The sequence below is a fragment of the Massilia sp. TSP1-1-2 genome (assembly GCF_049896185.1).
Classification (GTDB): Bacteria; Pseudomonadota; Gammaproteobacteria; order Burkholderiales; family Burkholderiaceae_D; genus Telluria_A.
Genome location: NZ_JAFCTU010000011.1, coordinates 1 through 198,314 on the forward strand (window position 1 = coordinate 1; position 198,314 = coordinate 198,314).

The 198,314-nt window shown below is 62.5% G+C and carries 182 protein-coding genes, 1 other RNA gene and 4 pseudogenes; 75 read left to right on the forward strand and 112 right to left on the reverse strand.

Annotated elements, in window-relative coordinates; genetic code table 11:
- Positions 1-71: 71 nt before the first annotated feature.
- The 4 genes from ACP7BV_RS11380 to ACP7BV_RS11395 form a co-directional block, all read right to left on the reverse strand.
- A complete protein-coding gene (locus ACP7BV_RS11380; protein WP_426103934.1) occupies positions 72-989 on the reverse strand; it encodes a hypothetical protein in 918 nt (305 codons plus the stop codon).
- Between the two features lie 130 nt (positions 990-1,119).
- Positions 1,120-1,800 carry a hypothetical protein gene (locus ACP7BV_RS11385; RefSeq protein WP_426103935.1) on the reverse strand — a complete coding sequence of 227 codons (681 nt, stop codon included), beginning with the start codon at positions 1,798-1,800 and terminating at the stop codon, positions 1,120-1,122.
- A 302-nt stretch (positions 1,801-2,102) separates the two neighbouring features.
- The gene (locus ACP7BV_RS11390; RefSeq protein ID WP_426103936.1) at positions 2,103-2,846 is read right to left on the reverse strand and encodes a LytR/AlgR family response regulator transcription factor; all 744 of its coding nucleotides are present in this window, start codon (positions 2,844-2,846) and stop codon (positions 2,103-2,105) included.
- A gap of 2 nt (positions 2,847-2,848) precedes the next feature.
- Complete coding sequence (locus ACP7BV_RS11395) at positions 2,849-4,339, reverse strand: sensor histidine kinase (RefSeq protein WP_426103937.1); 1,491 nt, start codon at positions 4,337-4,339, stop codon at positions 2,849-2,851.
- A gap of 711 nt (positions 4,340-5,050) precedes the next feature.
- On the opposite strand from ACP7BV_RS11395, the gene ACP7BV_RS11400 reads away from it, so the two are divergent.
- The gene (locus ACP7BV_RS11400; protein ID WP_426103938.1) at positions 5,051-6,472 is read left to right on the forward strand and encodes a methyl-accepting chemotaxis protein; all 1,422 of its coding nucleotides are present in this window, start codon (positions 5,051-5,053) and stop codon (positions 6,470-6,472) included.
- Positions 6,473-6,521: 49 nt separating this feature from the next.
- Here the strand turns inward: ACP7BV_RS11400 and ACP7BV_RS11405 are convergent, their stop codons facing one another.
- Together ACP7BV_RS11405 and ACP7BV_RS11410 are read right to left on the reverse strand one after the other, a co-directional pair.
- Positions 6,522-9,149 carry a molybdopterin-containing oxidoreductase family protein gene (locus tag ACP7BV_RS11405; protein WP_426103939.1) on the reverse strand — a complete coding sequence of 876 codons (2,628 nt, stop codon included), beginning with the start codon at positions 9,147-9,149 and terminating at the stop codon, positions 6,522-6,524.
- A 4-nt stretch (positions 9,150-9,153) separates the two neighbouring features.
- A complete protein-coding gene (locus ACP7BV_RS11410) occupies positions 9,154-9,870 on the reverse strand; it encodes a 4Fe-4S dicluster domain-containing protein (RefSeq protein ID WP_426103940.1) in 717 nt (238 codons plus the stop codon).
- A gap of 451 nt (positions 9,871-10,321) precedes the next feature.
- Between ACP7BV_RS11410 and ACP7BV_RS11415 the strand changes: the two genes are divergently transcribed.
- Genes ACP7BV_RS11415 through ACP7BV_RS11425 form a run of 3 tightly spaced genes read left to right on the forward strand, consistent with a single transcriptional unit; the run spans position 10,322 to position 12,909 of the window.
- The gene (locus tag ACP7BV_RS11415) at positions 10,322-10,960 is read left to right on the forward strand and encodes a choice-of-anchor J domain-containing protein (RefSeq protein ID WP_426103941.1); all 639 of its coding nucleotides are present in this window, start codon (positions 10,322-10,324) and stop codon (positions 10,958-10,960) included.
- Positions 10,961-11,020: 60 nt separating this feature from the next.
- Positions 11,021-11,446 carry a post-PEP-CTERM-1 domain-containing protein gene (locus ACP7BV_RS11420; RefSeq protein WP_426103942.1) on the forward strand — a complete coding sequence of 142 codons (426 nt, stop codon included), beginning with the start codon at positions 11,021-11,023 and terminating at the stop codon, positions 11,444-11,446.
- Positions 11,447-11,451: 5 nt separating this feature from the next.
- Complete coding sequence (locus tag ACP7BV_RS11425) at positions 11,452-12,909, forward strand: PA domain-containing protein (protein ID WP_426103943.1); 1,458 nt, start codon at positions 11,452-11,454, stop codon at positions 12,907-12,909.
- Positions 12,910-13,092: 183 nt separating this feature from the next.
- Here ACP7BV_RS11425 and ACP7BV_RS11430 read toward each other — a convergent pair whose 3' ends face one another.
- A complete protein-coding gene (locus ACP7BV_RS11430; RefSeq protein ID WP_426103944.1) occupies positions 13,093-14,829 on the reverse strand; it encodes a M4 family metallopeptidase in 1,737 nt (578 codons plus the stop codon).
- A gap of 513 nt (positions 14,830-15,342) precedes the next feature.
- Here ACP7BV_RS11430 and ACP7BV_RS11435 point away from each other — a divergent pair.
- Positions 15,343-15,606, forward strand: a complete 264-nt coding sequence (locus ACP7BV_RS11435) for a hypothetical protein (RefSeq protein ID WP_426103945.1) — start codon at positions 15,343-15,345, stop codon at positions 15,604-15,606.
- Between the two features lie 190 nt (positions 15,607-15,796).
- On the opposite strand, the gene ACP7BV_RS11440 is transcribed toward ACP7BV_RS11435, so the two are convergent.
- Positions 15,797-17,053, reverse strand: a complete 1,257-nt coding sequence (locus ACP7BV_RS11440) for a M20/M25/M40 family metallo-hydrolase (protein WP_426103946.1) — start codon at positions 17,051-17,053, stop codon at positions 15,797-15,799.
- Positions 17,054-17,084: 31 nt separating this feature from the next.
- A complete protein-coding gene (locus ACP7BV_RS11445) occupies positions 17,085-18,302 on the reverse strand; it encodes a urate hydroxylase PuuD (RefSeq protein ID WP_426103947.1) in 1,218 nt (405 codons plus the stop codon).
- A gap of 136 nt (positions 18,303-18,438) precedes the next feature.
- Here ACP7BV_RS11445 and ACP7BV_RS11450 point away from each other — a divergent pair, with 136 nt between their 5' ends.
- The 3 genes from ACP7BV_RS11450 (at position 18,439) to ACP7BV_RS11460 (ending at position 22,617) form a co-directional block, all read left to right on the forward strand.
- The gene (locus ACP7BV_RS11450) at positions 18,439-19,377 is read left to right on the forward strand and encodes a LysR substrate-binding domain-containing protein (protein WP_426103948.1); all 939 of its coding nucleotides are present in this window, start codon (positions 18,439-18,441) and stop codon (positions 19,375-19,377) included.
- Between the two features lie 77 nt (positions 19,378-19,454).
- Positions 19,455-21,212, forward strand: coding sequence for an allantoate amidohydrolase (locus ACP7BV_RS11455; protein ID WP_426103949.1), 1,758 nt, complete (start codon positions 19,455-19,457; stop codon positions 21,210-21,212).
- 61 nt (positions 21,213-21,273) lie between these two features.
- Positions 21,274-22,617 (forward strand): sensor domain-containing diguanylate cyclase, encoded by a 1,344-nt coding sequence (locus ACP7BV_RS11460; RefSeq protein WP_426103950.1) that lies wholly within the window; start codon positions 21,274-21,276, stop codon positions 22,615-22,617.
- On the opposite strand, the gene ACP7BV_RS11465 is transcribed toward ACP7BV_RS11460, so the two are convergent.
- The 8 genes from ACP7BV_RS11465 to ACP7BV_RS11500 all read right to left on the reverse strand — a co-directional run bounded on the left by ACP7BV_RS11465 (position 22,601) and on the right by ACP7BV_RS11500 (position 33,785).
- Positions 22,601-23,761 (reverse strand): zinc-dependent alcohol dehydrogenase, encoded by a 1,161-nt coding sequence (locus ACP7BV_RS11465; RefSeq protein ID WP_426103951.1) that lies wholly within the window; start codon positions 23,759-23,761, stop codon positions 22,601-22,603. The genes ACP7BV_RS11460 and ACP7BV_RS11465 overlap by 17 nt on opposite strands.
- A gap of 120 nt (positions 23,762-23,881) precedes the next feature.
- Complete coding sequence (locus ACP7BV_RS11470; RefSeq protein WP_426103952.1) at positions 23,882-25,132, reverse strand: Zn-dependent hydrolase; 1,251 nt, start codon at positions 25,130-25,132, stop codon at positions 23,882-23,884.
- A 16-nt stretch (positions 25,133-25,148) separates the two neighbouring features.
- Positions 25,149-26,540 (reverse strand): dihydropyrimidinase, encoded by a 1,392-nt coding sequence (hydA, locus tag ACP7BV_RS11475; protein WP_426103953.1) that lies wholly within the window; start codon positions 26,538-26,540, stop codon positions 25,149-25,151.
- Positions 26,537-28,009 (reverse strand): NCS1 family nucleobase:cation symporter-1, encoded by a 1,473-nt coding sequence (locus tag ACP7BV_RS11480; RefSeq protein WP_426104108.1) that lies wholly within the window; start codon positions 28,007-28,009, stop codon positions 26,537-26,539. Before ACP7BV_RS11480 ends, hydA begins: the two co-directional genes overlap by 4 nt.
- A 148-nt stretch (positions 28,010-28,157) precedes the next feature.
- A complete protein-coding gene (preA, locus tag ACP7BV_RS11485; protein WP_426103954.1) occupies positions 28,158-29,438 on the reverse strand; it encodes an NAD-dependent dihydropyrimidine dehydrogenase subunit PreA in 1,281 nt (426 codons plus the stop codon).
- The gene (locus ACP7BV_RS11490; protein ID WP_426103955.1) at positions 29,438-30,805 is read right to left on the reverse strand and encodes an NAD(P)-dependent oxidoreductase; all 1,368 of its coding nucleotides are present in this window, start codon (positions 30,803-30,805) and stop codon (positions 29,438-29,440) included. The genes preA and ACP7BV_RS11490 overlap by 1 nt, the downstream gene beginning before the upstream one ends.
- 155 nt (positions 30,806-30,960) lie before the next feature.
- The gene (locus ACP7BV_RS11495) at positions 30,961-32,463 is read right to left on the reverse strand and encodes a CoA-acylating methylmalonate-semialdehyde dehydrogenase (RefSeq protein WP_426103956.1); all 1,503 of its coding nucleotides are present in this window, start codon (positions 32,461-32,463) and stop codon (positions 30,961-30,963) included.
- A 5-nt stretch (positions 32,464-32,468) separates the two neighbouring features.
- Entirely contained in the window at positions 32,469-33,785 is a 1,317-nt protein-coding gene (locus ACP7BV_RS11500; RefSeq protein ID WP_426103957.1) for an aspartate aminotransferase family protein, read from the reverse strand.
- Between the two features lie 173 nt (positions 33,786-33,958).
- Here ACP7BV_RS11500 and ACP7BV_RS11505 point away from each other — a divergent pair, with 173 nt between their 5' ends.
- The 12 genes and pseudogenes from ACP7BV_RS11505 to ACP7BV_RS11560 all read left to right on the forward strand — a co-directional run bounded on the left by ACP7BV_RS11505 (position 33,959) and on the right by ACP7BV_RS11560 (position 41,907).
- Complete coding sequence (locus ACP7BV_RS11505) at positions 33,959-35,386, forward strand: PLP-dependent aminotransferase family protein (RefSeq protein ID WP_426103958.1); 1,428 nt, start codon at positions 33,959-33,961, stop codon at positions 35,384-35,386.
- A 5-nt stretch (positions 35,387-35,391) separates the two neighbouring features.
- Positions 35,392-36,039, forward strand: a pseudogene (locus ACP7BV_RS11510) (TetR/AcrR family transcriptional regulator); the annotation flags it as partial.
- A gap of 117 nt (positions 36,040-36,156) precedes the next feature.
- Positions 36,157-36,663 (forward strand): annotated as a pseudogene (locus ACP7BV_RS11515) (GNAT family N-acetyltransferase); the annotation flags it as partial.
- On the forward strand, positions 36,663-37,418 hold the full coding sequence (locus tag ACP7BV_RS11520) for a carbon-nitrogen hydrolase family protein (protein WP_426103959.1): 756 nt from the start codon (positions 36,663-36,665) through the stop codon (positions 37,416-37,418). The pseudogene ACP7BV_RS11515 and the gene ACP7BV_RS11520, both read left to right, overlap by 1 nt.
- 113 nt (positions 37,419-37,531) lie before the next feature.
- Complete coding sequence (locus tag ACP7BV_RS11525) at positions 37,532-37,813, forward strand: hypothetical protein (protein WP_426103960.1); 282 nt, start codon at positions 37,532-37,534, stop codon at positions 37,811-37,813.
- Between the two features lie 4 nt (positions 37,814-37,817).
- The gene (locus ACP7BV_RS11530) at positions 37,818-38,708 is read left to right on the forward strand and encodes a sensor histidine kinase (protein ID WP_426103961.1); all 891 of its coding nucleotides are present in this window, start codon (positions 37,818-37,820) and stop codon (positions 38,706-38,708) included.
- 1 nt (position 38,709) lies between these two features.
- Positions 38,710-39,486, forward strand: a complete 777-nt coding sequence (locus ACP7BV_RS11535; protein WP_426103962.1) for a LytR/AlgR family response regulator transcription factor — start codon at positions 38,710-38,712, stop codon at positions 39,484-39,486.
- A gap of 36 nt (positions 39,487-39,522) precedes the next feature.
- Entirely contained in the window at positions 39,523-40,071 is a 549-nt protein-coding gene (locus ACP7BV_RS11540; protein WP_426103963.1) for a hypothetical protein, read from the forward strand.
- A gap of 13 nt (positions 40,072-40,084) precedes the next feature.
- Positions 40,085-40,621 carry a hypothetical protein gene (locus tag ACP7BV_RS11545; RefSeq protein WP_426103964.1) on the forward strand — a complete coding sequence of 179 codons (537 nt, stop codon included), beginning with the start codon at positions 40,085-40,087 and terminating at the stop codon, positions 40,619-40,621.
- 75 nt (positions 40,622-40,696) lie between these two features.
- Positions 40,697-41,119, forward strand: a complete 423-nt coding sequence (locus ACP7BV_RS11550; protein WP_426103965.1) for a VOC family protein — start codon at positions 40,697-40,699, stop codon at positions 41,117-41,119.
- A gap of 12 nt (positions 41,120-41,131) precedes the next feature.
- On the forward strand, positions 41,132-41,518 hold the full coding sequence (locus ACP7BV_RS11555; protein ID WP_426103966.1) for a VOC family protein: 387 nt from the start codon (positions 41,132-41,134) through the stop codon (positions 41,516-41,518).
- Positions 41,515-41,907 carry a YybH family protein gene (locus ACP7BV_RS11560; protein ID WP_426103967.1) on the forward strand — a complete coding sequence of 131 codons (393 nt, stop codon included), beginning with the start codon at positions 41,515-41,517 and terminating at the stop codon, positions 41,905-41,907. The genes ACP7BV_RS11555 and ACP7BV_RS11560 overlap by 4 nt, the downstream gene beginning before the upstream one ends.
- 623 nt (positions 41,908-42,530) lie before the next feature.
- Here the strand turns inward: ACP7BV_RS11560 and ACP7BV_RS11565 are convergent.
- The 9 genes from ACP7BV_RS11565 to xapA all read right to left on the reverse strand — a co-directional run bounded on the left by ACP7BV_RS11565 (position 42,531) and on the right by xapA (position 53,008).
- Positions 42,531-42,875, reverse strand: a complete 345-nt coding sequence (locus ACP7BV_RS11565) for a YnfA family protein (protein WP_426103968.1) — start codon at positions 42,873-42,875, stop codon at positions 42,531-42,533.
- Positions 42,872-43,381, reverse strand: coding sequence for a MerR family transcriptional regulator (locus ACP7BV_RS11570; RefSeq protein ID WP_426103969.1), 510 nt, complete (start codon positions 43,379-43,381; stop codon positions 42,872-42,874). The genes ACP7BV_RS11565 and ACP7BV_RS11570 overlap by 4 nt, the downstream gene beginning before the upstream one ends.
- 1,093 nt (positions 43,382-44,474) lie before the next feature.
- Positions 44,475-45,692: a nucleoside deaminase gene (locus ACP7BV_RS11575; protein ID WP_426103970.1), complete on the reverse strand. Its 1,218-nt coding sequence runs from the start codon at positions 45,690-45,692 to the stop codon at positions 44,475-44,477.
- Positions 45,693-46,097: a cytidine deaminase gene (locus ACP7BV_RS11580; RefSeq protein ID WP_426103971.1), complete on the reverse strand. Its 405-nt coding sequence runs from the start codon at positions 46,095-46,097 to the stop codon at positions 45,693-45,695.
- A 12-nt stretch (positions 46,098-46,109) separates the two neighbouring features.
- Positions 46,110-47,432: a thymidine phosphorylase gene (gene deoA, locus ACP7BV_RS11585; RefSeq protein ID WP_426103972.1), complete on the reverse strand. Its 1,323-nt coding sequence runs from the start codon at positions 47,430-47,432 to the stop codon at positions 46,110-46,112.
- A 133-nt stretch (positions 47,433-47,565) separates the two neighbouring features.
- A complete protein-coding gene (locus ACP7BV_RS11590) occupies positions 47,566-49,944 on the reverse strand; it encodes an aldehyde dehydrogenase family protein (protein ID WP_426103973.1) in 2,379 nt (792 codons plus the stop codon).
- Positions 49,945-49,984: 40 nt separating this feature from the next.
- Entirely contained in the window at positions 49,985-50,941 is a 957-nt protein-coding gene (gene deoC, locus ACP7BV_RS11595) for a deoxyribose-phosphate aldolase (protein WP_426103974.1), read from the reverse strand.
- The gene (locus ACP7BV_RS11600; RefSeq protein ID WP_426103975.1) at positions 50,938-52,131 is read right to left on the reverse strand and encodes a phosphopentomutase; all 1,194 of its coding nucleotides are present in this window, start codon (positions 52,129-52,131) and stop codon (positions 50,938-50,940) included. Before ACP7BV_RS11600 ends, deoC begins: the two co-directional genes overlap by 4 nt.
- A 34-nt stretch (positions 52,132-52,165) precedes the next feature.
- The gene (xapA, locus tag ACP7BV_RS11605; RefSeq protein WP_426103976.1) at positions 52,166-53,008 is read right to left on the reverse strand and encodes a xanthosine phosphorylase; all 843 of its coding nucleotides are present in this window, start codon (positions 53,006-53,008) and stop codon (positions 52,166-52,168) included.
- A gap of 280 nt (positions 53,009-53,288) precedes the next feature.
- Here xapA and ACP7BV_RS11610 point away from each other — a divergent pair, with 280 nt between their 5' ends.
- Genes ACP7BV_RS11610 through ACP7BV_RS11620 form a run of 3 tightly spaced genes read left to right on the forward strand, consistent with a single transcriptional unit; the run spans position 53,289 to position 56,293 of the window.
- A complete protein-coding gene (locus ACP7BV_RS11610) occupies positions 53,289-54,434 on the forward strand; it encodes a carbohydrate kinase (RefSeq protein WP_426103977.1) in 1,146 nt (381 codons plus the stop codon).
- A 2-nt stretch (positions 54,435-54,436) separates the two neighbouring features.
- Complete coding sequence (locus ACP7BV_RS11615) at positions 54,437-55,372, forward strand: pseudouridine-5'-phosphate glycosidase (RefSeq protein WP_426103978.1); 936 nt, start codon at positions 54,437-54,439, stop codon at positions 55,370-55,372.
- An 18-nt stretch (positions 55,373-55,390) separates the two neighbouring features.
- Complete coding sequence (locus ACP7BV_RS11620; protein WP_426103979.1) at positions 55,391-56,293, forward strand: LysR family transcriptional regulator; 903 nt, start codon at positions 55,391-55,393, stop codon at positions 56,291-56,293.
- Between the two features lie 129 nt (positions 56,294-56,422).
- On the opposite strand, the gene ACP7BV_RS11625 is transcribed toward ACP7BV_RS11620, so the two are convergent.
- The 3 genes from ACP7BV_RS11625 to ACP7BV_RS11635 are packed head-to-tail and all read right to left on the reverse strand — an operon-like array spanning position 56,423 to position 58,435.
- Entirely contained in the window at positions 56,423-57,163 is a 741-nt protein-coding gene (locus ACP7BV_RS11625; protein ID WP_426103980.1) for an AIM24 family protein, read from the reverse strand.
- Between the two features lie 3 nt (positions 57,164-57,166).
- Positions 57,167-57,808, reverse strand: a complete 642-nt coding sequence (locus ACP7BV_RS11630; RefSeq protein WP_426103981.1) for an AIM24 family protein — start codon at positions 57,806-57,808, stop codon at positions 57,167-57,169.
- Between the two features lie 9 nt (positions 57,809-57,817).
- Entirely contained in the window at positions 57,818-58,435 is a 618-nt protein-coding gene (locus tag ACP7BV_RS11635) for an AIM24 family protein (protein ID WP_426103982.1), read from the reverse strand.
- Positions 58,436-59,739: 1,304 nt separating this feature from the next.
- Here ACP7BV_RS11635 and ACP7BV_RS11640 point away from each other — a divergent pair.
- Positions 59,740-60,330 carry a sensor histidine kinase gene (locus ACP7BV_RS11640; RefSeq protein ID WP_426103983.1) on the forward strand — a complete coding sequence of 197 codons (591 nt, stop codon included), beginning with the start codon at positions 59,740-59,742 and terminating at the stop codon, positions 60,328-60,330.
- Between the two features lie 11 nt (positions 60,331-60,341).
- A complete protein-coding gene (locus ACP7BV_RS11645; RefSeq protein ID WP_426103984.1) occupies positions 60,342-61,100 on the forward strand; it encodes a LytR/AlgR family response regulator transcription factor in 759 nt (252 codons plus the stop codon).
- Positions 61,101-61,169: 69 nt separating this feature from the next.
- Here the strand turns inward: ACP7BV_RS11645 and ACP7BV_RS11650 are convergent, their stop codons facing one another.
- The gene (locus tag ACP7BV_RS11650) at positions 61,170-63,440 is read right to left on the reverse strand and encodes a TonB-dependent receptor (protein WP_426103985.1); all 2,271 of its coding nucleotides are present in this window, start codon (positions 63,438-63,440) and stop codon (positions 61,170-61,172) included.
- Between the two features lie 406 nt (positions 63,441-63,846).
- Between ACP7BV_RS11650 and tal the strand changes: the two genes are divergently transcribed.
- From tal to ACP7BV_RS11680, 6 genes are all read left to right on the forward strand, one after another.
- Entirely contained in the window at positions 63,847-64,926 is a 1,080-nt protein-coding gene (gene tal, locus ACP7BV_RS11655) for a transaldolase (protein ID WP_426103986.1), read from the forward strand.
- Between the two features lie 90 nt (positions 64,927-65,016).
- Entirely contained in the window at positions 65,017-66,021 is a 1,005-nt protein-coding gene (locus ACP7BV_RS11660; protein WP_426103987.1) for a BMP family lipoprotein, read from the forward strand.
- A gap of 89 nt (positions 66,022-66,110) precedes the next feature.
- Positions 66,111-67,646: an ABC transporter ATP-binding protein gene (locus tag ACP7BV_RS11665; RefSeq protein ID WP_426103988.1), complete on the forward strand. Its 1,536-nt coding sequence runs from the start codon at positions 66,111-66,113 to the stop codon at positions 67,644-67,646.
- Positions 67,643-68,752 (forward strand): ABC transporter permease, encoded by a 1,110-nt coding sequence (locus ACP7BV_RS11670; protein WP_426103989.1) that lies wholly within the window; start codon positions 67,643-67,645, stop codon positions 68,750-68,752. Before ACP7BV_RS11665 ends, ACP7BV_RS11670 begins: the two co-directional genes overlap by 4 nt.
- A 3-nt stretch (positions 68,753-68,755) precedes the next feature.
- Complete coding sequence (locus ACP7BV_RS11675) at positions 68,756-69,718, forward strand: ABC transporter permease (RefSeq protein ID WP_426103990.1); 963 nt, start codon at positions 68,756-68,758, stop codon at positions 69,716-69,718.
- Positions 69,715-70,614: an alpha/beta hydrolase gene (locus ACP7BV_RS11680; RefSeq protein ID WP_426103991.1), complete on the forward strand. Its 900-nt coding sequence runs from the start codon at positions 69,715-69,717 to the stop codon at positions 70,612-70,614. The genes ACP7BV_RS11675 and ACP7BV_RS11680 overlap by 4 nt, the downstream gene beginning before the upstream one ends.
- A gap of 105 nt (positions 70,615-70,719) precedes the next feature.
- Here ACP7BV_RS11680 and ACP7BV_RS11685 read toward each other — a convergent pair whose 3' ends face one another.
- From ACP7BV_RS11685 to puuE, 10 genes are all read right to left on the reverse strand, one after another.
- Positions 70,720-71,547, reverse strand: coding sequence for a MipA/OmpV family protein (locus ACP7BV_RS11685; RefSeq protein ID WP_426103992.1), 828 nt, complete (start codon positions 71,545-71,547; stop codon positions 70,720-70,722).
- 142 nt (positions 71,548-71,689) lie between these two features.
- Entirely contained in the window at positions 71,690-72,742 is a 1,053-nt protein-coding gene (locus tag ACP7BV_RS11690; RefSeq protein ID WP_426103993.1) for a S1/P1 nuclease, read from the reverse strand.
- Positions 72,743-72,765: 23 nt separating this feature from the next.
- Positions 72,766-74,415 (reverse strand): bifunctional metallophosphatase/5'-nucleotidase, encoded by a 1,650-nt coding sequence (locus ACP7BV_RS11695; protein ID WP_426103994.1) that lies wholly within the window; start codon positions 74,413-74,415, stop codon positions 72,766-72,768.
- Positions 74,416-74,657: 242 nt separating this feature from the next.
- Positions 74,658-78,092 (reverse strand): TonB-dependent receptor domain-containing protein, encoded by a 3,435-nt coding sequence (locus ACP7BV_RS11700; protein ID WP_426103995.1) that lies wholly within the window; start codon positions 78,090-78,092, stop codon positions 74,658-74,660.
- Between the two features lie 567 nt (positions 78,093-78,659).
- Entirely contained in the window at positions 78,660-80,156 is a 1,497-nt protein-coding gene (locus ACP7BV_RS11705; RefSeq protein WP_426103996.1) for an adenosine deaminase, read from the reverse strand.
- Between the two features lie 133 nt (positions 80,157-80,289).
- Positions 80,290-81,603, reverse strand: coding sequence for a guanine deaminase (gene guaD / locus ACP7BV_RS11710; RefSeq protein ID WP_426103997.1), 1,314 nt, complete (start codon positions 81,601-81,603; stop codon positions 80,290-80,292).
- A gap of 14 nt (positions 81,604-81,617) precedes the next feature.
- Entirely contained in the window at positions 81,618-82,622 is a 1,005-nt protein-coding gene (gene xdhC / locus ACP7BV_RS11715) for a xanthine dehydrogenase accessory protein XdhC (RefSeq protein ID WP_426103998.1), read from the reverse strand.
- Position 82,623: 1 nt separating this feature from the next.
- Positions 82,624-84,957, reverse strand: a complete 2,334-nt coding sequence (gene xdhB, locus ACP7BV_RS11720) for a xanthine dehydrogenase molybdopterin binding subunit (RefSeq protein WP_426104109.1) — start codon at positions 84,955-84,957, stop codon at positions 82,624-82,626.
- 10 nt (positions 84,958-84,967) lie between these two features.
- The gene (xdhA, locus tag ACP7BV_RS11725; protein WP_426103999.1) at positions 84,968-86,434 is read right to left on the reverse strand and encodes a xanthine dehydrogenase small subunit; all 1,467 of its coding nucleotides are present in this window, start codon (positions 86,432-86,434) and stop codon (positions 84,968-84,970) included.
- 327 nt (positions 86,435-86,761) lie between these two features.
- Complete coding sequence (gene puuE / locus ACP7BV_RS11730; RefSeq protein ID WP_426104000.1) at positions 86,762-87,712, reverse strand: allantoinase PuuE; 951 nt, start codon at positions 87,710-87,712, stop codon at positions 86,762-86,764.
- A gap of 104 nt (positions 87,713-87,816) precedes the next feature.
- Between puuE and uraH the strand changes: the two genes are divergently transcribed.
- From uraH to ACP7BV_RS11790, 12 genes are all read left to right on the forward strand, one after another.
- Positions 87,817-88,170, forward strand: a complete 354-nt coding sequence (gene uraH, locus ACP7BV_RS11735; protein WP_426104001.1) for a hydroxyisourate hydrolase — start codon at positions 87,817-87,819, stop codon at positions 88,168-88,170.
- A 64-nt stretch (positions 88,171-88,234) separates the two neighbouring features.
- Positions 88,235-88,810, forward strand: coding sequence for an ATP-dependent Clp protease proteolytic subunit (locus tag ACP7BV_RS11740; RefSeq protein WP_426104110.1), 576 nt, complete (start codon positions 88,235-88,237; stop codon positions 88,808-88,810).
- 176 nt (positions 88,811-88,986) lie between these two features.
- Positions 88,987-90,276 carry an HlyC/CorC family transporter gene (locus ACP7BV_RS11745; RefSeq protein ID WP_426104002.1) on the forward strand — a complete coding sequence of 430 codons (1,290 nt, stop codon included), beginning with the start codon at positions 88,987-88,989 and terminating at the stop codon, positions 90,274-90,276.
- Between the two features lie 187 nt (positions 90,277-90,463).
- Positions 90,464-92,194 (forward strand): type IV-A pilus assembly ATPase PilB, encoded by a 1,731-nt coding sequence (gene pilB, locus ACP7BV_RS11750; protein ID WP_426104003.1) that lies wholly within the window; start codon positions 90,464-90,466, stop codon positions 92,192-92,194.
- A gap of 7 nt (positions 92,195-92,201) precedes the next feature.
- Entirely contained in the window at positions 92,202-93,425 is a 1,224-nt protein-coding gene (locus tag ACP7BV_RS11755; protein ID WP_426104004.1) for a type II secretion system F family protein, read from the forward strand.
- A gap of 118 nt (positions 93,426-93,543) precedes the next feature.
- Positions 93,544-94,410 carry a prepilin peptidase gene (locus tag ACP7BV_RS11760; protein WP_426104005.1) on the forward strand — a complete coding sequence of 289 codons (867 nt, stop codon included), beginning with the start codon at positions 93,544-93,546 and terminating at the stop codon, positions 94,408-94,410.
- A 14-nt stretch (positions 94,411-94,424) separates the two neighbouring features.
- The gene (gene coaE / locus ACP7BV_RS11765) at positions 94,425-95,069 is read left to right on the forward strand and encodes a dephospho-CoA kinase (protein WP_426104006.1); all 645 of its coding nucleotides are present in this window, start codon (positions 94,425-94,427) and stop codon (positions 95,067-95,069) included.
- A 64-nt stretch (positions 95,070-95,133) separates the two neighbouring features.
- Positions 95,134-95,889: a cell division protein ZapD gene (gene zapD / locus ACP7BV_RS11770; protein WP_426104007.1), complete on the forward strand. Its 756-nt coding sequence runs from the start codon at positions 95,134-95,136 to the stop codon at positions 95,887-95,889.
- 18 nt (positions 95,890-95,907) lie between these two features.
- Positions 95,908-96,090, forward strand: coding sequence for a DNA gyrase inhibitor YacG (gene yacG, locus ACP7BV_RS11775; protein ID WP_426104008.1), 183 nt, complete (start codon positions 95,908-95,910; stop codon positions 96,088-96,090).
- A gap of 139 nt (positions 96,091-96,229) precedes the next feature.
- Positions 96,230-96,655, forward strand: a complete 426-nt coding sequence (locus tag ACP7BV_RS11780; RefSeq protein ID WP_426104009.1) for a hypothetical protein — start codon at positions 96,230-96,232, stop codon at positions 96,653-96,655.
- A complete protein-coding gene (locus ACP7BV_RS11785) occupies positions 96,649-96,987 on the forward strand; it encodes a TonB family protein (RefSeq protein WP_426104010.1) in 339 nt (112 codons plus the stop codon). Before ACP7BV_RS11780 ends, ACP7BV_RS11785 begins: the two co-directional genes overlap by 7 nt.
- A 163-nt stretch (positions 96,988-97,150) precedes the next feature.
- Positions 97,151-98,251 carry a sensor histidine kinase gene (locus ACP7BV_RS11790; RefSeq protein ID WP_426104011.1) on the forward strand — a complete coding sequence of 367 codons (1,101 nt, stop codon included), beginning with the start codon at positions 97,151-97,153 and terminating at the stop codon, positions 98,249-98,251.
- Here ACP7BV_RS11790 and ACP7BV_RS11795 read toward each other — a convergent pair.
- The 7 genes from ACP7BV_RS11795 to secA form a co-directional block, all read right to left on the reverse strand.
- A complete protein-coding gene (locus tag ACP7BV_RS11795; RefSeq protein ID WP_426104012.1) occupies positions 98,248-99,498 on the reverse strand; it encodes a D-amino acid dehydrogenase in 1,251 nt (416 codons plus the stop codon). The two genes, ACP7BV_RS11790 and ACP7BV_RS11795, sit on opposite strands and share 4 nt — an antisense overlap.
- Positions 99,499-99,710: 212 nt before the next feature.
- Entirely contained in the window at positions 99,711-100,121 is a 411-nt protein-coding gene (locus tag ACP7BV_RS11800) for an NUDIX domain-containing protein (protein ID WP_426104013.1), read from the reverse strand.
- Entirely contained in the window at positions 100,118-101,005 is an 888-nt protein-coding gene (locus tag ACP7BV_RS11805) for an ATP-binding protein (RefSeq protein WP_426104014.1), read from the reverse strand. Before ACP7BV_RS11805 ends, ACP7BV_RS11800 begins: the two co-directional genes overlap by 4 nt.
- A gap of 9 nt (positions 101,006-101,014) precedes the next feature.
- Positions 101,015-102,253, reverse strand: coding sequence for a bifunctional glutamate N-acetyltransferase/amino-acid acetyltransferase ArgJ (argJ, locus tag ACP7BV_RS11810; protein ID WP_426104015.1), 1,239 nt, complete (start codon positions 102,251-102,253; stop codon positions 101,015-101,017).
- 74 nt (positions 102,254-102,327) lie between these two features.
- Positions 102,328-102,588, reverse strand: a complete 261-nt coding sequence (locus ACP7BV_RS11815; RefSeq protein WP_426104016.1) for a hypothetical protein — start codon at positions 102,586-102,588, stop codon at positions 102,328-102,330.
- Positions 102,589-102,679: 91 nt separating this feature from the next.
- The gene (locus ACP7BV_RS11820) at positions 102,680-102,946 is read right to left on the reverse strand and encodes a hypothetical protein (RefSeq protein WP_426104017.1); all 267 of its coding nucleotides are present in this window, start codon (positions 102,944-102,946) and stop codon (positions 102,680-102,682) included.
- Between the two features lie 535 nt (positions 102,947-103,481).
- A complete protein-coding gene (secA, locus tag ACP7BV_RS11825; protein WP_426104018.1) occupies positions 103,482-106,241 on the reverse strand; it encodes a preprotein translocase subunit SecA in 2,760 nt (919 codons plus the stop codon).
- A 273-nt stretch (positions 106,242-106,514) separates the two neighbouring features.
- On the opposite strand from secA, the gene ACP7BV_RS11830 reads away from it, so the two are divergent.
- Positions 106,515-106,979, forward strand: coding sequence for a DciA family protein (locus ACP7BV_RS11830; RefSeq protein ID WP_426104019.1), 465 nt, complete (start codon positions 106,515-106,517; stop codon positions 106,977-106,979).
- A gap of 48 nt (positions 106,980-107,027) precedes the next feature.
- On the opposite strand, the gene lpxC is transcribed toward ACP7BV_RS11830, so the two are convergent.
- The 24 genes and pseudogenes from lpxC to ACP7BV_RS11950 all read right to left on the reverse strand — a co-directional run bounded on the left by lpxC (position 107,028) and on the right by ACP7BV_RS11950 (position 132,536).
- On the reverse strand, positions 107,028-107,963 hold the full coding sequence (lpxC, locus tag ACP7BV_RS11835; protein ID WP_426104020.1) for a UDP-3-O-acyl-N-acetylglucosamine deacetylase: 936 nt from the start codon (positions 107,961-107,963) through the stop codon (positions 107,028-107,030).
- Between the two features lie 44 nt (positions 107,964-108,007).
- Positions 108,008-108,850, reverse strand: a complete 843-nt coding sequence (locus tag ACP7BV_RS11840) for a DMT family transporter (protein WP_426104111.1) — start codon at positions 108,848-108,850, stop codon at positions 108,008-108,010.
- 35 nt (positions 108,851-108,885) lie between these two features.
- Entirely contained in the window at positions 108,886-109,053 is a 168-nt protein-coding gene (locus tag ACP7BV_RS11845) for a hypothetical protein (protein ID WP_426104021.1), read from the reverse strand.
- 84 nt (positions 109,054-109,137) lie between these two features.
- Positions 109,138-109,644: a peroxiredoxin gene (locus ACP7BV_RS11850; RefSeq protein WP_426104022.1), complete on the reverse strand. Its 507-nt coding sequence runs from the start codon at positions 109,642-109,644 to the stop codon at positions 109,138-109,140.
- 151 nt (positions 109,645-109,795) lie between these two features.
- Positions 109,796-111,004, reverse strand: coding sequence for a cell division protein FtsZ (ftsZ, locus tag ACP7BV_RS11855; protein ID WP_426104023.1), 1,209 nt, complete (start codon positions 111,002-111,004; stop codon positions 109,796-109,798).
- A 123-nt stretch (positions 111,005-111,127) separates the two neighbouring features.
- A complete protein-coding gene (gene ftsA / locus ACP7BV_RS11860) occupies positions 111,128-112,360 on the reverse strand; it encodes a cell division protein FtsA (RefSeq protein WP_426104024.1) in 1,233 nt (410 codons plus the stop codon).
- Positions 112,361-112,371: 11 nt separating this feature from the next.
- Complete coding sequence (locus tag ACP7BV_RS11865) at positions 112,372-113,208, reverse strand: cell division protein FtsQ/DivIB (RefSeq protein WP_426104025.1); 837 nt, start codon at positions 113,206-113,208, stop codon at positions 112,372-112,374.
- Positions 113,209-113,215: 7 nt separating this feature from the next.
- Positions 113,216-114,202: a D-alanine--D-alanine ligase gene (locus tag ACP7BV_RS11870; protein ID WP_426104026.1), complete on the reverse strand. Its 987-nt coding sequence runs from the start codon at positions 114,200-114,202 to the stop codon at positions 113,216-113,218.
- Complete coding sequence (gene murC / locus ACP7BV_RS11875; protein WP_426104027.1) at positions 114,199-115,590, reverse strand: UDP-N-acetylmuramate--L-alanine ligase; 1,392 nt, start codon at positions 115,588-115,590, stop codon at positions 114,199-114,201. The genes ACP7BV_RS11870 and murC overlap by 4 nt, the downstream gene beginning before the upstream one ends.
- Positions 115,587-116,696: an undecaprenyldiphospho-muramoylpentapeptide beta-N-acetylglucosaminyltransferase gene (gene murG, locus ACP7BV_RS11880; RefSeq protein WP_426104028.1), complete on the reverse strand. Its 1,110-nt coding sequence runs from the start codon at positions 116,694-116,696 to the stop codon at positions 115,587-115,589. Before murG ends, murC begins: the two co-directional genes overlap by 4 nt.
- The gene (ftsW, locus tag ACP7BV_RS11885; protein WP_426104029.1) at positions 116,693-117,904 is read right to left on the reverse strand and encodes a putative lipid II flippase FtsW; all 1,212 of its coding nucleotides are present in this window, start codon (positions 117,902-117,904) and stop codon (positions 116,693-116,695) included. The genes murG and ftsW overlap by 4 nt, the downstream gene beginning before the upstream one ends.
- Complete coding sequence (gene murD, locus ACP7BV_RS11890; protein ID WP_426104030.1) at positions 117,904-119,436, reverse strand: UDP-N-acetylmuramoyl-L-alanine--D-glutamate ligase; 1,533 nt, start codon at positions 119,434-119,436, stop codon at positions 117,904-117,906. Before murD ends, ftsW begins: the two co-directional genes overlap by 1 nt.
- Positions 119,437-119,439: 3 nt before the next feature.
- Positions 119,440-120,609: a phospho-N-acetylmuramoyl-pentapeptide-transferase gene (gene mraY / locus ACP7BV_RS11895; protein WP_426104031.1), complete on the reverse strand. Its 1,170-nt coding sequence runs from the start codon at positions 120,607-120,609 to the stop codon at positions 119,440-119,442.
- 1 nt (position 120,610) lies between these two features.
- The gene (locus ACP7BV_RS11900; RefSeq protein ID WP_426104032.1) at positions 120,611-122,023 is read right to left on the reverse strand and encodes a UDP-N-acetylmuramoyl-tripeptide--D-alanyl-D-alanine ligase; all 1,413 of its coding nucleotides are present in this window, start codon (positions 122,021-122,023) and stop codon (positions 120,611-120,613) included.
- Complete coding sequence (locus tag ACP7BV_RS11905; protein WP_426104112.1) at positions 122,023-123,567, reverse strand: UDP-N-acetylmuramoyl-L-alanyl-D-glutamate--2,6-diaminopimelate ligase; 1,545 nt, start codon at positions 123,565-123,567, stop codon at positions 122,023-122,025. Before ACP7BV_RS11905 ends, ACP7BV_RS11900 begins: the two co-directional genes overlap by 1 nt.
- Positions 123,567-125,351 (reverse strand): peptidoglycan D,D-transpeptidase FtsI family protein, encoded by a 1,785-nt coding sequence (locus ACP7BV_RS11910; RefSeq protein ID WP_426104033.1) that lies wholly within the window; start codon positions 125,349-125,351, stop codon positions 123,567-123,569. The genes ACP7BV_RS11905 and ACP7BV_RS11910 overlap by 1 nt, the downstream gene beginning before the upstream one ends.
- Positions 125,348-125,620, reverse strand: coding sequence for a cell division protein FtsL (gene ftsL, locus ACP7BV_RS11915; protein WP_426104034.1), 273 nt, complete (start codon positions 125,618-125,620; stop codon positions 125,348-125,350). Before ftsL ends, ACP7BV_RS11910 begins: the two co-directional genes overlap by 4 nt.
- Positions 125,617-126,576: a 16S rRNA (cytosine(1402)-N(4))-methyltransferase RsmH gene (gene rsmH / locus ACP7BV_RS11920; protein WP_426104035.1), complete on the reverse strand. Its 960-nt coding sequence runs from the start codon at positions 126,574-126,576 to the stop codon at positions 125,617-125,619. Before rsmH ends, ftsL begins: the two co-directional genes overlap by 4 nt.
- A gap of 9 nt (positions 126,577-126,585) precedes the next feature.
- Entirely contained in the window at positions 126,586-127,014 is a 429-nt protein-coding gene (gene mraZ, locus ACP7BV_RS11925; RefSeq protein ID WP_426104036.1) for a division/cell wall cluster transcriptional repressor MraZ, read from the reverse strand.
- Between the two features lie 516 nt (positions 127,015-127,530).
- Positions 127,531-129,015 carry a glycerol kinase GlpK gene (gene glpK / locus ACP7BV_RS11930; RefSeq protein WP_426104037.1) on the reverse strand — a complete coding sequence of 495 codons (1,485 nt, stop codon included), beginning with the start codon at positions 129,013-129,015 and terminating at the stop codon, positions 127,531-127,533.
- A 154-nt stretch (positions 129,016-129,169) separates the two neighbouring features.
- Positions 129,170-129,530: RNase P RNA component class A (rnpB, locus tag ACP7BV_RS11935), an RNA gene on the reverse strand.
- A gap of 168 nt (positions 129,531-129,698) precedes the next feature.
- Positions 129,699-131,477 (reverse strand): annotated as a pseudogene (locus ACP7BV_RS11940) (putative bifunctional diguanylate cyclase/phosphodiesterase); the annotation flags it as partial.
- The gene (locus tag ACP7BV_RS11945) at positions 131,468-131,662 is read right to left on the reverse strand and encodes a hypothetical protein (protein WP_426104038.1); all 195 of its coding nucleotides are present in this window, start codon (positions 131,660-131,662) and stop codon (positions 131,468-131,470) included. The pseudogene ACP7BV_RS11940 and the gene ACP7BV_RS11945, both read right to left, overlap by 10 nt.
- 118 nt (positions 131,663-131,780) lie before the next feature.
- The gene (locus tag ACP7BV_RS11950) at positions 131,781-132,536 is read right to left on the reverse strand and encodes a CNNM domain-containing protein (RefSeq protein WP_426104039.1); all 756 of its coding nucleotides are present in this window, start codon (positions 132,534-132,536) and stop codon (positions 131,781-131,783) included.
- 212 nt (positions 132,537-132,748) lie between these two features.
- On the opposite strand from ACP7BV_RS11950, the gene ACP7BV_RS11955 reads away from it, so the two are divergent.
- Both ACP7BV_RS11955 and ACP7BV_RS11960 read left to right on the forward strand, forming a co-directional pair.
- Positions 132,749-134,446: a thiamine pyrophosphate-binding protein gene (locus ACP7BV_RS11955; RefSeq protein WP_426104040.1), complete on the forward strand. Its 1,698-nt coding sequence runs from the start codon at positions 132,749-132,751 to the stop codon at positions 134,444-134,446.
- A 92-nt stretch (positions 134,447-134,538) separates the two neighbouring features.
- Positions 134,539-135,084 carry a DUF7010 family protein gene (locus ACP7BV_RS11960; protein WP_426104041.1) on the forward strand — a complete coding sequence of 182 codons (546 nt, stop codon included), beginning with the start codon at positions 134,539-134,541 and terminating at the stop codon, positions 135,082-135,084.
- Between the two features lie 190 nt (positions 135,085-135,274).
- On the opposite strand, the gene ACP7BV_RS11965 is transcribed toward ACP7BV_RS11960, so the two are convergent.
- Genes ACP7BV_RS11965 through ACP7BV_RS12000 form a run of 8 tightly spaced genes read right to left on the reverse strand, consistent with a single transcriptional unit; the run spans position 135,275 to position 142,153 of the window.
- The gene (locus tag ACP7BV_RS11965) at positions 135,275-135,709 is read right to left on the reverse strand and encodes a nuclear transport factor 2 family protein (protein WP_426104042.1); all 435 of its coding nucleotides are present in this window, start codon (positions 135,707-135,709) and stop codon (positions 135,275-135,277) included.
- Positions 135,706-136,473 carry an SDR family NAD(P)-dependent oxidoreductase gene (locus ACP7BV_RS11970; protein WP_426104043.1) on the reverse strand — a complete coding sequence of 256 codons (768 nt, stop codon included), beginning with the start codon at positions 136,471-136,473 and terminating at the stop codon, positions 135,706-135,708. The genes ACP7BV_RS11965 and ACP7BV_RS11970 overlap by 4 nt, the downstream gene beginning before the upstream one ends.
- On the reverse strand, positions 136,470-137,006 hold the full coding sequence (locus tag ACP7BV_RS11975; protein ID WP_426104044.1) for a DUF3833 domain-containing protein: 537 nt from the start codon (positions 137,004-137,006) through the stop codon (positions 136,470-136,472). The genes ACP7BV_RS11970 and ACP7BV_RS11975 overlap by 4 nt, the downstream gene beginning before the upstream one ends.
- Positions 137,007-137,017: 11 nt before the next feature.
- The gene (locus ACP7BV_RS11980) at positions 137,018-138,277 is read right to left on the reverse strand and encodes an MFS transporter (protein WP_426104045.1); all 1,260 of its coding nucleotides are present in this window, start codon (positions 138,275-138,277) and stop codon (positions 137,018-137,020) included.
- The gene (locus tag ACP7BV_RS11985; protein ID WP_426104046.1) at positions 138,274-138,846 is read right to left on the reverse strand and encodes a chalcone isomerase family protein; all 573 of its coding nucleotides are present in this window, start codon (positions 138,844-138,846) and stop codon (positions 138,274-138,276) included. Before ACP7BV_RS11985 ends, ACP7BV_RS11980 begins: the two co-directional genes overlap by 4 nt.
- A 1-nt stretch (position 138,847) precedes the next feature.
- On the reverse strand, positions 138,848-140,080 hold the full coding sequence (locus ACP7BV_RS11990; RefSeq protein ID WP_426104047.1) for a class I SAM-dependent methyltransferase: 1,233 nt from the start codon (positions 140,078-140,080) through the stop codon (positions 138,848-138,850).
- Positions 140,077-140,868: a DUF1365 domain-containing protein gene (locus ACP7BV_RS11995; protein ID WP_426104048.1), complete on the reverse strand. Its 792-nt coding sequence runs from the start codon at positions 140,866-140,868 to the stop codon at positions 140,077-140,079. Before ACP7BV_RS11995 ends, ACP7BV_RS11990 begins: the two co-directional genes overlap by 4 nt.
- The gene (locus ACP7BV_RS12000) at positions 140,855-142,153 is read right to left on the reverse strand and encodes an NAD(P)/FAD-dependent oxidoreductase (protein WP_426104113.1); all 1,299 of its coding nucleotides are present in this window, start codon (positions 142,151-142,153) and stop codon (positions 140,855-140,857) included. The genes ACP7BV_RS11995 and ACP7BV_RS12000 overlap by 14 nt, the downstream gene beginning before the upstream one ends.
- A 296-nt stretch (positions 142,154-142,449) precedes the next feature.
- Between ACP7BV_RS12000 and ACP7BV_RS12005 the strand changes: the two genes are divergently transcribed.
- Complete coding sequence (locus ACP7BV_RS12005; protein WP_426104049.1) at positions 142,450-143,391, forward strand: MerR family transcriptional regulator; 942 nt, start codon at positions 142,450-142,452, stop codon at positions 143,389-143,391.
- 40 nt (positions 143,392-143,431) lie between these two features.
- Here ACP7BV_RS12005 and ACP7BV_RS12010 read toward each other — a convergent pair whose 3' ends face one another.
- A complete protein-coding gene (locus ACP7BV_RS12010; RefSeq protein WP_426104050.1) occupies positions 143,432-143,845 on the reverse strand; it encodes a hypothetical protein in 414 nt (137 codons plus the stop codon).
- Between the two features lie 1,071 nt (positions 143,846-144,916).
- Here ACP7BV_RS12010 and ftsY point away from each other — a divergent pair.
- The 7 genes from ftsY (at position 144,917) to ggt (ending at position 152,342) form a co-directional block, all read left to right on the forward strand.
- A complete protein-coding gene (gene ftsY, locus ACP7BV_RS12015; protein ID WP_426104114.1) occupies positions 144,917-146,188 on the forward strand; it encodes a signal recognition particle-docking protein FtsY in 1,272 nt (423 codons plus the stop codon).
- Between the two features lie 6 nt (positions 146,189-146,194).
- A complete protein-coding gene (locus ACP7BV_RS12020) occupies positions 146,195-146,854 on the forward strand; it encodes a cell division ATP-binding protein FtsE (protein ID WP_426104051.1) in 660 nt (219 codons plus the stop codon).
- Entirely contained in the window at positions 146,851-147,771 is a 921-nt protein-coding gene (ftsX, locus tag ACP7BV_RS12025) for a permease-like cell division protein FtsX (protein ID WP_426104052.1), read from the forward strand. The genes ACP7BV_RS12020 and ftsX overlap by 4 nt, the downstream gene beginning before the upstream one ends.
- A 645-nt stretch (positions 147,772-148,416) precedes the next feature.
- The gene (gene rpoH, locus ACP7BV_RS12030; protein WP_426104053.1) at positions 148,417-149,316 is read left to right on the forward strand and encodes an RNA polymerase sigma factor RpoH; all 900 of its coding nucleotides are present in this window, start codon (positions 148,417-148,419) and stop codon (positions 149,314-149,316) included.
- 113 nt (positions 149,317-149,429) lie between these two features.
- A complete protein-coding gene (locus ACP7BV_RS12035) occupies positions 149,430-150,020 on the forward strand; it encodes an ACP phosphodiesterase (protein WP_426104054.1) in 591 nt (196 codons plus the stop codon).
- Positions 150,021-150,113: 93 nt separating this feature from the next.
- Positions 150,114-150,566, forward strand: a complete 453-nt coding sequence (locus tag ACP7BV_RS12040) for a hypothetical protein (RefSeq protein ID WP_426104055.1) — start codon at positions 150,114-150,116, stop codon at positions 150,564-150,566.
- A 27-nt stretch (positions 150,567-150,593) separates the two neighbouring features.
- On the forward strand, positions 150,594-152,342 hold the full coding sequence (ggt, locus tag ACP7BV_RS12045; protein ID WP_426104056.1) for a gamma-glutamyltransferase: 1,749 nt from the start codon (positions 150,594-150,596) through the stop codon (positions 152,340-152,342).
- Positions 152,343-152,365: 23 nt separating this feature from the next.
- Here the strand turns inward: ggt and ACP7BV_RS12050 are convergent, their stop codons facing one another.
- From ACP7BV_RS12050 to ACP7BV_RS12080, 7 genes are all read right to left on the reverse strand, one after another.
- The gene (locus ACP7BV_RS12050; protein ID WP_426104057.1) at positions 152,366-153,781 is read right to left on the reverse strand and encodes a hypothetical protein; all 1,416 of its coding nucleotides are present in this window, start codon (positions 153,779-153,781) and stop codon (positions 152,366-152,368) included.
- Positions 153,778-154,653 (reverse strand): ABC transporter ATP-binding protein, encoded by an 876-nt coding sequence (locus ACP7BV_RS12055; RefSeq protein WP_426104058.1) that lies wholly within the window; start codon positions 154,651-154,653, stop codon positions 153,778-153,780. The genes ACP7BV_RS12050 and ACP7BV_RS12055 overlap by 4 nt, the downstream gene beginning before the upstream one ends.
- Positions 154,650-155,048 carry a GntR family transcriptional regulator gene (locus ACP7BV_RS12060; protein ID WP_426104059.1) on the reverse strand — a complete coding sequence of 133 codons (399 nt, stop codon included), beginning with the start codon at positions 155,046-155,048 and terminating at the stop codon, positions 154,650-154,652. Before ACP7BV_RS12060 ends, ACP7BV_RS12055 begins: the two co-directional genes overlap by 4 nt.
- A 318-nt stretch (positions 155,049-155,366) precedes the next feature.
- Positions 155,367-155,948: a TerD family protein gene (locus tag ACP7BV_RS12065; RefSeq protein ID WP_426104060.1), complete on the reverse strand. Its 582-nt coding sequence runs from the start codon at positions 155,946-155,948 to the stop codon at positions 155,367-155,369.
- 16 nt (positions 155,949-155,964) lie between these two features.
- A complete protein-coding gene (locus tag ACP7BV_RS12070) occupies positions 155,965-156,666 on the reverse strand; it encodes a TIGR00266 family protein (RefSeq protein WP_426104061.1) in 702 nt (233 codons plus the stop codon).
- Positions 156,667-156,742: 76 nt separating this feature from the next.
- Positions 156,743-157,318 (reverse strand): TerD family protein, encoded by a 576-nt coding sequence (locus ACP7BV_RS12075; RefSeq protein ID WP_426104062.1) that lies wholly within the window; start codon positions 157,316-157,318, stop codon positions 156,743-156,745.
- A 119-nt stretch (positions 157,319-157,437) separates the two neighbouring features.
- The gene (locus ACP7BV_RS12080) at positions 157,438-158,481 is read right to left on the reverse strand and encodes a DUF475 domain-containing protein (RefSeq protein WP_426104063.1); all 1,044 of its coding nucleotides are present in this window, start codon (positions 158,479-158,481) and stop codon (positions 157,438-157,440) included.
- A 101-nt stretch (positions 158,482-158,582) separates the two neighbouring features.
- On the opposite strand from ACP7BV_RS12080, the gene nhaR reads away from it, so the two are divergent.
- From nhaR to ACP7BV_RS12095, 3 genes are all read left to right on the forward strand, one after another.
- Entirely contained in the window at positions 158,583-159,491 is a 909-nt protein-coding gene (gene nhaR, locus ACP7BV_RS12085; RefSeq protein WP_426104064.1) for a transcriptional activator NhaR, read from the forward strand.
- A 55-nt stretch (positions 159,492-159,546) separates the two neighbouring features.
- On the forward strand, positions 159,547-160,887 hold the full coding sequence (locus ACP7BV_RS12090; protein ID WP_426104065.1) for a hemolysin family protein: 1,341 nt from the start codon (positions 159,547-159,549) through the stop codon (positions 160,885-160,887).
- 211 nt (positions 160,888-161,098) lie between these two features.
- Positions 161,099-162,328 (forward strand): HD-GYP domain-containing protein, encoded by a 1,230-nt coding sequence (locus ACP7BV_RS12095; protein ID WP_426104066.1) that lies wholly within the window; start codon positions 161,099-161,101, stop codon positions 162,326-162,328.
- A 31-nt stretch (positions 162,329-162,359) separates the two neighbouring features.
- Here ACP7BV_RS12095 and ACP7BV_RS12100 read toward each other — a convergent pair whose 3' ends face one another.
- From ACP7BV_RS12100 to ACP7BV_RS12125, 6 genes are read right to left on the reverse strand one after another with little or no spacing between them, the layout of a single operon-like run.
- Positions 162,360-163,418 carry an AI-2E family transporter gene (locus tag ACP7BV_RS12100; protein ID WP_426104067.1) on the reverse strand — a complete coding sequence of 353 codons (1,059 nt, stop codon included), beginning with the start codon at positions 163,416-163,418 and terminating at the stop codon, positions 162,360-162,362.
- Between the two features lie 48 nt (positions 163,419-163,466).
- Positions 163,467-164,054, reverse strand: coding sequence for an SCO family protein (locus ACP7BV_RS12105; RefSeq protein WP_426104068.1), 588 nt, complete (start codon positions 164,052-164,054; stop codon positions 163,467-163,469).
- A gap of 1 nt (position 164,055) precedes the next feature.
- Positions 164,056-164,949 (reverse strand): heme o synthase, encoded by an 894-nt coding sequence (gene cyoE, locus ACP7BV_RS12110; protein WP_426104069.1) that lies wholly within the window; start codon positions 164,947-164,949, stop codon positions 164,056-164,058.
- Positions 164,946-166,091, reverse strand: coding sequence for a COX15/CtaA family protein (locus ACP7BV_RS12115; RefSeq protein ID WP_426104070.1), 1,146 nt, complete (start codon positions 166,089-166,091; stop codon positions 164,946-164,948). The genes cyoE and ACP7BV_RS12115 overlap by 4 nt, the downstream gene beginning before the upstream one ends.
- A 2-nt stretch (positions 166,092-166,093) precedes the next feature.
- Positions 166,094-166,687 (reverse strand): SCO family protein, encoded by a 594-nt coding sequence (locus ACP7BV_RS12120; RefSeq protein WP_426104071.1) that lies wholly within the window; start codon positions 166,685-166,687, stop codon positions 166,094-166,096.
- Positions 166,674-167,393 carry an SURF1 family protein gene (locus ACP7BV_RS12125; protein WP_426104072.1) on the reverse strand — a complete coding sequence of 240 codons (720 nt, stop codon included), beginning with the start codon at positions 167,391-167,393 and terminating at the stop codon, positions 166,674-166,676. The genes ACP7BV_RS12120 and ACP7BV_RS12125 overlap by 14 nt, the downstream gene beginning before the upstream one ends.
- Before the next feature lie 50 nt (positions 167,394-167,443).
- Here ACP7BV_RS12125 and ACP7BV_RS12130 point away from each other — a divergent pair, with 50 nt between their 5' ends.
- Positions 167,444-167,644, forward strand: a complete 201-nt coding sequence (locus tag ACP7BV_RS12130; protein ID WP_426104073.1) for a twin transmembrane helix small protein — start codon at positions 167,444-167,446, stop codon at positions 167,642-167,644.
- A gap of 144 nt (positions 167,645-167,788) precedes the next feature.
- Here ACP7BV_RS12130 and ACP7BV_RS12135 read toward each other — a convergent pair whose 3' ends face one another.
- The 6 genes from ACP7BV_RS12135 to ACP7BV_RS12160 form a co-directional block, all read right to left on the reverse strand.
- A complete protein-coding gene (locus ACP7BV_RS12135) occupies positions 167,789-168,646 on the reverse strand; it encodes a cytochrome c oxidase subunit 3 (protein WP_426104074.1) in 858 nt (285 codons plus the stop codon).
- A gap of 63 nt (positions 168,647-168,709) precedes the next feature.
- The gene (locus tag ACP7BV_RS12140; protein ID WP_426104075.1) at positions 168,710-168,937 is read right to left on the reverse strand and encodes a DUF2970 domain-containing protein; all 228 of its coding nucleotides are present in this window, start codon (positions 168,935-168,937) and stop codon (positions 168,710-168,712) included.
- Entirely contained in the window at positions 168,937-169,521 is a 585-nt protein-coding gene (locus ACP7BV_RS12145; protein ID WP_426104076.1) for a cytochrome c oxidase assembly protein, read from the reverse strand. Before ACP7BV_RS12145 ends, ACP7BV_RS12140 begins: the two co-directional genes overlap by 1 nt.
- 161 nt (positions 169,522-169,682) lie before the next feature.
- Positions 169,683-171,266, reverse strand: a complete 1,584-nt coding sequence (ctaD, locus tag ACP7BV_RS12150; RefSeq protein ID WP_426104077.1) for a cytochrome c oxidase subunit I — start codon at positions 171,264-171,266, stop codon at positions 169,683-169,685.
- A 15-nt stretch (positions 171,267-171,281) separates the two neighbouring features.
- Positions 171,282-172,484, reverse strand: a complete 1,203-nt coding sequence (coxB, locus tag ACP7BV_RS12155; protein ID WP_426104078.1) for a cytochrome c oxidase subunit II — start codon at positions 172,482-172,484, stop codon at positions 171,282-171,284.
- A gap of 518 nt (positions 172,485-173,002) precedes the next feature.
- The gene (locus ACP7BV_RS12160; RefSeq protein ID WP_426104079.1) at positions 173,003-173,938 is read right to left on the reverse strand and encodes a methyltransferase domain-containing protein; all 936 of its coding nucleotides are present in this window, start codon (positions 173,936-173,938) and stop codon (positions 173,003-173,005) included.
- A gap of 72 nt (positions 173,939-174,010) precedes the next feature.
- Here ACP7BV_RS12160 and ACP7BV_RS12165 point away from each other — a divergent pair, with 72 nt between their 5' ends.
- Entirely contained in the window at positions 174,011-174,766 is a 756-nt protein-coding gene (locus tag ACP7BV_RS12165) for a ComF family protein (RefSeq protein ID WP_426104080.1), read from the forward strand.
- 13 nt (positions 174,767-174,779) lie between these two features.
- Positions 174,780-175,250: a tRNA (uridine(34)/cytosine(34)/5-carboxymethylaminomethyluridine(34)-2'-O)-methyltransferase TrmL gene (gene trmL, locus ACP7BV_RS12170; RefSeq protein ID WP_426104081.1), complete on the forward strand. Its 471-nt coding sequence runs from the start codon at positions 174,780-174,782 to the stop codon at positions 175,248-175,250.
- An 82-nt stretch (positions 175,251-175,332) separates the two neighbouring features.
- On the opposite strand, the gene ACP7BV_RS12175 is transcribed toward trmL, so the two are convergent.
- Genes ACP7BV_RS12175 through ACP7BV_RS12185 form a run of 3 tightly spaced genes read right to left on the reverse strand, consistent with a single transcriptional unit; the run spans position 175,333 to position 177,206 of the window.
- The gene (locus ACP7BV_RS12175) at positions 175,333-176,133 is read right to left on the reverse strand and encodes a M20/M25/M40 family metallo-hydrolase (protein ID WP_426104082.1); all 801 of its coding nucleotides are present in this window, start codon (positions 176,131-176,133) and stop codon (positions 175,333-175,335) included.
- Positions 176,134-176,142: 9 nt separating this feature from the next.
- Positions 176,143-176,670 (reverse strand): hypothetical protein, encoded by a 528-nt coding sequence (locus ACP7BV_RS12180; RefSeq protein WP_426104083.1) that lies wholly within the window; start codon positions 176,668-176,670, stop codon positions 176,143-176,145.
- The gene (locus ACP7BV_RS12185) at positions 176,670-177,206 is read right to left on the reverse strand and encodes a hypothetical protein (protein WP_426104084.1); all 537 of its coding nucleotides are present in this window, start codon (positions 177,204-177,206) and stop codon (positions 176,670-176,672) included. Before ACP7BV_RS12185 ends, ACP7BV_RS12180 begins: the two co-directional genes overlap by 1 nt.
- A gap of 251 nt (positions 177,207-177,457) precedes the next feature.
- Between ACP7BV_RS12185 and ACP7BV_RS12190 the strand changes: the two genes are divergently transcribed.
- Both ACP7BV_RS12190 and ACP7BV_RS12195 read left to right on the forward strand, forming a co-directional pair.
- Positions 177,458-177,751 carry a hypothetical protein gene (locus ACP7BV_RS12190; protein WP_426104085.1) on the forward strand — a complete coding sequence of 98 codons (294 nt, stop codon included), beginning with the start codon at positions 177,458-177,460 and terminating at the stop codon, positions 177,749-177,751.
- Positions 177,738-179,222: a S8 family serine peptidase gene (locus ACP7BV_RS12195; RefSeq protein WP_426104086.1), complete on the forward strand. Its 1,485-nt coding sequence runs from the start codon at positions 177,738-177,740 to the stop codon at positions 179,220-179,222. Before ACP7BV_RS12190 ends, ACP7BV_RS12195 begins: the two co-directional genes overlap by 14 nt.
- A gap of 219 nt (positions 179,223-179,441) precedes the next feature.
- Here the strand turns inward: ACP7BV_RS12195 and ACP7BV_RS12200 are convergent, their stop codons facing one another.
- Both ACP7BV_RS12200 and ACP7BV_RS12205 read right to left on the reverse strand, forming a co-directional pair.
- A complete protein-coding gene (locus ACP7BV_RS12200) occupies positions 179,442-181,163 on the reverse strand; it encodes a diguanylate cyclase domain-containing protein (protein ID WP_426104087.1) in 1,722 nt (573 codons plus the stop codon).
- Between the two features lie 2 nt (positions 181,164-181,165).
- Positions 181,166-182,218 carry an ABC transporter substrate-binding protein gene (locus ACP7BV_RS12205; protein ID WP_426104088.1) on the reverse strand — a complete coding sequence of 351 codons (1,053 nt, stop codon included), beginning with the start codon at positions 182,216-182,218 and terminating at the stop codon, positions 181,166-181,168.
- Positions 182,219-182,549: 331 nt separating this feature from the next.
- On the opposite strand from ACP7BV_RS12205, the gene ACP7BV_RS12210 reads away from it, so the two are divergent.
- The 3 genes from ACP7BV_RS12210 (at position 182,550) to ACP7BV_RS12220 (ending at position 185,314) form a co-directional block, all read left to right on the forward strand.
- A complete protein-coding gene (locus ACP7BV_RS12210; protein ID WP_426104089.1) occupies positions 182,550-183,989 on the forward strand; it encodes a S41 family peptidase in 1,440 nt (479 codons plus the stop codon).
- A gap of 213 nt (positions 183,990-184,202) precedes the next feature.
- Positions 184,203-184,970 (forward strand): hypothetical protein, encoded by a 768-nt coding sequence (locus tag ACP7BV_RS12215; protein WP_426104090.1) that lies wholly within the window; start codon positions 184,203-184,205, stop codon positions 184,968-184,970.
- Between the two features lie 107 nt (positions 184,971-185,077).
- Positions 185,078-185,314 carry a hypothetical protein gene (locus ACP7BV_RS12220; RefSeq protein ID WP_426104091.1) on the forward strand — a complete coding sequence of 79 codons (237 nt, stop codon included), beginning with the start codon at positions 185,078-185,080 and terminating at the stop codon, positions 185,312-185,314.
- Positions 185,315-185,380: 66 nt separating this feature from the next.
- Here the strand turns inward: ACP7BV_RS12220 and ACP7BV_RS12225 are convergent, their stop codons facing one another.
- Together ACP7BV_RS12225 and ACP7BV_RS12230 are read right to left on the reverse strand one after the other, a co-directional pair.
- A complete protein-coding gene (locus ACP7BV_RS12225; RefSeq protein ID WP_426104092.1) occupies positions 185,381-185,854 on the reverse strand; it encodes an adenylyltransferase/cytidyltransferase family protein in 474 nt (157 codons plus the stop codon).
- 73 nt (positions 185,855-185,927) lie between these two features.
- Entirely contained in the window at positions 185,928-187,118 is a 1,191-nt protein-coding gene (locus tag ACP7BV_RS12230) for a PilT/PilU family type 4a pilus ATPase (RefSeq protein ID WP_426104093.1), read from the reverse strand.
- A gap of 165 nt (positions 187,119-187,283) precedes the next feature.
- On the opposite strand from ACP7BV_RS12230, the gene ACP7BV_RS12235 reads away from it, so the two are divergent.
- The 5 genes from ACP7BV_RS12235 (at position 187,284) to ACP7BV_RS12255 (ending at position 190,171) form a co-directional block, all read left to right on the forward strand.
- Complete coding sequence (locus ACP7BV_RS12235) at positions 187,284-188,225, forward strand: hydrogen peroxide-inducible genes activator (RefSeq protein WP_426104094.1); 942 nt, start codon at positions 187,284-187,286, stop codon at positions 188,223-188,225.
- Between the two features lie 17 nt (positions 188,226-188,242).
- The gene (ubiA, locus tag ACP7BV_RS12240) at positions 188,243-189,097 is read left to right on the forward strand and encodes a 4-hydroxybenzoate octaprenyltransferase (protein ID WP_426104115.1); all 855 of its coding nucleotides are present in this window, start codon (positions 188,243-188,245) and stop codon (positions 189,095-189,097) included.
- Positions 189,098-189,165: 68 nt separating this feature from the next.
- Positions 189,166-189,486, forward strand: coding sequence for a DUF883 family protein (locus ACP7BV_RS12245; protein ID WP_426104095.1), 321 nt, complete (start codon positions 189,166-189,168; stop codon positions 189,484-189,486).
- Between the two features lie 6 nt (positions 189,487-189,492).
- The gene (locus tag ACP7BV_RS12250) at positions 189,493-189,873 is read left to right on the forward strand and encodes a phage holin family protein (protein ID WP_426104096.1); all 381 of its coding nucleotides are present in this window, start codon (positions 189,493-189,495) and stop codon (positions 189,871-189,873) included.
- The gene (locus tag ACP7BV_RS12255) at positions 189,863-190,171 is read left to right on the forward strand and encodes a hypothetical protein (RefSeq protein WP_426104097.1); all 309 of its coding nucleotides are present in this window, start codon (positions 189,863-189,865) and stop codon (positions 190,169-190,171) included. The genes ACP7BV_RS12250 and ACP7BV_RS12255 overlap by 11 nt, the downstream gene beginning before the upstream one ends.
- Before the next feature lie 177 nt (positions 190,172-190,348).
- Here the strand turns inward: ACP7BV_RS12255 and proC are convergent, their stop codons facing one another.
- Both proC and ACP7BV_RS12265 read right to left on the reverse strand, forming a co-directional pair.
- Entirely contained in the window at positions 190,349-191,167 is an 819-nt protein-coding gene (proC, locus tag ACP7BV_RS12260; RefSeq protein ID WP_426104098.1) for a pyrroline-5-carboxylate reductase, read from the reverse strand.
- A 19-nt stretch (positions 191,168-191,186) separates the two neighbouring features.
- Positions 191,187-191,888: a YggS family pyridoxal phosphate-dependent enzyme gene (locus ACP7BV_RS12265; RefSeq protein ID WP_426104099.1), complete on the reverse strand. Its 702-nt coding sequence runs from the start codon at positions 191,886-191,888 to the stop codon at positions 191,187-191,189.
- An 88-nt stretch (positions 191,889-191,976) separates the two neighbouring features.
- On the opposite strand from ACP7BV_RS12265, the gene ACP7BV_RS12270 reads away from it, so the two are divergent.
- The 5 genes from ACP7BV_RS12270 (at position 191,977) to ACP7BV_RS12290 (ending at position 195,539) form a co-directional block, all read left to right on the forward strand.
- Positions 191,977-193,020 (forward strand): type IV pilus twitching motility protein PilT, encoded by a 1,044-nt coding sequence (locus tag ACP7BV_RS12270; RefSeq protein WP_426104100.1) that lies wholly within the window; start codon positions 191,977-191,979, stop codon positions 193,018-193,020.
- 23 nt (positions 193,021-193,043) lie between these two features.
- Complete coding sequence (locus ACP7BV_RS12275) at positions 193,044-194,180, forward strand: PilT/PilU family type 4a pilus ATPase (protein ID WP_426104101.1); 1,137 nt, start codon at positions 193,044-193,046, stop codon at positions 194,178-194,180.
- Positions 194,180-194,662: a glutathione peroxidase gene (locus ACP7BV_RS12280; protein WP_426104102.1), complete on the forward strand. Its 483-nt coding sequence runs from the start codon at positions 194,180-194,182 to the stop codon at positions 194,660-194,662. The genes ACP7BV_RS12275 and ACP7BV_RS12280 overlap by 1 nt, the downstream gene beginning before the upstream one ends.
- 340 nt (positions 194,663-195,002) lie before the next feature.
- Entirely contained in the window at positions 195,003-195,269 is a 267-nt protein-coding gene (locus ACP7BV_RS12285; RefSeq protein ID WP_426104103.1) for a hypothetical protein, read from the forward strand.
- A gap of 141 nt (positions 195,270-195,410) precedes the next feature.
- Positions 195,411-195,539, forward strand: a complete 129-nt coding sequence (locus ACP7BV_RS12290) for a hypothetical protein (RefSeq protein ID WP_426104104.1) — start codon at positions 195,411-195,413, stop codon at positions 195,537-195,539.
- A gap of 122 nt (positions 195,540-195,661) precedes the next feature.
- On the opposite strand, the gene ACP7BV_RS12295 is transcribed toward ACP7BV_RS12290, so the two are convergent.
- The 4 genes and pseudogenes from ACP7BV_RS12295 to ACP7BV_RS12310 form a co-directional block, all read right to left on the reverse strand.
- Complete coding sequence (locus ACP7BV_RS12295) at positions 195,662-196,045, reverse strand: hypothetical protein (protein ID WP_426104105.1); 384 nt, start codon at positions 196,043-196,045, stop codon at positions 195,662-195,664.
- Positions 196,046-196,102: 57 nt separating this feature from the next.
- Positions 196,103-196,861, reverse strand: a pseudogene (locus tag ACP7BV_RS12300) (RHS repeat-associated core domain-containing protein); the annotation flags it as partial.
- 681 nt (positions 196,862-197,542) lie between these two features.
- The gene (locus tag ACP7BV_RS12305) at positions 197,543-197,797 is read right to left on the reverse strand and encodes a hypothetical protein (RefSeq protein ID WP_426104106.1); all 255 of its coding nucleotides are present in this window, start codon (positions 197,795-197,797) and stop codon (positions 197,543-197,545) included.
- A 43-nt stretch (positions 197,798-197,840) separates the two neighbouring features.
- Positions 197,841-198,314: tyrosine-type recombinase/integrase (locus ACP7BV_RS12310; protein WP_426104107.1), on the reverse strand; the 474-nt coding region annotated here is incomplete at its 5' end.

The window sequence follows — 198,314 nt, forward strand, 5'->3', positions numbered from 1 at the left end:
AAAAAGGAGAAAAATCCAGAACTCAAAAAAGCAGCGTAGAAACCGCTTTTAGGCGACAACTAGCTTGCAAATTACCGCGTCTTGGCGCTCATCAAGGTCTTCAGACTGATCGGAACGGTCGTATCGAAGCTGCCATTAACCCAGGCTCCGACGTTGACGGCCGCACCAGCGCCATCAATGGCTGCCAGCGGGTAGCTGTTTTCGCCAGCCGCTGCAAGGACACGCCACACTTGATTCTGTGGCAAGTCATACATGATGCCGAAGCGCTCGATTCCCATCAATAGCTCGCCCATGGTCAGTGACTGAAACTGGCTATAGCCCTTGTCGGTGGCGATGCTTCCTTTCAGTACATTCAGGTACACCGAGGTGTCATCCTCCAATGCGAGGTTGGCGACGTCGAGCTGCAGTGTGCGAGCCATCCCGAACTTGAAGGCGTCCACCAGCGTCGACCCGGTCTTGGCCTTGTAGGCCATGATATGGCTTGCGATATCGCTGACTGGACTGATCTGCAGGTGATTGTAAGCCGTGGTGACGAACGGCGCTGTCAGCGCCATCGACTCGACCGGATGGTGACTGTTGTCTTCTCGACGAACGATTTTTCCGCCACGCGAAACCAGGCGCACCCATGAAGTTGGCGCAGACGACAGCGTCAAAGTGAAGACACCACCCAGATCGGAGCTGGTTGGTGCGCTCAACACGGTGCCGGAACTACCGTCAGGATTGACCAGGTAGGCGGTCACGACGCCGTATGGATTGGTCATGCCGGACAAGGTCGTGGTTGCAGTGCCAGGGGCAACGCCGCCGGTGAGTGGATTGGTGAGTGGATTGGTGAGTGGATTGGTGAGTGGCTTGGCGATGGGTGCAGATGCAGGCGGTGGTGCAACCACCACCGAAGGGGGCGTGCTCGGGCCAGTGCTGCCGCCTCCGCCACATGCGCTCAAGAGAGCCGCCGCCGACAGCGTAAAGCTATAAAATGATTTTTTCATCATAGTCACCTTGGTATCCTGGTTATGCCTTCAATTCGTCCTTAGCACTTGACACTCTCAAGTCTGGGAGCGCAGTTCATTGGCGGTCGCAAACGCGCTGGCAACCGCCGGACTTGACGGGGGCGGTACTCGCTCAGTTCTTGCCGAAGAGGATGCCGGTTGGAAGTTCAGTGAGTTCCGGCTGGCCTTCGAGGCGCACACTCTTGGCGCCAGTCGCCTTTTCAATGGCGCGGACGGTATCGAGAATCGTCTTGTTGACCCACTGTTCCGGTGTGCCGACCAGCGAATTGGCGATGGTGCGTGAAATCTGGTACACGCCGCCTTCAGTCTTTTTGAACACCGCATAGGTGTTGAGGCGGTAGCCGGCCTGATACTTATACAGGCAGCTGTACAGCGTCAAATTGCTGGAGCCGGCGATACTGCGCTGCGCGCGCGACGTCCAGACCGCGTCATCGCATCGCGCAGCCTTGATGCTCACGCCGCCGTTCTGCATCGCAGCCATTTGCATCATGGCGCCGATTCCCGTGTTAGAGCCCGCCAGCTTCGCACCTATGTCGTCGATAACAAAACGACCCGGTTCGACAGGAACCGTCTTGCCCATCTGCAGCGGCAACGTTTGATTCAGGTCGCTTGTATTTTGTGCCAGCCCGTCAGCTGCGGCCTTGGTCACCACGTTCGTGCCAGCCATCGTTTTAATATCGAAAATATGGTACATCTCGACAGTCGTATTGCGGTTTGCTAAGTAGCTATTGCCCGTGGCGCAACCGGTGAGTGCGGCGACGACCGGAAGAATGCAGAGCGCAATTTTTTTCATGAGTACCCTTTTGGTCAGTTGAGATTGCCAAGCAGCAATTTGCCTGCACAAGAAGCATCCTATTGCCAACAGAAGCGTCGCGCCATTGTCGTGCGACGAGCCGATGGATTTCCGGAACGGATGAAGGAAAAATTGGCATTGGGCATCATTTTTTTCTACCTGATGCAGCTTTGGGTGGGATGGGGACGCGATCTCATCGGCCCATATCATTGGCCTTGACGTGACGGATGCGTACGCGGCAATAATGGCGGCATTGGCGTCGGCAGATGACTCAGGCGATCAATTGGAGACTGCCAGCCCGATTACAGCTGACGAAATGCTGCCTGATAGCCGACACTGACATTCAAGCGTTCATCGCGGTCCCGGAGCCGAACCTCCATGTGGCCATCGGCGCGGTAGATCGACTCGACGCGACGCAGGTTGACGATTGCGCCGCGGTTCACCTGGATGAAGTCGTCCGGATTGAGTTCGCCCATCAGGTCCTTGATAGGCTTGCGAATCAGTGCCTCGGCATGGGCCGTGACGACCCTCGTATACTTTGCATCGGCCTGAAAAAAATAAATTTCATCCGTGGTAATCAGGCGCAGAAGGCTGCCGACCGAGGCTTGAATCCAGCGCAGATATTTCGGTTCGGCTTTTGGCGGTGCAAGCGCCTCCCACACGGCAGTCGGGACGGGCGCTTGGTCACGGCCAAGCGTGCCCTTCAAGCGCTCTATCGTCTGCATAAGCCGGCCGCGATGCAAGGGCTTGACCAGATAGTCTACGGCGCCGAGGTCGAACGCCTCAAGCGCATGCTGGTTGTACGCCGTCAGGAACACGACGGCGGTCTTGCCTTGGATGACCTTGGCGACTTCCAGTCCGGTCAACTGCGGCATATTGATGTCGAGAAAAACCAGGTCGGGTGCGCGCTCCTGAATTGCGCGCAGCGTACTGATGCCATCGCTGGTTTCAGCAAGAATGTCCAGTTCTGGCCAAAGCACCGATAAGGCCTCATGAAGTTCCGCACGAAGAATCGGCTCATCTTCTGCGAGAATTGCTGTTGGCATCTTTACGCGCTTTCTGGAGTTGGAATGATGATGCTTGCCATGAAACCGCCGGTGGCCATGGCGCCTACCTCAAGCCAGGCGCGCGTGCCGTACATTGCCTCAAGACGCTGCCGTATATTGCTCAGGCCAACACCGCTTCCCTGTACGCTTGAAAATCCTGCTCCGTTATCAAGAACGGTTACCCTCAGGTGCTGCCCTTCCCGAGCGGCGCTGATTGTCAGCTTACCATCCGGCCTGTTGTTCAGACCATGCATGATTGCATTCTCGACCAGTGAAATGAGCATGGCAGGCGGAAACGCCATGGCTGCGACCTGCTCCGAACTGATAAACGCATACGCCAAACGCTCGCCCATCCGGATCTTCATGATGGCGAGGTAATGCAGTACCAAGTCCATTTCCTTGCCAACCGTGGACACATCCGAGCGGAGTTCTTCCAGGGTGCTGCGCAGGTACACGATAAGGTGGTCCATCATCGACTCCCCTTCCTCGACGTTAGAGCGGTACAAATGGCGCACGTTTGCAAGTGTATTGAACAGGAAATGCGGCTCAATCTGCGCCTGCAAAATGCGTAGTTGCGATTCAACTGCTTGGCGCCGCATTTCTTCTTGCTTGCGCACTGCGCCCGACAGCGCCATCTCGCTGGTCAGCGGTTCAATGAGGTTCGTTTGCAGGTATTGCAGAACGGGGAGCACGACCGCCGGATTGGGGAACAACTCAAGCCGATGGATTCCACCTCTCAGTTCGCAGCGGACGCGCAGTTCTGCGGCGCCCGCGCCAACAGCGGCAAGCGTGACGATCACGCGAACCGGCAACAGCACCCAGCTTAAAGAATATGCATGCTGGCCATCGCTGCGGGTGCGAATGATGGAGATATTCGCTTGATAGAACATCCTGGAAAAACGCGGGGGCATCTTGCTCATCAACCTCACGACGTGTTTGTCGAGCACCACGGCTACCGTCTCGCATGGGGCAAGGATGGCAATCCGTTTGTCGCTAAAAGTACCATCAAGCAGGGCGCTGAAATCGGCGCCGTTTCGCTTCAGCGACAAACACCGCCACCACGAAATCGATATTGAGTACACGATAGCCAATTGCGCAAAAAACGAGAACACCGGCAGATAAACGTGCGCCGGCACGCGCGCGGCGCCTTGCACTGGCGCAAATGTCAGCTCGTCGATTCCGATCACAACAATCAGGATAACGGCGCCACGCGTGAGCACTTGCAGAGCGACCTGTAACTGGATTCTTAACGCAAAGGCTCTAACAGTCCTGGGCAGTACGGACTTTGGCGCGCAGGCGGTCATCCATGCGAGAAACGCCCCCTCAAACCCGGCGTACGCTACAAAGAATGCGAGCGTAACGGAAATATCGATCATCCCGGACGAACTATCCATGAACAAACCAATGGCGCGGCCCGTCAGCACTGGAATAATCACAATCAAGAGAAGCAAGGGAAGGTCTGCAAGGCGCCAACCACGGGTCGATATTTTCATGCAAGGTCCTTTGGCTCTGCTTTGTCATCCATGATGGCCAGATACTGCATCTCAAGCGCCCGGGGCCAACATGCCTGCGGCACTCGGCCTGACCAGCGCACGCAAATAGCGCAAATCGATCACACGGGCAAAAACTAGTTGGCTGCTCATATTCATCGTTCACTCCAGGGTTGTTCAGATGCAGTGAGGATGCCCCTTTGCCGGCGCCTTGGCACCTTCATTGCGACGAACTCAGGAAAATGCGGAAGCAGACCCGGCTTTTGTTGGAATATCCAGATGGCAAATTTCAATGGCAATTGGCAAAGCCTCCCCGCCTTCCTTCGACCGGTCGCCCAAAGGTGCTCGATTTTCAGCGATTTCATGCACCCTGTCTAATTTATTTCCCATATGCACTATTTTTGACAAGCTTTACGGGCGGACGTGCGTGCCCGCCCGATGCGTTGCACACCAGCACGGCACGATACGATTGAGAAATTTTCAAAAGAAAATGCGGTATCATCGTCGTCATGCAAGCGGCTTCTGTCGTCGGCCCGGGCCCCAAACGTGCGGCCCGCACCCGACCACCGATACAATGTGGTTCCGCATGCGCCGCCTCTACGCGGCGAACCGACCTGCGGCCAAGCCTCCCGCCGCACCACTGACCACCGCGCACCGGCCCGCCTTTCGCTCCGTGGCGCGGCATAGCGCGTGCCTTCCGGCCGGGAGTATCTTATGCAGAACCACCACGACCCCTTGCGGACAATTGCCATCGAGGCCGATAAATTGATGCTGTGCGTGCTGTGGGCATTGCAACTGTTTTCACTCGCGCTGGCCGGCATCCACAATACCTGGACTTTGGCGCTCCTGGTCGGACTGCCCACGGCCGGGCTGCCAACCATCCTCTACCTGCAGGCACGCGGGACGCTCCTTACGCGCTGCGTGGTAGCCGTTGCCGTGATGGTCTTTGCGGCGCTCAATATTCACCAGGGCGCTGGCTTGACGGAACTGCACTTCGGCATTTTTGTCTACCTGGCATTCTTGCTCGCTTACCGCGACTGGCGCCCGATCGTCGTCGCTGCCGCCACCATTGCCATCCATCACCTGAGTTTCCATTATCTGCAGGAAATGAACTACGGCGTGCTTTGCTTCACGCGGCCGCAGTTGTCCACGGTATTCATCCACGCAGCCTACGTCGTGGTCGAATCGGGCGTGCTCATTTTTCTTGCGACCGTGCTGCGCCAGTCGGCCTGCCAGGCGGCGGAATTCGAGAAAATCGTGTCGGCCTTGGCAGCAGTGGAAGGCCGGATCGACCTGTCGGCAATTGGCGAGGCGCCGCAAGGCCGCCTGGCCCGCTCGCTGTTCGAGATGCTGGTCACCATGCGCGATACGATTGGTGGCATGCGCGAAGGCGCCCACACCATCGCCGGCAATTCAGGCGAGATCGCGCACGGCAATGCCGAGCTCTCGCTGCGCACCGAGCGCCAGGCCGGCGGCATTGAGCAGACCGTCGCATCGATGGCACGGCTGGCCGCCACCGTCCACCAGCACAATGACAGCGCGCGCCAGGCCAATGCGCTTGCGCACAGTGCATCTGCGATCGCGCTCGAGGGCGGCAATGCGGTACGGCAGGTAGTCAATACGATGGGCGAAATCAATGCCTCGTCGCGCAAGATCGTCGACATCATCAGCGTGATTGACGCGATTGCGTTCCAGACCAATATTCTCGCGCTGAACGCGGCGGTGGAAGCGGCGCGCGCCGGCGAACAGGGCCGCGGCTTTGCCGTAGTGGCGGCCGAGGTGCGCAGTCTGGCGCATCGTTCGGCGGCGGCGGCCAAGGAAATCAAGGAGCTGATCAGCAATACGGTCCAGACGGTGGAAAGCGGCAGCCGGCTGGTCGACCAGGCCGGCGCGACCATGTTGCAGGTGGTCGACAGCGTTCAGCGCGTGACGGCAATCATGGGCGAAATGAGCAACGCCAGCGAAGAACAGAACCAGGGAATCAAGTACGTCAACGAGGCGGTCGTCGAGTTCGACGCCAGCACGCAGCAAAACGCCACGCTGGTCAAGCAAGTTGCGGCGGCGGCCGATGCGCTGGCCGACGAGGGCCAGCGCCTGAGCGCCCTGGTGACGGCATTCAAACTCGAGGCCGGCTAAGGGTCATGCTGAAAAAAGCTGGTTCCCGCAAGTGGAACCAGCCTTGTTATCACACTGCTTTGCGGATCGTGCAGACCGTATCGAACCACGACTGCATTCCCACCAGCGGCTGGGGATTGATCGGCAAAATGGCATTGATATTCACCCCGCTGCCGCGCCCGCCGTTCTTTTCGTCCCACCACAGGCCGAACTCAAGGTCGTCGACCGCCGGGGCCGGCCCGAACGCCAGCGCCGCATCCGGCGCCAGCCCTTTGGCCGCCACCTCCACCCGCCGCCCGCGCTCGCCCTCGGCCGCGCGGCCGCCGGTGATCCAGCCTAACGAATTGGACACCGCCACCACGCGCGGATGAATGCCCTTCGTCACGAACGCCTTGACCTGCGCGGAGCCAAGCACTTCCCCGTTGCCGCGATAGGCCTTGTCGCCCAGCACGCCGCTGACGGGCCGGTACGTGGTCAGCTCCACCGTGTCGCCCGTCTTGATGCCAAGTTTGCCGGCGGTCGTGGCATGGATCCACATCGGATTGTCATGCACAATCTCGGCCAGGTACTTTTGCGACGCGGTCCTGCCCTGCGTGTGAACGTTCCATTTGAACGTGGTCAAGATCAGGCGATCGGCGCCAAGGTCCACGTGCGACGGCACCTGGTGGAACGTGGGCAGCCCGTCGTCGCGCATGCCCATCGTGGCGGCCACTTTCTCCACTTCCGGCGCATAGATTTCGAACTTGCGCGACGGCGTGGCAAAGCCGCGCACCGGTGTCGCATCCACCATCAGCCCGATCGCTTTTTCCTTGCCCTTCTCGTCGGCCTGGTAGATCACGCGCGTTTTCTCGTCCACCCGGCTACCCTTGAGCGCGGCCGGGGTCAGCGCCTTGCGGTACACCTCGTACGGCTTGGGCGCGGCGCTGTCGACGTACACCCCGTAGTGCTTCATGAACTCGAAGCCATCCTTGAATACTTTGCCGTCGGCGCCCTTGGTCGGCAGTTTTGAGCATTGGTGCCGCACGAAGTCTTCGTGCTTGCCGAACTGAAAATACTTCGACTGCTCCGGCCCCAGCCGCTTGCCAATTTCGAACAGCACATCGGCAAAGCTGGTTGCGCCTCCGGGCGGGGTCACCATGGGCTGGCGCAACGTGACGAAATGCTGCAATTCCATGTTGTTGCGGATGTCCATGCCCCAGCGTTCGAGGTAGGTCGCGTCGGGCAGGATCATGTCGGCATAGTGCGCCATTTCCGAATACACCACGTCCGAACAAGCGTGAAAGGGAATCAGTTTTTCATCCTTGAGCACGTCGACCGTGGTGCTGCGCCCTTCCGGCCAGGTCATTGGCGCGGCAATCGTGTAACTGAGGTAGACGTCCAGCTTGGCGCGGCCCTGGCGCAGGTAGTCGAAGACGACTTGCCCGACCTTCATCTTTTGCCAGCGGTTGGCCAGCGGCCACTCCGGCGGGTCTTCCAGGTCGGTGCGGACGGCCGGTTTCGGCGGCCTCGGTTCGGGAGCGGGATAGCGCGCCTGCGACAGCTTTTCATCCAGCCCGTAGCAGTAGCCGCCCACCTTGGCCACCGATCCCACCAGCGCATTGAGCATGACGACGGCGCGCTCGGCGTTAAAACCATTGTAGTGGGCGCCGGTGCCGCGGTTGGTAAAGGCGGCCACCGCCGGGCGCTTGCGCGCGAACTCCAGCGCCAGCCGGGTGATATCGGCGGCAGCGACGCCCGAGAGCTTTTCGGCCCACTTCGGCGTGCAAGGCGCCAGCCAGGCGCGGATGGTGTCCAGCCCGGGCTGCACGAATTTGTCGATGAAGTCATGGTCCACTTCATTGTCACGCACGATCACGTGCGCCATCGCCAGGGCAAGCGCGCCTTCCGTGCCGGGAAACGGCTGGTGCCATTCGTCGCTGCGCCCGGCCGTATTGGACAGCCGGACGTCAAAGGTGACCAGCTTGGCGCCATGGTCGTAGCGCGCCTTGACCACGCGCGAGACCAGGTGCAGACCGCCCTGGTGCGCCTCGTAGAAATTGGCGCCGAAGTTGAGGAAATAGGTGCAGCGCTCGGCGTCGATCGACTCCCAGTCGGTCTCCCCGAGCGAGACGTAATTGGCCGCGCGCTTGTTCGACGAACAGATCGCGCGGTGATTGAGCAGCACCGGCGTGCCGATGGCGTCCAGAAAGCGCCCGATCTCGGCCTCGATGCGCGAGCGGCCCTGGTGGATGCACACGCGTTCCGGGTGGCCGGCGTCGATGCTGGCGCGGATGCGGCGCGCGACTTCTTCGTAAGCTTGCTCCCCGGTGATGCGCTTCCACAGGCCCGAGCCGCGCTCGCCGGCGCGCGCCAGCGGGTACAGCAAGCGCTCCGGATAATCGTTCACGTTGGGGCCAGACTGGCCCTTGGCGCACGTCATGTGGCTGCCCATGTTCGGGTCGAGCGGATTGCCGCGTATCTTGATGACCTTGTTATCCTGCACAAAGCCTTCAATGCCGCACACGGTGGAGCAATTGAGGCACACGCTGGTGACCCGCTTTGCCGTCCTGTAGTTGTTTTTGATCTTGCGCTGGTGGCCGTCGGCCAGCGGCCGGTACGACATCGCCTGCGCGGTGGACGGCGTGAGCATCATGAGTTCGCCCACGCCAAGCGTGGCCATCGAGCCGATGCCGTTCCTGATGAATGTTCTGCGGTCCATGTCGTCAGCCTTTCTTGACCGGGGACCGGGCGAACTGCGACTGCAGCTGGCCCCAGGTATCGATCTCGTAGGAAAACGGGTCGTGGTTGTGGCCCTTGGGGATTTTCTTTTCCATGGCACGCGGCGCGACCGTGCCGATGCCGCGGTATTTGACTGCCGGCCTGGTTTTTTCTTCGGGCTTGAGCACCGACAATTCCTTGCCGTGCTTCTTGTTGAAGGCATTGATCTTGCTGGCCGGATCATTCAGGTCGCCAAAGGCGAAGACATCGGCCGGGCACACTTCCACGCAGGCGGGCAGCAAGTGTGCTTCCAGACGATGCGAGCAAAAGTCGCACTTGTCGGCCAGCTTGGTCACCGGGTCCTGGTGGATGGCGCCGTACGGGCACGCCTTGATGCATGCGCGGTCGCTGTCGCACTTGTTTTCGTTGATGCGCACAATGCCGTCGGCGTCGCGGGTGATTGCCTCCTGCTCGCAGGCGCTCAGGCACGGTGCGTCTTCGCACTGCATGCACAGCGTGGGCAGGAAGGCGCGCTTCATCGTTTCCTTCTTGTTGAAGGGGTTGATGGCGGCGAAGTCATAGTAGTAAACCTTGGTGCGGAAATTGCCCAGTGGGACGGAATTTTCGACTTTACAGGCAACCGAACAGGCGTGGCACCCGATGCAGCGTTCCAGGTCAAGCGCCATGCCCCATTTCGGGGTGGTCGCGGGCAGTGAGGGCATCTGGGCTCCAATGGGAAAAGCTACCTAGTTAACCACAGTTTGGGACGAGCTCTTCAGCCTCCCGTTTCTGCCCATATTGCCGAGATTTGCTGCACTGCACAGCGTCATTTGGGGACAGCGGCGCGCCCGTAAGGTGCACGGCGCGCTTGGCTGGCGCACTGCTGTCACGCAAAAACGCTTCATTTCTGTCGGAAAACTTTACACTTGATCAAATAAACACGTGATAAAAATCCAAAGGCGAACAGAATCAAGGTGTTGGGGATCTGGTATGAAAGTTGCTCTTATCATGGCCTGTCCGTAGACATTTCGTCGCCAAAACGCGCTATCAAAATGTTAACGTTCAGAAAAACTAGTTCTTTACTGCACTGCAATAAAACAGGGAATCATGCATTCGGTCACAAACTTTATGCATAGAAGATCCCGCTATTACTTACTTCGGAGAAATAAGAGAATGATCAAGCAAGCTTTAGGCGCCATCGCCCTGATCGGGACCATGGCTACAGCAAATGCAAGTGTTCTGGTAAGCCAGGATTTCAATAATGTTGCCGCCCTGACTAGTGCAGGTTGGGTGCTCAACAATGCCAGCCCGAACGTCGGCGTGGCCGCAGACTGGTTCCAAGGTGTGCCAAGCCTGATGCATGCCCAGGCAGGCGCCACCCATCAATACATCGCAGCGGGCTATAACAATGCAAGCCAGGGCGCGATCAACAACTGGCTGATCTCGCCGACCTTCTCGGTGGTCAGTTCGGGCAGCATCTCGTTCTGGGCCAAGGCTGATGCGGCTGACGGTTTCAGCGACCAGCTGGCCTTCGGCATGAGCAACGGCAGCAGCGCCCTGAATGCGTTCACGCTCAATCCCGTGTTTACCGTGCCGACCGGCGAGTGGACCCGCTATGTGCTCAATTTCGCCGGCATGGGCTCGGGCGTGGCGCGCTTCGGCATTCAGTATTCTGGTTCCTACGAAGCGTCCAACTTCGTCGGCGTCGATTCGCTTCTGATCACGACCGTACCGGAACCTGCGACCATGTTCATGTTTGGCGCCGGCCTGCTCGGCCTGATGGCAGCACGCCGCCGCCAGATTCGCCGTTAATGAACCACTGGCGTCCTATCGCAAACGCCACTGATCGCACCACCAAACAAGGAGATTGACATGTCTGACCAAATCAAATCGCAGCGCGCCCTGCGCGCTGCCGCACTGTGCCTGGCACTGGCCGGCGCGTTCGCGCTGCCCCACGCAAATGCGCAAGCCGCAAATGAACTCACGCAGGACGACGCTGTCGTCGTACGCGACAAGGATAGCGGCAAGCTGCGCGCTGCCACGCCGGAAGAACACAATGCACTGCGCGCGGCACGCAAAGCAAAAATCGCGGCCATGCGCATCGCACCGGAGCCGATGCGCAGCAAACACCATCGCAGCGGCGCTGCCGGCCTGCGCCTGAACGACGACATGATCAGCAGCGCCACCGTGGTGCGCGCCGCCGACGGTACGCTGGTCCATGAGTGCCAGGATGCCGCTGGTCACGCCAATCACACCCCGCATGCCGTCACCCCGGCACCAACCACGGTCACGGAGTAAGCCCAATGCGTATGTTTTCTATCCCAACAGCAACCCGCACCTTCATCGCTCTGGCCTGCGCCGTCACCTGCCTGGCCTCGTCGGCGGCCACCATCACCATTTCCAAGCGCGACGCGCCGGGCGTGGGCTTCAATGACCCGACCCCGGTCGCGCCAGTTGGCGGCAACATGGGCACCACGCTGGGCGAGCAGCGCTACATCGTGTACCGCCACGTGGCCGACATCTGGGAACGCAACCTCCAGAGCAACGTCAACATCACCGTCAGCGCCGGCTGGGAAGCACTGACCTGCACCGCCAACTCGGCGGTACTGGGCAGCGCCGGCGCGTGGAACATCTGGCATGATTTCCCAGGCGCTCTGCCTAACACCTGGTACCACCAGGCACTGGCCAACAAAATTGCCGGCACCAACCTGAGCGAAGGCGAACCGGACGACGGTACGGGCTACGGCAACGTCGACATCAAGACCCAGTTCAACGCCAACCTGGGCAATCCTGATTGCCTGGCCGGCAGCTCCTTCTACCTGGGCCTGGACGGCAAAGCTGGCTCCAACGTCAACTTCGTTGAAACGCTGCTGCATGAACTGGGTCACGGACTGGGCTTTTCGGCACTGACCATCACGACCTCGACCGGCGCGCGCGTGCAGAACCGTCCAAGCGTGTGGGAACAGTTTATGTACGACAACACGGCCCAGAAGACCTGGCTAAACATGACGGATGCCGAGCGCAAGGCATCGGCTGTCAACCCGCTCAAGCTGGCGTGGATCGGCACCAACGCAGTCAAAGCGGCGGCACTGCTCAAGGCCACGCCGGTACTGCAAATAACCTCACCGCAGCCTGGCGCCTCGCGCGTGATCGACTACAACCCGTCGCCGTTCGGCGCCGTCCCGGTCACGCCAAGCACCTTCGGCGCGCTGGCCAACATCAAGGCCCAGGCTGGCGAAGCTGGACCTGGCTGCGCCCCGTACGAGGCTGCTAACACAATGGCCGTCAAGGGCAAGGTCGCCATCATTTCGCGCGGCGGTTGCACCTTTGTCATCAAGGTGAAAAATGCCCAGAACGCCGGCGCAATTGGCGCCATCCTGGTCAACAACGTGGCGGGCGCCTTGCTGCCGGCCGGCGCCGATGGCTCGATCACGATTCCTTCGGGCGCCGTAGCGATGGCTGACGGCGACCTGCTCAAGGCCGCCGTACCGGGCGCGGTGCCTTACGGCTCGCGCAATGGTCCAGGAACCGCGACGGCGCTGTGGTCGTCCGATCCAACCCGCATCGCTGGTGCTGACTCGCGTGGCCGTCCGCTGCTGTACACCCCCTCCGTGCTCGCCTCTGGTTCGTCGGTATCGCACTGGGATGTCTCGGCCTCGCCTAACCTGCTGATGGAGCCGAACATCAACGCCGATCTGGGCATCGTGCTGGACGCGCCGAAGGACTTGACGCTGCCGCTGATGCGCGACATCGGCTGGTAATCTCGCCGCTCAGCGTACGATGAAAAATGCCGCTAGCAATAGCGGCATTTTTTCGTCCCATCAAAACTGGGGGTCAGACCACTTTTGCCGAACCCCAAAGCTTGCCGTAAACGCGACGCCCCCGCAGGTGGCGGGGGCGTTTGCTGCTTGGAAAGATCGTCCTGGTGAACGGCCCGGTCTTGCTTACTCGGCGATGTCGGCGCCCACGTTGATGGCCGCGTAGGCGCGCTGGACAGCCTTCGCTTCCCTGCTGCCCACGCCATACAGTTCCTGCGCGGCGGCCAGCACCTTGGTGCGGGCGTCGGCATAGTTGGTCGTCGAGGTGAACTTGGTGCTCAGCGCCTTGAACCAGATGCGCATCGCCTTGTCGCTGCCAATGCCGGTCATGGCCTTCGGCGCCTGGACCAGGTACTTGCTGTAGTACTCGCTGGTGCTGGTAGCGTTCGAACCTTGCGACAGGAAATAGAACATGCGGTTGTTCGGGCCGCTGCTGTAGTGCACGTCCAGGCGCTTGAGCGAGGTGCTCCATGCGTCAGGGCTGGCGCCATCCTTGCTTGGCTTGTACATGTAGCGCAGCGGCAAGCCATCCTTGGCGATTTCCTTGCCGGTCACCCAGTCGTTGCCCGTGTTCGGGATGACGGTGCCAGTGCCGCCGGCGCGCGCGTAGGCTTCGGTCATGTCGCCGCCGATATCCGAGTTCGACTCGTTCAGGCCGCCGGACTCGCCGCGGTAAGCCAGGTTCGACGTGGCAGCGGTGATACCGTGCGACATTTCGTGACCGATCACGTCGATCGAACCCAGGTTGTTAAAGCCGCTGCCGCCGTCGCCGATGTACATGCATTTGCACGTGTCGGTGTAATAGGCGTTGTCGTAAGCGGTGTTGACGTGCACGGCAATGTAGGTCGCGGTGTTCTGGCCGTTCAGCGACTGCCAGCCCAACACGTTCTTGTACATGTCGTAGGTGTTCATCAAGCCCCACATGGCATTGACCGCCGCGGTCTCGCCGTTGGCATTGGTGGTGCTGCCGCCGGCGATGTACTGCTGGCCGTCGCCCCAGGTATTGGTTGTGTTGCTGTAGAGCGCGCCGGCCGTGGTGCCATGGTTGGCGTTGGTGATCGCCATGCCGCCGTAAGTGCCGGCCACGCCGCGCGAGGTGTCGATCATCTGGTAGGCGGAACCGACCAACTTGGTGTTGAGCGGCACGCTGCCGTTGTACTGGCTGTTACCGGTGCCGGCCACGGTCTGCAGCGCATCCCATTGCTCGAGGATGGCGCCGGTCTTGGCGCTGACGATGGTGTCGTGGAATACGCGGCGCTCGCCGGCCAGGGTCCGGGTCTTGACCAGGTAGGCCAGTTCGTAGCCGGAAACGACTTCTTCCAGGTCCATCGCGTTCAGTTCGCTCTCAGCCTTGTTGGCGGCGGACGCAACGCGTACTTCCTTCATGATCGGGTAGAGCATCAGTTCGGCGCTTGGCGGATCGATCGCCGCACCCTTTTGTACCGAGCCTGCGGCTTTGGCAATGGCGGCTGCTGCCGTTACCGAGGCGTTCACGTTCAAGGCGCCTTGCCGGCCCAGCGACGAACGGCGGTCGGCGATGGACTCGCTGACGATTTCGCCACGCGAACCGGTCACCACGACCGACTCCGAACCGTACACGCGCACGCCCTTGTAAGTGTGGTGCAGGCGCGAAATCGTGGTGCCGGACACGCCCGGGTGCTGGGCCGCGACTGCGAAGCCGTGCTCTGCGCCAAGGCCGTTCTTGCCGCGCTGGGACATCAGCGCGCCGACCACGCCTGCTTGCGCAGAAGCCGAGATAGCGACCGGGCCGCCCATCAATTGATTCGATGCGAACGCCGATTCCGCAGCCAGCAATGGCAAGGCAGCAATGGCAGCGGCCAGCAAGGTCTTTTGAAAATTCATGTTTACTCCAAGAAGGTAAATATATTGTATGGGTCCGACTGGATCGCAGCCAGATGCGTCGCTATGCGCATCGATTGAGGCTAAGGCGCGCGCACGAGCTTGGTCAATTGATTTATCGAAATGAGTCCAATTGTGTCTTGATGTTTATTTTGAGACAGAATTCTTGTCGTAAAAGATTCCTATTAGAATCTTTTAACCCGCATTCAATATCAATTTACAAATTTCTACAACTTCAACGACAAATGGTGACTTGCAGGCGGCGCAAAGTATGCTGCAATTCCTGTGCAATTTCCGGACTATCGCCTTGAAGAGGTGCGCTTGAACTTCGCTAAACGCAATAAAAGTTTCCATACATCAAGTGAATATCTCGTATTGGCGGCGGTGATCGCGCGGCGTGCAGGTGTCCTCAGATATTCGTATTTTTTATGGCGACCATCACAAATCTAAATTTTCTTTATTTCTTGTGGACTCATATAATTGACAGCAACAACTTAATGCACTCGAGGATACGCCATGAGCACCGCCACTTTCCACTCCACCGCCACCTTGCGCAGTCATCTGCGCGATGCCGTCAAGGCAGCGCGGACCTTCGCCAAGGCCCTGTTTGCCGCACAGGAGCGCCAGTTCGTCGCGCAGGAAATTAAGGCCGGGACGCCAGGCGTGTCGGGGCGTCAGCGCGCGAAAAACCACATGAAATTGATCTCGATGGCGAACGAATACCAGGACATGCAGCCAAGCCTGGCGGCCGAGCTGCGCCAGCTGGCCTCGCGGGGCTGATCGTGGAACTGGTTGAGTACATGCCAGGCGCGCTGGCCGCCGGCTGGATGGCCTTCAGGATCGTTATCCTGTTACGGAACGGGCAGCCGAAAGTTGCGCACAACAAGCAAGACGACTGAACCGGCGAAGAATCGTTTTTGAAAGCGTCCCTTCCCCCTGCCGGGTGCAGGGGGTGGGCCGAGCAGCCGGGCTAAGCAGCCGGGTCAGCGTTCTGAGCACCCAGAAAATCAAGCAGCGTCAAGCCCACCACCTTGGTCGCCTTGCGCAAATCATCGAGCGCGAGCCGCTCGTCCGCTTTTTTCGCATTCGACTCGGGCACCGTGCGCGGCCCCGCCCCATACAGCACTGCCGGTATCCCATGCTCGCCATACAGGCGCGCGTCGGCATACAGCGGCGTGCCCAGCGCCGTAATCTCCTGGCCCATCACTTGCCCGCCGTTTTTCTGCAAACTGGCCACCAGTTTGTCCGACCCCGGCAACGCTCGCAGCGCATGCGACAGCAGCAGGCGCCGAATCTCCAGCCGGATCCCCGGCAGACCGGCCACCGCGCCTTCGATCAGCGCGCGCACCTGCGCCTCCACCGCCACCGGGTCCTCGTCCGGAATCATGCGCCGGTCCATCTTCATGACCACTTTTCCCGGCACCACGTTGGTGTTGGTGCCGCCGTCAATCCGGCCCACCAGCATGGTCGGCGAATCGATGCCCGGCACGGTCGACTTGATTTTCCCCAGCGCCGGCAGCGCGTCGTAGATCGCGGTGAGGATCTTGTTCGCGGCCTGCAGCGCATCGTGCCCCGTCTCCGGCATGGCGCCGTGCCCCGATTTGCCGTGCACGGTCACTTCAAGCTGCAGGCAGGCGTTGTGCGCGGTGACGATGTTATAGCTAAATCCCGCCGCGATGACGAAGTCGGGCCGGGTCAGCTTTTGCTCCAGCAGCCAGAGCGGTCCCAGCAGGCCGCCGAATTCTTCGTCATACGTAAAGTGCAGCTCCAGCGCGCCGATGAGCGGCACGCCGATCGCTTCGAGCGCGCGCACGGCGAATATATAAGTCGAAAAATCGCTTTTTGACACCGCCGCCGCGCGTCCGTAGATATAGCCGTCGGCCACTTCGCCGCCGTACGGATCATGGGTCCAGCCTTCGCCCGGCGGCACCACGTCGCCATGCGCATTGAGCGCGATGGTCGGGCCGCCGTCGGCATACGGCCGGCGGATGATCAAGTTGGTGATGCTTTGCATGCCGTAGTCGTGCACGGCCTGCGCCGGCACCGCATGCTGCTCGGCGTGCCAGCCGAAGGCCTCGACCAGGCCCGCCACCAGTTCGGCGTGCGGTGCGTTGTCGCCGGGCGGCGTATCGGTGCTCTTTTGAATCAGCCGCTGCAGGAACGCGACCTGTTCGTCGAAGTGGGCGTCGATCCAGCCGGTGAGTTTTTCCTGGGTTTGCATGGTCATCGCTTTCCTTGTTTTTAGCCGTGCTTCGTTTTTATTTGGCGCCCGCTTCGAACCACGCAGCGAGCTGCGCCCGTTCGGCGTCCGTCATGTTGGTCAGGTTCGCCAGCGGCATGGCCTTGAGCTGCACGGCCTGCTGGTAGATCTTGGCCGCATTCTTGCGGATCTCCGCTTCGCTGTGCAGCATGATGCCCCCCGGCGCGCTGGCAAAGCCCGGCTGCGTGGGACTGGCCGCGTGGCAGCTCACGCAGCGCTGCGTGACGATGGCCTGGACGCGCGCGAACTGCGCCGCAGGGTCGGCAGCGGCAGCCGCGGTTACAGGTGCCTTGGGCGCAATCGCCACCGCAAGGCCAAACAGCAGCGCCACGCCCGCCGCCGGATAGCGCCACGCCACCCGGCCCTTGTGGCGCAGGTTGAAGAAGTGGCGGATCAGGACTCCTGCGGCCATCATCACCGCCAGCACCGCCCATGCATGCTGGTGGCGGTAGGTCATCGCGTAGTGGTTGCTGATCATGATGAACAGGACCGGCAGCGTGAAGTAGTTGTTATGCACGCTGCGCTGCTTAGCCTTCTGGCCGTGCACCGGGTCGGGCGTCTGCCCCGCCGTCATCGCCGCGACCATCTTGCGCTGGCCGGGAATAATCAGCATCAGCACATTGGCCACCATCATGGTGCCGATCATCGCACCCACGTGGATATAGGCCGCGCGACCGCTCAACAATTTGTTGAGCACAAAGGCGCTGGCGACCAGGAACAAAAAGATCACCACGCCGAAGGCCAGGTCATGCTTGCCCAGCCTTGACCGGCACAGCAGGTCGTAGACGGTCCAGCCGACGACCAGGCTGCCAAGGCCGATGCCCACCGCCTGCCAGGACGACAGGTCGGCCACGGCCTGGTCAACCATCATCGCTTGCGCGTTGAAGTAGTACACGATGGTGAGCAGCGCAAAGCCCGACAGCCACGTCGAATACGCTTCCCACTTGAACCAGTGCAGCTCCTTGGGCAGTTCAGGCGGCGCGTTCAGGTACTTTTGCGGATTGTAAAAGCCGCCGCCGTGCACCGCCCACAGTTCGCCCGAGACACCCTTCGCCGCCAGGCTTGACCCCGGCGCGGGAGGGCGGATCGTGTTATCAAGCCAGACAAAGTAAAACGAAGCGCCGATCCACGCAATACCGGTGATCACGTGCAGCCAGCGCACGATCAGGTTGAGCCACTCAAGGCCATACGGGACCAGATATGCAAAAACTTCCATGGGGTTCCTTGGTTTTCCTTGTTGCGAGAGCGAGGGATGCAGGAGTGCTATCTTATCAACGATAGCCTCATTCTCAGCCTTCAACATGAAATATCGCGTATATTCGATATCCCCGAATTCATATATAGAACGCGTCATGGCCAGCCTCCCCCAGCACCTCGACCTGCACCTGATCCGCATCCTGTACCTGCTGCTGGTCGAAAAAAACGTTTCGCGCGTGGCGCTCAAGCTCAACCAGCCGCAGCCTTCCATTTCAGCCTCGCTGCGCAAGCTGCGCGAACTGACTGGCGACCCGCTGCTGGTGCGCGGCGCGCGCGGCATGGTGCCCACCCAGCACGGCGAAAGCTTGCTCAAGCCGGCCAAGCGCATCCTCGACGAAACCGAGAGCCTGTTCACCCGCAAGGCGCCCTTCGTGCCGCAGGAAGAAGCGCGCACCTTCCACATCGCCGCGCCCGACTACCTCGACAGCCAGTTCCTGCCCAATGTGGTGGCCGACCTGCGCCGCGGTTCGCCCAACAGCCGCGTAGTGATCCACAGCCTGGGCCCGGGCGTCGACTACATCCGCATGCTCTCGGACGGCGACATGGACCTGGTCATCGCCAACTGGGACGAGCCGCCCGCGCACCTGCATATTTCCAAGCTGTTCGAAGACCCGATCATCTGCGCCATGCGCGCCGACAGCCCGTACGCCAGGCGCACCGAGGCCGACGCCATGACCATCGACGACTATCTGGGCCTGCCGCACGTGGCGCCGTCGCAGATGCTGCCCGGCTACCATGGCGTGATCGACGCCTTCCTCGAGCGCCAGGGCATGCAGCGCAAGGTGGCGGTGGAGTCGGCCTACTTTGGCTTGATCCCCTACATGCTGACCCAGACCGACCTGGTGCTCACCACCGGGCGCCAGTTCATCCGCTTCTATGAAAAAACGCTGCCGCTGAAAATTTTCACGGTGCCCGTCAAGTTCCCGCCGATGCGTTTTTATCAGCTCTGGCACGAGCGCGTGCACCAGGCGCCCGAACACAAATGGCTGCGCGACCAGGTCAGCGCCGCGGCCAGGGCGCTGGTACAGCGATAAGACTTATCAGCCATGCCATATGAACGGGAGCGTCGTCGGCGCTATCATCTGAAGACATTCCACATGATACCCACACCATGACCACACTTGCCCACTTGAACAGCTGCGCGCCGAGCGACTTTGTCGCCACCCTGCGCGGGATCTACGAGCATTCGCCCTGGATCGCCCAGCGCGCCGCCGGCCAGCGCCCGTTTGTCAGCGTGGCTGCGCTCAAGTTCGCCCTGCAAGGCGTGGTCAGCGCCGCCAGCGTCGACGAGCAGCTTGCCCTGTTGCGCGCCCACCCGGAACTGGCCGGCAAGGCGGCAATCGCGGGCCAGCTGACGGCCGAGTCGACGATCGAACAAGCCAGGTCAGGCCTGAACCTGTGCAGCGCGACTGAATTTACCGCGCTGCACGCGCTCAACGCCGCCTACAACGCCAAGTTCGGCTTTCCGTTCATCCTGGCCGTCAAGGGTCCCACCGGTCAAGGCCTCACGCGCGAAGCGATTATCGCGACCTTTGCGCGCCGGCTAAGGCTATCTAACGCGCGCGTCGGCGAAATGGCCGAATGCCTGCGCCAGGTCCACCGCATCGCCGAACTGCGCATCAACGACCTGCTGGGCGTGCAGCACGCGTTTGGACCATTGCTGATGGAGTGGCTCGACACCATCGGTGCCTGGAGTGAAATGGAAGACGGCCTGACCTGCTCCTACATGACCGGCGTGCACCGGCGCACCGCCGAACAGCTGGCCACATGGATGCGCGAAGCCGGCATGCAAGTGCAGATCGACGCCGTCGGTAACGTGGCCGGGCGCTACCTGTCCGACGTAGCGGGCGCCAAGACCTTGATGACCGGTTCGCACTACGACACCGTGCGCGACGGCGGCAAGTACGACGGGCGCCTGGGCATCGTGCTGCCCATCGCGCTGGTGCGACACCTGCACGCGCGCGGCGAGCGACTGCCCTTTCACCTGGAGGTAGTGGCCTTTGCCGAAGAAGAAGGCGTGCGCTTCAAGAGCACTTTTTTGGGCAGCAACGCGGTCACCGGTGCGTTCGACGTGGCGCTGCTCGACAAAATTGACGCCGACGGCGTGACGATGCGCGAGGCGCTGGCGGCAGCCGGCCACGACCCGGCTGCCATCCCATCCATCGCGCGCGACCCGCAGGCGCTGCTCGGCTTTTTTGAAGTGCACATCGAACAAGGCCCGGTGCTGCTTGAGCACGGCCTGGCGGTCGGCGTAGTGAGCGCGATTGCCGGCAGCTCGCGCTATCTGGTCGCGCTGACCGGGCTGGCCGGCCACGCCGGCACCACGCCCATGCACATGCGCCGCGACGCCGCTGCGGCAGCCGCCGAAATCGTCCTGCTGGTCGAACAGCGCTGCGCCCAAGGGCCGGCGCTGGTGGGCACGGTCGGGCAGCTTGAAGTGCCCAATGGCTCGGTCAACGTGATCCCCGGGCATTGCACACTCTCGCTCGACATTCGCGCCGCCGACGACGCGGTGCGCCTGGCGGCCGTGCAAGACATCCTCGACGGCATCGCTGCCATTTGCGCGCGGCGCCAGGTGGAAGCGGGCGTCGAGCAGATTGTCTCGGCGGCGGCCGCGCCGTGCGCGCCGTGGCTGATGGCGCAGCTTGGGAGCGCCATCGAACGGGCCGGCCTGCCGCGCCACGACCTTGCTTCCGGCGCCGGGCACGATGCCATGGCCATGGCCAGGGTGACCGACGTCGCCATGCTGTTCGCGCGCTGCGGCAATGGCGGCATCAGCCACAACCGGCTCGAGACGATGACGGCCGACGACGCCGAACTGGCCGCGCAAGTCGTCCTCGACTTCCTGCGCAGTTTTCGCCCCGCATAAATTCACGCCGGGCCGGGTGTGTTATCGTTGCATCATGGAATTACTTTAGAAGTGCACCGACATGGTCAACGATGAGGCAAGCATTGCGTCCGACAGCAGCGACGCGGCGTTGATACTGGCCGTTTCCCACAGCGGCATCGGCGTGTGGGATCGCGACATCCCGAGCGGCCGCATTGTCTATTCGCGCGCCTGGAAGGCGATGCTGGGCTATGACGAGCACGAAGTAAGCGACCGCATCGAGGAGAGCTACACGCGCGTCCATCCTGCCGACCTGCTTGGCGTGCAGGCCACTATCCGTGCCCACTTCGACCAGGTCAGCGACAACTATGCGGTCGAACACCGGCTGCGGTGCAAGGATGGCAGCTATATTTGGGTACTAAGCCGGGGGCGGGTCGTCAGCCGCGATGCGCACGGCAAGCCGCTGCGCATGAGCGGCGTGACCACCGACATCACCGACACCGTGGCCCTGTCCGACAAGCTGCGCCGCAGCGCCGAACTGCTCACGCACCTCACCGATGAAGTCCCGGGCCTGGTCTACCAGTATCGCGAGGATGCCGACGGCGTGGCCAGCTTCCCGTATGCCAGCGCCGGCATCGAGGCCATCTTCGGCACCACCGCCACACTGGCAGCGCTGAACGCCTCGGTCGTCGAGTGCGTGATCCATCCCGATGACCTGCACGCCTACCGCGATTCGCTGGCCGCATCCGGCGCCGCGCTGGAGCGTTGGCACATGCAGTTCAGGGTGCTGCTGCCCGACGTGGGTGAGCGCTGGCGCGAAGGTGAAGCGCGCCCGCGCCGCCTGGACGACGGCAGCACGGTGTGGCACGGCTTCATCTCCGATATTACCGTCCACAAGCAGCTTGAACTCAAACTGCACGATGCCGCCGCCACGGATTTTCTGACGGGCCTGCCGAACCGGCGCCAGATCATGGCGCGCATGGAGAAGGAACTGGCGCGCGTGCAGCGCGACGGCTCGGCGCTGGCGGCCGTGCTGATGTTCGACCTGGACCTGTTCAAGGAAATCAACGACCGCCATGGCCACGCGCGCGGCGACGACGTCTTGCGGCACTTTTCGCAAGTGCTGCTGCACGAGTTGCGCAAGGTCGATTCGGTGGGGCGCATCGGCGGCGAAGAGTTCGCCATCATCCTGTCGGGAGCCGACATGGCCGACGCTTTCGGTTTTGCCGAACGGGTACGCGCACGCCTGGCCGACTTCCCGCTGCGCGACGGCGCCTTGTGCATCGACGTTACCGTCAGCATCGGCATTTCGGTCATGGCGCGCGAGGATGCTGCCATTACCGCCTCGCTCTCGCGCGCCGACGAGGCGCTCTATCAGGCCAAGCAGGCCGGGCGCAACTGCGCCAGGATCGCCGCGCACGGCATGCACATCAAGGCGTCAGGATAACCTTGCGGCACTCGTCCTCCTTTTTGTCGAACATCTTGTAGCCTTCGGCGGCTTGCGCAAGCGGCAAGCGGTGCGAAATGATTTCGTGCGGGCGCAGGTCGCCGCGCTCAATCGCTTCAAGCAGCTCGGGCATGTACTTTTGCACGTTGGTCTGGCCGGTCTTGAACGAGATGCCCTTCTCGAACACGTCGCCAAACAAAAAGCCGTGGATGAAGCCCGCATACAGCCCCGGCACGCTGATGGTGCCGCCGCGCCGGCACGCCGCGATGCACTGGCGCAGTGCCTTGCCGCTGCTGCCTTCGAGCTTGAGGTTGGCCAGCACCGTTTCGACCGTGCTGCCCTTCGCTTCAAAGCCGACTGCGTCGACCACGCCGTCGACACCGCGAAAATCCGTATTATCGATGATGAATTCGGCCGCATCGCATTCATCAAAATTGACTGGGATGACGTTATAGGTCTTGCGCGCGAACTCCAGCCGGAACGGGTGATGGTCGACCATGAAGATTTTTTCGATGCCCAGCATGCGTGCCGATGCCGCCGCCATCTGGCCTACCGGGCCTGCGCCAAAAATGGCCAGGCTGCCGCCCTTGCCGACGCCCGTGTTCAAGACCGCCTGGTAGCCGGTGGGGAGGATATCGCTCAGGAACAGCACCTGCTCGTCGGTCAGCGTCATGGGGATCTTGATCGGACCCACGTTCGCCTTGGGCACGCGCACGTACTCGGCCTGCCCGCCCGGAATACCGCCGTACAGGTGACTAAAGCCAAACAGCGCGGCACCCGAACGCAGGCTTTTCTTGTTCATGATGGAGCCGCGCCCGGAATTGGCTTTTTCGCAGGCCGAAAAGGCCTCGAGGTCGCAGAAAAAACAGCTGCCGCAGGCGATCACGAAAGGCACCACCACGCGGTCGCCCTTTTGCAGTTTTTTGACGTCGGGACCGGCGTTGACCACTTCGCCCATGAATTCGTGGCCCAGGATGTCGCCGCTTTCCATGGCCGGGATCTTGCCGCGGTACATGTGCAGGTCGGAGCCGCAGATGGCGGTGGCCGTCACCTTCAACAAAATGTCGTCCGGCTCCTGCAAGATGGGGTCGGGGACGTTGTCGACCTTGACGTCGTGGCTGCCGTGGTACGTGAGTGCGCGCATGTCGTTATCTCCATAGAAATAGACAGCCTAACAAGCTAACGCACGTACCAGAATCGGATGCTCCCGCCTGCACCGGTAGGACTTCGCCGACGAGATTTCCGCAGTGAATTTTGAATAAGTCTAGCTCGCAACTACTGCCCGCTCAAGCATTGCGTGCAGCAGTACATTGCAGCCCGCTTCCAGGTGTTCCGGCTTGGCGTCTTCGATCTCGTTGTGGCTGATCCCGTCCTTGCACGGCACGAAGATCATGCCGGACGGCGCCAGGCGCGCGGCGTAGATCGCATCGTGGCCGGCGCCGGACACCACATCCATGGTCGAGTAACCGAGCATTTCAGTTGCCGCGCGCACCGCGCCTACGCAGGCAGGATGGAACGGGCATGGCGGGTAGTACGACACGCGCTCGATGCTGATGCCAAGGCCCGACTCGGCGCGCGTGCGGTCGATAAAGGCCAGCATTTCCTCGTGCATGGTGTTCAGCAGTTGGTCGCTCACATTGCGCAGGTCGATGCTGAAGGTGACCTGGCCGGGAATCACGTTGCGGCTGTTGGGGAACACCTGCACCATGCCGACCGTGCCGCGCCCGTAGGGCGGATAGCGGTTTGCAATGGCCACCACTTCCTGCATGATGCGCGTGGCGACCTGCAGCGCATCCTTGCGCAGCCCCATGGGCGTGGGCCCGGCGTGGGCCTCCATGCCGGTGACGACGCAGTCGTACCACGACAGTCCCATCACGGCCGGCACCACGCCGATCACCTTGTCGGCGTCTTCCAGCACCGGGCCTTGCTCGATGTGGGTTTCGAAATAGGCGCCGATCGGATGCTGGCCGGGGACTTGCTCGCCCAGGTAGCCGATGCGTTCGAGTTCATCCCTCACGCTCTTGCCTTCGGTGTCGCGGGCGGCGTAGGCGGTTTCCAGGCTGAAGGCGCCGCAGAACACTCCCGAACCCATCATCACGGGCACGAAGCGCGAGCCTTCCTCGTTGGTCCAGAACGCCACTTCCAGCGGTGCTTCGGTCTGGATGTTCATGTCATTCAAGGTGCGGATCACTTCAAGGCCGGCCAGCACGCCGTAGTTGCCGTCGAATTTTCCGCCGGTGGGCTGGGTGTCGATATGGCTGCCGGTCATGACAGGCGGCAGAGATGCATTGCGCCCTTCGCGGCGCATGAAGACGTTGCCGATCTGGTCGACGGTGATGGCCAGGCCGGCTTCTTTTGCCCAGCCGACGACCAGGTCGCGGCCTTGCTTGTCGAGGTCGGTGAGGGCCAGGCGCTTGACGCCGCCTTTGGGGGTGGCGCCGATGCGGGCCAGTTCCATCAGCGACGCCCACAGGCGCTCGCCGTTGATGCGCAGTTCGTTCCGCAGTTGGTTCATATCGGTTCCAGATTCTTTATGCGTGGGTTTTGGTAAATGCTGGCCGCTCGACGTGCTTGCCCGCGCCTTGCACGGCGCGCAGCGCGCCCCGCTCAAAAACGACCTTGCCGGCAGCGAGCGTGTATGACGGAATCCCCTTCACGGTGCGGCCTTCAAATACATTGAAGCCACCCTTGGCAAACTGGGTCTTGGCCGAAATGGTCCTGGTCCCATCCGGATCCCAGACCACGATATCGGCGTCCGATCCGACCGCCACCACGCCCTTGCGCGGATACATATTGAAAATTTGCGCAGCATTGGTGGACGTCACCTTGACGAACTCGGACGGCGTCAGCTTGCCGGTATTGACCCCGGCATCCCACACCACCGCCATCCTGTCTTCCACTCCGCCGCAGCCATTGGGAATCTTGGTAAAGTCGTCCGCCCCGGCCGCCTTTTGCTCGGCGCAGAAGGTGCAGTGGTCCGTCGCCGTGGTGTGCAAATTCCCGCCCTGCAGTCCCTGCCACAGCGCGCCCTGGTGATGCTTGCTGCGAAACGGGGGGCTCATCACGTGCGCGCGCGCGAAGTCGAGGTCCGCACTGCGGTAGACGCTGTCGTCGATCACCAGGTGCCCGGCCAGCGCCTCGCCATACACGCGCTGGCCCTTGGCGCGCGCGCGCGCAATGGCGTCGAGCGACTCGGCGCACGATACGTGCACGATGTACACCGGGGTGCCCAGCACATTGGCAATCGCAATGGCCCGGTTGGCCGCTTCCGCTTCCACCTCGGGCGGGCGCGACAGCGGATGCGCGCTGGGGCCGGTAATGCCCTTCTTGAGCAAATCTTGCTGCAGCTGGAATACCAGCTCGCCGTTTTCGGCGTGCACGGTGGGAATCGCCCCCAGCTCCAGCGCCCGCGTAAAGCTCTTCACCAGCGTTTCGTCGTCCGCCATGATGGCATTCTTGTAGGCCATGAAGTGCTTGAAGCTGTTCACGCCGTGCTCGTGCACCAGCGTGCCCATATCCCGGTGCACCGACGCGTCCCACCACGTGACCGCCACGTGAAACGTATAGTCGCCGGCCGACTTGGCGGCCCAGCCGCGCCAGGTGTGATACGCCTCCAGCAGCGACTGCTGCGGATTGGGAATCACAAAGTCCATGATGGTGGTTGTGCCGCCGGCCAGGCCCGCCGCGGTCCCGGTGAAAAAATCATCGGCCGTGACGGTTCCCATGAAGGGCAGCTGCATGTGGGTGTGCGGGTCGATCCCGCCGGGCATCACGTACTGGCCGCCGGCGTCGATCACGGTGGCGCCGACGGGCGCCTCGAGGTTCTCGCCGATGGCGACGACCTTGCCGTCGCTTACCAGCACGTCGGCGCGAAATGCCCGGTCTGCGTTGACGACGGTGCCGCCGCGGATAATCGTTGTCATGACACTTGTCTCCTGATGTGTAGTTTGGGCACGCGGCCTTGCATGAAGGCGCCGTAGATCACCGCCGAGATCGCGACGCCCACGAACCACGCGTAGGTATAAATCGTTTTGAACAGGTCTCCCACGTCGGGGAACGATGCGGGGAAGGCCTTGTTCAGGAAGCCCGGAATGTTCGGCAGCACGCCCACCACAAAGGCGACGACGGCCACCATGTTCCAGCCGCTTCCATAGGAATAAATACCATCATTACGATACAGTTGTGGCACATCTAGCTCTGTTTTCCGTATCATATAATAGTCGACGATCAGGATCCCGGCGATCGGCCCCAGCAGCGCAGAATAGCCGACCAGCCAGGTGAAGATGTAACCCTCCGTGGACGCGAGTATCTTCCACGGCATCATCACCAGCGCGATACCGGCCGTGATGTAGCCGCCCGTGCGATACGAAATGTGTTTGGGCGAAAGCGACGAAAAATCGTACGCCGGCCCCACCAGGTTGGCCGCAAGGTTGACGCTGACGGTGTCGATCAGCAGCACGATCAGCGCAATCAGTACCGCCGCGCCCGTCATGCGGCTGGCCAGCTTGACCGGATCCCACAGCGCCTCGCCATACATGACGACGGTAGCTGAGGTGACGATCACGGCCAGCATGGCCAACAAGCCCATCGGCACCGGCAGACCGACCGACTGCCCGATCAGCTGGTCGCGCTGGGTTTTGGCAAAGCGGGTGAAGTCGGGGATGTTCAGCGCCAGCGTGGCCCAGAAACCCACCATCCCGGTCAGCGACGGCCAGAACGCGGCCCAGAACTGGCCCGCCTTCTTGCCCCCTTCGACAAACTGCGACGGCTGCTCGAGCAGCGCACCAAAGCCGCCCGCCTTGTTGTAGACCCAGCCGAGCAGCACGAAGCAGATCACGATCTTGAGCGGCGCGGTCCACGTTTCAAGCTTGCGGATCGCTTCCATGCCGTGCACGATGTACCAGAACTGGATGGCCCAAAAGCCGACGAAGCACAGCAGCTCGGCCCCGTTGATGCCCAGGCCGGCGATGGCGTCGCCGCCGATCGGCGCGCCGCGCAGCACGCCGAGCAGCGTGTAGATCATGCTGCCGCCAAACCAGGTCTGGATGCCGTACCAGCCGCAGGCGACGATGGCGCGCATCAGCGCCGGGATGCGCGCGCCCGTGGTGCCGAACGAGCAGCGCGCCAGGACCGCGTACGGAATGCCGTATTTGGTGCCGGCGTGGCCGATCAGGAGCATCGGCAGCAGGACGATGGCGTTGGCGATGAAGACCGTCATCACGGCCTGGTAGGCCGACATGCCGCCTTCGATCAGCCCGGCCGACAGGGTATAGGCCGGGATGCACATCACCATGCCGACCCACAGCGCGGCAAAATGGTACCAGCGCCAGGTGCGCTGGGCCGCCGTGGTGGGGGCCAGGTCTTCGTTCCAGAGCGCGGTGTTGGCCGACATGTCTTTATTCACAGGCGATCTCCATCAAAGAGAAGCAAACGGGAAACGTGGAACGTAGGGCGAAAAAGCGCAGCGCATTCCGCCGAAGGCCGAGGTCACGTTGACGCAGGCATGGCGGATTGCGCGTTCCGCTTATCCGCCCTACGTTCTACACTACCACTTCAGCACGTGGATTACGCGGATCCTGGGTCCAGTTCATGTACTTTTTCCCATTCGCCTGCGGCACCATCGTAATGCACGCTTCCACCGGACAGGTAATCTCGCACAGGTTGCAGCCCACGCACTCGGAGGTGATCACTTCATAGGTGCGCACGCCACTGGCCGCGTCGATCAACTGCGCGATCGACTGGTGCGAGGTATCCTCGCACGCCACATAGCACTTGCCGCACTTGATGCACTTGTCCTGATCGATCTGGGCAATCACCTCGTAGTTCATGTCGAGGTATTTCCAGTCGGTGGTATTGGCCACCGCCTTGCCCGAAAACTCGGCGATGCTCTTGTAGCCCTTTTCATCCATCCAGCGCGACAGCCCGTCCTTCATCTCTTCGACAATCCGGAAACCGTGCAGCATCGCCGCCGTGCACACCTGCACCGACCCCGCGCCGAGCGCGATGAATTCGGCCGCGTCGCGCCAGTTGCCAATGCCGCCGATGCCGGAAATGGGCAAGCCCTGCGTCTGCGGGTCGCGCGCGATCTCGGCCACCATGTTCAGCGCAATCGGCTTGACGGCCGAACCGCAATAGCCGCCGTGCGTGCTGGCATTGCCCACGATCGGGAACGCCACCATGCGGTCCAGGTCCAGGTGGGTGATCGAGTTGATGGTATTGATCAGCGACACCGCATCGGCGCCACCGGCCTTGGCCGCGCGCGCCGGCGCGCGCACGTCGGTGATATTGGGCGTGAGCTTGACGATCACCGGCAGGGACGAATACTTTTTGCACCAGCGCGTGACCATTTCGACGTACTCGGGCACCTGGCCCACGGCCGCGCCCATGCCGCGTTCGGGCATGCCGTGCGGGCAGCCGAAATTGAGCTCGATGCCGTCGGCGCCGGTCGCCTCCACCTTGGGCAAAATGGCCGCCCACAGCGCTTCTTCGCACGGCAGCATCAAGGACACCACCATCGCGCGGTCCGGCCAGTCGCGCTTGACCTGGGTGATTTCCATCAGGTTGATTTCCAGGCTGCGGTCGGTAATGAGCTCGATGTTGTTAAAGCCGAGTACCTCGCGGTTCTTGCCGTAGTGGGCCGAATAGCGCGACGACACGTTCACTGCCGCCGGGTCTTCGCCCAGCGTTTTCCAGACCACGCCGCCCCACCCTGCTTCAAAGGCGCGCACCACGTTGTAGGCTTTGTCGGTCGGCGGCGCGGACGCCAGCCAGAATGGATTGGGCGACTTGATGCCGCAAAAATCGATGCTCAGGTCAGCCATTATGCAGCCCCCACTGTTGATTGGATGTCGTCGTGAATGGCCATTGCAGCCAGTTTGCCATGCTGGACCGCCTGGACCGTCAGGTCCTGTCCCGGTGCCACGCAGTCGCCGCCCGCGTAGATGCCCGTCAGCGCCGTACGAAAGCTGGCGTCAACGTGGATCTTGTCGCCTTCGCGCGTGATGTGCTGCGCCATCTCGCCCACAAGGCCGGCCGGCGCCAAGCTCTGGCCAATGGCCTTGAACACGGCGTCCGCCGCGATCTCGATAAAACCGCCCGTGCCGACCAGCTTGGCGCCATCCATCCGCGTTTCTTCAAAGCGCATGCCGCGCACGCGGCCGGCGTCGTCCAGCAGCACTTCCAGCGGCGCCGCCCAGGTCTTGATGCGCACCTGGTTTTGCTTGGCGATGTCCTGTTCGTGGTGGGTCGCCGTCATGGATTCAACACCGCGCCGATACACCAGCGTGACGTCTTCGGCGCCAAGCCGCTTGATCTGGACCGCCATGTCGATGGCGGTGTTGCCGGCGCCGATGACAATGGCGCGCTTGGGGACCGGGAGCGACGCCAGGTCGCTCGCCTGGCGCAGGTCGGCGATGTAGTCGACCGCCGCCATCAGGCCGGGAGCGTCTTCACCGGTCAGGCCGAGCCGGCGGCTGGCGTTCAAGCCCAGGCCCAGGAAGACGGCGTCGAACTGGGCATGCAGGTCTTGCAGGTGCAGGTTGGCGCCGAGCGTGCGGCCGTGCAGCACTTCAATGCCGCCGATTTCGAGCAGGAATGCAACTTCCTGTTGCGCAAAGTCGCCCGTCAGCTTGTATTTGGCGATGCCGTATTCGTTCAAGCCACCGGATTTTTCACGCGATTCAAAAATGACGACGTCGTTGCCGAGCATGGCTAGGCGGTGCGCGCAAGCCAAGCCGGCAGGGCCGGCGCCGACCACGGCGATCTTCTTGCCGGTCGAGGCGGCGCGCTGGAACGGGTGCGCCTTGAAGCTGGCGTGATCGAGCGCGTGGCGCTGCAGCAGGCCGATTTTAACAGGCTGGCCTTCTGCATCGTGGTTGCGCACACAGGCGTCCTCGCACAGGATTTCGGTCGGGCAGACGCGGGCGCAGCTGCCGCCCAGGATGTTCTGCCTCAGGATGCCGGCTGCGGCGCCGTTGATGTTCTGGTCGTGGATGTTGCGAATGAAGCTTGCGACATCGATGTCGGACGGGCAGATGCGGGTGCATGGCGCGTCGTAGCAGTACAGGCAGCGCGCGCTCTCGATGGCGGCCTGGCGCGCAGTTAGCGGCGGCGCCAGATCAGTAAAATGCTGCGCCAGTTCGCTGTTCGAGCCACCTGCGTGCGGCAGGTGCTTGAGAGATTCAATCATTGTTTGTCCCTATTCTCGTTCTAGTTATAAGTTCACCACCACATCGTCCTCGCGCACGCGGGGACCCATAGAACGGTGATCTATAGGAAGCGCTATGGGTCCCCACGTGCGCGAGGACGATGTGGTAGTAGTGTTCCTCTACCTTGGCCTCTCTATTACTTCATCTGCGGAAAAGCAAACTCCACCCCCGCACTGGCCGTATTCGGCCAGCGCTGCATCACCGCCTTGTGCCGCGTATAAAACCGCACGCCTTCCGGGCCATAGGCATGATGGTCGCCAAACAAACTCTTCTTCCACCCGCCAAAGCTGTTGAACGCCATCGGCACCGGCAACGGCACATTCACCCCCACCATGCCGACCTGGATCTGCCTCACGAACTCGCGCGCGGTGCCGCCGTCGCGGGTATAAATGGCCACGCCATTGCCGTACTCATTCGCATTGATCAGCGTGACGGCGGTGGCCACGTCCGGCGCGCGCATCACGCACAGCACGGGCCCAAAAATCTCTTCCTTGTAGATCGTCATCTCCGGCGTCACGTGATCGAACAGCGTGCCGCCCACAAAAAATCCTTTCTCGCGTCCGACCACCTTGCAATCGCGTCCGTCAACCACCAGCGTCGCGCCCTGCTCCACGCCTTCGCCAATCAGTTTTTCGATGCGCATCTTGGCCGCAGCCGTGACCACTGGCCCCATTTCGGCATCGGCCGCCATGCCGTCGCGGATCTTGAGCGCGGCCGTGCGCTCGCCCAGTGCGCCAATGAGCTTGTCGCCCGAATCGCCCACCGCCACCACCACCGAAATGGCCATGCAGCGCTCGCCCGCCGAGCCAAAGGCCGCTCCAATGAGCGCATCGACGGCCATGTCGATGTCCGCGTCGGGCATGACGACCATGTGGTTCTTGGCTCCGCCCAGGGCCTGCACGCGCTTGCCGTTGGCCGTGCCGCGCGCGTAAATGTATTGCGCAATCGGGGTCGAGCCGACAAAGCTGATCGCCTGCACATCATCATGGTCGAGCAGTGCATCGACGGTGACTTTGTCACCCTGTATGACGTTAAATACCCCATTGGGCAAACCCGCCTCGGTCAGCAGTTTGGCGTGCAGCAGCGACGCCGAAGGATCGCGCTCGGACGGCTTCAAAATAAAGGTATTGCCGCACGCGATCGCCACCGGGAACATCCACATCGGCACCATCACCGGAAAGTTAAATGGCGTAATGCCCGCTACCACGCCAAGCGCCTGGCGCATCGACCAGGCATCGATGCCGCGCGAAATCTGGTCGGTGAATTCTCCTTTCAGCAGATGGGGAATGCCGACCGCAAATTCGACCATCTCGATACCGCGCGCCACTTCACCCTGAGCGTCCGAAAACGTTTTACCGTGCTCGCGGGTCAGCATGGCGGCAAATTCGTCGGTGTGCTGCTGGCACAGCTGCAGGTATTTGAACAGCACCCGCGCGCGCGTCAACGGCGGCGTGGCCGACCAGGCAGGAAAGGCCGCGGCGGCGGCGGCAACTGCCGCGTTGACGTCGTCCGCAGTGCCCAGCGCCACGCGCGCGCAAGGCTCGCCGAGCGCCGGATTGAACACGTCCGCATAGTGACCGCTTTGCGTATCGACCTTGGCGCCGTTGATGAAGTGGGTGATGGTATCGAGATTGCTCATGTTGTTTAATCCAGGTTTTTCAGTACGGTGGCAAGCTTGCCGAACATATCGTCGATGTGCTGCTTTTTAAGGACCAGCGGTGGCGAGAGCGCGATGATGTCACCGGTGGTGCGGATCAGGAGGCCGTCGGCGAACGCTTGCTTGAAGGCGGCGAACGCGCGCGCGCCCGGCTTGCCGTCGATGGCTTGCAGCTCGATGCCGGCGATCAGGCCAATGGTGCGAATGTCGATCACATGCGGCAAGCCCTTGAGCGAGTGCACAGCGTCAGCCCAGTAATCCTGGATGCCTTTGGCGTGCGCCAGGATGTCCTGTTCCTTGAACACTTCCAGCGTTGCCAGCGCGGCTGCGCAGGCCAGCGGATGGCCCGAATAAGTGTAACCATGGAACAGCTCGATGCCGGCCGGGCCGTCCATGAAGGTGTCGTGGATATGCTTTTTGGTGAACACCGCGCCCATCGGCACGGCCGCATTGGTCAAGCCTTTGGCCACCGTGACCATGTCCGGCTCGACGTCAAAGTAGTCGAACGCGAATGGCGTCGTCAGGCGCCCGAAGCCGGTGATGACTTCATCGAAAATGAGCAGGATGCCGTGCTTGGTGCACAGCTCGCGCAGGCGTTTCAGGTAGCCTTTGGGCGGAATCAGCACGCCGGTGGAACCGGCCACCGGCTCGACGATGACGGCGGCAATGGTCGAAACGTCGTGCAGCGCGATGATGCGTTCGAGGTCATCGGCCAGGTGCGCGCCGTATTCAGGTTCGCCGCGCGAGTAGGCGTTCCTTTCAAGGTTGTGCGTGTGCGGCAAATGGTCGACCCCTGGCAGCAGCGGGCCGAACGTGCGGCGGTTGCCGCCGATGCCGCCCACCGAGATGCCGCCAAAGCCCACGCCATGGTAGCCGCGCTCGCGCCCGATCAGGCGGGTGCGCCCCGCTTCTCCGCGTGCACGGTGATACGCCAGCGCCATCTTGAGCGCCGTGTCGACCGCCTCGGAACCTGAATTGGTATAAAACACGTGGCCGAAGCGATGGCCGGTGTAGTCCATCAGCTTTTCGGCCAGGTCGAAAGCGGCCGGGTGGCCCATCTGGAAGGTTGGCGCAAAGTCGAGCTGGCCGGCCATTTCACGGATGGCGGCGGTGATCCTGGGTTGAGCGTGTCCGCATGGCACGCACCACAGGCCGGCGGTGCCGTCGAGGATCTCGTTGCCGTCCACATCTTTGTAGTACATCCCTTCCGCGGAAACGAGCAAACGGGGGTTGGTCTTGTAATCTCGATTGTTGGTAAATGGCATCCAGAACGATGACATCGACTCGGGTTTGGATTCGTTCATACAGCTCTCCAATGATTTTTACGAGCAAAAAAATAATTTACCAGTTGGCAAAATGATGATGCAATAATAGTCAGCAGTACAACTATGGCACATATACACAAATTGCAAAACCGGCCAACCGTATCGGTGGCGCAAACAATACACTTTGTGTGTGTGCAGCAAAAGGAGTGGTGATGGAGCAGACGGAGACAGGCTGGCCGGTCCTGGTCATCGATCGCAACAAGCGCGGCAGCCTGGTCGACCAGATTGTGGCAGCGATCACGGAGATGGTAAACAGCCGCGAGCTACGTGTTGGCACCAAGATGCCCTCGGTTCGACGTTTCGCAAAGTGCAACGCGGTGAGCACCTTCACGGTCGTGGAATCGTATGACCACCTGCTAACGCTGGGCCTGCTTTCATCGCGCCGCGGCTCGGGCTTTTTTGTTGCCCGCAGCGAAGCGCAAGCGCCGCAGCGGCTTGCCCTGCAGGCAACGCCGAGCGCCATCGACGCCCTCACCCCCGACCTGTATTCCGGCGTCTCGGATGCGCTGCCGGTGGGCGCCGGCTGGCTGCCGCCGGAATGGTACGGCGAGACCACCATCCTCGACGCCGTGCGCCACGCGATGAAGATCCCTGCCAACCGCCTGCGCGGCTACGGCCATCCGCTCGGCTTTCCCACGCTGCGCCAGCACATGGCCGCCACGCTGTCCGAAGAACTGTTCCAGGTCGGGACCGATCAGATCGTCCTGACGCACGGCGCCACCCACGCGTTCGACCTGATTCTGCGCACGCTGACCAAGCCGGGCGACACGGTGTTGGTCGAGGACCCGGGCTACAGCAATTTGATGTCGCTGGTGCGCCACCACGGCTGCATCCCGGTCGGCATAGCGCGCGGCGAGCATGGCCTGGATGTGGAGGACCTCGCGCAACAGGCCGCCGCCACCCAGCCCAAGCTCATGTTCGTCAATACGGTGCTGCAAAATCCGCTGGGCACCTCGCTTAGCCAGGCGCAGGCGCACCGGCTGCTGGGCGTGGCCGAGCAGTTCGATTTCTGGATCGTGGAAGACGACATCTACCGCGACTTGGCCGCGCGCGGCGAGGCGTCGCTCGCCGCCATGGACGGCTTGCGGCGCGTGATCCGGGTTGGCAGCTTTTCCAAGACCTTGTCGCCGGTGCTGCGGGTCGGGTCGATCTGCGCCTCCAATTCGCTGGCGCCCGAACTGCTGCGCGTGAAGATGCTCACTGGCCTGACGACGTCCGAAATTAACGAGCGCGCCGTGTACCACGCGATTTCTGCGCGGCCGTATCGCAAGATGGTCGAAAAGCTGATTGACCAATTGACGGCGGCCCGCGAACGCACCACGGAGCGCTTGCTCGATGCCGGCTTGACGCCGCTGGCCAAGCCGCGCGGTGGCATGTTTGTCAGCGCCGCTTTGCCACTGGCCCCAAGCGCGGACCTGAACGGCAGGGTGATTGCCGACCGCGCGCTGGCGTCCGGCATTTTGCTCTCGCCGGGTGAATTTTTTACGCTGCAAACACCCTCCAGCATCTGGTTCCGTTTTAACGCGGCCTACGCGGCCGACGCCCCGGCGCTGACCCAATTCCTGTTATCGATAGGCTGATCGACATGGCAAGCAAGAAGAACGAAAACATGACCGCCAGCGCGCGCCGCGTGATCAATCGCGACAAGCTGGAGGCCGACATCGTCGCCGAAGCGGTGCGGGTGTTCGCCGAATCCGGGTACGAGGGCGCGTCGATCGCCACCGTGGCCGAAAACGCGGGGCTGTCGAAGCAGAACCTGATGTACTACTTCCCCACCAAGCAGGCGCTGTACGAGCGCGTGCTTGACGGCGTGCTCGATGACTGGCTGGCACGCATGGACAGCCTGGCCGACCCGCAGCAGGATCCGCGCGATGTGCTGCGCGCGTACGTGCAGGCCAAGCTGAAGTTTTCGCGCGAACAGCCGTGGGCGTCGCGCGTGTATGCGATGGAAGTGATCAGCGGCGCGCAGTTGTACGGCGACCAGATCCAAAAGCGCGTGGTGCCGCTGCTGCGCAAGGATATCGAGGTGTTCGAGCGCTGGATTGGCGAGGGCAAAATCGGTCCCGTCAATGCGACCCATTTGTTGTTTGCGATTTGGGCGATGACGCAGTCGTATGCGGACTTTTCCACGCAGATGGCGCTGGTGTTGAACCGCAAGCAGCTGTCGAAAAAGGATTTTGAGGATGGGGAGATGATGATTACCAATATGGTGTTGGCGGCAGTGGCGCTGCCGCTTTTCCGACCTACGGTTCGCAGTGGGTGGTGTATGCTTGTAAAACAACAGCCCCACTCCAACAACCCAATGCCCGCCTTTTCCCCCATCACCCTCACCACCGACCGACTCACGCTGCGCTGGCTGGGCCATAGCGACACCGCCGCCCAGTACGCGATCTACGCCGACGACATCGCCATGCGCTACTGGAGCAGCGCCGCCTGGACCGACATGGACCAGGCCCGCGCCTCCATCGAGCAAGCCATCGCCGACTACGCCAGCGGCAAAGCGCTGCGCCTGGCCATCGAACTGCGCGACAGCGGCGCCATGATCGGCAACTTCAACCTGTACGCCTTTTCAGAATCGAACCGCCGCTGCGACGTCGGCTATGCCCTGAACCGCGCCCACTGGGGCCAAGGCTACCTGGGCGAAGCAATGACGGCAGCCCTCAACTACGCGTTCACCGCACTCGACCTGCACCGCATCGAAGCCGACATCGACCCGCGCAACGCAGCCTCGGCCAAACTCCTCGAGCGCAAGGCGTTTCAAAAGGAAGGCTACCTGCGCGAGCGCTGGATCGTCAACGGCGAAATCTGCGACACCGTCTTCTACGGCCTGCTGCGGCGCGACTGGGAAGCACGCTGATGGCCGGCCTGCGGATCGCTGCGGCGCAATCACACTCGGCCCCGGGCGACATCGCGGCCAACGTCGCGCGCCACTGCGTCTTCATCGACGCCGCAGTGGTAGCGGGCGTCGACCTGCTGGTGTTTCCCGAGCTGTCGCTAAGCGGCTATGAACCAGCGCTACTCGAAGGCGCCGCGCTGGGGCCAGGCGAAGCATTGCTAGCGCCACTGGCCGCGCGCGCCGTCACCAACAACATGACCATCGTCGCCGGCGCGCCGCTGCGCAATCCAAACGGCTTGCCCTTCATCGGCGCCATCGCCTTTCATCCCGATGGCCGCCACACCACCTATCGCAAGCACTTCCTGCACCCGGGCGAAGAACAAAATGCCGCGGCCGGCACCGCGATCAGCCAGGTGATCGACGTGCGCGGCGTGCCCGTCGCGCTGGCCATTTGCGCCGACACAGGCAACCAGCAGCATCCGCACGCAGCCGTCATGGCCGGCGCCACACTGTATGTGGCCGGCTCCGTAATCACGCCCGCAGGCTATGCGAAAGAGGCGAACCTGCTCTCCGGCCATGCAAAATTGTTCAACATCGGCATCCTGCTGGCCAACCATGCCTTTGAAACCGGCGGCTACCAGAGCGCGGGCCGCAGCGCCATCTGGCTGGCGGACGGCCAACTGCTGGTGGACGCCCCCGGCACCGGCGAATGCCTGGTCATTGGCGACCAGGACAACGGCGCCGTGGTCCCGGTCAGCACCCTTTCCTGCCGTTAGTCTCCTGTAGCGACCGGCCGACCCTTGAAACCGGCACTTCGTCACACTGTGCTGGAAGGCCCCGGCAGCGCTTGTTACAGTGAGTCCATCAACAAACCGATGGGAGAAGCAAAATGAACAACACCACTTTTAATTCCTTCTACGAAACCCTGGAGGAAATGGGCCGCGCGATCGCCAAGGCAGCACGCTACGGGGCCGCAGCCGTGGCCACCATGTCGTGGCCGGCGCTGGCGGTGTGCTGCGTGATGCTGGCCCTGGCCGTCACCATCGTGCCGCTCGCCTTGTTCCTGTTCGTGATGTTCATGGCGATCAAGCTGATTTTCAGCGTCATCGCCGAGCGCGGCCAGCGTGGCGTGCCAACGCCGTACAAGTCGTCCGACAACAAGGCTGAGTAAAACAGTGCGTGCCAGTCAACTCAACAAAGCCATGGACTTCCTGCGCGACGCACTCGCCGAAGCGAAGCTGCTGTGGTGGAGTTTTTTCGACTGGCTCGCCGTCGTCGAATGGCGCCAGCTGTACATCACCTGGTTCCTGCTGGTTTCGCTCGCCTCCATCTTCAAGGTGGTGGAGACGGCGGTCTGGTTCATCCTGCTCTCGTTCGGCGTCAAGGTGCTCGCCGGCGGCAAGCGCAAGGCCGAGCTGGCAGCGACCGAAGCGACCGCCAAGGCCGACGTGGCCACGCTGGAGCGGCGCCTGCTCGAAGCCCAGATGGCCACGCTGCAAGCCCAGATCGAGCCCCACTTTTTGTTCAACACCCTGGCGCTGATCGGCCAGCTGATCGAAACCGACCCGCCGCAGGCGGCCAAGATCCACATGAACCTGATCGACTACCTGCGCGCCACGCTGCCGCAGATGCGCGCGAACGGCGGCGGCACGCTGGGCCGGCAAGTACAGCTCTCGCGCTCCTACCTAGCGATCATGCAGGCGCGGATGAAAGAGCGCCTGACCGTCAACTTTGACATACCCGCCAACCTGGAGCATGCGCCCTTCCCGCCGATGATACTGCAAACGCTGATCGAAAACGCGATCAAGCATGGACTCGAACCCAAGATCGAAGGCGGGCGCATCGACATCAGCGCGCACCTGGATGGGGGCATCATGCAAGTCAATGTGCGCGACAACGGCGCCGGCTTCAACACGCATGCTGACGAAGGCGTAGGCCTGGCCAACATTCGCGAGCGCCTGCGCCTGCTGTACGACGACCGCGCGGAACTGGTCATCGAAGCGCCGCTGGACGGCGGCGCCATCGCCGCGATCCGCGTCCCCTTTTCCATACTCGACAAACACTGACATGATCACAGCTTCCAAGCCCGTACGGGCCCTGATCGCGGACGACGAATCGCCGATGCGCGACCAGTTGCGCGCGCGCCTTCGCGATGTGTGGCCCGAACTGCAGATCGTGGCCGAGGCAGCCAATGGTATCGAGGCGGTGGCGCTGGCCAACGAGCATGCGCCCGACATCGTCTTCCTGGACATCCGCATGCCCGGCCAGAGCGGCATCGAAGCCGCGCGCCATCTGTACGAGCGCTGCCACATTGTGTTCGTCACGGCTTACGACCAATACGCGGTCGACGCATTCGAGCATGGTGCGATGGATTACCTGCTCAAGCCGGTGGTGGCCGAACGGCTGCAGCTGACCTGCGAGCGCCTGCGCCAGCGTCTGGACAAGTCGCCCGAAAACATCGAGGCCCAGCTGGAACAACTCACGCGCATGGTGCAGCGCGGCGAGACCAAAAAAGTCGACTACCTGCGCTGGATCCAGGCCCAGGTTGGCAACAGCCTGCGCATGATCAGCACCAGGGAAGTGCTGTTCTTCCGCTCTGACGACAAGTACACGCTGGTGCAGACCGCGCAGGCCGAGATGCTGATTCGGAAAACGCTCAAGGAGTTGGCCGACGAACTCGATCCGAATGAATTCTGGCGCATCCACCGCTCCACGCTGGTGCGGGTGGACGCGATCGCCGAAGTGTCGCGCGACGATCGCGGACGCCAGATGATCAAGGTGCGCAACTTCCCCACAGCGCTGGAAGTGAGCCGCAACCATTCACACCTTTTTCAGCAAATGTAAGCCCACCACAAGATTTAAAATCAAGACAAGGAACGCATGAAGAAAACAACTGCAGCAGCACTGGTTTGCAGCGCAATGTTGGTCGCCGCCCCCGCTTTCGCAGCCGCTGAACCAGGCGAGCGCGAGAAGATCGAGCAAGTCGTCGAGACGTTCCGCGTGTCGATCATCAAGAAGGACGCGGACAGCTTCATGAAGCTGTTCTACAGCGACACCATCCCGTGGATCGGCGTTACGACCGACAAGAGCCTGGCGCGGGAGAACGCGAACAAGCCGAAGCCGGACATGCCGGACGAGCAAAAGATTTCTGCGGGTGGCAGCCCCCGGAAATTTATTGAAGGGATTGTCAAACGTACCGACATGACCATCGAAGAGAAATTCGACAACGTGCGCATCGATTCCGACGGCGACGTGGCGCAGGTCTGGTTCGACTACAGCTTTAATCGAGACGACTACAAAAGCAACTGGGGCAAGGAAGCCTGGCACCTGGTGCGCACGGACGCCGGATGGAAAATCAGTTCCGTGATCTGGTCGATGGAGTTCAATCCCGAACCGCCGCCCAAGGTGAAAAAGAATACAAAACAATAAGCACGAGGTCTACATGAAGAAAATATTTGCAGCAGCACTACTCTGCAGCGCGCTGGCGACCTTCGCCGCACCTTCCTATGCTGCGTCCAAAGCGGGCGACCGTGAGAGCATCGAACAAATCGTCGAGACCTTCCGCGTCTCGATCATCAAGAAGGACAAAACAAGCTTCATGAAGTTGTTCTACAGCGACAAGATTCCCTGGATCGGCGTGACCACCGACAAGAGCCTGGCATGGGCTAAGGCGCACAAGCCCAAGCCAGACATGCAGGACTTGAAGAAAATTTTTGCCGCTGACAATCCCCAAAAATTCATCGACAATATCGAGGCCGGGGACGAAGAAAAATTCGAGAACGTGCGCATCGATTCCGACGGCGACGTAGCGCAGGTATGGTTCGACTACAGCTTCAATTTCAACGACTACAAGGCCAACTGGGGCAAGGAAGCGTGGCACCTGGTGCGCACCGATGCCGGATGGAAAATCAGTTCTGTCATCTGGTCGATGGAATTTAACCCGGAGCCGCCGCCCAAGGTCGAGAAGAAAAAGCCTTAAGCAAATGTGAGGCAGCGGATTCATAACTCCACTACCATTGGCTGTTCAATCATGATTCTTTAAAGGGAGAGTGACATGGCAGCCAATTCCAAGGCCACGCTGATTCCCTGCCTGCGCTATCGCAATGCGCCGGCAGCCATCGAATGGCTCTGCAACACCTTTGGTTTCGACAAGCAGATGGTCGTGCCTGGAGAAAACAATACCATCCTCCACGCACAACTGGCATTCGGCAACGGCATGCTGATGCTCGGCTCGGCCGATCGCAAGGACAGCGAGTTCGACAAGCTGATGAAGCAGCCCGACGACATCGGCGGCGCGCAGACCCAGACCACCTACCTGGTGGTGCCGGATGCCGACGCCGTGTACGAACGCGTGCGCCGCGCGGAAGCTGACATCGTCATCGACATCAAGGACGAAGACTACGGCGGGCGCGGCTTTACCTGCCGCGATCTTGAAGGCCACGTCTGGAGCGTTGGCAACTACGACCCTTTTGCCTGACCGGGAGCAGCCATGTCACGAGCAGTCCACTTCGAAATCCATGCGTCCGATCCGCAGGCGTCGATGCATTTTTATTCCGGCCTGTTCGGCTGGTCCTTCAACAAGTGGGAGGGCGGCGACTATTGGCTGATCCATACCGGGCCGGACGACCAGCCGGGCATCAACGGCGGCCTGTTGCCGCGCCGCAGCGCCGTGCCCGAGTCCATGGCGACGGTAAACGCCTTCGTGATCACGGTTGATGTGGAAGACGTCGACAATGCCGTATCAAGCGCCTTGGCGGGCGGCGGCGTGACGGCCGTGCCCAAAATGGCCGTGCCCGGGATCGGCTGGCTGGCCTACCTGAAGGACCCGGACGGGAATATTTTCGGCGTAATGCAAGCCGATACGCAGGCCAGATGAACACCGACGAACAAGCGATCCGCGATCTGATCGCACGCTGGATCGACGCCACGCGCGCCGGCGACGTGGACGCGGTGCTGGCACTGATGGCGCCGGACGCCACCTTCCTGATGGCTGGCCAAATGCCGATGGTTGGGCACGAAGCATTTGCCAACAGCCTGCGCGCTGTGCTGGCCGATCACGCGATCGAATCGAGCAGCACGGTAGACGAGGTGGCCGTCAGCGGCAACATGGCGTACTGCCGCACCAGCCTGACGGTGACGGTGACGTCGAAGCACGGCCAGTTGCCACTGCAGCGCACCGGGCACACGCTGACGATCCTGCGCAAAGGTGACGACGGCAAGTGGCTGCTCACGCGCGACGCCAACATGCTCGCCGCGCAGGGGTAAGGCAACATCGCAGCCCACGGCAGGGACGCACTAGCGCCAGCGCGTATTCGACATGAGCCATCGACGACGCTTGTCGGAATGCGCGCTTCGCGCTTTTCCAACCTACTGCCCGGCCGGTCAAATCGTCGCCATTCCGCCCTGCACGCTGGCCTGGCGAGGCTAAGTCAATAGCGCGTCCCGTGCAGGGTAGATACCGTGATCGACGCAGCGATGACCGTCTGCCCGCAGAACTCAGGGCGCCGGCAGCAGCGGCTTGAACGCCGCGCGAAACGCCTTCAGCGCGGCCGGATGGTCGATGGTGGCGTGCGTTTCATCGGGCCAGTCGTCATGGCGCAAGCTCAAGTTGGCGTCACCGGCGCTCTAGAACTTTATCGACAGTTCGCTCACTTGCGCTGCGATTTGCGCCTGGCCGCTGGTAGCCAGGTATAGCGCTGTGCGGTCTTTGAAGGTGGGCAGCGCACGCCGGCGCGATCGACAACCAGGCAAGTCCCAGGCATCGGATATTGCTGAGGCGACGAACTGGATCAAGCAAGCCCTGGACGAAGCAACAGCGGAAAAACCGATCAGCCAGTCGGTAACGCAGCCTGATGGGTGCTCTTTAAAACACAGCAGCGCCGGATGAATTAGTCGGCTTGACGGCCGGCAGCAATGACGGCGGCACCTGCGAGAGCCAGGCCGGCGCCGAGGTAATCGTTCCACTTGAGAGGCACGCCATCGACCAGATACAGCCAGAGTAGCGCTGTGGTAATGTACACGGCGCCGTAGGTCGCATACACACGGCCACTTGCACTCGGATGAAGTGTCAGCAGCCACACAAAAATGACGAGGCTTGCGGCAGCCGGGACCAGGAGCCAGGCCGAACCCTTTCCGGTGAGCCAGAGCAGGGGCAGGTAGCAACCCAACAGCTCGAACACTGCAGTTATGCCAAATAAGCCGAGCATCCGCGGTAGGCCGGTACCGACGATCATGCGCGCTTCAACTCGCGGGCAAACAATGGCTTGGCCGGCACGACAGGAGCACTACTGCAGCAAGACGCGGCTTTTGCACTGCTCGGCGATGGGCCGGCAGAAATATCGGTGATGATCACGCAGTCTGTTGTCGGGCCACCGATGCAGGAGGAATCACAGCCACCGATAAAGGCTTGAAGACTCGCCTCGAGATCTCGCATGTCAGCTATTTTCGCGCGGACCTGATCAAGATGGACTTGTGCCAGGTCGCGCACCTCAACGCATGGCCGAGCGCCATCATCAAACAAGTGCGCAAGGTCGCGCACCTGTTCGATAGGGAATCCGAAATCGCGGCAGCGTTTGATAAATGCCAGTCGACTCAAATCGGCAGCGCGGTAGTAGCGGTGCCCATTCTCGGCGCGTTCCGGCTTGGGTAACAAGCCGATTTGTTCGTAATACCGGATCGTCGGTACTGTGCAATTTGTCTGTTTCGAAAGCGCCCCGATGCTAATTCTGCAGGTATTCACGTTTTCCCTAAAAAGAACTTGCACCTCAAGTGGCTTGAGGTATTACCTTATCACTTTATCAGATATCCACACGAGGAGAAATTCATGACATCGTCGAGCAAACGACCTGGCCTGGTAAACGGGCTGACCGGCGCGACTGGGATTGCACTGTTTGCCTGTACGGCGTGCTGTATTCCAATGCTGGCGCCGGCGCTGATATGGGTCGGAGTCGCAGCCTCCGCGCTGCCAGTGTCGAGCAGCTGGATTGCCGTCGGAACGGGGGCCGTCGTCGTTGCGGGTGTAGTAGCGTGGCGCCAACGCCAGCGTCGGTCTTGCGGCACCTCAGCAGCCAATGGGTGTGGTAATCAATGCAAGCCGAACAGCATGGACCAGCCAAAGCGCGACCTGGATGTGTAGGCATCAAAGATATTACCCCTGTTCCGGTTTCATTCCTTGGTAGAGACAGCAATCATGTCCTATTCCTACTTGAGTGATCTTGTTGAAGCCTTCACGGTTTCAGCCTGCCGTTACCGATCGCGATATTTTTCCTGTTGGACGCGCTTGCGACTGTTGGGCCGCGGATGGCGCCTCAAAGGACAGGGGGCCGGACGCGGCCGCGTGGAACTAGCGCCTCAGGACAGGCGTGCTGGCGGCGGTCAAGGACTATGTTGAACTGGCCAGCACGCACCCGATGACGCCCCCGATTGATGGCATCCATGCGCGGATAACGAAGCCGGGGGCATAGCCCACATCATGTGTGCAGGTCGCCGCCGCACGAAGAACGATCTAACTCTGCTGCATAGCTTTGCCCGGCGTTTTTTCGGGATGGGGCGGTAGGTCGGATTGCGCTCGCGCTTATCCGACCTACGCTCCGCATGGTTGCTGACTTTACCGTGGTCGTCATGCTTGCCGGGGTTGCTGGTGTACTGGCAGCGAACCGTCGAGGTTCCATCTGCGCAGCTAGCTTGTTGGCGCTGACCGCGAAAGTATAAGCGGACGATTTCACGGATGCGTGCGCTGCAACGGCCATGGATGGCGCCAATTAGGTCGCCCTTCGCAAGCAACTATCTGTTTTTGTGGAGCGGACTTCGGCCAACCGCTCCGGCGCAACTGGCTAAGTGAGCGCGGCAATCAGCGCCTGGTCCAGCACCTGCACCGGATTGATGCGGATGATGTCCCGGTACAGCGGCGGCATGTGTGCGCACAAGGCGGCAAGTTCGCTCGCCGTCACCGACGCCAGCACATACTGGAACTGCGCCAAATTATGCTCCGGCAGCGGGCCTTCCATCGTCGAGCCGTAGGCGCCCAGGTCCATCACGCTGTGCGCGCTCGCGTCCGGCCCGCGCGCAAACACAAAGGTACCCTCGCGCGGATGGGCCAAGTAGCGCCGCACCTCGGCCACGGCTGCCTCGCTGGCGCCTTGCATCAGCGTATAGCGCAACTGCGCATAGCGGCGCGTGCATTCCATGAAGGCGGTGCAGATTTGCGATTGCGAACGGCGGCCCGGCGCGCACAGCAGCAGGTTGCCGAACGCGTCGAGCAAGGCGACGGCGTCGCCCTGCCCGCCTTGCGCGACATCTTGCGCCATGGACGCGCGCAAAAATACCGCCAGCCGGGCGTCTGGCCGGTGCGGCGCGCAGCGGTAGGCCAGCGCGTCCGGATACAGCATCCTGAGTTTGCGTATTATCTGGTGGTTTGGCGCCAGCGTCGCCGGGTCCTTCAACTGTTCGCGCGGCAGGTCGGCGTTGAGCAGCGCCTGCACCTTGTCGCCGGTCGCCTCAAAGGCAAGCGAACACAGTGCCTGCGTCGGTTCGGCGATCGTTTTGCCGATGAAGAAGGACTTGGGCGCGGCGCCGGCGCTGTCGCGCGCAAAGCATGATGCACCGAGTACCGCTGGATAGAAAAAGCGGGCAGCGGCGCGTTCGCGCAGCGCCTCGGGCAGGCCCTCGAAGGCAAAGCCGGCGTCGTAGTTGATGCCCGCCTTGGGGTCGGTGGCGGCCGCCACCACGTTAAAGCCAGCCGTCAGAAGCGCACCGGTGCACATCGCGCATGGATCGAGCGAGGTGACGACAGTGATTTCGTTGGGCGGCGGCAGTGTGCGCCCGCGCGCGCGCTCGGCAAAATACCAGTCGATCAACTGGCGTTCGCCATGCGCGGTGGGGTCAAAAATAAGCCCTTCGCAAACGACGTTGTTCTGCAGCGCCTTGAGGACGTTGCCCTGCTGGTCGAGCAGCACCCCGCCGACACCATAGGTGCCCTGCGTCCTGGCGGCGATCGCCTGGGCGGCGGCCATGGCGACCGCCGTCTGTATGTCAATGGCCCTGGCTAACACTTACTTTTTCAAGTCCCAGCCGCCGAAGGCGTTGGGAAGCTGCCCCGCCGCCGTCGTTTCCAGGATGTCGCCATGCAGGTTGGTCAGCACCACCGGCAGGTCGTTGCCGCCCAATTCAAGGATCACCTGGCGGCAGGCGCCGCACGGCGCGATGGGGCCATCGGTCGCGCCGATCACGGCCAGCGCCGCAAAGTCACCGGGCTTGTAGCCGTGCGCAATGGCGCTGAAAAACGCCGTGCGCTCGGCGCAGTTGCACAAGCCGTAGGAAGCGTTTTCAACGTTACAGCCGCGAAACACACGGCCATCCTTGCATTCGAGCGCAGCGCCCACCTGAAAGTTGGAGTAAGGCGTGTAGGCCAGCGCGCGCGCGGCAGATGCTTCTGCGATCAGTTTTTCGTAGTTCATTGTGCTGTCCTGTTATGGGCGGATGGTACGGTAGATGACCGGGTTCGGCGCGCTCTTCGCGGCGCCTACCTGGTAGGCGGCCTGCACTTCGCGTACTGCCTGTTCGGCAGACGCCTGGGTACGCGCGTGGACCATGGCCAGCGGCTGGCCAACGGCGATCTGGTCGCCCAGTTCCACCAGGCCGGTAAGGCCCACGGCGAAGTCGATCGCGTCTTGCGGACGGCAGCGCCCGCCCCCGAGGCTGACCACCGCCAGACCAAGGCCGCGGCAATCGGTTGAAGTGGCAAAGCCGGCTTGCAGTGCCGGTACCGGCACAATGATCGGCGCCTTTTCCAGGTAGGCGTCGGGACGCTCGACCAGGTCGGCCGGGCCGCCAAGCGCTGCCACCATGCGCGAGAAGCGCTCGGCCGCTTCGCCAGAATCCAGGCCCGTCTGCAGTTTTGCGCGCGCCTCGGTCTCGTTGGCGGCCAGTTTGCCAAGAATGAGCATCTCGGCGCACAGCGCCATCGTCACTTCGTGCAGGCGCGCCGGGCGCGAACGGCCGGTCAGGTAATCCATCGCCAGGCGCACTTCAAGAGCGTTGCCGGCGACCGGGCCGAGCGACTCGTTCATTTCGGTCAGCAGGGCCGAGGTATGGGTGCCGGCACCGTTACCGACGGCCACAATGCTTTCAGCCAGCTCGACCGATTTGTCGTAGCTTGGCATGAAGGCGCCGCTGCCCACTTTGACGTCCATGACCAGCGCGTCCAGGCCGGCGGAGAGCTTCTTCGACAGGATCGAGCCGGTGATCATGGCCACCGATTCGACCGTGGCGGTGGTGTCGCGGATGCTGTAAAAGCGCTTGTCGGACGGCGCCAGTTGCGCCGTCTGGCCGATGATGGCCACGCCCACATCCTTGACGACGGTGCGAAACAGTTCAGGATCGGGCACGGTGCAGTAGCCGGGGATGGCGTCGAACTTGTCGAGCGTGCCGCCGGTGTGGCCCAGGCCGCGGCCCGAAATCATCGGCACAAAACCGCCGCAGGCAGCGATCATGGGTCCGAGCATCAGCGAGACCACGTCGCCCACCCCACCGGTGGAGTGCTTGTCGACGACCGGGCCGGGCAGATTGAGCGACTTCCATTCCATGACCTGGCCGGAGTCGCGCATGGCCAGCGTAAAGGCGACGCGTTCGTCCATGTTCATGTCGTTAAAAAAGACGGCCATCGCCAGTGCGGCGATCTGGCCTTCGGTGACGCTGTTGTCAGTGATGCCGCGGACAAAAAACTGGATTTCTTCTGCGCTCAGGGCGCCGCCGTCGCGTTTTTTGCGGATGATTTCTTGGGTTAAAAACATGGTGACTCCAGTTTGCTTCTTGTGTATGCGAGCAATGGCGGATTGCGCGTTCCGCTTATCCGCCCTACGATCTACCGATACCGCTACCGTAGGGCGGATAAGCGCAGCGCAATCCGCCAAGCTATGTATTGGCTCAAACCCCGTAAGGGATCCAGACATTCTTGACCTGGCTCGCATGCGCCAGCACCGCGCGCCCGCCCGACTGCCTGGTGTCGTACCAGTCGCGCCCCTTGCCTCCGCCCACCCAGGTGCGCTTGAGCGACGTGGACGACAAGCGCTCAACTTCCGCGCAGCCTTCCAGCGAGCCATCATGCCGCCACACCGCATCCACATCCGAATGCGACGCCAGCGTTTTAGCCAGTTCGTCAGCCGACCCGGTCACGATATTGAGCGCTCCACCCGGCAAGTCCGAGGTATCGAGCACCTGGTACAGGTCCGTCGCCGCCAGTGGATACGCTTCCGACGGCACCGCCACCACGCGGTTGCCCAGCGCCAGCGCCGGCGCCACCAGCGAAATGAAGCCCAGCAGCGGCGACTCGTTCGGGCAAATGATCCCGATCACGCCCACCGGTTCGTTCAGCGCCACGGTAATGCCATGCATCGGCGGCTGGTGCGCCAGGCCGTCATACTTGTCGGCCCACGCAGCGTAGTAGAACAGGCGCTCGATCGACGCCTGCACTTCCTTCATCGGGTCTTTTGCACCCGTCATCGCGGTTAGACGCGCGGCAAATTCGTCGGCCCGGATCGCCAGGTTCTCGGCGATGTAATACAGCACCTGCGCGCGGTTGTGCGAGGTCGCCTTGGCCCAGCCGGACGCCTTGTGCGCCGCTTCTACCGCATTGCGAATGTCCTTGCGATTGCCCTCGCCTACATCGGCCAGGAAAGCGCCATTGGCGCCGGTGATCGCGCGGCTGTAGGCGCCGTCCGGGCGCGCCTGCTTGCCGCCGATGTACAGCTTGGCCGTGCGATCAATGCCAAACACGTCGCCCGCCCCGCTAGCCTTGACTTGGCCCTTGGCTTCAATCAATGGCAGCGCAGGACGCGCGTCTTCCGACAACGGCGTCATGTATTCATACATGCCTTCCTTGCCGCCTTCGCGGCCAAAGCCGGACTCGCGATAGCCGCCAAATCCACATGCGGCGTCGAACTGGTTTGCGGTATTGATCCATACAACGCCGGCCTTGATCTGCGGCGCCACGTCCAGCGCCAGGCTGATCGACTCTGACCACACGCAAGCGGCCAGGCCGTAGACCGTGTTGTTGGCCAGCTGGATGGCTTCAACCGGGGTACGGAAACTCATTGCGACCAGCACCGGTCCAAAGATTTCGGTCTGGGCGATGCCGGCCGAGGTCGATGCGCCAGTGATCAAGGTGGGCGCAAACCACGACCCGGCAGCGGGGATTTCGCAGGCCGGCTGGTAGATGGTGCAACCCTCGAGCCGGGCCGATTCAACCAGCGCTTCAATGCGCTGGCGCTGGACCGGATCGACCAAGGCGCCGATGTCCATCGACTTTTCAAGCGGGGAGCCCAGGCGCAGGTTGTCCATGCGGGTGCGCAGCTTGGCGAGGAAACGCTCTTCGATCGATTCTTGCACCAGCAGGCGCGAACCGGCGCAGCATACCTGCCCCTGGTTGAACCAGATCGAGTCGACCAGGCCCTCGACGGCGGCGTCTAGGTCCGCGTCTTCAAAGACGATGAAGGGCGACTTGCCGCCTAGTTCCAACGAGAGCTTCTTGCCGCTGCCCGCAGTGGCCTTGCGAATCAGGCGCCCCACTTCAGTCGAGCCGGTAAAGGCGATCTTGTCGATGCCCGGATGGTTGACCATCGCTTCGCCCACGCGTCCGTCGCCGGTAACGATATTGACCACGCCCGCCGGCACGCCGGCCTGCTGACAAATTTCGGCAAACAGCAGCGCGGAGAGCGACGTGAATTCGGCCGGCTTGAAGACCACCGTGTTACCGGCGGCCAGTGCCGGGGCGATTTTCCAGGCCAGCATCAGCAGCGGAAAATTCCAGGGAACGATCTGCCCTACCACGCCCACGGCGCGGTAGTCGGCAAATTCTTCGGCCATCAGTTGCGCCCAGCCGGCGTGATGATAGAAGTGGCGCGCGGCCAGCGGCAGGTCGGCGTCGCGCGTTTCGCGGATCGTCTTGCCGTTGTCCAGCGTTTCGATGACGGCGAACAGGCGCGCGTGCTTTTGCAGCAGGCGGGCCAGCGCATAGAGCACGCGCGCGCGGCCATGGCCGCCCAGCGCCACCCAGCCCGGCTGCGCGCGGCGCGCTGCGGCCACTGCCCGGTCGACGTCCTCGCCCGTGGCCTGCGTGATCTGCGCCAGTTCCTTGCCGTCGGCCGGATTGGTCGAGGCAAAGGTGTCGGCGGCACCGGTCCAGGCATTGTCGATGAACAGGCCAAAGCGGCCAGCGCGCTGGGCTAGCCATGCTTGCGCTTCCTTGGTGCTCTCGGGTGCAGGGCCGTAGTCCATAGTCTGAAGAATCTCGTTAATTGTTGGCATGACGAATCCGATGCTGAGTTTGATTACCTGAGTGTGATTACTATGGTTGCGCGTGGCGATGGTTGGCCGAGTAGTTCCCGGTGACGTAGTGTTCGAGCTGGCGCTCGATGTCGGTCAGCAGGCTCGATGCGCCAATCCGGAACAGGTGCGGTTCCAGCCAGTCGCGTCCCAGTTCTTCTTTCATCAGCGTCAGGTACTGCAGCGCGCTCTTCGCGGTTGCCACGCCGCCGGCGGGCTTGAAGCCGATCTGAAAGCCCGTCTGCTCGTGGTATCCGCGAATCGCCCGCACCATCGTCAGGGCCACGGGAATGGTGGCGTTCACGCCTTCCTTGCCGGTCGAGGTCTTGATGAAGTCGGAGCCGGCCATCATGCACACCCACGAGGCCTTGGCCACGTTTTCGAGCGTGAGCAGATCGCCCGTGGCGAGAATTGCCTTGACGTGCGCTTGGCCGCACGCCAGGCGGTAAGCGAGCATTTCGTCGTACAGCGCCTGCCAGTTACCGGTCAACACGTGCTGGCGCGTGATGACGATGTCGATTTCGGTGGCGCCGGCGGCGACCGACAGTTCAATCTCGCGCACCTTGGTTTCCATGCTCGACAGGCCGGCCGGAAAGGCGGTGGACACGGCGGCGATCGGCAAGCGGCCGTTCAGGATTTTTGCGGCCGGCGCGATCATTTCGTGGTACACGCAGACAGCGCCCGTGGTCAGGTTCGATACGCCGAGCGCCTCCATGAGGTCAGCGCGCAGCGGGCGCATGGCCTTCATGCACAGGCGCTCGACGCGGCCCGGGGTGTCGTCCCCGCCCAGCGTGGTCAGGTCGATGCATTGCAGCGCCTTGATCAGCCATGCGGCCTGGTATTCCTTCTTGACCGTGCGGCGGTTGGCCAGACTGGCGGCGCGGCGGTCGGCGGCGTTGCGGTTGACCTTGATCTGGTTGACCCAGCCCAGGTCCAGAGGCATGGCTTCATTGCGCTTGAATCCAAAGTCGTGACTCATAACAGGATGGTTCCATTCGAAAGTGGTGGGACGCCAAGATGCTTGGCCAAGGTGGCGCCGATATCGGAAAACGTGTCGGACACCGGCAGCGCGCGCGGCGCGACGCCAGGTCCGAAGAAAATCATCGGAATGTGCTCGCGTGTGTGGTCCGACCCCGGCCAGCTTGGGTCGCAGCCATGGTCGGCGGTGATGACGACCAGGTCGCCAGCCTTGAGCTTGGCCATGAATTGCGGCAGGCGCGCGTCCAGCTCGTGCAGCGCGTTGGCGTAGCCGGCGATGTCGCGGCGGTGGCCAAAGGCCTGGTCGAAGTCGACGAAGTTGACGAACGTGAGCGACTTGTCGCCCACTTCATCGGTCACATTGAGCAGCGCGTCGAACAGCGCCATGTTGTCGACGCCCTTGACCACGCGCGAGACGCCCTTGGTGGCGAAAATATCGCTGATCTTGCCCAGGGCGACCACTTCGCCGCCCGCATCCTTGACATGGTCGAGCAGCGTGGCGCTTGGCGGCGGCACGGCGTAGTCGTGGCGGTTGCTGGTGCGCTTGTAGTTGCCGTTTTCGCCCGTGAAAGGACGCGCGATCACGCGTCCGATGTTGTACGGCTTGACCAGTTCGAACGCGGCCTCGCACAGCGCGTACAGGCGCTCAAGACCGAAGTGCTCTTCGTGCGCGGCGATCTGCATCACCGAGTCGCCCGAAGTGTACAAAATGACCTTGCCGCTGGCGACATGCTCGTCGCCGTGCTGGTTGATGATTTCCGTGCCCGAGGCGTGGCAGTTGCCCAGAAAGCCAGGCAGCTCGAACTGCTGTTGCAGCACATCGGTGATCGCGGCGGGAATCGATGGCACCTCGCGCGGGAAGTAGCCCCAATCGAAGGTGACGGGCACGCCGGCGATTTCCCAGTGGCCGCTCTGGGTGTCCTTGCCGGTGGAGCGCTCGCGCGCCGCGCCGTAGACGCCGGTAAAACCATCGCGCCGGGCAAAGCCTGCGGACCATTCGCCGCTGGCCAGGTGGGCGGCGGCGCCAAGGCCGAGCTTTTCAAGGTTCGGCAGGTCCATCGGCTTGCCCTGCGCCGCAGCCCAGCTGGCAATGTGGCCGAAGGTGTTGGCGCCTTCATCGCCAAAGGATGCGGCATCGGGCGTGGCGCCCAGGCCGAAGGAATCAAGCAGCAGGATGAATGCGCGGGACATGGTCGGCTCGCTATAAAAGGTGATTGTACGGGGCTTACTTGGCGGCCGGCGGCTGCTCCGACACGCGCTTCAAGAACGCGAGGATCAGCGTGACCAGGCCCTTGGCGCCGATGGCGGCGTACTTCAGGGTCTGCTCGTGCGACAGCGGGAACGGCGACATGCCTTCGGCCAGGTTGGTGATCACCGACACGCAGGTGACCTTCAGGCCGCAGTGGCGCGCCGAGACGACTTCGGGCACGACCGACATGCCGACCACGTCCGCGCCCAGAATCGCCATCATGCGAATTTCGGCGGCGGTTTCAAAATTGGGGCCCGGGTAGGCAATGAACACGCCTTCGTGCAGCGTGATGTCGTTTTCAACTGCGGTGGCCAGTACTTGCTTGCGAATGTCGCTGTCGTAGGCGTTGGCCATGCTGAAAAAACGCGGACCGAAGCGCTCGTCGTTGGCGCCGATCATCGGCGTGCCGGGCAGCCAGTTGATATGGTCGGTGATCGCCACCAGGCTGCCCGCATCGACGTCGGCGCGCAGCGAGCCGGCGGCATTGGTCACAAACAGCATCTCGCAGCCGAGCAGCTTGAGCGTGCGCACGGCGCTGGTCATCACGCCCATGCCGTAGCCCTCATAAAAGTGACCGCGGCCCTTCATGCACACCACCTGCACGCCCGACAGGGTGCCCATCACCAGTTCGCCGGCGTGGCCATGCACGGTGCTGATCGGAAAACCAGGCAGTTCGTCGAAGCCGATCGTGACCGCGTCTTGCATCTGCTCGGCCAGCACGCCCAGGCCGGAGCCAAGGATCATCGCCACGCGCGGTGCAAAACCTGGCTTGCGCGCACGGATGATATCGGCGGCTTCAAATGGGGTGTTGTTCGACATGACGGTTTTCCTTGTTGGTCTCAATGATGGGTCGACGGCAGCATGGAGGGCACATTGCTGTCACTTGCTAAGTATTATAACTATGCATGAGGGCCTATATGTATGGCAAATACCATTTTTCTTGCCAATTTATAGGCAAAAAATATAAATCACGTAGAAATCTTGTTGGAAGTAGGCAACACCACTACCGACAATTACAATAGCGAAAGTTAATGATTGATTGACACGATTAAGACAACTGTCTAACATAAAAAACAATTGTTTAACTGGAATGCCCACTGTGACCGAACTTTCCAAAAAAGACCAGTTGTACGAGCTCATCCGAGCTAATCCCTTCATTTCGCAGCAGGATCTCGCCGTACAGCTGCGTCTGTCGCGCTCTGCGGTGGCAGGTTACATCGCCGGCCTGATCCGCGACCGGCGCCTGCTCGGCCGCGCCTATGTCCTGCCGGATAACCGGCCCATCGTCTGCCTGGGCGCCGCTAATCTGGACCGCAAACTGCGCTCGCACGCGACCATCAAGATGGGCACCTCGAACCCCGCGCGCCAGGACGAATCTTTTGGCGGCGTGGCGCGCAACATCGCCGAAAACCTCGCGCGCCTGGCCGCGCCGGTGTCCCTGATCACCGTGATCGGCGACGACACGTCCGGCAAAGCCTTGATCGATCACGCCGAGTCGGCCGGGATCGACACGCGCGGCACGCTCAAGCTGCAGGGCATCTGCACCGGCACCTACACAGCGGTGCTGGACGACCATGGCGAAATGATGGTGGCGCTGGCCGACATGGCCCTGTACGACTCGCTCACGCCCGAGTTTCTGGCCACGCGCCAGCCGCAGCGCACCGTCGGCGCGCTGACCGTGGCCGACATGAACCTGCCGCTGGACACCTTGCGCCTGCTGCTTGAAGACGCCACGCGCGACGCCATCCCGCTGGTGATCGTGGCCGTCTCGCAGCCGAAAATGGCGCGCCTGCCGAAAGACTTGCGCGGCCTGCGCCTGTTGATCTTGAACCAGGGCGAGCTCGAGACGCGCGTGGGTCACCCGCTCAAGACCGAAGCCGAACTGCTGGCCGCGTGCCGTCTGGTGCAGTCGCAAGGCGCGCAGGACGTCATTGTTACGCGCGGCGGCACCGGAGTGGTCTACACTACGCCAGATGGCATCGCCCACCTGGACGCCCCGGACGCGCACATTGTCGACGTCACCGGTGCGGGCGACGCGTTTTCGGCCGCCGTATGCTGGTCCCTGTTTCACGGCAGCGACGACCTGCTGCTGGCCTGCCGGCGCGGCCTGCGCCTGTCGGCCATGACGCTCGAATGCGAAGAAACGGTATGTCCATACCTGAGTGCCGACATCCTGTCGGAGATTCATAATTTTGACAGCGCCCCGGGCGCTTTGCAGACGTTCAACGCTCTTTATCAGGACTAGCCATGCTACAGCATCAGTTTCTGTTGTTTTCGCCCGAAGTGGCCGCCGCCCGCACCGCCGGCAAACCAATCGTGGCGCTTGAGTCGACCATCATTTCGCACGGCATGCCCTACCCGCAGAACATGACGATGGCCCATGAAGTCGAACAGGTGATCCGCGACGCCGGCGCCGTGCCGGCCACGATCGCCATCATCGACGGCAAAGTCTGCATTGGCCTCACCGCCGAACAACTCGAACTGCTGGCCACCGCGCCCGACGCCATGAAGGTCAGCCGGCGCGACCTGCCGTTCGTGCTCTCCACCCGCCGCCTGGGCGCGACCACCGTGGCGGCCACCATGATCTGCGCGCAGCTGGCCGGCATCCAGGTGTTCGTCACCGGCGGCATCGGCGGCGTGCACCGCGGCGCCGAAACCAGCTTCGACATCTCGGCCGACCTGCAGGAGCTGGCCCAGACCAATGTGGCCGTGGTATGCGCCGGCGTCAAGTCGATCCTCGACATTGGCCTCACGCTCGAATACCTCGAAACCCACGGGGTACCGGTGGTCAGCGTCGGGCAGCCGGGCTTTCCCGCCTTTTTTACGCGCGACAGTGGCTTTGCGGCCGACTTCCAGCTCGACACCGCGCTCGAACAGGCCTCCTTCATCCGGACCAAGTGGCAACTTGGCCTGCAGGGCGGCGTCGTGATCGCCAATCCGGTGCCGGAACTGTTCGCCATGGAGAAGCAAGAGATCGACCGCTTTACCGAACAGGCGCTGTGCGAGGCGCAGAACGGCGGCGTCAAGGGCAAGGCCGTCACGCCGTTCCTGCTCGCGCGCATCAAGGAACTGACCGAGGGACGCAGCCTGGCGACCAACATCGCCCTGGTCAAGCACAACGCACTGGTCGGCGCGCAGCTGGCAGTGGCCATGCGCGACCTGCCGGGCATGAAACCGATCTGATAATTCCATAAGCGCTTAATGTCCATTGACCTGAAACAGCTCAAGTACTTCCTTGCGGTGGCTGAAGAAAAGAGCTTCAGCCGCGCGGCGGAGCGCCTGCACATCTCGCAGCCGCCGCTGAGCCAGCAGATCATGAAGCTTGAAAGTGAACTTGGCGTGCGCCTGTTCGCGCGCACCACCCGAACGTTCGAGCTGACGGTGGCCGGCAAGGCCTTGATGGGGGAAGCGGCCGACATGCTGGCCAGGATGCGCATGACGATTGACACCATCCGCCAGATCGACCGCGGCGAAGTGGGCCGGCTGCGGGTGGGCATTGTCGGCTCGGCGATGTGGGGGCCGATTCCCAGCCTGCTGGAGCAATTCCAGACCAAGTATCCGAGCGTGACCTGGACGTTGCACGAGTCGGGCCCCAACGTGCAGTACGAAGCGCTGCGCGCCAAGCAGATCGACGTCGGCTTCTGGCGCGAGCCCAAGCTTGACGAGGACGACCTCAAGAACGATCACCTGCGGCAGGAATTGTGCTTTCGCGAGAACGTGTGCGTGGCGGTCAACGAGCACCATCGGCTGGCCACACTGCCCTACATTGAGCTGACCGACATTCGCGACGAGCCGATGCTCACGCTGGCGCTGGACAAGTCCGCGTTTCCCCGCTACCTGATCCAGTGTTGCGTGAAGGCGGGTTTTCAACCTGCCATTTTCCAGGAAGCGTCGGAGCCGCAGACGCTGCTGGCGATGGTGGGCGCGGGCCTGGGTGTGGCCTTGATGCCCGAGACGACCAGCAGGATCGGCTGGCCGGGCGTGATTTTTTTGCCGATCAAAACCGATCCGCCGTCGGCCAATTTGTATATCACCTACACCACACAGGACGACGCGCCGGTGGTACGGGCGTTTCTGAATATTCTCAACCCGACCGTGTTATAGGCGGCTCATGGCGGAATGCGGCCTGCGCCCTTTTCCGCCCTACGTACATCAGCACCTCGCCGTCCGTAGGGCGGAAAAGGGCAACGCCCGCATTCCGCCAGGTGCCGCCCGGGGCATCACCTCTTGCACCTATCGGCTACCCTTGGCCTGCGCCTGCGCCATGGCACTCACGGTGCCCAGCTCCGACGGCGACAGCAGTGACAGCTGCGAGATGACCTGCCCCAGCGCCGACGACTCATCGTTCAATGACATCTCCGACGACTGCACCAGCACCGTCCCGGCGCCGGTAAAATCCATCTGCTTTTCCTCGCCCGACAGCGTGAACCCGCTCAAGGCGCCGACGGCCGAAACAAAGCCGTTCACATACTCGTAGTCGTAGCGGTACGACGGCGTCGGGCAATCGGCCCACCCCAGCACGGCCTGCGAATCAACCCGGCACGGCAGGTCAAGGAAGTGCACCGGCCCATTGGACGACGCAATCACCTTGCCGGTGCCGATCATCGTCACAAAGCCAGGCTGGGTCGACTCCTGGCACACGACGTCCTTGGAAAACGCGAGCAGGTTCTTGGCGCGGATCGTCATGTTGGCCGCGTCCAGGTCGTAGCAGGCCAGGTCGTTGCCGTTGTCGCCCAAGATCAGCTGGCCCTTGCCTTGCACAACGACGAAATGGTGGACGTACTTGGGCGCGTTGAAGGCATGCCGCACCACCATCTCGAGGATGCTGGAACCCATCGCTTCAAACTGCAGGCCTCCGTAAAAGGCAATCATCTTGCCCTTGCGGATGAACATCTGGTCGTTCACGTCGATCACGAACGCGAAGCGGTTCAGGTTATCGTTCTTGGGCAATGTGCCGGGGTTGTAGGTCGTCATGGTTTACCTCTCGCTCGCTTGGATGTACACGGTGCCGCGGCCGGAAAATTTGATCTGGTACGACTCGCCCGAAGCCTGGCCTACAAAGGTCTTCCAGTTCAGATCCGTGACGATGCTCGATGCAAGTTCGCCGGTGTGGCCAATGTAAGCTTGCGGATCGACGAACACGGGGACGCTGTTGCTGACCGGCAGGCCGATGCAATTGCCGTCCGAAAGAATGGCCACGTCGCCCGTGCCGCGCAGCGTGGTCGTAAACAGCCCCTGGCCCGATACCGCCCCGCGCAGCACGCCGGAAACGCCACCCTGGTTACCGAGGAACATGGTGCCGGCGGTAAGGCGCGCGTCGAAGGCGAGCAGCGCGTCGCTCTCGACGTAAAAGGTTTCATTGCGCACCGGGACAATGGTCGCAAACAGGCCGTTGTGGGCGTAATACACCTTGCCGCTGCCCTTGGCGACCATCAGCGCGTAGCCTTCGTTGGTTACTGCGCGCATGGCCATGCTTTGTACTCCCTGCCCGGCGAGGAAGGAGCGGCTGAAGCTGACGTCGCCCTGGTAGGAAATCATCGCGTCTTTGCGGGCGAAGACTTCTTCGTTGGTGAGCTGGACTTCGACCATTTTTTCATTGATCTGCTGGTAGACAGGCATCGTGCGCTCCTAGCGTTCCGCGGGTTGAATGAAGACGACGCCGGTACCGGTAAATTTATGCTGGTACGATTCGCCCGAACTTTGCCCGACCATGGTTCTCCAGTTCACGTCGAACACGAACTCCTGCCGAATGTCGCCCTTGAAGCCGACAAAGGCGTCCGGGTCCACGCGCAGCGGCGTGTTGGGTGCTACTTCGAGCATGATCAGGTTGCCGGTCGAGATAATGGCGATGTGCCCTTTGCCTTCCACCGTGGTGCTGAACAGGCCCTGGCCCGAGGCGGCGCCGCGCAGGCCGGCGAAGCTGGTGCCGGTGGTGAGCGTGGTGTCGTAGGCAAGCAGGCTGCTGCTTTCGATGGTGAGCTTTTCGCCCGTCAATTCGATGACCGTGATTTCGGCCGCGTTCTGCGCAAAGAACACGGTGCCGGTGCCGGAAGCCTGCATTACCTGCATGCCTTCGGAGGTGACCTTGCGTTTCAAGGCGCCAAAAAAACCTTCGCCGCCGAGCAGCGATTTTTCAAACTTGATGGCGCCGGTATAGGCGACCATGGCGCCGGCAATGGCGAGAACTTTTTCGTCTTGCAGCGTCACTTCCAGCAAACGATCGGTATTGGTGCGAAAACTCGTCACGTGCTCTCCCAGGTTGGTGGAAACGGAAGGCTGACAATACGCCACGCGGCCAATCCAGACAAGATGTTTGCGTTCATCCTCCAAAATGCCCCGCCGATCCCGCCGGCGGCCTATGTCGTCGCAGCGCTGCCGCAACACCAGCTTGGTAACATACGCTGCAGTCTTCACTCACCCCCTCCAAGGTTCCGCCATGCCAGCATCCTCATGCGATACGCGCCCACCTGCTACCGACCTGCTGCCGCCCGAAGTATCGTTGACCAGCGGCTGGTTCAGCCGCGCGCGCAGCTTTCCGATTTTCAGCCACCGCTGGTGGCAGTACCGCAGCCGCGCGCTGGTCGCCGGCTGCTGCATCGCTTACCTGATCCTGGGCGCGCTGATCGGCGCGCCGCTGGTGTTTCAAGGCGCCACGCAGATCGACTGGAGCAACGCGGGCTACGTGATGGCCGTGTTCCTGCTGCCCATGCTGACGCTGTGCCTGACCGGGCCGGGGCTGGCGGTGCTGGTGCGCCGGCGCGCCCTGCAGCGCTTTGAAACGGCAGCGCTTCTCGCCGTCATCCTGCTTGGCATGGCGCTGAGCGCCGCTTTCTTCGCCTATCTCGCGACGCGCTATGAACAGCCGCAACGCGACCAGGCGAACGGTGTGGTGGTTGCCAGGTTCGTGCCGCGCCTCAGGATCAGCGTGCAGCTTGAAGACGGCCAGGCACGTACCTATTGGCAGCATCCGGCCGCGCGCGCAGAAACGGAAGAACTCAAGGCCGCGCTGGCCGAGTACAAGGCCGCCAACGCCGCCGCGCCCGTCGCGAGCAAGCCGCAGCCGACGATGGGCATGGACTGGACGCCGGCCGACGAGCAGGCCTACGCCGATATGGAAAAGATTGACACCGGCGTCCTTGCCGCCACGCCGGCGCGCAAGGCTGCCATTGAAACAGCGTACCGGCACGCGCGCGACAAGATTCGGCTGAACAATGAGCGGGTCGGCGCGCTCATCGGCAGCGGCATTCCCGACACGCCCATGACGGCGCGCCAGGATGCCGCCTTCAAGCGCCTGAGCGCGGCCAGCGCGCGCCTGGCCGCGGCCGTTGCGGTGCCGGCCAGTCCTGCACAAGGGCTGGTATCGCGCCAGATCGGCATACTCGCCGTGGCCATTCTCACGTGCGGCGTTTTCCTGCTGGTGTGCTGGCTCGGCGGCCTGGTCGACCTCTCCACCTATCTGCGCCAGCGCGGGCGCCTGGTCGACGTGCTGCAAAAAAAAGGAACTCGAACGCGCGCGCGCAGACCGCAGCACCGCCGAACTGCGCCTGTCGGTGCTGGCCGCACAGGTCGAGCCCCACTTTTTGTTCAACACGCTGGCCAGCATCCGCTCCGCGATCGACACCGATCCGCAGCGCGCAGCCCACATCGTCGATCACATGGTAGCCTTCCTGCGTTCTGCGATTCCCCAGATGCGCGACGAAGCGGCCAACACCACGGTCACGCTGGCCAGCCAACTGCACATGGCGCGCTGCTACCTGGCGCTGATGCATGAGCGGATGGCGCGCCTGCAGTTTTCGGTGCGGGCCGAAGCAGGACTGGACGCGGCGCTGGTGCCGCCGTTGATGCTTATCGCGCTGGTCGAAAACGCCGTCAAGCATGGCGTCGAACCAAAGATCGGCCCCGCGCACATCAGTGTTGCAGCGCGCCGCGCGGGCAGCGACAGTGCGCCGGAGCTTGAGATCAGCGTTGGCGACGATGGCGTCGGCTTCGGCGACGCTGCAAGCGGCGATGGACTGGGCCTGGCGAATATCCACGAACGGCTGCGCAACTACTTTGGCCAGCGCGCCAGCCTGACGCTCAAGGCCTTGCCCGGCGGCGGCGTAGCCGCTATCCTGCGCCTGCCGCTCTCCTTCGAACACTGACCAGGGAAACCATGCCAACTGCGATCATCGCCGACGATGAAGAACTGCCGCGCAGCGCGCTGCGCCGCCTGCTGGCCGAAGTCTGGCCGGCGCTGGAGATCGTGGCCGAGTGCGAACACGGCACCGACGCGCTCGAAGCGATCTACCGGCACCAGCCCGACATCGCCTTTCTCGACATCCGCATGCCGGCCCTGAGCGGGCTTGACGTGGCCAAGGCAGCGGCCGGACGCTGCCGCGTGGTGTTCGTCACCGCCCACGACAGCCACGCCTTCGACGCCTTTTCGGCCGGCGCCATCGACTATCTGCTCAAGCCGGTGGTGCGTGCACGCCTGCTGCAAACCATCGACCGGCTGCGCGAGCGCGCGCGCCTGGCCCAGCCGGCGCCCGACATGGAAGAAATGATGGCCGAACTTGACCGCCGCATGCGCGCCGGCGGCAATGTGCAGCGGATCCGCTGGATCAGCGCCAGCGTGGGCGACACCATCAAGGTCATTCCCATCGACGATGTGATTTTCTTCCAGTCCGAGGAAAAGTACACGCGCGTGGTGACCGCCGGCGACGAAGCGCATGTGCGCAAACCGATCCGGGAACTGGTCGAAGGGCTCGATCCCGACCAGTTCTGGCAGGTGCACCGCGGCGTGATCGTGCGCGCGGCGGCGATCGCAAAAGTGCAGCGCGACGAGATGGGCCGCATCGTCATCGGCTTGCGCGGGCATGCCGACACACTCAAGGCAAGCCAGGCCTATGCATGGCGGTTTCGGCCCATGTAGATTGGACGGGGCAAAAGAAAAACCCCGCACACCTTGCGGCATGCGGGGCACCAGCGAAACCGCTGCGACTTAGAACGTCGCCTTCAACTGCACCCCCAGCGTGCGCGGCTCGTTGACCATGCCGGTCAGGTTGACAAACTCGATCGCGGCCACGGTCTGCACTTCATTGGTGATGTTGCGGGCAAAGGCGGCGACCTCATAGTTGTCCCACTTGTAGCCGACACGCAGCCCCCCTTCGAGCAAGGACTTGGCCTTGTATTCGGCGGCCGTGTACAGGAACATATTGTAGGTGCTGCGATACGCCCAGTCGGTGTACGCATAGAATTCGCCACTGGCCACCGGCACGCTGTAGCGTAGCGTGAAGTTGCCCTGCCACTTGGGTGCGCGCGGCAGCGGGTTGCCGTTGATGTAGGCGGTACCGGCGAACGGGCCGAGCGTATCGTTGACGGTGCAGCCGGTGGCCGGATTGTTGGTGGCATTGCCGCAGGTTTGCACGAACAGCGAACCATCCTTGATCTCGGTGTCGTTGTAGCTGCCGCCGAGCGTCATGCGCAGCGAATCGGACAGGATCGCCTGGAAGTCGATTTCCGCGCCCTGGCCGGTTACCTTGTCGGCGTTTTTCAGCAGATTCATGTTCACTGTTCCCGAACCGGCGGTCAGCTGCTTGTCCTTGACTTCATACTTGAACACGCTGGCCGAAATGCGCGCGCGGCGGTCGAACAGATCCTGCTTGATGCCGGCCTCGATCGATACCGCTTTCTCGGCATCGGCAATCGATGCCTTGTCGCCAATGGCGAACAGGCGGCCCTGAATGCTCGGGGCGCGGTAACCGGTCGCCAGGCGCGCGAACAGATTGGTGTCCTTGTTCAGTTCAAAGGTCGCCGCCAGGTCGCCGCTGACATTATGCGAATCACGGGTGATCACTTCGTGGGTCGACTTGGGCGACTCCACGCGGTCTGCGGAGAAGTCCTTGCTGTCGTTGGTGTAACGCAGGCCAGCGCGCAGCTTCAGGCGCTCCGTTGCCGTGTAATTCAGGGAGCCGAAAGCGGCGTACGACTTGGTGGACTGGTACTGGCTGGAGTATTTCGGGCTTTGCGGGTTGCCCGCGGCGAGCGAATCGAAGCCGATGCTATCGATCTGCATTTCTTCAGAGAAGTAAAACAGGCCGGCAATCCACTGCAACGGCCCCTTCGTGCTGGACTCCAGACGGAATTCCTGCGTGTATTGGTTATGCTTTGGCAGCAAGTCGGCCGTCTCGACGGAGAACGGGTTAAAGCCAGGCCCGGATTGCGGAATCTGGCAGAAGCTGCAGCCATAGCCGCCGTCGACGTCACCACGGCTGTAAAAGTCGGCAGTTTCATAGCCGGTGATCGAATGCAGCGTCAAGCCGTCAAAGTCCCAGCGCAGGCGCGCGCTGGCGCCCTTGGTCTTGAGCCACTGCTCATTGCCGCCGTCGGTCGAATAGGAATCGTAGTCGAAGCCGTCGACCAGGTCGTTGGTGCCTTTCTTCATGATGTTGGCACGAAACAGCATCGCGCTGCCCTTCATGTCGCGCGCGTGCACATTGAACAGGGCGCTGAAATCCCGGCTCGGCTTGACCAGCAATTGCAGGCGCGCGGCGTGGTCGTTGTAGCCTTCAAATTCCTGGGTCGGCGCGCTCTTGCGCGTGTTGGTGACGCGGTCGTCGCGGTTTTGCGACTGCAGCGAAATGCGCGCTGCCATGGTGTCGCTGATGGGCAGGTTGTAGGCGCCCTCGACATTGAACGCGCCGTAGTTGCCAAAGCCGACGCTGCCGTAGCCTTCGGTCTTGCCGATCACCGGCTTGGCCGAATCGAACTTGATCACGCCGGCCGGCGAGTTGCGCCCGAACAGCGTGCCTTGCGGGCCGCGCAGCACTTCTACCTGGTCGACGTCAAAGACCGGGAAACCCTTGAGCATCGGGCTTTCCTGGACAATGTCGTCCACCACCAGGCCCACTGGTTGCGACGCGTTCAGGTCGAAATCGGTATTACCCTGGCCGCGGATGTAAAAGCGCGGGAACGAACGGCCGTAGTCGGACTCGACCACGAGGCTCGGCGCGCGGCCGGACAGGAAACGGATGTCCTGGCCACCAGAGGTCAGCACGTCGAGCCTGTCGCCCTTGATCGCGGTGATTGCCATCGGCACGTCCTTGATGTTCTCGGAGCGGCGCTGGGCAGTCACGATGACCGTTTCGAGCTGGCCTTTGACGTTGGCCACGGGCTGGGTGTCTTGCGCCATTGCTGTGTGCAGTGGAAAGGCGCCGGCGATTGCCAGGGCGATCAGCGAACGGTGTGCGAAGTGCCTGCTCTTGTGTGTCATGCGATAACCTTTACGTGGTCCAACTTTGGTTGATCAATCAGCCCGTCATCTATAGCCAAATTACCTTTTGTTCGTCAAAAGGTAGTGGGCATCCTAGCATGAAAAGAAATGCTCGGAAATCATGAACTTCCCCACTTCATTTATATTTTGATTATATAAATGGCGAACTAAAATCGTATTTGCCATACATATTGGCACTGGTGCATAGTTCTGAAGCTGCGCTGCCGCCCTCCCTGCCCCGCCTATGGCGCAATCCGCTCGGCGCCGGGCACCATGGCGATTCATGCACCATTTGGCATGGCGCCGATAATGCTCGTTTAGGTATGTCTAGTGAGAAAAACATTTGTCGGCCAGCGCAGCACCTGTTGCAACCATACGACACGATTCGCCGCCAGGAAACTTCGCAATGACCGAAACCAGCGCTTTTACCAGCCGCCTCAAGGCGGTTGCCGCACTGGGCCAGCAAGTCTGGCTCGATAACCTGAGCCATGAGCTGGTGTCTTCCGGCGCGCTGGCCGCCTGGATCCGCGACGACGGCGTGCAAGGGGTGACCTCGAATCCTTCCATTTTCTACAATGCGATCCGCAGCGATCCGGCCTACCAGGCGGCACTGCCCGCCTTGCGCCTGGCCTTCGACAACCTTGACGCGCGCTTTGAAGCGCTGGTGTTGCCCGATGTGCAGCGCGCCTGCGACCTGTTCGCGCCGCTGTATGCCGAAAGCGATGGGAAGGCCGGCTTTGTCAGCTTTGAAGTGGCGCCGTGCCTGGCGCACGACGCCGCCGGCACCGTGGCCGACAGCGCGCGCCTGTGGGCCGCCATCGACCGTCCCAACGCAATGATCAAGATTCCAGCCACCGAGGCCGGCATCGCCGCGCTGGAACAGGTCATTTTTGCCGGCATTAACGTCAACGTCACACTGATCTTCGGGCCGCGCCAGCTGGCCGCCGTGCGCGCCGCGCACCGGCGCGGCCTGGCCCGGCGCCTGGAAGCGAGACTGTCGGTGCAACGCATCGCCAGCGTGGCGAGCGTGTTCATCAGCCGGGTTGACGCCGCCGTCGATGCGCTGCTGCCGGCCGGCGCCGCGCACCTGAAAGGCCGCGCCGCCATTGCCGCCGCGCGCCTGGCCTACCGCGACTTTTGCGCCGACAGCAGCTTTGCCGTGTTTGCCGCATTCGGCGCCACGCCGCAATGGCTGCTGTGGGCCAGCACCGGCACCAAGGACCCGGCCATGCGCGACGTGGCATATGTCGAAGAACTGATCGGGGGCGCCACCGTCAACACCGTGCCCGACGCCACGCTGGCCGCTTTTCGCGACCATGGCGAAGCACGCTTGTCGTTGGCCGAAGGGGAGCAGGAAGCCCAGGCCGTCTTGCTGCAACTGGGCCGGCATGGCATCGATCTCGATACAATTGGTAACGACCTCTTGTGCAAAGGCCTGACACAATTCGAGCAAGCCCACGCCAGTTTGCTCGCGTTGCTTGCATAGATTACGCAAATGCAACGTGCAAATGCAACGTGCAACACCAATGCGGCTGGTGTGCCGGGTACAATATTGATATTCCCCCAGGAGTTACAGATGAAATTTAAGCAACTCACGCAATTGACTGTCACGATCGCGGCGCTGTGCGTCGCAGCAGGCGCCAGTGCGGCCACTCCAAAGCTGGCGATCGTGTACGACGCGGGCGGCAAATTCGACAAGTCATTCAACCAGTCCGCTTTTGAAGGCGCCGAGCGCTTCAAGAAGGAAACCGGCATCGCCTACATGGAAGCGCAGGCGTCGAGCGACACCCAGGCCGAGCAAATGCTGCGCAACCTGGCGCGCAAGCAGATGGACCTGATTGCAGCGATCGGCTTTTCGCAGACCCAGGCCGTGCAAAAGGTCGCCAAGGAGTTTCCAAAAGTCCATTTTGTATTGATCGACTCGATCGCCAAGGGCGACAATGTCAATTCGGTCCTGTTCAGGGAAGAAGAAGGCTCTTACCTGGTCGGCGTGGCTGCGGCCCTGTCGTCCAAGACCAAGAAGATCGGCTTTGTGGGCGGGATGGACATTCCCCTGATCCGCACCTTCAATTGCGGCTACGCCCAGGGCGCCAAGGCGGCCAACCCGAAGACTGAAAACTTCAGCAACATGGTCGGCACCACCAGCGCGGCCTGGAACAATCCGGCCAAGGGTGCTGAGCTGGCGCGCGCCCAATTTGACCGCGGCGTGGACGTGGTGTTTGCCGTGGCCGGCGGCAGCGGCATGGGCACGCTGCAAACGGCCAAGGAAAAAGGCAAGCTGGCCATTGGCGTGGACTCCAACCAGAACTACATCCACCCGGGCACCATGCTGACCTCGATGGTCAAGCATGTGGACACGGCGATCTACGACTCGTTCATGCAAATGAAAAACGGCACCTGGAAAGCCGGCGTCACCTACAAGGGCTTGAAAGAAGGCGGCGTGGACTGGGTCGTCGACAAGGACAACCGCAAGGTGGTCTCGCCCGAGGTGGAAAAGAAGGTCAACGAAGCGAAGACCAACATCATCAACGGCAAAATCAAGGTGCACGACTACCGCACCACCAGTACCTGCCCGGTCTGATTTTTTCGTCGCCGACAAAAGCGCGCCGCGCCGGTTCCCCCGGTCCGGCGCGCTTTTGAAATTATCCAATGATCCACCATGGTCCACTTATGCAGCCAGCTGTAGAATTTCGCAAAATTTGCAAAGCCTTCGGGGCAGTGCAGGCGAACGCCGACGTCAGCTTTTCGATTGCCAAGGGCTCGATCCATGGCGTGATCGGCGAGAACGGGGCCGGCAAGTCGACCCTGATGAGCATCCTGTACGGCTACTACCAGGCCGACAGTGGCCAGATCGCCATCGATGGCAAGGCGTGCCAGATCCGCACCAGCCACGCAGCCATCGAGATGGGCATCGGCATGGTGCACCAGCACTTCATGCTGGTCGATAATATGACCGTGCTCGACAACGTCATGCTCGGTTCGGAAGGCGCCTTTTGGCTCAAGCAAAACCGCAGCAAGGTCGAAGCGACGCTGCGCGAGATCTGCCAGCGCTACCGGCTCGACGTCGACCCGCTGGCTGTGATCGAAGAGCTGTCGGTGGGCGCCCAGCAGCGCGTGGAAATTCTCAAGCAGATCTACCGCAGCGCCAATATCCTGATCCTCGACGAGCCCACCGCGGTGCTGACGGCGCAGGAAACGGCGTCGCTGTTCGACATCCTGCGCCTGTTCAAGGAGCAGGGGAAAACCATCATCCTGATCACCCACAAGCTGGGCGAGATCATGGACATTACCGACGAAGTGACCGTCATGCGCGGCGGGCGCGTGGCCGGCGCGGTGCGCACCGCCGCCACCTCGAAAGAAGAACTGGCCAACATGATGGTCGGGCGCCCGATTGAAAGCGTGCTGCCGCGCGCACCGTTCAAGCCGGGCGCGCCGGTGCTGCAGGTCGAAGGCTTGCAACTGACCGACCAGAGCGGCGTGCGCCTGCTGGCCGACATCGACCTGACGCTGCGCGCGGGCGAAATCGTGGCCATTGCCGGCGTATCGGGCAACGGCCAGAGCCAGCTGCTGGAAATTTTGTCCGGCATGCGCGTGCCCAGCGCCGGCAAGGTGTCGCTGCTTGGCAAACTGCTGCCGTTCGGACGGCGGCGCGAAGCGGACGGCTTGCCGGCGCGGTTTCGCGAGCTGGGCATCGGCCACGTGCCGGAAGACCGGCTGCGCGACGGCGTGATCAAGGATTTCACGGTCATGGAAAACACTGTGTTCGGCTACCAGGACCGGGGCGAAGTCAAGGGCAAGAGCGGCCTGTTCGACTTCAAGGCCATCGCGGCGCGCTGCGCGCACCTGCTGCAAGCGTTCGACGTGCGCCCGAATAACCCGAACCTGCGCATTGGCCTGCTCTCGGGCGGCAACCAGCAAAAGGTGGTGATCGCGCGCGAAGTGTCGGCCAAGCCAAAGCTGATGCTGGTCGGGCAGCCCACGCGCGGGGTCGACATCGGCACCATCGAAAGCATCCACACCCAGCTGTTGCGCATGCGCGACGAAGGCGTGGCCATCTTGCTGGTGTCGGTCGAACTGGAGGAAGTGCGGGCGCTGGCCGACCGCATCGTCGTCATGTCGGGCGGACGCATTACCGGCGAACTTAATATTGAAGACTTCGACACCACCCGCATCGGTTTGCTGATGGGCGGGATGCATAGATCATGAAAAAAACCGTCATGAAAACGATCGGCATGAAAACGACCGAACTGCCACGCTGGGCGACTGCCGTCGCCATGCCCCTGCTAAACCTGCTGACAGCCTTGCTGGTGGCCGCGCTGGTGATCCGCCTGCTCGGCGAAAGCCCGATCGAGTCGCTCAAGATCCTGATCGAAGGCTCGGTGCTCACCATGGCCAACCTGGGCTACACCCTGTTTTACGCGACCACCTTCATCTTTACCGGCTTGTCGGTGTCGATTGCGATGAAGGCCGGCCTGTTCAACATCGGCAGCGAAGGCCAGATGTATATCGGCGGCCTGGGGCTGACGGCCGCCATGCTCACGCTCGACGAGCGCCTGCCTGCCCTGCTACTCATCCCCCTGGCAATTGGCGCCAGCGCCCTGTTCGGTGCGCTGTGGGCATTTTTGCCCGGCTACCTGCAGGCCAAGCGCGGCAGCCACGTGGTGGTCACCACCATCATGTTCAACTTTATCGCCGCCAGCCTGATGAATTTTGCGATCATCAAACTGATTCCGGCCGGCTCGCAAAACACCGCCACGCGCGAATTTGCCGAAGCAGGCGCCTTGCCGCGCCTGTCGCAATGGATCAGCGACCTGGCCGACGCGCCGCTCAACATCGCCTTTTTGCTCGCCATTGCAGCGCTGGCGGTGTACGGCGTGGTGGTGTGGCGCTCGCCATGGGGCTACAAGCTGCGCGCCACGGGCTTGAACGCCAACGCCGCCCATTATGCGGGCGTCTCGATCAGCACCATGATCATCGTCGCCATGCTGCTCTCGGGCGCGCTGGCGGGCCTGGGCGCGGTCAACTCGATCATGGGCTCGACCCACTACCTGTCGCTCAATTTCCCGGCCGGCGCCGGCTTTATCGGCATTGCGGTGGCGCTGATGGGCCGCCAGCACCCGGTCGGCATTTTCCTCTCGAGCGTGCTGTTCGGCGCGCTGATCCAGGGCGCCGGCGAACTGTCGTTCCAGAAGCCCGCCATCCCGGTCGAGACGCTGGTGTTCATCCAGGGCTTGATCATCCTGTTTTGCGGCGCGATGGAGAACCTGTACGGTCCCGCCCTGCTGAAACTGTTCAACGCAGGGAAGAAATAAGCCATGCTCGATACCCTCAGCGCCATTATCGTGTCGACCATTCACAATGCGCCGGTCCTCATTTTCGCCGGCATGGCTGGCCTGTTCGCCGAACGCAGCGGCGTCATCGATCTCGCCCTTGAAGGCAAGATGCTGGCCAGCGCCTTCGCCTCGGCGGCGGTGGCTTTCTCCACCCAGAACGTCTGGCTCGGCATCGGCGCCGGCATGCTGGTGTCGGCGCTGGTGGCGCTGGTCCAGGGCTTTGTCAGCATCACCCAGCGCGGCAACCAGCTCGTTGGCGGCATCGCCATCAACATCACCATGAGCGGCCTGACCTTCGTGCTGGCGCAGTACTTTTTTGCGCAAGGCGGGCAGACGCCGAACCTGGGCGACAACCGCCTGGCCGAAATTGTCTTGCCGGGCACTGCGGCGCTGGCCGACATTCCTTTCCTGGGCTGGTTTTACAGCCATATCCTAGGCGGGCATACGGTGCTGGTCTACATGGCCTTTGCGCTGATCCCGCTGGTGCACTTTGTGCTGTACCACAGCCGCTTTGGCCTGCGCCTGCGCGCCTGCGGCGAGAACCCGCACGCGGCCGACGCTGCGGGCGTGAACGTGCAGCGCACGCGCTACCTGGCCATGCTGATCGCCGGCGTGCTGTGCGCGTTTTCGGGCGCCTATGTGTCGATCGTGCAGAGCGGCTTCTTTTTAAAGGACATGACGGCGGGCGCAGGCTACCTGGCGCTGACGGCCATGGTATTTGGTAACTGGCGCCCGCTCTACACGGCCCTCGGCTGCCTGATGTTCGGCTTTTTTGGCGCCTTGCAGGTGCAGCTTGAAGGCGTGGACTTGCCCGTGGTGGGCACCATTCCTGGTTCGCTGATCCAGATGATTCCGTACGTGGTGACGGTGATCGTGCTGGCCGGCCTGATGGCCAAGTCGGTCGCGCCCAAGGCGATCGGAAAGCCTTTCGTCAAGTCGCGTTGAACCAGCGGGCAAAGCGCGGGGCAGTCGCTTTCGCCTGCTTGTCCGTGCTGGCCGCCGGCGCCGTGTTCGGCGCCGGCGAATATCTCAGTGCCGCCGCCCGCCATCCGGTGGGCGCTCCCCCTGCCACGCTGTTTGCCACCCCGGTCGTCATCCCAAGTGCCCAGGGCGACGTGGCCGGATGGGTCGCACGCGGCGCCGGCCACGGCGCGGTGCTGCTGCTGCACGGCGTGCGTTCGGACCGGCGCCAGATGCAGGACCGGGCGCTGTTTTTGAACCGGCTTGGCTACAGCGTGCTGCTGATCGACCTGGCCTCGCACGGCGAGAGCGAGGGCAAGCGGATTACCTTCGGCGCGCGTGAAGCGCACAGCGTGCGCGCCGCGCTCGCTTACCTGCGGCGCGGCCTTCCCGGTGAAAAGATCGCCGTGATCGGCGTGTCGCTCGGCGCGGCGTCGGTGGTGCTGTCCACGCCTGGCCAGGGCATCGATGCGCTGGTCGTTGAATCGATGTACCCGACTATTGACGAGGCGGTGGAGAACCGGCTGGCCGCGCGCCTGGGCCCTGCCGGCAGGTGGGCCGCGCCACTGCTGCTGCAACAGATCCCCTTGCGTACCGACGTGTCGCTCGCCGCGCTGCGTCCGGTGGAGGCGATGGCGCGCGTTACGTGTCCGGTGTTCGTCATTGGCGGGGCAGCCGACGTGCAAACGCCCGCCGGCGAGACACGCCGTATTTTCGCGGCGGCGAACCAACCAAAGCAGTTATGGATCGTCGACGGCGCGGCGCATGTGGACTTGCACGGGTATGCTGGCGATGAATACGAACGGCGGGTTGGCCAGTTCCTGGGGCGTTACCTGGGGCGTAAGCCGTTCATGCAAGGTCTGGCGCAGAGCGAAAAGTAGGTCGCAAAAGCGAACGCGCATTCCGCCATGAGCCGCCAGCGACACGTGCCGGATCGGAGTGAGGCCCAATCCATGCTTTATCCTCACGTCCTCGATGCGGTAACATCACTCTGCGCGCGTCGCCATCCTGGCCGAACGCTTGATGGTCCAGGCAAAACCAGCGCCGACGGAAGCGCCGGTCGAGCGCTTCATCAGCGGACTGTCGCGGTTGACGGCATTGGCGTAACTTTCGTAGCGCATGAAGGCGAACATGCGCACGTCGCGATTGAGCATGCGCGAACCGGACAAGCCCGCGCGCACCAGCATCAGCCCGGCGCTCGCCTCGTATGCCGGGCGCGCCAAAGTGGCAAATTGCGGTTCTACTTCATAAAAGTAGCGGTTGATCTTGTTATTGCCGAACACCATGCCGACATGCGCATCCACGCTCCACTTGCCGCCCGGCGCGTCCAGCTCGTAGACCAGCTTGGGTTCAAAAGTGATGCCCTGGGTGCGCACGCCGCTACGCGCCTCGATCACCGCGCGCAGCGGCAGGTCCAGCCGCAGGCCGCTGTCGGGCGTGGGTTTCAGCAGGCGCACCTTGATGCGCGGGCCAAATTCAAGCAGCGTGCCAAGGTCGTTCATGCCGGCGCGGGCGCGCACGTCGTCGGAGCGCGCCGGCAGCGAGGCCGCCAGGCCCAGGTCGAGCTCGACCCGCTTGCTTTCAAACAGGCGCATCCCGATGCCCGACTGGTCGGCGCGGAACACCTGGCCGCGGTAGATCACGAAAGGCACAAGCAGCGAGCGCGACGAGCGGTCTTCGGACCCGGGATAGGCCGGCGTGGAGGCAGTGCCGCCCAAAACGCCCACTTCCCACAGCGGCAAGTCGGCAGCGCTGGCACCGAGCGACAGTGTTGCCGCGGCGGCGGTAAAGATACAACGGTTTAACCAGGTCATGCGGTGTCCTTTTGGCATCCATTCAATTGCTCGAATTGTGCCAGAGGAAGCGGTTTGCCGTACAGATAACATTGAACAGCGCAGCACCAGTCCATCGCCACCGCCCGTTCCGGTCCGTCGACATCTCCCCCGGGGGAGGTGCTTAGGGCCAGATGGTTTGCAACAATTGCGCCAGGTGGTAGCCGCCCTTGACCAGCTGCGTGCGCGCCAGCGCCGAACTTGGCACCGGATAGTTTGGCCCCATTTCCAGCGCAAAAGTGTACACCGTCTCGCCCTTGCTGCTCACGCGCGCATCGCGCTTGCCGAGCGTGACGTCGGTGTGAGCCAGCTTGGCCGCCACCAGCGCGTCGTCGGCCCATTGATAAGGCCAGCTGGTGACCGGCCCCGTGTTCATCGTCACCAGCGGTTTGCCGTCGATCATTTTCTGGGCGAAGTCTGCCGGCGAGCGCGTGCTTGAGCGGCGCATCGCATAGTCGACCACGGTGCTGTCCCAGTAGCTGTGAAATGGCTTGCTGGGCCATTTTTTCTCGCCCGGCTGCAGCGCGCGCGCTTCGCCTTCGATCAGGCCCTTGCTCATGGTGTCGAGCTTGGCATCGTCGAGCATCAGGTTGTTGCCGCCGCGCGACTCGAACATGTTGATGGCGTCGATTTCCGCCTTTTTGCCGGGCACGACGAACTTGCCGTCGGCGCTGACGTAGGCCGCGCCCATGTGCAATGGCTGGTGAATGTCGCCCACCATATGCGCCACCAGCAGCAGCGCCTGGCGCTTGGTGAAGCCGTGCGGATTGCTGACGGGGTCGCCCTTGCCTTGCAACACGGCAATCGCTTGCTTGAGCGTTTGCACGATGTCCACGTCCGAGCCGCCGACCACGCCGTCATGGTAGTGCTCGAGCTGGAACGGCACGTTGGCGTAGTGGTATTCCTGGTGGCGCGGATTGACGGTGGTGTAGCCCAGCTGTTCTTCGGTGGCGGGCGCGTAACCGACGCCGCCCTTGGCGCTGTCGGCCCAGTTGGTGATCGATTCGAGCGTTTCGCCCGGCAACAGCAAGGCGGCGATCTGCTTTTCGGCATTGCTGCCCTTGATCAGTTTTTCGGCGATGGCGCCGACCGCGCGGTGGCCGTCGCCGCCCCAGGCCAGGGCGCCCTGCGACAGGAAAGCGCTGGACAATGCCAGTACGCAAGCGAGTTTTTTCATGGATCGGTTCCTTGTTCTGTCAGTTATTTAACGATCTGAATGCGGCCGGCAGGCATGTTCAGGCCGAACGGCGTGCCCGCCTTGTCCATCTTGACCAAGTACTCGACGAGCACGTCGAAGTCGCGCACCTGGGTGTCGAATTTATTCGGTGCGTCCTTGAAGACCGGGAAGTTGTCGCCTCCTTCGGCTAAAAAGTTATTCGCCACGATGCGATAGCTGCTTGCGTCATCAAGCGCCCTGCCGTTCAGCATCAAGCTGCCCGGCACCACGCGCGCGCCACGCGGGGCGGCCGGGTTCCAGGTGTAGGAAAAGCCGTTCGAAATTTGCAGGATCGAGTCCTCGGCCGCGCCCGGGCGCACCCATTGCTGCTCGAGCAGCGCGCGGATCTGGGCCCCGGTCAAGTCCATGGCGACCATGGTATTGCCGAACGGGACGACGATTTGCACTTGGCCATAGCTCGCCACCATGTTTTCGCCCACGTCCAGGTCCTTGCGGATGCCGCCGGCGTTCATGAATGCAATTTTCACGCCGTGGGCGCGGGTGGCGTTAAGCATCGCGTCGGCGATCAGGTCGCCGATGGCGCTTTCGCCGGCGGGCGTGGCCTTGCGTCCAATCGTGCGCGCCGACACGCGCGCCAGCGGTCTGGCCAAAGCTTGCTCGCTGCGCGCGCGCGCCGCCTTCAGATAGGCCGCCACGGCTTCGTGCGGCGGATACTGGCCCGGCTTGACCACCACGTTTTTCACGCCGATGTCGAGCACGGCGCTGGTGGCCGGATCGACCGTGAGGGCGATGCGCGAGAGCACGTGCCCGCCCATCTCAGCCTGGGTCACGGTACGCCCGTCGACCTTGCACTGGAAACCCTTGTGCGTGTGGCCCGACACAATCAGGCGAATGGCGGGATCGAGCCGCTTGACGATGCCCACGATCGGGCCTTTGAGTTCGGTGCAGTCGGGCTTGTCGAACGGTTCGCTGGTGCTGCCGCCTTCGTGGATCAGCACCACGAACACGCTCGCACCCTTGGCCCGCATGTCGGGAATGACGGCGTTGATGGCGTCGGCTTCATCGACAAACGACAGGCCCACGATGCCTGAGGCGAGCACCACCGAAGCGGCGTCCTTGAGCACCGCGCCGATGAAGCCGACCTTCACGCCCTTGACGTCGGCGATGCGGTAGGCGGGCAGGAAGGGCTTGCCGGTGGCGCTGTCGAGCACATTGGCGGCCAGGTACGTGAACCCGGCGCCTTTGAAATTGGGCGCGAACTGGCAGGCGCGCTCGGGCACGATGGACACGCAGCCGCCGTTTTGCTGGCGCAGCAGTTCGGCGCGGCCCTTGTCGAATTCATGGTTGCCCACGGAACTTGCAAACAGGCCGGCCATGGTCAGCGCCTGCAAGCTCGGCTCGTCGGCCCACATGGAACTCATGGCGGGGCTGGCGCCGATCAGGTCGCCGGCGCCGACCACCAGCAGGCTGGGATCGTCGCGCCGCCAGGCTTGCAGCGCAGCGGCGATGTTGTCGATGCCGCCGGCGAGCTGCGGCGGCGAACGTGCGCCGTCACGCGGCTGCGCGGCGCTGGTGTAGTCGAACTTGGTGGCGTCGAGGTGGCCGTGGAAATCGTTCATGCCAACCAGGTTGATCTGGATCGGCGCTGCCGGGCGCGTGGCGCAACCGGTCATCAGGCAAGCCGCCGCGAGCGCTGCGCAGAGGGGGCGGAGAAATGTAGTCATAGATGAGAGAATAACCGAAGCGGGCGCACTCGGGCGCCAGCTCAGCGGTGAAAATGGTTTCGTTATGTATCAAGGGTGGATCGAAGGCGCACTCGAACGGCCGCGCCAGCAATGAAAAAAGCGGCTGGTGTTGCCACCAGCCGCTTCGTCGCGCTTCAAGGCGACCGCGCCGCGGTCGCCGGTCAGTTCGATCAGAACTCGTAACGTGCGGTGACCTGGACGGCCCACTGCGACTCGCTACGGCCGGACTTGAGGACATAGTCTTCAACCTTGTCGCTGACCTGGTACACATACTTGCCATCTTGCATACCGGCGTAGTCGACGAAACTACGGGCATTGCCGCCAGCGCTGGTGAAGGCCACTTCGTTGATACGGCCCCATTTTTTGTTCAGCAGGTTGCCGAAGTTCTGGAAGTCGAGCACTAACACGCCCTTGTTACCTTTGAACAAACCAGGAACTTCCTGGCTCAGACGCAGGTCGATGCTGTTGGTCCACGGTGCAAAAGCCGATTGACGCTCGGTGACGCCGCCGACCGCATCGCGCAGCTGCTTGTTGGCGTTGACGGTGTTCCAGAAGCTGGTCTCGGCTGTCTTGACCGTGGCAGTGTCGCCGCGGAAGATCACTTCGCCGGAACCGAAAGCCTTCGGAATGTACATCAGGTCGTTCGATGCCGTGCCGTCGCCGTTCATGTCGTTGTTGAAGGTCCAGCTGTATGGCTTGCCGGTACGGCCTTCATAGAACGCGCCAAACGAGGTTTTGTAGCTGCCGAAGAAGCGCTTTTCCCAGGTCAGGGAAGCATTGACGCGATCTTTGACCAGGTACGACGAATTCGCCGCAATTTCTTCGTTCGGGTTAAACACGGCGCGCGCGCCAAAGTTCGAACCCGACGTCGATGAGCTCAGGTTCGATACTTCGGTAGCGTCGGTGTAGGTGTAAGCCACGTTCCAGCGCAGGTCTTTGTTCTTCGAATTGGCCAGCGACAGCGACACCAGGTTGCCGCCGCCTTTTTTCGTTTCCGTCACTTTCAGCACATCGGTGAACGCAGCGTTCGAGAGCGCCTTGCTGCGAAAGCCCGCGCATTGCGCGCCGCCGACAACGTTGCTGGTGCTAAAGCCGCCAGTGCCGTTGGCGCACGCTGCGTTGTAGCCTTGTTCGGTCCAGAAAAGATCGCGACCGTCCGGTCCCTTGCGGGTGGGGGCTCCAAGGTTGATGCTTTGGAAGTACAGGCCGGTGTTGACCTTGGTGTGCAGGTATTCAACGCCGACAACCAGGCCGAACCATGGCAGCTCATGCTCGGCGCCGAGGTTGCCTTTCCAAACCGATGGCTGCGACAGGCCAGCTGCCAGAACGTCGACCTGGGCGGCGCCGATGCCGCCAGCAGGCTGCTTGCTCGGGTCAGGGTTGAATTTGCCTACGCCGGAACAGGCAGCGAACGAACCGCCGCAGCCGACCGTGATGGCGGCCACGCCAGGGTTGGCGAATGGATTGCCGAGCCAGACATTCAGCGCTGCGCCGCCGAACAGGCCAAGCCCGCCGCGAATCTGGGTAGGACGCGAGAATTGCGGCGTGAAATTGAAGCCTACGCGTGGCTGGAACAGCTTCTCGCCGTCCACCGTTTCCTGGTTATCCAGACCGAAACCACCCGTGTTGCGCACCAGCGTGGCCGTGGTGAGGCCGTAGGTACCGGCCACGGTTGGCAGTGCGACCTGGGCGTTCTTGCGCGGACGCTGGTCGGTGCTGTACGCATCGTAACGCACGCCGTAAGTCATCTTCAGTTGTGGGCTGACGGTCCAGGTGTCTTGCAGGAACAAGCCAGTGTTAGCCAACTCCCAGACCGCTGCGGTGTCTTCCAGGGTGGTGCCCGGGTTCGGGAATTGGTACGTGTAGTTGTTGACGCGGCCGCGGGCGAAGTTTTCCAGCGCCGCTTTTTCAATCAATGCCTGCGGCGAGGTGCTGCAGTTGACGCTGCCTAAGCCCGGCGTGGTGTAGGTGATGGCGGTGCTGGTGTTGATACAGGCAAAGGTATAGTTACCCTTGTTGTTTTGCAGAAAGCCGTTGAAAATCGAGTTCTTCGAGTAGTCCATGCCACCCTTGACTTCGTGGGCGCCGTGAGTCCACGTTGCACCGTAGTACATGTCGATGGTCTTGGTGTCGAGGTCGTTGTAGTGACGGCTGCGCTCGGTACCGAAATTGATGAAACGGTTGGCGACCTTCGCACCGGCAGGCGCATCGGCTGGCAAGGTACCACCGATCTGCAGGCTCATCGCAGGCAGGTTTGCTGAGTTGACAAAGTTCTTGCCACTGTCGCGGCGCGATACCTTCGCTTCGGTCGAGAAGGTCGGCGTCCAATCGGCGAACCACTGCACCACGCTCGATTCGATCGATTTGTTTTCCAGGTAGTTTTGGGATGACAGGCCAACCCCGCTCGCGTTGTATCCGGCGATGATCGGCTCGGCCTGGTTGGTTTTCTGCCAGCGCAGGCTGACGCGGTGGTCGTCGTTGACGTTCCAGTCCAGCTTGAGCAGGCGGTCCTGTACTTTCAGCTCAGGCCCACCTGGCGTGGCGGTGGTACCTGGATCGAAGCCATAGGTGGCCTGGGCAATGCGGCGCAGTTCGTCGATCGACGACTGGGTGATCGCCACGTTGTTGGCGGCGCTGCCAATTTGGCCAAATACCGGCGCTGCCTGCGACTTGGAGTCTTCGGCGCTGACGAACAAGAACAGCTTGTCCTTGATCAGCGGGCCACCCAGGGTCAGGCCGGTGGTGCGCTCTTTGAAGTCTGGCGCCGGACCGTAAGTATCGGCCACGCGGTTGTAACGATCACCCGTCAGGCGCTGGTCACGGTAGACCTGGTAGACGCTGCCCTTCCAGGTGTTGGTGCCCGACTTGGTGACCGCATTGATGTTCGCGCCGGTGTAACCCTTTTGCGTGACATCGTAGTTCGAAATGTTGACCTGCACCGACTGGATCGAGTCGATCGAGATGGGCTGCTTGTTGGTCGGCAGGCCGTTCGCTTCCACGCCGAAGGTGTCGCTGATCGACACGCCATCGATGGTGATCGAATTAAAGCGCGAGTTCTGACCGCCAGCCGAGATTTCGCCACGCTCTTTGTCGGTCTGCGACAGGCGTGGATCGAGGCGGGCATAGTCCGACAGGCTGCGCTGGATCGAGCTCAATGCCGCCAGTTCCTTGCTGCCGATCGAGGTGCCGGCGCCCATCGAGCTGGTGTTGAACTTGCCGCCGGCTGCGCGCCCGGCAATCGTCACGGTCTGGATCGGTGCACCCAGGGTGGCGTCGACATTGGCCGTTTCGGCCAGCTGGAGATATACATTTTCAAATTTTTCCGCAACGCCGTCCTTGGTCACCGTGACGGTGTAAGGACCGCCCACGCGCAGGCCGCGCGCCGAGTAACGGCCCTGGGAGTCGGCCACGACTTTGCTGACCGAACCCGATTCCATGTGGACGATCGTGACCTGGGCGCCTGCGACCGGAGCGCCGCTGGCGTTGGAAACCCGGCCACCGATTGCCGAGGTCGTATTCTGCGCCAGGACTGGCGTCGAGATGGCCAAGGCCATGGAAAGCGCGAACGCGAGCTTAGTAAGCTGCAGCCGATTGTGATTGATCATTGTATAACCCCAAAATGAACTAAATAGTGATGTCGGAACCCGATAAAGGTCCCGTTCTGTACTTTGCTGCGATCTGCGGGGACGTCGTTGCTAACGCGGCCCTCTGTTTCAATGTAAATCTGATTTTTGATAGTGCATTTACGACAGCAAAACTTACGACGGCGCAATTTTATTCCGGCACCATGTCAGCCTGATGACATGAACTACACACACAATTTGTTACGTATTCGATCAACTATGCATGAAACGGCTTCGTTATGACAAATACCATTTCGCTTAATCATTTATACGAGAAACATATAAATTAGCTAATAGAAGTAGTTTTAATGACCTAAAAATGGGTGTTCCATAGCGAAAATCTCTAGGGCCGATTATAAATGAGCCATTCTGGAGAGAAATCCTTTCATCGTCATTTTCGACAAAGGTTGGTCCGGGCACGCAAATGTGTAGCAGGCTGACCACACACATGCACAGAGCTTAATATTTTGGGATTGGCCGATGAACATCGGCGCAGGAAAAAGCTTGTTTTTCCGGCAGCGTTGCACTGCCGGAATGCAGCAAATACTGTCAGCGCCGCGCGCCCGCCACCGCCTGCGCCGGCAGGGCAGCGATGGCAGCCTCGAATGCCGCGTAGCGCTCGTCAAGCTGGGCCGACAGGCGTTTTTTGTCCGCTGGCGGCAGGAAAGCGTAGCGCAGGCTGTTATACGAGACCTTCTTGATCTCGGCATAGCTCGGCTTGTAGCGGCTGGCGAACAGTGCATATTCCTGCGCCAGCGTGTGGCGCGTGACGCCGGCGTCGTCGGTTGCGATCACGTACGGCACGCCATACTTGCGGTACAGCGTGACGGGATGATTGTCGCCCTTGATGCCGGAGATGAACGCATTGCTGGTCAGGTTGATTTCGACCGGGATGTCGCGCTCGCGCATGGTCTTCAGGATGCCGATCGCGTTCGATTCGTGCGCCAGGTCGATGCCGTGGCCGATGCGGTTGGCGCCGGCCAGGTGCAGCGCCTGGTCGATGTGAAAGCGCAGGCCGTCCGGCGGCACGTCGCCCAGCGCCAGTTCGCCCGCGTGCAGCGCCAGCTTCACGTGCGGATACCGGGTTTTCAGGAACTGGAACATTTTCATGTGCAGCGTGTAGCCGCGCATGGAGCTCGGTGCGCTCTCCTGGCCGACGATATTGACCCCCACGATCAGCGGCGACTGGCTCGATGCCTTGAAGGCCGACAGCATCGATGAAAACACCTGGGACGGGGCGAGCAGGCGCAGCACGTAGGCTTGGTAGCGCATCGTGAAGCGCTCGTCGTCGACACCGGCATGCGCCTGGCCGACCTGGGTGACGTAGTCGGCCACGCCCTTGTTGAAGGCGGCGTCCTGCTCGAGCGCCCCGCTCCAGGCGCGCATCGCCTCGGTCAGGGCGGCGTCGTCGTCGCCCGCCTGGCTGATTTTGGCGTCAAAGCTGGCGTTGGGCGTCAGCGGCGCCAGCTTGAACATGGTTTCGATGTAGCCGACGTGTTCCTGGATCGCGCGCTTTTTCAGTTCGAGCAGGCCTTCATTGAAGTTGTTGCTTGAAACCGGGCCGAAAAAGCCGAAGGTCTGGAAGAACTGGCGGTCGGGCGGACTCTGGATGGCGCCATGGTTGTCGAAATCCTTGCTCGACCAGCGTTGCAGCAATTCACGGTAGGTGAAGTCGTCGGCCAGGATTTCGCCCGACGACAGGCAGCTGCGCTCTAGCGCCGGCTTGTCGCGCTCCTTGGCGACCGTTTCCTTGTTGGTTTCAATGCGGTAGCTGGACTTGTAGACGCAAAAGCCCTGCTTGTCGACCCAGTCGACGTATTGTTCGGCGTAGATCGCGCCTGAATAATGGTGGTGCAGGTCGCCGCCCTTGGGCATTTGCGAGAAGAACAGGGTCAACTCGGCCGATTTGGGCTCGCCCGCGATGAGGGACGCCAGGTGGCGCGCGGTGGCCGCTTCGTTCGATGCGGCAGCCGGCGGTTTGGCGTGTGCACTCGCGGCCAGGGCCAGCGCCAGGGCAATGGTCAGGCTGCTCGATTTGATGATCATGGTCTTCTTCTCGGTAAGATAATGAGGTCGCCTACGGCGGTTTTCGTCGGGCGCAAAAGCGATAGCGCATTGCGCCGAAGGTTCGCGATAACACGGCACACGCCTTTGGCGCAATGCGCTGCGCTTTTGCGCCCTACGTTTTTTGATGCACCAGCTGCCCGCAGGCGTAGGTCGCTTCAATCACGCGGTCGTCGCCCAGCAGCGCCAGCGCAAACAGCAGCTCTTCAAGGTTGTCGCAGCGCGCCGTGCGGCGCGCCAGCAGCGGCGTCGCCTTCGGGTCGAGCACGATGAAATCAGCTTCGGCGCCAACGACGAAATTGCCGATCGTCCCTTCCAGCTGCATGCTGCGGGCAGCGCCCAGCGTCGCTAGGTAAAACATGCGCGCGGCCGGCAGGTAGCTGCCTTTCAAGCGTGCTACTTTATAGGCTTCATTCATTGTTTGCAACATCGAGAACGACGTGCCACCGCCCACGTCGGTCGCCAGCGACAGCGCCACGCCCGCAGCGTCGGCTTTTTCAAAATCAAACAGGCCGCTACCCAGGAACAGGTTCGAGGTCGGGCAGATCGCCGCTGCAGCGCCCGATTCGGCCATGCGCGCAAAGTCGCGTTCATCGAGCCAGATGCAGTGTCCATACATGGCGCGCTCGCGCATCAGCCCGACATTGTCGTACACGTCCAGGTAGCTGCGCGCGCCGGGAAACAGCGACTGCACCCACTTGCATTCGTCCGGGTTTTCCGACACGTGGGTCTGGATGTAGGTGTCGGGATAAGCCTTGGCCAGCTCGCCCGTCAGGCGCAGCTGCGCCTCGGTCGACGTGGGCGCAAAGCGCGGCGTGATCGCGTACATGTTGCGGCCCTGCTTGTGCCACTTGCGGATCAGCTCTTCGCTGTCGCGCGCCCCGCCTTCGGCCGTATCGCACAAAAAGTCGGGGCAATTGCGGTCCATGAGGATCTTCCCGGCCGCCATGCGCAGGTTGCGCGCCTGGCTCGCCTCGAAAAACGCATCGACCGACTCGCGGTGCACGGTGCAGTAGACCATGGCGGTCGTGGTCCCGCAGCGCAGCAGCTGGTCGAGAAAAAACTCGGCCACTTCGCGCGCGTGCACCGGGTCGCCGAACTGGCGCTCGGTGGGAAAGGTGTAGGTTTCGAGCCATGGCAGCAGGCCGGGCGCGGGCGAGGCGATCATGTCGGTCTGCGGGAAATGCAGGTGGGTGTCGATAAAGCCGGGCATGATCAGCTTGCCGCGGTAGGCGGCCACCGGCGCGCCCTGAGGCAGCGTTTCAACCAAGCTGGCATAGTCGCCGGCAGCTTTTACCTTGCCATTTTCAACGATCAGCAAGCCGTCTTCATGCCAGGAGAAAGCATCCTGGATCAGCGCAGGGTCAGCGTGAAAGTGCAGCAAGCTTGCTCGGTAGGCCTGCACTGGTTGAGGTGTTGCGTTTGACATCAAGTTCTTTCGGATTACATGTTGGATGAGGCTACCAGTCTAAGTGGCGCAAGGCCAGCGCCGGCGTGCGCGGACGCTTCCCAGACGGTGAGCAACTGGGCGCACACCGAGGCGGCGATCACCGCCGGCGCCTTGCCGGCAATGCCGGGCAGCCCGATCGGGCAGACCATGGCGTCGATGCGCTTCCGGTCCGCGCCCCGTTCGCGCAGCCGGTGTTCGAACTGGCGCCGCTTGGTGACCGAACCAATCAGGCCGAACCAGCCGACGTCGGCGCGCGCCAGGATCGCTTGTGCCAGACGCTGGTCGAGCGCGTGGCTGTGCGTCATGACTAAATACGATGCGCCGGGCGGCGCGGATGCCACCAGCGCCTCGGGCGTGTCGCAGGCCTCGAGCGTGACGTTGGCCGGCACATCCGTCGGGAACATATCGTCGCGCTCGTCGACCCAGGTGACGCTGCATGGCAGGTGCGCCAGCGCGCGCACAATTGCCGCGCCCACATGGCCGGCGCCAAACAGCACCAGGTGCGCGCGCGGCGCCAGCACCGGGTCGACCAGCCAGCGCCGTCCGTCCGCTTCCTGCATCACATGGGTTGGTTGGCTGCGGTCGAACCTGGGCGCGGGCGCGCCGTGCAACTGGCGCGCATCGCCGTCTAACAGCGCACTGTCGGCGCGACCGTCGAGCGCCACGAGGCGCCAGCTGTCCTGGAAGCGCCGTTCATTTAGCAGTGAAGCGTGACACGGATCGGCCAGTTCGAACGCCAGGTGCACCACCCCGCCGCAGCACTGGCCCAGGCTTGGCCCCAGTGCAAACCGTTCCAGGTGGCGCTGCCGCCCGTCCTGCAGCATGGCGCGCGCGATCTCCACCGCGCGCAATTCAAGGTGGCCGCCGCCGATGGTATCGACCACGCGATCTCTTGACACCAGCATCTTGGCACCCGCTTCACGGGGGACCGAACCCTGCACGATTGCCACCGTGACCAGCATGGCAGGATCTGCGAGGATGGCTGAACGCCAGTCCATTTCAGAGAACCTTGGCCACGGCAGCTTCAACGGCAGCGATGGCATTGAGGATCGCTTCGCTGGTCGCCGGCGCGTTCAATGGCGGATTGACCTTGTGGCCGCCCACGCTGGAGACAGCGTCGCGGATGGCGAAAAACACCGAGAACGGCAGCAGCAATGGCGGCTCGCCCACAGCCTTGGAGCGGTGAATGCTGTCTTCGACATTGCTGTTCTCGTACAGGCGCACGCGGAAGTCTTCCGGGCAGTCCGACACGCCGGGTATTTTGTAAGTCGACGGCGCATGCGTCATCAACTTGCCGGCCGGGTTCCACCACAGCTCCTCGGTGGTCAGCCAGCCCATGCCCTGAATAAAGGCGCCTTCGACCTGGCCGATGTCGATCGCCGGGTTGAGCGACTTGCCGGCGTCGTACAGCGCGTCGGCGCGCAACAGCTTCCATTCGCCGGTCAGCGTGTCCACCACGACTTCGGCCACCGCCGCGCCGTAGGCGTAGTACGAGAAAGGGTGGCCGTTCATGGTCTTGGGGTCCCAGTGCAGATTGGGCGTGGCGTAAAAGCCGTCGGACCACAGCTGCACGCGCGCCAGGTAAGCTTTTTGCACCAGCACCGGGAACGGCACTTGATGTCCGTTGACGTGCACCGTATCGGCGGCAAACACCACCGCTGCCTGGTCGCCGCCATACAGCTTGACGGCGTACGCGCTCAAGCGCTCGCGGATCTGGCGCGCCGCATCCTGGGCCGCTTTCCCGTTCAGGTCGGCCCCGGTGGAGGCGGCCGTGGCCGACGTATTGGCGACCTTGCTGGTGTCGGTGGCGGTAGCGCGCACGTGGGCCATGTCCACGCCAAGTTCGTGCGCGACAACCTGCATCACCTTGGTGTTGATGCCCTGCCCCATCTCGGTGCCGCCATGGTTGACCAGGATCGAGCCGTCCACGTACACGTGCACCAGCGCGCCGGCCTGATTCAGGTGGGTGACGTTAAAGGCAATGCCGAACTTGACGGGCGTGAGCGCCAGCCCTTTTTTGAGCACCGGGCTGCTGCTGTTGTAGGCGGCAATCGCCGCGCGGCGCGCGCGATAGTCGCTGCTCGCTTCCAGTTCGGCCGTCAGCGCATGGATCACGTTGTCGACGACGACCTGGCCGTAGGGCGTGACGTTGTTGGCGTCGCGCCCGTAGAAATTGAGGCGCCGGATGTCGAGCGCATCGCACCCCAGGTTACGGGCAATTTCGTCGATGATGTACTCGATGGCGATGGCGCCTTGCGGCCCGCCAAAGCCGCGAAACGCGGTATTGGACTGGGTATTGGTCTTGCCGCAGGCGGCGCGGATATCGACGTCGGACAGGTAGTAGGTATTGTCGAAGTGGCAGACGGCGCGCGTGGCGACCGGCCCGGACAAGTCGGCCGAGTAGCCGGCGCGGCTGACCATGTCGACCTTGGCCGCGAGGATCTTGCCGCCGTCGTCGTAGCCAACTTCATATTCATAATGGAAGCAGTGGCGCTTGCCGGTGACGAGCATGTCGTCATCGCGGTCGGCGCGCAGCTTAACCGGTCGCAAGAGCCGCGCCGCCGCAATCGCCGACGCCGCAGCCCACAGCGCCGACTGCGACTCCTTGCCGCCAAAGCCGCCGCCCATGCGCCGGCATTCGACGACGATGTGATGCGAGTGCACCCCGAGCGCATGCGCCACCACGTGCTGCATCTCGCTCGGGTGCTGGGTGGAACAGAGCACCAGCATGCCCTTGTCTTCCTTGGGGATCGCGTAAGAAATCTGCCCTTCAAGGTAGAACTGCTCCTGCCCGCCCACATACAGTTCGCCCTTGAGCGTATGGGGCGCCTTTTCAAACGCGTCCTGGTAGTTGCCGCGCGCCAGATGCATGGGCGGCAGCACGTACGAGCCGGCCGCGCGCGCCGCTTGCGGCGTCAGGATCGCAGGCAGCTCGTCGTACGTCACCAGGGCGCGCCTGGCGGCGCGGCGGGCGTGGTCATGGGTGTCGGCCACGACGATGAAGATGGGCTGGCCCACGTACATGACCAGGCCATCGGCGAGGATCGGGTCGTCGTGGATGATGGGGCCGCAGTCGTTGGTGCCGGGGATGTCCTCGCAGGTGAACACCGCCGCCACGCCTTCGCTTGCGCGCACCGCTGCCAGGTCGATGGCAAGGATTTTCGCGTGCGCCTTGGACGACAGACCAAGCGCCGCGTGCAGCGTGCCTTTTACTTCGGCGATGTCGTCGGTGTAGGTGGCCTGGCCGAGCACGTGGAGCGCGGCTGATTCATGCGCGCGGGGCACGCCAATGCCGGTCCACGCTGCCACTGCTGGTACGCCTGCGTCATTCATCATGTTCTCCTTACGCGCGCACGGCGAAAACGTTGAGCGCGGCGGCGGCGAGCGGCGCATCGAGGCGCGTCTCGAACCAGAAACGGCGCAGCAGGTTCTGGGCGCTCTTCATGCGGTATGCGCTCGAGGCGCGCATGTCCGACAGGGGCGCGAAATCGTTCTCCATCATCGCCATGGCGGCGCTGACGGTGTCGTCCGTCCATGGTTTGCCGACCAACAGCGCTTCGGTGGCGGCGGCGCGTTTGGGGGTGGCGGCCATGCCGCCAAAGGCGATGCGCGCCTCGCTGACAAGCTGGCCGTCAAAGCGGAACGCAAAGGCGGCGCACACGGCCGAAATATCCTGGTCGAAGCGCTTGGCCAGTTTGTAGGTGCGAAAGTGCACGCCTTCGCGCGGCAGCGGCACGCGCAGCGACTGCACGAATTCGCCGGGCAGCATGTCCTTTTGTTGGTAGGCGAGATACAGGTCTTCGAGCGGCATGATGCGCTGGCCGGCGGCCGCCGCGAGCACCACCTGGCTGCCAAGCGCGATCAGCCACGGCATCGAGTCGCCGATCGGCGAGCCATTGGCGACATTGCCGCCCAGCGTGCCCGCATTGCGGATCGGGAGCGAGGCAAAACGCTGCCACATCTGGGTCAATTCGTCGGGATAGTGCTCCGCGAGCGCCTGGTAGGCGTCTTCGAGCGTGACGCCGGCGCCGATCTCGAGCATGGCGCCGTCCTGCGCGATGTGCCCGAGCGCGGCGACGTTGCCGAGGTAAATGATGTCGCCCAGGTCACGCATCTGCTTGGTGATCCACAGACCGACGTCGGTGGAGCCGGCCAGCAGCGTAGCCTCGGGGTGAGCGGCGCGCAGGGAAATCAGTTCGGCGAGCGTGCGCGGGGCATGGAAGTTACGGCCGGCGGCGCTGTAGGTGGCCAGCGCGCTTCGCTGCAGCGGCGCGAGCTGCGCGGCCAATGCGGCGCGGTCGAACGCGACCGGCGCCAGCTCGCCCATGCGCATGGCGGCATCGATGATGGGGCGGTAGCCGGTGCAGCGGCACAGGTTGCCCGAAAGCGCGTCGTTGATCTGGCAGCGGGTGGGCTGTTTGCCTTCCTGTTTCAGGTACATGCTCCACAAGGACATCACGAAGCCGGGCGTGCAAAAGCCGCACTGGGAGCCGTGGCATTCCACCATCGCCTGCTGGACCGGATGAAGCGCGCCGCCAGGCTGCTGCAGGTCTTCGACCGAAAACAGCGCCTTGCCGTCGAGCGTGGGCGTGAGCTGGATGCATGCGTTGACCGCTTTTAGTTCGAGCTGGCCGTCGCGCAGCGAGCCGATGACAACCGTGCAGGCGCCGCAGTCGCCTTCCGCGCAACCTTCCTTGGTGCCGGTGCAGTGCAGGTCTTCGCGCAGGTGCTGGAGGATCGTCTGCGTGGGGGCGGCGCTGGTGACTTCGCGCACGGCGCCCTGGTAGTAGAAACGTATCGGTTGTGACATTATTGCCTCGGCTTTATCCCAGCGTACAAGGTTAGCACCGCAGGGGTGTATCAGTATGGTTTTTGATTGATGTTGGATATCATTGAAAACCAATACTGTGGCGACTCTGGCGGAATGCGCTCGCGCTTTTCCGCCCTACGGAAATCGCTGTGCATAGGGCGCAAAAGCGTCAGCGCATTGCGCCATGTTCGCATCACGCAAGCAACGGAAAGCACCGTTCGTAGGGCGGAAAAGCGCAAGCGCATTGCGCCATGCGTGCGTCCCGTAAACAGCGGAAAGCACCGCTCGTGGTGCGGAAAAGCGTCAGCGCATTGCGCCATGCCCGCGTCACGCAAACGGATGCGTCGCCTTCCAGTGCCGGGCGATGTCGATGCGCCGGGTAATCCACACCTTATCGTGCCCTTGCACATAATCGAGAAATCTGGCCAACGCCGCCGCCCTGCCCGGGCGTCCCACAATCCGGCAATGCAGCCCGATCGACAGCATCTTCGGCTGGTTCAGCTCGGCCGGATCGCCCTCGGCATACAAGGTGTCGAACGCATCCTTCAAATAATCAAAAAACTGCGTCCCAGAATTGAACCCCTGCATGGCCGCGAACCGCATGTCGTTCGTATCGAGCGTATACGGCACAATCAGCTGCGGCGTCACCGCCGCATTCCCATCCCCGTCCAGATGCTCGACCTGCTGCCAGAACGGCAAATCATCCCCGTAGTTGTCGGCATCATATTCAAACCCGCCATGTTCGACCACGAGCCGGCGCGTATTGGGCGAATCGCGCCCTGTGTACCAGCCCTGTGGCGCCTGGCCCGTCAGCTCGGTGATGATCTGCACCGCTTCGGCCATGTGGGCGCGCTCGGTGGCCTCGTCCACGTTCTGATACGAGATCCATTTGAGTCCATGGCAGGCAATCTCGTGCCCAAGCTGCCGGAACGCGGCCACCGCTTCAAGATTGCGCTTGAGCGCCATCGACACGCCAAAGACGGTCAGCGGCAGCTTGCGTTCTTCGAACATGCGCAGCAGGCGCCACAGGCCAGCGCGCGAACCGTATTCATACAGCGACTCCATGCTCATATGCCGGGCCGGAAACGCCGCTGCACCAATGATTTCAGATAAAAACGTCTCTGAGGCGGGGTCGCCATGCAACACATTATTCTCGCCGCCCTCTTCATAATTGAGCACGAACTGCAGCGCGAGCCTGGCCTGGCCGGGCCACTGCGGGTGCACGGGATGGCGACCGTAGCCGATCAGGTCGCGGGGATAACTGTCATAGGTCGTCATGGGCACAGTATTGAGGCTGGTATATCCGGCATCATATAGCCACGGCACTGCCCCGGTATATGATTGACAGGATATACAAATCACTTTTCGGATATAGGAGCGGTATGGGAAAACTCAGTACGCATGTGCTCGACACGACGCAGGGCAAGCCCGGCGCAGGCGTGGGCATCGAGCTGTACCTCATCAATGGGGCGGAGCGGACCTTGCTCAAGCGCGACAGCACCAACCAGGATGGGCGCTGCGCCGTCCCGCTGCTTGAAGGCGAGCAGATGCAGCCTGGCCAGTACGAGCTGGTCTTTGCCGCCGGCGACTACTTCGCCGCGCAGGGCGTGGACCTGCCCTCCCCGCGCTTCGTCGACCGCGTGACGATCGCTTTCGGCATTGCCTACGCCGACCAGAATTACCATGTGCCGCTGGTGGTAACGCCCTGGTCGTACTCCACCTATCGGGGCAGCTAATCCAGAATAACGGGGCAAGCGAACCAAACTGCGCTATTCTTTCCCCATAGGTGTTTCGGGAGAAATCCAGGAGAAATTCATGTCCTTGCACATAGTCCACTTCATCGGCCCCATCAATCACGGTTCCGCCTGTACCGTGCGCAACCTGTGCCTGCAAGCCCTGCAAAGCGGGGCCACCGCGATCGAACTCCACATGTCGACCGAGGGCGGCAATATGACCGCCGGCTTCGCCCTGTATTTCTTTCTCAAATCGCTGCCGTTGCCCCTGACGACGTATAACGTGGGCAGCGTGGAATCGGTCGGCGTGGTCATTTTCCTGGCCGGCGAAAAGCGCTACGCCTGCCCCGGCACGCGCTTCCTGGTGCACCCGCTGCACTGGGGCTTTGGCAGCCAGGTCGCGGCCGACCACGCGCGCGTGAGCGAATGGCGCGACTGCCTCGATTTTGACGCCGAACGCTATGCCCGCATTTTCGAGGAAGCGACTTGCAACGCCGGCGTGAAGGACGAGATCCGCAGCCACCTGCTCGGCAATGCGCGCATCTTCGACGCTACCGAGGCGCTCGAGGCCGGCATCATCCATAAAGCGGCGCAGGCGCGCCTGCCTGAAATGGGCGAAACGTCGCACTGGTGGAATGGCTGACCCGCCAGCGCCGCCTGCCTGGTTGCCGGACGCAAACTACTGCGCCAACTTGCACGCAAACCGGCGTTGACTTAGAATCGCTAGCTCTGCGGTTGCCGAAGTGGCAAGCGCAACGCTCTGGTGCGGCCTGCTTTTCCGCCGTCCAGTTTCCCACGCACGTTTCTTTACGGTGAGCCTTGGATACCGTGCCACTCTGGGTGCCAGTTGCTGCGCTCATCTTCTTAATTTCCTGCTCGGCATTTTTCGCGATGGCGGAAACGGCGCTGATGGCGGCCAACCGCTACCGCCTGCGCAGCCTGGCCAAGCGCGGCCACCGCGGCGCGATCACCACGCTGTGGCTGCTCGATCGCACCGACCAGTTGCTCTCGCTGATCTTGATCGCCAATACGCTGGTCAACGTCACCGCCACCGCGCTGGCCACCGCGATTGCCATCCTCGCCTTCGGCTACGACGACAGCGCGATTGCGATTGCCATTGCACTGCTGGCCTTTGTGCTGATCGTGTTCGCCGAGATTACGCCCAAATTCATTGGCGCCAGCTATCCTGAAAACATTTCGCTGGGCGCAAGCAAAGTGCTCAAACCCTTGATGACGCTGGCTGGGCCGCTGACCTGGTTCGTCAACCTGTTCGTCAAACTGGTGCTCAAGATTATTAACGTGCGCCCCGCCAATGCGGCCCAGCTGCATCGCGTCTCGCCCGAGGAATTGCGCTCCATCGTGCTCGAAGGCGGCAACTTCATTCCGCAAAAGCACAAGAGCATCTTGCTGAACCTGTTCGATCTGGATAGCACGTCGGTCGACGATATCATGACCCCGCGCGCCCAGATCGAGGCGCTCAACCTGGCCGTGCCGGTGGCCGACATCAAAAGCCAGCTGACCACCTGTTACCACAACAAGCTGCCCGTCTACGAGGGCGAAATCAACCATATCGTGGGCATCTTGCACGTGCGCCACGCGGTGGCGCTGCTCAACGAAGACGAGGAATTGACGGTCCAGCATTTCCGCGACTTGCTCAGCACGCCGTACTACATTCCGCAAGACACCAGCGTCTTTACCCAGCTGCAGTATTTCCAGGAAAACAAGGAACGCCTGGGCATCATTGTGGACGAATACGGCGAGGTGCAAGGCTTGGTGACGCTCGACGATATCATCGAGGAAATGATCGGTGAATTTACGACATCGGTTCCCGGTGCGGCCCGCAGCGAAACCTTCAGCTGGGACGGGCACGGCGAGTGCCTGCTCGAAGGCACCACCGCGCTGCGCGACATCAACAAGCGGCTGGAACTGGATTTCCCGCTGGACGGCCCGAAAACGCTCAACGGCCTGATGCTGGAACAGTTGCAGGATATCCCCGAGGCACCCATCAGCCTGAAAATCGGCGACGTCGTAATCGAGGTTATCCAAGTCAAAAACCAGGCGATCAAGGTCGTCAAACTGCGTCGTCCGGCGCCTTCGCGCTACGCCTGAACAGCCGCTCGCGAGAAAAAGCAACATCTGTGGCGATTGTGTCTACGTGGTATGCACGCCTCTCCTCTTGCGGTAAATCCTTTACAAATTTGATGCTCCGGGGCATGATCCAAGGCAGCGCGCTGCTCCCGTGAGTTCTGGCGAGCCCTCTTGTCACTTCCTCACTTTTTAACTGACGCATTCAACTATGGCAGCTGTCCTCCCGACCCCGGCAACAGGCGCACCGATGTCCGGCCTGGCGCGCGCGCTGATGCAAGCGGGCCGCCTGTCGATGCCGCAGGCCGATGCGCTGCAAAAGAAGGCGGCAATTGAAAAGATCGCGTTCATCGATGCCTTGATCGGCGGCGGTATCATCGACGCCAAGTCGCTCGCCGCGTTTTGCTCGGAGACCTTCGGCTACCCGCTGATGGACCTGGCCACGTTCAGCCAGGCGTCGCTGCCGCCGGGCGCCATCGACAACAAGCTGATGCAAACGCAGCGCGTCATCGCGCTGGCCAAGCGCGGCAATAAAATGTCGGTCGCCATTTCCGACCCCACCAATACGCAGGCGCTCGACCAGATCAAGTTCCAGAGCGAAGCGCAGGTCGAGCCGGTGATCGTGGCGCACGACACGCTACTGGCCTGGCTCAATTCGCTGGGCAAGACGGCCGAGCAAAGCATCACCGAAATGTCGATCGGCGACGATGAAGAAATTCAGTTTGCCGACGACGCCGCCGGGCCGGCGTCGGTCATCGATGCGGCGCAAAATGAAATCGAAGACGCGCCGATCGTCAAGTTTCTTAACAAGATTTTGATGGACGCGATCAACCTGGGCGCCTCCGACATTCACTTCGAGCCGTTCGAAAAATTCTACCGGATCCGCCTGCGCGTGGACGGCGTGCTGCGCGAGCACGCGCAGCCGCCGGTCGGCATCAAGGACAAGCTGGTGTCGCGCATCAAGGTGCTCTCCAAGCTCGACATTTCCGAAAAGCGCGTGCCGCAAGACGGCCGCATGCGCCTGGTGCTCTCGCCCGTCAAGGCGATCGATTTCCGGGTCAGCACCTGCCCCACGCTGTTCGGCGAAAAAACCGTGATGCGTATTCTCGACGCGACCCAGGCCCAGATGGGCATTGACGCGCTCGGCTACGATCCGGACCAGAAGGAAACCTTGCTCGAAGCAATCCAGCGGCCTTACGGCATGGTGCTGGTGACGGGCCCGACCGGTTCGGGCAAGACCGTCTCGCTGTACACCTGCCTGAACGTGATCAACAAGCCGGGCATTAACATTTCGACAGCCGAAGACCCGGCCGAGATCAACTTGCCGGGCGTAAACCAGGTCAACATCAACGACCGCGCCGGCTTGACCTTCCCGGTGGCGCTCAAGGCGTTTTTGCGCCAGGATCCCGACATCATCATGGTGGGCGAGATCCGCGACCTGGAAACGGCCGACATTGCGATCAAGGCCGCGCAAACGGGTCACATGGTGTTTTCCACGTTGCACACCAACGATGCGCCTGCCACCCTGACGCGCTTGATGAACATGGGCGTGGCGCCGTTTAACATTGCCTCGTCCGTCATTTTGATCACCGCGCAGCGCCTCGCCCGCCGTCTGTGCACCTGCAAAAAACCGCTCGAAGCATCCACCGAAATCTTGCTGGCGGCCGGCTTCAAGCCGGAAGAACTCGACGGCTGGAAGCCGTACGGCCCGGTTGGCTGCGAGCGCTGCCTGGGCGGCGGCTACAAGGGCCGGGTCGGCATCTACCAAATCATGCCGATCACCCCGGCCATCGAACAAATTATTCTCGCTAACGGCAATTCAAGTCAAATTGCCACCCAATCAGAAGCGGAAGGCGTGAAATCCCTGCGCCGCTCGGGGCTGATGAAAGTCAAGCAAGGGCTGACCAGCCTGGAAGAAGTGCTCGGCTGCACTAACGAATAGGAATCATATGGCTACTGCACCACTAAAAAGCATCGCGCCCAAGGAAGCAATCTACTCCTGGGAAGGCAAGGACAAGAGCGGCAAGCCGGTGCGCGGCGAAATTCGCGCCGGCGGCGAAGCGATTGTCAGCGTCACCTTGCGCCGCCAGGGCGTCATGGTCACCAAGGTCAAGAAAAAGTCCATGCGCAAGGGCAAGAAGATCAGCGACAAGGATGTGTCGCTGTTCACGCGCCAGCTGGCCACGATGATGAAGGCAGGCGTGCCGCTGCTGCAATCGTTCGACATCGTCAGCAAGGGCCACTCGAACCCGTCGATGGCCAAGCTGATCCAGGACTTGCGCTCCGACATTGAAACCGGTACCAGCCTGAACAACGCGTTCCGCAAGTATCCGCTGTATTTCGACGCTCTGTTCTGCAACCTGGTGGGCGCCGGCGAACAAGCCGGTATTCTGGAAGACTTGCTCACGCGCCTGGCCATTTACAAGGAAAAGACGCTGGCGATCAAGTCCAAGATCAAGTCGGCGCTGATGTACCCGGTCTCGATCCTGGGCATCGCGTTTATCGTCACCGCCATCATCATGATCTGGGTGGTGCCGGCGTTTAAATCGGTGTTCGCCAGCTTCGGCGCCGACTTGCCGGGCCCGACCCTGATCGTGATGGGCATTTCCGACTTCTTCGTGCAATGGTGGTGGGCCATTTTCGGCAGCCTGTTTGCCGGAATCTATTTTTTCTTCCAGAGCTGGAGACGTTCGGTCAAGATGCAGCGCACGATGGATCACATCATGCTGAAAATTCCCATTTTCGGCCCCGTGATCCGCAAGGCGGCCATTGCGCGCTGGACGCGCACCTTGGCCACCATGTTCGCCGCCGGCGTGCCGCTGGTCGAAGCGCTCGATTCGGTGGGCGGCGCTTCGGGCAATGCGCTGTACGCCGAAGCGACCAAGAAAATCCAGAACGAAGTGTCGACCGGCACCAGCCTGACAATGGCGATGCAAAACGCCGACGTGTTTCCGCCGATCGTCACGCAAATGGTGGCCATCGGCGAAGAATCGGGCGCGCTCGACTCGATGCTGGGCAAGGTCGCCGGCTTTTTCGAAGATGAAGTCGACGAGGCCGTCGCCGGCCTGTCGGCGCTGATGGAGCCGCTCATCATGGTAATCCTGGGCGTATTGATTGGCGGCATGGTGATTGCCATGTACTTGCCGATCTTCAAACTCGGCTCTGTGGTCTGACCCCGTTGTTGGCATGACCCCGGTGGTCTGACCCCAATGTCGGCATGGCGGCGCAACGCCGCCATGCCGCCCCGCGCGGGCGGCAGCGCCACCGGCTAACCCTGATTCCCTGGAAACTATGCAAGAATTTCTTTTCGCCGCCCCCGGCGCGCTTGGTCCGACGCTGGTCGCCGCCGTGCTCGGGCTGCTGCTGGGCAGTTTTCTCAATGTCGTGATCTACCGCATGCCCAAGATGATGCAGCGCGAATTCGACAACGCCTGCGCCGACAACTGCGGCAAGCAACCGGTCCACACCGACACCTTCAACCTGTCGGTGCCGCGCTCGGCCTGTCCTTGCTGCGGGCACAAGATCAGCGCGCTGGAAAACATTCCCGTCATCAGCTACCTGGCACTGCGCGGCAAGTGCCGTGGCTGCAAGGCGCGCATATCGCCGCGCTACCCCATCATCGAAGCGATTGCCGGCGCGCTGTCGGCGCTGATGATCTGGACTTTCGGCAGCGGCTGGGGCGGCATGGCGGCAATGGCCTTCGTGCTGCTGCTGCTGGCGATGACGTTCATCGACCTGGACACCATGTTCCTGCCCGACGACCTGACCTATCCGCTGCTGTGGCTGGGCCTGCTCATCAACCTGAACGGCACCTTTACGCCGCTGCGCGACGCCGTCATCGGCGCCGTCGCCGGCTACATGGCGCTGTGGAGCGTGAACATGCTGTATAAACTGGTCAGGAAGCGCGACGGCATGGGCGGGGGCGACCTCAAGCTGCTGGCCGGACTGGGCGCATGGATGGGCTGGCAAATGCTGCCGGCGATCATCCTGCTGTCGTCGGCAGTGGGCGCGCTGGTGGGCATTGCCATGATCGTGTTTCGCAACCACGGGCGCGAGCAGCCGATTCCTTTCGGCCCCTACCTCACCGGCGCCGGCTTGCTGGCCATGCTGTACGGGCCCGAAATCACGAGCACGATGCAACGCTTCTTGCAGCCTTGAATACGGACCATCGCATGCCAGCAACGCCACCCCGGTTTGCCGTCGGCCTGACCGGCGGCATCGGCTGCGGCAAGACCACGGTGGCCAATATGTTTGCCGCGCTGGGCGCCACGTTGGTCGACACCGACGAGATCGCACACGCGCTGACCGCGCCCGGCGGCGCCGCAATGCCGGCGCTGACCGACGCCTTCGGCGCCGCCTTTGCCACGCCCGACGGCGCCATGGACCGCGCGCGCATGCGTTCGCTGGTGTTTTCCGACCCCGCCGCCAAAGCGCGCCTGGAAGCGATCCTGCATCCGCGCATCCGCGACGCCGCGCTGGCCGCCGCCGCGCGCGCCAGCGGCAGTTACGTCATGTATGTGGTGCCGCTGCTGATCGAGTCCGGCACCTGGCGCGCGCGCGTGGCGCGGGTGCTGGCGATCGACTGCCCGGAAGCGGTGCAGGTGGCGCGCGTAATGGCCCGCAATGGCTTGACCGAAGAGCAAGTGCGCGCCATCATGGCCACGCAGGTGACGCGCGCCGAACGCCTGGCGGGCGCTGACGACGTCATTACAAATGACGGGGCGATCAATACGCTGGAGCCCCAAATCGCCCTGTTACACGCCCAATACCTGGTTTTTTCCGAGAGATTGTCCCGATTGCCAAGCGAGCGTTTGTAATTTTGTCTCTGTTGGTTCAGAATCACGAGATTGTCTGTCGGCCAAACCATAAAGGGATGTCATTTTGATCGTCTACGAATACCCTTTCAACGAGCGCATTCGCACGTTGTTGCGGCTGGAAGACCTGTACGAAAAATTCAAGTTCTTTGTTCACCAAGAACACGCCATGCAACACCACGTTGCGCTGTCCACGATTTTCGACATGCTCGAGGTGGCCGGGCGCGCCGACCTCAAATCCGACCTGCTCCAGGAACTGGAGCGTCAAAAGCAAAGCCTGCTGAGCTACCGCTCCAATCCCAACGTGGCCGCCGAGATGCTCGACGCGGTCCTGGCCGAACTGGAAACGGTCAGCAGCGCGCTGGTCGCAGCCCAAGGCAAGACGGGCCAGAACGTGCGCGACAACGAGTGGCTGATGAGCATCCGGGGGCGCACCATCATTCCCGGCGGCGCCTGCGAATTCGACCTGCCCTCGTACTACGCCTGGCAAAAGCGCCCGGCCGAGCAGCGCTTCAACGACATCGTCACCTGGTTCGCTCCGCTCGCGCCCCTGTTCGACGCGCTCGCGCTGGTATTGCGCCTGCTGCGCGACTCCGGCGGTCCGGTTAAAATGATCGCCGTTGCGGGAAGCTATCAGCAGATGCTGCAAGGCAAGGTCTACCAGATGCTGCGCCTGACCCTCGACGAGACGAGCGGCGCCATTCCCGAAATTTCTGCAAACAAATATATGTTGTGGGTTCGCTTCACGACCCAGGGCGGCGACCTGAAACCGAAGCCGCTGGAAGATGACGTACCGTTCGAACTCACGCTGTGCAACTTTTAATGCTGTGAGGTCACCGCCATGCCCGTAGTTAGCTGTCCTACCTGTGCCAAAAAAGTCGAATGGTCCGAGGCCAACAAGTACCGCCCCTTCTGCTCGGAACGCTGCAAGCAGATCGACCTGGGCGCCTGGGCCGAGGAAAAATACACGATACCGGGCGCGCCCGCCCACGATGAGGTGTTGCCCGACCAGGACAATCACTGAGCCGTCGCGCCCTGCGCCGGTGTTGTTGCACGTTCGTGCTGATGCTCGACGCGCCGCGCCCCGGCGTCAACAATACGGACGATGTGCTGACGGACTTGAAGAAAATAATTGACAGCGGCAAGCTGGAAAAGAGCGGAACATGAAAACATCCTCCACCCTTCTCGCCGGCGCCGCGCTCGCGCTGCTGTCAGCCTGTTCCGGCCTGCAGCTCCACCCGTCGTCGCCGAGCGACGTCACCGTGCATTTTGTCGGCATTGGCGGGCACACGCAGTTCTGCACCGCCGACGGGCGCTACGCCACCGAAGAATTCAAGGACAACGGCTATCGCTCCATCAAGTTGCCAGTTGGTAAGCTGATCACCTTGTGGAGCAGCATGTCCTTCGCCGGTTACAACGTCACGAGCTCCTGCGCACCCGCGCTCGCGTTCATACCGGTCGAGGGCAAGCAATACGTCGTCAACGCCGGCCTGGTCAACGGCAAATGCTTCATCGAGATGGTGCGCGAAGACGCGAGCGTGGAGAGCGGCGTCGTATTTGACACCAGCGTGCAAAAACCGTCATGCTGATGCGCGGTGCGGTGCGGCCGGCTGCATGGCGCGCACTGACCGCGTTGACGGCCTTGACCGGATTGACCGCAATGGCCGGAGCCCACGCCGGCACACTGCCGGGCGCGGCCTGCGACGCGCCCCTGCATTCACCCCAGGCCAGGCGCTACGAGCTGCAGGGAACAACAGTGCTGTCGATGAGCGTGCTAGCCGCTGGCAAGCCCGCCGATGTCGAGGTGGCGCGCAGCAGCGGCTGGAAAATGCTCGACGCCGATACCGTCAAGCTGGCCGCCACCTGCCCAAACTCCCGCGTTCGAGACGGTGCGGGCATCGATTCGCAAAAGCGTCGTTGACAGCGCCGCACCGCTCATGGCCCCCGGGGCACACTGAAGAGCGCGCCTTGATGCGCGTCGCATTCGCCTTCTCTGGCATAATTGCCATACGAGATCAGGAGAACGCCGTGGGCATGCACACTTGGGGGAAGCCTTGAGGCTGGACCGCTTTATTCGCGAACGCATGGAAGACATTTTGTGCGAGTGGGAAGCGTTCGCCAAGACCATCGCTCCCGCCGGGGGCAACATGAGCAACCTGGCGCTGCGCGACCATGCCAAGCAAATCCTGACCGCCATCGCGCTCGACATCGAGACCGAGCAAAATCCGCAGGAACAAATCGACAAGTCGCAGGGTCTGGCGCTAGATGCCGCGCATGGCCAGAGCGCCGCCTCGATCCACGGCGCGCTGCGCCACGCGAGCGACTTTTCGCTGGTGCAGCTGTCGGGCGAATTTCGCGCCCTGCGCGCCACCGTGCTGCGCCTGTGGCTGCCCCAGATCCAGAACATGACAGAGGCCGTCGGCGACCAGATGGTGCGCTTTAACGAAGCGATCGACCAGGCGCTGGCCGAATCGGTCGTCACGTATTCGGCGCGCGCCGACCATGTGCGCGAACTGTTCCTGGCCATTCTCGGGCACGACCTGCGCGCCCCGCTGTCGAGCATGGCCAGCGCCGGCGAACTGCTCACGCACGCGCGCTTTGACGTCCAGCAGGCACCGGACGTGGGCAGGCGCGTCAAGCGCGGCGCGCGCCTGATGAGCAGCATGGTCGAAGACCTGATCGGCTATACCCGCACCCAGCTTGGGGCCGGCATGCCGACCGTGAAGCACGACGCCGACGTCAAAGACATCTGCCAGGCGGCCATTGAAGACGCCGGCGCGACCCATCCCGACACAGCGTTTGAACTGGAAACCGAGGGCCACCTGACGGGCCACTTCGACAGCGTGCGCCTGCACCAGCTGTTTACCAACCTGCTGGTCAATGCGGCCCAGTACGGCGGCAACGAGGTGCCGGTGCGCATGGTCGCGCGCGCCAGTCCCGAGCACATCATGGTCGATGTCGTCAACGCCGGGCCGGTGATTCCCGCCGAATCGCTGGAAACGATTTTCAGCCCGCTGCTGCAGCTGCCCGGCGTGGCCGAAGACGCGCGCCCGCGCACCAGTCTGGGCCTGGGCCTGTTTGTCGCGCGCGAAATCGCGCTGGCGCACGGCGGCGGCATCAGCGCCACCTCCGATGCAACCGGCACGGTGTTTACCGTGTCGCTGCCGCGCCTGCCGCTGGCCTAATAGCGCGCCATCGACAAGCCTTCCAGGCTGATGTCGGGCTCGCGGCCCGATACGATATCGGCCAGTACCCGCGCCGACCCGCACGACATGGTCCAGCCGAGCGTACCGTGGCCGGTATTGAGAAACAGGTTCGCATACGGCGTGGCGCCGATCACCGGCGTGCCGTCAGGCGTCATCGGCCGTAGCCCGCACCAGAAAATCGCCTTTGTCAGATCGCCCCCGTGCGGAAACAGGTCGGTCACCGCGCGCACCAGCGGCGCGCGACGTTCTTCGCGCAGGCGCATGTCGTAGCCGGCCAGTTCGGCCGTGCCGCCGACCCGGATCCGCTCACCCAGACGCGTGATACCGACCTTGAAGGTCTCGTCCATGACGGTGGACTCGGGCGCGCCTGCGGGGTCGGCCAGCGGCATCGTGATCGAATAGCCCTTGACCGGATAGACCGGGATCGTTAAGCCTAAAGGACGCAGCAGCAGCGGCGAATAGCTGCCCATCGCCATGACAAAGGCGTCAGCCTTCAGTTCACCCTCAGAGGTGACGACACCACTGATGCGGGCGCCGTCGGCAGTGAGGCTGCGGATTTCCACCCCGTTGCGGAACTTGACGCCCTTTTTGGCCGCCAGCACCGCCAGCGCCTGGGTGAACTTGAAGCAGTCGCCCGTTTCGTCGCCCGGCAGGCGCAAGCCGCCCAGGATGCGGCCGCGCACCAGCGCCAGCGCCGGCTCCACTTGCTCGCACCCGGCCACGTCGAGCAGCGCATGCGGCACGCCATAGCGCTCGAGCACAGCGATGTCGTGGGCCGCATCGTCAACCTGGCGCTGGTTGCGAAACAATTGCAGCGTGCCCTTGCTGCGCTCGTCGTAGGCGATGCCGGTATCCTTGCGTAGCGCGACCAGGCAATCGCGGCTGTACTCGGCCAGGCGCACCATGCGCGCCTTGTTGATCTCGTAACGCTGGAGGTTGCAGTTGGCCAGCATCTGCGCCATCCAGCGCCACATGGCAAGGTCCAGCGTGGGGCGCACCACCAGCGGGCTGTCGCGCATGAAGAGCCACTGCAGGGCGCGCAGCGGGATGCCGGGAGCGGCCCAAGGGGCAGCCAGGCCGGGCGAGATTTCGCCGGCGTTGGCAAAGCTCGTTTCCAGGCCAGCGCCAGATTGGCGTTCGATGACCGTCACGTCATGGCCGGCCCGGGTGAGGAAGTAGGCGGAAGTGGTGCCGATCACGCCACTGCCGAGGATGATGATTTTCACGCGGGGTCCTTTGAGTATTGAATTGAGCCGCGGGCACGCATGGCGCAATGCGCTGCGCTTTTAGCGCCCTACGGGCAGCGCGGAACGGAGGGCAGTGTGAAACGTTGGGCGGTGTGAAACGTAGGGCGCAAAAGCGCAGCGCATTGCGCCATGAGTCGCCGGGAACGCAGGACGCAAGATCGCAGCGCATCGCGCCACGCGTCGCCCCGAACTCAAGCCCCGTAGCGCACCATATCAAGCCACGCCAGCAACGGTATCGTCGCCGGCAACAGCGGCGCCACGCCCACCGTCCCTTGCCACGCGAGCGCTTGCCCTTCCAGGCTTTGCGGCTCGCCCTCCCACTCGCGGCTGATATAAAAATGCAGGCGCACATGCGCGTGTTCGTATACGTGCTCCACGCCGCACCATGGACTGGCGCTCAGGATATGAACGCCAAGCTCCTCGACAAATTCGCGCTTGAGCGCCTCGAGTATGGTTTCACCGGTTTCGACTTTCCCGCCCGGGAATTCCCAATAGCCGTGGTACGGCTTTCCGGCGGGACGCTGGCCGAGCAGCACATCGCCGTTCGGCTTCATCAGGATGCCGACCGCGACGTCGATCGGCGGCAACTTGGTCTCGCTCATGCGCCCTGCTTGCCCGCGTAATCCTTGGCGAACTGCCAGGCCACGCGGCCCGAACGCGAACCGCGCGCCAGCGCCCAGCGCAACGCGTCGCCGCGCGCGGCCTCGACCTGCTGCGCGTCGCAGCCGAAGTGACCCAGCCAGTGCGCGGCGATGTCGAGGTAGTCGTCCTGCTTGAACGGGTAGAACGAGAGCCACAGGCCGAAGCGCTCGGACAGCGAAATTTTTTCCTCGACCGTTTCGCCCGGATGCAAATCGCCGTCGCCGTCGCTCCGGTAGCTGGCGTTGTCGCTCATCCGCTCGGGCAGCAGGTGGCGCCGGTTCGACGTGGCGTAGATGATGACGTTGTCGGACTGGGTGGCAATCGAGCCGTCCAGCGCCACCTTGAGGGCCTTGTAGCCGCTCTCGCCTTCTTCAAACGACAGGTCGTCGCAGAAGATGACGAAGCGTTCGGGCCGCCCGGCCACGAGATCGACGATGTCGGGCAGGTCGGCCAGGTCAGCCTTGTCGACTTCAATCAAGCGCAGGCCCGCGCCGGCAAACTGGTTCAGGCAGGCCTTGATCAGCGACGATTTGCCAGTGCCGCGCGCGCCCGTCAACAGCACGTTGTTGGCGGGAAGGCCCTGCACGAACTGGCGCGTATTCTGTTCGATCTGCTGCTTTTGCACGCCGATCTGGTGCAGGTCCGACAGCGCAATGCTGGCCGCATGCATCACCGGCTGCAGGTAGCTTGCCCCGCCGCCAATCCCGCCGCCGGCTCGCTTGCGCCAGCGGAAAGCGGTGCTGCGGCGCCAGTCCGGCTCGCGCGGAAAGGCCGGCGGCAACACTGCCTCAACGCGCGCCAGGAGCGCCTCGGCGCGCAACATCAATTGCTCAAGTGGCGTCATGGCGCCAGATCAGGAACGGTAGTCGGCGTTGATCGTCACGTACTCGTGCGACAGGTCGCAGGTCCAGACGGTGGCGCTGTGGCTACCGCGGCCAAGCTTGACGCGCACCGTGATTTCGCTTTGCTTCATCACGCGCTGGCCGTCCGCTTCCTGGTAGTGGGGATTGCGCCCGCCGTTCTTGGCGACCAGGACGTCGTCGAGGTACATGTCAAGCTTGGTGACGTCGAGATCATCGACGCCGGCGTAGCCGATGGCGGCCAGGATGCGGCCCAGGTTCGGGTCGGAGGCGAAGAACGCGGTCTTGACCAGCGGCGAGTGGGCGATCGAATAGGCGATTTTGCGGCACTCTTCGACCGAATTGCCCTCGTCGACGGAAATGGTGATGAACTTGGTGGCGCCTTCGCCGTCGCGGATGATCTGCTGGGCCAGGTTGCGCGCGATGTCGGTAACCGCCGCTTTCAGTTCGGCGTATTCGCTCGAATCGGTGTTGGCAATGGCCAGGCTGCCGGTGCCGGTGGCAATCAGCATGAAGGAATCGTTGGTTGAGGTGTCGCCGTCGATCGTGATGCAGTTGAACGAATGGTCGGCCGCGTGCTTGACCAGTTCATCGAGCACCGGTTGCGCGACCTTGGCGTCGATGGCCAGGTAACCGAGCATGGTTGCCATGTTCGGCTTGATCATGCCTGCGCCCTTGCTGATGCCCGTCATGGTCACGCTGTGGCCGCAAATGTCGACCGTGCGCGACGCCGCTTTGGGCTGGGTATCGGTGGTCATGATCGCTTCGGCCGCGTTGAACCAGTTGTCAAGCTTCAGGTTCGAGATGGCTGCGGGCAGGCCGGCGACGAGCTTTTCCAGCGGCAGCGGCTCGAGGATCACGCCAGTTGAAAACGGCAGGATCTGCTGGGCCTCGCAACCGAGCAGGCGCGCCAGCGCGTCGCAGGTGGCGTGCGCGTTGGCCAGGCCCGTTTCGCCGGTGCCGGCGTTGGCGTTGCCGGTGTTGACCACCAGTGCGCGAATCGGCTTGCCGCCGTCGGCCGCCGCAGCCAGGTTGGACTTGCTGACCTGGACCGGGGCGGCGCAAAAACGGTTGGTGGTGAAGACGCCGGCCACGGTGGCCGTGTCGGCCAGCTTCATGACCAGCACATCCTTGCGATTGGGCTTCTTGATGCCGGCTTCGGCAAAGCCGATTTCAATCCCGTTGACGGGTTGCAGATCGGCGGCGACGGGAAGGGGGGAATTGACGGCCATGATGAGCTCTCTAGCGTAAGAATGCGGAGCCGCTATTGTACCGCCTGTCAGAAAAGTGTGATGTTCCCGGCAAGTTAGCCCGATGCCTGAAGCCGCGCCAGCAGCGGGGCGGGCTGGGCGGCGGTAAATTGGGTGCAGGCCGTGCCGGTCCAGGAGGTGCCGGCCGGGCAAACGCACAGCTTGCCTTCGAGGTGGCTGCCCACCGGGCACTGCTGCTGCTTTTGCGTGTCGATGCGCGGCAACGGGCGTGGCTCAAAGCGCGGCGGCAGCACCGCCCACCACAAGGACACGATCAGCCCGATAGAAACAACGATGGCGGCGTGAAGCGACTTCATGCTGTTCTCCCGGAAATGGCTAATAAGCGAGAATTACACCGCGCTCCCGGACCACGGTTGCGAATGCTCAACGATTAGCCTTCCGGAAAACTTAGCGGCGCTGGCGCAAGTCGACGGTGGTGACGTGCCGGGTCTCCGGCCCTTCGGGGCCGAGTGCGCAGGTGCCGTTGGTCCAGTTGCTGCCTTTGGGACACATGCACAGCTTGCCTTCCAGGGCAGTGCCGGGCGGGCACTGGAGCTGTTTGCTGACCTCCAGCGGTAAGCCGATCACGGGCAAGTCGCGCGGCGGCATCACCGCCCAGCCCAGCGCAACAATCAAGCCGATCGAGACGATGACGATAGTTCGGAGCGTTTTCATGGGGTACCTCAAGTGCGTGATGACACGGTTGAGAATTGCACCGGGCTCGACAGGATGATTTGCGAACGATCAATGGAAGGGCAGAGCTGGATGGTCGACGAAGTTTCATGTTTGGGGACGCGAACACTAAAAACTACATCGTCCTCGCGGGGACCCATATAACAGTCCAACTGAGCGTGGTTCCATGGGTCGCCGGGTTCGAGGGTGTTGCAAAACGCATCAGGACCAATTGGTTCCCCAAAAACTGTAACATGTGGGAGCCCGAAAACCTAAGCAACATCGTCCTCGCGCACGCGGGGACCTATAGAACGGATGCCAATCATTCCTTTCAAATCATATCGTTATAGGAACCGGATCGATTCAAGGGGAACGTGACTCGTCAGTTCTATGGGTCCCCGCGTGCGCGAGGACGATGTGACTGTGCTGCGCAGTTGCGCAGTTGCGCATTTTCAGCCGGCTTTGCACCTGGCACCATCTGGCCACGAAAAAAAAGGCGGAACTCGCGTTCCGCCTTTTTTCGCGTAAAGCCGCTGCCTTAAGCGAGCTTGCCGTGGCAAGCCTTGAACTTCTTGCCGCTGCCGCAAGGGCATGGATCGTTGCGGCCAACCTTCGGTGCGTAGTCTTCCTCCACCGACTGGCGCGCCATGCCGGCGCCGGGCGCGAGCAACTCTTCGGGCGCGGCATCGGGATTGAAGTCCGCGTGCTGGTAGCTGACGTTCTCGACGTGCAATTGCTGCATGGCCGCTTCGGCCGCGTCGATCTCCTCGCGCGACTGGATCCGCACCAGCATGATCTGCTTGCTCACTTCGTTCTTGATCATGTCGAGCATGGAGCCGAACAACTCGAACGCTTCGCGCTTGTATTCCTGCTTCGGATTTTTTTGCGCGTAGCCGCGCAGGTGGATACCCTGGCGCAGATGGTCGAGCGCGGCCAGGTGCTCGCGCCAGTGGCTGTCGACGCTTTGCAGCATGACGTTGCGCTCGAAGCCGCCGAACGCTTCCTTGCCGACGATCTCGATCTTGCTGTTGTACGAGGCGTCCGCCGCCGTCGTGACCTTCGCGACGATATCGTCGTCGGTCAGGCTGGCGTCGGCGGCCAGCATGGCCGCGAGCGGCACGTCGAGCTGCCATTCGTCGGCCAGCACTTTTTGCAGGCCCGCGATATCCCATTGTTCTTCGACCGATTCTGGCGGCACGAAGGCGCGCACGGTATCGTGGAACACGCCGGCGCGCAGCGACGCGATCAGCTCCGAAATATCGGTCGTCTCAAGCAGTTCGTTACGCTGGGTGTAGATCACCTTGCGCTGGTCGTTGGCGACGTCGTCGTACTCGAGCAGCTGCTTGCGAATGTCGAAGTTGCGCGCTTCCACCTTGCGCTGGGCCGACTCGATCGAGCGCGAGACGATGCCCGCTTCGATCGGCTCGCCCTCAGGCATCTTGAGGCGGTCCATGATGGCGCGCACGCGGTCGCCCGCGAAGATGCGCAGCAGCGCGTCGTCGAGCGAGAGGTAAAAGCGCGACGAACCCGGGTCGCCCTGGCGCCCCGAACGGCCACGCAACTGGTTGTCTACCCGGCGCGATTCGTGGCGCTCGGTGCCCACGATGTGCAGCCCGCCCGCGCCGACCACGTGTTCGTTGAGCGACTTCCACTCAGAACGCAGCTTTTCAGCTTGCGCTGCCTTGTCGGCGTCCGATAAATCCGGATTGGCTTCCACCAGCTGGATTTGTTTTTCGACATTGCCGCCCAGGACAATGTCGGTACCGCGACCGGCCATGTTGGTGGCGATGGTGATCATCTTCGGGCGGCCCGCCTGCGCGATGATTTCCGCTTCGCGCGCGTGCTGCTTGGCGTTCAGGACGTTGTGTTCGAGGCTGGCCTTGGTCAGGATGTCCGACAGCATCTCGGAGTTTTCAATCGAGGTTGTACCGACCAGCACCGGCTGGCCGCGCTCGTAGCAGTCGCGAATGTCGATCAGCATGGCGTTGTACTTCTCGGCCGACGACTTGTACACCTGGTCCTGGCGGTCTTTGCGCTGGGATGGACGGTTGGGCGGAATCACGACGGTCTCGAGGCCGTAGATTTCCTGGAATTCGTAAGCTTCGGTGTCGGCGGTACCGGTCATGCCGGACAGCTTGGTGTACATGCGGAAGTAGTTCTGGAACGTGATCGACGCGAGCGTCTGGTTCTCGTTCTGGATGCGCACGCCTTCTTTTGCTTCAACCGCCTGGTGCAGGCCGTCGGACCAGCGGCGACCGGTCATCAGGCGGCCGGTGAATTCGTCGACGATGACGACTTCATTATTCTGCACCACGTAATGCGTGTCCTTGGAATACAGCGCGTGAGCGCGCAAGGCAGCATACAGATGGTGGATCAGCGTGATGTTGGCGGCGTCATACAGCGAGGCGCCTTCGGGTAGCAGGCCCATCTTGGTGAGGATCGCTTCGGCGTTCTCGTGGCCGGCTTCGGTCAGCAGCACGGTGTGCGCTTTTTCATCCTTGGTGTAGTCGCCAGGGACCGAAATGACGCCCTTGCCGTCCGGCGTTTCTTCGCCGATCTGCATGGTCAGCATGCCGGGCAGTTCATTGATCTTGTGGTACAGATCGGTATGGCTCTCGGCCTGGCCTGAAATGATCAAGGGCGTACGGGCTTCATCGATCAGGATCGAGTCGACTTCATCGACGACGGCAAAGCTCAGCGTGCGCTGGACGCGCTCGCTCGCCTCGTAGACCATGTTGTCGCGCAGGTAGTCGAAACCGAATTCATTGTTGGTGCCGTAGGTGATGTCAGCGGCATACGCGGCCTGCTTGACGTCGTGATCCATCTGCGACAGGTTCACGCCGGTAGTGAGGCCCAGCCAGCTGTACAGGCGGCCCATCCACTCGGCGTCGCGCTGCGCCAGGTAATCGTTGACGGTAATGACGTGCACGCCCTTGCCGGACAGCGCATTGAGGTAGGTCGGCAGCGTTGCCATCAGCGTCTTACCCTCGCCCGTGCCCATTTCGGCGATCTTGCCGTAATGAAGGACCATGCCGCCGATCATCTGCACATCGAAATGGCGCATCTTGAGCACGCGCCGCGCAGCTTCGCGGCAGACCGCAAAAGCTTCCGGCAGCAGGGCGTCAAGCGTTTCGCCTTTGGCGATGCGCGCCTTGAATTCCGGCGTCTTGGCCTGGAGCTGGGCATCGGTCAATTTTTCGATCTGCGGCTCGAGAGCACTGATCTCACGTACCGTTTTTTGGTATTGCTTGAGCAGCCGCTGGTTGCGGCTACCGAAAATCTGGGTCAGTAATGACATGCTTGAATTCTTGAAAAAAACGCCGCAAAAAGAAGTCGCGATGGTATCAAAAAGATATCGCCGTGCGACCGACTATGGCAAAAAGACTGTGATTTTATCATGCGAACCATGCCCAAATGGGGATATCGCGTCCGATAACAAGTGGACATGGTTTCAAGTTTTGTTAAACAGCGCCGTTTACGCGCGCGCCTGCAGGCCACCAGACTGACCCTGCCGCTCTTGCCTGTGATAACCTGTCGCCCTCACGCAATAACTTCTTCAAGCCAATTCCGCATGCACATCTACGGCACAAAAACGCGCAAAACCTCACTGGAGGTCACGGCGTTTCTGCGTCAAAACGACAAGATGGCGGCATTGTTGCCAACCGCCATGCGCATGGCCAGCCTGCAAACCGATTGCGCCGAGGCGCTGCCGCCCATGTTTTCCAATTGCGACGTGCTCTCTTTCGAGCAAGCGCAGCTGGTGCTGGCGACGCCCAGTTCGGCGGTGGCGGCCAAGCTGAAGCAGCAGTTGCCCAAGCTGCAGACGGCGCTGCACCATAAGGGCTGGAAGATCGACGGCATCAAGCTTAAGGTGCAGGTCACGCGCAGCATCGCGCCCGTGGTGCACACGCGCCAGCTGGTGCTGCCGCAAACGGCAATCAGTGCCTTTGACGAATTGGGCGATACCCTGGCCCCCACGAGCCAGAATGCCGGCCTGATCGCGGCGCTAAAGGCGATGGCGGCGCGCCGGCGCTAGGCGCGACACGCGACACGCGACACCCCTCACTTCAAACCGGCGCTGGCGTTAAGTAAGCGCCCATTCACGGGCCATCTGCGCCACGTACGACGGCGGCGCACTGCCTGGCTTGGCAAACGAGACGATTTCGTAGCTGGCCGGATCCTTGAGCAACTCCAGCAGCAACAGGTTGTTCAAGCCGTGGCCCGACTTGTGCGCGTGGTAGCTGGCCAGCAGCGGATGGCCCACCAAATACAGGTCGCCAATGGCGTCAAGGATTTTATGGCGCACGAATTCGTCTTCGTAGCGCAAGCCATCCGAATTGAGAATGCGGTATTCGTCCATGACGATCGCGTTTTCAAGCGAGCCGCCGCGCGCCAGGCCCATGCCGCGCAAGCTTTCCACATCCTGCATGAAGCCGAAGGTGCGGGCGCGCGCCACATCGTGCACGTACGAGACGTCGCCAAAGTCGACCAGCGCGCGCTGGGTGGTCCCGTCCACCGCCGGATGATTGAATTCAATGAAAAAATCGAGCTTGAAGCCTTCATGGGGCGACAGGCGCGCCCACTTTTCATTGTTGCCCGTGCCTTGGCGCACTTCAACGTCTTTCAGCACGCGGATGAATTTTTTGGCCGCTTCCTGTTCCTGCACGCCGGCCTGCTGCAGCAGGTATACGAAGGACGAGGCCGAACCGTCCATGATGGGGATTTCTTCGGCCGAGACGTCCACATACAGGTTGTCGATGCCAAGGCCGGCGCAGGCCGACATCAGGTGTTCGACTGTGGACACGCGCGCGCCGCCGGCGATCAGCACCGAGGCCATGCGGGTGTCGCCGACCACGCCGGCGCTGGCGGGAAACTCCACCACGGGATTGAGGTCGACGCGGCGAAAGACGATGCCGGTGTCCGCTGCTGCAGGGCGCAGCGTCAGTTCGACCTTGGTGCCGGAGTGCAGGCCGACACCGGTCGTGCGCACCTGTTGTTTGAGGGTTCGTTGTTTAAGCATCCGCCGATTATATCGGACTTGAAACCAGGACGCCCCCGGCTCTGCTAAGGATGCTCGGCCGTTGCGTGGTGGTGTTCGTGGCCGATCAGGTACACGCCGCTGGCGATGATGATGGCCGCGCCGAGTAGGGTGAAGCGGTCGGGCAGCGTTTGCCACAGCAGCCAATCCAGGCCCACGCCCCATGCCAGGGCCGAGTATTCGAGCGGCGCAATGCTCGACGCTTCACCCTTGTTGAAGGCTTCCGTAATGGCCAGCTGGCCCAGGAAACCGGTCACTGAAAGGGCGCACAGCAGCAGCATCTCGCTTGAGCGGATCGGCACCCAGCTTGGCGCGGCCAGCGCGCAAGCGCCCACCGACATCAGGATCATCAGCCACAGCACCATGTGTTCGCCGCTGTCGGTGCGCCCGAGGATGCTGCCGGCAATGCTCGAGACGGCATAAAACGCTGCCGCCCCCAGGATCGCCAGGCCGCCCAGCGTCAGCATGCCTTCGCCGGTGGGGCGCAGCACCACGATCACGCCCACCAGGCCCACGCCAATCGCAGTCCAGCGCGCTGCGTTGACGCGCTCTTTCAGGAACACGACGGACAAGGCCGTGATCAGGGCTGGTGCGATGAAAAAGATGGTGTAGGCCTCGGCCAGCGAGAGCTTCTTGAGACCGAAGGCGAACAGCGACAGCATCGCCACACCCAGCACGGCGCGCAGCAGATGCAGCGGCCAGCGCACCTTGAACATGCCACGGAAGGCGCCGCGCCAGCCGATGTAGGCCAGCACCAGCGGCAGCGAGCACAGGGCGCGCAGCGCGGCCACCTGCATGGCGGGGTAATGCACGGTCAGCAGCTTCATGACCGTGTCCATCAGCGAAAAAAGGGCGACCGCCAGCAGCATTGCGTAGATGCTGCGCAGATTGCCGCGCCTGCGTGTCACAGAGGCCGTTCCATGAAGAGCGAGAGCGGGGCGCGCTGATACAGGCCGATGGCTTCGGGCTGGCTGATGCCGGTGTCGAGTTTCAGGCCGGCGAGACCGGCTGCGGTGGCGTTCAGCAGGGCGATGATGTCGGGCTGGTTGGGGGATTCTTGGATGATGATCATGACTGGGGGGCGCGACATTGGAGAAGCAGTGGCCCAAATCCACGTCGTCCCCGCCTGCGCGAGGACCACGTGGTGTCGGGGTACTTACGCCAGCTGCTTGAGCATGGTCTCGGCGTTCGATACTTCAAAGCCGCCGCCCTGCTCCACGTTCAACTGCTTGACAACGCCGTCTTCCACCAGCATCGAGTAGCGCTGCGAGCGCGTGCCCATGCCGAACTTGGAAAAATCAGCATCCAGGCCCAGCGCCTTGCTGTAGGCGGCGTTACCGTCGGCCATCATGCGCACGATGCCGGTCGACTTCTGGTCGCGGCCCCAGGCGCCCATGACGAATGCGTCATTGACCGAGATGCACCAGATTTCATCGACGCCGGCCGCCTTGAATTGTTCGGCGTGCTTGACGTAGCCTGGCACGTGCTGCGCCGAGCAGGTCGGCGTGTAGGCGCCTGGCAGGCCGAAGATGGCGATCTTCTTGCCCTTGGCGATATCGGCCACCTGAAAGTTGTTCGGGCCGAGCGAGCAGCCGGCGGTTTCGGTTTCTACGAATTCTGAAAGGGTGCCTTCGGGAAGGTGATCGCCGATTTTGATAGTCATGGGAGGCTCCTGAGTGGGGAAGTTTATCGGACGAATAGTATGCCTGAAGCTTGACGTTCTTGCACCGGACGGAAAAATTGCGCTACCGCGCCTCCACGCGACGTAAAAAAACCGGGGCAAGCCCCGGTTCTTGTTTTACCAAGCAAACTGATTAGTCAGCCTGCTTGCGCAGGAATGCCGGAATGTCGTAGGTCTCAACGCCATTCCTCTGCATCGCCTGCACCTGCTCGGATGCCTGCTCGCGGCGCCACACGGCCGGCTGCTTCATGCCATCGATGCCATTTCCAAGACCGGAGGCCGCGCCCATCGTCACGCCCTGCGATGCAACACCGCCCGCGCCGGACGCCATCATCGGCCCGTTGTGGGTACCCGTGCGCAGCATCGGCGTTTGCACCAGCTGCATCGCCTTCTTGGCTTTGCCCAGGCCGGTGGCCACCACCGTCACGCGGATGTCGTCGCCCATGCTGTCGTCGTACGCGATACCTTGCGCGATCGATGCATCGGGCGCGGCGAATGCGCGCACTGCAGCCATGACTTCCTTAATCTCCTTACCCTTCAGGCCACGGCTTGCGGTCACGTTGACCAGCACGCCGCGCGCGCCCGACAGGTCGATCCCATCGAGCAGCGGCGAAGCGACTGCCTGCTCGGCGGCGATACGCGCGCGGTCCACGCCGGACGCCGTCGCGGTGCCCATCATGGCCTTGCCCTGCTCGCCCATGATGGTTTTCACGTCATTGAAGTCGACGTTGATGTGACCGGGCACATTGATGATCTCGGCGATACCGGCAACGGCGTTGTTGAGCACATCGTCGGCATGCTTCATCCAGTCGATCATGCTTTCGTCTTCGTAGATCTCTTCCAGTTTTTCGTTCAGGATGATGATCAATGAGTCGACGTGCTGCGACAGTTCCTCAAGGCCGCTCTCGGCGATGTCCATGCACTTCTGGCCTTCGTACGAGAACGGCTTGGAAACCACGGCCACCGTCAGCGCGCCCATCGACTTGGCGATTTCAGCAACGATGGGTGCGGCGCCGGTACCGGTGCCGCCGCCCATGCCCGCTGCAATAAAGACCATGTGCGCGCCGCGCAATGCGTCTTCGATGCGCCCGCGCGACTCTTCGGCCAGGGCGCGCCCGACGGTCGGCTTCATGCCGGCGCCCAGGCCCGACTCGCCGATCTGGATGATGTTGTGCGCGGACGAGACGGCCAGCGCCTGCGCATCCGTGTTCGCTGCAATAAACTCAACGCCGGACACGCCTTTGTTGATCATGTGCTGTACCGCGTTGCCGCCTGCTCCGCCGACGCCGACGACTTTGATGACGGTACCGAGTGCTGCGTTATCGACCATATCAAACTCCATGATGTAACTCCTAATCAAAGTGCGGTTTCCAAGCGCCAGGACTCATAGTCATATGAAACCTGGAGATTGAAAACTGCGGGGTGAATATTAATAAAAATTGGATTCTCTTCCACTGCAAGAGACTTAAAAATTCCCTAAAAACCATTCCTTCATACGCTGCCACACCGCCTTCACCGAGCCGTCCTGCCGTGTCACGATGTGGCCCCGCAAATACTGTTTTTTTGCTTCCAGCAACAGGCCGAGCACAGTGGCATAGCGCGGACTGCGTACAACGTCGGCCAGCTGGCCGCGGTAATCCGGCGTGCCAAGGCGCGCCGGCTTCAAAAATATGTCTTCCGCCATTTCGACCATGCCCGGCATGATCGCAGTGCCGCCGGTGAGCACGATGCCCGACGAGAGCACGCCCTCGTAGCCGGACTCGCGCACGACCTGGTGCACCATCGCAAAAAGCTCTTCCACGCGCGGCTCGATGACAGCAGCGAGCGCCTGGCGCGACAAATTGCGCGGACCGCGGTCGCCCAGGCCCGGCACTTCGAGCGACTCGTGCGGGTCGGCCAGCACCTGCTTGGCCACGCCGTAGCGGATCTTGATTTCTTCGGCTTCCGAAGTCGGCGTGCGCAGCGCCATCGCAATGTCATTGGTGATCTGGTCGCCGGCGATCGGAATAACCGCCGTATGGCGGATCGCGCCGTCCGAAAACACGGCGATGTCGGTGGTGCCCCCGCCAATGTCGATCAAGACCACGCCCAGTTCCTTTTCGTCGGCCGTCAGCACCGCGTCGGCCGAGGCCATCGGCTGCAAGATCAGGTCCGACACTTCCAGGCCGCAGCGGCGCACGCACTTGACGATGTTTTGCACCGCCGACACCGCGCCGGTGACGATGTGCACGCGCACTTCAAGGCGGATGCCGCTCATGCCGATCGGCTCGCGCACGTCTTCCTGGCTGTCGACGATGAATTCCTGCGGCACCGTATGCAGCAACTGCTGGTCGGTCGGGATGTTGACGGCCTTGGCAGTTTCGATCACGCGCGCCACGTCGGTGCTGGTCACTTCCTTGTCCTTGATGGCGACCATGCCGCTCGAATTGAACGAGCGGATATGGCTGCCGGCGATGCCTGCGTAGACATTGCGGATCTTGCAGTCGGCCATCAGCTCGGCTTCTTCGAGCGCGCGCTGGATCGACTCGACGGTCGCCTCGATATTGACGACGACGCCTTTTTTCAGGCCCCTCGATTCATGCTGACCGAGTCCGATCACTTCGTGGCGTCCGTCGGACATCACTTCGGCCACCACCGCCACCACTTTCGAGGTGCCGATATCGAGGCCGACGATCAGATTTTTCGCGTCTTTTGTCATTTTGCTGTCGCCTACCGTAACTTTGTTTTAACGCGGGTTGATTTGATTACTTTTTTCACTGTGGCGCTCTTGCTCACGCCAACAGGCTTGCTTGCATCCTGCGGAATCGTCAGGCCGGCGGAACTGAGCGCCAGGCCATTCGGGTACCGCATGTCGATCGTCTGGATCCCGTCCGGCAGCAGCGCCGCCAGTTGGGGATAAATATTCACCAGCCGGTCCACCCTCTTCTTCAACGTCGTCTTGTCCTGCTCGCGCCCCAGCGCCACGCTCATCCCGTTATCAAGCATGACGGTCCACGCATAGCGACTCGACAAGCTCAATTTGCCAGGCGCCAGGTGCAGCGGCGCAAACCACGCCCGCAATTCTGCAAACCGCGCCAGCACTTCCTTTTCGCTGCCCTCCGGCCCATCGAGCGCCGGCAGTTCGCGATCCTCGTCCGCCTCGGCCAAATTAGCGGTAAACACATCGCCCTTGACCGACAACAGGCGCCCATCTTCGCCCCAGGTGCCGAGCGCCTCGTGCTCGTCAACTTCCACAATCAACTGGTCTGGCCATTCGCGCCGCACGGTTGCCTTGCGTACCCACGGCACCGATTCAAACGCGACCCGCACCTGCTCCAGATTGGCCGTGAAAAAATTTCCCTTGATGCGACCGACCACGCCGTTACGCAAGGTCAGCTTGTTCACGTGCTGCAACTCCCTGCCGAACATGCTCTCGACCGTCACTGCGCGCAGCGTAAACATCGGGCGCTGCGAGACCCACCACACGCCTGAGCCAATGAAGGCCAGAACCACCGCGGCCACCAGGGCGCTGGCGATTGCATTCAATGCTCGGACGTCATGCCACATCAGTTACTCATTCCTTGGTCAGCTTGCTCGGTTTGGTCAACTTTAAACGCGCGGAAGCGACGATCTCCACGCACAAATCTTCGTAGCTCATGCCGGTCGCGCGCGCCGCCATCGGCACCAGCGAATGACCCGTCATGCCGGGCGATGTGTTGACCTCGATCAGGAAAGGCTTGTTGTCGCGCTCGCGCAGCAGGATGTCGACCCGGCCCCAGCCCTCGCAGTCGAGGGCGCGGAACGCTTCCACGGCCAGGCGCCCCATTTCGGCGTTGGTGGCGGCGTCAAGCACGGCCGGGCAAAAATACTCGGTGTCGTCGTTGAAGTACTTGTTCTGGTAATCGTAGTTGCCATCGGGAGCGACGATCTCAACGATCGGCAGCGCGCGCGCGTTGACACCACGGCCCAAAACGGCGACGGTAAATTCGCGTCCGGTGACAAATTCCTCGGCCAGCACAATGTCGTCAAAGCCCGCTGCCAGTTCATAGGCCGCTTTCAGTTCGTCCGCTGCGCGCACCTTGGTAATGCCGATGGTCGAGCCTTCGTGCGGCGGCTTGACGATCAGCGGCAGGCCCAGGTCGGCCACCACGGCAGCCAAGTCGGTCGTCTCTGTCAGCGAAGCGTAGCGCGGCGTTGGCAAGCCTTTCATCAGCCAGATCATCTTGGTGTAGATCTTGTCCATGCCGATCGCGCAGGCCATGACGCCGCTGCCGGTGTATGGAATGTTGAGCTGCTCGAGCGCACCTTGCAAGCTGCCGTCTTCGCCAAAGCGCCCGTGCAGCGCAATGAACACGCGGTCAAACTTTTCAGCGGCCAGTTCGGCAATGCTGCGCTGCCCCGGATCGAAGGCATGCGCGTCAACGCCCTTGGACTGCAAGGCGGCCAGCACGCCGCTGCCGGACATGATCGACACATCGCGCTCGGCTGAACGCCCGCCAAACAGCACGCCGACCTTGCCCAGTGCTTTCACATCGATGGTTGGAAATGCGCTCACGTTCAAGCCTCCGTAAAAGAAGTCAGTTTGGCCGGCACGCCGCTGATCGAGCCGGCGCCCATGGTAATGACGACGTCGCCGTCCTGCACCAGGTCCATGATGGTGGCCGGCATGTCGGCAATGGCTTCGACAAAAATAGGTTCGACCTTGCCGTTCACGCGCAGCGCATGCGCCAGCGAACGGCCGTCGGCCGCGCGCACCGGCGCTTCGCCGGCGGCGTAGACTTCGGCCAGCACCAGCACGTCGGCTTTGCCGAGCACTTTGACGAAGTCCTCGAACAGGTCGCGCGTGCGGCTGTAGCGGTGCGGCTGGAAAGCGAGCACCAGGCGACGGCCCGGGTACGCGGCGCGCGCGGCGGCCAGCGTGACTTCGGTCTCGATCGGGTGGTGGCCAAAGTCGTCGACCAGCGTAAAGGCGCCGCCCTTGGCAATGGCGATGTCGCCGTAGCGCGTAAAGCGGCGGCCCACGCCCGAAAACTGCTCAAGGCCTTGCTGGGTGGCGCTGTCCTCGACCCCGATTTCGCGCGCAATGGCAATTGCCGAGCAGGCGTTTTGCACATTGTGCAGGCCGGGCTGGTTGAGCACGAAGTCGGTGTCCGAATAGCCGTCCTGGATCACGGTGAAATGCATCTGCAGGCCGATGGCGCGCGCATTGACGGCGCGCACTTCGGCTTCTGCGGAAAAACCGTAGGTCGTGATCGGCTTGGTGACATGCGGGATGATGGCGCGCACATGCTCGTCGTCGATGCACAGCATCACCCGGCCATAAAACGGCAGGCGGTGCGTGAAGTGGACAAAAGCCTGCTTGAGCTTTTCGAAATCGTGCTCATAGGTTTCCATGTGATCGGCATCGATGTTGGTGATGACTTCGATCATTGGGGACAGGTTCAGGAACGACGCGTCCGATTCGTCCGCTTCGGCCACGATGTAGTCGCCCGTGCCCAGCTTGGCGTTGGCGCCGGCGCTGGTCAGACGTCCGCCGATGACGAAAGTCGGATCGAGCCCGCCTTGCGCCAGCACCGACGCCACCAGGCTGGTGGTGGTGGTCTTGCCATGTGTGCCGGCGATGGCGATGCCGCGTTTAAGGCGCATCAATTCACCGAGCATGATCGCGCGCGGCACGATAGGCGTTTTGTGGGCGCGCGCGGCCACCACTTCCGGATTGTCATCCTTGACCGCAGTCGAAGTGACCACGACATCGGCGCCGTCGACGTTGGCGGCCGCGTGGCCAAGCAATACGCGCGCGCCCAGGCTTTCGAGGCGCTGGGTGGCGGCATTGCTGCCCAAGTCCGAGCCGGACACGGTGTAGCCCAGGTTGACCAGCACTTCGGCAATGCCGCTCATGCCGCTGCCGCCGATGCCGACGAAATGGATATTCTTGATTTTATGTTTCATGTCTTGGTTTCAGTCTTATTCAACGATCCTGCCGGCGATCCCGCCAATACTTCGAGTACTGCTGCAATTGCTTCATTGGCGTTGCGCTTGCCCACGGCCAGTGCCGCCTCGGCCATGTCCAGACAGGTGGCGCGCTCGAGCGACGCCAGCAGCGTGGCCATGCTGGCCGCGCTCAATTCACCTTGCGGCACGTGGATGGCCGCCTTTTGCGATGCCATCCAGGTGGCGTTGTCGCGCTGGTGGCTGGTGGTGGTGGCCACGAACGGCACCAGCACGCTGGCCACGCCGGCGGCGGTCAGTTCCGACACGGTGATGGCGCCCGCGCGGCAGATCACCAGATCCGCCTTGGCATAGGCTGCGGCCATGTCGTCGATGAAGTCCACCACGTCCGCCGCGACGCTGGCCTCGGCGTACGACGCGCGCAACGCATCGATGTTTTTTTTGCCCGACTGGTGCGTGACGTGCGGGCGCGCAGCTCGCGGCAGCAGCGCCAGCGCGGCGGGAATGCTGTCGTTGAGGATCTTGGCGCCCAGGCTGCCGCCCACCACCAGGATGCGCAGCGCGCCAGTGCGCCCTTCAAAACGCGCACGCGGCGGCGCCATGTCCAGGATTTCCTGGCGCACAGGATTGCCGGTGACCATGGCCTTGCCGGCGGCGCGGCCAAAATCTGCCGGAAATCCGAACAGCACGCGCTGCGCCAGCGGCGTGAGAGTTTTGTTTGACAGCAGCAGCGCGGCGTCGGCGTTGACCAGCACCAGCGGCACGCGGCGCAGGCGCGCCATCATCCCGCCCGGCACGCAGACATAACCGCCCATGCCCAGCACTACATCCGGCTTGCGCTGGCGCAGGTAGCGCAGGCAGGTGACAAAACTGGCAGTCAGCTTGAAGGCGCCCCGCAAGGTATGTTGCAAGCCTTTGCCGCGCATGCCCTGGAAGTCGATGGTGTCGATCGCGATGCCCGCTTTGGGCACCAGATCCTGCTCCATGCCGTGGGCGGTACCTAGCCAGCTGACTTCCCAGCCGCGCGCCTGCATGGTGCGCGCAATCGCAATGCCCGGAAAAATATGCCCGCCGGTTCCGGCCGCCATGATCATCAGTCGCTTCATGCGCGCCCTCCCCGCATCAGGACGCGGTTTTCATAATCGATGCGCAGCAAGATCGCCAGACCGACGCAATTGAACAGTACTCCGGAGCCGCCATAGCTCATCAAGGGCAGCGTCAAGCCCTTGGTCGGCAGCAGGCCCAGGTTGACACCCATGTTGATAAAGGTCTGCACACCGATCCAGATGCCGATGCCCTTGGCCGCCAGGCCGGCGAACACCTGGTCAATCGCGATGGCTTGGCGCCCGATGTCGAAAGCGCGCTTGACGAGCCAGTAGAACAGGGCGATGACGACCAGCACGCCGGCCAGGCCCAGTTCTTCACCGATCACGGCCATGATGAAGTCGGTGTGCGCTTCCGGCAGGTAGTGCAGCTTTTCGACGCTGGCGCCCAGGCCCACGCCAAAAAATTCGCCGCGGCCAAAAGCGATCAGCGAATGTGTCAGCTGATAGGCCTTGTCGAGCGAATTGGCTTCGTCCCAAGGGTTCAGGTAAGCGAACATGCGCGCGCGCCGAAACGGCGAGAGCCAGATGATCATTCCGAATATCACCCCGAGAAGACCCGTAATGCCGCCGAACCAGATGATATTGATCCCGCCCAGGAACAGGATGCCCATGGCGATGCAGACGATCACGCCAAAGGCGCCCAAGTCCGGTTCGAGCAGCAGCATCAGGCCCACCAGGCCGATCGCGCCGGCCATGGGCAAAAAGCCCTTGGTCAGCTTGTGCATGTATTCCTGCTTGCGCACGGTGTAATCGGCCGCGTACAGGACGGCGGCGATCTTCATGATCTCGGACGGCTGCAGCTTGAACACGATCAGGTTGAGCCAGCGCGTGGCGCCGTTGACCGATACGCCCACGCCCGGCACCAGCACCAGGGCCAGCAGGACCAGGGAGCCGACAAACATCATCGACGAATATTTTTGCCATACCTCGATGCGGATGCGGAAGACAAACAGGCCGGCCAGCACCGAAATCCCGATGAACATGGCTTGCTTTTGCAGGAAATAGACGTGCTTGTAGTTGGCGTATTTCGGCGAATCGGGCAGCGCGATCGAGGCCGAATAGACCATCACCAGCCCGAACAACATCATGAGCAGCGTGATCCAGACCAGCGGCTGGTCGTATTCCATCATTTTTGAGGCGCGCGCGCGGGAGCTGGTCAAAGCATCCTTTGACGAGCCGCTAAATTTGAATGGAATCTGGAGCGCCATCAGATGTCCTGTCCCTTTGCCAGCGCCAGTTCGCGCACGGCGCCGCAAAACACTTGCGCGCGGTGCGCGTAGTTGGTGAACATGTCCATGCTGGCGCAGGCGGGCGAGAGCAGCACGGCGTCGCCCGTCAAGGCCAGCGACGCGGCCTTTTCGACTGCTTCAGGCAGCGTGGCGCAGTCGAACATGTCGACGCCCGCCTCTTCAATGGCAGCGCGCAGCTTGGGTGCGTCGCGCCCGATCAGCACAATGGCGCGCACGTAGCGCGAGCACGGCTCGGCCAGCGGCGAAAAATCCTGGCCCTTGCCGTCGCCGCCGGCGATCAGCACGATGCGCTGGGTGGTACCCGACTGCCCACCCGACTGCGCTCCGGCAAAAGCCTTGCCCAGGCCGTTCAAGGCGGCCACGGTGGCGCCGACATTGGTGCCCTTGCTGTCGTCGTAGTAGTCGATGCCTTCAATGGCGGCCACCAGCTCCACGCGGTGCGGCTCGCCATGGTAGTCGCGCAGGCCGTGCAGCAGCGGCGCGAACGGCAGGCCGATGGCGCGGCACAGGGCCAGCGCGGCCAGCGCGTTGGCAGCATTATGCAGACCGCGGATGCGCAACGCGTCGGCCGGCATCAGGCGGCTGATCGTGCTTGGCACGACTTCAGGCGCTTCATTTTTCTTGCGCTTCTTTTCGCTTTCCTCGCCGGCGAGCGCCACGGCCAGCCACAGCACGCCGCGCTCGCTTTGCAGGCCGAAGCTTCCGGCGGCATCCGGTTCGTTGGTCCCGAAGGTGACGTTGTTGCCGGTGGCGGACGCCATCTGCATCACAGCCTGGTCGTCGCGATTGAGCACGCGCACCGTATTGGCGCCGAAGATGCGCGCTTTGTCCGCGCCATAGGCAGCCATGTCGCCATGCCAGTCGAGATGGTCCTGCGACAGGTTGAGCACCGTCGCGGCATCGGCTTGCAGGCTGAAGGTTGCGTGCAACTGGAAGCTCGACAGCTCGAGGATCCATGCCTGCGGCAGCGGCTCGCCATCGACCGCGGCGTCCAGCACTTCGCGCAGCACGTCGAGCGCCGCCGGGCTGATATTGCCTGCCACGCGCGTGCGCAAGCCGGCGCGCTCGCACAACAAACCAGTCAGGCTGGTGACGGTGGTCTTGCCATTGGTGCCAGTGATCGCGATGATCTTTGGCGCATAGCCGCGTTCCACCTTGAGCGCGGCGAGCGCCTGGGCGAACAGTTCGATCTCGCTCCAGAGCGGGATGCTGCGTACGCCCGCCTCCGGCCCGATCTCGGCCAGTTCGCGCTCAGGCATCAAGCCCGGGCTGACGGCGACAAAATCGATGGTGTCGAGCAGCGCAATATTGAAGGGCGCGCCGACAAATTCAACACCGGGGACGGCGTCGCGCAACGCTTGCAGGCGCTGCGGCTCTTCACGCGTGTCGGCAACGCGCACGCGCGCGCCGCAGCGGGCCAGCCATTGCGCCATTGCGAGCCCGGTTTCCCCGAGCCCCAGTACCAGTGCGTGTTTGCCGTCGTAGTTCATCGGTCAGCGCAGCTTCAGGGTTGACAGGCCAACTAACACCAGCATCATGGTGATGATCCAGAAACGCACGACAACCTGCGTCTCCTTCCAGCCTTTTTGTTCAAAATGGTGATGCAAGGGCGCCATCAGGAACACGCGGCGGCCAACGCCGGTGCGCTTCTTAGTGATCTTGAAGACGACCACCTGGATCATCACCGACACCGTCTCGGCGACGAACACGCCGCCCATGATGAACAGGACGATCTCCTGGCGCACGATGACGGCGATGGTGCCGAGCGCGCCGCCAAGCGCGAGCGCGCCCACGTCGCCCATGAACATCTGGGCCGGATGCGCGTTAAACCACAGGAAGGCCAGGCCGGCGCCAGCCATCGCGCCGCAAAAGATCAGCAGTTCGCCCGCGCCTTCAATATGCGGAATGAACAGGTAGCCGGAATACTTGGCGCTGCCGGTCAGGTAGGCGAACAGGCCAAGGGCCGAGCCGACCATCACGGTGGGCATGATGGCCAGGCCATCGAGGCCGTCGGTGATGTTGACCGCGTTGCTGGTGCCGACAATGACGCAATAGGTCAGCGCGATGAAACCCCACACGCCCAGCGGATAGCTGATGGTTTTCACGAACGGCACGATCAAGTCGGCTTTTGGCGGCAGGTTCATGGCAAAGCCGGACTGCACCCACGCGAAGAACAACTCCCACACCTTGGCCGGCGTGGGCGCGGACACCGAGAACGCCAGGTACAGTGCCGCGGCGACGCCGATCAGGGACATCCAGAAGTATTTTTCGCCCGAGCGCATGCCGTTCGGGTCCTGGTAGACCACCTTGCGGTAGTCGTCGGCCCAGCCGACGGCGCCGAAACCGAGCGTGACGACCAGCACCGGCCAGATCAGGCGATTCGACAGGTCGCACCACAGCAGCGTGGACACGCCAATGGCGATCAGAATCAGCACCCCGCCCATGGTTGGCGTGCCATGTTTTTTCAGGTGCGTTTGCGGGCCGTCCAGGCGCACGGCCTGGCCAACCTTGAGCTGGACCAGCTTGCGGATGACCGCAGGGCCTGCGAACAGGCCGATCAGCACCGCCGTGATGGTGGCGAACACCGCGCGAAAGGTGATGAAGTTAAAGACGCGCAGCGGACCCAAGTCCTGCTGAAAATATTGTGCGAGCCAGAGTAGCATGTCAGTGAGTTTCCTTGCTAATGTTGCTAGTGTTGCCAATGTTGCTAGTGTTGTCCAGGCCCAGAAGGTGCTGGACCACGCGTTCCATTTGCATGAAGCGCGAGCCCTTCACCAGCACCGTCGCGTCGCAATTGCTGCCAAGGCGTGCGTCGAGTGCGGCCAGTAAATCGTCAAACTGTTCAAAATGGCGGGCACCAAGGGCGACCATGTGGCGCGTCAGGTCCCCGGTGACAAAGACTTCGGCGATGCCGCAGCTGGCCGCGTAGGCGGCGATCTCTTCGTGGAACTGCTGGCCCTGGGTGCCGACTTCGCCCATGTCGCCCAGCACCAGGATATGCGGCAAGGATGACTGCGCAAGCACGTCGACCGCGGCGCGTACCGAATCCGGGTTGGCATTGTAGGTGTCGTCAATGACGGTGGCGCCGCACGCCGCGCTCTTTTTTTGCAGGCGGCCGCTAACGGGCGCGAACGCGGCCAGGCCGCGCTCGATGTCTTCGTCGGCCACGCCGGCGGCCACGCAGCAGGCAATCGCGGCCAGCGCGTTGCGCACATTGTGCATGCCGGCGGCGGCCAGGCGCACCGGGAACTGGCGCGCATCCTCGCCCGCTTCGCGCACGACGACCAGCAGGTCGCTGCCAAATGCGGTGGCGTGGTGGGTGCAGGTTACGCCGCACGAGGCGTCCAGGCCAAAGGTGATCGTGCGCCGTCCGGCGGCCAGGTCGTGCCACAGCGGCGTATAGGTGTCGTCGCCCGGGAACACGGCCACGCCCTCAGGCGGCAGGCCGGCCAGCACCGCGCCGTTTTCCTGCGCCACCGCTTGCACGGTGTGCATGAATTCCTGGTGCTCGCGCTGCGCGTTGTTGACCAGTGCAATGCCGGGCGCCGCGATGGCGGTCAGGCGCGCGATTTCGCCCGGATGGTTCATGCCCAGTTCAATCACGGCCGCTTTGTGCGCGGCGTCCAGGCGCATCAGCGTGAGCGGCACGCCAATTTCATTATTCAGGTTGCCGCGCGTGGCCAGGCGCGCCGGTTCGCCAAAGGCTGCGGCCAACACGGCGGCGACCATTTCCTTGACCGTGGTCTTGCCGTTGCTGCCTGTGACGCCAATCACGGGAATGGCAAACTGCGCGCGCCAGGCGTGGGCGATGTGGCCCAGCGCGGCCAGGGTATCCGGTACGATCAGCGCGGGCAGGGTCCAGCCTGGAGGCAGTTCTTCAGCCACCACCGCCGCCACGCCCTTGGCGGCGACCTGCGCCAGGAAGTCATGCGCGTCGAAGTTCTCGCCGCGCAGCGCGACGAACAGCGCGCCGACGCCGGCGCTGCGGCTGTCCGTCGATACGCTGTCAAACGCAGCGTCGCCCGTCACGGCGGCGCCGGGGATGGATCGTGCCAGTTGTGCCAGCGAGCCGCGCATCAGTGCGTCCTCATCATGGTGGCGCGCGCGGCCAGGGCCAGCGCCGCGTGGTCGGCGTCCGAGAACGGCATTTTGCGGCCCTTGATTTCCTGGTACGGCTCGTGGCCTTTACCGGCCAGCAGGATCACGTCAGCCTTGGCCGCGTGCTTGATGGCCGACAGAATCGCCGCGGCGCGGTCTTCGATGGCCTGGATGGTGGAGCCGGCGTGGCTCGCATCCATGCCCGCGACGATCTGGGCGATGATGGCGCCCGGCTCTTCGCTGCGCGGATTGTCGCTGGTGACCAGCACGTGCTCGGCCACCTGCGCAATGGCGCCCATTTGCGGCCGCTTGCCCGGATCGCGGTCGCCGCCGCAGCCGAACACGCACCACAGCGCCCCGCCGCGCTCGCGCGCCACCTGGCGCAAGGCGCCCAGCGTTTTTTCCAGCGCGTCCGGCGTGTGGGCGTAGTCGATGACAACCATCGGCGCATCCTGGCCGCCGACCTGCTGCATGCGGCCCGGGGCCGGCGTCAAGGCCTCGATCGCATCGAGCGCGCTGCGCAGCACGACGCCTTTGGCCAGCAGCGCGCCCAGCACGGCCAGCGCGTTGGAAACATTGAAATGACCGACCAGGTGGGTCTTGACGCTGGCGCCGCCAAAAGGCGATTCGAGGTGGAAATCGGTGCCCGCGTGACGGCTCTTGAATTGTGAGGCGCGCAGCATCGCCACGCCATCGATATCGGGCTGGGCCGCAACATCGCGCAAGGTGTAGCCGATCAGGGGCAGCGCACTGCCAAAGCGGGTTGTGAGGTGGTTGACCAGGCGCATGCCTGCCGGGTCGTCGAGGTTGAGCACTGCTGTTTTTAATCCTGGCCACTCGAACAGCCGGGTTTTGGCTGCTTCGTAGCTTTCCATGTCACCGTGATAATCAAGGTGGTCGCGCGTCAGGTTGGTGAAGATCGCCACATCGAAATGCATGCCTGAAGTACGTTCTTGTTCAAGGCCGATGGAGCTTACCTCAATCGCCAGTGCCGTGGCGCCCGCTTCGCGTACTTGCGCCAGCTTTTCAGCCAGCAGTACCGCGTCCGGCGTGGTGTAGCCGGTAACGTCGTAGTCAACTTCGCCACGGCCCTTGAACATGCCCACGCCAAGCGTGCCGATGACGGCGGCCGTTTCGCCCAGGCGCGCAAAGGCCTGGCCCAGCCACACCGCGCAAGACGTCTTGCCGTTGGTGCCGGTCAGGCCCACGGTAAACATGGCGGCGTCGGGCATGCCGTTGCAGGCGTGAGCGATGGGGCCGGCGTTTTTTTTCAGGTCGGCCACGGCCAAGTGCGGCACGTTCCACGCCGCGTCCCAGGCAAAGTCACGCCCGTCGAACAGCACGGCGGCAGCGCCCTGCGCAATGGCGCGCGCGATGAAGGCGCGCCCGTCGGCGGTGTCGCCCGGATAGGCAAAAAACACGTCGCCGGCCTTGATGCGGCGCGAGTCGGACGCCAGCTTGCCGCCCGGGGCATTGGCTGCGATCCAGCTGCAGATGTCGTGCATGTGCGCTGCCGGCATCATCACATTACCTCCTCGGCGTCGTCGGTCCCGACGATTTGGGTGACGGTGGAATCGGGCGGCACGTTCAGTGCGCGCAGCGCGTTCGACGCCACTGCGGCAAAAGTAGGCGCTGCCACCTGGCCGCCGAAGTGCTCGCGCGTGCCCGGCTCGTCGATCATGACGGCGATGATGAAGCGCGGATTGGACATCGGCACCATGCCCACGAAAGAACCGATGTACTTGCGCGGCATCGCGTAGCGGCCGTTTTCAACCTTGTACGCGGTGCCGGTCTTGCCGCCCACGCGGTAGCCGGCGACCTGCGCCTGCTTGGCCGTGCCGTCCTTGCCGGACACCACGCGCTCGAGCATTTCGCGCATATCGCGCGCCGTCTGCGGCTTGATCACCTGCTGGCCGACCGGCGGCTCCGTCACTTTTTGGAACGACAGGGGAATCATGTCACCGTTGCGGGCAAAGATCAGGTAGCCGCGCGCCAGCTGCAGCAGCGAGACCGAAATACCGTTCCCGTAGCTCATGGTGGCCTGCTCGATCGGGCGCCACGATTTGTACGGACGCACACGCCCCGCCACCGCGCCGGGAAAGCCGAATTTTGGCTGCTGGCCGAAGCCCGCTTCCGTGAACATTTCCCACATCTCTTGCGCGGGCATGTTGAGCGCAATCTTGGAGGTGCCGATATTGGACGACATCTCGATAATCTGCGCCACGCTGATCACATGGTGCGGCTTGGTGTCGTTGATCGGCGCGCCGTTGATGACGAAGCGCCCGGGGCCGGTGTCGATCAGGCTGGTCGGCTTGACGCGGCCGGTGTCCATTGCCAGCGCCACCGTAAACGGCTTCAAGGTCGAGCCGGGCTCGAAAGTGTCGGTGATGACGCGGTTGCGCAGCTGGGCGCCGGTCAGCTTCTTGCGATCGTTCGGGTCGTACGTGGGCCAGTTGGCCAGCGCCAGCACTTCGCCCGTTTTCACGTCCAGCACCACGGCGGCGCCCGCCTTGGCCTTGAATTTTTCAACCGCGGCCTTGACCTGCGAGAAAGCGATGTACTGAATCTTGCTGTCGACCGACAGCGTCAAGTCCTTGCCGTCGTGCGGCTGCTTGGACTGGCCCACGTCCTCGACGATATTGCCGCGCCCATCCTTGATCACGCGCCGGCTGCCGGTTGCGCCCACCAGATTCTTTTGCTGCGCCAGCTCCATGCTTTCCTGGCCCGCGTCTTCAACGTTGGTAAAGCCCACCAGGTGCGTCATGACTTCGCCCTGCGGGTAGAAGCGCTTGTATTCCTTGCGCGTGTCCAGGCCCTTGATGCCAAGCTTGTTGATTTCGGCTATCACGTCCATCTCGACCTGGCGCTTCAAATACACGAAGGTGCGGTCCGAGTCGAGCTTTTTGGCCAGGTCGGCATTGCTCATCTCGAGCAGCTTGGCCAGGTGAGCGAGCTTTTCCGGCGACGACTTGAGTACGTCCTCCGGAATGGCCCACACCGCCTTGACCGGCAAGGACGACGCCAGCACCTGGCCGTTGCGGTCCATGATCTTGCCGCGCGTGGCCGGCAGCTCGATGGTGCGCTCGTAGCGATTTTTACCCTGGGAGATCAGGAATTTGTTGGCCGGACTGCCCTGCAGCCACAGGGCGCGCCCGGCCAGCACCGCAAACGAGGCAAACAGCACGAACAGCACCACGCGCGAACGCCAGGTCGGCAGGCTGACCGCCAGCACCGGGCTTTTCGAGAACGACACGCCTTTGGAGGCGGCGACCCGCGAACCTGTCACGCCATGACCGCCGCGCTTCATTTTGCACCTTCCGTCAAATACTGCGTACGCGCCGCCGACAGCGGCGCCATGTTCAAATCGGTGCGCGCGATCTGTTCGATGCGCGCGTTCTTGCCCAGCGTGGACTGGTCGAGCTGGAGCTGGGCCCAGTCGATGTCGAGCTGCTTGGCCTGATGTTCGAGCTTGCCCAATTCAATGAACAGGTTGCGCGCTTCGTACTGCGCGTTCACCAGCGACAGGGCGGACGTCACCAGCACGGCGGCCAGGATGATATTGATCTTGCCGTTCATGAGCGCGCTCCGGCCAAGCGTTCGGCGACCCGCATCACGGCCGAGCGCGAACGGGGATTGGCGTCAACCTCCAGCTCGGACGGCTTGGATTTCGAAATAAGCTTCATCAACGGCTGCGGCAGATCGACCGCGCGGATCGGCAGGCGGCGGTCGGGCTGTTCGACCTTCGCTTTACTGGCCAGGAACTGCTTGACCATGCGGTCTTCCAGCGAATGAAAGCTGATCACGACCATGCGCGCGCCGGGCGCCAGCATGGCGTAGGCTTCGTTCAGGCCTGTTTCCAGGTCTTCAAGCTCTTTATTGATGAAAATCCGGATAGCCTGAAAGGTACGGGTGGCCGGATCCTTGCCCTTCTCGCGGGTCTTGACGACACGCGCCACGAGACTGGCAAGCTGTCGTGTGCTTGAAATTGGCTCGACTGCCCGGCCAGCAGCAATCGCCTTTGCAATCTGAAAAGCAAACCGTTCTTCCCCATATTCGCGTATCACCTTTTCCAATTGTTGTTCCGGCACACTGGCCAGCCATTGCGCGGCCGACACGCCGCGCGTGGTATCCATGCGCATGTCGAGCGGACCGTCGTTGCGAAAGCTGAAGCCGCGCGCCGCGTCATCGACCTGGGGCGAGGAAATGCCCAGGTCGAGCAGGATGCCGTCAACCTGCTGCACGCCGCGCTCGGCCAGCGCGCTGCGCATGGTGGCAAAACTGTCGTGCACGATCTCGAAACGCGGGTCGCCCACCTGGGCGGCGGTGGCGATCGCCTGCAAATCCTTGTCGAAGGCGATCAGGCGCGCGTTGGGGCCGAGCTTGGACAGGATCAGGCGACTGTGACCGCCGCGCCCGAAGGTACCGTCTATATAGATACCGTCGGCGCGCACGCCATCCAGGCTGAGCGCATCGACCGCTTCATCGAGCAGCACCGTTCGATGCTGGAACTCCGGCACCGCCACATTCGTCATTGGCGGGTCCTAGAAAGAAAAATTGGAGAGGACATCGGGCATGCCGCCGGCGACGGCTTCCTGCTCGTTGTCGGACAGCTTGGCGGCATCCCAGATTTCGAAATGGGTGCCCATACCGAGCAGCATGACGTCGCGCGTCAGGCCGACGGCGCTGCGCAGCTCAGGGGAAATCAGGATGCGGCCGGCCGAATCCATCTCGACATCGCAAGCATTGCCGAGGAAAATACGTTGCCAAGCCTTGGCCGACATGGGCCACGCGGCGATCTGTTCGCGGTGCGATTCCCACACCGGGCGCGGGAAAAACAGCAGGCAGCCGTGGGGATGCTTGGTGAGCGTAAGGCGTCCTTCGCACTGAACGGCGAGCGCGTCACGATGCTTGGCGGGGATTGACATCCTGCCTTTTGCATCGAGATTGATTGCGGAAGCGCCTTGAAACACGAAAGTACCTAGCTTGAGAGTTTTTATGACTGCGCTGTTTTGACGCCAGGAGTTGAAAAACCTCCCACAAAACGACACTTTTTCACACTGTCGCCCACTTTAGATGAAGCAATTCCTATGGTCAAGCGAATTCAAACGTGCGAAATGTGAATTTTGCCAATGAAGTCAAGGACTTAGCGAACAGTGTTCAAGCGGTCTCAAGGGAAAATACGCCGATAATCAGACACTTATAAAACACATTGAATGTGCTACCTCATCTATTCACACAAGTTTTGCATGTTCAGCAATAATTAAATAAATTGTATTTGGTTGACATTGGGCAACACTTACCCAAATTCCACCCGGGGTCAGTTCCCCCATTACGACACGGCCTCATCTGTAAACGAGGTTACAGATGAGGCCGTGTCGTAATGGGGGAACTGACCCAGCGTGAGATTTTGGTGATGGAAAATATTTGGGAAGCGCTGGGAACGATGGGCGCGGTGGGGTGCGCGATTTGGGCCGTTGGCCTGGGGGTCAGGCGACCCAGTTCCGTGAGCGCGCGACCGCTTCGGCCCAGCGCGCCATCAGCGATTGGCGCCGATCGTCGGTCATCGCCGGCTCAAAACGCCGTTCCGCCTGCCATTGCGCGGCGATCTCTTCTTGCGACGCCCAAAACCCCAGCGCCAGGCCGGCCAGGTAGGCCGCACCCAGCGCCGTGGTTTCGGTCACCTTGGGGCGCACTACCGGTACGCCCAGCAAGTCGGCCTGGAATTGCATCAGCATGTCGTTGCGCGCCGCCCCGCCATCGGCCCGCACTTCGGCAACCGGACAGGCGGCATCTTTTTGCATCGCCAGCAGCAGTTCGGCGCTTTGGTAGGCGATCGCTTCGAGCGCCGCGCGCGCAATGTGGCCGCGGTTGGTCCCGCGCGTCATGCCCACCAGCGTGCCGCGCGCGTACGGGTCCCAGTGCGGCGCGCCCAGTCCCGCAAAGGCGGGCACCAGATATACGCCCCCGTTGTCGGGCACGCTCGCGGCCAGGGCTTCAACGTCGCTCGACTTGTCGATGATGCCCAGCCCGTCGCGCAGCCACTGGACCGTGGCGCCGCCCATGAAGACGCTACCCTCCAGCAGATAGTCGGTCTGCCCGCCCACCCGCCAGCCCACGGTGGCCAGCAACCGGTTGGCCGACCGGGGCGCGTGGTTGCCCGAATGCATCAGCATGAAGCAGCCCGTGCCATAGGTGTTTTTGACCATGCCGCGCCGATGGCAGGCTTGCCCGAACGTTGCGGCCTGCTGGTCGCCGGCAATGCCGGCAATCGGAATCGGCCGGCCGAACCACTGCCCGGCAGTGCTGCCCACCTCCTCTGCGCTGGACACCACGTCGGCCAGCATCGCGGCGGGAATACGGAACAGGTCGAGCAAGTCCTGGTCCCAGCGCATCAGGTGAATGTTGAACAGCATGGTGCGCGAGGCGTTGCTCACGTCCGTCACATGGCGCCCGCACAGCTTGAACACCAGGTAGCTGTCGATGGTGCCGAAGGCGAGCTCGCCCCGTTCCGCCCTGGCGCGCGCGCCGGCCACGTTGTCCAGCAGCCAGGCCAGCTTGGTGGCCGAAAAATAAGCGTCCAGCTCGAGTCCGGTAATGGCTTGTATCAGCTTGGCGTGGCCGTCCTCGCGCAGCTGGTCGCAGGCGGCGGCCGCGCGCCGGTCCTGCCAGACAATGGCGGGGGCGATCGCTTGCCCGCTCTTGCGGTCCCACACGACGGTGGTCTCGCGCTGGTTGGCAATGCCGATACCGCAAACGTCGGCAACATCGACGCCGTGATCGACCAGCACGCGGCGCGCCACGGCCAGCTGGCTTTCCCAGATGTCGGTGGCGTCATGCTCGACCCAGCCGGGCTGGGGAAAATACTGGGGGAACTCTTGCTGCGCGCTGCCGCATGGCTGGCCCTGGCGGTCGAACAGGATGGCGCGCGAACTGGTGGTGCCCTGGTCGAGGGCGAGGATGTACTTTTTCATGAGTAACCTCAAGGCCGGGCGCAAGCGCCGCAGTGAGCTGGCAAACAGGTGCTGCCGGAAGCTGTCGAACGCTTTTGCGCACGCTTGCGCGCCCCTGCGCAACGGGCCTGCCTTGCGAGGCAGGCTTGGCCCATGTCAGCGGGCCGAAATCAAAAAGTGAAGCAGGCCGATAGGCCGGATTTTGTTACGGCAGTCGCCCTTGCGGGTCCCTGCTATGACAGCCATTCCTCTAGGCGCCGAATTACTCCGGCGCTCAAGCTCCCTACCCGCACGCTCCGCGAGCCGCCTCAACGCGTGCCTATTTGGGATTGCTCCAGATGGAGGTTACCGCGTTTCACCGTAACTTAATACGCTCGTCTCTGTGGCCCTATTCCTCGCCTTATACTCCCCGGCCATACAAGTACGGCCGGTCGGCTTTCAGCGGACGGCCATTAACCGTCATCCTGCTCTATGGAGTCCGGACCTTCCTCCCGCCGACGCATTACGCGCCAGCCAGCGACTGTCTGGCCTGCTTCACGGACGTATTGTACCGCGTTGGCGGCGCGCCAGGGGCGCGCTGCCAACGCGCCGGTCCGCCAGGCCATTCTTGAGCAGTTGCGCGTACTGCTCACCGGCAAGCGGGCGGCTAAAGTAAAACCCTGCCCTTCATCGCACTTCAGTTCGCGCAGGAGCTTGCATTGCTCCTGCGTTTCCACGCCTTCGGCGACCACTTTCAAGTTCATGCTGCGGCTCATGCCGATCACCGCCTTGACGATGATGCCTTTGTCCTGCGGCGAGACCAGGTCGCGGACCAACGACTGGTCGATCTTGAGCACATCGACGGGAAAGTTTTTCAGGTAACTCAGGCTCGAGTAGCCGGTGCCAAAATCGTCCACCACCAGCTGCACGCCCAGCTGCTTCAAGTCGCGCAAGATGGCAAAGCTCGATTCGGCATTTTTCATGAGCACGCCCTCGGTCAGCTCCAGCTCCAGTCGCGCCGGATCAAGACCGGTTTCGTCGAGCACGTCGCGCACGCCGTCGAGAAAGCCCGGCGCACGAGATTCGCAAGCCGAGACATTGACAGCGATGGTGCCCGGATCAAGCCCCGCATCCTGCCACTGGCGCGCCTTGCCGCACGCCTCGCGCAGCACCCAGTGGCCGATCGCTTCAATCCAGCCGCACTCCTCGGCGATGCGCACAAAGCGGTCCGGCATCATCAGGCGCTGCCCGGGCAGGCGCCAGCGCAGCAATGCTTCGGCGCCGGTGATGACCCCGCGGCGCAGGTCGATCTTGGGCTGGAAATGGAGCACCAGTTCGCCGCGGTCTTTGGCGTAACGCAAGCGAGCTTCGAGCATCTGGCGCTCCAGCGCGCGCCGATTCATGTCGCGGTTAAAAAACTGCACCCTGCCGCGCCCCGCTTTTTTGGCGTAATACATCGCGGCGTCGGCATTGCCGACCAGCGTTTCGGCGTCGCGACCGTCTTCCGGATACATGCTGATACCGATACTGCCGGTAATGTGCAGGTGGTGCCCTGCCACCAGATGCGGGCGCGCGATGTCGGCCAATATTCTGCTCGCCGTCAGGGCGATGCCGGCCACCGACTCGTCGTCGCCGCTGATGATGATGAATTCGTCGCCGCCCTGCCGCGCCACGGTGTTGCTGGTGCGGTTGTGGGCGCTCAAACGCTGGGCCATCGATTCGAGCAGCTTGTCGCCCACCACGTGGCCAAGCGAATCGTTGACCAGCTTGAAGTTGTCCAGGTCCAGAAACAGCACCGCCAGTTGGCGCGACTGGCGCGCCGCCAGCGCAATGGCGTGCGCCATGCGCTCGTCGAGCAGCAACCGGTTGGGCAGGCCGGTCAGAACGTCGTGCTGGGCCAGATAGGCCATGCGCGCCAGCATGGTCGCTTGGGCAACACTGGCATCGTACAGCACGATCACCGCGCCGCTCAAGCCCCCGCTGCGTTCGTGCACGGGCGCGACCGACAGTTCGATCGCGGTGGCGCTGCCGTCGGCGCGCATGAGCATCATGCCGGCCGCGCCGCGCACGGGCTTGTCATGCAGGATCGCCTGGCGCAGGTGATCGCAGATGGGCGTATTGGTGAGCGCATCGAACACACAGGCGACTTCGGAAAACGGCCGGCCGTAGGCAAACGCGCGCGGGCAACCCGTCATGCGCTCCGCCACGCTGTTCAGGTAGCCGACACTGCCGTCGAGATCGGTGCTGATGACAGCCTCACCGATCGACTCCAGGATCACCCGGGTACGCTCTTTCTCGACATACAGGTCGGCCTCGACCGCCTTGCGGTGGATAATGTTGGCCAGCGCCTGGGGTATCAAGCTATTGTTGAAATAGCCGTGGAGCAAATACCCCTCCGCACCCAGCGTGACCGCCTCGAACGCCAGCGCCTCATCGGCCTGGGGCACCAGCGCCAGCACCGGCATGCCGGGCGCTGCCGCCAGCAATTGCTCGATCACGGCCACGCCGCTGCAGTCGGGCAGGCAAAGGTCGGCGAGAACGATATCGATGCGTTGCGTTGCGTGGCAAGCTCGCTAAGCGAAGCGGCCAAGGTGCCGGCCGCAACGATGTCGAACGGGCCATCGCGCGAACGCAGCAGCAGACGGCGCAAGTCGGACGCGTCAGCCGCGTGCGCGGTAACAATTAACACGACAGCATTCATGAGTTGGTCACCGGTGGCCCGCTATGCCCGCATCAATTGCAGGCCAACAACCAATATAGAACTGTTTAGGCCGTTGTCAAATTGCGAACTGAGCAATGGTTTGGCATTACAGCGCCGCCACCAGCACCCGGTCGATCCGGTGGCGGTCCATATCGACCACTTCGAAGCGGTAGCCATTCCACTCCAGATGCTCGGCGGCGCGCGGAATATGGCCAAGCTGATGCAACAGGAAACCGGCCAAGGTGTGGTAGGCGCCGCCTGCCTCGTCCGGGAACACGACGGCGGTGCCGAGCAGTTCGCGCAGGCATTCCAGCATGCCGCTGATTTCCTGATGGGTGGGCGCCTCGTCGCGCCGCTCGTGCAGGCCCAGCAGACGCATGATCAAGTCATTGGTAAAGGCGAGCACCGCAACAAACGGGCGCATGAGGCGCGAGAGCTGGCGCAGCGGGCGCGCGACCAGCATCGCCACCCGTTCCGGGTGCTGCATGGCGATGCTTTTTGGCACCAGCTCGCCGAATATGAGGGACATGAACGTAATGCCGGCAATGACAACGGCCAGCGCCGCTTCGCGCGCGTAGGGCGCCAGGGCCGGCACCTGCGCCAGCCACGGCGCCAGGCGCGCGGTGAGCGACGCTTCGCCGAAGGCGCCATTGAAAATGCTGATCAGGGTGATGCTGATCTGGACGGTGGAAAGAAAGGTGCTGGGATTGTCGGCCAGGTCAAGCGCCACGCGCGCGCCCGCGCTGCCGTTGCGCTCGGACTCTTCCAGGCGCAGGCGCTTGGCCGATGCGATGGCAAGCTCCGCCATGGCAAACACGCCGTTGAGCAAGATCAGGGCAAGAATAATCAGTAGATCGGTCATCAAGGCGGCCCATGGGATCACGAAGGTCCAAGCTAGCCCGCACGAAGGGCGTTCGTTTGATATGCACCAATCGCGCGCATCTCACGCGCATCTCGCGCGCAAAACGGCCTTGCGGCCTGTCCAATTCTGAAATTTTCTGTCGTATTTTCAAAAGCTCCGTGGAAACACCTCGCATAGAATGGCTGACACTCCATCCTAGAGGCTACAGACTTATGACGCTCCCTTCCCGCAGTGGCGGCCAGATCCTGGTCGATGCGCTCAACATCCATGGCGTCGACACCGCCTTTGGCGTTCCGGGCGAAAGCTACCTCGACGTTCTTGACGCCCTGCACGATTCGGACATCCGCTTCATCATCAACCGCCAGGAAGGCGGCGCCGCCTTCATGGCCGAGGCCTACGGCAAGATGACCGGCAAACCGGGCATCTGTTTTGTCACGCGCGGGCCGGGCGCAACCAATGCATCGATTGGCGTACACACCGCCTACCAGGACTCGACCCCGATGATCCTGTTCATCGGCCAGGTCGGCAACGACTTCACGGACCGGGAAGCGTTCCAGGAAATTGATTACCGCCGCATGTACGGCCAGATGGCCAAGTGGGTGACCCAGATCGACCGCGCCGACCGGATTCCCGAATATTTGGCGCGCGCCTTCCAGGTGGCCACCAGCGGGCGGCCGGGCCCGGTGGTGCTGGCCCTGCCCGAAGACATGCTGGTCGACGTTGCCAGCGTGGCCGACACCAGGCGCTACACGCCGGTGCAGGCGTCGCCGTCAAGCGCACAGATCGAGACGCTGCGCAACATGCTGGCCGAATCGAAGCGCCCGGTCGTGCTGCTGGGCGGCGGCACCTGGAACGCGCAAGCCTGCGCCGACCTGGCCCGCTTTGCCGAAGCGAACGCGCTGCCGGTCGGCTGCGCGTTCCGCTTCCAGGATTTGCTCGACAACGCGCACCCGAACTACATCGGCGACGTCGGCATCGGCATCAATCCCAAGCTGGCAGCGCGCGTGCGCGACGCCGACCTGCTCATCGCCATCGGCCCGCGCCTGGGCGAAATGACCACCAGCGGCTACTCGCTGCTCGCTTCCCCGGTGCCCAAGCAGCGCCTGGTGCACTTGCATGCCGACGCCGAAGAACTGGGCAGCGTCTACCAGGCCGAATTGATGATCAACAGCGGCGCCCCGCAAGCGTGCGCGATGCTCGCGGCGATGGCGCCGGTGGACGCGCGCGCATGGCAAGACAGCGTTGCCGAAGCGCGCGCCGAACTGGCCGCCTACCAGGAGCAGCCGCCGATCTTCAAGGACGGCACGGCGCCGCTCGACCTGTGGCAGGTGGTGCAGCAACTGCAGGCGGCGGTCCCGAAGGACACCATCATCACCAATGGCGCGGGCAACTACGCGTCGTGGGCGCACCGCTTTTATCGCTACGGCGGCATGCGCACCCAACTCGCGCCCACCAATGGCGCGATGGGCTACGGCGTGCCGGCCGGCGTGGCGGCAAAAATCATCGATCCTGAGCGCACCGTGATCACGTTCGCGGGCGATGGCGAATACATGATGAACGGCCAGGAGCTGGCCACCGCCGTGCAGTACAAGGCGGGCGTGCTGATCATCGTCTTTAACAACAGCATGTTCGGCACCATCCGGATGCACCAGGAGCGCGATTATCCGGGGCGCGTGTCGGGAACGACGCTGCACAATCCCGATTTTGCAGCGCTGGCGCAGGCCTATGGCGCGCACGGCGAAGTGGTGAACACGACCGCCGAGTTCGGCCCGGCCTTGGCGCGCGCGCTGGCCCATACCAGGGAGCAGTCGCTGCCTGCGATCATTGAGTTGCGCTATGACGGCAATTTGATTACGCCAAATGCAACGTTGGAGACGATTCGCAAAACGGCGCAGGCGCAGGGGAAGTGACAGCGATTTTTTAACGTTGGCCAAAGACGGCCGCAGAATGCTTGCCGGTCCGCGATGTCCGCATCAATCGCAGTGAAGCGCAGAAAGAAGTAATGAAACTATCTCTATCTGAAGATCAGCAAAATGAAATGCGCCACGCCTATTATGATGGCGCCCCAGGCATGCTGGTATCGGGTCTCGTCTGGATTGCCGCCGCACTTGTGTGTGATCTGCTTGGCCTGCGCCAGGCCGTATGGACGCTGCTCTTGGGTGGCGCGCTCATTTACCCGATCAGCGTCCTTGTAACGAAGGCGGCAGGACGGGCGGCAAAGACAAGCCCGGACAACGCGCTGAACCAACTTGTCATGGCGTCGACAATTTGGCTGATCCTTGGCTGCGCGATGGCCTATGGTCTTTTTCTTTTCAATCCCGCGCTATTTTTTCCAGCAATGATGGCGACGATTGGCAGTCGCTACCTGGTCTTTGCAAGTGTTTATGGCAGAGCGATTTTCTGGACCATGGGAGCAAGCCTTATTGTTGCTGGAAATGTCGTTTTCTTTCTCGCGATCCCACCCGCCGTCGCGGCAGGACTTGGCGGAGCGATGGAGATTGCCTTTGCGTTCTTCGTGTTTTCAAAAGCGTCCAAGCTCGCGGCCTGAAACTGGAACAGGCCGTCTGCCAAACGGCCAGGACGAGCCGACCAAGCGCACAGACACAGTTGGCGCCAACTATTTGGCGCCAACTATATGGCGTTTTCAATAAAGAGGTGTCGCGCCGCATGCTGACACCGGCGAAAGCTGCGCATTCATTCGCCACCCCAATGCCAGGCGCCGGGGTGGCAGCGCCATATTACTTGTTCGCGGCGCGCTTGAGCCAGCGCATCAGGCTGCCGATCAGCGGCAGCTTTTCATACAACTCCTCGGCCGCATCCCAGTAATCCCGGTGCACCGCCACCTTGCCGTCGGCATCGAAAATAATCTGCGTGGCGCCCACGATGGTCTGCGTTTCCTTTGAAAACCGCTTCATTTCAAACAGGAATTCCCACGTCAAGAACGCCTGCGGCCCCTGCAGCACCTTGGTCGTCACCACGAAACGGGGCGCCTTCACCTGTTCGAACATGTGCTCGAAAATGCGCGCTATCTCGCCCAGCCCGCACACCTCGTTGAACGGATCCTTGAACCTGGCATCGACCGCATACACCTGCGCCAGCCGTTCGTGCAAATCGTCGCCGCTGATGGTTTCAAAAAAGCGCACCAGGCGCTCGAGCTCTGGTTCCCGGTTCATAGCTTCGTCACTTTATGGATCAGCCAGAAGTACAGCCGATACGGCAGCAGCCGCGCCAGGCGCATGCTGTTGGTAAAGCGCCTGGGAAAGTGAATATGAAACTGCCCGCGCTCGATGCCGTCCACCAGCTGCGCGGCGGCATCCTTGGCCGTCATCAGCGCCGGCATCTCAAAGTCATTGTGCGCCGTCAGCGGCGTATCGACAAAGCCGGGGTTGATCTGGTACACCGCAATCCCCTTGGGATGCAGGTCCAGGTACAGCGACTCGGTCAGGTTGATCAGCGCCGCCTTGGTCGGCCCGTACACCAGCGCCTTGGGCAGCCCGCCGTAACCGGCCACCGAGGCCACGATCCCGATCCCGCCCGTCCCCTGGCGCAGCAGTTGCGGCAGCACCGGCGCCAGGCAGTTGAAGACGCCGCGCAAATTCAGGTCGATCAAGCCGTTGGCCAGCGCCAGGTCAAAGCTATCGGCCCGCATTTCGTTGTAGCCGCCCGCCACCACCAGCACCAGGTCGATGCCGCCCCATTCGGCCACCAGCTGCTTGCAGGCGGCGGCCACAGCGGCGCTGTCTGTCACATCCAGCGGCAATGCCATCGCGCCTGGCGTGTTGGCGGTGGTTGCCGCCAGCTTTTCCACGCTGCGCGCGGAAAACGCCACCCGCGCCCCGCCATCGACCAGCAGGTGCGCGCACGCTTCGCCGATGCCAGTGGAAGCGCCGATCACCCAGACCCGCTTGTCCTTCCAGCTGGTAATCGCCGGATTCATTGCGCGCGCCTGGTGAACGACAGCGTCACGTTGCCCAGGTTGAAACCATACTTGCTCATCGCGGTCCGGTTCAGCATGACGTTCTGGTCGATCAGGAACATCCAGTCATCCATGTCGACGTTGATGATCTTGCCGTCGACGGGCAGCGCCAGCACATATTTCCAGTTCAGCGAATTGCCCGAGACGACACCGCGCGCCGTGCCCACCACGTCCGGCGCGGTGGCGGTAAAAGCGCCCTGCCCCGTTTTCTTGAGCGTCCAGACGCGCTTTTGCTTGGTGCCGTCGGCATAGGTAAAGTCTTCGTCGAGCGTACCGGTATCGCCCTGCCACGAAGCGCGCATCACGACAACGAAGCGCTTGATGACGGCGCCCGAGCGGTCCTGGAACATGCCGTGGGCGTCGAGCGTGCCGCTGAAATACTGTTCCACTTCCAGGCGCGGCTGCTCTTTCGCGTAGAGATCCGAGTTCGGCGTGCTGCAAGCTGCAAGCAAGGCAAAAACGGCGCCGCAGGCGATGTTATTAAATAGTTTCATGATAGGTTCCTTTATAAATGCCGCAGCGGCGCGCGCCACAACAGGGCCGCGGCCAGCAGTTTCAATGCGCACGGCAGCAAGGCGTAAGCTGCCACCAGCGCGCTCGTCGCGCCGCCCGAGCCGGGCACAAAACCCAGCCACGCGAGCAGCGGCAGGGCAATGCCGGCAGCGAGCGCCAGCGTCATTTGCACGCCCCAGTTCCACACGCCGAAGTACGCCGCCTCGCGCGAGCCGGAGTGGCCCGCGCCATGGATCACGCCGGCCAGCAGCGCGGGCGGCAGCGCCAAGTCAGCGCCCACGGCCAGGCCGGACAGCACGCAGATCGCGCCGAATCCCAACGCCGCGCCCGGCCCCAGCCCGAAAGCCCAGACAAACACCACGGCCGCCAGCAGCATGCCGCCGACCCAGGCGCGGGCCTCGCCAAAGCGCACCGCCAGCGCGACCCAAAATGGAATCGAGATGGCGGCGGCGCCGAAATACATGATCAAGAACAGGCCGGCATAGGCGCCAAGGCGCAAATGGTCGGTCGCGAAAAACAAAAACAGTGTGGCGGGAATGGCCGAGGCCACGCCATTGACCATCAATACCGCGAACAGCGCCCGAAAGCGGGCCTGGCGAAACGGGATCGCCATGGCGCGCCAGCCAAGGGCGTGGTTGCCAGCGACCGCCGGCGCCGGCCGCGGCGCCCTCCACAGCAGCAGCGCCGCGCCCAGCAGCAGCGCCAGCGCAAACGCGATCGACAGGGCGCCGTAGCCGGCCGCGCCGGTCACGCCGGCGGCCAGCACCACGCCCGCCAGGCCGCACGCTTCGCGCACGCCCGACACGCGCGCCCGTTCGGCCGGCGCCTGCGTGAGCGCCGCGCCCCAGCTCTGGTGCGCAATGGTCGCGATGCCAAAGCCGACATACACCAGCATCAGCGTGGCCAGGAACCAGGCGAGCGACGCAGCCGGCCCCAGTGCGGGTGGATGGAACAATGCCACAAAAGAGGCCAGCAGCAGCGGCAGCGCCAGCGCCACGTAGCGCGCATACGCGCCCTGCCCGCGCGCGATCCACAGCCCGAGCAGCGGGTCGATAAAGGCGGCGGCCACGCGCGCGGTCAGCAGCACCGCGCCTATCATGGCCAGCGACAGGCCGGCGCGCGCCGCGTAAAACTGCGGCAGGTAGACATAAATTGGCAAGGCGACCATCGCCAGCGGCAGACCGAAGACGCCGTAACTGAGCAGCGTCCTCAGCATCAAGGGCGGCAGCAAAGGCGAGGCCGCCAGCTTCATCGGGGCGCCGCGTCTTTAAGCAGCGCCCCGCGCAAGGTTTTGGCGCTGGTTTGGGGATCGAGCCAGATGGCGAAAAAGGCGCGCGCAAATGCCGGATCGGAAATCGTGGCGAGCGGCCGGCCATCGAGGTAAAAGCGCGCGCCGGCGGTCGGCAGGAACACGCCGCCGATGCGCGAACCCTCCTTCACATCCGGGAAAATTTCCTTCATGCGCGCCAGCCAGGCGGCCCGCTGCACGGCCGTGCCGGCGCCGATCTTTTCCATCTGCTCGGCGCTCGCCTCGGCGATCTTGACGCCATCGAGCTTGCGCGCATAGCGCAGCTCCAGCACGAAGGGTTGGTCCGGCTGGTAGCCTTTATCGCCCACCCACAGTTCGGCGTCGTAGATCTTCAGGCCAAACCAGGTGAACGGCCCCTGCCCTGCCAGGTGCGCCCGCGTCAGATGGCTTTCGATGTGCGCGGGCGCGGCCGGTGCAGCCGTTGCGGCTGGTGCGGCTGGTGCGGCAAGCGCGGCATGGGCGCCGGCCAATGCAAGGAGCATGACGAACAGCGTGACAAGGCGCGTGATCATGTCATTCCTTGACCAGCGTGAAGTGCATGACGTCGGTATTGCGCTCCCTGAAGGCGGCCTCGCAGTAGCACAGGTAAAACTCCCAGGTGCGCACGAAGCGCTCGTCGAAGCCTTGCGCACGCACCTGGTCTAGGCGCGCGTGGAAGGCGCGCCGCCAGGCAACCAGCGTGTCGGCGTAGTCAAGCCCGAAACCGGACTTGGCCGTCACTTTCAAGCCGTATTGCGCGGCCATCTGCTCGAACACGGCCGGCGAAGGCAGCATCCCGCCCGGGAAAATATACTGCTGGATGAAGTCGGTGCTCTTGCGATAGCGTTCGAACAATTCGTCGGCAATCACGATGGTCTGGATGCATGCGCGCCCGCCCTGCTTGAGGCTGCGCGCAACGCACTCAAAGTAGCTGGGCCAGTAGCTCTCGCCTACCGCCTCGAACATTTCGATCGAGGCCACCGCGTCGTACTGGCCTTCGCTGTCGCGGTAGTCGCACAGGCGCAGGTCGCTGCTGTTGGCCAGGCCCGCTTCGAACAGGCGGCGCTGGGCGTAGGCCAGCTGCTCGGTCGACAAGGTCAGCCCGGTGACGTGCACGCGCGCTTCGCGCGCGGCCAGCTCGGCAAAGCCGCCCCAGCCGCAGCCGATCTCGAGCACGTGCTGGCCGGGCGCCAGTTCAAGCTGGTTGACGATGGCGCGGTACTTGGCTTGCTGCGCCTTTTCCAGGTCGCCGCCCGACTCCTTGGTGTACAGCGCGCTCGAGTAAGTCATCGACGGGTCGAGCCACAGCTTGTAGAAGGCGTTGCCAATGTCGTAGTGGGCGTGAATATTCTTGCGGCTGCCGGACTTGGTATTGCGGTTCAGGAAATGCTTGACGCGATAGAACAGGCTGCCCCACCAGCTGCCGTACACCAGCGACTCCATGGCATCGCGATTGCGCACCATCAGCGCGATCAGGCCGGTCAGGTTGTCGGTACTCCAGCTGCCGTCGATATACGATTCGGCAAAGCCGATGTCTCCCGAGCGCATGGCCGCCGTGAACAGGTCCCAATTGTGCAGCTCCAGCGTGACCACGCCCGGGCCATTGCCGAACATGAGCGATTCGCCGCTTGGCGTGCGCAGCTTGAGCGTGCCGTACTGCAGCCTGGCCAGCAGCTTGAGGATGATCTGGGCCGAGGCCGGGACCGGCTGCGCCGCTCCACTGGTCTCGGCAAGTGCGCTCAGGGATGGCATGGATTCGGAGCTCATCGTGTTACCTCTTGATTAGGTGCTGCAGGTTTCGAGAAAAACGGCACACGCTTGAGCCACAGGCGCAGCGCTTGCACATGGATGCGCAGGACGACGCCAACCGTCATCAGCGGAAAACAGAAAAAAGCGCGCGCCACGCTGGCATTGCTGACGTCGGCCGCCACGCCCGATACGCTCGTTTGCAGCAGCGCGCCGTCGGCGTCGTCGTAGTCGATGCAGGCCAGCGTGCGCTCGCGCCCGTCGCGAAGGAGCTTGGTGAAGCGGAAGCGATAGCCGCCTTCCACCTTGCAAAAGGGCGAGACATGAAACACCTTGCGCGCGGTCAGTTCGCTGCCAAAGTCGATCTCCCAGCCGGTGTCGAGCAGGTAGAAGTGGCGCTGGCCAAAGGTGTTGCGCACGTCGCACACGATGGCGCGCAAGCCGCCGTCGCGACGGTGGCAAAAATAAAAAGAAACCGGATTGAAGACGAAGCCGAGCACGCGCGGCATGGCTTGCAGCCAGACTTCGCCGTCGGCGTCGGCCACGCCTTCGCTCTTGAGCAGCGCGTCGATCCATGCCAGCAGCGGCTGCTGGCCGTCACCGTGGTCGCGGTCGACGAACGATAGAAGATTGAAACGGTTGCGCGAAAACAGCGCGCAGCCGAAGTCCTTGCTGCCGAGCGAGCGCAGCGGCAGACGCAGGTAGTAGTTACCGTAGGCGAAAGCGTTGCGCACAGGCCGCAGGCGCGTGTGGCGCACTGTGCCAAAGCACAGTTGCGGCTGGGACGCGGGCACGTCAAGCGGCAACATTGGCTTGTCCGTGCATCAAGGCCGTCAAAGCGGCGGCGGCCGCCAGACCCGATTTCAAGCCGTCTTCATGGAAACCGTAACCGGTCCAGGCGCCGGCGAACCAGGTGTTGCGCGCGCCCTGAAAGGTGCCAAGGCGCGTCTGCGCGGCCACGGCGCCGGCGTCGAACACCGGATGCGCATAGTCGAAACTGGCCAGCACGGTGGCCGGATCGGGTTCGTCAAGCGGGTTGAGCGACACGATCACGCTGGTGCGAAACGGCAGCGGCTGCAGTTGGTTGAGCAGGTAGTGCACGCACACTTGCGGCGTGGGCGCCGCGTTGCTCTGGTAATTCCAGGCCGACCACGCCTTGCGCGAGCGCGGCAGGCAGCTGGCATCGGTATGCAGCACGGCGCGGTTGGGCTGATAGCGCACCGCTTCGAGCACCTGGCGCTCGTCGGCGCTGGCCTCGTCGCCCAGCAGCGCGAGCGACTGGTCGCTGTGGCAGGCCATCACGACCTGATCGAACTGTTCAATTGCGCCGGCCGTATGCACGCGCACCGAACGCGCGCCGCCGATGCCGCGCGTCACGCGCGTGACCGGGGTGGCCAGGCGCTTGCCGGGAATGGCGGCGAGCAGCTTGGTGACGTAATTGCGCGAGCCGCCGACCACCGTGCGCCACTGGGGACGGTCGCTCACTTGCAGCAGGCCATGGTTGTGGCAGAAACGAATAAAGGTCGACACTGGAAACTCAAGCATCTGGTCGGACGGGCAAGACCAGATACAGGCGGCCATCGGCAGCAAATACCAGGCGCGGAACTGGGCGCTGTAACCGTGCAGGTCGAGAAAATAGCCGAGCGGCATGTGCGGGATCGTGCCGTCGGTTGCCAGTTGCGTGGCTTGCTTGTTAAAGCGCAGGATGTCGCGCACCATGCGCAAAAAACGCGGGCGCAGCAAGTTGCCGCGCTGGGCGAAGACGGTGTCGAGGTTGCTGCCGGCCCATTCGAGAACGCGCGCGCCGGCAGCTTCGCCCAGCGGCATCTTGACCGAGAACGACATATCGCTGGGGGCCGTTTCCACGCCCAGCTCGGCGAACAGCGCGATCAAGTTGGGATAGGTGCGGTCGTTAAAGACAAGAAAACCGGTATCCACGCCATGGGTGACGCCGTCGAGCGTCACGTCGACAGTGTTGCTGTGACCGCCAAAATAGTTGCCTGCTTCGTACAAGGTCACATCGGCCCCGCCCTGGACAAGACGGTAGGCGCAGGACAGTCCGGAGATGCCGGCCCCAATCACAGCTACTTTCATCATTTCACCTCAATACCAAGTTTGTCTAGGACAAATGCTTTACAAGAAGCATAATCCGGGAAATAATGCGTCTTGTCAATCGTTTGTCCACGACAAACTTTGCGCATATAGATTTATACGTGGCAGCGTGACAAATGGATTCAAAGTGAAGAAATTCCGGTACGGGAATATTTTGAGACGCCGCATCCTGCCTTCCCCTCTTATTGGGCAGGCCGATACTGCTATATCGGCTAGTAGGAAAGCGATGCGCTATGATTACAATCAGATTAGTGTCCTGAACAAACCTTGGAACCACCATGACGACCGCCCAGATCACGACCGTGCTCAGTAGTATTAGCGACGTCGAACGCGACACCGGCATCCCGAAAGAAACGCTGCGCGTTTGGGAACGGCGCTACGCCTTTCCCCAACCGGAGCGCGACAGCAATGGCGAGCGGCTCTATCCTGCCGACCAGGTGCAGCGCCTGCGCGTGGTGAAACGCCTGCTCGATGTGGGCTACCGGCCCGGCAAGATCATGCACATGGAGACGCCGGAACTGACCGAGCTGGCCAACAAGGCGGGCGCGGCTTGCCCGCCCCCGGACGCGGACGACCCGGTGCTGCGCCAGTGCCTTGCGCTGATCAAGGCGCACAAGATGCCTGAACTGCGCCAGCGCATGGCGCAGGCGCAGCTGGAACTGGGCTTGCGCCGGTTTGTGCTCGACGTGGTGGCGCCGCTCACCACCATCGTGGGCGACACCTGGGCAGCGGGCAACCTGGCCGTGTTTGAAGAACACTTGTTTGCTGAAACGCTGCAAAGCGTGATGCGCAATGCGATTTTTTCAGCCCACCAGCAAATTGGCCAGGCGGCATCGCGCCCGCGCGTGATGCTGACCACGGTGCCGCAGGAAAGGCACGGCCTGGGCCTGCTGATGGCCGAGGCGCTGTTTGTCCTGGAAGGGGCGCATTGCGTCTCGCTGGGGGTGCAGACGCCGCTGGCCGATATCGTGGCCGCGGCCAAGGTGCAGCAAGCCGATATTGTTGCGCTGTCGTTTTCCAGCGTGATGTCGCCGCGCGCGGCAATCGAGAACGTGTCGGAATTGCAAACCAGGCTGGGAGCGGACGTGCAGGTGTGGGCGGGCGGCAGTTGTGCGGCGCTGGCGCGCAGGCAGCTGGGGCCGCAGTGCGTGCTCGATCTGTTCGATATCAGCGGGGCGGTGGCGCGCTGGCGGGGGCAGCAAGAGGCGCCGGCGGCCTAATGGCGTCGTCATTGCCACAAACTTGGGTCTGCCAGCGGAGTCAGGACCTCAGTGATTCGGCCGATACCCAGGTTGTCGTGTCAGGAAATAATACCCACAGCGTCTTCCAGGCGCTGCGCCGAATGCCGCCGGCGGCATTGACGAATTTGCTTGGCGATACCTCAGCCCCCTTGTAGCGAATGCAATCGTCTTCCACCACGCAATGATGATTGCGCCCGCTGACAAGCGTCCGTAGCAGAGTTCCGTGGGGAAGGAACACGTGCTTCCATTGATAGCCGGCCGTTGGCGCCGAGAATGAATCGGGATGATGGCGCACCATCCAGTCCCGGATAGCTGACTCGCCAATTTCCCAGAACTCTTTTTGAAACCCTGTTTCCCCCGCAGCGGACAAAAGTTGCTGGTAGACTTCGATGGAAATGGGCAAGTCCATGCGGTGGTTGGGGTGACGCTTCATGAACTACTCCTTTATACGATAGTGGACGATATGACCCGATTCCGCCCGATTTCGGTCCGAAAGTGCCCGATTACGCGGTGAAAACTCGCGATTTTTTGACGAATTGGACAGAAAAGCGCACGAAAAGCACCGAAAGCAACGCGAAAACGCGCGATTTTTTTGGGCTTATTCGTTAGACATTGAATCTGGGAAGCGTTCAGATACCGGAACAAAAAATCGGGTGATTTCGTTTCCAAATCGGCCGATTTCGGCCCGAAATCGCGCGTTCTCGTCTCGAAATCGGGCAATTTCGCCAGCATTTCGGCCGTTTTCGTGCCGAAATCGGGCGAAAGCGGGCAATATCATCAGCAATCGCGAAATTTGCCGCCGTGGGCATGGGGCCAGGCTCCGGGCGTAGCGAATTCCGAAACATCAGCGAATCGGACGACCCCTTTGTACTGGCAGGCAAATCGTTGGGCTTTGACATTTGCCGTCGCCATTAACACAAAGCTTGTCGATGTGGCATCCATAGGCGGGATTGCGCCCCTCCTCTGGTAAAATACCCGCCATCCATTTGATCGTGCCCGGCGCCGCCGGGCGTGTGCATGCAGCCCCTCCCAACACATACCAATGTTTAGTTTTTTTAAGAAAAAACCACCTGCTCCGGTCGCGCCGCCGCCCCCTCCAGCGCCGGTAGAGCAAGCTCGGGCCGCGCCGTACACCGCACCCGTTGCGCCAGTCCCAGAGCCACACGTTGCGCCCCCGGCGGTAGCTTCGCCTATCGCCGAGCCTGCACCGTTCGCCCAAGCTGCGCTGTCCGCGCAAGCTTCGCCCGTGCTCGTCCCGGCGCCCGTTGAAGCAGTTCCTGCCCCATTGGCGCCGGATGCGCCGTTCCCATCTGCGCCAAGGTTCCAGGCGCCGGTAGCGTTCGAACCGGTGCCGGCGGCAGCGCCGCCCGCGCCGGTTGCCCAGCCTGCGCTGGACGTCCAGCCCGCGCCAGTTCTCGTCCCGGCGCCGGTTGAAGCGATTCCTGCGCCACTGGTGCCGAACGCGCCCTTCCCCGCTGCCCCCGCGCCAGAGGTTCAGGCGCCGGTGGCGTTCCAACCGGCGCCAGCCGCGGCAGCGCCGCCTGCGCCCGTCGCCCAGCCTTCGCCAGTGTTCGTCCCGGCACCTGCGGAGCCGGTGCCTGTGGCACTGGCGCCGGACGCACCCTTCCCGGCCGCCCCGGCGCAAGCGCCACAGGCCCCGGTGACGTTCGCGCCAGCGCCGGCGCCTGGCGCCGCAGCGGCCCCAACACTTGGCGCGCGCCGTTACGGCACCACCTCGACCTTCGTGGCACCACCACCGCCACCGCCACCGCCGCCGCCGCCATCGCCAGTGTTCGTGCCGGCGCCGGAACCGGCCGTCGAACTCGCCCCGCTGATTCCCGAGACTGCCGAACGCCTGGGCCGCTCCGACTCCGACCGCAAGCGCTCCTGGATGGAACGCCTGAAAGCGGGCCTGTCCAAGACCTCGAACAACCTCGGCCTACTGTTCGTGGGCGCCAAGATCGACGAAGACCTGTACGAGGAACTGGAAGCGGCGCTCTTGATGGCCGACGCCGGCATGGACGCCACCCAGTTCCTGCTCGACGCGCTGCGCAAGAAGGTTCGCGACGACAAGGTGCAAGACGCGGCCGGCGTGAAAAACGCGCTGCGCTCACTGATGCACGCGCTGCTGCTGCCGCTCGAAAAACCACTCGAACTGGGCCGCCACGAGCCGCTGGTGATGATGATCGCGGGCGTCAACGGCGCCGGCAAGACCACCACCATCGGCAAGCTGGCCAAGCACATGCAAACCTACGATCAATCGGTGCTGCTGGCCGCCGGCGACACCTTCCGCGCTGCCGCGCGCGAACAATTGATGGTCTGGGGCCAGCGCAACAACGTCACCGTGATCGCGCAAGAGTCGGGCGACCCCGCCGCCGTCGCCTATGACGCAGTGCAATCGGGCAAGGCGCGCAAGATGGATGTCGTCATGGTCGACACCGCCGGGCGCCTGCCCACCCAGTTGCACCTGATGGAAGAACTCAAAAAGATCAAGCGCGTCGTGGCCAAGGGCATGGAAGGCGCTCCGCACGAAATCGTGCTGGTCATCGACGGCAATACGGGCCAGAATGCGCTGGCCCAGGTCAAGGCGTTCGACGATGCCTTGGGCTTGACCGGCCTGGTGATCACCAAGCTCGACGGCACGGCCAAGGGCGGCGTGGTGGCGGCCATTGCGCGCACGCGTCCGATCCCCATCTATTTCATTGGCGTCGGTGAAAAAATTGAAGACTTGCAGCCATTTAATGCGGCAGAATTCGTCGAAGCATTGCTCGGATAAGGCCACATGATTGAATTCAAGAATGTATCAAAGCAGTATTCTCCGGACGCCATTGCACTGCGCGACGTGTCGCTGACCATTGCCAAAGGCGAACTGGTCTATCTGGCCGGGCCATCCGGCGCCGGCAAGTCGACCTTGCTCAAAATGATTGCCGCCATCGAGCGCCCGACGTCCGGGCAGATCCTGGTCAATGGCCAGGATATCTGCAAGCTCAAGAAGGCAAGCGTGCCTTACCTGCGCCGCAAGCTGGGCTTGATTTTGCAGCAGCAGCGCCTGCTGACCGACCGCTCCGTGCTGGCCAACGTAATGCTGCCGCTGATGGTGCTGGGCGACGCCAAGGGTGAAGCAGAGCGCCGCGCGCGCGCCGCGCTGGCCCGCGTCGGCATGGAAGAGCGCGCCTTGGCGCGGCCGCTGGAATTGTCGGGCGGCGAACAGCAGCGCGTGGCCATTGCGCGCGCCATTGTCAACCGGCCCCAGATCATCCTGGCCGACGAGCCGACCGCCAACCTCGACCGCGCCGCCGCCGACAAGGTGCTCGACGCGCTGCGCGCCTTTAACGCTGCCGGGGTGACCTGCATGATTTCCACTCACGACGAGTACGTGCTCGACGGCGCCGCGCGCGTGATCCATCTCGACCACGGGCACGTCACGGGAGAAGCCGCATGAAGAACTGGCTGCGTCAACACCGCTTTGCCGTCGTGGCGGCGCTCGATAATGTGCGCAAGGCGCCGGGCAGCTTCCTGTTCAATGTCTTCGTGGTTGCCATCGCCCTCACGCTGCCGTTCGCCGGCCTGACTTTGCTTGAAAACATACGGCCGATGTCGCAGCAGCTGTCGGTCGATCCGGAAATCAGCATGTTCGTGACCCCGGCCACCACGCGCGAGCAAGCGCAGGCCCTGCAGCCGCAGATACAGGCGCTGCTCAAGGACCGCAAGGCGCGCATTGCCTTTGTGCCGCGCGAGGAAGCGCTGGCGAGCCTGAACGCCAAGGGCAGCCTGACCAACGTGATCGATACGCTGGGCGACAATCCGCTGCCCGATGGCTATGTCATCAAGCTCGACAGTTTTGGCACGGCGGCCGATGCCGGGAGTGTCGATGCGGTGGCGGCGCAGTTGCGCATGCTGCCCGGGGTGGAGGCGGTGCAGGTGGATTCGGCATGGGTCAAACGCCTGGCCGCGCTGATGGGCGTGCTGCGCACCGTACTGTTGTTGCTGGCGGTGACGCTGGGGATGGTGGTGGTAGCGGTGGTGTTCAATACCATCCGCCTGCAGGTGCTCACGCAGCGCGGGGAAATTACCGTAAGCAAACTGCTGGGCGCGACCGATAATTTCATCCACCGTCCGTTTTATTACACGGGCATTTTGCTGGGTCTATGCGCCGGTGGCGTGGCGCTGGGGGCCGTGGCGCTGGCGATTCAGCCCTTGAATACGTCGATTGGGGAATTTGCGCGCTTGTATGCGTCGCAGTTTCAGCTGTATCCGCTGCATCCGCTGGCGATGGCGGGCTTGCTGGCCATCAGCGCAGGTTTGGGGCTGGTTGGGGCGATGCTGTCGGTGCAACGCCACCTTGCGCGCCTGAATTAGGCCGGCGGCAGCGCCGTGGCGGAAAAGGGGGCCGCCGAGGTCTGCGCTTTTGCGCCCTACGGTCAGCGCAGTGGCGCGCAAAACGACGTTGATGAGTTGCGGCAAGTAGGGCGGAAAAGCGTAGCACATTCCGCCATGTCCGCGTCCCGTTAACGCATGCATGGCGCAAAAGGGGCCCGCCGAGGCCTGCGCTTTTGCGCCCTACGTCAACGCGACATTTGGCAACCAGAAACCTGAATAACATCGTCCTCGCGAACGGGGCGGTGCGCGGAGGATGTAGTGCTGCTGCACCATCGCCACTTTCCGACAGCCCCCTACGTGCGGGAACGAACAGTTAGTCGCCCCATCAAAGCGTATTCTTTCGATTCCCCCGTTCGCGCAACAGTCTTGCGAAATATCAATAATCGTCTTGTGCGCTGCACTAGAGTGAGATTTGCCCGGATTAGTGACGTGTTGCAATACTTCCATTACCTATCAGACCCATATAACGGGCCAATTGGCACTCTGCGCGGGAGAGTGCTAATATACGCAAGTGTATGGCGGGGCAACAATATTCCGCCGCCAGCATCAGGTACCAACTGTCGCGCCGGGGTGTCTCCTGCCTGTGGCGCCACCTTATGCAGCAAGCTACTCTAGAGGAAACACATGACTACGTTGTCCGCACAATCCGCATTGATCCCGAGCGCCAATCGCAATCTGGGACTCGGCTTTACTGGCAACCTTGGCAATATCGACGCCTACATTTCGGCAGTGAACCGCCTGCCGATGCTCACCCACGCCGAAGAAATCTCGCTGGCTACGCGCCTGCAGGAAAGCAACGACTTGGCTGCAGCGCAAGAGCTTGTGCTGTCGCACCTGCGCCTGGTGGTGTCGATCGCCCGTGGCTACCTCGGCTATGGCTTGCCGCATGCCGACCTGATCCAGGAAGGCAACATCGGCCTGATGAAAGCGGTCAAGCGCTTCGACCCGGACCAGGGCGTGCGGCTGGTGTCGTACGCGATGCACTGGATCAAGGCCGAGATGCACGAGTACATCCTGAAGAACTGGCGCCTGGTCAAGGTCGCCACGACCAAGGCGCAGCGCAAGCTGTTCTTCAACCTGCGCAGCAACAAGCAGGGTCTGGACGCGATGTCGCCGACCCAGATCGATGCGCTTGCCAAGCTGCTCGACGTCAAGCGCGAAGAAGTGATCGAGATGGAAACGCGCCTGTCGGGCCGCGACATCGCGCTCGAAGCGCCGACCGACGACGAAGACGACAAGTTCTCGCCCATCGCCTACCTGTCGTCCGACCTGTCGGAGCCGACCAAAGTGCTCGAGGCCGAGCAGGTTACGCGCCTGCAGTCCGAGGGGCTGGAAACGGCGCTGGGCAAACTCGATCCCCGTTCGCGCCGCATTGTCGAAGCGCGCTGGCTGGCCAACGACGACGGCTCGGGCGCCACGCTGCATACGCTGGCCGAAGAATTCGGCGTCTCGGCCGAGCGCATCCGCCAGATCGAAGCGGCAGCGCTCAAGAAAATGAAGGGTGCGCTCGCCGCATTCATCTAAACGCCTCTGGCACGATCGAATGCCGTTCAGCCTGCGCCGAGCGGCATTTTTTTCATGCGTCCGTCATTTCGGGGCCGGGCAAGCAGCGCGAGCCGGGGCGCGTATGATGGCGCATGAACTACCTCGCCCACATCTACCTCGCCCGGCACAGCGACGACGCCATGCTCGGCGCCCTGCTCGGCGACTTCGTCAAGCCGCATGGCGGTGAGCGCTTCAGCGCCGAGATCGAGGCGGAAATTGTCACCCACCGCAAAGTCGACTCCTTTACCGACAGCCATCCCATCGTCCTTGACGCCAAGGCGCTGTTCGAAGGAGCGCACCGCCGCTACGCCGGCATCTTGCTCGACGTGTTTTACGATCACCTGCTCGCCACCCATTGGGCGCGCTACGCCGACGTTGCGCTGCCTGTGTTCATCGCCCGCTTTTACGCGGCCCTCGCGCGCCGGGCCGACACGCTGCCGGCCAACCTGGCGCGCGCGGCGCCCTATATGATCGAGCAGGACTGGCTCGGCTCCTACCTGCGCTTCGAAGGCGTGGAAACTGCGGTGTGCCGCATTTCGACACGCCTGTCCAAAAACGGCCATCTGCTGCGCGAGGGACTGGCCGACCTGCAGGCCAACTACGCGCAACTGGAAACGGGCTTTCACGCCTTTTTCCCCGAGCTGATCGCCTTTGCCGAGAGCCGGCGCACAACAGGGCCATGAAACGGCGCAGGTAGGCGCATCACGCGTCCCGGGCGGCCCGAACTGGCCATTTTGCTATGATCGACCTTTCAACTCAATGCGGAGCATGAACCGATGACCCATCTCATATCCACCCTTGCAGCGGCAGTTCTGCTGGCCGGCTGCAGTGCAGCTCCCGCCACCCCGTCCATGTCCACGTCCACGCCGGCACCCGCCACTGCCCCAGCCCAGGAGAGTTCCATGACTTCCAGCGCCACCCTGCTTCCCCAGCGCACCGTGGCCGTCGGCCCGGCCGCCACGCTGCGCTACGATGGCGCGGCCGACAGCCGCTGCCCGCCCGATGTGCGCTGCGTCACCGCCGGCGAAATCAGCTACAAGTTCACACTCTCGGGCGCCGCCGGCACCGAGTCGTTCGACCTGACGAAAGCCAAACCGGCCTTTGAAGCGAGCACCTTCAAGGGCGTGCGCGTGGCCCTCGGCCAGACGGCCGAACCGCCGCTGCGCCCATCGACGGCGTCGGCGCCAGTCGTTATCATGCCGGTGACAGTGAACATCACCAGCCCATAATCCATCATCCATCCACGCCAAACATTCATGTCCAACAACGCGCCGCGCCATCTTGCCCTCACCCTTCTACTCCTGATCGTCATCCCCGCCGGCGCCAAGACGCCGGTGGCCAGCGGCACCGGCGGCGCGGTCGCCACCATCAGCGAGCAAGCCTCGCAATCGGCCATGACGATCCTGAACCAGGGCGGCAATGCGATTGACGCGGCGGTGGCGGCAGCAGCCACGCTCGGCGTGACCGATCCCTTCAGTTGCGGCATTGGCGGCGGCGGCTTCATGGTCATTTACCTGGCGCGCGAAAAGCGCGTGATCACGATCGACCACCGCGAAATGGCGCCGGCCGCTTTTACGCCGACCGTGTTCCAGGAAAACGGCAAGGAGCTCGACTTCGACACCGCAGTGGCCAGCGGCAGCGCAGTGGGCGTGCCCGGCACCGTGCGCGGCTGGCACGAAGCGCTCAGCCGCTATGGCAGCATGTCGTTTCGCCAAGTGCTCGCGCCAGCCATCGGCGTGGCCAACAAGGGCTTTGCCGTCAGTGAAACATTCAATCATTTGACACGCGAAAATGAAAGAAAATTTCAGCTTTTTACCAGCACCAGCGCACTCTATCTGAAAAACGGCAAGGCGCTGCCCGTGGGAACGCTGCTCAAGAACCCCGGCATGGCCAAGGCTTACGGCGAAATCGCCGCGCGCGGCCAGAAGGCCTTTTACAGCGGGCCGATGGCGCGTGCGATGGTGGCCGCCGTCAACCAGCCGCCGGTGGCGCCCGGGGTCAAGGTGCGCGCCGGCAGCATGACGCTGGCCGACCTGTCCAACTATGAAGCGCGCATCCGCCAGCCGCTCAAGAGCACCTACCGCGGCTACGAGCTGTATGGCATGCCGCTGCCGTCAAGCGGCGGGGCAACCGTGGCCGAAGCGCTCAACATCCTCGAAGCCTACGACCTGGGCGCGATGCCGCGCGCGAACGCCGAACACTTGTATCTTGAAGCGAGCCGGCTCGCCTTTGCCGACCGCAACGCCTACCTGGCCGATCCCGAATTCGTCGAGGCGCCGCTGGCCGGCATGCTCAGCAAGGAATACGCGACCAAGCGTCGCGCGCAGATCAGCGCCCAGCGCGCTGCCGGCAAAGTGGCCGCCGGGGACCCGTACCCATTCCAGAACGACGTCAGCGTGCCGCTGCGCCCGCCCCAGGCGCGCGTGATGGCCGAAAGCGCGCACACCACGCACCTGGCGGTGTCGGACAAGGAGGGCAATGTCGTCGCCTACACCTTCACCATCGAAGCATGGGGCGGCAGCGGCATCGTGGTGCCCGGCTATGGCTTCGTGCTGAATAACGAAATGACGGACTTCGACTTCAGCGGGCCGCACCCCAACGTGCCTGAACCCGGCAAGCGGCCGCGCTCGAGCATGGCGCCGACCATCGTGCTCAAAGACGGCAAGCCGGCCTTCACGGTGGGCAGCCCGGGCGGCTCGACCATCATCACCACGGTGCTGCAGACAATCGTCAACTACCTCGACTTCGACATGACGATGGATAAGGCGATCAACGCGCCCCGCCTTAGCCAGCGCAACGACGTGACCACCGACACCGAGCCAGGCTACATCGGCGGCGCGGCCGCCAAGGGGCTCGACAAGCTTGGCCACAAGTGGGGCGCCCAGCCCGAAGAAATCGGCGCGGCCAATGCCATCGTGTTCAATGCCGACGGCACGGTGACGGCGGTGAGCGAAGGCGCGCGCCATGGCAGCGGCAGCGCGCTGGTGCAAAAAGCGGGGCACTGATCACCCTTCAGTAGCCGAAGCCACTAGCCGAGGCGCCCGGCGGGAAACTGCACGGGTGCGCGGGCCATCTTGTAAAAGCGCCGGGCCAGCAGCGCGGCGGTCAATGCGAGCATCAAGACAAACACGCCATCCCACAGCGGCTCGTTGGCGCGGGTAAAAAACAAGGCCATGACGCCGACCAGCGCCAGCACCGGAGACACGAGATTGCCAACGCCCCAGTTCTTTGCCTGGTGCGAATAGTCGCGCAAGATCCAGCCGATCGCCGCCAGGCAAGGCAGCGCCAGCGACAAGATGCCTTTCGCTTCGTACCAGCCGCCGCCAAGCAGCGCCACCACGCCCAGCGCGAAAATGGTGCAGGTCATCCATTCGCCAAGCGCAATGGCGAGCAAGCGTCGCGCCAACACGCCAGAGAGCACATTGGCGTCCGGCGCCAAGGGCGAGAGCCGTACCAGCGCCTGTTCGCGCTGCGTTACGTACATGCTCAGCACGAACCGTTGCAGCGCGACTGCCTGCAACCCCACGGCACCGCCGAACGCGCCCGGCATGATCGAGGACAGTACCTGCGCGGGCACTGCCGGTGCGCCCGACCACAAGTAGCCGGCCCTGGCCAGTAGCGCCGCCACACCGAACACGAACAGTGGCCATACTGTACTGAAGCGTTGCATGTTCGGCCCCAGGGCGTGCATCAGCAAGTTGGCGCGCTTGGCGCCGCTGCGCAGGTCGCGCTTGAGTAGCCATGCGTAGAAAGGCAGGCGCGCGCCGCTGCCGCGCCTGAAACGCTGCAGCACGAGCATATCATTGTTGGCGCCTTGCTTCACCTGTTGCCGATACAGCTTCCAATGCCCTTCGCCAGCACAGGGAAAGACCACCCGCAAACCGTGCCAGGCCAGCGCCAGCGTGCACAAGCCTGCTGCCAGCAGCGCGCCGGGATGCGAGAACTTTGCCAGTAACGCCGGGCTGTTGTGGGCGTAAGCGACAAAGGCGACCAGCGCGGGCGCGAGGACCTTGCCATCCCTGCGCGCGCCGCATGCGATGCCGACCGCGGTCAGTTGGGCCGCCAGCGCGATGAACGTGAGCTCCGGATTGCCCATGGCCGACGCCAGCAGCGCCATCGGCGCCAACGACACCGCCCACACCAGCAAGGTGGTGCTGCGCACGGCGCGGTACAGGTGCGGAACCAGGCCTGCGTTGACCGGCGTGTGCTGCCGGATCACGCCAAGCACGTAGCGCATCCACAGAAACAGCGACAGCATCGACAAGGGCACGCTAAACCCGATTAGTCGCGCCGAATCGGGCGCCGGCATGAACGCGGCGGCGCCGGCGGCCATCAGCGGCGCGAGCACGAGCAGCAGCGCGGAATACACCTTCACCATCGTCGGGCGTGCGCCATAGACGGCAGTGCGCCAGATCGCGAAGCAGGTGCGCCAGGACGGGCTCATTGGGTCACCTCGGCGAACAGTTCTTCCAGGTTGAGCGCTTCAACCCGCAGCGCCGGCTCGCGCGCGGCCAGCGCCAGCGCCGGCGCGCTTTCGCGCACGATGATGCTGGTGCGTCCGTCGCGCCCTGTGCTGCGCCGCAGCTCTCCCGGCAGCACCGCGCCGGCCAGCAGCAACTGGGGGCCCACCACGCGGCGCGCGTTTTCCATCAAATCGTCGAGCGCGCCCTGCAGGACGATGCGGCCATCCTGCAGAAATGCGACATCGAGCGCCACCCGTTCCAGGTCGGACAGGATGTGAGTCGAGAACACGACCGTGGTGTCGCGCTCGATCACGCCGTCGATCAGCTCGCGCAGAAATTCGCGCCGCCCCACCGGGTCGAGCGCGGACACCGGTTCGTCGAGAATGAGCAGGTCCGGCTCGTGCGCCAGCGCGCGGATGATCGACAGGCGCTGCTTTTCGCCGCCCGACAAGGTGCTGATCGGCTTGTTGCAGGCACGCTCGTTCAAGCCCCAGCGGGCCAGCAGCGCATCGGTCTTCTCGCTGTTCCAGCGCGGGTACAGCGCCTTGAAATAAGCGAGCAGCTGGCGCGCCGTGAGCCACTCGAACAGGTCCGATTGCTGCGGCACATAGCCGATACGCGCGCGCACATCCTCAGACAGGTTGCGCACGTCGTCGCCGAAGATGGTGACGGTGCCGGCGTCGGTTTCGCGCAGCCCGAGCAGGCATTCGATCAGGGTCGACTTGCCGGCGCCATTGCGGCCCAGCAGGCCCACCACCTGGCCGGGCGCGATCTGCCAGTCAAGCTGCTTGATCACCGCGCGTCCATCGAACTTTTTGACGATGGCACTGGCATCGATGACAGGGTTGGTCATGGTTTTTCCTTCAGAATGTGGGTGAACAGGGCAAGTACGGTGTCGGGATCGAGTTCGAGCTGGCGCGCCTCGAGGGCGGCGCGTTCCAGCGTCGGGCGCAGCAGGTCGGCGCGGCTGGCCAGGCTGTGGGTTTGCTTGGGAGCGTCGGCCACGATCATGCCCATGCCGCGGCGGCGCGTCAGCGCGCCTTCCGTTTCAAGCATGCCGTAAGCCTTGGAGACGGTCATGGGATTGAGTGCGAGCGCCTGGGCGATTTCGCGCACCGAGGGCATGGCGTCGCCGGGGGCGAGCTGGCCGCCGGCGATCAGGCGGCGCGCCTGGTCGACCAGCTGGCGGTAGATCGGCTCGGAAGAACCGGTCGCGATGGAAAACAGATTGGGAGGGTGGGTTGTCATTTTTTGTCCACTGTATTAATTAACTAATACAGTAAACACATAATGAGGGCCAGTCAAGCGTTTTGTCGGGGATGCCGAGTCCGTCGGGTCCAGTCCGTCCGGTCCGTCCGGTTTGTCCGGTTCGTCGGTTTGTCGATTCGTGGGATCGTGGGATCGTGGGATCGTTGGGCGGAAAAGCGACAGCGCATTCCGCCATGAGTCGTCGGCGGCTCATGGCGGAATGCGCTGCGCTTTTCCGCCCTACGTGTAGATGACGCGGGGGTTTAGACCGCGTCCGTTTTATAGATGACGCGGCGTTTTCGGCCGCGTCCGTTTTTCTTACAAGTGCGGCACGATCTGGCGCACCAGGTCTTCAATGGTACGCCCGCTGCCGTTCTCGCCAATCGCGTGCATCTTCCACTCGCCGTTATGGCGATACAGCTTGGTCATGATCTGCGCCGTGTGCGAGCCTTGCACCGACAAATCGTAGCGCGCCACTTCCTTGTTGTCGGCCGCATTGATGATGCGGCAAAACGCGTTTTCGATCTTCTCGAAACTCTGGCCCGTGAAGCTATTCACCGTAAACACCAGCGACTTGACGTTGGCCGGTACCCGCGCCAGGTCCACCACGATCTGCTCGTCGTCGCCATCGCCCGCGCCCGTGCGGTTGTCGCCCGTGTGCACGATGCTGCCATCCTTGCTTTTGAGCTGGCGGAACCACACCGTATCGATCTGGTTGTTCGCTTCGTCGAACAGCACGCACGACGCATCCAGGTCAACCGTTTCGCTTTTTGCCCCAAAGCCGAACAAACCCTTGCTCTTGATGGCATCCCAGCCGAGACCCATCGTGATCTTGGTCAGCGTGCTACCGGCTTCTTTGTCGAGCGAGATTTTCTGGCCCTTGCTTAAATTGACTGACATGCTATTGACTCCTTGATTAGCGCGACTGGGCCGCGGACTGCACCCAGGTGCGGAACGATTCGCGATTGCGCGAACAGACATATACCTTGCCATTGCCGGAAAACTTCAGCACCACGCCTTCGCCGCTGGTCTGGCTATTGATCAGGTTGCCGATAAAGCCCCCACTCTGGCCCGTTGTGATCGAAATTTCATAACGCAAGGTGCTGTCCCAGCACACCACGTGCGAATTGTCGATCGTAATATCCTTGCCCTGCTCGACGACCAGTTCGGACATCGAGCCAAAACCCGATACCGCCACCTGGCCGCTGCCGCTGGTCTCGGTGACAAAAAAGCCCCCGCTGCCGGCGAACAGTGCGTTGCCGATGCTTTGCGTGCGCACCTTCAAGTCGACCTTCTGGCTGGCGGCCACAAAGGCGCCGTCGCTCAGGATGTAGTTGCGCGGGCCGACGTCGATGATCTGCATCGCACCCGGCAGCGTGGGCGAGAGCAGGCAGTCGCCGTCGCCGCGCACCGCTTCAATGTGCTGCTGGAAAAACGATTCGCCATTCGCAAAGCGGCGCATGATGGCGCTGCCGATGCCGCCTTGCATCTTGCCCTTGAGGTCAAGATTGGCTTCCATCATCACCATCGCGCCGGACTCGCAGTAGATGGTCTCGCCGCGCGTGAGCGACACGTGGAGAAAGGGATCGACATCCCCTGTGACTGTAAAAACTGGCATGGCTTTTCCTTTCGTCGGAGGGCCGGCGCACCGCGCACCGGCCCACGATCTGTGTGTCAACCCTCAGTGGAGGCGCTTAAACGTTGACACCGTAGCTCTTGGCCAGTGGGCCCAGGCCGCCCTGGAAACCCTGGCCGATGGCCTTGAATTTCCAGTCGGCGCCGGCGCGGTAGACTTCGCCGAAAATCATCGCCGCTTCCGTCGAGCCGTCTTCCGACAGGTCGTAGCGGGCGATCTCGGCGTTGCCATTGGCATTGATGCAGCGAATGAACGCCTTGGACACCATGCCGAAGTTTTGCTTGCGCGTTTCGGCGTCGTGGATCGTCACGGCCAGGATGACCTTGTCGATGTCGGCCGGCACGGCGGCCAGGTCGATGGTGACGGTTTCGTCGTCGCCCGCGCCGTCGCCGGTGGTGTTGTCGCCCGAGTGGACCACCGAGCCGTCGGTGGATTTGAGGTTGTTGTAAAAGACGAAGTCGGCGTCGGAACGCACCTTGCCGGCGGCGTTGACGAGGAACACCGCGCCATCAAGGTCGAATGCGGCGCCGTCGGTGGCGCGCGTATCCCAGCCCAGGCCGATGGTCATTTTCGACAAGCCCGGTGCTTCCTTGCTCAGGTTGAGGTTGCCGCCTTTTTGCAGACTGATAGCCATATGTAACTCTCCAGATAAATGAATGAATAAAAACTACCAATGAACACCTGCTCCAGCAGGCGCGGCAAAGGGGTGTTCAGCCGCTTGCCGCGCGTTTTTTTGCTCGCTTGTTGCGCTGTTTATGAAGCGCCTACTGCGTGACGCTTTCTGTGGCGAATCGACGACCATAACGAGGCAACGATGAACGCCACACCGATCAGACCGGTGAACAGTTCCGGGATGTGGTATTTCATGCTTGCCAACATGATCAAGGCCAGGATACCGATTGCATAATGGGCGCCGTGCTCCAGATACACATACTCGTCGAGCGTGCCGGTCTTGACCAGGTACACCGTCATCGAACGCACGAACATGGCGCCAACGGCCAGGCCCAGCATGATGATGACAACGTCGTTGGTGATCGCGAAGGCACCGATCACACCATCGAACGAGAACGACGCATCCAGCACTTCCAGATACAGGAAGCCTCCGATGCCGCCACTCTTGACGATCGCACCAATATTTGCGTCAGTCTCTTCTTCCTTTTCCAGCAGCCCGGAAATCATGTCCACGCCAACGTAGACCAGGATGCCCCACAGGCCGGACATCAGCACCACCATCTTTTGCGCCTCTTCGACCATCGTCATGGCGCCCATCAGCATGGCGATCGAGATCATGACCGAGATCGAGGACACCTTGCCCAGCGACCCAAGCTTTTGTTCGACGTGGCCGAGCCAATGCAGTTCCTTTTCATCGTCCAGCAGGAAGTTAAGGAACACCAGCAGCAGGAACATGCCGCCAAAGGCTGCCACTTCCGAGTGGTGCGCCGTCAGGTGGCCCGAAAACGCTTTCGGATCGTTTAGCGCCAGCGTCCACACGTCGCCCATGCTCAGGTCGGCGGCCACAGCCACGATCACCAGCGGAAAGACCAGCCGCATGCCGAACACGGCAATGATGATACCCACGCCCAGGAACAGCTTTTGCCAGAAGTCGTCCCAGGTCTTGAGGACCGAGGCATTGACGACCGCGTTATCGAACGACAGCGACACTTCCATCACTGCCAGAATCGTGGCGATGCCCATGAAGGTCACCGCCTTTTCCATGCCGCCATGGGTGTAGCCCCAATACCCCGCCAGAACCAGGCAGACAATGCTGACCAGGATGGACCATCTGAAATGCTTCATTGCAGCTTCCCCTCATTGAAATTAACTAGGCATAGTGTAGACCCAGTTGATCAATTTAAAAATAGGAGATAATAAGACCGTTACTTCTGAAAAACAGAACAATGAAAACAACAGGAATGAATTTTCGCCACCTTTATTACTTTTGGGTCGTCGCGAAGGAAGGCTCGATTACCCGCGCCGCCACGCGGCTCGGACTGGCGATCCAGACCGTCAGCACGCAACTGGCCCAGCTCGAGCAATCGATCGGCAAGTCGCTGTTGATGCCGCAGGGGCGCAGCCTGGTGCTGACCGAGGCCGGTCGCTTGGCGCTGGCCTACGCCGACCAGATTTTTTTGCTTGGCGAGCAGCTGCAAGAAGCGCTGTCGGAAGCGGACAGCGGGCGCACCCGGCTCACCGTCGGCATTTCCGATTCGCTGCCCAAGCTGACCGCCTTTCGCCTGCTTGAAACGACGCTGCACCTGCCCACCCCGGTGCGGCTGGTGTGCTACGAAGATAATTTCGAGGCGCTCTTGGCCGACCTGGCGCTGCACAAGCTCGACGTGGTGCTGACCGACCGCGCGGTGCGCTCCGGCACCACCTTGCGCGTGTTTAGCCACATGCTGTTTGAAAGCGCCACCATTGTCGTTGGCGCGCCGCAGCTGGCCCAGGCTTACACGGCGGGGTTTCCAGCTTGCCTGAACGGCGCCCCGTTCCTGCTGCCCACCCGCAATAACGCACTGCGGGGCCGGATCGACGAGTGGTTCGAATTGCACAATGCGCGCCCTGACGTGGTCGGCGAATTCGAAGACAATGCGCTGCTGAACACGTTCGGGCGGCGCGGGGCGGGCTTGTTCTTCGCCCCGGCGGCGCTGGCGGCCGACCTGCAAGAGCAGTTCGGCGCGGTGCTGGTGGGCCAGGTGCCGCAGGTGCGCGAGCAAGTGTACGCGATCTCGAACGAACGCAAGATCAAGCATCCGGCGGTCGAGGCCATACTTTCTTCAGTGCACGAGGGTGTCTTCAGCAGCGCCTGAACGGTACAATGGGCGTTCCGGCTTTTGTGGCCAAGCAAAAAACAACAACATTTCTATGACTAATGTACTTCTTGTTCTGCTCGCCGTCTTCCTGGTCGTGCTGAACGGTTTCTTTGTGGCCGCCGAGTTCGGCATGGTTGCCTTGCGTCCCACCCGCGTGCGCGCAATTGCCAAAAGCCAGGGCTGGCGCGGGCGCATCCTGGGCAAGGTGCACGGTCAGCTCGATGCTTACCTGTCGGCCTGCCAGCTGGGGATCACCCTGGCCTCGCTGGGCCTGGGCTGGGTCGGCGAACCGGCATTCGCCGGCTTGATCGCGCCGCTATTTACCGCCATCGGCATGGGTTCGCAGGCGCTGATTCATACGGTCTCTTTCCTGTTCGCCTTTAGCGTCATTTCTTTCCTGCACATTGTGGTGGGCGAACTGGCGCCCAAGTCGATGGCGATCCGCAATCCGGAAGTGGTGGGCCTGTGGACGGCGCCGGCGCTGTACGGTTTTTACTGGAGCATGTATCCGGCCATTTACCTGCTCAATGCCAGCGCCAACGCCGTGCTGCGCCTGGCCGGTCTGTCGGGCCCGGGCGGGCACGACGCGCATTATTCGACCGAAGAATTGAAACTGATTTTGCGCACCAGCCAACCGGGCGAAAAATTCACCCGCGACGAGCGCCACATCCTGGCCCAGTCGCTGGACTTTTCCAAGTTGACGGTCAGCGAACTGATGCGCCCCATCAATGAAGTGATCGCGCTGCACGCCAACAAGTCGCTGGAAGACAATTTGCAGACCGTGGTGCGCAACCGCTTCAGCCGCTATCCGTATTTCGACGCCAATGGCGAAGACGTGCTCGGCGTGATTCACTTGAAGGATTTGTTTTTCGCTCAGCAGGCAGGCAAGAAAATCAGCGACCTGAAGCCATTTTTGCGGCCGGTGGAAACCATGTCGGCACGCACGGCCGCGCAAACCATGTTTCGCCGGTTTCGCGACGGCGCACCCCACTTTGCGCTGATCGGCGAAAAGGGCAAACGGCCGGTGGGCTTTCTCACGCTCGACAATTTGCTGGGCGCAATGGTCGGCGAAATCCGCGATGAATTCCGGTTGAACGAAAACGATTGGCTGCGCCAGCCGGACGGCACACTGGTCGGCAAGGCAAGCTTGCCGATCTTCTCGCTCGAGCGTATTCTGGGTCTCGATATCGATAACGAGACGCTGGGGCTGGACGAAGTGGAGTCGGTGGGCGGGCTGTTGATGGTCAAGCTGGGCGATATACCCAAGCAGGGGCAAAAGATCGAATTTCCCTACTTTGATATCGTGGTCAAGAAGATGAACGGGCCGCGCATTGTGCTGGTGAAGGTGATTCCACAAAAGGGACGCGCAAGCGATCCGGACGAGCACGACTAAAAAAACAACACCGTCGCGCACATGGCGCCGTACGGCCGCAACCGGATGGGCTAGCCTGCTCTTTATCTTTTTACCTGAAGTGTTTTTTATAGAAACTTTAGTTTCTCGGTGCTATAGTTCATTACTCGAAAACGTGTCACCCGATATTCGCCCTGGACAGGCTCGGCTTCCTTGCCGTGGACGCCGATTATTCGAAAAACTGGCAGAACACATGGCTGCGAACGATATAAAGAAAATCAGCGTAAGCGAACTGCGGCTGGGAATGTATCTGGTCGGGTTTGACGGGAACTGGCTGTCCAATCCGTTCTGGACTTCGCGCTTCCTGCTTGCCAGCGCCGACGAGCTGCGCCAGGCGCGCGCCAGTGGCCTTGCCGAATGCTGGATCGACACCAGCTTGGGCGCCGATGTCGCGCCCGTCGCGCCCGCCCGGAGCACCGCCGGCGCTGCCCCGGTTGCGAAGCGGCGCCGGGCGCCTCCCCAGGCGGCAGGCGCGCTTAGCATGGAAGAAGAGCTGCAGAACGCGGCCCGGCTGTGCCAGACGGCGCGCGCATCGATTTTTTCCATGTTCTCTCAGGCCCGGCTCGGCAAGATCGCCGACACCCATTTTTGCAGCGCCCTGGTTGACGATATCGTGCGCTCGGTGGAGCGCCACCCTGGCGCCCTGATCAGCCTGTCGCGCCTGAAGTACGAAGACGACTACACCTATATGCATTCGGTGGCGGTGTGCGCGTTGATGGTCGCGCTGGCCAAGGCCATGAAATTGTCCGACCCTGACATGCGCGAGGCGGGCCTGAGCGGCCTGCTGCATGACATCGGAAAAGCCAGGATTCCGCTGGAAATCCTCAATAAACCCAGCAGTCTGAGTGACGACGAATTCGCGACCGTCAAACGGCACCCGGAACACGGCTTTGAAGCGCTGCGTCACGGCGGCGTCAGCGACAGCGTGCGCGAGGCTTGCCTTCACCATCACGAGCGCATGGATGGCGCTGGCTACCCCCACCGGCAGGCAGGCAAGGCAATTTCGCTGATGGCGCGCATGACGGCCGTGTGCGACGTGTACGACGCCATTACGTCCGATCGGCCCTACAAGCGGGGCTGGGATCCGGCGGACGCCCTGTCCAAGATGATTTCCTGGAAAGGGCACTTCGATCCGACCGTGCTGTCCGCGTTCATCGAAGTGGTGGGTATCTATCCTACCGGATCGCTGGTGCGTCTCAAATCGGAAAAACTTGCCGTCGTCGTTGAACAAAACAAACAAAGTTATACCCGGCCTACGGTGCGGGCCTTTTACTGCATCGCATCAACACGGGCCATACCGGCCGAGCTGATCGATTTGTCCGGCACCGAGGAAGATTGCGTCGTCGGTTCCGAAGACCGGGAACGCTTGCCCACCGCCGTCATCGAAAAACTGTGGGCGGGCGAGCTGTATCGCGAGCGCTGAGCCCTCCCGCGACAATTGTCCGGGACCCCAACTAGGTCTTCATCACCGCCGCCGGCTGCGCCCCGGTCCACTCGCGCAGCAGCGAGTACCCCACGGCCAGCAGCACGGGGCCGATAAACAGGCCCACGAACCCGAACGCCATTACCCCGCCCAGCACACCTAACAGCACCAGCAGGAACGGCATGTCGCTGCCCCGGCTGATGAGCATCGGCTTGACCACGTTGTCGACGCCGCTGATCAAAATCAGTCCCCACACCAGCATGAACACGCCCCACCCCGTCTTGCCCTCGCTAAAGAGCCAGATCGCCGCGCCGCCCCAGATGATGGGCGGGCCGACCGGCACCAGCGACATGACAAAGGTCGCAAAGCCCAGCAGCAGCACGCCCGGCACACCGGCGATCGCAAAGCCGAGCGCGGCCACCAGCGCCTGCGCCAGCGCCGTGCCCAGTAAACCGTACATCACCCCGCGCACGGTCTGGCTGACGGTGCTGGCGATGCGCGGCGCGCTCTCGCCGATGATGCGCTCCATCGCCACGCGCGTGGCGCGCAGCAGCGCCTGACCGTCGCGGTACAGGAAAAAAGCGACAAAGGCGGCCAGGCTCATTTGCGCCACGCCGGCGCCCAGCACAATGCCTCCGCCCAGTAAATAGTGGCGCGCCGGCTCGAGCATCTGCTTGGCCACTTCCATCATCTGTTCGCGGCTTGACACCAGCGTGCGCACATATCCATGGAGCCAGTCGCCCACCAGGGGCACGCGCCGGATCCAGCCGGGCGGCTCCACGTGGCCCGTTTCCACGGCCAGCTTGATCTGGTCATACAGGCGGCCCACGTCGTCGGCCAGGTTGTAGGCCACCAGGCCGATGGGCACGATCACCAGCAGCGTGAGCGTCAACGTCAGCGTGAGCGCGGCGAGCGAGCGGCGACCGTTCATCCGCCCCAGCAGGAACAGGTACATCGGCCAGGAAGAAATGACGACGGCGGCGGCGAACAGGATCGCGGCCAGGAAGGGGCGCAGCACGTACAGGCAGCCGATCACCAGGAAGGCGACGGCGCCGATCGAGGCGAGGTTCTTGCCGATGCGTCGTTCCATGGTGGTCTGCCGAAGATGTTTGCTTAGTGTATGACCTAGTGTATGAACCTAGTGCAGCAACAGCTTGATGTCTTGTGCAATCGGCGTGGCGCCCTTGCCGTGGCGGACGAACAGGCGGATCTTGCCCTGCTGGTCGAACACGTAGCTGCCCGCAGTATGGTCCATCGAGTAGGCGCCGGGCGTGGCGCCGGGTGACTTGGCGTAAAACACCTTGAATTCCTTGGCCACTTTGGCGGTCGCGGCCGCGTCGCCGTACAGGCCGATAAAGCTGGTGTCAAAAGCGGGCACGTACTGCGCCAGCAGCTCTTGCGTGTCGCGCTCCGGATCAACCGTCACGAACAGCACCTGCACCTTGGCCGCATCCGGACCGAGCTGCTTGCGCACCTCCGCCATTTCAGCCATCGTGGTCGGGCACACGTCGGGGCACTGGGTGTAGCCAAAGAACAGAAACACCACCTTGCCCTTGAAGTCGGCCAGCGTGCGCTGTTTGCCCGTATGGTCGGTCAGCGCAAAGTCGCGCGCATACTCGGCGCCGGTGATGTCGACGTTGTTGAAGACGGGCGGCGCGGCCGGCTTGGCGCAGGCCGCCAGCGTCAAGGTCAGCGCCACGGCGCACAGGGCAAACAGATTTTTCATCTTAGAATGGGAAGTAATGGTCGACCAGCAGCGCGGCAAACAGCAGCGACAGGTAGATGATCGACCAGGTAAAGGCCTTGCGCGCCACCTGGTCGGAATAGTGCTTGTAGACCTGCCAGCCGTGCCACAAAAAGACCGCATTGAGCGCGACGGCGGCCGTGAGGTAAATCAGGCCGCTCATGCGCACCACGAACGGCAGCAAGGTGGTGGCGGCGAGCACGATGGAGTACAGCCACACGTGAAAGCCGGTGAAGTTCATGCCGTGGGTGACCGGCAGCATCGGCAGCCCGGAGCGCGCATAGTCGTCGCGCCGGTACATGGCCAGTGCCCAGAAGTGCGGCGGGGTCCAGACGAAAATGATCAGGACCAGGAGCCACGCCTGCATCGGCACCGCGTCGGCGATCGCGGCCCAGCCCAGCGCCGGCGGCATCGCGCCCGACAGGCCGCCGATGACGATGTTTTGCGGCGTGGCCGGTTTCAGAATCAGGGTGTAGATGACGGCGTAGCCGACGAAAGTTACCAGCGTGAGCCACATGGTCAAGGGATTGACCAGCGCGTACAGCACCCACATGCCGGCCCCGCCAATGACGGACGAAAAGGCAATGGTCTGGGTCTTGGTCAGTTCGCCGCTGGCGGTGGCGCGGCGCGCGGTGCGCGCCATGCGCGCATCGATTTCGCTCTCGAGAATGCAGTTGACGGCAAAGGCGGCGCCGGCCAGCAGCCAGATGCCAACGGTGCCGAAGAACACCTTGTGCATGTCGGGCAGCCCCGGCGTTGCCAGGAACATGCCGATGACGGCGCAAAACACCGCCAGTTGCGTGACGCGCGGCTTGGTCAGGGCCCAGTATTGGGCGATGCGGCTGCTCGATTTTTGTGTAGCGGTCTGGGTTGTCATGTAGGTGGTCTTGCATGCGCTGCTGCGCTGAATCGGTGCTTGATCTGGTAGTTTAACATGGCGACCAGCGCCACTAGCAGGGCGGCCCCCGCGTTATGCAATACGGCGATGGCAAGCGGGAAGGCGAAATACACGGTTGCAATGCCCGCCGCCAGCTGCAGCGCGAGCACGATGGCAATCTTGCGCGCCGTGCCGCGCAGGTCCGGCATTGCCATCGCGCGCCAGGCGGTAAAGCCAAGGATTGCGGCTGCGACATACGCAAAATGGCGATGCACCCAATGAATGGCCGTGAGGGCCGAGAACGGCAGGTAATGCCCCGCCGCCGTCTTACCCAGTTCGCGCCACAGCGTAAAACCATGGCCGAAATCCATGTCCGGGAAAACCTGCCCCGCGCACAGCGGGAAATCCGCGCAAGCGAGCGTCGCGTAATTGGTACTGACCCAGCCCCCCAATGCAATCTGCACGCCCAGCACCAGCGCCGAAACAAGCGCCAAGACGCGCAGCGATACCGTCGATACCGTAGGGCGCAAAAGCGCAGCGCATTGCGCCATCTCTGGCCGGCCACCAACGGCAGCATCCTGGCGCGCCCCCAGCCAGCAAAGCATGAACAGCAAGCCCATCGCCAGCAACAAATGCATCGTTACAATGACCGGCTGCAGTTTCATGGTCACGGTCAGCGCCCCGAACGCTCCCTGCACGCAGACGGCGACAAACACCGCCGTCGGCAAGAGCGGCCTGAACTGCACGCTGTTCGAACGGCGCCACTGCAGCCAGGCAGTTCCCATCAAGGCCATGCACAAGAACCCCACGCCCATCGCCAGGTAGCGGTGAATCATCTCGATCCACGCTTTCACCACCGTTACCGGCCCGGTCGGCAATAAGGCTTGCGCGGCGCTAATCTGCTCATGCGCAATAAACGGATTGGCCGCGCCATAACATCCCGGCCAATCCGGGCAGCCAAGCCCGGAATCGGTCAGGCGCGTGAACGCGCCGAACACGATCAGGTCAAAGGTGAGAAAGGCGGTCAGCCACACCAGCTTGCGGTATTTGTGCGGATCGGACGACATCCACACCATGGCCAGCGGCAAGGTTGCCGCCAGCAAGCCCGACAGGGCCAACTGCACCAGGGTTGACGACTGCATGATCAGCCGATCGCGGACGCTTTGAGCAGCTTGCCGATATCCTTGGTCACCTTGTTCGGCTCGGCATCCTTGGGAAAGCGCATCATCAGGTTGCCCAGCGGGTCGATCAGGTATAAGTGGTCGGTCACGTCGCCGCCCGGCTCCACCGGTAGCCACGCCTTGACCGCATCGGGCTTTACGCGCAGCATGCGCACGCCGTCGATGACTTTCATCAGCTCGATGTCGAGCGGCGCATTGTCGGTAATGAGCCAGACGCGCTCGATGCGTTCCATGCCCTTGCCCTGCATCAAGCGCAACTGGCGCACCTTGACCAGCTGGTCTTTGCATGCTTGCGGGCAGTCGCCCGGCTCGACCTGCAGCATGATCCACTTGCCCTTGTAGGCGTCAAGCGCGAGCGGCTTGCCGTCCAGGCCAGTGGTGCCCAGCGCGGGAAACGGATGGGCGCGCGGATCGATCAGCGTGCCGTAATTGGTGCGCCCGCTCGGCTTGATGACGTAATACGTGAGGTAGGAAAAGATCAACGGCGAAGCGCACACGGCCAGTACGGCCAGCAGCTTCCAGCGTCCGCTGGTTTGATTCGGTTTATTTTGTTCCACGTCGAAATCCTGTCACTACGAAAAATAAGAGCGCCATCCCTGCCAGCGCGTACCACTGAAATGCATAACCCTGGTGCTTTTCGACGCCCAGCGCGGGCGCCGGCCAGTCGCGCACCAGGTTGTCGCCCGCTTCGGGCGGCCCGGTCTGCTCGATAAAAAATGGCTGCACGGCCAGCTTGCTGGCGTCGGCGAACTGGTCGGGTGTGAGGTTTTGTAAAATCGCGCCGGGCTTGACCATGGCCGGGTCGCCCAGCTGCATCACCTTGCCCATACCCGCCTTGGCAACGCCGGTTACGATCACCGTGCCGGGCGGGGTGGAAAATTCAGGCAGGCGATCGTGTTCGCCGTTGTAGCGCGGCAACCAGCCGCGCGCCACCAGCACATGGGTGTTCGATCCGGCAATCTTGAATGGCATCAGCAGGTAAAAACCCACCTTGCCTTGCTGGGGCCGGTTGTCGAGAAACAGCGGCCACCCGGTGACGAATTCGCCGGCCACCGACACCGGCCGGAACGCGACGTCTTCCTTGCCAAGCAGCTTCGGACCGAGCACCAGCGGCGCCTGGACGGCGCGCTCGGCGAGCGTGGCCTGCAAGGCGATTTTTTGCGCGGCGCGCCGGTCTTGCCACTGCCCCAGCGAGACGCCGAGCGCCACCAGCAGCACGGTGGCAAAGAAAGGGATAGCACGGAAACGGAAGCGCTTAAGCATTACAATGAAGCCTTGTTTAACGGAGCATTGTTTAAGTACATCGAAAGCCTATGAAAATCCTCGTCGCCATCGCCTTCATCATGATCCTGGGCAGCCTGGGCTCGGCCCTGTTTTTCCTGATGCGCGACAAAGGCAAGAGCAATCGTACCGTACATGCGCTGGCGCTGCGCGTGGGCTTGTCAGTGACGCTGTTTCTGTTGTTGCTGGGCGCCCATTACATGGGCTGGATCCAGCCGACCGGCATCAGTTGATGAACTGCAGCTGACCGCCTGCCGCGGCTCAACGTTGGACTGCGGCTGACCGACTGCAAAGCTTTCTGGCAAAAAACCGGGGACAGGCCCACCGCTTGATGGTCTGTCCCCGGTTTTTTTGCTTGAGGGATCAGCCCCCTCGTATTACAGCCAGTAGATGACGACGTACAAACCAAGCCAGACAACGTCGACAAAGTGCCAGTACCACGCAGCGCCTTCAAAACCGAAGTGATTGTCCGCGGTAAAGTGGCCCTTCAAGACGCGATACAGGATCACCGACAGCATGATCGCACCCATCGTCACGTGAAAGCCGTGGAACCCGGTCAGCATGAAGAAGGTCGAACCATAGATGCCCGACGTCAGCTTCAAGTTCAGTTCGCTGTAAGCGTGCATGTACTCATACACCTGGAAGCCCATAAAGGTTGCGCCCAGCAAAATGGTCGCCGCCAGCCATACCGCGGTCTTGGCGCGATGGCCGGCACGCAGTGCATGGTGGGAAATGGTCAGCGTCACGCCCGACAGCAGCAACAATGCCGTGTTGATCGTTGGAATTGGGAACGGACCCATCTTCGCAAACGGCTCGATCGTGCCGGCCGGGCTGTCGCCCCACTGCGCGGCAAAGTCTGGCCAGATGAATTTGTGGTCCAGGTCGCCCAGCCAAGGCAGTGAAATCGTGCGGGCGTAAAACAAGGCACCGAAGAAGGCACCGAAAAACATCACTTCCGAAAAAATGAACCAGCTCATCGACCAGCGGAACGACAGATCGATGCGGCTGTTGTACTGGCCCGATTCCGATTCGCCGATGGCGTCGCCGAACCAGAAATACAGCACCAGCAGCATCGACAGGATGCCGCCGATGTTCAGGATCGGGCCCCACGAGGCGCCGTTGACCCAGCCGGAAGCGCCGATCATCGTCACCAGCAGCGACATGCCGGCAAACAGTGGCCATTTGGACGGACCCGGCACGAAATAATACGGCGCGGCGGCGTGTGGTGAACTCATCTTCATCTCCTAAATCAAAACTTTTATGCGGTGAATTTCGTGCTGCTCATTTTACGTGATCTATTACTTTGCTACGGCAACGCGCACCAGCATGATGATAACGCCGATAAACAGCGCCACGCCAATCAGGGCGGCAATAACCACATGAATGGGATTCAGGTTCGCTGAATCGCTTTCGTAGTCGCTGCGCTTGCGGATTCCGAAAAACGACCAGAACACCGCCTTCATCGTGGCCCCGAACGACGCTTTGCGTCCGGTGGGTTTGTCGCCCTTGTTTTTTACGTCATTCATTACTTCACCTTCGTCGCTGCCGCCTGCGGCGCGGCGGCCTGAGCGCCGGCTATTTCAAAAAACGTGTACGACAGCGTGATCGTCGAAATCTCGCGCGGCAGCTTGGGATCGATGAAAAACACGACCGGCATCTGCCTGGCCTCGTTCGCCTTCAGGGTCTGCTGCTTGAAACAAAAGCATTCGACCTTCTTGAAGTGCGGCGTGGCCGACTGCGGTGCATAACTGGGAATTGCCTGCGCCTGTACCGTGCGCGCCTGGGTGTTGACCACTTCATACATCACCGTGGCCAGTTCCCCCGGGTGCACCTTGATGCTGCGGGTGGTCGGGCGAAAGCGCCACGGCCCTTGCGCATTGCCGTCGAGTTCGACGGTAATGGTACGCGTCTTGTCGACCTGGCTATTCTTGTCGTACTCGACGAAATTACCTTCTTGCCGGCTCAGGTTGTTAATCCCGAGCACTTCGCACATCTGCCGGTAAACCGGCACCAGCGCGTAGCCAAAACCGAGCATCCCCACGGCGATGACGATCAGCTTGACCAGCATCTTGCGGTTCCGGGCCAGGCGTTCGGTTTGCTCAGTTGCCATTTAGAGCCAAATTCGCTTGATGAAGACGATGGCGAAAAAAAACAAGGCCACGCCGCCAAGAATCAGGCCGGTCTTCGCGTTATTCGGTTTCTTTGGATCAGACATATTCAACCTGCAAGTTTCATTTCATCCGGGCAGCAACAGCTGCCCGGATGACGGCATTACTTGACCGTCGGTGGCGTTTCGAACGTGTGGAACGGAGCAGGACTAGGGACGGTCCACTCCAGGCCTTCGGCGCCATCCCATGGCTTGTCGGCCGCTTTCGCGCCGCCACGGATGGTTGGCAGAATCACGAAAAACAGGAAGTACACTTGCGACAGGCCGAAACCAAACGCGCCGATCGAGGCAATCGCATTGAAGTCGGTGAACTGCGCCGGGTAATCGGCATACCGGCGCGGCATGCCCGCCAGCCCCAAAAAGTGCATCGGGAAGAACGTCACGTTGAACGTGATCAGCGACGCCCAGAAGTGGATCTTGCCGCGCGTTTCGGCGTACATGTGGCCAGTCCACTTTGGCGACCAGTAGTAGAAACCGGCAAATAGGGCGAACAGGGAACCGGCAACCAGCACGTAGTGAAAGTGGGCCACCACGTAGTAGGTGTCTTGCAACTGGATGTCGATCGGGGTCACCGCCAGGATCACGCCGGTAAAGCCGCCCATCGTGAACACGAAGATGAAGCCGACGGCAAACAGCATCGGGGTCTCGAAGGTCATCGAACCCTTCCACATCGTGGCGATCCAGTTGAACACTTTGACGCCGGTAGGCACGGCGATCAGCATCGTGGCATACATGAAGAACAGCTGGCTGGTCACCGGCATGCCGGTGGTAAACATGTGGTGGGCCCAGACGATGAACGAGAGCACCGCGATCGACGCCGTGGCGTAGACCATCGATGCGTAGCCGAACAGCGGCTTGCGTGCGAACGCTGGCAGGATCTGCGAGACGATACCGAATGCCGGCAAAATCATGATGTACACCTCGGGGTGGCCGAAGAACCAGAAGATGTGCTGGTACATGACCGGGTCGCCGCCGCCGGCAGCGTTAAAGAACGAGGTGCCGAAGTGACGGTCGGTCAGAGTCATCGTGATCGCGCCTGCCAGAACCGGCATCACGGCGATCAGGAGGAAGGCGGTGATCAGCCAGGTCCAGCAAAACATCGGCATTTTCATCAGGGTCATGCCGGGAGCACGCATGTTCAGGATGGTGACGATGATGTTGATCGAACCCATGATCGACGAGGCGCCCATCAGGTGCATCGCGAAAATACCCATGTCCATGCCAATGCCCATCTGGGTCGACAGCGGCGCGTACAGCGTCCAGCCGGCAGCGGTGGCGCCGCCCGGCACGAAGAACGAGCTGGCCAGCAGCAGCGCCGCGGGCGGCAGCAGCCAGAACGAGAAGTTGTTCATGCGGGCGAACGCCATGTCGGCGCAGCCGACCTGCAGCGGGATCATCCAGTTGGCAAAGCCAACGAAGGCCGGCATGATGGCGCCGAAGACCATGACCAGGCCGTGCATCGTGGTCAGCTGGTTGAAGAACTCAGGCTGGAAAAATTGCAGGCCAGGCTGGAACAGTTCGGTACGGATCATCAAGGCCAGCACGCCGCCGGACAACAGCATGATCAGGGAGAACCACAGGTACAGGGTACCGATGTCCTTGTGGTTGGTGGCGAACAGCCAGCGCGCCATGCCGTGAGGATGGTCGTGCGCGTGGTCGTGTGCGTGATCTAGTGTAGTTGTGCTCATTGTCTTAACTCCCGATTACTTGGTACGTGCAGCCAGAACGTCGGCTGGTTGAACGATATTTTCTGCAGCCTTGTTCGACCAGCTGTTGCGGGTATAGGTGATGACTGCGGCAATGTCGGAATCCGACAGCTGTTTCCATGCTGGCATTTCCGAAGGGTATTTACCGCTCTTTTTGCCATTCAACAACACATTGATCTGTTCCGCTTTCGGGCCATTCACCACTTCCGAGCCATCGAGTGGTGCAAACGCACCCGGTACGCCCTTGCCGGTTGCTTGATGGCAAGCGACGCAGTTGGTGGCGTAGACTTTTTCGCCCTTGGTTTTCAATTCGTCGATGGTCCAGACCTTGGCTGGATCGTCGGCCAAGGCCGCCATTTCTTTTTGCTTGCCCGAGACCCACGCGGCGTAGTCGCCGGCGCTGACGACGCGCACCACGATCGGCATGAAGGCATGCTCTTTACCGCACAGCTCGGCGCATTGGCCGCGGTAGGTACCAATTTCCTTGGCCTTGAACCAGGTATCGCGCACGAAACCGGGGATGGCATCTTGCTTGACGCCAAAGGCGGGAATCATCCAGGCGTGAATCACGTCGTTGGCGGTGAGCACCATGCGGATCTTCTTGTTGACTGGCACGACCACTTCATTGTCGACTTCCATCAGGTAGTTGATGCCGCGCTTGCCGGTGAACTGGTTGCCGGGGGAACCGACCTGCTCGCGCGGGGTCGACAGGCTCGACAGGAAGCTGATGCCGGCGCCTTCGCCGTTCAGGTAATCGTAGCCCCACTTCCACTGCATGCCGGTGGCCTTGATGGTGATGTCGGCGTTGGACGTGTCCTTCATCGCAACCACGGTCTTGGTCGCTGGCAGCGCCATGCCGATCACGATCAGGAACGGCACGATGGTCCAGGCGATTTCAACGGCGGTCGACTCATGAAAGGTTGCCGGCTTGTGGCCCAGCGAACGGCGGTGCTTGAAAATCGAGTAGAACATGACGCCGAACACGGCGACGAAGATCACCATGCAGACGACCATCATCCAGGTGTGCAGATTATTGATCTCGGTGGCGATGTCGGTCACCGATCGTTGCAGGTTCAACTGCATCTCCACCGGACGGCCCTGAACGCCAACTTCTTGAACAGGCTGTGCGGTTTGTGCCCAGCTGCCGGCTGAAACCAGCAGGCCGAACATCAAGGCGTGAAGTCGCTTTGCATATGTCATGTTTTCCCCAACCACCCAAAAATAATCATTCTTTTTAAACGCCGGCGAACTTACTGACCGCCAATGCTCCGAAACCATCGCACAAAAGGCTCCTGAGCCGGCTTGACGCGCGCTGCGCGAAAAATCCAGCTGGAACCAAACCATCGCACATAGGTGAATACGCACACTGTGAACGCTGTTGCTGACAACCGCTAAAAGCCCGTATTGATCGCCTGAATTTCAGGCGGCACGTTCGCAGTCGACAAAATTAGTCTTTAATTATACTCAAGGAACACCGTATGCATCAAGGACAAATGCGGCAAACTATGGGCGTAGACCTTGTAATTGCACACGGCGGCCCAACGTCGTGCCGCGGAAACGACACCGGCGCTGGCCACTGTCTTGCCGTTGTTTTGCAGCTGCCTTGCCGCTGTCTTGCCAGCGTTGGCCGCTTTGCCGCGGTTTGGCACGCTTTGGCACGCTTTGCCGCTCTTGCACCGTTGGCCGCTCCCGCAACAATGCCGGCCGCGCCAATGCTGTTACGGTGCCCGCGGCGTGAAGCGCACGATGGCCTCGCCAGCGGCCGTGACGCGCGGCGCCGGACGAAAAGCATGGCCGTAAATGACTTCGAAGCTCAAGCCCAGCTTGCCGTCCGGACGGCGCTGCGCCTCGAGCGCCTGCAGGAAGCGGCCCCAGGCAACGCGACCAGTCAGACCGCGGCGGCGCGTGGCAAGCGGATTGCCGCCCAGCGCGCGCACATCGGCCAGCATGGCTTGTACCGTATCGTAGGTGACGGTAATGACCTCCATATCCATGACGGGCGTGGAAAAACCGGCGTCGACCAACTGGTCGCCAAAATCGTGCATATCGACGAAAGGCAAAACATGCTCCGATACAGGCGCCGAAGCCTGCGCCGCATCGAGCGTGGAAAAGGCGCTGCGCAACTCCCGAAAGGTGTCGGGGCCAAAATTGGAAAACATTAACAACCCTTCGACGCGCAGCACCCTTCTCCACTCCGCAAAGACGCGGTCGGGCTGGGGATGCCAGTGCAGTGCCAAATTCGACCACACCAGGTCGACAGAGTTCGGCGGGAACGGACAATTACCGAAATCGCCACACAACAAGTCAATCCCGGCCTTGCCCGACAGCAAACGGCTGAGCAGGCGTCGGGACGGCGCCGCCGCAGCCGCTGCGTCGGCAACGGCGGCCATGGCGGGCGCGGCATCGATGCCGATGACCTGGGCAGCCGGATAGGCTTTCTGCAACAGCGCCAGGTCGGCTCCCGCGCCGCAGCCGGCGTCGACCACCCGGCCCGGGGCCAGCTTGACCAGACCGAGCCGGTCATGCATGCGGGCCGCAATTTCGCGGCGCAGGAAGTCGGACGGCGCAATGCGCTGCGGATCGGCAAACAAAGCGCGCACGCGCGCCTGCTCGATAGGCGCGCTCAATGTTGATGGAGATGCAGGAGAGGACATGGGCGAAAGCGGGTGGACGGCGCCGAAATGCGATAATGGCGCCAGTGTACCTGTTTGTTGAAAGTCGAGCCGATGCGCCACCGCCTGCTGCCGTGGCCCGGGCGCTGGCCGCTGGGGCTGGCGCGGCAACTGGGCCGATCGCTGCTGCCCTCGTCCTGCGCCCTGTGCGGGGCGCGCTGCGCTGCGTCCGTCTGCCCGCCGTGCCAGGAACAGTTCCTGGGGCCGTGCCCGCCCCGTTGCCGGCGCTGCGCCAATCCGGTGAGCGCGCTCGACGTGGATTGGCCGTGCGGTGCCTGCCAGTCGCATCCGCCCGCCTTTGACGCCACCATCGTCGCGGCCGACTACAGCGCGCCGCTGGATCAACTGGTGCTGCAGCTCAAGTTTGGCGGCACGCTGGCACTGGCGCCCTGGTTCGGACTGGCGTTGCGCGACGCCGTGATGGCGCGCGAGCGCTTCGAGCTGCCCACGCTGCTGTGCCCGGTGCCGCTGGGGCCGCACCGTCTGGCCGAGCGGGGTTTTAACCAGGCGCTGGAAATTGCGCGGCCGCTGTCGACAGCGCTGGGCATTGCCCTGCGCCCGGCGCTGGCCGTGCGCGCGCGCGAGACGGCGGCGCAGTCGGGCGTGGCGCCGGCCGAGCGCAAAAAGAACATGCGCGGCGCCTTCATCGTGGCGCCCGATGCGCTCGAATTGGTGCGTGGCCAGCACATCGGCGTAGTCGACGACGTGATGACCAGCGGCGCCACGCTGCACGAACTGGCGGCCGTATTCAAACGATTTGGCGCCGCGCGCGTGAGCAACTTCGTGTTCGCGCGCACCCCGCCCCACTAATAGGAGAAGCATTTTGTTCCATGTTGTTTTGGTAGAACCTGAAATCCCGCCCAACACCGGCAACATCATTCGCTTGTGCGCCAACACCGGCGCCCAGCTGCACTTGATCGAGCCGCTCGGCTTTCCGCTGGACGACGCCAAGATGAAGCGTGCCGGGCTGGACTATCACGACTACGCGACGATGAAAGTGCACAAGAACTGGGACGCCTACCTGCTTGACTGCAAGCCCGAGCCCGCGCGCATGTTCGCCCTGACCACGCACGGCTCAACGCCGTTCGCCACCGCCACCTTCTTGCCGGGCGACGTATTCGTGTTCGGCGCCGAGACGCGCGGCCTGGCGCCGGCGCTGCGCGAATCGTTCGCGCCGGCCCAGCGCATCCGCCTGCCGATGCGCCCGGACAACCGCAGCCTGAACTTATCGAACACCGTCGCCGTCGTCGTCTTCGAAGCCTGGCGCCAAAACGGCTACGCCGGCGGCGCCTGACTCCAGGGTGGATGGGGGAACCTTATGGCTTGGCGGGAAGTGTGGCCGGCTGGTGGGGCAGGCGTTCGCCGTTGAGCAAGCCCTAGGCCGCGAGCGCCATGACTTGGGCGCTATGGTTCAAGTCGGCTTTGGCAACGTGATCGACGTTGTCGAGCTCGCTGTGCTGGGTATGGCTGCGGTAGTCGAGCGGGTCCTGGATCGGCGAAAAAGCGGGAATGCCCCGTTCGAAAAATGTGTCGTGATCGGAACCACGGCTCAGGCCGTACGGCACATCGAGCGCACCCAGCACTTGCGCAGGTTCCAGCGCCGCAGTGAGCCCCGCATGCCACGCGTCGACCTTCATGTCGGGAAACCCCATGATGCGCCCGGCGCCCGCATCCTGCACAAAAATTGCCTGGATCCGGGCCAGCTCGGCGCGATGCCGGAGCACGTAGGACTTGCTGCCCAACAGCCCTTGCTCCTCGCCGGAAAACAAGACAATGCGCAGTGTCCGCTTTGGCTGCAACCCGGCGGCCCGCATGGCGCGCAGCACCTCGATCGCCACCACGGTCCCGGTGCCGTTGTCGGTGGCGCCAGTGCCCAGATCCCACGAGTCCTGGTGCGCACCAATGATCACCATCTCCTCGGGCAAGCTGCTGCCAATAAAGTCGGCCACCACGTTGTAGGCCTGCACCGGCGCCTTGCCGAAGCCGCCGCCAAGCTCAACTTCCAGCCGTGGCACCACGCCTCTGGCGAGCAAGCGCTTGAGCAGGCTGGCGCCCTCCTTCGTGATGATGCCCGCATGGGTAGCGAAGCGCGACTGCGCCCCGCCCCACATCTCCAGCACGCCGTCCTCCTTGCCGGACACCAGCAACACCGCTGCCATGCGTGCATTGGCGATCACTTGATTGACCTAGGTTTGAAACCGGGCCGGGTCCTTGCCCTCGGCCTCGCTTGCCTTCGGCCCGGACAGGAACAGCACGATTTTCCCTTTCAGCCCAGGCGCGGCCAGCTTGAATTCGTCCAGCGTCTTGACGTCCAGCACGGCGAGCTCCCCTTGCACGGGTCCGCCGGTGCCCGCAGTCCAGGCCTTTTGCACGATGTTCAGGTGCTGCCCGTTGGCATTGAGCAAACGGGCCCGGGCCACGCCGCGCTGCCATGGCCGGCCGAGCTCGTACGCTTCCTCATGCACATTGACGGCGCCGTAGGCCGTCAATTTTTTTATCGCCCAGCTTTGCGCGGTACGCAATTGCAGGGAGCCGGTCAGGCGCGGGCCTATGTCGTCGCACAATTGTTCCAGGTTTTGCATGGCTTCGGAATGCTCGGCGATCTCGGTGACCAGGCGCGCGGTGTCGCCAGGCGCCAGCGGCGCGCCGCACGCAGGGTTCGCCTGCAGGCATAGCCATCCCAGCGTAACGATCAGTAGTGAGGCGGTGCGCATCACCGCTCCGGCATCGGTGGCAGGGCCTTGACAAAGGCCGCCAGGCCGCCCTTGTCGCGGATGGCAATCGCTTCGTCGAGCTTGGCTGAGCGGTTGTCCGGATTCTTGGCCAGCAGGCTTGCATAGGCGCGCAGCAATCCTTCGACCCCGGCCAAGGTCTTCGCTTCCATCTGGGCCGGGTCCTTTTTTGGGTCAAGCATGTGGTGCCTGATCTGGAAGGCGGCGGTGCTGACGGTATGCTGGAAGCGCACCACGCGCTTGAGCTCGCCCTTGGCGGCTTTGGTCATGACCCAGAACACGCCGTTATCGGGACCAAACATATAGTCAGGTACTTCGTCGGCCCATTTTTCAAACCAGCGCCCGTCTGCCGACGCCATCGTCCCCAGCGGGTCCTTGTCGGCGGCGGCGGCGAGCTGGACCACGCGTTCCTGCTCTTCGGGCGTGGCCGGACCGCGGCCCTGCTGCGCGTGCGCGGGTGCAGCCAGGCTGGCCATGATGGCGAGGGTGGCAAGGACGGCGGCAAATAAGGTTTTCATCAAACGGTTCATGTCAGCTCCAGCAAAGTGCACGGGGGCGAAGGATTCGCGCTGTGCTTGCTGCCTGTTCAGCAACTCCTGTGCCAGCGCCGTTGCCAGGCGCAATCGGCCTGCACCTGCCTGGCAATGTGTTCGCTATCGGGCAATCGCCCTGCAAAAACGGACACGGCCCGTGACGCACAATTGACCTTGCTTGGCGCAAACGGGCACAAAGCCGTATCATCATCCTGTCCAGCCTGCCCAACAACGCCATGATCAAGCTCCAGCTCCTGCTGCGCCGCCCCAGCACCGACATTGCGCTCGATCCGCTCGTGCGCGCCGCGCTCGAGCAGCTCGGCTTTGCCGTCACCGGCGCGGGCCGGGCCACGGTGTCGGCCGAGCTGACCGAAGAACGCTTCGCACAGTTGTTCGGCCCCGCTGCGCCGGCGCCGAACCTGACGCTGCCGCTGCCCGCCAGCCTTGCCGACGCCATCAGCCTTATCACGATCGCACCGCGCCACAGCGCGCTGCGCCACACACCCAGGGTCCACCATGCAGCCATTTAAACTTAGCCACCGCCACCCTTCCCAGCATACGCCGGCCCCCGCCGACGCCATCTTGCGCATCGCCGTCACCTTCAAGGGCCGCTCCAACGTCGGCCCGACCAAGGTCCAGGCGCGCTTGTCGTCGGCGAGCATCGGCAGCTTCGAACCTGCGGCGGGCGAGATGGAAACGGCGATCGAGGCGCTGCGCCGGCACGGCTTCGTTGTCTCGGGCAGGGGCCGCATGACGGTCTCGGTGCGCGGCACCGCCGCCCAGTTCGAACGCGTGTTCGGCACCGCGCTGACCACGTTCGCGCTCGACCAGTCGCTGTGCTACTCGAGCCCCTGCGTGTACTATCCGCCCGACGGCGCGCCGTGGAATCCGGACCCCGAACTGGCCGACCTGATCGACGACGCCTACATCCAGTGGCCGCACATCTACCTGTCCGACCCGGTCATCGGCGCCCGTGCGCCGCACGTCAATTATTTTCACCTCGACGTGCTGACCGACGTCCCGGCCAAGCTGAACGTGCCGCCGATTCACCGCGAACGGCACCACGGCGAAGGCATCCGCGTGGCCATGATCGACACCGGGTTCGACCACTCGCACCCTTTTTTCGTGCGTAACAGCTTCACATCTTCGGTGGTGCTGGCGCCATCGGCCACCAACCGCTGCACCGATCCGGGCAGCCATGGCACGGGCGAATCGGCCAACGTGTTCGCCGTCGCGCCCAAGGTCACCTTCATCGGCGTCAAGCTGGGCGACGACGCCGATCCCTACGGCGGCGCCAGCATCCTCGAAGGCTTCCAGGAAGCGCTCAAGCACAAGCCGCACATCATCACCGTGAGCATGTGCTACGACCTGCGCGAAACGAACGGGCGCGGCGAACTGACCGAACTGCCGAACGGCCTCAAACCGCTGGAAGCGGAAATTCAGGCGGCCATTGCGGCCGGCATCGTGGTGGTGTTCTCGGCCGGGAACGGGCATTACGCCTTTCCGGCCTCGATGCCCGAAGTGCTGAGCGTGGGCGGCACCTACGTGGCCGAAGACGGCAGCATGCGCGCCTCCGACTATGCGTCGGCCTTTACCAGCACGATCTATTCGGGCCGCCATGTGCCTGACGTGTGCGGCCTGGTGGGCATGCTGCCTTACGGCGACTACATCATGCTGCCGGTGCCGGCCGGCTTCGAGATCGACACCGGCAATGCGCAGCACGACGGCACCACGCCGGGCGACGGCTGGGCGGTCTTTAGCGGCACTTCGGCGTCGGCGCCGCAAATTGCCGGCGTGTGCGCGCTGCTGCTGCAAAAAAATCCCGCGCTCAAGCCGGCCGACATCAAGGCGCTGCTCACGCGCACTGCGGTGGACGTGCGCGAAGGCGCCGCCAATCCGGCCAGCGATCCGGAAGGGCTGGGCATCAAGGCCGGTCCGGGCGTGGACGGGGCCACCGGCGCCGGGCTGGTTGACGCGTTCGCCGCGTGGCTGCAGGCCTGACCGCTGTCGCATGCACTACATCGTCCCCGCGAACGAGGCTGTTGCAAAAGAGGCGACGGTGCTGCAGCACTACATCGTCCTCGCGAACGCGAGGACGATGTTGGTTTGGGTTGTCGAGATGCGAAATGGCGCGATGCGTGCGTAGTCAAAAGGGCGCAAAACGTTTGCACACCCTCCTCCCGCGCAAGCAGGTTGTCGTCGACCTTGTACGGCATGCCGTTAGAATCCCGCGCTTAGCTGCACCCGGTTCCCCCCGGCCGCCTTGGCCCGGTACATGGCCGCGTCGGCCGCCAGCGCCAGCGCGTGCTCGCTGTCGCCGTGGCGCGGAAACAGGGCCACGCCGATACTGGCCGAAATCTGCTGCGTGTTTGCGTCCAGTTCGAACGGCTGCGCCAGCGCAGCGCGTACTTTCCCGGCCACGGCCAGCGCATCGCGCTCAAGCTCGATGGCGCCGAGCAGGATCACAAACTCGTCGCCGCCGATCCGCGCTGCCGTATCGGCGGCGCGCACGCAGCTTTGGATGCGCAGCGCCACCTCGGCCAGCAGCAGGTCGCCGGTATGGTGGCCGCAGCGGTCGTTGACCTGCTTGAAGCCATCGAGGTCGACGAACAGCACCGCGATGCAGCCGTTGCCGCGCCGCGCCAGCACCATCGCCTGGCGCAACCGGTCTTCGAACAGCGCGCGGTTCGGCAGCCCGGTCAAGCCGTCATGCTGGGCCAGGTGGCGCAGCGCCTGGCGGCTGTCGTCAAGCTCGCCGATATTGGCCACAATGGTGCGCTGCATGTCGTTCAAGCTGCGCGCCAGAACGCCGATCTGGTCGTTGCGATCGGACGGCAGTTCGCTCACCACGCGCTCCTGTGAAAAGCGCCGCACCGCATGGGCCATCTGGCGCAGCGGCTCGGTCACGGCGCGCGAGACAATCGCCGCCAGCAGCACGGCCGCCACGCTCAGCAGCAAAATCATGCGCACCGTATCCCAGCCCAGCTCGCGCGCTTGGCGCGTGACAATTTCCAAGGGCTGCGACAGGCCGATCACCACAAAGTGCGCGTCCGCCGCCGCGCCCATCGGCAAGCGCGCGAAAGCGGCCACCCGGCCGTCGGCGCTGTCGGGCGTGGTGACCACGCTGGCCCGGCGCCCCCCGATCAGCTCGGCCACCGGGCCGAATGCATTCTGGATCAATTCGCGGCGCCCGCGGTCAAAGCCGAAGGTCAGCGCCGCGTCGGGGTGGATCAGATAGTCGCCCCAGTGGTTGCTCAGGTAAAGCTGGTGCGACGAGGGCAGGTCTTTTTTCAGACGCGCGAACATGGTGTCGAGGTCGACGTTGATGACGATCAGCCCGACGATGGCGCCACCGGGTCCGGCCACGGGGGTGGCCACGCGCAGCGTCGGTTGGTCCAGCCCCGCGTGGGCGCCCGTTTCGCGATTGAGCGTGATGTCGGACAGGTACACCTGCCCGCGCGCCAGCTTGAGCGTATTGAACACATACGGATAGTGGGCTTTTTCCTGCAGGTGCAAGCCGTCGATGCGCAGCAGCAGCGTGGCATCGCGGTCTACGCGCACCAGTTCGATGCCATGGCCGGCGGCGCTGATCAGGCGCGCCTGAAAGTAATCCGGGTGCACTTCCAGCAGCGCCGTGAACGCTTGCGCCAGGTGGGTCCTGTCGTTGGCATCCATGACGCCGCCTTCTTGCAAACTCGGGGTCAGGCGCGCCAGCAGCAGCGCCTGGGCCGCCACTTCCTCGATCCGTTCCTGGAAGTTTTTGCCCAGCACTTGGGTGGCGGTCAGCAGGTCGCGCTGGGTCGCGCCCAGCAGCGCGGCGCGGCTGCTGGCGTAGGAGGTGTAGCCAACCATGCCCATGGCGACGATGCCGAAAGTGGCCAGCAGGATCGCCAGCCGCACGCCAATGCCGTGCCCGAGGCCAGGTCCGAACCGGCGCCCCATGGCTAGAGCTTTTCCGGCACGTCGCCGGACAGGATGCGCGCCCAGTAGGCGGCGCGCCGCTGGTCGTCCTCGACCGGTTCGAGCCAGATCAGCTTGTCGTTATCCCTGGTCGCCGCGCCCGCCGCCAGCGTGTTGGCCAAACCCTGGCGCCGGGTCAGTTCGGCGCTCACTTTACTGTCGAGCATGAAATTGATCCAGCGCTCCGCCAGCGCCTTGTTGGCCGCGCCGCGCGTCACGGCCCAGCAATCGAGCCATGCCAGCGCCCCTTCGCGCGGGATCACGTAGCCGACATCGACCCCGGCGTTGCGCAGCAGCTTGACCTGCTGGCGGCCATAGTTGGCGAACATCAGCGCCACTGAATGGCGGCGAAACAGTTCGACCGATTCTTCGGGCAAGGTATAAAAAGTGAGCACGTTGCGGCGCAGCGCGACCAGCTTGGCCACGCTCTGGCGGAACTGCGCTTCGTCGAGGTGAAACGGATTGGCGTGCATGACCAGCGCGGCGATCGAAAAATTATGCCCGCTGGTATCGAAGGCAAGCACCTTTCCCTGGTACTTGGGGTCCCACATGGCCGAAAGCGACACCGGCGGCGCGCTGAACTGCTTGCGGTCGTAAATCAGGCCCATCTCGGCATAGGTGTAGGCCACGGCAAACACCTGGCCGGCGCGGCTGATGCCCGGCACGCGCTGCAAGTCGCGAAAGCGCGGCAGCTGGCGCGCCCGGTTCGGGATGTTCGACAGCTGCAGCGGCACCGCCACGCCATGCTGGATGTAAAACTGCATCTCGGCCGTGTTGGCGGCAAAAACGTCGTAATTAATGCTGCCGTTGGACGCCAAGTGCTTGCGCAAGGCTTCGTCGGAGCCGACGTAACTCACCTGCACCCGGACATCGTTTTCCTGCTCGAAGCGCTTGACCAGATCGGGGTCGGCATAGCCCGGCCAGGTCAGCACGCGCAGCGTTTGGCCGGCGTGGGCGGGCAGCACGCAGCCCAGGGCAAAGGCAACGGCGGCAAACAGGCGGCACGCCGGCGCGATCGCGCGGCGGCGCCAGTTCAACGCCGCCTCCGGCCCATGCCTGGCGCGCAGCGCACAGTGGCGAGCTTGCCGGGAACGGGCATCAGGCCAGGTCGGATCGGTGCACGCATGATACTCCTGATAACTTTTCAGCCCGTACAGGGCGGGGTCGGCTTCGCTCTCATAACAATTCTAACTCCTATACAACTTGCTGTTGCGAAAGTTTCCCGCATGCGGGCAAAGGTGTCCGAATTCGTACGGCCGGTGCCAGCGACGATGCAATTTTGCGACAGTCCAGTCCGCGGCCTGCGGTTTTGCCAGCATGGCATGGCCCTTGCTGTGAAAAGGACACCAATCAAAAAATGGATTTCCTATGACTGCACTGCACCGCCGTACTAGCCGGCTATTGCTCCTCGCTGCCGGCGTCCTGTTGATGGGCGCTGCGGCGGCTAGCGCGCTCGCCGCCCCACTGAGCGCCGCCCAGCTGCAATCGGACTTGCAACTGGCGCGCGGCGCGCTGGAAGAGGCGCACGGCGGCGTCTACCGCTACACCCCAAAGGCTGACCTTGACCGCGTATTCGACGCCGCCGCCCGCAAGCTGGACCGGCCGATGGAAGCCATCGCGTTCGCGCGCATCCTGGCCCCGGCCGTGGCTGCGCTGCGCTGCGGCCACACGGCAGTACTGCTGTCGCCGGCCTTGAAGGCCGAGATGGAACAAGCCTTGCTGCTGCCGCTGGACGTCAAGCTGCTGCGCGGGCGGCTGTACATCCTGCGCGATTTCGATGGCGCGGGAAAGCTGGCCGGGCGCGAGATCGTATCGATCAACGGGGTCGCTATCGGCAGCGTCATCGAGCGCTTGCTCGCGGCAGCGCCGGGCGACGGCTTGATCACGACCGGACGCGCGCAGCGGGTCGCGCGCAAGTTCAAGGAAGAACTGTTCATCCAGTTCGGCATGCAAGGCAAGTTCACCCTCGGCCTGCGCGCGCCAAAGCGCGAGAGCGTCACGCTGGCCGGCCAGACGCTCGCCGCGCTCAGGCAGGCATCGGTCAACCGCTATCCGCAGGACCAGTATTCGCACAAGTTCACGGAACTGTCGCTGCTTGACGGGGGCAAGATCGCGCGTCTGCAAGTGTTTAACTTTACGGACGAGGAAGAAGATGACGAAGGCGGGGCCATGTTGAAAAAAGCCTTCGAAAAGATTGAAGCCAGTGGCGCGCAGACGCTGCTGCTTGACTTGCGCGACAACGGCGGCGGCGAAGACCGGCTCGGCAAGCTGGTGTTTTCGTATCTGGTTGAGGCGCCGTTTCCGTACTACGAAGCGTTGACGGTCCAGCGCGAGCGCTTGAGTTTTGCCGCACATGTTGAAGGCTCAGCCGTGATTCCGGCAGCGATGCTGACGGCGCGCCCGGATGGTTTGTTCGCTGTGAAGGGGCATCCGAATCTGGGAATGCAAAAGCCGTCCCTGCCAACCTTTCGGGGCAAGGTGATCGCCTTGATCAACGGAAGGTCTTTTTCGACAACCGCCGAACTGATCACCCAACTGCATGACAAACAGCGCGCGACCTTCGTGGGCGAGGAGTCAGGTGGTGCGTATCACGGGAATAATTCGGGCAATGACGTGACGCTGGTGCTGCCCAATAGCGATCTACGGATAGCCATCCCGCTGGTGACGTACAAGCTGGCCGTCAGCGGCCAGCATGCCAATGGGCGCGGGGTAGTGCCGGAAGTGGAAGTGCTGCCGAGCATGCAGGACTATCTGGCTGGACGCGACGTGGTGCTGGAAAAGGCATTGGGCATCGCACGCGCACAATGATCTTCCTCCTCATTCACACGGACAGTCAGGCAACCAAGAGTGATACGATAGCTCCTTGGCAATGGCCAAAAGCGACCGTTCGCCTGCAAGCAAGATTTGGCGGACCAACGGGAGGACAATCGCTTCATGACACGGAACTTGGGTCGAGACCGAATTGATGCAGTTGCACCGGACTTGCACTGCACGGCCCAAGCTGCATAAAGAAAATCTGCCGTGAAACACGCCCACCAAATCCCTACATTGCCTGACGTGCTGGCGCCGGACGCTGGTGCATTGCTTCGGCTGATGTCAGTCATGGTCGATGACGAGCTGCTCGGAAAAATCGCCGTAGCCGATCACGGATGGAAAGCTGACGAGTGTCTTGAAAAACTCAAGGAGATCAGGAAGACCCATACCGTACCAGCCCCGCTCGACTTCCACGTGCAGGAGGTCCTTCAACTATCGCGCTGGTCAAACCCTGCTGATGAACGAGGTCATCTGCTGCGGGCATTTTGTTGCGCAACCCTGATAGCAGCCGGCGGCAACCGGCTAAATTGCGACAGGCTGGAGGGCGAAAACATCAATATCGCGCTGCTGTTGGAGAGCTTGGCCCCGTTGCCCTCCAGGTACCAGGAAGCCGCAGTCAGTCTTTTCTCCTGGCACTTGGACAATGCATGCGATGCTGAAGATCCACCTTTTTTCCTTCTAGCCATATTACTGACTTCGCTGGCTGCAGGGCCACGTTTTGGCGGCAGCGTCATCGATATCCTTGCCGACTTGTTGCTGGCAAGTGAAACGGCCGCCAGAAATGATGAGCGCATCGTACGACAGACTGACCCCGCCGAGCCGGGCGCCTGGCTGATCGGCCTTACCTACTTCGATCAATGTGAGCCGGTATGGCGGTCATTTGCGGAAAGACTGCGTCTACTGGCAGACCTGATTTCCCAGGCACCAATCAGGGCAAAGGTGCGCGCGATTGCTGGTTTGTTGGCGCCTGTGTAAGGCAAGGTACAATCGACGCACGCGGCGGCAATGTCGAACATAGCCGCGTCGCATCAATTGACGTGCCATGCGCGGACAGCGCCCCACCAGCCACCTGGAGGTTGACTTTGCCTACCAAAAGCATCGATAGTTTTTTGATTGAGTTCACCGGCGAATTGTTGGAGGGTAGCGAGCACTGGGGAGCGTACGTGTCAATCTCTGCCCCGTCCGATAACCCGATGCATATGAACATGATCTATCCAAAAGCGCGCGTTTCAGCCGAGCTTGCCTTTCCGGATCAACAGGCGGCCGAGGCGCAAGCTGAGCGCGCGGCGTCACTCATTTTGAGTCAATTGCGTTCGTAGCTCGACGCGCTTGCTTCCCTACCGGGCAGACCTTGAGAATGGCACGCATAAGGCGCGCGCCGCCGTCTACCCGCGTATTTTGCCCAGCAACTTGGTGGTCGACCGGTCGTGCTCAAAATCGATTGCAATCGCCTGCCCGCCATAGCCGATCACCGCCCTGCCCTCGGGAATGGCACCCATGTCGTAATCGCCGCCCTTGGCATAAATGTCCGGCTCGGCCTCGAGCACCACTTCAAGCGCTGTATCTTCGTCAAACTCCACTACCAGGCTCACTGCCTCCAGCGCCGCCAGCACGGCCATCCGGTCCGGCCCCGTATTCAAGGGCCGGTCGTCGCCCTTGCCCAGCCGCTTGACGGACGCATCGGTGTTGGCCGCCACCACCAGCGAGGCGCCCAGCGCGCGCGCCTGGGCGAGATACGTCACGTGGCCGCGGTGCAAAATATCAAATACGCCGTTGGTCAGCACCACCGGTTTGGGTAAGGCGGCAATGCGCTCTTTCAATTCGCTGCGGCTGCAGATCTTGCTTTCAAATTCAGGCATCAGGACGTGTGCTCATAGGTTGTGCGCGCCACACTTGCAGCCTTTGCCGCAAGCGATGGTCGCGCGGGGTGGCTTATTTGCCCGGCTCTTCTTCTTCCGGCTCCTCGTCGATGGCCATCGACAAGTCGGCCGAGGTGACCGCCGCGCCCAGCGCGCCGGGTTCCTTGCGCTCGCCGCGCAGCTTGATCTGCAGGCGCAAGCCGTTGGCCGAGTCGGCATTGCGGATCGCTTCGTCGTAGCCGATATCGCCCTTGTTATACAGCTCGTAGAGCGCCTGGTCGAAGGTGCACATGCCCAGCTCGCGCGACTTGTGCATGATCTCCTTGATGGCCTGGAAGTTCCCCTTCAAGATCATCTCGGCAATCGTGGCCGTGTTGAGCAAAATCTCAATGGCGGCCTTGCGCCCCTTGCCGTCCTCGGTGCGCACCAGGCGCTGCGAGACGATCGCGCGCAGGTTCGACGACAAGTCCATCAGCAGCTGGTTGCGCCGCTCTTCGGGGAAAAAGTTGATGATCCGGTCCATGGTCTGGTTCGAGTTGTTCGCGTGCAGCGTGCCCAGGCACAAATGGCCCGTCTCGGCGAATGCAATGGCATGCTCCATGGTTTCGGTGTCGCGGATTTCGCCAATCAGGATTACATCCGGCGCCTGGCGCAAGGTGTTTTTCAGCGCGTTGTGCCAGGACAGCGTGTCCACGCCAACTTCACGGTGCGTGATCAGGCAACTCTTGTTCTTGTGAACGTATTCAACCGGGTCTTCGACCGTGATGATGTGCCCGGCCGAGTTGGCGTTGCGGTAATCGATCATCGCCGCCAGCGTGGTCGACTTGCCTGAGCCCGTGCCGCCCACCACCAGCACCAGACCACGCTTGGTCATGATGACGTCTTTCAGCACATCGGGCAGGTCGAGCTTTTCAAAGTTGGGTATCTCGGAAGCAATCGTCCGCACCACCATCGCCACCGCCTGCTGCTGCACATACACATTGACGCGGAAGCGGCACACATTCGGCAGCGAAATGGCGAAATTGCTTTCCATGTCGGCTTCAAATTCGCGGGTCTGTTTTTCGTTCATCAACGACAGCGCCAGCGCGCGCGTGACGTCGCCGGTCAGCTTTTGCTGGCTCATGGGCTTCATTGCGCCCTGGTACTTCATGGAAGGCGGAAAGTCGGCCGAGATGAACAGATCCGAGCCACCCTGATGGTGCATGACGGTGAGCAGCTTGTGAATATAAGCCTGTGCTTCGGCCGGGCCAAAGGTCGTGGACATGCGTGCCTTTCTGCGTACGTTCTGGTCGATAATGCGGGTGCGTCCCGGGTGCCTTCCAATTATATCGACTGCATTCCGGTAGAATATAAATTCTTTGCTGACTGATTTGCAACTCTGTGTCAGGTTATCCACGGAAATTGTCCCCGCAATCACTCAAAAGCCTCTATGACTCTGACCGAACTGAAATATATCGTTGCCGTAGCGCGTGCGAAACATTTCGGGCACGCCGCTGAAGCGTGCTATGTCGCCCAGCCCACCCTCTCGGTCGCCATCAAAAAGCTCGAGGACGAACTGGGCGTGGTGCTGTTCGAGCGCGGCGGCGCGGAAATCTCCGTCACGCCGCTGGGCGCGCAAATCATCGCACAGGCCGAGCGGGTGCTGGAACAGACCGCCGCAATCAAGGAACTGGCCAAGCAAAACAAGGATCCGCTGGCCGGGCCGCTGCGCCTGGGCGTGATCTACACCATCGGCCCCTATTTGCTGCCGCCGCTGGTCAAGACCATCATCGAGCGCGTGCCGCAGATGCCCTTGATCCTGCAAGAAAATTTCACTGTCCGGCTGCTGGAACTGCTGCGCCAGGGCGAACTGGACGCGGCCATCATGGCGCTGCCGCTGCCCGAGCACGGCATGTCGATGCAAACCCTGTATGACGAGCCGTTCGTGGTGGCCATGCCGCGCACCCATCCATGGGCCAAGCGCAAAAGCATCTCGGCCCAAGACTTAAAGTCGGAAACCATGCTCTTGCTGGGCAACGGCCACTGCTTTCGCGACCAGGTGCTCGAGGTGTGCCCGGAAATGGCGCGCTTTTCGTCGCCCGGCAACGGCATGCAGCGCACCTTCGAAGGTTCATCCCTGGAAACCATCCGCCACATGGTCGCCAGCGGCATCGGCCTGACGGTGCTGCCGCGCGCCTCAGTGCCGGACATGGGCACCCGCGACGGCATGCTCGCCTTCGTACCATTCGACGCCCCGGTGCCGTCGCGCCGGGTGGTCATTGTATGGCGCAAGAGCTTTACGCGGCGCACCGCCATCGAGGCCATCTGCGCCGCCGTGGCCGCGTGCGCGTTGCCGGGCGTCGAGATGCTGGCACTGGAAGAAGCCGCGTGACCGTTTTTGCCGGCGCGATAAACCGCTTGTCCCTGTATTTCCGCCTGGTGCGGCTCGACAAACCGATCGGCATTTTGCTGCTGCTGTGGCCGACGCTGATCGCCTTGTGGATCGCCTCCGGCGGCCCGCCAGACTGGCGCATTCTCGGCATCTTTACGCTTGGCACCGTGCTGATGCGTTCGGCCGGCTGCGCGATCAACGACTTTGCCGACCGCGACATCGACAAGCACGTCAAGCGCACCGCCGAGCGGCCCTTGACCAGCGGGCGCATCAAGAGCTGGGAAGCGGTGGCCGTGGCCGCCTTGTTGGCCGTGCTGGCCTTCGCGCTGATTTTGCCGCTCAATACATTGACCCGGCAAATGTCGATCGCCGCCGTGATCATTGCCGGCACCTATCCGTACTTCAAGCGCTTCTTTGCCATTCCGCAGGCGTATCTTGGCATCGCCTTTGGCTTCGGCATTCCGATGGCGTTTGCCGCCGTGCAAAACGATGTGTCGGCGCTGGCCTGGTGGCTGCTGGCTGCAAACGTTTTTTGGGCAATTGCCTACGACACTGAATACGCGATGGTTGACCGCGACGACGACCTCAAGATTGGCATTCGCACCTCGGCCATCACTTTCGGACGCTTCGACGTGGCCGCCGTGATGCTGTGCTATGGGGCGGCGCTGGCGATCATTTTGGTATGCGGCTGGCTCGTTGGGCTGCGCTACTGGTTCGCCGCCGGCGTTGGCGTGGCCGGCGCCATCGCGCTTTTCCACTACACCTTGATCCGCGACCGCGACCGGATGCGCTGTTTTTATGCATTTCGCCACAACAATTGGTTGGGTGCGGCCCTTTTTGCCGGTGTCGCGGTAGACTACGCTTTTGGATAATGTTGTCCTTGTAGCACGGACGGCAAATGTAGCGCATCCCTTTCAACACTATCGTGAGGTAATAACAAATGATCGAATCCATTCCAACCAAAACCGGCGCCCGCGACCAACTGATGAGCGATCTGAAATCGGTGATCCAGGATGCTGAATCATGGCTGCGCAACGGCAGCCAGATGACCGGCGACGAGCTGGCTTCGGCCCGCGCCAAGTTCGAGCGCACGCTGTCCGGCGCCAAGGCTGACCTGATCCGCATCGAAGAAACCGTGGTCCAGCGCACCAAGGACGCGGCCAAGGCGACCGACGTCTTCGTCACCGAAAACCCATGGAAAGCGGTCGGCGTGGGCGCCGCCGCCGGCATCTTGATCGGCATGCTGATCGCGCGGAGATAAGACGCCATGGCGATCATCGAAACAGTAGGACGGATCGGCGGCACGATGCTCGCCATGGTCGAGACGCGGCTGGAACTGGCCGCGCTCGAAGTCGAAGAGGAGTCGCAGCGGCTGCTCGGGTATTTCGCGCTCGCTTTGCTCTCGCTCATCCTGCTGGGGATCGCCTTGGTGCTCGTCTCCCTGACCATCATCCTGGTGTTCTGGGACACTTACCGGCTGCAGGCGGCGCTGGCGCTGGCCGCGCTGTTTGCCGTGGCCGGCACCATGGTGGGCCTGAAGCTGCGCACGGCATTCCGGACGCGTCCGCGCATGCTGGCGGCCACGGTGGCCGAGCTGAACAAGGATGTCAATTTCTTCCGGAACGCGGGGCACAAACATGAAGCATGAGAACTCGAAAGCGGCGCGCTCGGCGCGCCGTGAAGTGCTGATTGCCGAGTGCTCGGCCCAGCGCATGCAGATTGGACGCGAGATCAGCATGATCGGCGCGCCCAGCATGTTGACGGGCGGGGGCATCTTGCAGTCGCTCACTAGCGGCAACCTCAAGGGGCCGCTGGCGATCGCCGGCGTGCTGATGGGCTTGATTGCCGCAAAACCGGGGCGCTTCATGCCGCTGGTAACCACCGCGCTGTCGGTTTTCAAGCTGGCCAAGACCGGCATCACGATGCTGCGCAACCGGGCCAAGTAAGCTGCCGGCATCGTCCTCGCGACACCGTAGGTCGGATAAGCGGATGGCCTGGGCGGCCCCCTTATCCGACATGCGTCACGTTGACGCCTGTCGGATTGCGCTTCGCTTATCCGACCTACGCGGCACCCATTCGCGAAGACGATATGATTGCGTTTTCGAGTGACGCAATGCCGTGCTCTAGTCCCGTCCCATTTCGTCACCCAACTCACGCCCGCGCGCCGCAGCGGCCTTCATCGCCTCGATGATCTTCTCCTTCACGCCGCTCGCTTCCATGCTGCTGATCGCCGCGTAGGTCGTCCCGCCCTTTGACGTCACCTTCTCGCGCAGCACCGGCACCGCGTCGTCCGACTGCGCCGCCAGCTGCGCGGCGCCCACAAACGTGGCCAGCGCCAGCTCCCTGCCCTGCTCGCGCGAGAGACCCATCTCGATCGCCGCCTGCTGCATCGCCTCGATAAAATAAAACACATACGCCGGACCGCTGCCCGACACCGCCGTCACCGGATCGATCTGCGCCTCGTCGTCCAGCCACACGGTCTGTCCCACGGCCTTCATGATGCTGTCGGCAGCGGCCTTTTGCGGCGCGCTCACGCCATCCATCGCCACCATGCCGGTAATCCCCAGCCCGATCAGCGCCGGCGTGTTGGGCATGGTGCGCACGATCTTGCCGTAGCCGCCCAGCCAGCGCGCCAGGTCGGCGCCGCGAATGCCCGCTGCGATCGACAAGATCAAAGGCTGCGAGGCGCCCACGTGCGGTTGCAGGGCAGCGGCGACCTCGCGCATCTGCTGCGGTTTGACGGCCAGTACGATCACGTCGCTGGCGGCCAGCGCGCTGTCAATGGTCAAGGAGGTCGTCACGCCATGCTGCTCGCCCATGCGCGCCAGCGCATCGGCATTCGGATCGACGACATGGATGTCGCCGCCTTTCGCCAGCTTGCCCGCCAGTCCCGCGATCAGGGCGCTGGCCATATTTCCGCCGCCAATAAATGCAATTTTCATTCCTTATCCTTTAGTTGAATCACTCGTATTTGCGCGAACCAAAAATGGCGCTGCCTACGCGCACGATGGTCGCGCCCTCGGCCACGGCCGCGCCCAGGTCGGCCGACATGCCCATCGAGAGCGTATCGAGCGCGATGCCCTTGGCTCCAAGCGCAGCGGCCAGCTGGCGCACGCGCGCAAACACGGCGCGCTGTTTGGCAACGTCGCTCTCCGGTTCCGGGATCGCCATCAGCCCGCGCAGGCGCAAGCGTGGTAGCTGTGCCACATGCTGCGCAAGTTCAAGCAATTCTTCGGGCGCGACGCCACTCTTGCTTGCTTCACCACTGATGTTAACTTGTAGGCAAATATTGAGCGGGGCCAGTTCCGGCGGGCGCTGTTCGGACAGGCGCTGCGCGATCTTGAGGCGCTCGACCGTATGCACCCAGTCGAAACTGGCGGCGATCGGGCGTGTTTTGTTGCTCTGTATGGGGCCAATGAAATGCCACTCGACCGAACGGCCCGGCAAAGCTTGCGCCACGGCGGCGATTTTATCTAGCGCTTCTTGCAAGTAATTCTCGCCAAACGCAGATTGGCCGGCGGCGATTGCTTCGAGCACGGCGTCGGCAGGGAAGGTTTTTGAAACGGCGAGCAACTGCACATCGGCGCGGGCGCGGCCGGCGGCACCGGCGGCGGCGAGAATACTCGCATCGACAGCTTGCATGTTGTGGGCGATTGTGGACATAATCATTTTCAGCGGGCAATTCATGCAGGACATTTGCAAAATGCGCATACATGTCGGCATGCGCCCATTCACGGCACAGGGATTATAAATGGACATCTCCGAATTACTCGCATTCTCCGTCAAGAACAAGGCTTCCGACTTGCACCTTTCGTCCGGCCTGCCGCCGATGATCCGGGTGCACGGCGACGTGCGCCGGATTAACCTGCCTGCGCTCGAGCACAAGGATGTGCACGGCATGATCTATGACATCATGAATGACGGCCAGCGCAAGGCCTACGAAGAAGTGCTGGAGGTCGACTTTTCGTTCGCCATTCCGGGCCTGGCGCGCTTTCGCGTCAACGCCTTTAACCAGGAGCGCGGGGCGGCTGCCGTGCTGCGGACGATTCCCTCGAAAATTCTGAGCCTGGAAGACTTGAACGCGCCTAAAATTTTCGCCGACCTGGCGATGAAGCCGCGCGGCCTGGTGCTGGTGACCGGCCCGACCGGTTCGGGCAAGTCGACCACGCTGGCGGCGATGGTCAACCACCTCAATGAAAACGAGTATGGCCACATCCTCACCATTGAAGACCCGATCGAATTCGTGCACGACTCGAAAAAGTGTTTGATCAACCAGCGCGAAGTGGGACCGCACACGCTCTCGTTCAATAATGCACTGCGCTCGGCGCTGCGCGAAGACCCGGACTGCATTTTGGTGGGCGAGCTGCGCGACCTGGAGACCATCCGCCTGGCGCTGTCGGCTGCCGAGACGGGCCACCTGGTGTTCGGCACGCTGCACACCTCGTCGGCCGCCAAGACGATCGACCGGATTGTCGACGTGTTCCCGGCGGACGAAAAGGAAATGGTGCGCGCCATGTTGTCCGAGTCGCTGCAGGCGGTCGTCTCGCAGACCCTGCTCAAGACCAAGGATGGCAGCGGCCGCGTGGCCGCGCACGAAATCATGATCGGCACGCCGGCCATTCGCAACCTGATTCGCGAGTCGAAGATCGCACAGATGTATTCGGCGATCCAGACCGGCAGCAACGTGGGCATGCAGACGCTGGACCAGAACCTGACGGACCTGGTGCGGCGCAATATCATCTCGGCGTCGGCTGCGCGCAGCGCTGCCAAGATTCCCGACAACTTCCCCGGCTAAGCTAATACAGGATCCTCACTACAATGGAACGCGACCAGGCTTCAAAATTCATGTTCGACTTGCTGCGTCTGATGACCAGCAAGGGCGGCTCCGACCTGTTCATCACGGCAGGTTTTCCGCCGGCGATCAAGATCGACGGCAAAATGACGCCGGTGTCGAGCCAGGCCCTGACGCCCTCCCACACCTCTGATTTGGCGCGTTCGATCATGAACGACAAGCAGACCGCCGGCTTCGAGCTGACCAAGGAATCGAATTTCGCGATCAGCCCGGGCGATCTGGGACGCTTTCGCGTATCGGCCTTCGTGCAAATGGGATATGTGGGCATGGTGCTGCGCACGATTACCACCACCATTCCCAAGCTTGACGACCTGCGCCTGCCCGAGGTGCTCAAGGATATCGTGATGACCAAGCGCGGCTTGGTCATCATGGTGGGCGCGACCGGTTCCGGCAAATCGACGACGCTGGCCGCCATGGTCGGCTACCGCAACGAAAACAGCTACGGCCACATCATCACCATCGAAGACCCGGTCGAGTATGTGCACCCGCACCGCAACTGCGTGATCACGCAGCGCGAAGTGGGGGTGGACACCGAGTCGTTCGAGGCGGCGCTGAAAAACTCGCTGCGCCAGGCGCCGGACGTGATCCAGATCGGCGAGATCCGCGAGCGCGAGACCATGGAGCACGCCATCGCGTTTGCCGAAACGGGCCACCTGTGCCTGGCCACGCTGCACGCGAACAGCGCGAACCAGGCGCTCGACCGCATCATCAACTTCTTCCCCGAAGAGCGCCGCCAGCAACTGCTGATGGACTTGTCGCTGAACCTCAAAGGGCTGGTGTCGCAGCGCCTCATTCCGCTCAAGGAGAGCAAGGGCCGCTGCGTGGCGATCGAGATCATGCTCAATTCGCCGCTCATTTCCGACCTGATCTTCAAGGGCAATGTGCATGAGATCAAGGAGATCATGAAAAAATCGCGCGAGCTGGGCATGCAGACGTTCGACCAGGCGCTGTTCGACCTGTACGAGTCTGACCTGATCAGCTACGAAGACGCGCTGCGCAATGCGGACTCCGTGAACGACTTGCGCCTTTCGATTAAACTCAAAGGCAAGGACGCGAAAAACCGCGACCTGTCGGCAGGCACGGAACATTTAGGGATCGTCTGATGAGCACATTCGACTTCAAGGCAGAAGCTATTTCCGGCGACGCGGTGGACCTGTCCCAGTACAAGGGCCAGGTGCTATTGATCGTCAACACCGCCAGCAAGTGCGGCTTCACACCGCAGTACAAGGGGCTCGAAACAGTGTACGAGCAGTTCAAGGACAAGGGCGCGGTGGTGCTCGGTTTTCCGTGCAACCAGTTTGGCGGGCAAGAGCCGGAAGGCGAAGCGGAGATCGGCGCGTTTTGCGAAAAGAATTTTGGCGTCACGTTTCCCTTGTTCGCCAAGGTTGAGGTGAACGGTGCGGGTGCGCATCCCTTGTTCCAGCACCTGAAAAAGGCTGCGCCGGGTTTACTGGGAACGGAGGCCATCAAGTGGAACTTCACCAAGTTCCTGATTAAGAAAGATGGCAGTGTGTACAAGCGCTACGCGCCGTCGACCGCGCCGGAAGAGCTGGTGGGCGACATTGAGAGGCTGCTGGCGGAATAGCCCTTACATCGTTTTCGCGAACAAGGGGGTAACGCTCAAGGAGACGACGGCGCTGCCGCTGGTGTCAACGTGCTGCAGTGAGGAGGGTAGGTCGGATAAGCGCCAGCGCAATCCGACATGCGTCGCGTTAAAGCATATCGAATTGCGCTGCCTCTTATCCGACCTTCTACCGCCTGATCCCGAAAAGCTCCGGGCAAAGCAATGCAACAGAATTAGATCGTTCTCGTGCATGAGGTAGTTGTAAAAAGAGCGACATAATCCAAGAATCGCGCCGAACAGGGGCGGAGCGTCATGACAAATGCGCTCGTTTCGTAATGGGAGATCTGACCCTCTTAGTTCCGTGACCCTCTTAGTTCCGGCCTACGCGGTCGGACGCCGGCCCATACCGGTGTCAGCGCTGCCGGTGGTGGCGCGCCTGCTGCAGGTGCCGATGGAGGAATTGTTCGGAGAAACCGGCCGCGCCGGCCGCGGCAAGCGTGGGCAGATGTCACTGCTCGAACGCAGCATCGAGCGCATCGGCGAGCTGCCCAAGCAAAAGCAGAAATTCGTGATGGAGATGCTGGAAACGGTGCTAGCCCAGGCCAACGCATTGCCGCATTTTCCTTAGACGCTAAAGAGAAAGCCACTCGCAGCCGGGGCACCGGAGGGAGTGGCTTTTTTGTTTTAGAAGAAGAACTTACCGATCAGCTTGTGTCCGAATGGCGGCACTGACCCTGTGCTGTTCCCCGGCCGCGGCAAGCGCGGGCCGATGTCACAGCTCGAGCGCAGCATCGAGCGCATCGGCGAGCTGCCCAAGCAGAAACAGAAATTCGTGATGGAGATGCTGGAAACGGTGCTGGCCCAGGCCAACGCAAAGGCGCATTTCCTTAGCCGCTAAGAAGAAAGCCACTCGCATCCGGGGCACCGGAGGGAGTGGCTTTTTTGTTTTTAGAAGAAGGATATGTTAGCGATCAGCTCGTGTCCAAATGTCGGCTCTGACCCTGTGCCGGCACCTCCCGGTCACTTTGCAGGGGCAGACCCCACCGACTGAATATCTACTTGAATGTTGGCAATTGCAAGCGCCTCAGCATGCTCTGTGGGCGATTTGAACTCGAGCGCGAAAAAATTCCCATCAACTAGCCATACGGAGCACGAATTTTCTGTACCTGGCGGCCCTTTAATTGCCAACTTCGCTAGCAAACGCTCACCTGTAGACGAATCCAAGCGCGTTTCATCAGGAAAAATGGCGCTACCACCGTGCATTGCATAACAATTCACCTCCCGCCCCCCATCCAACCGTTGTACAAGATTGATATCCCCAATCCGTTTACTCAGTTTCTGCTCTTCTACTGGGCGCAACGCCCTCAGCACGGAAGCTAACACGGCGCGTTCAAATTCGTTCAAGCTAGAACTTCCAGCTTTGAAAAAATTTCTAAAAAAAGGATGTAGTCTCATATGTATTTAATGGGAACCGACTGACGCAGCGCCAGCTCCTGCACCAGCTGCGGTACCTATCCAAAAATAAGGTATGCGATTTAATTGCTGAAGAACGATCGACGGCATGGGATTCGCGGCCTTCCAAGCACGCGGCATGAATCGGGAGCGAAACGGATCCGATAGCGCATGCTTGACTATTGATACGTAATTCCCGTTTAGTATGCTGTTCCCACCACCGAGCCGCTTAGGTATCCAGTGAGAGAACTCAAGCCCAGCGCCCTTAGCGCCAGCGGCACGAGCGCCAGCTGCCCCGCCAAGGGCAGTCGACACCACAACCCCGGCACCTTCACCAACATGATACGACGTCGCCGACTGATCCACTGAGCCGATCGAAAATTCGTCCCTGACATAAGACGTCAGCCCAAATGAAAGCGTGTCTCCCATGCCGCCTGAAAAATTCGCGGCTGTATCCAGGACCGCGTATGGGTCGAAAGCGGACTGAGTACTCGTAGTTGCCCCGACCCGTCCATTTTTTGTAGTGCCAGGATCGCTCGCGACGGTGATGGTCCCTAAAGTCCCACAGTTCATCCGACTCTGGCCAGCGCAAGGATCACTCGGCTCTTTCGCGTCGCGCCCATCTGGATCGATATATTTGTACGGGTTGTTTTCCGCATAGGCGTATCGGTTGAAACTGCCACCAGTGTTCGCATCGGTCGTCACCGGATCAATGCTCAAGAAGGAGCCGCCCGACGTGCACTTGTCGTAAGCGCGGCCGTTTTCCTTAGTCCATTCAAGGGCTTGTGGCGGTTTTCCGCTGGCGAATTGTGGGTAAAGAGCGAATTTTTCCTAGACGCGATTCTGGCTCGCGCACGCGCGCGAGGCAAGGCTTTTTCTTGTTTAGCTGCTAATTAGATGAGCCGGGACGCCGAAGGCGCGCGCAGTTGATGGGTTGGGAGGTGCTGCAGTTGCGGTTATTGGGGCTGGCCTGACTGACGGCGAAGCGCGGCAGCACGCGACGAGGGAGCGCGCACCGTGCGCCTGACCAGAGCCATGCGCCCCAGGGCGCACCGTATGGCTTGGCAGTCCCGCAGGGGCGCAAGACATAGCGGGTTTTCCGCGAACCCGCAGGGCCCGGCGCAGCGCGGGGCCGGGCCACCGAGCGAAGCGCAGCGCAGCGAATGGGCCGGCTTTGCGGAATGGCCCGTTATGTTAAAGCGCGCCATCGGCGCGATTTACCCCGGAGGGGCTGTGCTCTTGCATTGTCCGTTACTGGCTAACGGCGTAGCGCGGCGGCAAGCGAGAGCGCCTGCAAGGCGCGGGAGCGCGCGCTGTTGACCCGACTCGATTCAAGCGTGGCTCTTGCCTTCCGCGGCGCGGCTGGCGGTACCGCGCAGCGGCTGGACAGCGGGTTTCCACGGTCGCGTCCGCTAAGCGAACACGACCGCAATCGTTACGGCGTAACGATCACTTGATGCAGAAGTAAGCGAGCCACTCCGGCGTATCGGGCGCCATGCCGGCCAGGATCCGGTCGTCCTCGACCCGGATCAGTCGCTCCAGCACCTGCCGCTGCGTTACACCGTCACGCGTCGCGATGCGCTCCAGTGCAAGGTGCGTCCCGGTGCTCACCCAGGTATTCAGCCTGCGTTCGCCGTTGCTGCCCGCCATCGGCCGGCGCGCGCGGTAGGCCGCCTGCCTTTCCGCTGCTGTCTTCGCCATCATGACTTCTTCCGTTCAGAGTTGGATCGTTACGCCGTAACGAAGTTCAGTCCAACCGCTCCTGGTCAGCACCACGCCCCAGCCGCGCCGGATGCGTCGCCTCGTGCACCTGCTTCAGCTTCATGATCGCCACGCGCGTGTAGATCTCGGTCGTGCCAAGGTCCGCGTGTCCCAGTAGCGCCTGGATGTATCGGATGTCCGCCCCGTTCTCCAGCATGTGCGTGGCACACGCGTGGCGGAACAGGTGGCACGAACTGTTCAGCGGCCCGCCGGCCGCCACCCGCTCCAGCTTCGCCCCGTCGATCGCTTTCTTGACGATGCAGGACAGCTGCTTTCCCGTCAGCCGCAGGCCCTGTCTGGTCAGGAACAGCGCCGTCGCGTCGTCGACCTGTTCCGCGCGCACCTCGTCGGCATACCTGGCAATCCACGCCAGCGCCCGCGCGCCGACCGGCACCATCCGGTCCTTCTTCCCCTTGCCGAGCCGGATCAGCACCGTGCCGCGTTCCACGTCGACGTCGAC

Bases quoted from the DNA above. Each gene is read 5' to 3' on its own strand.
- ACP7BV_RS11380 (WP_426103934.1), bottom strand. From the start codon at position 989: ATGATGAAAAAATCATTTTATAGCTTTACGCTGTCGGCGGCGGCTCTC.
- ACP7BV_RS11385 (WP_426103935.1), bottom strand. From the start codon at position 1,800: ATGAAAAAAATTGCGCTCTGCATTCTTCCGGTCGTCGCCGCACTCACC.
- ACP7BV_RS11390 (WP_426103936.1), bottom strand. From the start codon at position 2,846: ATGCCAACAGCAATTCTCGCAGAAGATGAGCCGATTCTTCGTGCGGAA.
- ACP7BV_RS11395 (WP_426103937.1), bottom strand. From the start codon at position 4,339: ATGAAAATATCGACCCGTGGTTGGCGCCTTGCAGACCTTCCCTTGCTT.
- ACP7BV_RS11400 (WP_426103938.1), top strand. From the start codon at position 5,051: ATGCAGAACCACCACGACCCCTTGCGGACAATTGCCATCGAGGCCGAT.
- ACP7BV_RS11405 (WP_426103939.1), bottom strand. From the start codon at position 9,149: ATGGACCGCAGAACATTCATCAGGAACGGCATCGGCTCGATGGCCACG.
- ACP7BV_RS11410 (WP_426103940.1), bottom strand. From the start codon at position 9,870: ATGCCCTCACTGCCCGCGACCACCCCGAAATGGGGCATGGCGCTTGAC.
- ACP7BV_RS11415 (WP_426103941.1), top strand. From the start codon at position 10,322: ATGATCAAGCAAGCTTTAGGCGCCATCGCCCTGATCGGGACCATGGCT.
- ACP7BV_RS11420 (WP_426103942.1), top strand. From the start codon at position 11,021: ATGTCTGACCAAATCAAATCGCAGCGCGCCCTGCGCGCTGCCGCACTG.
- ACP7BV_RS11425 (WP_426103943.1), top strand. From the start codon at position 11,452: ATGCGTATGTTTTCTATCCCAACAGCAACCCGCACCTTCATCGCTCTG.
- ACP7BV_RS11430 (WP_426103944.1), bottom strand. From the start codon at position 14,829: ATGAATTTTCAAAAGACCTTGCTGGCCGCTGCCATTGCTGCCTTGCCA.
- ACP7BV_RS11435 (WP_426103945.1), top strand. From the start codon at position 15,343: ATGAGCACCGCCACTTTCCACTCCACCGCCACCTTGCGCAGTCATCTG.
- ACP7BV_RS11440 (WP_426103946.1), bottom strand. From the start codon at position 17,053: ATGACCATGCAAACCCAGGAAAAACTCACCGGCTGGATCGACGCCCAC.
- ACP7BV_RS11445 (WP_426103947.1), bottom strand. From the start codon at position 18,302: ATGGAAGTTTTTGCATATCTGGTCCCGTATGGCCTTGAGTGGCTCAAC.
- ACP7BV_RS11450 (WP_426103948.1), top strand. From the start codon at position 18,439: ATGGCCAGCCTCCCCCAGCACCTCGACCTGCACCTGATCCGCATCCTG.
- ACP7BV_RS11455 (WP_426103949.1), top strand. From the start codon at position 19,455: ATGACCACACTTGCCCACTTGAACAGCTGCGCGCCGAGCGACTTTGTC.
- ACP7BV_RS11460 (WP_426103950.1), top strand. From the start codon at position 21,274: ATGGTCAACGATGAGGCAAGCATTGCGTCCGACAGCAGCGACGCGGCG.
- ACP7BV_RS11465 (WP_426103951.1), bottom strand. From the start codon at position 23,761: ATGCGCGCACTCACGTACCACGGCAGCCACGACGTCAAGGTCGACAAC.
- ACP7BV_RS11470 (WP_426103952.1), bottom strand. From the start codon at position 25,132: ATGAACCAACTGCGGAACGAACTGCGCATCAACGGCGAGCGCCTGTGG.
- hydA (WP_426103953.1), bottom strand. From the start codon at position 26,540: ATGACAACGATTATCCGCGGCGGCACCGTCGTCAACGCAGACCGGGCA.
- ACP7BV_RS11480 (WP_426104108.1), bottom strand. From the start codon at position 28,009: ATGTCGGCCAACACCGCGCTCTGGAACGAAGACCTGGCCCCCACCACG.
- preA (WP_426103954.1), bottom strand. From the start codon at position 29,438: ATGGCTGACCTGAGCATCGATTTTTGCGGCATCAAGTCGCCCAATCCA.
- ACP7BV_RS11490 (WP_426103955.1), bottom strand. From the start codon at position 30,805: ATGATTGAATCTCTCAAGCACCTGCCGCACGCAGGTGGCTCGAACAGC.
- ACP7BV_RS11495 (WP_426103956.1), bottom strand. From the start codon at position 32,463: ATGAGCAATCTCGATACCATCACCCACTTCATCAACGGCGCCAAGGTC.
- ACP7BV_RS11500 (WP_426103957.1), bottom strand. From the start codon at position 33,785: ATGAACGAATCCAAACCCGAGTCGATGTCATCGTTCTGGATGCCATTT.
- ACP7BV_RS11505 (WP_426103958.1), top strand. From the start codon at position 33,959: ATGGAGCAGACGGAGACAGGCTGGCCGGTCCTGGTCATCGATCGCAAC.
- ACP7BV_RS11520 (WP_426103959.1), top strand. From the start codon at position 36,663: ATGGCCGGCCTGCGGATCGCTGCGGCGCAATCACACTCGGCCCCGGGC.
- ACP7BV_RS11525 (WP_426103960.1), top strand. From the start codon at position 37,532: ATGAACAACACCACTTTTAATTCCTTCTACGAAACCCTGGAGGAAATG.
- ACP7BV_RS11535 (WP_426103962.1), top strand. From the start codon at position 38,710: ATGATCACAGCTTCCAAGCCCGTACGGGCCCTGATCGCGGACGACGAA.
- ACP7BV_RS11540 (WP_426103963.1), top strand. From the start codon at position 39,523: ATGAAGAAAACAACTGCAGCAGCACTGGTTTGCAGCGCAATGTTGGTC.
- ACP7BV_RS11545 (WP_426103964.1), top strand. From the start codon at position 40,085: ATGAAGAAAATATTTGCAGCAGCACTACTCTGCAGCGCGCTGGCGACC.
- ACP7BV_RS11550 (WP_426103965.1), top strand. From the start codon at position 40,697: ATGGCAGCCAATTCCAAGGCCACGCTGATTCCCTGCCTGCGCTATCGC.
- ACP7BV_RS11555 (WP_426103966.1), top strand. From the start codon at position 41,132: ATGTCACGAGCAGTCCACTTCGAAATCCATGCGTCCGATCCGCAGGCG.
- ACP7BV_RS11560 (WP_426103967.1), top strand. From the start codon at position 41,515: ATGAACACCGACGAACAAGCGATCCGCGATCTGATCGCACGCTGGATC.
- ACP7BV_RS11565 (WP_426103968.1), bottom strand. From the start codon at position 42,875: ATGATCGTCGGTACCGGCCTACCGCGGATGCTCGGCTTATTTGGCATA.
- ACP7BV_RS11580 (WP_426103971.1), bottom strand. From the start codon at position 46,097: ATGAACTACGAAAAACTGATCGCAGAAGCATCTGCCGCGCGCGCGCTG.
- deoA (WP_426103972.1), bottom strand. From the start codon at position 47,432: ATGTTTTTAACCCAAGAAATCATCCGCAAAAAACGCGACGGCGGCGCC.
- ACP7BV_RS11590 (WP_426103973.1), bottom strand. From the start codon at position 49,944: ATGCCAACAATTAACGAGATTCTTCAGACTATGGACTACGGCCCTGCA.
- deoC (WP_426103974.1), bottom strand. From the start codon at position 50,941: ATGAGTCACGACTTTGGATTCAAGCGCAATGAAGCCATGCCTCTGGAC.
- ACP7BV_RS11600 (WP_426103975.1), bottom strand. From the start codon at position 52,131: ATGTCCCGCGCATTCATCCTGCTGCTTGATTCCTTCGGCCTGGGCGCC.
- xapA (WP_426103976.1), bottom strand. From the start codon at position 53,008: ATGTCGAACAACACCCCATTTGAAGCCGCCGATATCATCCGTGCGCGC.
- ACP7BV_RS11615 (WP_426103978.1), top strand. From the start codon at position 54,437: ATGCTACAGCATCAGTTTCTGTTGTTTTCGCCCGAAGTGGCCGCCGCC.
- ACP7BV_RS11620 (WP_426103979.1), top strand. From the start codon at position 55,391: ATGTCCATTGACCTGAAACAGCTCAAGTACTTCCTTGCGGTGGCTGAA.
- ACP7BV_RS11625 (WP_426103980.1), bottom strand. From the start codon at position 57,163: ATGACGACCTACAACCCCGGCACATTGCCCAAGAACGATAACCTGAAC.
- ACP7BV_RS11630 (WP_426103981.1), bottom strand. From the start codon at position 57,808: ATGCCTGTCTACCAGCAGATCAATGAAAAAATGGTCGAAGTCCAGCTC.
- ACP7BV_RS11645 (WP_426103984.1), top strand. From the start codon at position 60,342: ATGCCAACTGCGATCATCGCCGACGATGAAGAACTGCCGCGCAGCGCG.
- ACP7BV_RS11650 (WP_426103985.1), bottom strand. From the start codon at position 63,440: ATGACACACAAGAGCAGGCACTTCGCACACCGTTCGCTGATCGCCCTG.
- tal (WP_426103986.1), top strand. From the start codon at position 63,847: ATGACCGAAACCAGCGCTTTTACCAGCCGCCTCAAGGCGGTTGCCGCA.
- ACP7BV_RS11660 (WP_426103987.1), top strand. From the start codon at position 65,017: ATGAAATTTAAGCAACTCACGCAATTGACTGTCACGATCGCGGCGCTG.
- ACP7BV_RS11665 (WP_426103988.1), top strand. From the start codon at position 66,111: ATGCAGCCAGCTGTAGAATTTCGCAAAATTTGCAAAGCCTTCGGGGCA.
- ACP7BV_RS11670 (WP_426103989.1), top strand. From the start codon at position 67,643: ATGAAAAAAACCGTCATGAAAACGATCGGCATGAAAACGACCGAACTG.
- ACP7BV_RS11675 (WP_426103990.1), top strand. From the start codon at position 68,756: ATGCTCGATACCCTCAGCGCCATTATCGTGTCGACCATTCACAATGCG.
- ACP7BV_RS11685 (WP_426103992.1), bottom strand. From the start codon at position 71,547: ATGACCTGGTTAAACCGTTGTATCTTTACCGCCGCCGCGGCAACACTG.
- ACP7BV_RS11690 (WP_426103993.1), bottom strand. From the start codon at position 72,742: ATGAAAAAACTCGCTTGCGTACTGGCATTGTCCAGCGCTTTCCTGTCG.
- ACP7BV_RS11695 (WP_426103994.1), bottom strand. From the start codon at position 74,415: ATGACCGGTTGCGCCACGCGCCCGGCAGCGCCGATCCAGATCAACCTG.
- ACP7BV_RS11700 (WP_426103995.1), bottom strand. From the start codon at position 78,092: ATGATCAATCACAATCGGCTGCAGCTTACTAAGCTCGCGTTCGCGCTT.
- ACP7BV_RS11705 (WP_426103996.1), bottom strand. From the start codon at position 80,156: ATGATCATCAAATCGAGCAGCCTGACCATTGCCCTGGCGCTGGCCCTG.
- guaD (WP_426103997.1), bottom strand. From the start codon at position 81,603: ATGTCAAACGCAACACCTCAACCAGTGCAGGCCTACCGAGCAAGCTTG.
- xdhC (WP_426103998.1), bottom strand. From the start codon at position 82,622: ATGGACTGGCGTTCAGCCATCCTCGCAGATCCTGCCATGCTGGTCACG.
- xdhB (WP_426104109.1), bottom strand. From the start codon at position 84,957: ATGAATGACGCAGGCGTACCAGCAGTGGCAGCGTGGACCGGCATTGGC.
- xdhA (WP_426103999.1), bottom strand. From the start codon at position 86,434: ATGTCACAACCGATACGTTTCTACTACCAGGGCGCCGTGCGCGAAGTC.
- puuE (WP_426104000.1), bottom strand. From the start codon at position 87,712: ATGACGACCTATGACAGTTATCCCCGCGACCTGATCGGCTACGGTCGC.
- uraH (WP_426104001.1), top strand. From the start codon at position 87,817: ATGGGAAAACTCAGTACGCATGTGCTCGACACGACGCAGGGCAAGCCC.
- pilB (WP_426104003.1), top strand. From the start codon at position 90,464: ATGGCAGCTGTCCTCCCGACCCCGGCAACAGGCGCACCGATGTCCGGC.
- ACP7BV_RS11755 (WP_426104004.1), top strand. From the start codon at position 92,202: ATGGCTACTGCACCACTAAAAAGCATCGCGCCCAAGGAAGCAATCTAC.
- ACP7BV_RS11760 (WP_426104005.1), top strand. From the start codon at position 93,544: ATGCAAGAATTTCTTTTCGCCGCCCCCGGCGCGCTTGGTCCGACGCTG.
- coaE (WP_426104006.1), top strand. From the start codon at position 94,425: ATGCCAGCAACGCCACCCCGGTTTGCCGTCGGCCTGACCGGCGGCATC.
- yacG (WP_426104008.1), top strand. From the start codon at position 95,908: ATGCCCGTAGTTAGCTGTCCTACCTGTGCCAAAAAAGTCGAATGGTCC.
- ACP7BV_RS11780 (WP_426104009.1), top strand. From the start codon at position 96,230: ATGAAAACATCCTCCACCCTTCTCGCCGGCGCCGCGCTCGCGCTGCTG.
- ACP7BV_RS11785 (WP_426104010.1), top strand. From the start codon at position 96,649: ATGCTGATGCGCGGTGCGGTGCGGCCGGCTGCATGGCGCGCACTGACC.
- ACP7BV_RS11790 (WP_426104011.1), top strand. From the start codon at position 97,151: ATGGAAGACATTTTGTGCGAGTGGGAAGCGTTCGCCAAGACCATCGCT.
- ACP7BV_RS11800 (WP_426104013.1), bottom strand. From the start codon at position 100,121: ATGAGCGAGACCAAGTTGCCGCCGATCGACGTCGCGGTCGGCATCCTG.
- ACP7BV_RS11805 (WP_426104014.1), bottom strand. From the start codon at position 101,005: ATGACGCCACTTGAGCAATTGATGTTGCGCGCCGAGGCGCTCCTGGCG.
- argJ (WP_426104015.1), bottom strand. From the start codon at position 102,253: ATGGCCGTCAATTCCCCCCTTCCCGTCGCCGCCGATCTGCAACCCGTC.
- ACP7BV_RS11815 (WP_426104016.1), bottom strand. From the start codon at position 102,588: ATGAAGTCGCTTCACGCCGCCATCGTTGTTTCTATCGGGCTGATCGTG.
- ACP7BV_RS11820 (WP_426104017.1), bottom strand. From the start codon at position 102,946: ATGAAAACGCTCCGAACTATCGTCATCGTCTCGATCGGCTTGATTGTT.
- secA (WP_426104018.1), bottom strand. From the start codon at position 106,241: ATGTCATTACTGACCCAGATTTTCGGTAGCCGCAACCAGCGGCTGCTC.
- ACP7BV_RS11830 (WP_426104019.1), top strand. From the start codon at position 106,515: ATGCACATCTACGGCACAAAAACGCGCAAAACCTCACTGGAGGTCACG.
- lpxC (WP_426104020.1), bottom strand. From the start codon at position 107,963: ATGCTTAAACAACGAACCCTCAAACAACAGGTGCGCACGACCGGTGTC.
- ACP7BV_RS11840 (WP_426104111.1), bottom strand. From the start codon at position 108,850: ATGCTGCTGGCGGTCGCCCTTTTTTCGCTGATGGACACGGTCATGAAG.
- ACP7BV_RS11845 (WP_426104021.1), bottom strand. From the start codon at position 109,053: ATGATCATCATCCAAGAATCCCCCAACCAGCCCGACATCATCGCCCTG.
- ACP7BV_RS11850 (WP_426104022.1), bottom strand. From the start codon at position 109,644: ATGACTATCAAAATCGGCGATCACCTTCCCGAAGGCACCCTTTCAGAA.
- ftsZ (WP_426104023.1), bottom strand. From the start codon at position 111,004: ATGGAGTTTGATATGGTCGATAACGCAGCACTCGGTACCGTCATCAAA.
- ftsA (WP_426104024.1), bottom strand. From the start codon at position 112,360: ATGACAAAAGACGCGAAAAATCTGATCGTCGGCCTCGATATCGGCACC.
- ACP7BV_RS11865 (WP_426104025.1), bottom strand. From the start codon at position 113,208: ATGTGGCATGACGTCCGAGCATTGAATGCAATCGCCAGCGCCCTGGTG.
- murC (WP_426104027.1), bottom strand. From the start codon at position 115,590: ATGAAACATAAAATCAAGAATATCCATTTCGTCGGCATCGGCGGCAGC.
- murG (WP_426104028.1), bottom strand. From the start codon at position 116,696: ATGAAGCGACTGATGATCATGGCGGCCGGAACCGGCGGGCATATTTTT.
- ftsW (WP_426104029.1), bottom strand. From the start codon at position 117,904: ATGGCGCTCCAGATTCCATTCAAATTTAGCGGCTCGTCAAAGGATGCT.
- murD (WP_426104030.1), bottom strand. From the start codon at position 119,436: ATGAACTACGACGGCAAACACGCACTGGTACTGGGGCTCGGGGAAACC.
- mraY (WP_426104031.1), bottom strand. From the start codon at position 120,609: ATGCTACTCTGGCTCGCACAATATTTTCAGCAGGACTTGGGTCCGCTG.
- ACP7BV_RS11900 (WP_426104032.1), bottom strand. From the start codon at position 122,023: ATGCGCGGCTCGCTGGCACAACTGGCACGATCCATCCCCGGCGCCGCC.
- ACP7BV_RS11905 (WP_426104112.1), bottom strand. From the start codon at position 123,567: ATGATGCCGGCAGCGCACATGCACGACATCTGCAGCTGGATCGCAGCC.
- ACP7BV_RS11910 (WP_426104033.1), bottom strand. From the start codon at position 125,351: ATGAAGCGCGGCGGTCATGGCGTGACAGGTTCGCGGGTCGCCGCCTCC.
- ftsL (WP_426104034.1), bottom strand. From the start codon at position 125,620: ATGAACGGCAAGATCAATATCATCCTGGCCGCCGTGCTGGTGACGTCC.
- rsmH (WP_426104035.1), bottom strand. From the start codon at position 126,576: ATGACGAATGTGGCGGTGCCGGAGTTCCAGCATCGAACGGTGCTGCTC.
- glpK (WP_426104037.1), bottom strand. From the start codon at position 129,015: ATGAAAAAGTACATCCTCGCCCTCGACCAGGGCACCACCAGTTCGCGC.
- ACP7BV_RS11950 (WP_426104039.1), bottom strand. From the start codon at position 132,536: ATGACCGATCTACTGATTATTCTTGCCCTGATCTTGCTCAACGGCGTG.
- ACP7BV_RS11955 (WP_426104040.1), top strand. From the start codon at position 132,749: ATGACGCTCCCTTCCCGCAGTGGCGGCCAGATCCTGGTCGATGCGCTC.
- ACP7BV_RS11960 (WP_426104041.1), top strand. From the start codon at position 134,539: ATGAAACTATCTCTATCTGAAGATCAGCAAAATGAAATGCGCCACGCC.
- ACP7BV_RS11965 (WP_426104042.1), bottom strand. From the start codon at position 135,709: ATGAACCGGGAACCAGAGCTCGAGCGCCTGGTGCGCTTTTTTGAAACC.
- ACP7BV_RS11970 (WP_426104043.1), bottom strand. From the start codon at position 136,473: ATGAATCCGGCGATTACCAGCTGGAAGGACAAGCGGGTCTGGGTGATC.
- ACP7BV_RS11975 (WP_426104044.1), bottom strand. From the start codon at position 137,006: ATGAAACTATTTAATAACATCGCCTGCGGCGCCGTTTTTGCCTTGCTT.
- ACP7BV_RS11980 (WP_426104045.1), bottom strand. From the start codon at position 138,277: ATGAAGCTGGCGGCCTCGCCTTTGCTGCCGCCCTTGATGCTGAGGACG.
- ACP7BV_RS11985 (WP_426104046.1), bottom strand. From the start codon at position 138,846: ATGATCACGCGCCTTGTCACGCTGTTCGTCATGCTCCTTGCATTGGCC.
- ACP7BV_RS11990 (WP_426104047.1), bottom strand. From the start codon at position 140,080: ATGAGCTCCGAATCCATGCCATCCCTGAGCGCACTTGCCGAGACCAGT.
- ACP7BV_RS11995 (WP_426104048.1), bottom strand. From the start codon at position 140,868: ATGTTGCCGCTTGACGTGCCCGCGTCCCAGCCGCAACTGTGCTTTGGC.
- ACP7BV_RS12000 (WP_426104113.1), bottom strand. From the start codon at position 142,153: ATGAAAGTAGCTGTGATTGGGGCCGGCATCTCCGGACTGTCCTGCGCC.
- ACP7BV_RS12005 (WP_426104049.1), top strand. From the start codon at position 142,450: ATGACGACCGCCCAGATCACGACCGTGCTCAGTAGTATTAGCGACGTC.
- ACP7BV_RS12010 (WP_426104050.1), bottom strand. From the start codon at position 143,845: ATGAAGCGTCACCCCAACCACCGCATGGACTTGCCCATTTCCATCGAA.
- ACP7BV_RS12020 (WP_426104051.1), top strand. From the start codon at position 146,195: ATGATTGAATTCAAGAATGTATCAAAGCAGTATTCTCCGGACGCCATT.
- ftsX (WP_426104052.1), top strand. From the start codon at position 146,851: ATGAAGAACTGGCTGCGTCAACACCGCTTTGCCGTCGTGGCGGCGCTC.
- rpoH (WP_426104053.1), top strand. From the start codon at position 148,417: ATGACTACGTTGTCCGCACAATCCGCATTGATCCCGAGCGCCAATCGC.
- ACP7BV_RS12035 (WP_426104054.1), top strand. From the start codon at position 149,430: ATGAACTACCTCGCCCACATCTACCTCGCCCGGCACAGCGACGACGCC.
- ACP7BV_RS12040 (WP_426104055.1), top strand. From the start codon at position 150,114: ATGACCCATCTCATATCCACCCTTGCAGCGGCAGTTCTGCTGGCCGGC.
- ggt (WP_426104056.1), top strand. From the start codon at position 150,594: ATGTCCAACAACGCGCCGCGCCATCTTGCCCTCACCCTTCTACTCCTG.
- ACP7BV_RS12050 (WP_426104057.1), bottom strand. From the start codon at position 153,781: ATGAGCCCGTCCTGGCGCACCTGCTTCGCGATCTGGCGCACTGCCGTC.
- ACP7BV_RS12055 (WP_426104058.1), bottom strand. From the start codon at position 154,653: ATGACCAACCCTGTCATCGATGCCAGTGCCATCGTCAAAAAGTTCGAT.
- ACP7BV_RS12060 (WP_426104059.1), bottom strand. From the start codon at position 155,048: ATGACAACCCACCCTCCCAATCTGTTTTCCATCGCGACCGGTTCTTCC.
- ACP7BV_RS12065 (WP_426104060.1), bottom strand. From the start codon at position 155,948: ATGTCAGTCAATTTAAGCAAGGGCCAGAAAATCTCGCTCGACAAAGAA.
- ACP7BV_RS12070 (WP_426104061.1), bottom strand. From the start codon at position 156,666: ATGCCAGTTTTTACAGTCACAGGGGATGTCGATCCCTTTCTCCACGTG.
- ACP7BV_RS12075 (WP_426104062.1), bottom strand. From the start codon at position 157,318: ATGGCTATCAGTCTGCAAAAAGGCGGCAACCTCAACCTGAGCAAGGAA.
- ACP7BV_RS12080 (WP_426104063.1), bottom strand. From the start codon at position 158,481: ATGAAGCATTTCAGATGGTCCATCCTGGTCAGCATTGTCTGCCTGGTT.
- nhaR (WP_426104064.1), top strand. From the start codon at position 158,583: ATGAAAACAACAGGAATGAATTTTCGCCACCTTTATTACTTTTGGGTC.
- ACP7BV_RS12090 (WP_426104065.1), top strand. From the start codon at position 159,547: ATGACTAATGTACTTCTTGTTCTGCTCGCCGTCTTCCTGGTCGTGCTG.
- ACP7BV_RS12095 (WP_426104066.1), top strand. From the start codon at position 161,099: ATGGCTGCGAACGATATAAAGAAAATCAGCGTAAGCGAACTGCGGCTG.
- ACP7BV_RS12100 (WP_426104067.1), bottom strand. From the start codon at position 163,418: ATGGAACGACGCATCGGCAAGAACCTCGCCTCGATCGGCGCCGTCGCC.
- ACP7BV_RS12105 (WP_426104068.1), bottom strand. From the start codon at position 164,054: ATGAAAAATCTGTTTGCCCTGTGCGCCGTGGCGCTGACCTTGACGCTG.
- cyoE (WP_426104069.1), bottom strand. From the start codon at position 164,949: ATGACAACCCAGACCGCTACACAAAAATCGAGCAGCCGCATCGCCCAA.
- ACP7BV_RS12115 (WP_426104070.1), bottom strand. From the start codon at position 166,091: ATGCAGTCGTCAACCCTGGTGCAGTTGGCCCTGTCGGGCTTGCTGGCG.
- ACP7BV_RS12125 (WP_426104072.1), bottom strand. From the start codon at position 167,393: ATGCTTAAGCGCTTCCGTTTCCGTGCTATCCCTTTCTTTGCCACCGTG.
- ACP7BV_RS12130 (WP_426104073.1), top strand. From the start codon at position 167,444: ATGAAAATCCTCGTCGCCATCGCCTTCATCATGATCCTGGGCAGCCTG.
- ACP7BV_RS12135 (WP_426104074.1), bottom strand. From the start codon at position 168,646: ATGAGTTCACCACACGCCGCCGCGCCGTATTATTTCGTGCCGGGTCCG.
- ACP7BV_RS12140 (WP_426104075.1), bottom strand. From the start codon at position 168,937: ATGAATGACGTAAAAAACAAGGGCGACAAACCCACCGGACGCAAAGCG.
- ACP7BV_RS12145 (WP_426104076.1), bottom strand. From the start codon at position 169,521: ATGGCAACTGAGCAAACCGAACGCCTGGCCCGGAACCGCAAGATGCTG.
- ctaD (WP_426104077.1), bottom strand. From the start codon at position 171,266: ATGAGCACAACTACACTAGATCACGCACACGACCACGCGCACGACCAT.
- coxB (WP_426104078.1), bottom strand. From the start codon at position 172,484: ATGACATATGCAAAGCGACTTCACGCCTTGATGTTCGGCCTGCTGGTT.
- ACP7BV_RS12160 (WP_426104079.1), bottom strand. From the start codon at position 173,938: ATGTCCTCTCCTGCATCTCCATCAACATTGAGCGCGCCTATCGAGCAG.
- ACP7BV_RS12165 (WP_426104080.1), top strand. From the start codon at position 174,011: ATGCGCCACCGCCTGCTGCCGTGGCCCGGGCGCTGGCCGCTGGGGCTG.
- ACP7BV_RS12180 (WP_426104083.1), bottom strand. From the start codon at position 176,670: ATGCGCACCGCCTCACTACTGATCGTTACGCTGGGATGGCTATGCCTG.
- ACP7BV_RS12185 (WP_426104084.1), bottom strand. From the start codon at position 177,206: ATGAAAACCTTATTTGCCGCCGTCCTTGCCACCCTCGCCATCATGGCC.
- ACP7BV_RS12190 (WP_426104085.1), top strand. From the start codon at position 177,458: ATGATCAAGCTCCAGCTCCTGCTGCGCCGCCCCAGCACCGACATTGCG.
- ACP7BV_RS12195 (WP_426104086.1), top strand. From the start codon at position 177,738: ATGCAGCCATTTAAACTTAGCCACCGCCACCCTTCCCAGCATACGCCG.
- ACP7BV_RS12200 (WP_426104087.1), bottom strand. From the start codon at position 181,163: ATGGGGCGCCGGTTCGGACCTGGCCTCGGGCACGGCATTGGCGTGCGG.
- ACP7BV_RS12210 (WP_426104089.1), top strand. From the start codon at position 182,550: ATGACTGCACTGCACCGCCGTACTAGCCGGCTATTGCTCCTCGCTGCC.
- ACP7BV_RS12225 (WP_426104092.1), bottom strand. From the start codon at position 185,854: ATGCCTGAATTTGAAAGCAAGATCTGCAGCCGCAGCGAATTGAAAGAG.
- ACP7BV_RS12230 (WP_426104093.1), bottom strand. From the start codon at position 187,118: ATGTCCACGACCTTTGGCCCGGCCGAAGCACAGGCTTATATTCACAAG.
- ACP7BV_RS12235 (WP_426104094.1), top strand. From the start codon at position 187,284: ATGACTCTGACCGAACTGAAATATATCGTTGCCGTAGCGCGTGCGAAA.
- ACP7BV_RS12245 (WP_426104095.1), top strand. From the start codon at position 189,166: ATGATCGAATCCATTCCAACCAAAACCGGCGCCCGCGACCAACTGATG.
- ACP7BV_RS12250 (WP_426104096.1), top strand. From the start codon at position 189,493: ATGGCGATCATCGAAACAGTAGGACGGATCGGCGGCACGATGCTCGCC.
- ACP7BV_RS12255 (WP_426104097.1), top strand. From the start codon at position 189,863: ATGAAGCATGAGAACTCGAAAGCGGCGCGCTCGGCGCGCCGTGAAGTG.
- proC (WP_426104098.1), bottom strand. From the start codon at position 191,167: ATGAAAATTGCATTTATTGGCGGCGGAAATATGGCCAGCGCCCTGATC.
- ACP7BV_RS12265 (WP_426104099.1), bottom strand. From the start codon at position 191,888: ATGTCCACAATCGCCCACAACATGCAAGCTGTCGATGCGAGTATTCTC.
- ACP7BV_RS12270 (WP_426104100.1), top strand. From the start codon at position 191,977: ATGGACATCTCCGAATTACTCGCATTCTCCGTCAAGAACAAGGCTTCC.
- ACP7BV_RS12275 (WP_426104101.1), top strand. From the start codon at position 193,044: ATGGAACGCGACCAGGCTTCAAAATTCATGTTCGACTTGCTGCGTCTG.
- ACP7BV_RS12280 (WP_426104102.1), top strand. From the start codon at position 194,180: ATGAGCACATTCGACTTCAAGGCAGAAGCTATTTCCGGCGACGCGGTG.
- ACP7BV_RS12290 (WP_426104104.1), top strand. From the start codon at position 195,411: ATGTCACAGCTCGAGCGCAGCATCGAGCGCATCGGCGAGCTGCCCAAG.
- ACP7BV_RS12305 (WP_426104106.1), bottom strand. From the start codon at position 197,797: ATGATGGCGAAGACAGCAGCGGAAAGGCAGGCGGCCTACCGCGCGCGC.